Here is a 224,979-nt window from a genome sequence, read left to right as displayed (position 1 = left end):
GCAGGGCACCGTTCTCGCCGGCGGCGCGGCGGGCGTCAGCGGCCTTGGCTTGTTCCAGCGCCAGGTCTTCGGTGATGCTGATGAAGCTGTTGAGCTGCGGGTCGAGCTGCTGGATGCGCGTCAGCAGGGCGCGGGTCAACTCTTCGGAAGAGAACTGCTTGCCGGCGAGGCCTTGGGCGATCTCTGCGAGGGTCAGTTGATGCATGGGAAACCCTTTCCTTTTATTCGATGACTTTCGGCACGAGGTACAGGCCGTTTTCCACGGCCGGGGCGATGGCCTGGTAGGCTTCGCGCTGGTTGCGTTCGGTAACCAGGTCGGCACGCAGGCGCTGGGTGGCTTCCAGCGGGTGGGCCAGCGGCTCGATATCATCGGTATCGACGGCCTGCATGGCGTCGATCAGGCCGAGAATATTGTTGAGGGTCTCGGTGGTTCGTGGAACTTCGGCCTCATTCAGGCCCAGGCGGGCGAGATGGGCGATCTTTTCCACGTCGGAGCGTTCAAGCGCCATCGGGAGTCTCCAGGGGCTGGCCGGGTGGCCGGGCGAATACGGGCGGGGAACGGATACCGCGTGTTGCGGTCGAAAGCCGCGAATTGTGGGCCGTAAAGCCCGGAAAAGCAGGCAATTTAGCACATCACGCGCCTTGCCCAAAAGGCTGGTCATTGATAGAGTTTGCCGCACTTTTTTACCCAGCGTTTTCTCCACGCTCTGCCTAGGGTTATCCCCAATGTTCAAGAAACTGCGTGGCATGTTTTCCAGCGATCTGTCGATCGACCTGGGCACTGCCAATACCCTGATTTATGTCCGCGATCGCGGCATTGTGCTGAACGAGCCGTCCGTGGTTGCCATCCGTACTAGCGGCAACAACCAGAAGAGCGTGGTCGCCGTCGGTACCGAGGCCAAGCGCATGCTGGGTCGCACCCCGGGCAACATTTCCGCCATTCGTCCGATGAAAGACGGCGTGATCGCCGACTTCAGCGTCTGCGAGAAGATGCTGCAGTACTTCATCAACAAGGTTCACGAAAACAGCTTCCTGCAGCCATCGCCGCGGGTACTGATCTGCGTGCCGTGCAAATCGACCCAGGTCGAGCGCCGCGCCATTCGCGAATCGGCCCTCGGTGCTGGTGCGCGTGAAGTGTTCCTGATCGAAGAGCCGATGGCTGCTGCCATCGGTGCCGGCCTGCCGGTTGAAGAGGCTCGCGGTTCGATGGTCGTCGATATCGGCGGTGGTACCACCGAAATCGCGCTGATCTCGCTGAATGGCGTGGTCTACGCCGAATCCGTGCGTGTCGGCGGCGACCGTTTCGACGAAGCCATCATCACCTACGTGCGTCGCAACTACGGTTCGCTGATCGGTGAATCCACCGCCGAGCGGATCAAGCAGGAAATCGGCACCGCCTACGCCGGTGGCGAAGTGCGCGAAGTCGACGTGCGTGGCCGTAACCTGGCCGAAGGCGTACCGCGCAGCTTCACCCTCAACTCCAACGAGGTTCTGGAAGCCCTGCAGGAATCCCTGGCGACCATCGTCCAGGCGGTCAAAAGCGCCCTGGAGCAGTCGCCGCCGGAACTGGCATCTGACATCGCCGAGCGTGGCCTGGTGCTGACTGGTGGTGGCGCGCTGCTGCGCGATCTGGACAAGCTGCTGTCGCAGGAAACCGGCCTGCCGGTGATCGTTGCCGAAGACCCGCTTACCTGCGTGGCCCGTGGTGGCGGCAAGGCGCTGGAGATGATGGATCGTCACTCGATGGATCTGCTCTCTTCGGAGTGATCCTGACGACGTGAGCCGAAGCCGGAAGCCTGTTCTTCCGGCTTTCGATTTTGTGCGGTATGGGTGTGTGCGCCGCGTCAGCCCTGTCACCCCAGTTGGGGCGCTAGACTGCGCAGCAGGCTGTATCCATGCGGCATGATCGACGCGATGTCGGTCATCAACAGGTTCTAGGGGATTCGCCATCAAACCGCTATTCGCCAAAGGTCCATCGCTGGGCGTACGACTGCTTGTGCTGGTCGTGCTGTCGGCTGTGCTGATGGTGGTGGATGCGCGCTTCACCGTCCTCAAGCCGTTGCGGGCGCAGCTGGGCTTGCTGGTCGAGCCGGTGTTCTGGGTCGGCCGCCTGCCGGTGACCCTGTGGGAAGCGGCGACCCAGGAGCTCAGCAGTCGCAACGAACTGGTTGCCGAGAACGAGAAGCTCAAAGCAGAAATGCTCCTGCTGCAGCGCCGGGTGCAGAAGCTCGCCGCTCTGACCGAGCAGAACGTGCGCCTGCGCGAGCTGCTCAACTCTTCCGCTTTGGTGGAGGAAAAGGTGATTGCCACCGAGCTGATCGGCATTGACCCTAACCCCTTCACCCATCGCATCCTGATCGACAAGGGCGAGCAGGACGGCGTGTTCCTCGGCCAGCCGGTGCTCGACGCCCGTGGCCTGATGGGCCAGGTGGTCGAGGTCATGCCTTACGCGGCGCGGGTGCTGCTGCTCACCGATACCAGTCACAGCATTCCGGTGCAGGTCAATCGCAATGGCCTGCGCGCCATTGCCGCCGGCAGCGGTAACCCGGAGCGTCTGGAATTGCGCCATGTGGCTGATACCGCCGACATCAAGGTGGGTGATCTGCTGGTCAGCTCCGGCATGGGCCAGCGTTTCCCGGCTGGTTACCCGGTTGCCATGGTCAGCGAAGTGATTCACGACTCCGGCCAACCATTCGCCATCGTGCGGGCTGTGCCGACTGCGGCGCTGAATCGCAGTCGCCACATGCTGCTGGTGGATGTCGATCGGCGCAGCGCTGAAGAACGCGCCACCGCTGCCGCCGAGGCCCAGCAGCAAGCCGATAGCCAGGCGCCGGCCGTGCCTGAGGCAGCAACGCCCACACCGGCAGCGCCAGACGCGCCAGCGGTGACGCCAGCTCCAGCGCTGCCTGCGGTGGAAGCCGCTTCGCCAGTAGCGCCAGCCGATAGTCAGGAGGCCAACTGATGGTGGCGACACGTTCCGCTCACGGTTGGGTAATCTGGGCCAGCCTGGCGTTTGCCCTGTTGCTCAGCGTGGCGCCCATGCCGGATTTCATGGCCATCGGCCGCCCGCTGTGGCTGGCGCTGTTTCTCTCCTACTGGGCGCTTTCCGTGCCACACCGCCTGGGTATGGTCTCGGCCTGGGTCTTCGGTCTGCTGGCCGATGTGCTGAATGGCTCGCTGCTGGGGCTCAATGCCCTGGTCCTGACCCTGATCGTGTTCCTCGTGCTGTCGCTGCAGCGGCGTTTGCGCATGTTCCCCATGTGGCAGCAGAGTCTGGTGCTGCTGGTGGTGTTCGGTCTGGCCCAGCTGGTGCATCTGTGGCTGAATGCGCTGACCGGCAACCGCCAGCCGACCCTCGAATTCGTCTTCCCGGCGCTGGTCAGCGCCTTGCTCTGGCCCTGGGTGTTCGCCATCCTGCGTGGGCTGCAACAGCGCTTCGGCGTTCACTGAATCGGCGTCGGCCGCTGTGCCGACGACTGCCATTCCTCGACAGGGAGATGTCTGCATGGCCACCCTCTACCTGGCCTCAGGTTCCCCGCGACGCCGCGAACTGCTGGCGCAGATCGGTGTGCCCTTCGTCACGTTAAGCGCCTCTATCGATGAAACCGCATTGCCTGGCGAGGCTGCACCTGGCTATGTAGAGCGCCTGGCGCTGGATAAAGCGCGCGCCGGGCTGGCCAGCCTGGGCGATTGCGGCGATGCTGTGGTGCTGGGGGCGGATACCGCCGTGGTGCTCGACGGGCAGATCCTCGGCAAGCCGCAGGATCGCGCCGAGGCGCTGGCTATGCTGGCGGCTCTGTCCGGGCGCGAGCACCAGGTGCTGACCGCCGTGGCGCTGGTCAGCCCTGCGCGCAGTGCCGTGCAGGTAGTGACCAGTCGGGTCAGTTTCCGTGCCCTGCGGCCTGGCGAGGCTGAGGCCTACTGGGCCACCGGGGAGCCCTGCGACAAAGCAGGCGGTTATGGTATTCAAGGCTTGGCGGCGGTGTTCGTCAGCCAGGTGCAGGGCAGTTACTCGGCGGTGGTCGGTTTGCCCTTGTGCGAGACCGCACAGTTACTCAACGAATTCGCAATTCCGTGCTGGCAGCCACTGCCGGTCAACAGTTAAGAAGCTGCCGGTTCGGCATGTGGCCCATGGCCGGCAGCTTCATCGCGCAGAGTGGGATGCATGAGCGAAGAGATCCTGATCAACATCACGCCGATGGAATCGCGCGTGGCGGTGGTGGAAAACGGTGTGCTGCAGGAAGTGCATGTCGAGCGCACCCAGCGCCGCGGCATTGTCGGCAACATCTATAAGGGCAAGGTGGTGCGCGTGCTGCCAGGCATGCAGGCGGCCTTTATCGACATCGGCCTGGATCGCGCGGCCTTCATTCATGCGGCCGAGATATCCACCCGTGAAGGCAGCGCGGTGGAAAGCATCAGCGCCCTGGTGCACGAGGGGCAGAGCCTGGTGGTGCAGGTGACCAAGGATCCGATCGGCACCAAGGGCGCGCGGCTGACCACCCATCTATCGATTCCTTCGCGCTACCTGGTGTATATGCCGCGCACTGCGCATGTCGGCATCTCGCTGAAGATTGAGGAAGAGGCCGAGCGCGAGCGCCTCAAGCAGGTGGTCACCGACTGTGTGGCGGCCGAGGGCATCGAGGAAGCCGGCGGTTTTATCCTGCGCACTGCCGCCGAGGGGGCCAGCGCCGACGAGATCCTCGCCGATATCCGCTACCTGCGCCGTTTGTGGGAGCAGGTCGCCGGGCAGATGCAGAGCGCCAAGACGCCTTCGGTGATCTACGAGGACCTGTCCCTGGCCCTGCGTACCCTGCGCGACCTGGTCAATCCGAAGATCGAAAAGATCCGCATCGACTCGCGCGAGACCTTCCAGAAGATCACCCAGTTCGTCGATGAGCTGATGCCGGAGATATCCGATCGCCTGGAACACTACCCGGGCGAGCGACCGATCTTCGACCTGTACGGCGTCGAGGACGAGATCCAGCGTGCCCTGGAACGCAAGGTACCGCTCAAGTCCGGCGGTTACCTGGTGGTCGACCCGGCCGAGGCGATGACCACCATCGACGTCAACACCGGGGCCTTCGTCGGCCATCGCACCCTCGAAGAGACCATCTTCAAGACCAATCTCGAGGCCGCCACCGCGATTGCCCGCCAGCTGCGCCTGCGCAACATCGGCGGAATCATCATCATCGACTTCATCGACATGGAAGATGAAGAGCACCAGCGCCAGGTGCTGCGTACCCTGGAAAAGCAGCTGGAGCGTGACCACGCCAAGACCAACATCATCGGCATTACCGAGCTGGGCCTGGTGCAAATGACCCGCAAGCGCACCCGCGAGAGCCTTGAACAGGTGCTGTGTGAGTCCTGCAGCAATTGTCAGGGGCGTGGCAAGCTGAAGACCCCGGAAACCATCTGCTACGAGATCTTCCGCGAGATCCTCCGCGAGGCGCGCGCCTACCAGGCCGAGGGTTACCGGGTACTGGCCAACCAGAAAGTGGTCGACTGCCTGCTCGACGAGGAGTCGGCCAATGTTGCCGATCTCGAAGCCTTTATCGGCCGCACCATCAAGTTCCAGGTAGAAAGCATGTACTCCCAGGAGCAATACGATGTGGTGCTGCTCTGAAATGACCCGAATCCGCCTGGATAGTCCTGCATGAGTCGGCTGGCGCGCCTGCTTGTTTCCCTGTTGCGCACGGCCCTCGGGCTCTGCGCCCTGGGTCTGGTGCTGGCAGCGCTGTACGCCAGCCTTGGCCGCGAACTGATACCGTTGGTGGCCGAGTACCGCGACGAGGTGCAGAGCAAGGCCCAGACCGCGCTCGGCATGCCGCTGAGCATCGGCAGCCTGGAAGGGCGCTGGAGTGGCCTGGCACCGCTGCTGTTTGCCCACGATGTGCAGCTGGGCAGTGGCACTAGCAGTATTCGTCTGGATCAGGTGCGGGTGGTGCCCGATGTGCTGCAGAGTCTGCTGAGCCGGCAGTTGCATATCGCCAACCTAGAACTGGATGGCCTGCAGCTCAGTCTGCGCGAGGATGAGCAGGGCGCCTGGAGCGTCGAGGGCCTGCCAGTGCGTACCGCGGGTGCGCAGAAAGCCGATCCGCAACAGCTCCTGCAGGGCCTGCAGCGCATCAGCACCCTGTCGCTGCTGGACAGCCAGCTGACCCTCGAACCCTTCGAGCAGCCCCCCCTGAGCTTCACCTACGCCAACCTGACCCTGCGCAGCGGCGTGCAGCGCCAGCGCATCGACGCTCGTCTGCTGCTGCCCGATGGCCAGCCGCTGGCCCTGCGCCTGCGTACCCGCCTGCAGCCCACGGAGTGGCAGAACAGCCAGGCCGAGTTGTACCTCAGCCTGCCGCAGAGTGATTGGGCGCGCTGGCTGCCGAAAGGCCTGACGCAGGCCTGGCGCCTGGAAAAACTGCAGGCTGGTGGCGAATTCTGGCTGGACTGGCACGACGGCCAGGTGCAACGCGCCGTGGCGCGCCTGCATGCCCCCGAACTGAGCGGCGGCTATGCCCAGCGCAAGGCGGTCAAGGTGCAGGACTTGGCGCTGAGCGCCTTTTTCACCCGCACGGAAACTGGTTTCGACCTGCTGCTCGACTCCCTGGCCTTGAGCCTGGGCGAGACCCGCTGGGGCGAGGTACAGCTGGCGCTGCGCCAGCAGAGCGCGACAGAGGGGCGCGAGGCGCAATGGACGCTGAGCGCCGACCGTCTCGATCTGGCCCCGCTCGGCCCGGTGGTGAGCGCCCTGGCGCCGCTGCCCGAACAGGCGGCCGAGGCGTTGCAGGCCCTGCGCCCGCAGGGGGTGCTGAGCAATATCCAGCTGACCTATCGTCCGCAGCTGACGAGTGCCGATCGCCTGCAGTATTCACTGAACCTGGCGCAGGTCGGTATCAGCCCGTGGCGTGGCATTCCGGCGGTGGAGAATGCCAGCGGTAGCGTCAGCGGCAATCTCACCGATGGCGACGGCCGCCTGGCCAGCGAGAACTTCGGCCTGCATTTCGATCAGCTGTTTCCGGCCATGTGGCGTTATCGCACGGCTGGCGCGCAGTTGCTCTGGCATTACGATAGCGCCGGGTTGACCCTGCGCAGCCCCTATCTGCAGGTGGTGGGCGAGGAGGGTGCAGTGGCCGGTGACTTCCTCGTGCGCCTGCGCAAGGACCCGGCCGAAGAAGACTATATGGATCTGCGCGTGGGCATTCGCAATGGCGATGCGCAGTTCACCGGCAAGTACCTGCCGACCCGTTCCCCAGGCATGAGCACCAAGCTCAGCGAGTGGTTGAATACTGCCATTCGTGCCGGCAAGGTCGATGAGGGCTATTTCCAATACCAGGGCTCACTGCTCAAGGGCGCCGATGCCGCCGCGCGCAGCATCAGCCTGTATTTCCGCGTGCATGATGCCGAACTGGCCTTCCAGCCAGGCTGGCCGGTGCTGCGCGAGGCGCGTGGCGAGGTGCTGATCGAGGACAGTGGCGTGCGCGTGCGGGTCCCGGAAGGGCGTCTGCTGGATAGCCGGCTTACGGCGGTCAGCGTTGATATTCCGCAGGTCGGGCCGGGGCGGGTGCCACGCCTGGACGTGCAGGGGCAGGTGCAGAGCAGCGTGGTGGATGCCCTGAAGATTCTCCAGGAGGCGCCGCTGGGTACCGCAGATACCTTTACCGGCTGGCGCGGTGAAGGACCGTTGAGCGGCAAGCTCAAGCTCGACATTCCCCTGGCGCAAGGCCAGCCGCCCAGGGTGCAGGTGGATTTCGCCACTGAGGGTGCGCGCCTGCAACTGAGCACGCCGGCGCTGGATCTGAGCCAGATCAAGGGTGCCTTCCGTTTCGATACGGCCACCGGCCTGAGTGCCCCGGACATTCGTGCCCAGGCCCTGGGTCATGCACTGCGCGGGCGGGCGATTGCCAGTGGCGCGCGGGGCAAGGCGCGCACGCGGATCGAGGCCAACGGCCAGGTGCAACTAGCGACCCTGAGCAACTGGCTGGGCGTGACCCAGGCACTGCCGCTGAGTGGCCAGCTGCCCTATGCCCTGAGCCTGAGCCTGGACGGTGCCGACAGCCAGTTGCGTATCAGCTCCAACCTCAAGGGCCTGGCCATCGACCTGCCGGCACCTTTCGGCAAGGTCGCCGGCGATAGTCGCGAAGCGGTCTGGCGCATGACCCTGCAGGGCAATGAGCGGCGTTACTGGCTGGATTACGCCGGACAGGCCAGTCTGGCCTTTGCCGCGGCACCGGGGCAGGTGTTGCAGGGGCGCGGCGAGCTGCGCCTGGGTGGTGGCGCGGCCAGCCTGCCCGCTGCTCCAGGCTTGCGCGTTGCCGGGCGCCTCAGTGAGCTGGACTGGTCCGCCTGGCAAACGCTGGGCAAGCAGTATGGCGGTACGCCGGGCGCGACCGGCAACTTGCAATTCCTGCGTGGCGCCGACTTGCAGGTCGATCGCTTCAGTGGCTTCGGTACCCAGGTCGATAATCTTGCGGTCAAGCTGGCGCGCAGCGGTCAGGGTTGGCAGCTCGACCTGGCCAGCGCGCTGCTGGAGGGGCAGATCAACCTGCCGGATGCCACCGGCGCGCCAATCGACGTCAACCTGGCTCGCCTGAGCTTTCCCCCGGCCGAGCCGCCGAGCTCGACCGTGATAGACAAGCCGGACGCCCTGGCAGCGGTCGATCCGCGGCAGTTCCCGGCCCTGGATGTGCGCATCGCCCGTGTATTGCAGGGCGATCAGCTGCTCGGCGCCTGGTCGTTGAAAGCGCGCCCGACAGCCCAGGGGGTGCGTTTCAATGAGCTGTCGCTGCAGCTCAAGGGCTTGCAGGTCAATGGCGCTGCGGGCTGGGAGGGCGCGCCGGGCGCCAGCAGTAGTTGGTACAAGGGACGCATGGAGGGCAAGAACCTGGCCGACGTACTGCTGGCCTGGAATTTTGCTCCGACTGTCACCAGCGAACGCTTCCGTCTGGATGTCGATGGCCGCTGGCCTGGCTCGCCGGCCTGGCTCAGTCTCAAGCGTTTCAGTGGTCGCATGGATGCCAGCTTGCGTAAGGGCCAGTTTGTCGAGGTCAAGGGCTCGGCATCGGCGCTGCGGGTGTTCGGTTTGCTCAATTTCAACTCGATCAGTCGCCGCCTGCGCCTGGACTTCTCCGATCTGCTCGGCAAGGGCCTCAGTTATGACAAGCTCAAGGGCCTGCTGGTGGCCACCGATGGGGTGTTCGTCACCCGCGAGCCGATCAAGATGGAGGGGCCGTCCAGCGGTCTGGAACTGAATGGCACTCTGGACATGGCGCGCGACCAGATCGATGCCAAGCTACTGGTGACCCTGCCGGTCACCAACAACCTGCCACTGGCTGCGCTGATCGTCGGCGCACCGGCGGTGGGCGGTGCGCTGTTCGTGGTCGACAAGCTGCTGGGTGATCGCGTGGCGCGTTTCGCCAGCGTGCAATACAGCGTCAAGGGGCCCTGGCAGAACCCGGCCATCACCTTCGACAAACCTTTTGAAAAAACCCGATGAAGTTCGCTGCCCGTACTTGGAGTAGCATGCAGTCATCACCCCGTCGGTAGTCTTCATGTCGCTTGCCGTGATTCAGATGGTCAGCCAGGACGATGTGCTGGCCAACCTCGCCGCCGCCCGCGGTCTGCTCGAGCAGGCCGCCGCTGGCGGTGCGCGCCTCGCCGTGCTGCCGGAGAATTTCGCCGCCATGGGCCGGCGTGATCTGGCCGCCCTTGGGCGTGCCGAGGCCGATGGCTACGGGCCGATCCTGCCCTGGCTGAAACAGACCGCCCGCGACCTGCAGCTGTGGATTGTGGCCGGTACCATTCCGCTGCCACCCGATGGTCAGCCAAACTCCAAGGCCCATGCCTGCTCGCTGCTGCTCGATGCCCAAGGGCAGCGCGTGGCACGCTACGACAAATTGCACCTGTTCGACGTCGATGTGGCCGACAGCCGTGGCCGCTATCGCGAGTCGGACGACTATGCCTTTGGCAGCCAGGTCGTGGTGGCCGATACCCCGGTGGGCCGCCTCGGCCTGACGGTCTGCTACGACCTGCGTTTCCCTGAGCTTTACAGCCTGTTGCGGCAAGCGGGTGCCGAGCTGATCAGCGCGCCAGCTGCATTTACGGCGGTGACGGGCGCGGCGCATTGGCAGGTGCTACTGCGCGCCCGGGCCATCGAGACCCAGTGCTATGTGCTGGCGGCCGGGCAGGGTGGTAGCCATCCGGGCGGCCGCGAGACCTTCGGCCATTCAGCCATCATCGACCCCTGGGGCCGGCCGCTGGCCGAGCAGCCCACAGGCGAAGCGGTCTTGCTGGCCACGCCGGATGTTGCCGAGCAGGCGCAGATCCGCCTGCGCATGCCGGTGGCCAGCCACCGACGATTTTTTGCCCCGGCCGTTCCAGGGCCGGCGCCTACGGAGAAGTTATGAGCGAGACATTGCTATCGGTCAGCGAGCACCTGCTGACTCCCGGCGGCCTGAGCATCGAGCAGCTGCCGAGTATCCTCGGCGAGCTGGCCGGCCCCGGCATCGATGCCGCCGACCTGTATTTCCAGAGCCAGATATCCGAGAGCTGGGTGCTGGAGGACGGTATCGTCAAGGAAGGCAGCTTCAACCTCGACCAGGGCGTCGGCGTGCGCGCCCAGTCCGGCGAGAAAACCGGCTTTGCTTACAGCAATGCGATCACCGCCGATGCCCTCAGCCAGGCCGCCCGGGCGGCTCGCTCGATCTCGCGCGCCGGTCAGCAGGGCAGCGTGCAGGCTTTCAGCAGTCCGCAGGTGACCGCGCTGTATGCGCCGGGCAATCCGCTGGACGTGCTGGGGCGGGCGGAAAAGGTCGAACTGCTCAAGCGCATCGACCAGGCCACCCGTGCCCTCGATCCCCGCATCCAGCAGGTCACCGTCAGCCTCTCCGGGGTCTGGGATCGCATCCTGATCGCGGCCAGTGATGGCAGCCTGGGCGCGGATATCCGTCCGCTGGTGCGCTTCAACGTCAGCGTGATCGTCGAGCAGAACGGCCGCCGCGAGCGCGGCGGCCATGGTGGCGGTGGCCGCACCGACTACCGCTATTTTCTGGAAGAAGATCGCGCCATGGGCTATGCCCGCGAGGCGCTGCGCCAGGCGCTGGTCAACCTCGAAGCGCAGCCCGCTCCGGCCGGTACTTTCCCGGTGGTGATGGGGGCTGGCTGGTCTGGCGTGCTGCTGCATGAGGCGGTCGGCCATGGCCTGGAGGGCGACTTCAACCGCAAGGGCAGTTCGGCCTACAGCGGCAAGATCGGCGAGAAGGTCGCCTCCAGCCTGTGCACCATCGTCGATGACGGCACCCTGGCCGGCCGTCGTGGCTCGCTCAGCGTCGACGACGAAGGTACGCCAACCCACTGCACCACGCTGATCGAAAACGGCGTGCTCAAGGGCTACATGCAGGACAAGCTGAATGCTCGCCTGATGGGTGCGGCGCGCACCGGCAACGGTCGCCGCGAATCCTACGCTCACCTGCCGATGCCGCGCATGACCAACACCTACATGCTGGCCGGCGAGAGCGACCCGGAAGAAATCATCCGTTCGGTGAAGAAGGGCATCTACTGCGCCAACCTCGGCGGCGGTCAGGTGGATATCACCAGTGGCAAGTTCGTGTTTTCCACCAGCGAGGCCTACCTGATCGAGGACGGCAAGATCACCGCGCCGGTCAAGGGCGCGACCCTGATCGGCAACGGCCCGGAGGCGATGAGCAAGGTGTCGATGGTCGGCAACGACCTGGCCCTGGACAGCGGCGTCGGTACCTGCGGCAAGGACGGTCAGTCGGTGCCGGTGGGCGTCGGCCAGCCGACCCTGAAGATCGATGCGATTACCGTGGGCGGGACGGGCGGCTGAGGAGTGGGCAGGGTTGAGCGCGTAGCAGGCTGTTGAAAAACTTTGGCGAGGCCGCCAGCGCAAGGCAAAAACAGGCGAAAAAGCGCAGTTTACGAGCTGTAAATGAGCATTTTGAGCCTGTTTTTAACGCCGCGATGGCAACGCAGGTAGTTTTTCAACGGCCTGCTAGCGGCCAACCCTGCCGGCATAGAGGTTTAACGCAGGCCGCGCTGGGTTTCGTCCAGTTCGCGGATGTATTTGAAGATTTTGCGTGCAGCGGCTGGCGGTTTGTTTCGCGCCGCTTCGTGCTGGGCATGACGGATCAGGCCGCGCAGGTGTTGGCGGTCGGCTTCCGGGAATTCGCCGACGAAGCTTTCCAGGGTGGTGTCGTCGCCGCCGATCAGGCGATCACGCCAGCGTTCCAGGGCGTGGAAACGCTCGTTGTATTCGCGGGTGGAACTGTCGACCTGGTCGATCAGGGCGAGGATGCCGTCGATGTCCTGGTCGCGCATGAGCTTGCCGATGAACTGCACGTGGCGTTTCTTTGCCGCGTTGGCCGTGTGCTTCGGGGCTTCGGCCAGGGCCTTGCGCAGACCATCGGTGAGCGGCAACTTGGCCTGGATGTCGGGCTTGAGGGTGGTCAGGCGTTGACCAAGCTCCTGCAGGGCATGCAGTTCGCGCTTGATCTGGGTTTTGCTCTTCTCGCCAGAGAAGTCTTCGTCGTATGAATCAGCCATGGGGGCGGTCCGGATGGAAACGCCGCCATGATAGCAGCAAGGGTAGCGGCAAGCCTCAAACCGTAAGCGCAGTGCTTGCCGGGTGGGCTGTCAGTTTGCAGTTTTGGAGCGAGTTATGAGTGCAGCAGAAGTGGTGGGCCCGCAGGCGTTGCCGGCCTTGCAGGCGCAGGTCGAACAGATAATCGCCGAGGCCCGGCGCCAGGGCGCCAGTGCCTGTGAAGTGGCGGTGTCGATGGAACAGGGCTTGTCGACCACGGTGCGTCAGGGCGAGGTGGAAACGGTCGAGTTCAACCGCGACCAGGGTTTTGGCATCACCCTCTACGTTGGTCAGCGCAAGGGCTCGGCCAGTACTTCGGCGAGCGGCGATGCGGCCATTCGCGAAACCGTGGCGGCGGCCCTGGCCATTGCCCAGCATGCCTCCGAGGACGAATGCGCCGGCCTCGCCGATGCGGCCCTGATGGCCCGCGAGTTTCCCGACCTGGATCTCTACCATTCCTGGGCGCTGGCGCCCGAGCGCGCCGTCGAACTGGCCCTGACCTGCGAGGAGGCCGCGTTCGCTGCCGATCCGCGGATCAGCAATGCCGATGGCACCACCCTCAATACCCACCAGGGCTGCCGGGTCTACGGCAACAGCCATGGTTTCGTCGGTGGTTATGCCAGCACCCGCCACAGCCTCAGCTGCGTGATGATCGCCGAAGGTGAAGGGCAGATGCAGCGCGACTACTGGTACGACGTCAATCGCCAGGGTGAGCTGCTCGCCGACCCGGCGCAGATCGGTCGGCATGCGGCCGCGCGTACCGCGGCCCGTCTGGGTGCGCGGCCGGTGCCGACCTGCGAGGTGCCGGTGCTGTTCGCTGCCGAGCTGGCCACTGGCCTGTTCGGTAGTTTCCTGGCGGCGATTTCCGGCGGCAACCTGTACCGCAAGTCGTCCTTCCTCGAAGGCACCCTGGGCCAGCAGCTGTTTCCTACCTGGCTCAACCTCGACGAGCGCCCGCATATCCCGCGGGCCATGGGCAGCGCGACCTTCGATGGCGACGGCCTGGCGACCTATGCCAAGCCTTTCGTTGCCGGTGGTGAGCTGGTCTCTTACATCCTCGGCACCTATTCCGGGCGCAAGCTGGGCTTGCCCAGCACGGCCAACTCCGGTGGCGTACACAACCTGTTCGTCAGTCACGGTGACGAGGACCAGAAAGCCCTGTTGCGCCGCATGGGCCGCGGCCTGCTGGTGACCGAACTGATGGGGCATGGCCTGAACATGGTCACCGGCGACTATTCGCGCGGCGCCGCCGGCTTCTGGGTGGAGAACGGCGAGATCCAGTTCCCGGTGCAGGAAGTGACCATCGCCGGCAATCTGCGCGACATGTTCCGCCAGATAGTCGCGGTCGGTAATGACCTGGAGCTGCGCGGCAATATCCGTACTGGCTCGGTGCTCATAGAGAAGATGACCGTCGCTGGCAGCTAAGACACCGCACCATGCAAAAGGGGCTGTCCGGTTTGCCGGACAGCCCCTTTTTATTTGGTAGGCGGGTTATTCGCCTTCGTCGAACTTGTTGTTGATCAGTTCGATCAGGGCGTTCAGGGCGTCATCATCCTGTTCGCCTTCGCTATGCAGGTACAGGTTGGTGCCCTTGCCGGCCGCGAGCATCATCACGGCCATGATGCTCTTGCCGTCGATCAGACTCTCGGCACTGCGGCCGACCCGCACCTGGCAGGGAAAGCGCGTCGCCACGCCGACGAACTTGGCCGCCGCACGGGCATGCAGGCCGAGTTTGTTGATGATGGTGATTTCGCAGGCAGGCATTGCGTGGGCAGTCCTTAACCCAGGTCGCGGTGGCGGACCTGGACATTCTTCAAGGTGGGTTTGAGCGCTTCGCCCAGGCGATTGGCCAGGTACACGGAGCGATGGTGGCCGCCGGTACAGCCGATGGCGATGGTCACATAGGCGCGGTTGCTGGCGGCGAAACGCGGTAGCCACTTGTGCAGGTAGGCATGGATGTCCTGGTACATCTCCTCGACATCCGCTTGTGCGGCCAGGTACTCGGCCACCGGTGCCTGTAGTCCGGACATCTCACGCAGGTCGGGCTTCCAGTAGGGGTTGGGCAGGCAGCGCACATCGAACACCAGATCGGCATCCACCGGCATGCCACGCTTGAAGCCGAATGACTCGATCAGAAACGCGGTACCCGGCTCGGGCTTGTTCAGCAGGCGCAGCTTGAGGGTGTCGCGCAGCTGATAAAGGTTGAGGTGGGTGGTATCGATCTTCAGGTCGGCCAGATCGGTAATCGGGCTGAGCAGGGCCGCCTCGTCACGAATGGCTTCGGCCAGGGCGCGGGTCTCGTTGGTCAGCGGATGGCGCCGACGGGTTTCGGAGAAACGCTTGAGCAGGGTTTCCTCGTCGGCATCCAGGTAGAGCACGTCGCAGAGGATATGGCGGGCGCGGACTTCGGCGAGCAGTTCGGGAAAGCGCTTGAGCTGGCTGGGCAGGTTGCGGGCGTCGATGGAGACGGCGACCTGCGGGTGTAGCAGTTCGGTTTCCAGCAGTGCCCGTTCGGCCAGCTCGGGCAATAGGCCGGCCGGCAGGTTGTCGATGCAGTAGAAGCCGTTGTCCTCCAGTACATCGAGGGCGGTGCTCTTGCCCGAGCCGGAGCGGCCGCTGACGATGATCAGGCGCATGACACTGTCCTACCCTGGCCTACTGGCCGTTCTGCACGTCGACGACTACCTGGTAGAGGCTTTCACTGCTTTGCGCCTGGCGCAGGCGCTCGCGCACGTCGGCGCGGTCGAGCATGCTGGCAATCTGCCGGAGCAGCTCCAGGTGCTCGTCGGTCGCCGCTTCCGGTACCAGCAGGACGAACAGCAGGTCCACCGGAGCGCCGTCGATGGCGTCGAAATCCACTGCCGCATCCAAGCGCAGCACGGCGCTGATCGGCGCTGCGCAGCCGGGCAGACGACAGTGGGGAATGGCGATGCCGTTGCCGAACCCGGTGGAACCGAGTTTTTCACGGGCAATCAGGCTTTCAAAAATGTCCTGGCCATCCAGGTCGGGCAATTCGCGCGCGACCAGGTTGGCAATCTGTTCCAGAACGCGTTTTTTGCTGCCGCCGGGCACGTTCACCAGGGAACGGCCGGCGGTCAGGATGTTTTCAAGTCGGATCATGTGTGGGGGATATCAGCGGGCTGTCGCGCCTTGCAGGCGGTTGAGCTGCTTTTCCTTGTGTTTGATCAGTTGACGGTCAAGTTTGTCGGCGAGCAGGTCGATCGCCGCATACATGTCTTCGTGCTCTGCGTTGGCGACGACTTCACCGCCGGCAATGTGCAGGGTGGCTTCGATTTTCTGCTTGAGTTTCTCGACCTCCATGATCACCTGCACATTGGTGATCTTGTCGAAATGGCGCTCCAGTCGGCCGAGTTTTTCGCCGATGTAGTCGCGCAGGGCGTCGGTCACATCCAGTTGGTGTCCACTGATGTTGACTTGCATACCGCTTCTCCTTGTTGCCGTGTGTAAGAGACAGGCTAGCGGGCCTGCCACCGTAACACTTTGGCTTGAGAAGGCTTTTGCAGAACTGTCCTGTACTTCCCCCTTGGGGCAGGGCGCCTGGCGCGCATGCAGTTTTGCAAAAGCCTTCCCTCAGTGCCGCATCACATCAGTCGCTGGCGCATGCATCGGGCACTGCGCGCTACATCAACCGCTTGCGTTCGCTCGAAGGCGCTATCCCAAGGGATTCGCGGTATTTGGCGACGGTGCGACGGGCTACCTGAATGCCCTGTTCTTCCAGTAAACCAGCGATCTTGCTGTCACTCAACGGCTTTTTCGCGTTTTCCGCTGCGACCAGTTTTTTGATGATGGCGCGGATCGCCGTCGACGAGCATTCGCCGCCTTCCGAGGTGCTGACGTGGCTGGAGAAGAAGTATTTCAGCTCGTAAATGCCACGTGGGGTGTGCATGAATTTCTGCGTGGTAACCCGCGAGATGGTCGATTCGTGCATGCCCACCGCTTCGGCGATGTCATGCAGGACCAGCGGTTTCATCGCTTCGTCGCCGTATTCGAGGAAGCCGCGCTGGTGCTCGACGATCTGCGTGGCGACCTTCATTAGCGTCTCGTTGCGGCTCTGCAGACTCTTGATGAACCAGCGCGCTTCCTGCAGCTGGTTGCGCATGAAGGTGTTGTCGGCGCTGGAGTCGGCGCGTTTGACAAAGCCAGCGTACTGGGCGTTGACGCGCAGGCGCGGCACCGCCTCCTGGTTCAGCTCCACCAGCCAGCGTTCGTTGTGCTTGCGTACCAATACGTCGGGGATCACGTATTCCGGTTCGCTGGCTTCGATCTGCGAACCGGGGCGCGGATTGAGGCTCTGGATCAGCTCGATGATCTGGCGCAGCTCGTCTTCCTTGAGCTTCATGCGCCGCATCAGTTGGCTGTAGTCGCGGCTGCCGAGCAGGTCGAGGTGCTCGCCAGCCAGGCGCTGGGCTTCGCTCAGCCAGGGCGTGCTGGCCGGCAGCTGACGCAGTTGCAGCAGCAGGCACTCGCGCAGGTCGCGCGCGCCGACGCCGGCCGGGTCAAAGTTCTGGATACGGTGCAGCACGGCTTCGACTTCGTCGAGCTCGACGTCCATTTCCGGGTCGAAGGCTTCGACGATTTCTTCGAGCGACTCTTCCAGATAACCCTGATTATTGATGCAGTCGATCAGGGTCACGGCGATCAGGCGGTCGGTGTCCGACATCGGTGCCAGGTTGAGCTGCCACAGCAGGTGGGTCTGCAGGCTTTCGCCGGCCGAGGTGCGGGTGGTGAAGTCCCACTCGTCATCGTCGTTGCTCGGCAGGCTGCTGGCGCTGGTCTGGTAGACATCTTCCCAGGCGGTGTCGACTGGCAGTTCGTTGGGAATGCGTTCATTCCACTCGCCGTCCTCGATGGAGTCGGCGGGGGTGCTGTTGGTTTCCTGGTAGGTGTCCTGCTGCTGTTTGGACTGAGCGTTCTGCTCTTCGCCGTCGGCCAGCGGATCGCTGTTGTCGAAGTCTTCGCCTTCTTCCTGGCGCTCCAGCATGGGGTTGGATTCCAGGGCTTCCTGGATTTCCTGCTGCAGGTCCAGGGTGGAAAGCTGGAGTAGGCGAATGGCTTGTTGCAGCTGCGGCGTCATCGTCAGCTGCTGGCCCATCTTGAGGACTAGCGAAGGTTTCATGGCAGGAAGCTTTGCACCTTATTTGCCGGCGCGGGTGCGCCATTCACTACAGGACGCCGGGGCGCCGCCAATAAGCAAATTATATGCCCGAAACTTGGGCCTTTGCCTAGGCTTGACAACATCCATGTAGTGAAACGGCACCTGCGTCAGAGGCGGAACTCGTGCCCGAGGTAGACTTCTTTCACCAATTGGTTGGCCAGGATGCTCTCGGCATCGCCTTCGGCGATCAGCTGGCCGTCATTGACAATGTAGGCGGTCTCGCAAATGTCGAGGGTCTCGCGGACGTTGTGGTCGGTGATCAGCACACCAATGCCCTTGGCCTTGAGGTGGTGAATGATCTGCTTGATATCGCCGACCGAGATAGGGTCGACACCGGCGAAGGGTTCGTCGAGCAGGATGAACTTCGGCTCGGTGGCCAGGGCGCGGGCGATTTCCACGCGGCGACGTTCGCCACCAGACAGGCTCATGCCGAGGTTGTCGCGGATGTGGCTGATGTGGAACTCCTGCAGCAGGGTCTCCAGCGCGGCGTGGCGGCCGGCGCGGTCGAGATCTTTGCGGGTTTCCAGGATGGCCATGATGTTGTCGGCCACCGACAGCTTGCGGAAGATCGAGGCTTCCTGCGGCAGATAGCCGATACCGACACGGGCGCGACCGTGCATGGGTTGGTGGCTGACGTCGAGGTTGTCGATCAGCACGCGGCCCTGGTCGGCCTGTACCAAGCCGACGATCATGTAGAAACAGGTGGTCTTGCCGGCGCCGTTGGGGCCGAGTAGGCCAACGATCTGGCCGCTGTCGATGGACAGGCTGACGTCACGGACGACCTGGCGGCCCTTGTAACTCTTGGCCAGATGCTGGGCTTTGAGAGTTGCCATTACTGCCCTTGCTCCGGCTGGCCGGTTTTCTTGCGCGGCTGGATGACCATGTCGATGCGTGGGCGCGGCGTGCTCAGCGCGGTGCCATTGGCGCGACCGGCGTTGACGATCTGGCGCTGAGTGTCATAGACGATTTTCTCGCCTTCGAAGGTATTACCTTCCTGAATCACCTTGGCCTGATCGATCAGCACGATGCGCTCGTTGCTGGCGAAGTACTGGATGGTCAGGCCGTAGGCCTTGACGATTTCCTTGTCTGCCGAAGGCTTCTGCTCGTAATAGGCCGGCTTGCCCACCGAGGTGAAGACTTCGACTTCGCCATTGGCATCCTGGGTGATAGTCACGGTATCGCCGGTGATCTTCAGGGTGCCCTGGGTGATCACTACGCCGCCGCGGTAGACGGCTACGCCTTGTTTGTCGTCCAGCTCGGCGCTGTCGGCTTGCACCCGGATCGGTTGCTCGCGGTCGCTCGGCAGAGCCCAGGCGCTGGCGCTTCCGAGCGCGGCACCGAGGCTGATGAACAATAGGGGAAGTGTTTTAACGAGCCTCATGCTGGCCTCTTACGTTGGACAGCAGGAGGATCCGGCCGTCATTCATGTACGCTTTCATTCCTTGCGCCGTGGTCACCCCATTGGCGGCCTCGATTCTAACGGCTTGCTGGGTTTGCGCATATTCCTTGTCAGGAAATACGGTCATCCGGCTGCTGGTGATCACGGTTGGACGGCCCTTGGCGTCAGTGCGCGCGACGCGCACGGCATCGATCAGTTCGACTTCCTTGCCCTCTGGCGCGACTTCGCCACGTTCACTCTGCACATGCCAGGGATAGGCGCTACCCCGATACAGCTGCAGATCAGGCTTGCTCAGCAGGGTGATGTCGCTGACCTTGAGGTGCTCCAGCTTGTCGGCGGTCATCTCGTAGTGCAGTTGGCCATCTTCCTGGTACTGCAGGGTGCGGGCGTTGACCACGTAGAAGTCGATGGAGTTGTCGGTTGCGGCTGCCTGAGGCTTGTCCAGAAAGCTTTCCGGACGGATGTTCCAATAGCCGACTGCGCCCAGCAGGGCAGCAATCAGGCCGTAGATCAGAGGTTGTCGCAGTTTGCCGAGCATGCTTGATCCTAGAGGTAGGCGGCTTGAGCAGCGTCGAGGCTGCCCTGGGCGCGCATGATCAATTCACAGAATTCGCGGGCGGCACCTTCGCCACCGCGGGCGGCAGTAACGCCGTGGGCGTGCTGGCGGACAAAGCCATCGGCACTGGCCACGGCCATGCCCAGGCCGACGCGGCGGATCACCGGCAGGTCCGGCAGGTCGTCGCCCAGGTAGGCGACTTGCTCGTAGCTTAGACCGAGCTCGCCGAGTAGCTCGTCCAGCACGACCAGCTTGTCCTCGCGGCCCTGGTACAGATGCTGGATACCCAAATTCTGCGCGCGGCGCTCGACTACCGGGGTCTTGCGTCCGCTGATGATGGCGGTGCGTACCCCGGAGTTGATCAGCATCTTGATGCCGTGGCCGTCGAGGGTGTTGAAGGACTTGAATTCGCTGCCGTCGACGAGAAAGTACAGCTTGCCGTCGGTCAGCACGCCGTCGACATCGAAGATGGCCAGCTTGATCGCCTTGGCGCGTTGCAGCAGTTCACTGTTCATTTACATCACTCCGGCGCGCAGCAGGTCATGCATGTTGAGGGCGCCGACCGGCTGATCCTCGTCATCCACTACCACCAGCGCGTTGATCTTATGGTCTTCCATGATTTTCAGGGCTTCGGCGGCGAGCATGTCGGCGCGGGCAGTCTTGCCATGCACGGTCATCACAGCGTCGATACTGGCATCGCGCACGTCGATGCCCTTGTCCAGGGTGCGGCGCAAGTCGCCGTCGGTGAAGATTCCAGCCAGCTTGCCGTCGGCTTCGACCACCACGGTCATGCCCAGGCCCTTGCGGGTCATTTCCAGCAGGGCATCACGCAGGCTGGTGCCGCGCTGTACCAGGGGCAGGCGGGCGCCACTGTGCATGACGTTCTCCACCTTGAGCAGCAGGCGTCGGCCCAATGCGCCGCCCGGGTGGGAGAAGGCGAAGTCTTCGGCGGTAAAGCCGCGGGCTTCCAGCAGGGCGATGGCCAGGGCGTCGCCGAGCACCAGGGACACGGTGGTGGAGGAGGTCGGCGCCAGGTTCAGTGGGCAGGCTTCCTGGGCCACCTGGGCATCCAGGTTGACTTCGGCAGCCTTGGCCAGCGGCGATTCCGGGTTGCCGGTCATGCTGATCAGGGTTATGCCGAGGCGCTTGATCAGCGGCAGAAGGGTAACGATTTCAGCGGTGGAGCCGGAGTTGGACAGGGCCAGCACCACGTCGTCACGGGTGATCATGCCCATGTCGCCATGGCTGGCTTCGGCCGGGTGGACGAAGAAGGCCGGTGTACCGGTGCTGGCCAGGGTGGCGGCGATCTTGTTGCCGACATGCCCGGACTTACCCATGCCGACCACGACGATGCGGCCCTTGCAGGCCAGCATCAGCTCGCAAGCGTGCACGAAATCGCCGTTGACGCGGTTCAGCAAGGCCTCGATGGCTTCGAGCTCGAGGCGCATGGTGCGTTGTGCGGATTGGATCAGATCGCTGGACTGGCTCATGACGGTTTCACGACGGTCGGCAGAAAAGTCGGCGATTATAGCGGGAAAGCCGCTTCGCCTCACCTCTGGCGGATAGTGGTCGGGTGATACAGCGCTTAAATTGCTTGAAAACATTGCACAGCCTTGGGCGCGTAAGGCTTGGGTGATATATTGCGCGCCCTGTTCGGCCTGCCCATGCTGTGTGGTATCCCCGTCGGGGAATGCTGCGTCTATGCCATGGAAGGTCGCGTCACAAGGAGTTTGGATGAGCGCCGATAATGCCTACGCTGTCGAGTTGAAGGGTCTGACCTTCAAACGTGGCGCACGCACCATCTTTGACAATGTCGATATCTGCATTCCGCGCGGCAAGGTCACCGGCATCATGGGGCCTTCCGGCTGCGGCAAGACGACCTTGCTGCGCCTGATTGCTGCCCAGCTCAAGCCGTCCAGCGGCGAAGTGTGGGTCAACGGGCAGAACCTGCCGACCCTGTCGCGCAGCGATCTGTTCGACATGCGCAAGCAGTTCGGCGTGCTGTTCCAGAGCGGTGCCTTGTTCACCGATCTCGATGTGTTCGAGAACGTCGCCTTTCCGTTGCGGGTGCATACCCAGCTTTCCGACGAAATGATTCGCGACATCGTGCTGATGAAGCTGCAGGCCGTGGGGCTGCGCGGCGCCATCGAGCTGATGCCGGATGAGTTGTCTGGCGGCATGAAACGGCGCGTGGCGCTGGCCCGGGCGATTGCCCTGGACCCGCAGATTCTGATGTACGACGAACCGTTCGTCGGTCAGGATCCGATCGCCATGGGCGTGTTGGTGCGCCTGATTCGCCTGCTCAACGACGCCTTGGGTATCACCAGTATCGTGGTTTCCCATGACCTGGCCGAAACCGCCAGCATTGCCGACTATCTCTATGTGGTCGGCGATGGCCAGGTCTTGGGGCAGGGCACTCCGGATGAGCTGATGAACTCGGATAACCCGCGTATCCAGCAGTTCATGAAAGGGATTCCGGATGGCCCGGTGCCGTTCCATTATCCGGCGCCAGACTATCTTGACGATTTATTGGGGGCGCGTTGATGCGTAAGTCTTCGCCACTCGAGCGCATCCGTCTGCTGGGCCGTTCCGGGATCGATGTGGTCCAGGCGCTGGGGCGCTCGTCACTGTTTTTGCTTAGCTCGTTGTTCGGCCGCAGTGGCTTGAGTAATGGCGGCCAGCTGCTGATCCGCCAGCTTTATTTTGTCGGCGTGCTGTCGTTGCCGATCATCGTGGTTGCCGGCCTGTTCATCGGCATGGTGCTGGCGCTGCAAGGCTTCAATATCCTCAGCAGCTATGGCTCCGAGCAGGCGGTCGGGCAGATGGTCGCCCTGACCCTGCTACGTGAGCTGGGCCCGGTGGTAACCGGTTTGCTGTTTGCCGGGCGTGCCGGTTCGGCGCTGACCGCCGAAATCGGCAACATGAAATCCACCGAGCAGCTGTCCAGTCTGGAAATGATCGGTGTCGACCCGCTCAAGTACATTATTGCCCCGCGCCTGTGGGCCGGCTTCATCTCCATGCCGCTGCTGGCCACCATCTTCAGCGTGGTGGGCATCTGGGGTGGAGCGATGGTTGCGGTCGACTGGCTGGGCGTCTACGAAGGCTCATTCTGGTCGAACATGCAGAACAGCGTGCAGTTCACCGAAGATGTGCTCAATGGTGTGATCAAGAGCATCGTATTTGCGTTCGTGGTGACCTGGATCGCCGTGTTCCAGGGCTATGACTGCGAACCCACTTCGGAAGGCATCAGCAGTGCCACCACCAAAACCGTGGTGTATGCCTCCCTGGCCGTGCTCGGCCTCGACTTTATTCTGACCGCCCTGATGTTTGGAGATCTCTGATGCAAAGCCGCTCCCTGGAAATCGGCGTCGGCCTGTTCCTGCTGGCTGGATTGCTGGCCCTGCTGCTCTTGGCCCTGCGTGTCAGCGGGCTGTCGGCAGTCAGTTCGGGCGATACCTACAAGCTGTATGCGCACTTCGACAATATTGCCGGCCTGACGGTGCGGGCCAAGGTCACCATGGCTGGCGTGACCATCGGCAAGGTCACCGCCATCGACCTGGATCACGACAGCTACACCGGTCGGGTGACCATGGAAGTGGAGAAGCGCGTAGATAACCTGCCGGTTGATTCCACGGCCTCGATTCTCACGGCCGGCCTGCTCGGCGAGAAGTACATCGGCATCAGCGTCGGTGGTGAGGAAGATGTGCTGAAGGCCGATAGTGTTATCCACGACACCCAGTCAGCGCTGGTGCTGGAAGACCTGATCGGCAAGTTCCTGATCAATTCGGTGAATAAAGAGAGCAAATGAGGATGTTCACCATGCTGAAGACTCTGCGAAACGCTCTGCTGGTGGCCCTGGCCGCCCTACCGTTGCTGGCCCAGGCGGCGCCCAGCGCCCATGAAGTGGTGCAGCAGACCACGGATCAACTGATCGGCGACCTGAAAGCCAACAAGGCGGCCTACAAGCAGACCCCCCAGGATTTCTATGATGCGCTTAATCGCATCCTCGGTCCGGTGGTGGATAGCGAAGGTATTTCGCGCAGCATCATGACCGTCAAGTATTCGCGCAAGGCCAGCCCCGAGCAGTTGCAGCGCTTCGAAGACAACTTCAAGCGCAGCCTGATGCAGTTCTATGGCAATGCCCTGCTCGAGTACGACAACCAGGACATTCGTGTGCTGCCGGCCAAGGCCGAGGGCGCCGATCGTGCCAGCGTGGGCATGGAAGTCAGCGACAGCAAGGGCACTGTCTACCCGGTGTCCTACACCATGGTGCAGATCGACGGCCAGTGGATGCTGCGCAATGTGATTATCAACGGCATCAACATCGGCAAGCTGTTCCGTGACCAGTTCGCCGACAGCATGCAGCGCAATGGCAACGACCTGGACAAGACCATCGACGGCTGGGCCGACGTAGTGGCCAAGGCCAAGGACAGCGCCACCGGCCAGCAGGCCGACGCGCAATGAGCGACGGCACCATTCGCCAGGCTACCAATGGCGAGCTGCAGCTCGTCGGCGTGCTCGACTATCGCACCGGCCCAGCCCTGCGCGAGGCTGGCCGCCAGTTGATCCAGGCCAGTACGCAGGCGAGTCTGGTGCTGGACTGTGCGCTGGTGGAGAAGTCCAGCAGCGTTGGTCTGTCCCTGCTGCTGGCTTTTCTGCGTGATGCCAAGGCCGCTGGCAAGTCGCTGAGCATTCGCCAGCTGCCCGCCGATATGCGCGAAATCGCCAAGGTCTCCGGCTTGCTCGAAGTGCTCGCGCCGCAGGCTTGAGCGGCTGTAAGGCCCTCCGTCAGCGATCCGGCTATCCGGGCTTCGCAGGCGGGGGGCTTTTTTGTATCATGGCCGGCCCGCGAGCCTTGGCCCGCCAATGATTTCTATGCGCCGATCGAGGTTGAGCATGCAGGCCGTCGAAGTAAAAAGCCTCCTGGAAGCCAAAATGCCGAACACCCGTGTCGAGGTGGAAGGCGAGGGCTGCAATTTCCAGCTGAACCTGATCAGCGATGAGCTGGCCGCCCTCAGCCCGGTCAAGCGCCAGCAACACGTCTATGCCCACCTCAATGCCTGGATTGCCGATGGCAGTATCCACGCAGTGACCATGAAATTCTTCAGCCAGGCCGCCTGGGCCGAGCGCTCCTGAGCCTGCGGGCAGCGAGAGAACAATGGACAAACTGATTATTACCGGCGGTATCCGCCTCGACGGCGAAATCCGCATTTCCGGCGCGAAGAACGCGGCCCTGCCGATCCTCGCCGCTACCCTGCTGGCCGACACCCCGGTCACTGTGTGCAACCTGCCGCACCTGCACGACATCACCACCATGATCGAGCTGTTCGGCCGTATGGGTGTGCAGCCGGTGATCGACGAGAAGCTCAGCGTCGAAGTCGACGCCAGCAGCATCAAGACCCTGATCGCGCCGTACGAGTTGGTCAAGACCATGCGTGCCTCGATCCTCGTGCTTGGCCCGATGGTCGCACGGTTCGGTGAAGCCGAAGTCGCGCTGCCTGGCGGCTGCGCCATCGGTTCGCGTCCGGTCGACCTGCACATTCGCGGCCTGGAAGCCATGGGTGCGAAGATCGACGTCGAAGGCGGCTATATCAAGGCCAAGGCGCCGGAAGGCGGCCTGCGTGGCGCGCACTTCTTCTTCGATATCGTCAGCGTGACCGGTACCGAGAACATCATGATGGCCGCAGCCCTGGCGCGCGGTCGCACTGTGCTGGAAAACGCCGCGCGTGAGCCGGAAGTGGTCGACCTGGCCAACTTCATCAACGCCATGGGCGGCAAGGTCAGCGGTGCCGGTACCGACACCATCACCATCGACGGCGTCGAGCGCCTCGGTGGCGGTCGTTACAGCGTGATGCCCGACCGTATCGAAACCGGCACCTACCTGGTGGCGGCAGCTGCCACCGGCGGCCGGGTCAAACTCAAGGACACCGATCCGACCATCCTCGAGGCGGTACTGTCGAAGCTGCAGGAAGCAGGTGCCGAGATCACCACCGGCAAGGACTGGATCGAGCTGGACATGAAGGGCAAGCGGCCGAAAGCCGTCAATCTGCGCACCGCGCCGTACCCGGCTTTCCCGACCGACATGCAGGCCCAGTTCATCTCCCTCAACGCGATTGCCGAGGGTACCGGTACCGTTATCGAGACCGTGTTCGAGAACCGTTTCATGCACGTCTACGAGATGAACCGCATGGGTGCGCAGATCCTGGTCGAGGGCAACACCGCCATCGTCACCGGCGTGCCGCAACTCAAGGGTGCCCCGGTGATGGCCACCGACCTGCGCGCGTCCGCCAGCCTGGTGATCGCCGCCCTGGTTGCCGAAGGCGAAACCCTGATCGATCGCATCTACCACATCGACCGTGGTTACGAGTGCATCGAAGAGAAGCTGCAGCTGCTCGGCGCCAAGATCCGCCGCGTACCGGGCTAGTCGCCGGTTGCTTCGCCGCTGCGTTGACGGGTTCTAGGCCCGTCGGCGCCAGATGTTCCAAAGCGCTTCTAAGGATTAGGTTTAGCAATGCTCACCATCGCGCTGTCCAAAGGCCGCATTCTCGATGACACCCTGCCGTTGCTGGCCGAAGCCGGCATCGTGCCCACCGAGAATCCGGAAAAGAGCCGCAAGCTGATCATTCCGACTACCCAGGATGATGTGCAGCTGCTGATCGTGCGGGCCACCGACGTGCCGACCTATGTCGAGCATGGCGCGGCCGACATCGGCGTGGCCGGCAAGGACGTGCTGCTCGAGTACGGCGGCGAGCTCTACGAGCCGCTGGACCTGCAGATTGCCAAGTGCAAGCTGATGACCGCTGGCAAGGTCGGTGCGCCGGAGCCGAAAGGTCGCCTGCGCGTGGCCACCAAGTTCGTCAACGTGGCCAAGCGTTACTACGCCGAACAGGGTCGTCAGGTCGAAGTGATCAAGCTGTACGGCTCCATGGAGCTGGCGCCACTGGTCGGTCTGGCCGACAAGATCATCGACGTGGTCGACACTGGCAACACCCTTCGCGCCAACGGCCTGGAAGCCCAGGAACTGATCGCCACCATCAGCTCGCGACTGATCGTCAACAAGGCCTCGATGAAGATGCAGCACAGCCGCATCCAGGCGCTGATTGATACCCTGCGCAGCGCCGTCGAGTCCCGACACCCCAGCTAATACCTTCAGCGCGGCAATCCGCCGCGTCTGCCTATCCGTGTCATAGCCATTTTTCTCGGGCGTCCATGCGGTGGGCTTGGTAGCCTAGCGACGCCCGAGCATTTGCCAATCAAGAGGCCCGCTATGACCAGTCCCATCGCTATCCGCCGACTCAACGCCGCTGACCAGGACTTCGCGCGTCATCTGGATCATCTGCTGAGCTGGGAAAGCGTGTCGGACGACGCGGTCAACCAGCGCGTGCTGGACATCATCAAAGCCGTGCGCGAGCGCGGCGATGCCGCCCTGGTCGAGTTCACCAAGCAGTTCGACGGTCTGGACGTCGCTGCCATGGCCGACCTGATCCTGCCGCGCGAGCGCCTGGAACTGGCCCTGACCCGCATCACCCCCGAGCAGCGCAGCGCCCTGGAAAAGGCCGCCGAGCGCGTGCGCCTGTACCACGAGCGGCAGAAACAGGACTCCTGGACCTACACCGAAGCCGACGGCACGGTGCTCGGGCAAAAAGTCACCCCGCTGGACCGCGCCGGCCTGTATGTGCCGGGCGGCAAGGCCTCGTACCCGTCGTCGGTGCTGATGAACGCCATCCCGGCCAAGGTCGCCGGCGTGCCGGAGGTGGTGATGGTGGTGCCGACCCCGCGTGGCGAGATCAACGAGATCGTCCTCGCCGCCGCCTGCATCGCCGGCGTCGACCGCGTGTTCACCATCGGCGGCGCCCAGGCCGTTGCCGCGCTGGCCTACGGCACCGAAAGCGTGCCGCCGGTGGACAAGATCGTCGGCCCCGGCAACATCTATGTGGCCACCGCCAAGCGCCACGTGTTCGGCAAGGTCGGCATCGACATGATCGCCGGTCCTTCGGAAATCCTGGTGGTGTGTGACGGCCAGACCGATCCGGACTGGATCGCCATGGACCTATTCTCCCAGGCCGAGCACGACGAGGACGCCCAATCGATCCTGGTCAGCCCGGATGCCGCCTTCCTCGATCGCGTGGCTGAAAGTATCGCCAAGCTGCTGCCGACCCTGGAGCGCGAAACCATTGCCCGCACTTCCCTCGAGGGCCGCGGCGCGCTGATCCAGGTCGCTGACATGGCCCAGGCTATCGAAGTGGCCAACCGCATCGCGCCCGAGCACCTGGAGCTGTCGGTGGAAAACCCTGAGCAGTATCTGCCGCTGATCCGCCATGCTGGTGCGATCTTCATGGGTCGCTATACCGCGGAAGCCCTGGGTGACTACTGCGCCGGGCCCAACCATGTGCTGCCGACCTCCGGCACCGCGCGCTACTCCTCGCCGCTGGGGGTGTACGACTTCCAGAAGCGCTCGTCGATCATCCACTGCTCGGCAGAGGGTGCGTCCGAGCTGGGCAAGGTCGCCAGCGTGCTGGCCCGCGGTGAGTCGCTGACGGCGCATGCACGCAGCGCCGAGTACCGCATCAAGCCGTAAGCCAACCCGGGCCCTGTAGGAGCCAGCTTGTTGGCGATCAAGAGCATCGCGAGCAAGCTCGCTCCTACAGAAAGCGGCTCCGTAAGAGTGGGTTGAGCGAAGCGATACCCATCCCCCGTAACGAATTCGAGGAGAGAAGGGCAGATGAGCAAATTCTGGAGCCCCTTCGTCAAAGACCTGGTGCCCTACGTGCCGGGTGAGCAGCCGAAACTGGCCAAGCTGGTCAAGCTCAACACTAACGAGAACCCCTATGGCCCGTCGCCCAAGGCGATTGCCGCCATGCAGGCCGAGCTGAACGACAGCTTGCGTCTGTACCCGGACCCCAACAGCGACCGCCTGAAACAGGCCGTGGCTGACTACTACGGCGTGAGCACTGCCCAGGTGTTCGTCGGCAACGGCTCCGACGAGGTGCTGGCGCACGCTTTCCACGGCCTGTTCCAGCATGGCCAGCCGCTGCTGTTCCCGGATGTCACCTACAGCTTCTACCCGGTGTACTGCGGCCTGTACGGCATTCCCTACGAGGCGCTGCCGCTGGACGAGCAGTTCCAGATCCGCGTGGAAGACTACGCGCGCCCCAATGGCGGCATCATCTTCCCCAACCCCAATGCGCCGACCGGTTGTGCCCTCGGCCTGGACGCCATCGAGCGCCTGCTCAAGGCCAACCCGGACACCGTGGTGCTGGTCGATGAGGCCTATATCGACTTCGGCGGCGAGACGGCGATTAAACTGGTCGACCGCTACCCGAACCTGCTGGTGACCCAGACCCTGTCCAAGTCGCGTTCCCTGGCCGGTCTGCGGGTTGGCCTGGCAGTCGGCCACCCGGACCTGATCGAGGCGCTGGAGCGGATCAAGAACAGCTTCAACTCCTACCCGCTGGATCGCATGGCGATTGCCGGCGCGGCGGTAGCGTTCGAGGACAAGGCGTATTTCCAGCAGACTTGCCAGGCGGTGATCGCCAGCCGCGAGGCGCTGGTCGCCGCCATGAGCGGCCTGGGCTTCGAGGTGCTGCCCTCGGCCGCCAACTTCGTCTTCGCCCGCCACCCGCAGCGCGATGCTGCTGAACTGGCCGCAGCCCTGCGCGAGCACGGCGTGATCGTGCGCCACTTCAAGCAGCAGCGCATCGCTCAGTTTCTGCGCATCACCATCGGCGCGCCGGAGCAGAATCAGGCGTTGCTGGATGCCTTAGGAACGATCCTCTGAAATAGAAAACGGCGCCCTAGGGCGCCGTTTTTCATGCTGCTTTGCTTTATGTGGGAGTGAGGCTTCAGCCGTAGCGCTTCTTCGCCTCGATGGCCAGGCCGCTGCCGATGCTGCCGAAGGTGTTGCCTTCGGTGGCCCGGGCATTCGGCAAGAGGGCGCAGATGCTCTGGCGCAGGGCCGGGATGCCGCTGGAACCGCCAGTGAAGAATACCGTGTCGATCTCCTCGGCCTTCACGCCGGCCTGCTTTAGCAGTTCGGCGACGCTGGCGGTGACGCGCTCCAGCAGGCCGCCGATGGCCTGATCGAACAGAGCGCGGTCGAGCAAGGCCTCCAGGCCGCTTTCGACCCGCTGCAGGTCAATACGATGCTGGTCGTGTTCGGTCAGGGCGATCTTGCTTTCCTCCACCTGCATGGCCAGCCAATGCCCGGCGCGCTGCTCGATCAGCTTGAACATGCGGTCGATACCAGTCGGGTCGACGATGTCGTAGCGCATGTTCTGCAGCGCCAGTTGCGACTTTTGCGCGTACACCGCGTTGATCGTATGCCAGGTGGCCAGGTTGAGGTGGTAGCTGGTCGGCATGAAGGCGTCGCTCTTCATCCGGCTGCCATAGCCGAACAGCGGCATCACGCCTTCCAGGCTGAGCTGCTTGTCGAAGTCGGTGCCGCCGATGTGCACGCCGCCGGTGGCGAGGATGTCGCTCTGCCGATCGGCAATGTCACGCCGCTCGGGCGACAGGCGGATCAGTGAGAAGTCCGAGGTGCCGCCGCCGATGTCGACGATCAGCACGCGCTCCTCGCGGGTCACCGTGCGTTCGTAGTCGAAGGCCGCGGCGATCGGCTCGAACTGGAACGACACGTCCTTGAAACCCAGCTTGTTGGCCACCGCCATCAGAGTGTTAGCGGCTTCGGCATCGGCGACCGGATCGTCGTCGACGAAGAACACCGGACGACCCAGTACCACCTGCTCGAACTCGCGGCCGGCGAAGGCCTCGGCGCGCTTCTTCAGCTCGCCGATAAAAAAGCCAAGCAGATCGCGAAACGGCAGGGCGCTGCCCAGCACCGTGGTTTCGCTTTTCAGCAGCTTGGAGCCCAGCAGGCTCTTCAGCGAACGCATCAGCCGGCCTTCGTAGCCATCCAGGTATTCGTGCAGGGCTAGGCGGCCATACACCGGGCGGCGTTCTTCGGTGTTGAAGAACACCACCGAGGGCAGGGTGATCTTGCCGTCTTCCAGTTCCAGCAGCGGCTCGACGCCTGCGCGCCACCAGCCGACGGTGGAGTTGGAGGTACCGAAGTCGATGCCCAGGGCATTGGCGGGAAGATCGAGACTCATGCTGCAGCGGTTCCGGGAAAAAACGGCCGCGCAGTTTATGCGAGAGCGCCGCGCCATGCTCGGGGAATCTGTGGCCGCATGTCGGGCGGCGGTGGGTGTAATGGCCAACTGCTACAGTGATAGGGGAAGCCAAGGAACTCAGCATCGCCCAGGATCACGGGCTTCACCGACAGCTTTGTCGTATTGGATGTGCTGCATGCCTATCTGCGTTACCTCGCCTACCCGCTTGCTGGTCGCCGTGCTGGCCCTGTTGCCTGGGCCGCTGCTGGCCGACTGCATCAACATGGTGTCTGGAGCCGGCGGTCATACGTTCTGGCGGCACGTGCAGCTGGGCGCCGAGATGGCGGCGCAGCAGAACGGACTGGATCTGCATTTTCGCGGGCCGCAGAGCGAGCGTGACCCGCAGCAGCAGTTGCAGATCATCGACAAGGTGCTGGAGCGACCCTGCGCGGCACTGATCGTGGCGCCCAGCAGCAACGAAGTGCTACCGCGGCTGACGGAGCTCAAGCAGCGCGGCGTGACCACACTCTTTATTGATCGTGATCTCGGTAGTAGCGATGTGTCGGGTGCGGTCGCCACCGACAACTTTCAGGCCGGTCTGCTGGCGGGCCAGCAGATGGCCCGCTTGCTCAAGGGCGAGGGACGTGTTGGCTTGCTGCGTCCCAGCTCCAGGGCGCAATCGATTGCCGAGCGAGCCCGTGGTTTTATCCAGGGTGCCGCTGCCGGAGGTTTGCAGGTCGCCCTCGAGCGCTATCTGCCGGCCAATGAGAGCGCAGAGCGCAGCAGTTTAGCCAGGGAGCTGGGTGCGCTGGATGGAGTGTTCACGACCAACGAGACGACCAGCCTGATTACCCTGGGGGCGCTGCGGCGGGCCAAGCTTGCCGGCAAGCTGGTGCATATCGGTTTTGATGCCAACCCGCAGCTGGTCGATGCGCTGCGTGACGGCCACATGGCCGGGCTGTTGATCCAGCAGCCTTATCAGATGGGTTACCAGAGCGTGGTTCTGGCTCAGCGCCATCTGCGCGGTGAGACCGGTGGCCCGCGCACCATTGCCTTGGCTGCCGTCTTTGTCGAGCGCAGCAATCTCGAGGAAGAACGCATCCGGCGCTTGTTGTCGCCCTGAGCGGCTTAATCCAGCAGGTGTTCAGCATCGGCAGCAGGCCGTTGAAAAACTACCCGCGTTGCCTATGCGTCGTTAAAAACAGGCTCAGCAAGCCGCTTGCGGCTAACGCGCTTCAGCGCGGCCCGAAGGGTGAGTGGAGCGAGTCATGCTCATTTACAGCTCGTAAACTGCGCTTCTTCGCCGTTTTGACCAGCCGTAGGCTGTTACTAACGTTGCGCCTAGCCTCGGCTGCCTCGCCAACATCTTTCAACGGCCTGCTAGGCTGAGCTGAACAGGGAGGGCCGCGAAGATGCGTGCAAGGCTGTTGGCCTGCTGGCTGATAGGGCTGTTGTTACCGAGCTTCGGTTCAGCCGAATTGCTGTTGCTGACCGAGGAGGCGCCACCGACCAGCTTTCGCCGCGATGGCAAGCTGGAGGGCTACTCGGTAGACGTGGTACGTATGCTGGTGCAGCGCACCGGGCATGCCGTGCACATGGAGTTGTTGCCCTGGACCCGTGGCTACCACCTGGTCAAGACCGAGCCCGATACCGCCTTGTTCTCCATGGTGCGTACCGAGGAGCGCGAGCCGCTGTTCCAGTGGGTGGGGCCGATCTTGCAGGGCTCCACGCGCTTCTATTCGCTGAAATCCAGCAACCTGCGCATCGACACCTTGGAGGATGCGGCGAACAGCGGCACCCTGGCCCTGCCCAAGCAGTGGTATACCTTCGAGACCCTGCAGCGCATGGGCTTCACCAACCTCTACGGTGTACCCAGCTCCAAGCAGATGGTGACCATGCTCAAGCACGGTCGGGTCAAGCTGATCGCCACTGAGGATGTGACCTTGCGCGAGGAGCTGGCAGCCGGTGGTCTGCGCCCGGAGGACGTGCAGGCGCACTTGTCGTTCATGCAGTCGGACTATTACATCGCCTTCTCCAAGAAGACCGATGCAGCGCAGGTGGCCGAGTGGCAGCGTGAGCTCGATGGCATGCGCCGCGATGGCAGTCTGGGGCAAATCTTCACTCGCTGGTTTCCAGGCGCCAGCCAGCGTTGAGGCACTCCAGTTCGGGGCCGGCACTACTCGTGTGGCCTTGGCCTCGATATGGGCATAGGCGCTGAGCAGGTTTAGTCCTCCTGAGCAGGTCGGCAGCGAGACTCCGTAATAGTTAGGTGTGGAGAGGGGCGTGTACCTCTGATTCCTCTAATGACGTGACACTAAATACGAGATCTGCGCGGTGGCACGGATCGCAATCTGATGGGGCGCTGCGCGGTTAAACTGCGGCACCTGTGGGGCGGAAACATTTATCGCATGGCCACCTGCAAGACCTGTCGTGGAGTTGTCTATGCCTGTGAAATCCGTTGCTCCCGTGTGCCTGGCTGACCGCGCCATCCTGTTTGCTCAGCTGGCGGCCATGGAAAAAGCCGGGTTGCCGGTGGAGCGCGCATTGGCCACTGTGCAGTTGCCGGGTGGTGGGCAGGGGCGGGTCGAGGCCATGCTGCGCCTGCTGACCCAGGGGCGTGATCTGGCAGCTGCCGGGCAGAAGTCCGGCCTGTTCACGCCACTGGAGGTCACCCTGCTGCAGGCCGCGCAGAGTGCCGGCAGTCCGGCGCGGGTGTATGAGCGCCTGGCTGAGCATTACGCACACAAGGTCACCCAGGCCAAGGCCCTGCAATCGCGCTTGCTGCTGCCGGCGGCGGTGCTGGTGCTGGCCTTGCTGATCCAGCCGCTGCCCAGTCTGGTGTCCGGCAGCCTGAGCCTGTTCGGCTATCTGTGGGGCGTGCTTCAGCCGCTATTGATTCTGACTGCCTTGGTTCTGTGTGGGCGTCAGTTGCTGCTGCGCCTGGAGCGGCCTGCGGCGTTGCGGGCCGGCGCGTTGGATGCCTGGTTGCTGCGTGCGCCGCTGTTCGGTCAGGCCCACGCGCGGCGCAATACGCGGGACTTCTTCGAAAGCCTAGGGCTGATGCTGGAAGCCGGTTTGCCGATGTTCGAGGCCTTGCCCAAGGCCTGTGCGACCCTGAGCAACAGCCAGTTACGCCGCGACTTCCTCGCCCTGCAGCAGCGCGTGCAGGCTGGCGCGCCGCTGGCCCAGGCCATCCTGCCGCTGACGTTTCCCGGCAAACCGCAGCTGGCCAGCCTGATTCGCACCGGTGAGGCCAGCGGCACCTTGCCGGCAACCTTGCTCGCTTATGCCGCCCGTGAGTCGCTGGCGCTGGCCGATTTCCAGGAGCAGCTGGCGACCTGGTTGCCGCGCCTGGTGTATGTCGCTGTGGCGTTGTGGATCGCCTACGGCCTGCTGACCGGCGCAGGCATTGCCCCGCGAGTGCCGACAGAGCTGGGCTGACGGGCAGCGTCACCGCTCGGCATACCGACAACGCGACCGGCTGTCATTCGTCGCTGAAAGCTGGCTGCAAGGCTGATCGGTGTATATGTAGTTTTACTACATGACTGCTTTTGTAGTTTTGCTACATAATTGGTCAGACCTGACAGACCCCGACGACAGTGCCTCCCATGCAAAGAGCCTCGCATCACGACCTTCGCGCACAGTTTCGTGCGCTTCTCGCTTCGAACGCCTGCTATCACACGGCATCTGTGTTCGATCCCATGTCCGCACGGATCGCTGCCGATCTCGGTTTCGAGGTGGGCATTCTGGGCGGCTCTGTAGCTTCACTACAAGTTCTGGCGGCGCCGGACTTTGCCCTGATCAGCCTCAGCGAATTTGTCGAGCAAGCCACCCGCATCGGCCGGGTCGCCCGCCTGCCGGTGATTGCCGATGCCGACCACGGCTACGGTAACGCACTCAACGTGATGCGTACGGTGGTGGAGCTGGAGCGTGCCGGCATCGCCGCCCTGACCCTCGAAGACACCCTGCTGCCGGCCCAGTTCGGGCGCAAGTCCACCGACCTGATCGGCGTCGAAGAGGGCGTTGGCAAGATCCGTGCGGCGCTGGAGGCCCGGGTCGATCCGGACCTGGCGATCATCGCCCGTACCCATGCCGGCGTGCTCGATGTCGACGAGGTGATCCGCCGCACCCTGGCCTACCAGGCCGCTGGCGCCGATGCCATCTGCATGGTCGGCATTCGCGATTTCAGCCACTTGGAACAGATCGCGCAGCATCTCAGCGTGCCGCTGATGCTGGTCAGCTACGGCAATCCGCTGCTGCGCGACGATGCCCGCCTGGCCAGTCTCGGCGTGCGCATCGTGGTCGACGGCCACGCCGCCTACTTCGCCGCGATCAAGGCCACCTACGACTGCCTGCGCGAGCAGCGCGGCATCGCTGCCAGCGACCTGAATGCCACCGAACTGACGCATAAGTACACCCAGCCCGAGGACTACTTTGTCTGGGCGCGTGAATACATGGATGTGCAGGAGTAGACGGACAGCACTGGTAAAAAGCGGCCGGCCTGCGCATAACTGTGCGTAGACGTTAGCGAAACGCGGAGGTTGCCATGGCCGGTGGCTGGACCAACGACGGCGCGGTGCAGGAACAGATCGACAGCAGCATCGAGGACGCCGTCCAGCGTGCCCGCAGCCAGCTGCCGCGCGGCGCCAGCCTAACTCACTGCGAGGAATGCGAAGCGGCCATCCCCGAGGCTCGTCGCCAGGCAGTGCCTGGTGTACGCCTGTGTGTGCAGTGTCAGTCGCGGCATGACCAGGAGCAGGCACAGTTCAGCGGCTACAACCGCCGCGGCAGCAAGGACAGCCAGCTGCGCTGAGTGCGTTGCTGGATTTAGCTCATAAAAAAGGGAGGCCCATGGCCTCCCTTTTTATTTTGCGCTGGCGGTCAGTCGAACACGCCAAAGGTCATGTAGCTGAACCAGGAGCGGTCGTCAGCGTTGTCTTGCGCTTCTTCCTGTTCTTCTTCGGCTTCGTCCTGGTTTTCCGGCTGCAGTTCATCCGGGATCTGCTCTTCGGCATCTTCGTACTGGCGGATCACATCCTGGCTGGCGCGGGTTTCGCCCGGCGGCAGGGGTGTGTCGGTCTCGATCAGGCCGAGGGTGGCCTTGGCCAGCCAGGAGCGATTGTCGGCTTCTTCTTCGCGCGGCACGAAGTTGCCATCCACCAGGCTCGGGTGGTCCGGGTAGTTCAGTTTCAGGGTTTCCAGGCTGGTGGCAGCCAGGTCGTTCATTTCCAGGCGCTGGTAGGCTTCGGTCATCACCGCCAGGCCGTCACCGACGGCAGGGGTTTCCTGGAAGTTTTCCACCACGTAGCGGCCGCGGTTGGCGGCGGCGACATAGGCCTGGCGGGTCAGGTAGTAGTGGGCGGCGTGGATTTCATAGGCGGCCAGCAGGTTGCGCAGGTAGACCATGCGCGCCTTGGCGTCCGGGGCGTAACGGCTGTTGGGGAAACGGCTGGTGAGCTGGGCGAACTCGTTGAACGAGTCACGCGCCGCGCCTGGGTCGCGCTTGGTCATGTCCAGCGGCAGGAAGCGCGCCAGCAGGCCACGGTCCTGGTCGAACGAGGCCAGGCCTTTAAGGTAGTAGGCGTAGTCGACGTTGGCATGCTGCGGGTGCAGGCGGATGAAGCGCTCGGCGGCGGACTTGGCGGCTTCCGGCTCGACGTTCTTGTAGTAGGCGTAGATCAGTTCGAGCTGTGCCTGTTCGGCGTAGCGGCCGAACGGGTAGCGCGACTCCAGGGCTTTCAGCTTGGCCGTAGCACTGTTGTAACTGCTGTTGTTCAGATCGTCTTGAGCCTGTTGGTAAAGCTCGCTTTCGCTCAGGTTCTCATCCACTTCCGGTTTGTTGGAAGAGCACGCGGCGGTGATGGCGAGCATGGCGATCAGCAGCAGGTGTTTCACTTGCATGGCGGCTTGCGTCCCTGTGACGGCCGGCTGTCTTGGCCTGGACCGTCCTGTTATGATGAGCGCCCCGGTTCAGCCGGGACAAAGACGCCGTATTTAACCACAGCGTGCAGCCGAAACCAAAAGCTGCACCTCCCTCCGCAGTAGCCCATGTCCGAAGACGCCGTTCAGCTCATCCAACTCACCGCCGAAGTGCCGTCCGCACTGGGTGGTCAACGCCTCGACCAGGTCGCCGCCCAGCTGTTCGACGAGTACTCGCGTTCGCGCCTGTCGACCTGGATCAAGGATGGCCGCCTGACCGTCGACGGCGCCGTAGTACGCCCGCGTGACATCGTGCATGGCGGCGCCGTGCTGGCCCTGGAGGCCGAGCAGGAAGCCCAGGGCGAATGGATCGCGCAGGACATCGCGCTGAACATCGTCTACGAGGACGAGCACCTGCTGGTGATCGATAAACCGGCAGGTCTGGTGGTCCATCCGGCTGCCGGGCATGCCGATGGCACCCTGCTCAACGCCTTGCTGCACCATGTGCCGGACATCATCAACGTGCCGCGCGCCGGCATTGTCCACCGCCTGGACAAGGACACCACCGGCCTGATGGTGGTGGCCAAGACCCTGCAGGCGCAGACCAGGTTGGTCGACCAGATGCAGAAGCGCACGGTTAGCCGCATCTATGAATGCATCGTGATCGGTGTGATCACCTCCGGCGGCAAGATCGACGCACCGATTGGCCGCAGCTCGGCCAACCGCCAGCGCATGGCGGTGATCGACGGCGGCAAGCCGGCGGTCACCCATTACCGCGTGCTCGAACGCTTCCGCTCGCACACCCATGTGCGGGTCAAGCTGGAAACCGGGCGTACCCACCAGATCCGCGTGCACATGACCCACGTCGGCTACCCGCTGGTCGGTGACCCGCTGTACGCCGGGCGCTTCCGTATTCCGCCAGCCGCCAGCCCGACCCTGGTGCAGACGCTCAAGGAGTTCCCGCGCCAGGCCTTGCATGCGCGTTTCCTCGAGCTGAGCCACCCGATCACCGGGCAACGCATGAAGTGGGAATCGGCGCTGCCCGATGACCTGGTGTGGATGCTCAGCCTGCTGCGCCAGGACAACGAATCCTTCGTCTGATGAGTACAGATTGGCTGACGCCCGACTGGCCAGCGCCCGCCCATGTGCGGGCCTGCGTCACCACTCGCGCCGGCGGTGTCAGCCTCGCTCCCTTCGACAGCCTCAACCTCGGCGACCATGTCGAGGATGACCCGCAGGCCGTGGCCCGTAACCGCCAGATTCTGACCTCGGCCTTGCATTGCCAGCCGGCCTGGCTGCGCCAGGTGCACGGCGTGCAGGTAGTCGAAGCTGATCCGGCCCTGGTGGCCGAAGCCGATGCCAGCTGGAGTGCCACGCCCGGCATCGCCAGTGCCGTATTGACTGCTGACTGCCTGCCTGCGCTGTTCTGCGACCGCGCCGGCACCCGCGTGGCGGCGGCCCATGCCGGCTGGCGTGGGCTGGCCGGTGGAGTGCTGGAGGCGACCCTGGATGCCCTGGCCTTGCCGCCCGATGAGGTGCTGGTCTGGCTCGGTCCGGCCATCGGCACGCAGGCCTTCGAGGTCGGTGCGGAAGTGCGCGAGACCTTCCTGGCCACCCATGCCGAGGCTGCCCAGGCCTTTATCCCTAGCCTCAACGCCGGCAAGTTCATGGCCGACATCTACCAGTTGGCGCGCATCCGCCTGGCCGCGCGCGGCGTCACTGCCGTGTACGGTGGCGGCTTCTGCACCGTCAGCGATCAACGCTTCTATTCCTACCGCCGCGCCGCCCGCACCGGGCGTTTCGCTTCGCTGATCTGGCTCACCCACTGACCTGCATCAACGTCGCTCCGCTTGAATCGCGGAAAACTGTCCTCATCTAGTCTTCATCTCGGCGGGTTTTCGTATCAGGGGTTGTTCATCGCTCCGGCCCGCCTCACAAAGGAAGGACGAATACCTATGCGAATCGACCGTTTGACCAGCAAGCTGCAGCTTGCCCTTTCCGATGCCCAGTCCGTGGCGGTGGGCCTCGATCATCCGGCCATCGAGCCGCTGCACCTGATGCAGGCCCTGCTCGATCAGCAGGGCGGTTCGATCAAGCCGTTGCTGATGCAGGTTGGCTTCGACGTGAATGGCCTGCGCCAGGCATTGAGCAAAGAGCTCGACCATCTGCCGAAAATCCAGAACCCGACCGGTGACGTCAATCTGTCCCAGGACCTGGCGCGCCTGCTCAATCAGGCCGACCGCCTGTCGCAGCAGAAGGGCGACCAGTTCATTTCCAGTGAGGTGGTGCTGCTCGCCGCCATGGACGAGAGCACCAAGCTGGGCAAGCTGTTGCTGGGCCAGGGTGTAAGCAAGAAGGCCCTGGAAAATGCGGTGAGCAACCTGCGTGGCGGCGACGCGGTGAATGACCCCAACGTCGAGGAGTCGCGCCAGGCCCTGGACAAGTACACCGTCGACCTGACCAAGCGTGCCGAGGAAGGCAAGCTGGATCCGGTGATCGGCCGCGACGACGAAATCCGCCGCACCATCCAGGTCCTGCAGCGCCGCACCAAGAACAACCCGGTGCTGATCGGTGAACCTGGTGTGGGCAAGACCGCCATCGCCGAGGGGCTGGCCCAACGCATCGTCAACGGCGAGGTGCCGGACGGGCTGAAGGACAAGCGCCTGCTGTCGCTGGACATGGGGGCGTTGATCGCCGGTGCCAAGTTCCGCGGTGAGTTCGAGGAACGCCTGAAGGCGGTGCTCAACGAGCTGAGCAAGCAGGAAGGGCGGATCATCCTGTTCATCGACGAGCTGCACACCATGGTCGGCGCCGGCAAGGCCGAGGGCGCCATGGACGCCGGCAACATGCTCAAGCCGTCGCTGGCGCGTGGCGAGCTGCACTGCGTCGGCGCCACCACGCTCAACGAATACCGCCAGTACATCGAGAAGGACGCTGCCCTGGAGCGGCGCTTCCAGAAGGTGCTGGTCGACGAGCCGAGCGAGGAAGATACCATCGCCATCCTGCGTGGCCTCAAGGAGCGCTACGAGGTACACCACAAGGTGGCCATCACCGACGGCGCGATCATTGCCGCCGCCAAGCTGTCGCACCGCTACATCACCGACCGCCAGCTGCCGGACAAGGCCATCGACCTGATCGACGAAGCCGCCAGCCGCATCCGCATGGAGATCGACTCCAAGCCGGAAGTGCTCGATCGCCTGGAGCGCCGCCTGATCCAGCTCAAGGTCGAGGCCCAGGCGCTGAAGAAGGAAGACGACGAGGCGGCGATCAAGCGCCTGGAAAAGCTCAACGAGGATATCGCTCGTCTGGAGCGCGAATACGCCGACCTGGAAGATATCTGGAAGTCGGAGAAGGCCGAGGTACAAGGTTCGGCGCAGATCCAGCAGAAGATCGAACAGTCGCGCCAGGAGCTGGAAGCAGCGCGGCGCAAGGGCGACCTCAATCGCATGGCCGAGCTGCAGTACGGCATCATTCCGGATCTGGAACGCAGCCTGCAAATGGTCGACCAGCACGGCAAGACCGAGAACCAGCTGCTGCGCAGCAAGGTCACCGAGGAAGAGATCGCCGAGGTGGTGTCCAAGTGGACCGGTATCCCGGTGAGCAAGATGCTCGAAGGCGAGCGCGACAAGCTGCTGAAGATGGAAGGCCTGCTGCATCAGCGCGTGATCGGCCAGGACGAGGCCGTGGTGGCCGTCTCCAATGCCGTGCGCCGCTCGCGTGCCGGGCTGGCCGATCCGAACCGGCCGAGTGGCTCGTTCCTCTTCCTTGGCCCGACCGGGGTGGGCAAGACCGAGTTGTGCAAGGCGCTGGCCGAATTCCTCTTCGACACCGAGGAAGCACTGGTGCGCATCGATATGTCCGAGTTCATGGAGAAGCACTCGGTGGCGCGCCTGATCGGGGCGCCGCCGGGTTATGTCGGCTACGAGGAAGGCGGTTACCTGACCGAGGCCGTGCGCCGCAAGCCGTATTCGGTGGTGCTGATGGATGAGGTCGAGAAGGCCCACCCGGATGTGTTCAACGTGCTGCTGCAGGTGCTGGAAGACGGCCGCCTGACCGACAGCCACGGGCGCACCGTGGACTTCAAGAACACCGTGATCGTCATGACCTCCAACCTCGGTTCGGCGCAGATCCAGGAGCTGGTCGGCGACCGCGAGGCCCAGCGTGCGGCGGTGATGGATGCTGTGAGCAGCCACTTCCGCCCGGAGTTCATCAACCGCATCGACGAGGTGGTGGTGTTCGAGCCGTTGGGTCGCGAGCAGATCGCCGGCATCGCCGAGATCCAGTTGCAGCGCCTGCGCGGTCGTCTGGCTGAGCGCGAACTGAGCCTGGAGCTGACTGCTGAGGCTCTGGATAAGCTGATCGCCATCGGCTACGACCCGGTCTACGGTGCGCGGCCGCTGAAACGGGCGATCCAGCGCTGGATCGAGAACCCGCTGGCGCAACTGATCCTGGCGGGTAGCTTCAATCCAGGGTCAGTGGTCAAGGCGCGGGTCGAGGGTGAGGAGATCGTCTTCACCTGAGTTTCTCGGCGCCTAAAAAAGCCCCGCACTGCGGGGCTTTTTCATGGGCGCTGTTCAGATGTGCTGTAGCACGACCTCCAGTGCTTCGGCCTGATCATCGGCCAGGTCGATGATGTGAAAACCGCTCCAGCCGTGCTGGCCGTTGGCGCCAGGGCGGCTCCACAGGCAGTCGGCACCCAGGCGGATCTCGTGGATGTCGCCGAGGGGCTCGCCCAGTACCAGGCGGCATTCCCACACGGAGTCGGCCTCCAGCGGCATGTCGCTGACCAGCATGAAGCCATCGGCGGACAGGTCGACGACACGTCCCAGGCGTGTGCCCGAGTGGAGGTCGAGCACCTCCAGGCTCAGTTCGGTGGTGTGGCGGCTGTGCTGGCGACGATCGTCCATTCAGGCTCCTTGGCCGACTTCATTGGCGCGTCCGGTGAAGCGTTGCAGGACACGATAGATGGCATGCAGAGCGCGATCCACCAGCGGCGAATCCCGTTCCGTGGGCACGATGCGCGCCCGGCCTTGTTCCATTTCGCTGGCCAGTTGCTTGATCGGCTTGATCGCCACCCGCTGACCGCTGTGGTCGACGAACATGTAGTTGTGGGTGGTGGGGCTGAACCAGGACAGCTTGAGCGTGCGGGTTTCCTCGCCCTGAACGAACTCGAACCAGGTGCCGAATTCCAGTTTTTGCAGCTCCTTGATCAGCGCCTGGGCGCGAGCTGAAACAACTTCGCTGCTTTGCATGGGTGCCGCCAGCGCCGCATCTTCGCCGAGCATGGCGCCCAGTGGGCTCTCCGGTAGCGAGGCCTTTAGCTTGGCCGCCAGTTGCGGCTGCTTGGCCTGCACGGCGTGCTGGCAGGCGACGATGTCCTGCAGCAGGCGACGGATGCCGTCTTCGTGGTAACCGCCGAGCAGCTCCAGGCCCTTGCGCAGTTCGTCGAGCAGGCCAACGCGCAGGCCCTGCAGGCGGCTGCGCCCAGCATCGTCGAGTACGGTGCCGCTCCAGGCCAGTTGTTCGGCGACTTCGCAGGCGCGTTGCCATTCGCTGCTGCGCTCGCTGTGGCGAAGCAGGACGAAGACCAGCACGTCGGTCCAGGTCAGTTCGAGGAAGTTGCGGATGATGGCCGGTAGCTCGCGGCCCTTGAGCGCCTGATTGATAGCATCGACCGCCAGCTGGCGGGCGCCGAGCAGCTTGTCACGGCCCTTGGCGGCCTCGACGGCGCGCCGCTCGCGTAACTCGACCTTGTGCTGGAGGGTGGCAACGAATTCATTGAATTCGTCGAGCAGGCTGTCGAACAGCAGCAGGTCGCCGGCGAAGCCATGGATCACCCGTTCCACCACCCAGTGCATCTTCGCCAGCAGGCCACGCTCGTCACCTTCACTGCCATACAGCACGCCGGCCTGGGCCATGCTGTTGAGTAGGCGGCGCGCCGGGTGGTGGTGCTGGGTGAATAGCGCCTTGTCCTGCAGGGCGACCTTGAGATAGGGCGTATGCAGGTGGGAGAGGGCGGTCTTGCAGGCGTCCGGCAGGTTGTCGTCGTCGAGGATGAAGTCGAACAGCATGCCGACCAGGTCGATTACGTCGGCTTCCTGATCCGACAGCTTCTGCTGACCCGGTAGTTGGCTGTAGGCCTCGAGCTGATCCTGCAGGTCGGCTTTCAGACCTTCCACTGCCTGCGGGCGATGCAGGCGCTGGCTGATGTCGTGTGCTGACTGTTGCTGCAGGCGATTAAGCGCACCAAGCAGTTCGTTGGCACTGTAGGTGCTGGTGGCGGTACGCGGCGCAAAGCTGGCAATGCTGCGAGTACCGCCGAGCAGGGGCGCATCGACATTGCGTTCGCGGTGTTCGCTGAGCAGGGCGGCCAGGCCGCCGAACAGCTGGCCCGGGTCCTGCGGCGGCGGGCTGTTGAGGTCTGAGGGTGCAGCTGGAGCGTGTCCGGCGGCAGGTGCTTGACCGGGCTGAGATGCGCTGGTCGATGGTGACGAGCCCGTCTGGGTGATGCCGCCTTGTGACGTCTGGACCCTCGCCGGGTTGCCTGCCGACTCGCTGACCACAGTTGGCAAGGGTTGCTGTGTGCCGATCGAGCTGGAGGGGGCACTGGGGGCGTTGCGCTGGGCGTTGTATTTCAGGTTGGGCAGGATACCGGCATCGATCAGGCGCTGGTTGAGCGCATCGTAGAGCGGATCGAGGCTTTGCATTACATGCTTATCGAAGAGCGTATAGAGGATGATCTTGATCCGCAGCGGCAGTGGATGCGCGGCCAGGGCCTGGCGAAAGGCGCTGGCAATGGCGGGCGGGCCGAATGGGTTGCTGTCTTCCACCAGCTTGTGGCCGTTGTTGAGCAGGGCCAGGCGTTGTTCGAGGGTATATAGCGGGCGAGCACAGCGCGCCTTGACCCGGCTGACCATGTTGGTGATCTGCAGGCTTTCCTCGTAGTCCTCGTTCTGCACCAGAGACAGCTGTTCGGCATCCAGGGCGCTGGGCACCGCTGCGGCTTTGAGCTTACCGTCGAGGAAGTCGGAGAAGTTCTGCGCGATCTGCTGGTGGTAGCTGCGCTCGATCTGCGGTCGCAGCTTGCGGACTTCGCGCATGCTGTCGAAGAACAGGGTCTGTAGGCGATTGTTCTCGGCCTTCTCCGCGCACTCGAAGAGGGTGTCGTCCACCTGGCCGAATACTCCGGCTAGGTGTTCGGCCAGGCGGTTCATCACCAGCTTGCGGCAGTCCTGCACCAGTTCACTGAAGCGCGGTTGAATTCCGCGGCTGGCCAGCCCTGGAATGGAGCGTGGTGGGGTGGGCGGGGTATCCGGGGAACTCATGACTTATCCTGTACGGGCCTTGCTGGCGCGCGCATCCTGCTGTGATGTACTTCAAGCTATAGACATATAGTAGCCTGAAGTTCTTTCGCAAGGCTTTGTAAAGAAAGTGATTTCAAGGGTTGACAGGCGCGCGCGGAAACGTAAAATGGCGCGCCTCTGATACGGGAAACGGCGCAAGCCAAAGTCGGTAGCAGAGCTGGAAAGTGATACGTTCCGCGATAGCTCAGTCGGTAGAGCAAATGACTGTTAATCATTGGGTCCCTGGTTCGAGTCCAGGTCGCGGAGCCAACTTTCTTATCGGGGTATAGCGCAGTCCGGTAGCGCGCTTGCTTTGGGAGCAAGATGTCGGGAGTTCGAATCCCCCTACCCCGACCATTTTTGGGTCGTTAGCTCAGTTGGTAGAGCAGTTGGCTTTTAACCAATTGGTCGTAGGTTCGAATCCTACACGACCCACCATATATTCTCGGGTTTGGTCCGAGAAACAAGAAACCCGCCTAGTGCGGGTTTTTTTTGTCTGGATTTTACTGGCAGATCACGGCGCGCCGTTGCGCGCCGCCGTTGGCGGTGCGCACGGCTAGCCGTGGTTGTCAGTGCAGCTTGAGGCGCGGCTCGGTGCTGCGGCCGATACGGTCGCTGAGCATCAGCAGCAGGGTGCGGAAGCCGCCGTACAGGGCCATCTGGTGCATGCGATAGAGCGAGATATAGAACATCCGCGCCAGCCAGCCTTCCAGTTTGACGCTGCCCATCAGATTGCCCATCAGATTGCCGACTGCGGAGAAACGCGAAAGCGAGATCAGCGAGCCATAGTCCTGGTAGCGGAATTCCGGCAACGGCTTGCCTTCCAGGCGCAGCTTGAGCGACTTGGCCAGTAGCGAGGCCTGTTGGTGCGCCGCCTGGGCGCGTGGCGGAATGGTTCGTTCGCTGCCATCGCCGAGCGGACAGGCGGCGCAGTCGCCGAAAGCGAAGATGTTGTCGTCCAGAGTGGTCTGCAGGCTCGTGCGTACCACCAACTGGTTGATGCGATTGCTCTCCAGGCCGTCCAGCTCCTTGAGGAAGCCCGGTGCGCGAATCCCGGCGGCCCACACCTTGAGACTGGCTGCTACCTCCATGCCGCTGGCGGTAAGCAGGGCCTGCTCGGTGACCTGGCTGACGGCGGTGCCGGTGAGGACGGTGACGCCGAGTTTTTCCAGGGTCTGGTGCACGGGTCGGCTGATGCGCTCCGGTAGCGCTGGCAGGACGCGCGGACCGGCTTCGATCAGGGTGATGCGCATGTTCTGCGGCTGGATGTTGTCCAGGCCATAGGCAGCCAGCTCATGGGCGGCGTGGTGCAGTTCCGCGGCCAGTTCGACCCCGGTGGCGCCGGCGCCGACGATCGCCACGCTGATCTGCCCGTCATCGGTCTTGCCGGCGTGGGCGCGCAGGTAGTGGCTGAGCAGCTTGCCGTGGAAGCGCTCGGCCTGTTCGCGGGTGTCGAGGAAGATGCAGTGCTCGGCCGCACCGGGGGTGCCGAAGTCGTTGGTGGTGCTGCCGACGGCGATCACCAGGCTGTCATAGCTCAGCTCGCGGGCGGGCAGCAGCTCCTCGCCAGTCTCGTCGAGGGTGGCGGCCAGGCTGATGCACTGGCGTGCGCGATCCAGTCCGCTCATGCGGCCGAGCTGGAACTGGAAGTGGTTCCACTTGGCCTGGGCCACGTAGTTCAGCTCGTCCTCGGAGGAGTTCAGCGAGCCGGATGCAACCTCATGCAGCAGTGGCTTCCAGATATGGGTAAGGTTGGCGTCGACCAGGGTAATGCTGGCCTGGCCGCGCTTGCCCAGGGTTCTACCCAGGCGGGTAGCAAGCTCCAGGCCGCCGGCGCCGCCGCCGACGATCACGATGCGATGGGTCATGGGGAGATCTCATAAGGCTTGCGGAATCCGGGGTGGAGTCCGGCCGGGCGAGCGCTAAGCAGCTCATAGCACCAGTCGACTCAGAAGACGGCTCAGTACACCAAGGGCGATGACCGCGAGCAGGATGACCAGCAACAGGCGCCAGACCCGAAAGGGTTGACGGGCGACCTGGTGCTGCGGGGCGTTCAGGTATTGATCGACGCGCTGTTGGTCTTCGGGGCTCAAGCGGCTGGACATGGTGTGCCTCGCAAGAAAGTTGGTTCATTCTAGCCCTGCGCTCGCCAGTGGCTCAACGCGCAGCTCGTCATCCAGGCGAATAATGCCGCTGTGCAGCACGCGGGCGGTGATCCCGCCGTGGCCGCGCATGGCCTGGAAAGTGCCGCGGCCCAGGCGTTCCTCCAGCTTGGCGCAGGGCTGGCACCAGCCGGTGGTTTGCAGGATCGCCTGGCCGATACGGAAGCAGCGATTCTTCAGGCTGAACAGATTGATGCCGCTGATGGCGATATTGCGCCGTAGATCCAGGGGCGTGATCTGCTCGTCTTCCGCCCGTGCCAGTAGGGCGTTGATCACCGCCAGATGTTCCCACTGGATCAGGGTGACCTGGCGCAGGTTGCGTGGCCCGGGGCGGGCGTGGTCGCCGGTCAGTCCGGCTTCACGGCGTGCCTCCACGGCTTGCAGCTCGAGCATTGCGCCGCGCGCCTGCGGGCGTACGCCAATCCAGCGCACGCGGCCCTGTTGCGGGACTGCGGCGAGCAGTTCGTGCAGCGGGCTCACAGGCTGATGCCCACGTCGAACAGCACAGTACGGCCGAGGTTGTTGCGCAGGAAGTCGGGCGCGTCGGCGTGGGCGAACAGCACGCGGGCATAGGTCGGGCCGACGAGGGCCAGGGAGCGCCAGCCCTGGCGCAAGTACTCGCCGGGTGGTGGGAAGTGGCTATTGAAGTCTGGCAGGTCGCGTTTCAGGTTGATGTAGGCGAGCAGATCCAGTTCGCCCAGGTCGATGCCGCGCTCGCGGTAGTTGTGCGCTTTCTTGCGCAGGGTCGGTGCCAGGCGCGCCTGCAGTTCGCTGGCGGCGATGCGTCGTGGGCGTGGCTCGCGGCGCAGCAGCTGGCTGAGCGAGAGGGCGCTGCGACGGCGTTCCAGCTCGGCGCGCCACTCGTCGTTTAGACGGCGACCATGATCGAGGACGAAGAACACTTCGAAGTTGGCATCGCGGAACTGCACATCCGGCGGTTCCTGGGCGGCGCTGCCGAATTCGTCCTGGCGAAAGGGTACGTTCAGGCCGAGCAGCAGGCGCTGGCAGACCCAGCGCTCGCGTTCCCACTTGCGCGCATTGGAGAGGAAGTCGTTGGCCTGTTCGGCCTGCCGGGTGAGCAGGCGCAGGTAGTCGGAGTCGTCCATGGCCGCAGCATAACCGCAAAACCGGCTTGCGACAGCTGGCCGCGCTGATGGCTGCAGGCGCCGGTGTAGACTCGTTGCTCATCAGCGAGGAGCTCTTATGTCGATTCGCCCCATCACTGTGGCCGACCATGCCGACCTGCTGGCGCTCTGGCGGCGTACCCCGGGGATCTGCGTGCGCCCCGAGGATGCCAGGCAACCCTTTTCGGCCTATCTGGCGCGCAATCCGGGCCTGAGCCTGCTGGCCGAGGTGGAGGGCCAGTTGGCGGCCTGCCTGCTGGTGGGGCATGACGGGCGGCGTGGCTATCTGCAGCATCTGGTCGTCGATCTGCCCTGGCGCGGCCGCGGTCTGGCGCAAGCGTTACTGGATGAGGCGTTGCGTCGCCTGGCAGAGCAGGGGATAAGCAAGACGCATGTCTTCGTCCTGCGTGATGCACCGCAGGCGCTGTCCTTCTGGTTGGCGCAGGAAGGGTGGTCGATGCGTGAGGATATCGAGGTCTTTTCCACGAGGGGTATGGCATGAAAGCTTGTTGGGTACTGATGCTTGGGTTGTTCTCCTCCCTGGTCATGGCCATGGAACCAGGGGAGCGCTTGGCGCCCTGGACGCTACTGGATCAGTTCGAGCAGTCGTACACCCTGGATGATCAGTTGCAGGTATTGCTGGTGGCACGTGACATGGAGGGCGCCGAGCTGGTGAAAGCCGCGTTGCAGGGCAAGCCCAAAGGGTACCTGGAGCAGCGGCATGCCCTGTTTCTGGCGGATATCAGCCGTATGCCCAGGCCTGTTGCTAGTCTGTTTGCCGTGCCCGCGATGCGCGATTACAACTATCGCGTTCTACTCGATCGCCAGTCGCGGGTAGCACCACGCTACCCGGCGGCAGCGGCGACGGTGCTCTGGCTTGATCTGCGCGCAGGACGCTTTCTGGCACAGCGCAGCTTCACCGATGCAGCGACTCTGGCGGCTGCGCTGGAGCAGGCCGTACCGTGATCGGCGCCGAGTTGCTGTCGGCGACCAGCCTGTGGCTGGGGTGGCTGTGTTATCTGCCAGCCCTGCTCTGGGCGATCTGGCGTACGCCGTGGGTCGAGTTGTTCAGCGACCAGCGCCGCCAGCATCTGTTGTGCGGCACCGTGCTGGCGCTGTTTCTGCTCTGGCTGGTGCGGCGTGATTTTGCATCCGGGCTGTCCTACCACTTTATCGGCATGACGGTGGTGACCCTGTTACTCGGTTGGCCCCTCGCCGTGCTGGGCGGGCTGGTGGCGCAACTGGGGTTGCTGGCGGTAGGTCGCCAGGATCTGCAGGCGCTGGGGTTCAATGCCGTCTTGCTGGTGCTGATCCCGGTGCTGGTGAGCGAACAGTGCGCTCAGCTGGTCGAGCGCCGCCAGCCACGCAACCTGTTCGTTTACATCTTCTTCTGCGGCTTCTTTCCGGCGGCGCTGGCGGTTCTACTGTCGCTGCTGGCTGGTTTGGGTGTGTTATGGCTCGATGGCCTGTATGTGATGCCGCCCTGGCTGGAGGACTTCGCTGGTTACCTGTGGCTGATCATGTTCCCCGAGGCCTTCATCAACGGCATGCTGGTCACCGGGCTGGTGGTGTTCTATCCGGATTGGCTGGAAACCTTCAACCGCACGCGCTATCTGTCGGCGCCTTGGAAGGATGACCCGCCGTCACCCTGATACCGCGTTGTTCAGCCGGTTGATGGGCTGCTGATGGTTGACCCAGATCAAGCGGATGGCAGGCCATGGCCGCACACTGCGCGAAACCACGGGAGGAAAGCATATGGGTGCGCATGAGTGGGCACGCGGTGAGGTCGAGCGCAGTTTGCAGCAGGCGCGCGAGTTGGGTATCGAGCCCGTAATGGCGTTGCGGGCTTTGTTGAGTGCGGTGGTGCAGGGCAGCCAGCAGGTTCGTTCGTCGAAGGACTTGGCCGAGGAGCTGCTGTTCCTGGCCGATAACCTCGACGATCAGCGCGACTACGCCTTTATGCGCCCCTGAGGGGCGCTATGGCTTCAGAGCCTCGCGGTTGATGCTGCTGTTGCGGTCATCAGCACGTGGCAGGCTTTTAGTGCTCGCGCGGCGGCAGCTCGCCGGAAAACAGCTCATCTTCGACAGTGTCGCCAGGAATCACGTGGCTTTCAGAGGCCCAGGCGCCTAGGTCAATCAGCTTGCAGCGCTCGCTGCAGAATGGCCGGCTCGGGCTTTGCGGGCCCCACTCGACGGGTGCGCCACAGGTTGGGCATTCAACGGTACTGCTCAAGGTCGTCCTCCACGCAGGGTCAGGTAAAAGTGGTGCAGGCGTTCAACCTCGCTACGTAGCCAGGCTGGGTCACGATCGTTGTGCAGAACATCATGGGCATGGCGCAGACGCTCATCACGCTTGGCCTGGGCGCCGAGAATGGCCTTGATCTGTTCTTCTGAGGCCTGGTCACGGGCCATGGTGCGCTGCAGTTGCAGGTGTTCGGGCACATCCACGACTAGGACGCGCTGGGTCATGTGGTGCTGGCCAGACTCGATCAGCAGGGGTGAAACCAGAATCGCATAGGGTGATTCTGCGCGCGCCAGATAGCTACGAATCTCTTCGCCGATCAACGGGTGTAGCAGACTTTCCAGCCAGCGCCGCTGTTGCTCGTCCTGGAAGATCAATTGGCGCAGTGCGCCGCGATCCAGCTGGCCGTCGGGCTGCAGGACCTGCGGGCCAAAGTGCTCGGCTATGCGAGCTAGGGCTGGGCGGCCTGGCTCGACCACCCAGCGTGCGGCATGGTCCGCGTCAACCAGGTGCACGCCGAGTCGGATGAAGTGTTCGGCAGCGGCGCTCTTGCCGCTACCGATACCGCCTGTAAGGCCAAGAATCCAGGGTGTGCTCATTTAAAACCGGGCAAATTGCAAATAGGCTCCGGTTATTTGATCACCCCAGAGCAGCGCAATCCAGCCGGCAATCGCCAGATAGGGGCCAAAGGGGATGGGCGTGCTGGTTTCCTGATTGCGCAAGCGCAGCATGATCACGCCGAGCACGGCGCCGACCAGCGATGACAGCAGAATGGTCAGTGGCAGAATTTGCCAGCCGCCCCAGGCGCCGAGCATGGCCAGCAGCTTGAAGTCGCCATAACCCATGCCTTCCTTGCCTGTTACCAACTTGAACAGCCAGTACACCGACCACAGGCTCAGGTAGCCGGCGATCGCGCCCCACAGGGCATCGCCGAGGCTTGCGAACAGACCGTTATAGTTGAGGATCAATCCCAGCCATAGCAGCGGCAGCACCAGCGTGTCGGGCAGCAGTTGGTGGTCGGTATCGATCAGGCTCATGGTCAGCAGGCCCCAGCTTAATACCAACATGGCACCGGCCTGCCAGCCAAAACCGAAGTGCCAGGCCACATAGGCAGAGAGCAGGCCGCAGGCGAGTTCCACCAGCGGGTAGCGCTTACTGATCGGCGCCTTGCAGCTGGAACATTTGCCACGCAGCGCCAGCCAGCTCAGCACCGGGATGTTTTCCCAGGGTTTAATCTGGTGCCCGCAGTGCGGGCAGCTGGAGTGGGGGAGAACCAGATTGAAGGTCTCGCCAGTCGGCTCCTCGGATAATTCTAGGATTTCGCGGGCCTGCGTGCGCCAGTCGCGCTGCATCATTTTCGGCAGGCGATAAACCACTACATTGAGGAAACTGCCGATCAGAAGGCCGAGCAGCAGGGCGGATAAAACAAAGGCCGGCAAATTGCCGGCCAGCAGGTCTAGTGCCATGAGTTATCCGCCGACCACGGAGCCCAGTTGGAAGATTGGCAGGTACATTGCCACAATCAGACCACCTACCAGGACTCCGAGCACTGACATGATCAGTGGCTCCATCAGTGTGGTCAGGTTGTCGACAGCATTGTCCACTTCCGCTTCGTAGAAGCCGGCGACCTTGTCCAGCATTTCATCGAGCGACCCAGCCTCCTCGCCAATGGCTGTCATCTGGATGGCCATGCTCGGGAAAATTCCAGTAGTACGCATGGAAAAGTTCAGCTGGGTGCCGGAAGACACGTCGTTACGGATTTTGTGCACGGCATTGCGAAAGACGACATTACCTGTAGCCCCTGCGACCGAGTCAAGAGCATCTACGAGCGGTACGCCTGCGGCAAAGGTAGTCGCTAGCGTGCGGGCGTAGCGGGCTACTACGGCTTTGTAAAGGATATCGCCAATGATCGGGGCTTTCAGCAAAGTGCGATCAAGGAAATCGCGGAACTTCTCAGAGCGCTTGTGGGTTTCTGTAAATGCGAAAATTGCACCGAAAATGGCGAACAGGAAAACGTACCACCACTCCTGTAGTCCTCTGGACATATTGACGACGACCTGCGTAAAGGCCGGTAGCTGAGCCCCAAACCCTTCGAAGACGGCTTCAAATTGAGGAACCACCTTTATCAGTAGAATGGTGGTCACAATAATTGCAACCACTATTACTGCAATCGGGTATGTCATTGCCTTCTTGATCTTGGCCTTGAGAGCCTCGGTCTTTTCTTTATAGGTGGCAATCCGATCCAGCAGTGTTTCCAAGGCACCAGATTGCTCGCCTGAATCTACCAAGTTGCAATACAGGTCATCGAAGAACAGTGGTTTCTTGCGCAGCGAGGCGGCGAAGCTGTTACCAGCTGCTACTTCCTGTTTCACTTCGTCGACCAGCTTACGCATGTTGGGGTTTTCAAAGCCCTCGCCGATGATGTCGAAGGACTGCAATAGGGGTACCCCAGCCTTCATCATGGTAGCCATCTGCCGGGTAAACAGAGCGATATCCAGTGGTTTGATTTTCTTGCCCGCGCTGAAAAGAGAGGCCGGCTTTTTACGGACTTTCAGCGGATTGATGCCCTGTTTGCGCAGCTGGGCCTTGATCAGGGCTGGCGATTCGCCTGTGAGCTCGCCCTTGATTTTGGCGCCTTTTTTGTCGGTGCCTTCCCAGATAAAGGCACTGGTTTTTAGAGTTTTGGCCGCCATGGGTTAGTCCTTGGTCACGCGGTTGACTTCTTCCAGGCTGGTGATGCCCTGCATCGCCTTGAATAGCCCAGATGTGCGCAGGTCATTGAAACCGTCACTTTTCGCTTGCTTGGCGATTTCAATGGAGTTGCCTTCCTCCATGATAAGCCGTTGCAGGGCCGGTGTGATTTTAACTACTTCATAAATACCCACCCTGCCTTTGTAGCCGTGCTTGCAATTATCGCAACCGACGGGAGCATAAATCTTAAAGCTGCCGATCTTGTCTTCAGGGAAGCCCTCTTTGATAAGGGTTTCCCGTGGAATCTCGACTTCCTTCTTGCAGCTGTTGCACAGCTTGCGTGCCAGGCGCTGGGCGATGATCAGGTTGACCGAGGTGGCAATGTTGAACGCGGGTACGCCCATATTACGCAAGCGGGTCAGGGTTTCTGCGGCGCTGTTGGTGTGCAGGGTCGACATCACCATGTGCCCGGTTTGCGCGGCTTTGATGGCAATCTCCGCAGTTTCCAGATCGCGCACCTCGCCGACCATGATCACATCGGGATCCTGACGCAAGAAAGCGCGCAGAGCCTGGGAAAAGTCCATGCCATGTTTGGGGTTGACGTTGACCTGGTTGATGCCCTCCAGGTTGATTTCCACAGGGTCTTCAGCGGTGGAGATGTTGATGTCTACGGTATTGAGAATGTTGATCCCGGTGTAAAGCGATACCGTCTTGCCGGAGCCTGTCGGACCCGTCACCAGAATCATGCCTTGCGGCTGTTTCAAGGCGTTGAGGTACAGCTCCTTCTGTACTTCTTCGTAGCCCAGAGCATCAATACCCATTTGCGCGCTAGAGGGATCGAGGATCCGCATAACTATTTTTTCTCCCCAGAGAGTGGGGAGTGTATTGACGCGGAAATCGATCGCCTTGGTCTTGGAGATTTTCATCTTGATCCGGCCGTCTTGCGGCTTGCGCCGCTCGGAGATATCCAGAGAGGCCATGACCTTGAGGCGTGCAGATATGCGACTGGCCAGTTGGATGGGAGGCCTGGCTACCTCATGAAGAATGCCGTCAGTACGGAAGCGCACGCGGTAGGCTTTTTCATAGGGCTCGAAGTGCAAGTCCGAAGAGCCGCCCTTGATGGCATCCAGTAGCATCTTGTTGATGAAACGCACTACCGGCGCGTCGTCTGCGGCTTCGCCACCACCAGAGGTGTCATCCTTGTCGTCATTGACGGCTTCGACGTCCAGGCCGTCAAGGTCTACGTCGGCCAGATCCTCCATGCCGCTGCTACCGGTATCGAAGAATTTTTCCAGTGCGTCGCCCAGTTTGTCGTCTTCAACCAGCAGGGCCTCTGTGCTGATGCCTGTGCTGAACTGAATATCGGTGACGGCCTGGTGGTTGGTCGGGTCGGACATCGCCACAAATAGCTTGTTGCCGCGTCGGTATAGCGGCAGCACGCGGTGTTGGCGGCACAGCTTCTCGCTGACCAGTTCGCGTGGCTGGCTTTCCTTGTCGATAGCACTAAGGTCGCAGAAGGGAACGCCGAATTGTTCTGCGGCTATCTCGGCCACAGCTCTGCTGGTGGCGAGCTTGTTCTGCACAAGGTAGGAAACGAGAGGGATTTTGTTACGTAGAGCCTGGGCGTTGGCTTGGGCGGCCGTACGCTCGTCCAGCAGTTCGGCGGTTACCAGTTGACGAGCTAGGCCTGTCAGGGCGGGAGTGTCGTTCATTGCGCTTCGCTGAGATAAGAAAAGTCGGATGCTGAACTTATAGCGCAGTTGATGCGTTAAGCCCAAGAGCAGTAGAAAGGAATGACAAAAAACGTCAGTTGCTGACTCGGTGTGCTGGCCTGGCGACTATTTAATGATGGGTGATGCTGTTTTCTAGGAGCTTTGGGGAGTTGGCACGGCATCTGCTTTGATCTGCGTAGGTCGTTGACCTTAACCACACAGGAGTTCCTCCATGAAGTCTCTCAAAAAGCAAAAAGGCTTTACCCTGATCGAGCTGATGATCGTGATCGCGATCATCGGTATTCTGGCTGCCATCGCCATTCCGCAGTTCAACGATTATCGCGCCCGGGCTAACGATTCGACGGCTAACGCCGACGTCAAGAATGCCCAGACCGCCTTCGCTTCTTCGATGAACTAATTTAAGGGGCCAATAAAATGATGAAGAAAACTATCGCCGCGCTGATCGCTACCGGTCTGGCAGGTGTCTCTGGCTTTGGCTTCGCAGCTGACAACACAGTAACCGCTCTGCAAAGCGGTGTTTATGTAGAAAATGATGCTACAGGCTGCTCGATCCTCCGCGACCGCGTTACTGTGAATACCTCGAATGGCGTTACTTTGGTCTACAACTGCCTTACTGCCGAGAGCAAGGTCAATGTGGGTGGTTGCCATCTCTCGGGTAGTCAGAAACCAACCAATGTCAACTGTGTTGCTATTGGCGCGGATGCTCAAGGCAACCCGATCTACAACGGTGCTGACTGCACTGCGGCGGGCGCTGCTGCAACTCCTCCGCAGCAAACCGAAATTGCCGGTCGCCGCGGTTATACTGGCTCCACTACAGGTGGTTCGGTTGGCCCAACTTCCCTGGACTCTGAAACCTGTGATGAAGCTGCTCTGGGGGCTCTCTCCGGCGTAGCCGACTGAGTGAGTTAACTGCTTAGTCTTGCAGTTGCAAGTGATGTAATGGCCGCTCGGGTAGTTCCGAGCGGCTTTTTATTATAAAGGCAGTATTCAAGTTACTTTCTTACCGAACCCACATCTGATATCCCGCCATGTATTTGCTCCCCAGTGCCCTGATTGCAGTAAAGCTCGCGCTTCGTGCTCGCTTCGGTTCGATAGCTTTCTGGCTTGTCGTCATCCTCTGCGTCGCAGCGTGGATGAGTGGCCAGTTCAGTGGTCGTCAACCGGCAACCGTTGCACTGGATGTGGGCTTGTCTCTGATAAGAATTGTGCTGCCGGTGTTGGGCGTTTTGATGCTGCAGGAGCTCTTCTCGCGTGAGTTTGAGCGTCGTTATTTCCTTGCTTCACTGGCTTATCCGCGTCCGCGGTATCACTTTTTGCTCGGACGGCTGGCAGCGCTGGTGGGGTTGCTGGCCATTCTTCTTGTAGTGCTTGCTGCCGCTTTGGCGGCCATCGTGGTGTGGGTGGGGCAGGGTTACGGGCAGGCCACGCCGGTTTCCCTCGGTTTGCCTTACTGGTTCACCATTGCTTTTATCTTGCTCGATCTGTTCGTGCTGTTGGCGCTCGGTACGCTGCTGGCGGTGGTGGCCTCTACCCCCAGTTTCGTGATTGTCGGTACGCTGGGCTTTATGCTTATAGCGCGCTCTTTCTCGGCCATCATCGCCTTGTTGTGGCAGGACGGCTGGCTGGTGAGTAACGCCGAGACCTACAGTAATTCACTTGGGCTGCTGAGTTACTTGCTGCCAGATCTAGGGGCTCTGGATGTGCGCATGATTGCGCTCTATGGGCAGATGGGGCTCCTGCCAGGCGATTGGCCTTGGCTGATAGTCTCCAGTCTGGCCTATGCAGGGGGCTTCCTGGCCTTGGCTGTATGGGCGCTCAACCGAAAGCGTTTCGCCTGATCATGTTGCGTCGAGACATCGTTCCTTTGCTCCTGGCCGCGCTGGGTTTTGCGCTGTTCGCGGCTATTGCTGCCTGGCGGGCACAGCAACCAGTCTCTTTGAAGCCTGAAATTGGCATGAGTCGTGTGGTCATTAGTGCGCCGATTCTGATTTCTCTTTATGGCGGCGATCGCTTCCTGGCGGCAAACCTAGAAACCATGCGCCTGGCTGCGACCAGCACCGATAATGGGTTGACTGACTCTCATTATCTTATTCGTGCCCAACTTGTGGTCGCCGAGCTCAACCCTTGCCATGAGGATAACTATTATCTGGCTAATGGGCTTTTGACTTGGGGAGGGGCGGTCGATGAGGGTAATGAGATTCTCCGGCGGGCGATGGACTGTCGTTTTTGGGATGGTGTTCCGGCCTTCTTCTATGGTGTAAACCGCTCTTTCTTTGATCGCGATGTTGGTGAGGCTGTCCGTGCATTTGAGTTGTCTGCGCAGCGGTGGCCGGAAAACGCGGCCTCAATGCGAAGAATGGCGATCATGTTGCAGGCGGAGAGTTTCAATGATGCGCAATTGGCCATGGACTATCTGCAACAGCAGCGCCAAAGCACCCGCGATCCTAGGTTGCGTGACATGCTTGGCCTGCGTGTTGTGCGTCTGCAGGGATTGATCGACTTGCGTGCTGCTCAGCAACGTTATGAGCGTGCGCATGGCAAGTTAATTGATCTGCAGCAACTGTTGACTAGTGGTGTGCTGCTTGCGTTACCGGAAGATCCGTTGCGCCTGGGCTATGAGCTGCGTAACGGTAGTATCGAGTTGAAGAGGTTGAAAATTGCCGGGATGGAGGAGTAGTTGTGACTGATGTTCTGGAGTTTCATCGCGTCAGCCATACCTTTCGCAGTAAGAGCAAGGAAGTTCACGCTCTGCGGGATGTCAATTTCTCCGTTAGTGAGGGTGAGGTCTTTGGTTTTGTCGGGCCTAATGGTGCAGGTAAGTCCACTACGATCAAGGTAATGCTGGACATCATCAATGATTATCAGGGTGAGGTTCTTGTCTATGGCATCGATGCTCGTCGTGCAGATGCGCGTCAGCCGCTTGCTTATGTTCCTGAGTCACCTGCTCTTTATGATCAATTTACCCCGCTAGAAATCCTGCGTATGGCGCTCTCCATGTATGGCATCAAGCGCAAGGATGCCGATGCCTGGTGTATGCAATGGCTGGAGCGTTTCTCTGTTGCAGCCGCCGCCAAACGTCGTATTCGCGAACTGTCCAAGGGTACCGTACAGCGTGTGGCGCTGGCTCATGCCATGGTTGTGCAGCCTAAGCTGTTGATCCTCGATGAGCCGTTGTCCGGCCTGGATCCGGTGGGGCGCAAGGATGTGGTGGATATTCTCAACGAATACAAGAGCCAGGGTGGGGCGATCTTTTTTACCTCCCATGTGCTGCACGATGTCGAGCGTATTGCCGATCGATTTGGCTTTATCAATAAGGGCGAGTTGCTAACTGTGCGTTCTCCGCGCGAACTGGCGGCTGAGCGTGCAGATACCTTGCTGGTGCGTTTCAACGCTGCGGAAGGTTTTGCGCCGGAAGCCAAGCGCTTGCGTGAAGGTGAGTTCGAGTGCGAGCTGATGCAGGCGGAGCTGCCGGCTTTTGTCACTCGGCTCAATCAGGCAGCTGGGCATATCCTCACGGTCAAGCCAGCAGTCTCGCTGGAAACTGTTTTCTTCAAGATTCTCGGTGATGCCGCGCGCAAGGATGTGCCGGTAGTCTGAGTCAGTCGTATGTCGCTTTGTCGGATGTTTTTCGGCAAAATAGCGCCCGCAAGCCGGTGTAGCTCAGTCGGTAGAGCAGCGCACTCGTAACGCGAAGGTCGCAGGTTCGATTCCTGTCTCCGGCACCAGATGCAAAAAAGCCCGCCAATTGGCGGGCTTTTTCATGGGTGGAGTTTTTACAGGCTCAGGCGCATCGATAGATCGATGGCTTTGATGTCCTTGGTCAGGCTGCCGATGGAGATGTAGTCCACGCCGGTTTCGGCGATGCTGCGCAGGGTGCTTTCGTTGATGCCGCCGGAGGCTTCCAGCTTGGCGCGGCCGGCGGTGATGTTCACGGCGGTGCGCATGTCGTCGAGGCTGAGTTCGTCGAGCATGATGATGTCGGCGCCCGCATCCAGGGCTTGTTGCAGTTCGGCTAGGCTTTCCACTTCGACTTCCACTGGCTTGCCGGGTGCTATCCGGTGGGCTGCAGTGATGGCCTGGGCGATGCCGCCGCAGGCGGCGATATGGTTTTCCTTAATCAGGAAGGCGTCATAAAGCCCGATGCGGTGGTTGTGGCAGCCACCGCAGGTGACTGCATATTTTTGCGCCAGGCGCAGGCCGGGAAGGGTCTTGCGAGTATCGAGCAGTTTCACCGGAGTGCCTTTGACCAGGTCGGCGAAGTGCTGGCAGCGGGTGGCGACTGCGGACAGGCTCTGGAGGAAGTTCAGTGCACTGCGCTCACCGCTGAGCAGGGCGCGGGCCGGGCCTTCCAGATGGAACAGTGGCTGGTTGGCGCTTGCTTGCTGACCGTCTGCGACCTGCCAATGTACGGCGACGCGCGGATCGAGTTGGCGGAACACTTCATCGATCCAGGCGGTTCCGGCGATGACTGCGTTCTCACGGGTGATGATGGTCGCGTGGGCCAGGCGCTCGGCGGGAATTAACTGGGCGGTGATATCGCCGCTGCCAATGTCTTCGCGTAGTGCCGCGCGGACATTGGCCTGGATTTCGGCGCCGAGGTCGGCGAGGGTGAGGTTGGGCATGGCAGCCTCCGGAGTCTGGTGGCGCGATTATAGGGATAGCCGACGGCTGGTGCAGGTGGGATACGGGAGAATTCCGGTCTTTCTGCTAGACAGATAAGGTGCGCTGGTCGGCAGTGGATGACCGTCCGGGGGTTCATCTTGCCTGTGCTGTGATGCAGGTCATGTCTGCAGTAAAGGGTATTTGGTCATCCTGCGTCTCTCCCTATAATAAGGTTGGCCATAAACTTTGGCGCCAAGCTTTTGACGTCATGGATGGCGCCCAGTTGATCGTTGGCAGATTGCTCTGAACTGGCAACCTGCGGGAGAGATGCAATGCAGACCGACGCGAAAGTGGTGCACCTGAACAAGGTTGCCCCTGAGCACTCGCCAACTTCGCAGGCAGGAAGGCTTCCCGTGGCCCTAATTCAGGTACGCGACAAGGCAGCGCAGCAGCTCAAACTGGCGCTGCAGGCACTGTTCGATAACGCCGATGACACGCTGTTCGAGATGGCCGACCGCGCTGCCAGTAATGCCGAGCAGAATGGTTTTTTCGAGGCGATGCGCGATTTACGCCTGAAGCGCAAATCCATCGAGCGGGGCTTCCTGCAGAAGATTTTTGAAAGCTTTGCCACCCTCAATCAGTACGAGGTAGGCAAGGCAGCGCCGCAGCTGGGTGCAGTTTCCTTCGAGAGTCTTTCGCTGGTTCAGGATGATGTGCTGGAAGAGTCCGTGGCGCTGGATGCCATGGTTGCACGCGTGATCAGTCGCGATGGCGTGGCCCTAACCCATCTGACCACGCGCCTGAATACACTGATCAGCCAGAAGCTGGAAGACAAGAGCAACCCGCTGGGGCCGCGTGCACTCTGCGAGCAGTTCATGGCGCTCTGCGCCGGCCTGGGTGTAGAGATTCGCGTCAAGCTGATCGTACTCAAGCTCTTCGAAAAATACGTACTGGCTGATCTCGACCAGCTGTATGCCGCGGCCAACCAGCAATTGGTCGAGTTGGGCGTGTTGCCTGAGCTCAAGTCGGCACCACCGGTCCGACGCAATACTCCTGGGCGTACGGCTCCCGGCAATCGTGCCGCGCGTGAAGCCTCTGCAGGGGAGGCGAGTGCCGCTGCCTATGCGGATGAAAGCGTGCAGGAGGTATTCGGTGCCCTGCAGGAGTTGCTGGCCGAGGTGCGTGGCAGCGCAGCCATGCCGCGGCGCGCGGCCCCCGCTGATGCCGTACCGATCTCCAGTAATGATCTGATGCGCCTGCTGTCGCACATGCAGCAGCGCTTGCCAAGCGGTAGCGGGCAAAGCGCCGATGACTTCGATCTGCGTAACCAGCTCGAGCAGCTGTTGACCCGTGCCAGTGCCAAAAGTGGCAAGGCGCGGGTGGTGGGCGAGATCGATGAGGATGTGATCAACCTGGTGTCGATGCTGTTCGAGTTCATCCTCGATGACCGCACCTTGCCGGACTCGCTGAAAGCGCTGATCGGGCGCCTGCAGATTCCCATGCTCAAGGTCGCCGTGCTGGACAAGACCTTCTTCAGTCGTGGCAGTCACCCGGCCCGTCGTCTGCTTAACGAGATCGCCTCGGCGGCCCTCGGCTGGAGTGCGCAAGATGATGCGCAGCGCGACAGCCTGTTCCAGCGTATCGAGCAGGTGGTGCAACGCCTGCTGAATGACTTCACCGATGATCCGACCATCTTTTCCGATCTGCTCGCCGAGTTTCTGGCTTTCACCGGTGATGAGCGCCGGCGCAGTGACCTGCTGGAGCAGCGCACGCGAGATGCCGAGGAAGGCCGTGCCAAGGCCGAGCTTGCTCGCCAGCAGGTCGAGCAGGCACTGAATGCTCGGTTGCTTGGCAAGACCTTGCCGGAAGTCGTGGTGCGCCTGCTGCAGGAAGGCTGGAGTAAGGTTCTGCAACTGACCTGCCTGAAACATGGCAGCGAGTCTGCCGAGTGGCAGGCGGCGCTGCTGGTGATGGACGATCTGGTTTGGAGCGTCGAGCTGCACGAGGAACCGGAAGATCGCGTGCGCCTGCTGGAGCTGGTGCCGAATCTGCTGAAAGCCCTGCGCGAGGGGCTGGCCGGTGCGGCCATCGATCCGTTTGTCACCAGCGAGTTCTTCAGTCAGCTGGAATCCGTGCATGTGCAGGCCTTCCAGCGCTTCAAGCGCGCTGTGCCTGAGCCGGAGGTAGAAGTCGAACTGCTTCTGCCAACGGATGATGCCTCGGCCGAGTCCGTGGTTGAGGTAGCCCCTCTCCTTGAGCTGCCTGCCGCCGAGCCTGTTGTTGAAGCGCCGGCGATGATCGAGGTGGTCGAGGAAATCGTGCTGCTGGCGCCAGGTGAGGTGCGTGAGCGCGAGCCCGAGGTCAGTTTGCCGGATGACGATCAGGCCCTGCTTCAGGTCGACAGTCTGCGTGTTGGGAGCTGGGTGGAAATCCAGGAAGACGAGGAACACAAGCTGCGCTGTAAGCTGGCAGCGATCATCAAGCCGACTGGCAAGTACATCTTCGTCAATCGCACCGGCATGAAGGTGCTGGAGAAAACCCGCATGGGCCTGGCCGTGGAGTTCCGTCGTGGGGCGATTCGTATGCTCGATGATGCGCTGTTGTTCGATCGTGCCCTGGAGTCGGTGATTGGTAACCTGCGCAAGCTGAAGAACGCCTGAGTTCTGTGCTGCTCCAGCAACGCCCGGCCCGTGCCGGGCGTTGTCGTTTTCGGGGCGCGCGGCGCCATCTGCTACAGTGGCGAAACTGGTCAAGGAGCCCCTATGCAGTTGGACCCCGTCAGCGGTTGGTATGCCGATGCGCAGCATTGCCCCTCCGCGAATTGCAATGCACGTCCGCAGGGTGAGATTTCTCTGCTGGTGATCCATAACATCAGCTTGCCGCCCGGCCAATTCGGCACTGGCAAGGTGCAGCAGTTCTTTCAGAATCAGCTGCCTGTAGACGAGCATCCCTACTTCGCCGGCATAGCCCATCTGCAGGTATCGGCGCATTTCCTTATTGAGCGTGACGGCGTGGTTACCCAGTTTGTCTCCTGTAATGAGCGGGCCTGGCATGCTGGCGTTTCCAGCTTCGACGGGCGCGACAACTGCAACGATTTTTCTCTTGGTATCGAGCTGGAAGGTACCGATGATCAGCCTTTCACGGATGCGCAGTACACGGCTTTGGCCAGATTGGCTGGTGAGCTGCTGCAGGTCTATCCGACCCTCGGTGTCGAGCGCATCTGCGGGCATAGCGATATCGCCCCGGGGCGTAAGACCGACCCGGGCCCCTATTTTGATTGGCCGCGTCTGCGCGCGGCCCTGCTGGACCAAGGAGAGCGGTAGATGAACTTTCTGGTACTGCTGCTGGTGCTCTGGGTTGAGAAGTTTTCTGCCGGACGTCGGCGTATTCAGCAGGATGGTCTGTGGCTGCAGCAGTTGGCCAAAGTCGAGGTCAGTCAGCAGGGCGCGCCCTGGGTTGCCCTGGCTGTGCTGGTGGCACTGCCGCTGCTGGTGCTCGGCGCTTTGCTGTTGATTCTGCAACCGGTGGCCTATGGCTGGTTGGCGCTGCCGGTGCATCTGCTGGTGCTGGTCTACAGCCTGGGACGTGGCGATGTGCTGGCTGCACTTGGGCCGTTCCGTGATGCCTGGCGACGCGGTGATGACCAGGCCGCGCTGCATGTAGCCGAGCGTGATCTTGGGCTGGAGGCCGATAGCGAGGCCGAGCTGCTGTTGCGCGTACAGGGTTATGAGCTGTGGCAGGCCTATCAGGGCTTCTTTGCAGTGATCTTCTGGTACGCGCTGCTCGGTCCGCTGGTGCCGCTGGCTTACCGGCTGCTGGCGCTGACGGCCGAGCATGCGAGCCAGGCTGACCTGGCCGAACGTGCCGGGCAATTGCGGCATGCCCTGGACTGGCTTCCGGTGCGGGTGCTGGCCGCCAGCTTTGCCCTGGTCGGCAACTTTGCCGCGGTCAGCCGCGCCGTGCTGCATGATCTGCTGAGCTGGGAGCTGGCGGCGCAGCAACTGCTGGTCAATGCCGGGCGTGCTGCCAGCGAGTTGCCCGAGCCGCAGGCTGGTGAGTCGGGTGTCTACAGCCTGGATGAGCTGTGGCAGCTGTTGGTGCGGGCGGCGATACTCTGGTACGCCGCGTTTGCCGTGTGGATTCTGTTGCTGTAACGCGGTGTGCGAACGAAGCGGGAGCAGGCCCTAGGGCCACAACCAGGCGGCGCCGCGTACGCCGCTGGAGTCGCCATGGCGGGCGGGCAGCAGGCGGGTGTTGACCTGGTCGGAGAACACATGACGCACCAGCAGCGGTGGCACCTGTTGATACAGTGCCTGAATGTTCGACAGGCCACCGCCGAGCACGATCACCTGCGGGTCGAGAATGTTGATCACTGACGCCAGGCTGCGTGCCAGTTGCTCGCAATAGCGCTGTAGCGCTTGCTGTGACGCAGGTTCGCCTGCCTGTGCGGCCCTGGCCAGCTGCTCGGCAGTCAGGTCCAGGGCGCTGCGGGCGGCCCAGCCCGGGCCGCTGAGGAAGGTTTCGATACAGTCATCCAGGCCGCAGTAGCAGCGTCTGGCCGGGCCATCGGCCGGGCTGCGCCAGGGCAGGGCATTGTGCCCCCATTCGCCAGCAATGGCGTTCGGTCCCGCGAGCAGGCGGCCATGGATCACGACGCCGCCCCCCACCCCTGTGCCAAGGATCACGCCGAATACGCTGTCAGCCCCGGCACCGGCGCCATCGCTGGCTTCCGACAGGGCAAAGCAGTCGGCATCGTTGGCCAGGCGTATCGGTCGTTGCAGCAGTTGCTCCAGGTCGCCCTGCAGGTCCTGGCCAATCAGGCACACCGAGTTGGCGTTCTTGATCCGTCCATGATCCGGCGAGCGCGTGCCGGGGATGCCAATGCCAACGCTGCCGTTACCGCCCAGGTCATGCTCGGCCTCACGGACCAGTTGCGCGATGGTCTGCAGGCAGGCGGCGTAATTGCCCGGCGGGGTGGGCAGGCGGCGGCGTAACCGCTCGGTAGAGCCTTCCAAGGCGATGATTTCTGTTTTGGTGCCACCCAGATCAATGCCGAAGCGAAACTGTGCGCGCATTCTTAACCTTAAGTTACAGAGGTTGAGGTCGATATCCGGTATACAGCATGCCTAGGGGAGTGCGCTTGCCTGAGTGTCGCCCTGGCTGGAACTGTTCGCGATCCGCTATGTGCTGACTGCCTCGCACAGAAGCGATTGTTCCCCTCAAGTCATGAACAGCTTCTACGATTCAGTTGTACCAGTACCTTGCCGTTCCATTTGCCGGGCTGCTCCCGACCGGCATACAACAATAATGGCAACAGGAGACGTTTAGTGAATAGCGTGTTGTATCCCGCCATCGCGCTGATGAACCGCATGAGCTTCGGCATGAAGTTCAGCCTAATCAGTGTGCTTTTCTTCCTGCCCATGTCGGTGACCAACTTCTATCTGGTGCGCGACTCCTACCACGAGTTCGTCGATACCCGCACGGAGTTGCAGAGCCTCGAATTGCTTAAGCAGAGCCTGAAGATGCGCCAGGAACTGGAGCGTCTGAACGACCTGCTGGAGATCAATGCCGTCCTCGGCCAGTCTGGTGAATCGGAAAAGCTGGTCGCGCAGATCAATGCCCTGGAAAGCAGTATTTACAGCTCGCTGGAGTCCTTGCAGCCGAGCAGCCGCAGCGCCCAGGAAATCGAGGAATTCAATGCTCAGCGCGATGGCATCAAGGCAGCCCTCGACGCCGTCAAACAGGAATCCTCGCAGCGCAGCAAGGCCGGCCTGGTGGTCAAGGCGCTGGATAACGCCGAAGTATTCATCAAGTTCGTGGCCAGCCAGTCCGGCCTCAGCCAGGACAGTGAGCTGACCGTACGGCAGATGAGCGAGCTGATGACCAGCGTCACTCCGCCGGTGACCAAGGCGTTGAGCAAGGGCCGCGCGCTGGGTTCCTATTCCCTCGGCCAGGGCATCCTTGGCTCTTCCGACAGCACCAAGCTCGACGAGCTGCTGCTGGAGCTGGAAAAGCTGCATGCCGAATACGGCTTCAAGATCCAGAATGCCTTGCAGGGCAATGCCCAGGCGCAGAAGAGCCTTGCCAGTCTGGCGGAAGCCAGTCGCAATGCCCTGACCGAAGGTGGCCTGCAGCTGGAAGACAACATCCTCATGGCGGACACCCTGGATGCGCCCTGGCAGGACTTCTTTGACCAGATGACCGCCGGCATCGACAAAACCTATGTGCTCAACGATGCGGTCCTGGCCTTCCTCGACCAGGAGCTGAGCCAGCGTCTTGAAGCCAAGCGCGTACAGATGGTGCTGCTGGTGGCGGCACTGGTCCTGGTGTTCCTGTTGATCGGCTACCTGTATGGCGGTTTCTACGTCTCCACCCGCGTCACACTCAAAGGCTTTGGTCATACCCTGGGCCAGGTTGCGGCCGGCGACATGACGGTCAAGGTCAACGTCAAGAGCCAGGACGAGCTGGGCGAGTTGGGCCAGGTGTTCAACGGCACCGTGGCGAAGATTCGCGATCTGATCGAGCTGGTTGGCCAGACCGTTACCGAAGTCGAACGGCAGGCCGATCGCGTCGAGCTGGTTTCCGGTGAAAGTAGCCAGGCGGTCAATGCCCAGCGTGGGCAGATCGAGCAGGTGGCCACGGCGATGAACCAGATGTCCGCCACTGCCCAGGAAGTCGCACGCAGCGCCGCCGCTGCAGTGGACAGCGCGCAGAGCGTCAACAACGAAACGGTCAGCGGCCGCGCCATGGTCGAGTCGCAGGTTGGCAGCATCCAGCGTCTGGCCAACGAGATCGATCAGTCGGTCAGCGTGATCAACCAGCTGGCCGCCGACAGTGCGTCGATCAGCCGGGTGCTGGAAGTGATCAAGGGCATCGCCGGGCAGACCAACCTGCTGGCGCTCAACGCCGCCATCGAAGCGGCACGTGCCGGTGAGCAGGGCCGCGGCTTTGCCGTGGTCGCCGACGAGGTGCGCAACCTGGCCAAACGCACGCACCAGTCCACCGAAGAGATCGAGCAGATGATCGGCCGCCTGCAAAGCGGTGTAGGCGCCACGGTGACGGCGATGAACGGCAGCCACCAGATGGTGGAAAGCACCGTCAGCCAGTCGGCCAACGTGCAGCAGGCGCTGGAGAATATCCTCGGTGCGGTGGGCATGATCGTCGATCAGAACCAGCAGATCGCCGCCGCTGCCGAACAGCAAACTGCCGTGGCCCACGATATCGACATGAACATCGTCGAGATCAACCAGGCCGGCGAGCGCACGGCTGAAGGTGCGGTACAGACCGAGCAGGCCAGCCGTCAGCTGTCCGACCAGGTCAGTCGGCTGAAGGAACTGATCAGCGCCTTCCGCGTCTGATCGCCTGTGCTTATCGACAAGGCCCGCCAATTGGCGGGCCTTGTCGTTTCCAGAGGGGCCTGTTTGGTGAGCGTTGCGTAGCCCGGATGCAATCCGCGGAGGCTGCTCGGTGTGAGTAACCCTCCCGGGTTACATCCGGGCTACGGGCTTATTGTCCAGCCGAACAGCTCGGCGGCGTTGCGGCTGCTGGCGCTGGCCAGCTCCTGCGCACTGATGCCGCGCAGCTCGGCCAGGGCGCTGCAGATATCCGGGAGGAACTCCGGGCTGTTGCGCTGGTTGGGATGCATTGCCGGCGCCATGTCGGGGGAGTCGGTCTCCAGCACGATGGCGTCCAGCGGCAGGCGCGCCACCACCTGGCGCAGGCGCAGTGCCTGTGGCCAGGTCGGAGCGCCGCCGAGGCCGAGCCTGAAACCCAGCTTGATATATTCGCGGGCCTCCTCGTAGCTGCCGGCGAATGCATGGATGATGCCGCCGCGTTTGAGTCGATAACGTTTGAGCGTAGCTATGGTCTGCGCGTGGGCTCTGCGCACATGCAGCAGGGCCGGTAGCTCGTATTCGGCGGCCAGGGTCAGCTGTGCCTCGAACAGGGTTTGCTGGCGCGCGCGGTCGAGCTGTTCGAGAAAGTAGTCCAGGCCGAACTCGCCGACTGCGCACAGCTGTGGATGCGCGGCCAGGCGATCGAGCCAGTCGCGCAGCTCGTTCAGGTGTTCGGGCCGGTGCTGGTCCAGGTAGACCGGGTGCAGGCCGAAGGCGGCGTACAGGCCGCTGTCACTTTGCACCAGTTGCCACAGGCGCTGCCAGTTGGCCTGGTACACGCCGAGCACCACCAGTTTCCCCACGCCCCGGCTGCGGCTGCGCGCCAGCAGCTCTTTGCGGTCTGCCGCGAAGTCGGGGAAGTCGAGGTGAGTGTGAGTGTCGATCAGGTGCATGGGGCATCGCCGGAGACAATGCCGTCAGCATAGCGCCGGGGATGGGGGATGCCCATGCCGGGTGCGCCGTACGCACCACGATCTCCGCCCAAGCCCCAGATGCATAAGGCGCGCCCTACAGAGCCGGCACCGCTAATCCGAGGTTTGTGGCCTCGCACACGATCCGTAATCGTTGCCTAGAACAGGAAGTAACGCTGCGCCAGCGGCAGCACCTCGGCCGGTTCGCACCAGAGCAGCTGGCCGTCGGCCTTGACCTGGTAGTTCTGCGGATCGACCTCGATGCTGGGCAGGTAGTCGTTGTGGATCAGGTCGCTCTTCTGCACCGTGCGGCAGCCCTTCACCACGCCAATCTTTTTCTGCAAACCTAGTTGTTCTGGCACCCCGGCGTCGAAGGCGGCCTGGCTGATAAAGGTCAGGCTGGTGGCATGCAGCATGCCGGCGTAGCTGCCGAACATGGGGCGGTAGTGCACCGGCTGCGGCGTCGGGATCGAGGCGTTGGCATCGCCCATCAGGCTGGCGGCAATCGCGCCCCCCTTGAGGATCAGCGTCGGCTTTACGCCGAAGAACGCCGGGCGCCAAAGCACCAGATCGGCAAATTTGCCCACTTCGATGGAGCCCACTTCGTGGCTGATGCCGTGGGTGATCGCCGGGTTGATGGTGTATTTGGCGATGTAACGTTTGACCCGGAAGTTGTCGTTGCCAACAGCGTCTTCTGGCAGGGCGCCGCGCTGCTGCTTCATCTTGTCGGCGGTCTGCCAGGTGCGGGTAATCACTTCACCGACGCGGCCCATGGCCTGGCTGTCGGAGCTGATCATCGAGAAGGCGCCGAGGTCATGCAGGATGTCCTCGGCGGCGATGGTTTCGCAGCGGATGCGGCTCTCGGCAAAGGCGACGTCCTCGGCGATGCTCGGGTCGAGGTGGTGGCAGACCATCAGCATGTCCAGGTGTTCGTCGATGGTGTTCTTGGTGAACGGCCGGGTCGGGTTGGTCGAGCTGGGCAGCACATTCGGGAACCCACACGCCTTGATGATATCCGGAGCATGGCCGCCACCGGCTCCCTCGGTGTGGTAGGTGTGGATGGTGCGGCCCTTGAATGCGCCGAGCGTGGTCTCGACGAAGCCGGACTCGTTGAGGGTGTCGGTGTGGATCGCCACCTGAATGTCGTACTGGTCGGCCACGGAGAGGCAGTTGTCGATGGCCGCCGGCGTGGTGCCCCAGTCTTCGTGCAATTTGAGGCCAATGGCGCCGGCCCTGACCTGCTCGATCAACGGTTCCGGCAGTGAGACGTTGCCCTTGCCGGTGAAGCCGATGTTCATCGGGAAGGCGTCGGCGGCCTTGAGCATCATCGCCATGTGCCACGGCCCCGGGGTCACGGTAGTGGCGTAGGTGCCGGTGGCCGGGCCGGTGCCGCCACCGATCATGGTGGTGGTGCCGCTCATCAGGGCTTCTTCGATCTGTTGCGGGCAGATGAAGTGGATATGGGTGTCGACGCCGCCGGCAGTGAGGATCATGCCTTCGCCGGCGATGACTTCGGTGGCGCCGCCCACGGCGATGGTCACGTCGGGCTGGATATCCGGGTTGCCGGCCTTGCCGATGGCGGCGATGCGCCCGCCCTTGAGGCCGACGTCGGCCTTGACGATGCCCCAGTGGTCGATGATCAGCGCGTTGGTGATCACCGTGTCGACCACGTAGGCGGCGCACAGCTGGCTCTGGCCCATGCCGTCGCGGATGACCTTGCCGCCGCCGAACTTCACTTCATCGCCGTAGGTGGTGAAATCCTTTTCCACCTCGATCCACAGGTTGGTGTCGGCCAGGCGCACCTTGTCGCCGACGGTGGGGCCGAACATGTCGGCATAGGCTTGGCGGGAAATCTTCATCACAGCGCTCCCATGATGCGACCAGCGAAACCGTAGACGCGGCGCTCACCCGCCAGCTCGACCAGCTCGACTTCGCGTGACTGCCCCGGCTCGAAGCGCACCGCAGTGCCGGCAGCGATATTCAGACGCATACCCCGCGTACTCGCTCTGTCAAAACTCAGCGCATCGTTGGTCTCGAAGAAGTGGAAGTGCGAGCCGACCTGGATCGGCCGATCGCCGCTATTGGCCACCGTCACGCGCAGGGTGCGGCGACCGGCATTGAGTTCGATCTCGCCGTCCTTGATCAAGTATTCGCCGGGAATCATGGTGCGCTGCGCTCCGGGGTCAGAATCAGTTGCATGAAGGTCAGATCCAGCCAGCGGCCGAACTTGCGGCCGACCTGGGGCATCTGTCCGGTGATGGTGAAACCAAAGCGCTGGTGCAGGCCGATGGAGGCGCTGTTTCCGCTCTCGATGGCGGCGACCATCACATGTTTGCCGCCGGCCCGGGCGCGTTCGATCAGGGCGCCGAGCAGTAGCACGCCGATGCCTCGGCCACGCTGCTCGGCGCTCACGTACAGCGAGTTTTCCACGGTGTTGCAGAAGCCGTCGAAGGGCCGCCAGTCGCCATAGGCGGCATAGCCGAGCACATGGTCCTCGGCATCCACCGCGACCAGTACCGGGTAACCCTGCTGGCGGCGCGCGGTGAGCCAGGCCTGCCGGTTGGCCAGGTCGACGGTGGTGTCCATCCAGATCGCCGTGGTGTTGAGCACGGCGTCGTTGAAGATGGCGCGGATGGCTTCCAGGTCGCTGTCGCGGGCGTCGCGAATTGAAATACTCATGGGATCGGCTGATGCACGGTGACCAGCTTGGTGCCATCCGGGAAGGTGGCTTCGACCTGGATCTCAGGGATCATTTCCGGGATGCCCTCCATCACCTGCTCACGGGTCAGCAGGGTGGTGCCGTAGTGCATCAGCTCGGCCACGGTCTGGCCGTCGCGGGCGCCTTCGAGCAGGGCGGCGCTGATGTAGGCCATGGCTTCCGGGTAGTTGAGCTTCACGCCACGTGCCAGGCGCCGCTCGGCGACCAGGCCGGCGGTGAAGATCAGCAGCTTGTCTTTCTCGCGGGGCGAAAGGTCCATCAGGTACTCCAGATACGTGGCGGGACGGCGGCACGTCCCAGTAATTCAGGGCGCAACAGGCGCCAGAGTTCGATCAGCCAGGCGCGCGCATGCAGCGCTTCGCTGGCCAGGCAGCGGGCCACCAGCAGGCCTGGCAGTTGGCTGAGGTCGCCGCGTACCGGGCCGGGGATAGTACGGCAGCGTTCCAGCAGGTCGGCGTCGACCTCGCCGCTGATCAGCAAGGTGGCGAACACTGGTCGTCCGGCCAGGCCGATGGGTGAGTCGAGCAGGCCGTCGTCGCCGCTGATGCGCTGGCGTTCGTGCCACACCAACTGGCCGTCGCGGCGGATATCCAGCCGGGCCTGGAAATGCCCGGCGTCGAAGCGCTCGCCCGCCGCCGGGCGGCCGAGGGCGACCATGTCCCAGTAACACAGGCGGGCGTTGCCCTCGAGGTCGATGCGGGTGCTCAGTTCGGCCTGGGCGCCGGCGTAGACGATGGTTTCCTGCGGCAGCCATTCCAGGGTGGCGCCATTGGCTACCTTGAGTTCCAGCTGCTGGTAGGCAGGCCCGCTGGCGCGGTACCACTTGGCGGCGCCGGGGCTGGTCAGTTGGGCCCAGGCGTTCTCGCCGAGGGTGGCGCGGATGTGCAGGCGATCACCACCGGCAATCCCGCCCGGCGGGTGGACGATGATGTGCTGGCACACCTCGGGGCCTTCGGCATACAGGTGCTTCTGCACCCGCAGCGGGCCGAGGTGGCGGCGCTGCACGGGCCGCGTGGCGTCGCCCTGGCGCGCATAGCCAAGTTCCAGCTCGGCATGCCAGCTGGGGGTAAACAGGGTAGGGGGGAGGGCTGCGTTCATGGCCGCTGTTTTATCAGATTGCCACCAGTCCGCGCACGCCATCGGCTTCCATCGTCTCGCCACGGCCCTGCTGGACGATCTCGCCGCGGCTCATCACCAGGTACTGGTCGGCCAGCTCGGCGGCGAAATCATAGAACTGCTCGACCAGCAGGATAGCCATGTCACCCCGCTCGGCGAGCTTCTTGATCACCGCGCCGATCTCCTTGATCACCGAGGGCTGGATGCCTTCGGTGGGCTCGTCGAGGATCAGCAGACGCGGCTTACTGGCCAGCGCGCGGCCGATGGCCAGCTGTTGCTGCTGGCCGCCGGAGAGGTCGCCGCCCCGGCGTTGCTTCATCTGCAGCAGCACCGGGAACAGCTCGTAGATGAAGGCCGGGACTTCCTTGGCCTGGCTGCCAGGGAAACGTGACAGGCCCATCAGCAGGTTTTCCTCTACGGTCAGGCGCGGGAAGATCTCACGGCCCTGCGGCACATAGGCGATGCCGGCGTGCACGCGCTGGTGCGGCTTACAGGCGGTAATCGGCTTGCCTTCCCATTGCACGGCGCCTTCCTTGGACGGAATCAGGCCCATCAGGCATTTCAGCAGGGTGGTCTTGCCCACGCCGTTACGGCCGAGCAGGCAGGTGACTTCGCCGACCTTGGCCTCGAAGCTCAGGCCGCGAAGGATGTGGCTGCCGCCGTAGTACTGATGCAGGTGTTGGACTTGCAGCATGTCTTGCCCCTTGATCGTTTCCACGCTCTGCGTGGGCATGCATCTGGCGACGCTCTGCGTCGCTGGGACGCGGAGCGTCCCGGGAAGGGTTGCCACGCTGGAGCGTGGCAACCATCTGACTTATCGGCCGAGATAAACCTCGATCACCCGCTCATCCGCCTGCACCTGGGCCAGCGAGCCTTCGGCCAGCACGCTGCCCTGGTGCAGCACGGTGACGTGGTCCGCGATGCTGCCGACGAAGCCCATGTCGTGCTCGACCACCATCAGCGAGTGCTTGCGCGCCAGGGATTTGAACAGTTCGGCGGTGAATTCGGTCTCGGCGTCGGTCATGCCCGCCACCGGCTCGTCGAGCAATAGCAGTTGCGGGTCCTGCACCAGCAGCATGCCAATCTCGAGGAACTGCTTCTGACCGTGGGACAGCAGCCCGGCGGGGCGCTGGCGCGAGCTTTCCAGCTTGATGGTGGCGAGCACTTCGTCGATGCGCGCCTTTTGCTCGCCAGAGAGTTTCGCGCGTAGGCTGGCCCATACCGACTTGTTGGTCTTCAGCGCCAGTTCGAGGTTCTCGAACACGGACAGCGCCTCGAACACCGTGGGTTTCTGGAACTTGCGGCCAATGCCGGACTGGGCGATCTCGACTTCGCTCATCTGCGTCAGGTCGAGGGTTTCGCCGAAATAGGCGTGGCCGTTGTCGGGGCGGGTCTTGCCGGTGATCACGTCCATCATGGTGGTCTTGCCGGCACCGTTGGGGCCGATGATGCAGCGCAGTTCGCCGACGCCGATGTACAGGTTGAGGTCGGTCAACGCCTTGAAGCCGTCGAAGCTGACGTTGATCCCTTCCAGGGTGAGGATGGTGCCGTGGCGTACATCCAGGCCCTTAGCCGCGGCGCTGCCGAGACCGACCGCCTCGCGGCTGGTGCCGGCATCGCTGTTGGGGTTGAACGCGGGTTCGAGCATGAATTCGGGTACCGGAGTGGCGCGCATCATTGCTCTCCTGTGGAAATCGTCAGGAACGCGTCGCGAGCAATTTCAGCTGCAAGGCGCACGGAGCGCAGCGACGAGACAGTACGAGTGTGTACGGCGAGGAGCGAGCACCGCGCAACGCCGCAGATGGAATGCGCAGTAGCGTTCATGATGATTTCCTGCGGAGCAGACCGATCACGCCTTTTGGCAGGAACAGCGTGACGATAATGAACAGGAAGCCGAGGGCGAAAAGCCAGTATTCGGGGAAGGCCACGGTGAACCAGCTCTTCATGCCGTTGACCAGGCCGGCGCCGAGCAGCGGGCCGATCAGCGTGCCGCGACCGCCGAGGGCCACCCACACGGCGGCCTCGATGGAGTTGGTCGGCGACATCTCGCTGGGGTTGATGATTCCCACCTGCGGCACGTACAGCGCACCGGCCAGGCCGCACAACACTGCGCTTAACACCCAGATAAACAGCTTGTAGCCGCGCGGGTCGTAGCCGCAGAACATCAGGCGGTTCTCCGCATCACGCAGGGCGGTGAGTACCCGGCCGAATTTGCTGTGTGCCAGCTTGAAGCCCAGTAGCAGGCTGCCGACCAGCAGCGCCACGGTGCAGAGGAACAGCACGGCGCGGGTGCTCGGCGCGGTGATGTCAAAGCCGAGCATGCTGCGGAAGTTGGTGAAGCCGTTGTTGCCGCCGAAACCGGTCTCGTTGCGGAAGAACAGCAGCATGCCGGCGAACGTCAGCGCCTGGGTCATGATCGAGAAATACACGCCCTTGATCCGCGAGCGGAAGGCGAAGAAGCCGAACACCAGGGCCAGCAGACCGGGCGCCAGCACCACCAGGCACAGCGCCCAGAGGAAGCTGGAGGTGCCGTACCAGTACCACGGCAGCTCGGTCCAGGAGAGGAACACCATGAACGCGGGCAGGCCGTCACCGGCACTTTCGCGCATCAGGTACATGCCCATGGCGTAACCGCCGAGGGCAAAGAACAGGCCGTGGCCGAGCGAGAGCAGGCCGGCATAGCCCCAGACCAGGTCCAAGGCCAGGGCGACCACGCAGTAGCATAGGATCTTGCCGACCAGGGTCAGGCTGTAGGCCGAGACATGCAGGGCATGGTCGGCCGGCAGCAGGTGCAGCAGCGGCATGGCCAGCAGCAGAGCGAGGATCAGGCCGCCGAGGGCCAGCGCGGCTTTCGGCCCGAGTGCATTGCCGGCGCGGGCCAGCAGGGTTTGATTAATGGGCATAGTCATCAGTCGATCACCCGTCCTTTCAGTGCAAAAAGACCTTGGGGTCGTTTCTGGATAAACAGAATGATCAGCGCGAGGATCAGAATCTTGCCCAGCACGGCGCCGATCTGCGGTTCGAGGATCTTGTTCGCCACGCCCAGGCCGAAGGCGGCCAGCACGCTACCGGCCAGTTGGCCGACGCCGCCGAGCACCACCACCAGGAAGGAGTCGATGATGTAGCTCTGGCCGAGATCCGGGCCGACGTTGCCGATCTGGCTGAGGGCCACACCGCCGAGGCCGGCGATTCCCGAGCCGAGGCCGAAGGCGAGCATGTCCACCCGCCCGGTGGGAACCCCACAGCAGGCGGCCATGTTGCGGTTCTGCGTCACGGCGCGCACGTTCAGGCCCAGGCGGGTCTTGTTCAGTAGCAGCCAGGTGAGCAGCACGACGAACAGGGCGAAGCCGATGATGACGATACGGCTGTAAGGCAGAACCAGGTTGGGCAGCACCTGGATGCCGCCGGACAGCCACTCGGGGTTGGCCACCTCGACGTTCTGCGCACCGAAGATCACCCGCACCAGCTGGATCAGGATCAGGCTGATGCCCCAGGTGGCCAGCAGGGTTTCCAGTGGGCGACCGTAGAGGTGGCGGATTACCGTGCGCTCCAGGGCCATGCCGATGGCGGCTGTGACGAAGAAGGCGATCGGCAGGGCGGCCAGTGGGTAGATGGCCAGGTAGCCGGGGGCGAGTTTCTGGAAGGCAATCTGCACCATGTAGGTGGTGTAGGCGCCGAGCATCAGCATCTCGCCGTGGGCCATGTTGATCACGCCGAGCAGGCCGAAGGTGATGGCAAGGCCGAGGGCCGCCAGCAGCAGGATGCTACCGAGACTCAGGCCGCTGAAGGCCTGGCCGAGCAGCTCGCCGCCGAGCAGGCGACGCTTGACCTGGGCCAGGCTGGTTTCGGCGGCGGTACGCACGTCGGCATCGCTTTCCACGCCTTCGACGAGCAGCGCTTCCAGGCGGGTGCGTGCCAGCGGTTCGCCGGTCTCGCCGAGCAGGCGCACGGCACTCAGGCGGATCGCCGGGTCCGGGTCGACCAGTTGCAGGTTGGCCAGCGCCAGGGTCAGGGCGGCGCGCACGCTGGCGTCTTCCTCGCTGGCGACGCGGGCATTTAACAGTTCCAGCTGCGCCGGCTTGGCGCTCTTCTGCAGTTGCTGGGCGGCGGCCAGGCGCACGGCCGGCTCGCTGGCGAGCAATTGGTGGCTGGCCTGGGCGGTGGCCAGCAGGCCGCGCAGGCGGTTGTTCAGGCGCAGCTTCTTCGGCGTGCCAGCGGGGCGGGCCGGCCCTTCAAGGGTTTGCCAGGTACCGTTCTGGTCGAGATAGGGGGTCTTGCTGCTGTCGCTGCCGACGCGACCCTGTTGCAGGGCATCGAGTAGCGGCAGGCGGGCGGGGTCAGGCTGGGCAGACCAGCTTTCCAGCAGCTTTGCCTGCAGGGTAGGGTTGGCTGCGACGAAGTCGGCGGCATCGCCAGCATGCACGGTCAATGGCAAGAACAAGGCCAATGACAGGAGAATTCGGATAAGGGCAGTGGGCATGTTGAAACGGTCCTTCGAATGAAACCGTAGCCCGGAGGCGATCCGGGACGGCCTTCCCCGGATTGCATCCGGGCTACGAACACCCTCTCCCCCGACTCCTCTCCCGTGAACGGGAGAGGAGAGGAGAGGCAAGCGACTCCGCGCGACTGAAGGGTTTCAACCCGCGCTTAACAGTCCCCTCTTCCCCTTTCATTCTATGGAGAGGGGGAGAGGGCTAGGGAGAGGGGCTTTGCTTAGTTGGACTTCACCGCATAGTCCGGCTTCTTGTCGTTGCCGGGGATGTACGGGCTCCACGGCTGGGCGCGCAGCGGGCCTTCGGTTTGCCAGACGATGGAGAACTGCCCGTCTTCCTGGACTTCGCCGATCATCACTGGCTTGTGCAGGTGGTGGTTGGTCTTGTCCATGGTCAGGGTGTAGCCGCTTGGCGCGGCAAAGGTCTGTCCAGCCAGGGCTTCACGCACCTTGTCCACGTCGGTGGTGCCGGCTTTCTCGACGGCCTGGGCCCACATGTTGATGCCGACGTAGGTAGCTTCCATCGGGTCGTTGGTCACGGCCTTGTCGGCGCCCGGCAGGTTCTTGGCCTTGGCGTAAGCCTTCCACTTGTTGACGAACTCGGTGTTGACCGGGTTTTCCACGGACTGGAAGTAGTTCCACGCCGCCAGCTGGCCGACCAGTGGCTTGGTATCGATGCCGCGCAGTTCTTCTTCGCCGACCGAGAAGGCCACCACCGGGATGTCGGTGGCTTCGATGCCCTGGTTGGCCAGTTCCTTGTAGAACGGCACGTTGGAGTCGCCGTTGACGGTGGAGATCACTGCTGTTTTGCCGCCAGCGGAGAACTTCTTGATGTTGGCGACGATGGTTTGATAGTCGCTATGACCGAAGGGGGTGTAGACCTCTTCAATGTCCTTGTCGGCCACACCTTTGCTGTGCAGGAAGCTGCGCAGGATCTTGTTAGTGGTGCGCGGGTAGACATAGTCGGTGCCGAGCAGGAAGTAGCGCTTGGCCGCGCCGCCGTCTTCGCTCATCAGGTACTCGACGGCCGGGATGGCCTGCTGGTTTGGCGCGGCGCCGGTGTAGAAGACGTTCGGCGACATTTCTTCGCCTTCGTACTGCACCGGGTAGAACAGCAGACCGTTGAGTTCCTCGAACACCGGCAGCACGGATTTGCGCGACACCGAGGTCCAGCAGCCGAAGACCACGTCGACTTTGTCCTGGGTCAGCAGCTGGCGGCCTTTCTCGGCGAACAGCGGCCAGTTGGAGGCCGGGTCGACCACCACGGCTTCCAGTTGTTTGCCATTGACGCCGCCCTTGGCGTTGATTTCGTCAATGGTCATCAGCGCCATGTCTTTCAGCGATGTTTCGGAAATGGCCATGGTGCCGGACAGCGAGTGCAGGATGCCGACCTTGATGGTCTCGGCAGCCTGCAGGCTGTAGGGGAACAGGCCGCTGAGCAGCAGGGCACTGGCGGCGAGGGTGGATTTCAACAGAGGACGGCGTTTCATCTTGTTAGGGCTCCATGCGCAACTGTGGGGACCGAAGGGGTCGACAATCCTTTGGCAGCATCCGTGCCAAGCTTCGTAACACATTGTTATACATGTGTTTTTATGAATTTATAGGCATCCGCTCGATAGCTGTCTGAGCGAAGTTGGTGCACCAATCTGTGCGGCCAGTCATGCTTGCAATGGCACGCACCGCTTTGAGGCAAAAGTCTGCCGAGGAGGCTGCATTTCCGCTGGGGATGCTGTGCAGGGTAGTTTTTCGGTGCCGTGCGTGCCTGTTGCTGAGGCGCTGCTCTTCGGCTCGCAGGGCGCATTACCCTGCGGATGGAGCATCAACGGCGAGGAGCGTGGCTCAGGGCAGCAGGTAGCCGCGCACGCCGGTGAAGATGATCTGCGCGGCCAGGGCGCAGACGAACAGGCCCATCAGGCGGCTGAGGATCTGCAGGCCCTTTTCGCCGAGCACGCGCTCGAAGCCATGGGAGAGGAACAGGATGCAGCCGACGGTGACACTGGCCAGGGCGATGCTGAGCACGGCCAGCAGCTTGTCGTCCCAGTGCGGCTGGCTGACGCCCATCACCAGCAGGGCACCGATGGTGCCGGGGCCGACCGTCAGGGGAATGGTCAGCGGGACGATGGTGACGTCCTGGTTGAGGTTGTCGGTCTGCACCGCCGACTTGCCCTGAGCCATGCCCAGGGCGGAGATGAACAGCACACTGCCTGCGCCGATGCGGAAGGCATCGGCGGTGATGCCGAACAGATCGAAGATGCTCTGGCCGAACAGGTACAGCAGCACGCTGGCAACCAGCGTGCCGAAGGCCACTTTCCAGGCCAGTTTTTTACGTTCTTTCACCGTGTAGCCGGGGGTCAGGCCGATAAAGCAGGACAACACGAAGAACGGGCTATAGAGCACCAGCATCTTCAAATACAGACTGAACAGCGCGGGCAGCATGGGGCGGGCTCGTCAGGGAATAATGGCGCAAGCATAGCGGCCTGACTCGGGCCGCGTCAGCCCGCAATCAGGAGGGCAGGGCGTCGGTCTGCAGCCGGCGCTGCTTTTCCTGCACCCAGTGGGCTACCAGTTCGCGTAGCTGGGACATTTCCACCGGCTTGGCCATGTGGCCGTCCATGCCGACCTGGCGGGCGCGTTCCTTGTGCTCGGCGAGGATGTGCGCGGTCAGGGCCACCACCGGGGTGTGTTCGCGCTGTTCGCGGACTTCCCAGGCACGTAGTTGCTCGGTGGCGGAGAAGCCGTCGAGCACCGGCATTTCGCAGTCCATCAGCACCAGATCGTACTGCTGGGCCTGCATGGCGCGCAGGGCTTCCTCGCCGTTGCTGGCGGTATCCGGTTGCAGGTTGAGCTTGCTCAGCATGCCGCGGATGACCTTGGTCGAGATGCTGTTGTCCTCGGCCACCAGGATGCGGAAGTCGCTGGGTGCGAGCAGGTTGCTGGCTTCGCTGCTGTGCAGGGGGGGCAGTGCAGGGCTGTTGTTGCTGCGCTGGGCCAGTTCATCCGCGAGGGTGGTCTTCAGGGTGTAGCCCGCCACCGGCTTGGCCAGGATGCGTTTGATCCCGGCATTGCGCGCGATGATCTTGCTCGGCGCGTTGCTGATCCCGGTGAGCATGATCAGCAGGATGTCATGGTTGAGGTTGGGGTCTTCCTTGATCTTGGCCGCCAGCTGCATGCCGCTCATGCCGGGCATTTCCTGGTCGAGCAGGACCACGTCGAAGTATTCCTGCAGGTGCGCCTTGGTCCGTAGCAGGGCTAGGGCTTCCTTGCCGGAGGCCACGGTGCTGACCTGCAAACCCCAGGCGGTACATTGCTGCTGGATCACCTTGCGGCAGGTTTCGTTGTCGTCGACCACCAGCAGGCGCGCGCCCTGCAGCGTGCCGTCGAGGTCGGCGGTGGGGTGCTCCAGGCGCTCGGCATCCAGCGGCAGGGTCAGCCACAGGGTGCTGCCCTGGTTGTCGCCGCTCTGGATGCCGAATTCGCCTTCCATCAGGCGTACCAGCTGGCGCGCGATGATCAGCCCCAGGCGCCCGCCGAGCTTGCTGGCGCTGAGGAAGTCGGTGCTGTGCAGCTGGGTATTGAGCAGGGCATCGCGCTCACTGGCTTCCAGCGGGCGACCGCTGTCCTGTACGGCAATGCGCAGGCGCGGGGCCTTGCCTTCGTTGTCGAGGGCCACCACCAGGAGGATTTCGCCTTCGTCGGTCTGGCGGAAGGCGTTGTCCAGCAGGCTCAGCAGGGTCTGGCGCAGGCGCGTGGGGTCGCCACTGATCACGCGGGGAACCTGCGGCTGCATAAAGCTGATCAGCTCGACCTTCTGCTGCTCGGCTTTGGCACGGAAGATATCCAGGCAGTCATCGATCAGCGCATTGAGGTCGAACTGCACGTCGTCCAGTTCGATCTGCCCGGACTCCAGCTTGGAGATGTCGAGGATCTCGTTGATCAGGGTCAGCAGCTCATTACCGGCGCTGTGGATGGTCTGCACGTAGTCGCGTTGCTTGGCCGACAGTGGGGTGCCCAGCAGCAGCTCGGTCATGCCCAGCACGCCATTCATCGGGGTGCGGATTTCGTGGCTGATCTTGGCGAGAAATTCGGCCTTGGCTTTCAGTTCGGCACTGATCGCCGCTTCGCTGGTGCGTTGGGTCAGGGTGTCCTTCTGGATCTGCCGCTGGCGCTCGGACAGGGCGATGCTGAGGATCAGGCCAGAGAGCATGGCGACGCTGAACAGGCTGAGCACCAGCCAACCCGGGTTGAGCTGGTCGAAGCCGAACAGCACGGGGATCAGCACGGCGAAGCCCAGGTTGAAGATCAGCAAGCCGGCCACGATCAGCCGCGCCGGCTGGTAACCGGCGCGCCAATGCATGAAGGCGATCAGCGGGATGGTCAGCGCCGTCATGATGACCAGGCCGTAGACCAGCCAGCTGTGCCAGAACAGCCCGGTGAAGGCGATCATGGCCGCCGCCAGGGTGATGAGCAGGAACTCGGCCCGCAGCACATGGCGCAAAGCGCTGTGTTCGGCCAGGGTGCCGTGGAAGAAGCGCAGGGTGAAGCCCAGCACGCACAGGCCGGCGGCGAGCGCCGAGAGGTCGGCGAGCAGCGACTGGTTATAGCTCTGCTCGGGCAGCCACACGGCCAGCAGGCCGATATTGCTGGTGGCGCACAGGGCCAGGGCCAGGTGCATGCCGGCCAACCACAGGTTGCTGGCGGTGGGCGAGTAGGCCATGCGCAGCAGGTTGAACAGGGCCAGCAGAAGCAGGCCGCCGAGCAGGGCACCGAACAGGTAGGCGGGCTTTTCCTGGGTGACCAGTTCGGCCTCGTTGATCACCTTGAACCACATCATCAGGGCGTGGTTGGAGGTCATGCGGATATAGACTTCGCGGGCCTGGCCATCGTTGGGCTGGCTGAACAGATAGGCGCGCGACGGTAGCGGACGGCTGTTCTGCGACAAGGCTTCGCCGGTTTGCCGGTGTTCTTCCAGTTGGCCGTTATTCAGCCGGTAGTAATCCAGGTGCTGCACGCGCGGGGCGAACAGCCAGAGCCAGTGCGGCGCCTGATAGGCCGGAGTCTTGATGTGCAACCAGATGGCGTGGCGGGAGGCCGGGAAGGTGATGGCGCGTTTATCGAGGGGCTGGAAGCGGGCGGACTGGGTGCGGATGTCGTCGAAGCTGAGCGTGGCACTCTTATCGAGCAGGATGGACCAGTGCTCCACCGCGCTGGTTCGGCCGGCAGCTTCGCCTTCCGCCTGTGCTGTGGGCAGGCAGAGCAGGGTCAGCAGCAGGCTGACGATGAGTCCGGTGGCGATCCTGAGCCGTCGCACGGGCGAAGTCCCTTCGATGGTGAATCTCCGGATTATAGCCATGGCTAATACACAAAAGGCAGCCAGGAGGCTGCCTTTTGTGCGGGCTTTACCGGATATTTACCCGGTTTTCGCGCCGAACCTGTTTTGGATTTCTTGAGCTAGAGCCAAGCAAGGCGCAGCGACCATCGGGAGTAACAGCCGTAGGCTGGCCCGAAGGGCAAGCGCCAGCGAGTCAATTGGGCGAGGGCTCGCAGTTTACGAGGTGTAAATGAGCAGTACTCGTTCCACTCGCCCTCCGGGTCGCGCTGAAGCGCGTTAGCGGCAAGCCGCTTTCCGAGCCCGACTTAAACGCGGCATGGCCGACGATCAAGAGATCCAAAACTGGTTCTCAGCTTTCGCCGCGTTCGCGGGCAATGGCACGGTAGCCGATGTCGTTACGGTAGAAGCTGCCGTTCCAGCTGATCTTCTCGGCCAGGCGGTAAGCCTGCTGCTGGGCTTCGGAAACCGTGCGGCCGATGGCGGTGGCGCAGAGTACGCGACCGCCGGCAGTGACCACCTGGCCAGCCGCGTTCAGCGCGGTGCCGGCATGGAAGACCTTGCCGTCCAGTTGCGCGGCGTCGGCCAGGCCTTCGATCACGTCGCCCTTGGCGTAGTCGGCCGGGTAACCGCCGGCAGCCAGTACCACGCCAACTGTCGGGCGCGGGTCCCAGGTCGCTTCGACCTTGTCCAGCGCCTTGGCCAGCGCGGCCTCGACCAGCAGCACCAGGGAGCTTTCCAGGCGCACCATGATCGGCTGGGTTTCCGGGTCGCCGAAGCGGCAGTTGAACTCGATGACTTTCGGCTTGCCGGCCTTGTCGATCATCAGTCCGGCGTAGAGGAAGCCGGTGTAGACATTGCCTTCGGCGGCCATGCCGCGCACGGTCGGGTAGATCACTTCGTCCATCACCCGCTGGTGCACCTCGGCGGTTACCACCGGGGCCGGCGAATAGGCGCCCATGCCGCCGGTGTTCGGGCCGGTGTCGGCATCGCCAACGCGCTTGTGGTCCTGGCTGGTGGCCATCGGCAGTACGTTCTCGCCGTCGACCATGACGATGAAGGAGGCTTCTTCGCCATCGAGAAACTCTTCGATCACTACGCGCGAGCCCGCTTCGCCGAAGGCATTGCCGGCGAGCATGTCGCGCACGGCGTCTTCGGCTTCCTGCAAGGTCATGGCAACGATCACGCCTTTGCCGGCGGCCAGACCGTCGGCCTTGATCACGATCGGTGCGCCTTTCTCGCGCAGGTAGTCCAGGGCCGGCTCGACTTCGGTGAAGTTCTGGTAGTCGGCGGTGGGGATCGCGTGACGGGCCAGGAAGTCCTTGGTGAAAGCCTTGGAGCCTTCCAGCTGGGCGGCAGCGGCGGTGGGGCCGAAGATATCCAGCTTGCGGCTGCGGAACAGGTCGACCACGCCTTTAACCAGCGGCGCTTCCGGCCCGACTATGGTCAGCTGCACGTTCTTCTCGGCGAAGTCGGCCAACTGCTCGATGGCCAGCACGTCGATGGCGACGTTCTCGCACTTGGCCTCGGTGGCGGTGCCGGCGTTGCCCGGGGCGACAAAGACTTTCTCGACGCGCTTGTCCTGCGCCACTTTCCAGGCCAGGGCGTGTTCACGACCGCCGCTGCCGATGATCAATACGTTCATGGGGTATCTCCTGACCGTAGCCCGGATGCAATCCGGGGCTTTTGAGTGGGGTGTCCCCGGATTTCATCCGGGCTACGACGCAAATCTTTCGGGCCGTGATGGAGCGGGTGGATGCTAGGCGCGGATGGCTTCGATAAGCGCAGTTGCCGACTGGCAATGAGCATTAGCGAAGTCGTCCGCAGCAACGCAGACGCCTGCTACAGCGCGGCCACGCCAATCAGTGGCGGAAGTGGCGCATGCCGGTGAACACCATGGCGATATTGGCTTCGTCGGCGGCGGCAATCACTTCCGCATCGCGCATCGAACCGCCCGGCTGGATCACCGCGGTGATGCCGTTGGCTGCCGCGTTGTCCAGGCCGTCGCGGAACGGGAAGAAGGCGTCGGAGGCCATCACCGATCCGGCGACCTGCAGGCCGGCGTGCTCGGCCTTGATCGCGGCGATGCGCGCGGAGTTGACGCGGCTCATCTGGCCGGCGCCGACACCGATGGTCTGGCGGCCCTTGGCGTAGACGATGGCGTTGGATTTGACGAACTTGGCCACTTTCCAGGCGAAGATCAGGTCATGGATTTCCTGCTCGCTCGGCGCACGTTTAGTCACGACCTTCAGGTCTTCGGCCTTGATCATGCCGATGTCGCGGCTCTGTACCAGCAGGCCACCGTTGACCCGCTTGAAGTCCCAGCCAGCGGCACGCTCGGCCGGCCACTCGCCGCATTCCAGCAGGCGCACGTTGGCTTTGGCGGCGACTACGGCGCGGGCTTCGGCGCTGATTTTCGGGGCGATGATCACTTCGACGAACTGGCGCTCGACGATGGCCTGGGCGGTGGCGCCGTCCAGCTCGCGGTTGAAGGCGATGATGCCGCCGAAGGCCGACTCGGTGTCGGTGGCGTAGGCCAGGTCATAGGCCTTGCGGATGCCGCCTTCTTCGTCGGTGGCTACGGCCACGCCGCACGGGTTGGCATGCTTGACGATGACGCAGGCCGGCTTGACGAAGCTCTTCACGCATTCCAGCGCGGCGTCGGTGTCGGCCACATTGTTGAACGACAGTTCCTTACCCTGCAGTTGCACGGCAGTGGCCACGCTGGCTTCGCCTTTCTGTGCTTCCACGTAGAACGCCGCGCTCTGGTGCGGGTTCTCGCCGTAGCGCATTTCCTGGGCCTTGATGAACTGGCTGTTGAAGGTGCGCGGGAAAGCGCCACGCTCTTCGGTGCTCAGGGTATCGCGGCTCTGGTCGATGGTACCCAGGTAGTTGGCGATCATGCCGTCGTAGGCGGCGGTGTGCTCGAAGGCCTTGAGGGCCAGGTCGAAGCGCTGGGCGTAGCTCAGGCCGCCGGCTTTCAGGCTTTCGACGATGCCGGCGTAGTCGCCAGCGTTGACCACGATGGCCACGTCTTTGTGGTTCTTCGCCGCGCTGCGGACCATGGTCGGGCCGCCGATGTCGATATTCTCGATGGCGTCGGCCAGGTCACAACCCGGCTTGGCCACGGTGGCAGCGAAGGGGTAGAGGTTGACCGCGACCAGGTCGATCGGCTTGATGCCGTGCTGCTCCATCACCGCGCCGTCGAGGGCACGACGGCCAAGGATGCCGCCGTGGATCTTCGGGTGCAGGGTCTTCACGCGACCGTCCATCATTTCCGGGAAGCCGGTGTAGTCGGCGACTTCCACGGCAGCCACACCGTTGTCCTTGAGCAGCTTGTAAGTGCCACCGGTGGAGAGGATCTCGACGCCCAGGGCAACGAGCTCGCGGGCGAACTCGAGGATGCCGGTCTTGTCGGAGACACTGATCAGGGCGCGGCGAACGGGGAGGCGGGTGGTCTGGTCGGTCATTGCAGAGTCCATCAGAGCTGGGAAATCAGTAAAAAAGGGCGGCCCTCTCTTTAATGTCGGGGCCGCCCTTTTCCATGCATTCGGTTGATTACAGCAAATCGTATTGCTTGAGCTTCTTGCGCAGGGTGCCGCGATTCAGGCCGAGCAGCTCGGAGGCCTTGGTCTGGTTGCCCTTGACGTAGTTCATCACGGTTTCCAGCAGTGGCGCCTCGACCTCGTTGAGAACCAGGTTGTAGACGTCGGTGACGTCGGCGCCTTCCAGGTGAGCAAAGTAGTTGTGCAGCGCCTTCTCGACACTGCCGCGCAGGGTCTGGCCCTCTTCGCTCGGCGTGGTCAGGTGCTGCTTCAGGTTGGTGTTGTCGCTCACGGGTACTGCCCCATCAAAAACTGATTGATCAAAAAAAGGCTCGGTCATCCTCGTCATGCGGCCACCTCGTTGTCCTTGTTATGGCGCTCGGCAAAAAATTGCCGAACGTGGGTGTACTGCGCGTCCGTACTGTCCAGACGATTGAAGTCGGTGCGGAACTCCTGGGCGCCGGGCAGGGTGGCCAGGTACCAGCCGACATGCTTGCGGGCAATGCGCACGCCCATCACATCGCCATAGAAGGCGTGCAGGGCGCTGAGGTGTTCCAGCAGAATCCGTTCTATTTCGTACAGCGTTGGCGCCGCCAGTTCCTTGCCGGTCGCCAGATAATGAGCGATCTCGCGGAATATCCACGGCCGCCCTTGCGCCGCACGGCCGATCAGCAGGGCGTCGGCGCCAGTGGCGGCGAGCACGGCCTTGGCCTTGTGCGGCGAATCGATGTCGCCATTGGCGAACACCGGAATCGTGACCGCCTGCTTGATCGCGGCGATGGTGTCGTACTCGGCCTCGCCGGTGTACAGATCGGCGCGAGTCCGGCCGTGCACGGCCAGGGCGCTGATACCGGCCTGTTCGGCGATTTTCGCCACGGTCAGGCCGTTCTTGTTCGAGCGATCCCAGCCGGTGCGGATCTTAAGGGTCACCGGGACGTCGACCGCCTTGACCACGGCGTCGAGGATCGCGCTGACCAGTTCTTCATCTTTCATCAGGGCAGAGCCGGCGGCCTTGTTGCAGACCTTCTTGGCCGGGCAGCCCATGTTGATGTCGATGATCTGTGCGCCCATTTCCACATTGCGTCGGGCCGCCTCGGCGAGCATCGCGGGATCACCGCCGGCGATCTGCACCGAGCGCGGCTCGGGATCGCCGCTGTGGATCATGCGCAGGCTGGATTTGCGCGTGTTCCACAGGCGCACATCGCTGCTGACCATTTCCGATACCACCAGCCCGGCACCCAGGCGCCGGCACAGCTGCCGGAACGGCTGATCGGTGACGCCCGCCATGGGGGCGAGAATCAGCTGATTGGGCAGTGTGTAAGGGCCGATGCGTACCACCGACATGGAGGTCATCCCTGTTGTTTTTGAAGCCATTCAGGCAATGGCTAAGCCCGCCTGGACTGGAAAACGGCTTCATGGGAGTGCGAAAAAGGGAGGGCATGATACCCGCTCTCGGTGACCGGATAAAGGCTGTTTTGAACAAATTATGAGCAGCTGTCAGGTTATCGCCGAAGGGTATGTCTAGCCCTGCAAGTGCCGGAAATCCGGCGCCTGCAGGCTTATTCCGGGGAGTGGAAACTGAGGCTGTAGTTGACCGCCTTGGCGCCCGGATCGAGGATTTCCAGGGACACATGGATCGGCGTCTGCGGCGGCATTTCCGCCTGGCCGGCAAGCTCGCCGCCGAGGTATTCGCCCGGCTTGAAGCGACGACTGGCCAGCAGTTGGCCGTTGAGGTCGGCGAAGCGCAGTTCCAGCAGGGGGAAGGGTTGGGCGAAGGGCGCGCGGTTGTAAATGATCGCGTCAACCACCAGCGAATCGCGAAATTCCGGGTGGCTGCGCACCACCAGGTTGCTGCTCTTGATCTGCTCGATATCGACCTTGGACGGCAGCACGCAGCCGATTTCCGGACAAAGCTGCTCGAACCAGGGGCGGTACCGATCCTGGCGCGCCAGTTCTTCGAAGTGGTAGGCCACGTACTGGGTGGTCAGGGCGCCGGCGGCCAGCAGGTTCAGTAGGCCCCAAGCGATCCAGCGGCCCCAGGGCTTCTTGACTTGCTGCCAGTCGAGTTGCAGCGGTTCGTCTTCCAGGCTCAGCAGGCTGTCATCGCGCAGGGCTGGCTCGCTGCGCTCGGGCTTACCGGTCTGGTTGGCTGGCAGCGCGTAGTCGGTGTCGACGACTTCTTCGATAGGATCTTCGTCGGCGTCAAAGTTGTCGTTTGGTTCGTCGCGCAGGGCGTGCAGGCTGGGTTCCTGGCGCTCTTCCGGGGCGGCCGGCGCTGGCGTCGGTTCAGTTGGTGGCTGTGGCTCGGCGGCTAGCGGGCGAAAAGCCGGCTGCGGCTTGGCGGGCTTATCCTCGCGCAGCAGGGATTCGGCCCAGTCTTCGTCATGCGGGTCGCGGGCGACGCTCGGTGCCTTGAGCAGCTCGGCGCTGTTGCCAGCTGCCGGCTTGAGGGCGACGAAGGCCTGGGACAGCTGCATTTCCTGTTCTTCGAGCTTGGCCAGCTCCTCGTCGAGGTCGAGGCTGTCGAGATCGAGGTCGTCGTGGATCCACAGGGTATCGACCGGCTGCTTGTCTGCTGTGGCAGGCTTGTTCAGGCTGGTCGTCGGCGCTGGCGCGCGCTCGGGCACGGGCTTGCTCGCTGGCGGCATGCTGGGTGCGGCAGCAGGGCTCGGGGCGGCAGCAGCAGGGCGTGCCGGTGCGCTGGGCTGCGCGGCGGGCGGCTTGCTGGCGCGCGTCTGGTCGACCAGCAGTTGCTGGGCCGCATTGAACACGTGCATGCAGGCGCCACAACGCACCGCACCATGTGCCGCACCCAACTGGGCGCGGTTAATGCGGAAACTGGTGCGGCAATGGGGGCACTGAGTGACAAAACTGTCGGTCATGCGGCGATCCGTGCAAAGCGAGGCGCTAGTTTACTCAAGCTCATGCTGGCGCTACTAGCGCTTGACCCCGCTGATGCGTACCCAGCCATCCTTGATTGCGGTCGGATCGAGGGTGAAGGCGTCCTGGTAGGCGGCGCGCACTTCGTCGGCCTGCTCGGCGAGGATGCCGGACAGCGCCAGGCGCCCGCCTGGTTTGACCAGGCTGCTGATCTGTGGCGCCAGCGACACCAGCGGGCCGGCGAGAATATTGGCCACCACCACATCGGCCGGTTGCTGTGGCAGGTCTGCGGGCAGGTAGACCGGGAAGCGCGCTGGGTCGATGCCATTGCGCGAAGCGTTGTCGCGCGAGGCTTCCAGGGCCTGGATGTCGATATCAGTGCCGACCGCCTGAGGCGCGCCGAGCAGCAGGGCTGCGATGGCCAGGATGCCTGAGCCGCAACCGAAATCCAGTACGTCGCAGCCGCTGAGGTCCTGGCCGTCCAGCCACTCCAGGCAAAGTGCGGTAGTTGGGTGGGTGCCGGTGCCGAAGGCCAGGCCTGGATCAAGCAGCAGGTTGACTGCGTCCGGCTCCGGCGCGGCGTGCCAGCTCGGCACGATCCACAGGCGCTGGCCGAAGCGCATCGGCTGGAAGTTGTCCATCCAGCTGCGCTCCCAGTCCTGGTCGGCAATGTGCTCGATCTGGTGCTCGGGCAAGGCGGCGCCGGTCAGCAGTTCCAGGTGGGCGACCAGGTTGGTCGGATCGGTGTCGGCCTCGAACAGGGCCAGCAGGTGGGTGTGCGACCACAGCGGGGTAGTGCCCAGGTCCGGTTCGAAGATCGGCTGGTCTTCGGCATCCATGAAAGTCACCGAGACGGCGCCGACACCGAGCAGGGCATCTTCGTAGGTTTCCGCCTGATCCGGGGTGATGGCGAGACGGACTTGTAACCAGGGCATGGGGAAACCTCGTGAACGATGCAGCGCGATGGGGCAATTGGCCGCGCAGCTTACTTGAGGGGCGGCCCGGCTGCCACCGCAGGCGCCAGCCGGAAACGACAAGGGCTGCCCGTGGGCAGCCCTTGTCGCGTGCAGCAATGGAGCTTAGTGCTTATCCATCCCGAGTTTTTTCTCGAGATAGTGGATATTCACGCCACCCTTGTTGAAGCCCTTGTCGACCACCAGGTCACGGTGCAGCGGAATATTAGTCTTGATCCCGTCAACCACGATCTCGTCCAGGGCATTGCGCATGCGCGCCATGGCTTCGTCGCGGTCCTTGCCGTAGGTGATCAGCTTGCCAATCAGCGAATCGTAGTTCGGCGGTACCGCATAGCCGCTGTACAGGTGCGAGTCGACGCGCACGCCGTTGCCGCCCGGGGCGTGGTAGTGCTTGACCTTGCCGGGGCAGGGCATGAAGTTGTCCGGGTCTTCGGCGTTGATCCGGCACTCCAGGGCGTGACCGCGGATGACCACGTCGCTCTGCTTGATCGACAGCTTGTTGCCGGCGGCGATGCTGAGCATCTCCTTGACGATGTCGATGCCGGTAACCATTTCGGTGACCGGATGCTCGACCTGCACGCGGGTGTTCATCTCGATGAAGTAGAAACGACCATCTTCATAGAGGAACTCGAAGGTGCCGGCGCCGCGGTAACCGATCTCGATGCAGGCATCGACGCAGCGTTTCAGCACTTCGGTGCGGGCCTTCTCGTCGATGCCCGGGGCTGGCGCTTCTTCCAGCACCTTCTGGTGACGGCGCTGCAGCGAGCAGTCGCGGTCGCCCAGGTGCACGGCGTTGCCTTGGCCATCGGAGAGCACCTGGACTTCCACATGGCGCGGATTGCCGAGAAATTTCTCCAGGTAGACCATCGGGTTGCCGAACGCGGCACCGGCTTCTGTGCGGGTCAGCTTGGCCGACTTGATCAGGTCTTCTTCCTTGTGCACCACGCGCATGCCGCGACCACCGCCGCCGCCAGCGGCCTTGATGATCACCGGGTAGCCGACTTCACGGGCAATCTGCAGGGCAGTCGCTTCGTCTTCCGGCAGCGGGCCGTCGGAGCCGGGAACCACGGGCACGCCGGACTTGATCATGGCGTTCTTGGCCGAAACCTTGTCGCCCATCAGGCGGATCACGTCGGCGGTCGGGCCTATGAAGGCGAAACCGGATTTCTCCACCTGCTCGGCGAAGTCGGCATTCTCGGCGAGGAAGCCGTAACCCGGATGGATCGCAGTGGCACCAGTTACTTCGGCGGCACTGATGATCGCCGGGATGCTCAGGTAGGACTTGGCGCCAGGCGCCGGGCCGATGCACACGGTTTCGTCGGCCAAGCCCAAGTGCATCAACTCACGGTCGGCGGTGGAGTAGACGGCCACCGTCTTGATGCCCAGTTCCTTGCAGGCGCGCAGGATGCGCAGAGCGATTTCGCCACGGTTGGCGATCAGGACTTTTTGCAACTTCTGCATCGCAGGTTCCCCGCGCATCAAACGATGGTGAACAGGGGCTGGTCGTATTCCACCGGCTGGCCGTTATCCACCAGGATGGACTCGATCACGCCGCTGGCTTCGGCCTCGATGTGGTTCATCATCTTCATCGCTTCAACGATGCACAGGATGTCGCCTTTCTTCACGCTCTGGCCGACTTCAACGAAGTTGCCGGAGGTCGGCGAGGCGGCGCGGTAGAAAGTGCCTACCATCGGCGAGCGGGCCACGGTGCCATTCAGCTTGGCGGCAGCCGGGGCGGCTTCGGCGACGACCGGGGCAGCGGCGGCAACCGGGGCGGCGGCCGGCGCTGGAGCTTGAGCGTACATCGGCTGTTGCATGAAGGCAGGCTGCTTGCTGTGACGGCTGATGCGCACGGACTCTTCGCCCTCGCGGATCTCCAGTTCGTCGATGCCGGACTCTTCCAGCAGCTCGATCAGTTTTTTGACTTTACGGATATCCATAGCTTTGCAACTCCCAAGGTCAGGTCTTCAGGGGCGTTCTAATTGTTCCAGGGCAGCCTCCAGGGCCAGCCGATAACCGCTGGCGCCAAGGCCGCAGATCACTCCAACGGCTATGTCAGAAAAGTAGGAGTGATGGCGGAAGGCTTCACGTTTGTGCACGTTGGACAGGTGCACTTCGATGAATGGGATGCTCACCGCCAGCAACGCGTCACGTAATGCGACGCTGGTATGGGTGAAAGCCGCCGGATTTATCAGAATAAAGTCGACACCTTCGCCTTTTGCGGCGTGAATGCGCTCGATCAGCTCGTATTCGGCGTTGCTCTGCAGGTACAGCAGATGGTGGCCGGCGGCGCGCGCGCGCTGCTCGAGATCCTGATTGATCTGCGCCAGGGTGGTGGCGCCATAGACGCCGGGCTCGCGGGTGCCCAGCAGGTTGAGGTTGGGGCCGTGCAGCACCAGAAGGGTGGCCATGAATGTGTCCTTATTCTGTCCAATGGCGGGACTATGCCGAAAGCGCTGCAGGCTGTCCAGTTGCCTGCAGTAGCCGTCACGATGGCCGATTTTTGCGGCAAATAAATGACGTACTTACTGTTGGCGGTTGCCTGCGCGAGTCAGACGTTCGGCGAAGTCGGCGGCGCTGATCTCTCCTACGACACGCAGATCAGCCCATTCGTCACCGTTGCCGGCGAAGAACAGAATCGCCGGTGGGCCAAACAGCTGATAGCGATCGAGCAGGGCGCGCTGATCAGGACGACTTTCCGTGATATCGAAGCGGATCAGTCGATAGGCGCCGAGCTGGCGGGTCACCTCGGGGGCGGTCAGCACTTCGCGCTCGATCACCTTGCAGCTGATGCACCAGTCCGCGTACCAATCCAGCAGCAGCGGTTGGCCGGCACTTTTCGCTGCGGCCAGGGCGGCATCCAGTTCGGCCGGGCTGCTGATGGTCTGCCAGTTGCTGCTGGCCGGGGCCTGCACTTCTGCAGCCACGACGCTGGCGTTGCCGAGCGGGCGCAGCGGATCGCTGTGACCCTGCAGAGCACCCACCCAGGCGACGATGGCATACACCAGCAGGGGCAGGCCGAGCACTTGCGCGACTTTCTGGTGGTGGGTTTTCGGCGTCAGCTCCAAGGCGCCGAGCCACAGGGCGACGCCGGCTGCCAGCAGTCCCCACAGGGCCAGGCTGACCGGGCCGGGTACGACACGCTCCAGCAACCAGATCGATACCGCCAGCAACAGGGCGCCGAAGGCATTGCGCACGCCGAGCATCCAGGCCCCGGATTTCGGCAGCAGGGCGCCACCGCCGACGGCGAACAGCACCAGCGGGGTGCCCATACCCAGGCCCAGGGCCAGCAGTTTGAGACCGCCGCCGAGGGCGTCGCCGCTGGCGCTGATATAGAGCAGGGCACCGGCCAGCGGCGCTGATACGCAGGGTGAGACCAGCAGGCTGGACAGCACGCCGAGCGCCGCGGCGCTGAGCAGGGTGCCGCCATGTAGGCGCTGGCTCAGGCGCTGCAGCGGGCCATCGACCGCCTGTGGCAGGCGTAATTCGAGGAAGCCCAGGCTGGCGGCGGCGAACAGGGCGAAGAAGATCGCGAACGGCACCAGCACCCACGGCGACTGCAGGCGCGCCTGCAGGTTGAGTTCGGCACCGAACAGGCCCATCAGCGCACCGAGAATGGCGAAGCTGACCGCCATCGGCAGCACGTAGGCCAGCGACAGCACCAGGCCACGCACGCCGCCCGGTTGGCCACGCAGGACCACGCCGGTGAGGATCGGCAGCATCGGCAGGACGCAGGGGGTGAACGCCAGGCCCAGGCCACCGAGGAAGAACAGCGCCAGTTCCTTCCAGCTCCAGCCGGTCGCATTGGCTGGGGCCGTGGCGGCGGTGCTGGCAGGTTCGCTGGTAGCGCTGGTCGGTGCTGTGCTGGCGGCTGCGCCGATTTCCAGGCGCGCGGTCTCCGGTGGATAGCACAGGCCCTTGTCGGCGCAGCCCTGGTAGGTGACGTGGACGGTGAATGGCAGGTCGATGGGGTTATCCAGCGGCAGTTCGATATCGGTGATGCCGTAGTACACCTCGACATCGCCAAAGTATTCATCGTGCTTGGGCTGGCCGACCGGGATCACGGCCTCGCCCTTCGCCAGGTCGCTCGGCTCGATGCGGAACTTGAAAGCGTGGCGATAGAGGTAGTAACCCTCGGCATTGACGAAGCGCAGCTTCACCGCCGTCGGCGAATTTTCCACCAGGCTCAGATGGAAGGCTTCACCTACCGGCAAGAAGTCGGTGCTGTTGTTCAGTGGAGCGCCCAGGGGCGCATCGGGCAACTTGTCGAACAGGCCGGCGCTGGCCGGCAGGCTGAACAGTAGGAACAGAACGAAAGGCAACAGACGGCGCATGGCGGGCTCGCACGACAGACTTGCTGGGCATCATACCCAAGTCGGTGAGCCGACCCCATAAGGCCGCATGCCGCAGGGTGTCAGCGGATATTACCGGGCGACCGCCGGTGCTGCCTGACTAGCCGACGCGAAAGGCCTGCACTGCGGTATTCAGCTGCCCACCGAGCTGCAGCAACTGTTCACCCTGCTGCCGAGCTTCGCCGATATGTGCCAGGTTGTCGCTGCCGAGGCGATGGATGCGCTGGCTGTGGCCGCGAATCTCGCTGGCGGCGCCGCCCTGCTGGGCCGTGGTCTCGGCAATGCGCTCGGCCATGCTCGCAATGGTGCGGATCGCCCCGACCACTTCGTCGAGGGCACCATCGGCCTGGGCGGCCTGGCCTGCGGTGGCTTCGGCATGCTCGACCTGGGCGCGCATGGCTGCCAGCGATTGCTGGGCGGCCTGCTGCAGGCGGGCGATCAGCTGCTGGATTTCCTCGGTGGCGCCGCTGGTGCGCTGGGCCAGGGCGCGCACTTCCTCGGCGACCACGGCGAAACCGCGGCCCATCTCGCCGGCACGGGCGGCTTCAATGGCGGCGTTGAGGGCCAGCAGGTTGGTCTGCTCGGCCACGCCGCGAATGACCGTGAGCACCTGGCCGATGGTGGCGGTTTCGCTGGCCAGTTGCTCGATGGACTGGGCGTTGCCCTGTACCTTGCCGACCAGATCATGCAGGCCGGTCAGGCTCTGTTCGATCACCCGTTGGCCCTGTTCCACGGCGCGGCTGGCGGCGCGGCTGGCATCGGCGGTCTGGCTGGCGTCGTCGGCGACCTGGGCTATGGTGCCCTCCAGTTCGCCGAGGGCATCGCGGATCTGCGCGGTGTCGGCCAGCTGGCGTTCGGCGCCGCCATGCAGGCCCTGGCTCAAATCGGCCAGGGTGCGGCTGCTGCCCGCGACCTGGGCAGCGTTGTGGTGGATGGTGCCGACCAGCTCGACCAGATAGCGCCGTAGACGGTTCAGCGAGTCTTCGATATCGCGCATTTCGCGGGTCTGTGTGTTGAGCGCGATATCCCTGGCGAAGTCGCCGGCAGCCCAGGTGCCAAGTGCTGGGGCCAGGCGGCTGAGAACATTGCTCAGGCGGCGCTGAATGCGGTCGATGGTCAGGGCAATCAGCAGGATCAGGCCGATCATCAGGCCCTGGATCAGGCGTACTTCGCCCTGGATGCGTCCGTGCTCGGCGCGTACCGCCGGCTCCAGGGCCGCCAGTGCCTGCTGCAGGCCTTCGATCTTGGCCGTGCTGTCGAGTGCCAGCTGGTTGCGCTTGTCGATCAGCTCACGGGTGCGGCCCAGTTCGGCGGGGTAGCGTTTGAGCAGGCTGGCGAAGTCGCGCTTGAGGGCAATGCCGCGGTCTTCGGCCTGCTCCTGCTCGCCACTGTCGGCCAGGCCAAGCAGGGCACCGAAACTGTTGCTGCTGTCTTCACTGCTGGCGGCCACGCCGAGCAGCGGCAGGCTGTCGAGGATGCTGGCCTGCTGGCCGAGGATGGCCAGTTCGCGCTCGACATCGGCGATCAGTTCGCTGCGCCCACTGCTGACCAGTTTGCCGCGGGCATGGGCCAGGCGGCTGAGGTGCTGCGCGGCCTGGAACAGCGGCGCCTGGTAGCTGGCGGCCGCGCTGCTGGTGCTCTCGCGGGAATACTTTTCGAGCTGTTCGAGGGCTCCACTGATTTCGCGCTCGGCCTGCAACAGCAGACCTTGCGGGTCGCCGGCCAGCTTGCCGGCGGCGAGCAGGTCGTTGGCGGCGAACTGGCTGAGTTCGGCCAGGCTCGGGCGCAGCTCAGCGGCCAGTTGCGCCGGCAGGGCATCGAGGTCTTGCTCCAACTCGCCGATTGCCTGGCTGGCGGCGCTGTGGCGCAGGGCATCTCCGCTGCCCAGGTAACGCTGGATGTTGTCGGCGACCTGGTGCTGGAACTGCTGCGACAGATTGAGGTAGCGCTGCATCAGCAGGTAAGGCCGCTCCAGCGCTTGTTCCGACCACCAGAGCGTGGCAGCCAGGGCCAGGCAGGCAGTGACCAGCAGGGCGGTGGACAGATTGGTAAGCAGCTTGAGACGCATGGTGGCGGCAACCGGAAGTCTGAAACGGTGCCGTCGAGGTTATTGCGGTTTGATTGCGACTTTGTGACAGCGTGACGGGGATCACGCTGCTACGTGCTCAATCGAGGTGAATTTCCACCCGGTTACGCCCGCCATGCTTGGCCACATACAGGGCCTCGTCTGCCTGCTTGGACAGCTCTTTGCCGTCCAGCTCGCCGCGCAGTTCGGCGATGCCGCAACTGAAGGTGCAGGAGAGATCCTGGGGCTGCGCCGGGTAGATGATCTCGGAGAAGCGCTGGCGAATCTCGTCGAGCACCTTGGCCGCGGTTGCGGCGTCGGTGTCCGGCAGAACCACGGCGAACTCTTCGCCACCGTAGCGGCCGATATGGTCGGTCTTGCGCAGGCGCTGCTTGAGGAACAGCGCCAGGCTCTTGATCACCCGGTCGCCCATGGGATGGCCGTAGGTATCGTTGACCCGCTTGAAGTGATCGATGTCGAGCATGGCGAAGCTTAGCGGCTGGCCGTCGCGACGGGCGCGGAAACGTGCGTCTTCCAGTAGCTGCAGGGTATGGGTGTGGTTGTACAGCCCGGTGAGGCTGTCACGCACCATGCGCGACTTGAGATTGCGTGCGCGGCTGGCGCGGTTGCGCACGGTGGCGATCAGGTGGCGCGGCTTGATCGGCTTGGTCAGGAAGTCGTCGCCGCCCTCGCTCATGGCGTCGAGCTGCTTGTCCAGATCGTCCTCGGCGGAGAGGAAGATGATTGGCACGCTGACATAGCGGTCGTTGTGGCGGATCACCTTGGCCAGTTCCGGGCCGTTGCAGTCGGGCATGTACATGTCGAGGATGATCAGGTCCGGCTGGAAATCGGCCAGCTCGGCCATCGCCTGGATCGGTTCGGTGAGGGTGCGGGTAACGATGCCGGCGCTGTTCAGTACGCGCTCGGTATGGGTCGCCTGGGCTCGCGAATCATCGATGATCAGCACCTTGTACGGGTCGTACTGGGAAACGTGGGTGAGCACCTCGATGCGCTCGATCAGGCTGGAGGCGTCCAGATTGCCAGTGAAGAACTCCTGGCCGCCGGCGCGGACTGCGGCCAGACGGGTTGGCGTGTCGGTGTCTTCGTGACTGAAGAACAGCAGGGGCAGTTTCTGCTCCAGGCCCTGTTGAGCTTCGCTGGCCAGTTGCAGGCCAAGACCCGGGGCGGCGAAATCGACCTCCATGAGGATGGCGGCCGGATGGCGTTCGGTCATGGCGGCGCGGAAGGCATTGGCACTGTCCAGGGCCTGGGCGGTGAGGCCGAAGAATTCCAGCTGCTGTGCCAGGCGCTCGGCGCGCTCAAAGTCCTGCAGGGCCAGGTACACCGGTTTGCGCAGCGGCGGCAGGAAAGTCTGCTCGAACTGGTCGCCATGGCGCAGACCGGTACGTGACAGGCGTTGCATCAGTTGGTTGAGTTCGGTGATCAGCTGGCTGTTGAGGCGTCCGCGATTGGCCTCCACGGCGCTCAGGCAGTTACCGATGCTGGCGGCCAGTTGCACATGCACGGCCTGCTCGAAACGTTCGGCGTAGCGCAACAGGCCAAGGTTGGCCTCGACCAGTTCGGCCATGTCGATGGCATTCCACTCGGCCTGTTGCAGGCGTTGCCAGACTTCCAATACCTGGCGTGCCTGATGGATGACACGTTTGGCAAAGTGCTGCTTGAGACGGTCGCGGCTCGGGTCTTCTTGCTCGATCATGGCCTGCAGTCTTCTCGTACCCTAGGCGGGTGGAATGATGGCCCCATGCTACCACTGGGAGGGAAAGGCGCTATAACCGTCGATCATCTGACGCCAACCTTCCATCTTTTGGCGGTTTTGCCCGCTTTTAGTTCACTGCAGGCTCCGCGGCGCTGCGTTTGCCTCTAGGCTTCGCTATATAGTGCAGGGCCGGCAACTTCAGGTCTGGGTAGTGGTCGGTAATTCGAGAAAGACGATTTAAGGATAAGGTCATGCTGGATTGGAAGAAACGCACAGAGGACCTGCGCGGCAGCGTCGACGATTCGGTTGATGATGTTCGCAGCTATTTCGGTGGCTTGTGGCTGAGCCGCACCCTGGGCAGTCTGTTAGCCATCTATCTGTTGGCGGCGCTGGGGATTGGCTGGTACTGGAGCCAGGAACCCGCGCTGTTCCCAGTACAGCAGCAGGCCCAGGCCGCGGCCGAGAAAGCGCAGCGCAAGCTGGTGGCCGGCTACACCACGGTGGAAACCCTCAAGCAGGTCTCCAGCACGCTGCTCCACAAGCCGGGCGGCTACCTGTCCAACGACATCGCCCCGCCCGGCCTGTGGCTGGACAACATGCCAGCCTGGGAGTACGGCGTGCTGGTCCAGGTGCGTGATCTGTCGCGTGCGCTGCGCAAGGACTTTGCCCGCTCGCAGTCGCAATCCACCGAAGACCCGGATCTGGCCAAGGCCGAACCACGCTTCAACTTCGACAACAAGAGCTGGGCGCTGCCGGCCTCCGAGGCCGAATACGCCGAGGGGATCAAGTCGCTGGATCGCTACCTGGCGCGCCTGGCCGATCCGAGCCAGCCCAATGCGCAGTTCTATGCCCGCGCTGACAACCTCAACAACTGGCTGGGCGATACCGCGACCCGTCTCGGCTCGCTGTCCCAGCGCCTGTCTGCCAGCGTCGGCCGGGTGCGCCTGAACACCGATATGTCGGACAAGGTGCCGGTCGTCGGTGAGGCCGTGCCGCTCAGCGAGGAGGAAGTGAAGACGCCCTGGCTGCAGATCGACAACGTGTTCTACGAAGCCCGTGGCCAGGCCTGGGCGCTGTCGCACATCCTGCGCGCCATCGAGGTGGACTTCGCCGACGTGCTGGCGAAGAAGAACGCCACCGTCAGCGTGAGGCAGATCATTCGTGAGCTGGAGGCGGCGCAGGAGCCACTGTGGAGCCCGATGGTACTCAACGGCAGCGGCTATGGCGTACTGGCCAACCACTCGCTGGTGATGGCCAACTACATCTCGCGCGCCAATGCGGCGATCATCGATTTGCGTACCCTGCTGACCCAGGGCTGAGGCATGCCGATCTCCACCGAGGAAGCGGCGCACCGTGCCGCTTCCGATGCCGAGCGTATCGCCTGGGTCGATGCGCAGGACTGCCTGCTAGGTAGTCTGCCGCGTGCCGAACTGCGTGAGCGCGGGCTGATCGGCCGTGGCACCTTCATCCTGCTGTTCAATGCTGCCGGTGAGCTGTGCGTGCACCGACGCACCCTGAGCAAGGCCATCTACCCCGGTTACTGGGATGTGGCGGCCGGCGGCATGGTGGGCGAGGGCGAAAGCTATGCAGAGTCGGCGGCGCGCGAGCTGCAGGAGGAGCTGGGCATCGCCGGCGTCGAACTGCGCGAGCATGGGCGCTTCTTCTTCGATCAGCCGGACAATCGCCTGTGGTGTGCAGTGTTCTCGGCCATCTCCGATGCGCCGCTGGTGCTACAGCCGGAGGAAGTACTGGAAGCCCGCTTTCTGCCACTGGCGCAGGTGCTGCGTGACACCGAGAGCAAGCCCTTCTGCCCCGACTCGCTGCAGGCCCTGCGCAGCTACCTGGCTGCTCTGGCCTGAACCGCTGCAACCCTTGTCTGGCGTGGCTTTGTGCAGTTTTCTGGGCGTCTTTGTGCAGGATGCCGAACGAGGGCGGGCAAAGGTCGCCAATCCATCGATCATTGGCGCAATTACATACTTAGCAAGGCCAATCTTTGCCGTTACACTGCGCGACCTTTGAAACCGGGTTCCCAGCCCGGTTGCGCTGCCCCTGCCAGAGTGGGGCTTCGCGGTCGATGCCTCAGGCACTTGTCGACCAGTCGCTATCCTGACCAACCCAAGAGGAAAAGCCGGTGGTCAAGAAAGCTTCGTCATTCTCCGCCTTGAGCGGTCTCGTCTACTCCACCGACAGCGGTCGGCACTGTCCCGACTGCAGCCAGCCGGTGGACGCCTGTATCTGCAAGCAGAGCCGGATTCCCGAAGGAGACGGCATCGCCCGTGTGCGCCGGGAAACCAAGGGCCGGGGTGGCAAGACGGTCACCACCATCAGCGGCGTACCGCTTGCCGAAGAGCCGCTGAAAGAATTGGCCAGTGCGCTGAAGAAACGCTGTGGCTGCGGTGGCGGACTCAAGGATGGGGTCATCGAGATCCAGGGCGACATGGTCGACCTGCTCCTCGAAGAACTCGCCAAGCGCGGTTTCAAGGCCAAGAAATCCGGCGGCTGAGCCGGCGCCTCCTAAACTTCTCGATGGGGCAGTGGGTCCACTCTCCGTCATTCGTCATGATTCGCTTCTAACCTGTTGCCCGACCAAGCAGCTGGTCCTTTCTATTGCAGGAGACCCCGATGGCCGCAAGACGCACACGCAAAGACGACGGTAGCCAATGGACAGTCGCGGACAGCCGCAGCGTATATGGCATCCGCCATTGGGGCGCCGGCTTCTTCGCGATCAATGACGAAGGCCGCGTGGAAGTCCGCCCGAATGGCCCGCAGAGCGCGCCTATTGACCTCTATGCCCAGCTCGACGGCCTGCGCGAAAGCGGCCTGTCGCTGCCCTTGCTGGTGCGCTTCCCGGACATCCTGCAATACCGCGTGCGCCAGCTGACCGGCGCCTTCGACGCCAGCATCGCGCGCCTGGAATATCAGAACCGCTACACCGCGCTGTATCCGATCAAGGTCAACCAGCAGGAAGCGGTGGTGGAGAACATCATCGCCACCCAGGACGTGTCCATCGGCCTGGAAGCCGGTTCCAAGCCCGAGCTGATGGCCGTGCTGGCCCTGGCGCCGAAGGGCGGCACCATCGTCTGCAACGGCTACAAGGACCGCGAGTTCATTCGCCTGGCCCTGATGGGGCAGAAGCTCGGCCACAACGTGTTCATCGTCATCGAGAAAGAGTCCGAGGTGCAGTTCGTCATCGACGAGGCGGCCGAACTCAAGGTTGCCCCGCAGATCGGCCTGCGCGTGCGCCTGTCGTCCCTGGCTTCGAGCAAGTGGGCCGATACCGGCGGCGAGAAGTCCAAGTTCGGCCTGTCCGCCGCGCAGCTGCTGTCGGTGGTCGAGCGCTTCAAGCAAGCCGGCCTGGACCAGGGCATCCGCCTGCTGCACTTCCACATGGGTTCGCAGATCGCCAACATCGCCGACTACCGCAAGGGCTTCCGCGAGGCCATCCGCTACTACGGCGAGCTGCGCGCCCTAGGCCTGCCGGTCGATCATATCGACGTTGGCGGCGGCCTGGGCGTCGACTACGACGGTACCCATTCGCGCAACGCCAGCTCGATCAACTACGACATGGAAGACTACGCCGATGCCGTAGTCGACATGCTCAAGGAGTTCTGCGATCGCCAGGACATCCCCCACCCGCACATCTTCTCCGAGAGCGGCCGGGCGATGACCGCGCACCACGCGGTGTTGCTGGTGCAGGTGACCGACGTGGAGAAACACCACGACGAAGTGCCGCGCATCGACAGCAGCATCGAGCAGCCGGAAGTGCTGCAGGTGCTGATCGACCTGCTCGGTGACAGCGACCCGGAAATGGTCGCCGAGACCTACTGGCGGGCCACCCACTATGTCAGCGAGGTGGCCGCGCAGTACTCGGCCGGCAAGCTCGACCTGCCGCAGAAGGCCCTGGCCGAGCAGTGTTACTTCGCCATCTGCCGGCGCCTGTACAACCAGCTCAAGGCCCGCCAGCGCTCGCACCGCCAAGTGCTCGACGAGCTCAACGACAAGCTGGCGGACAAGTACATCTGCAACTTCTCGGTGTTCCAGAGCCTGCCGGACACTTGGGCCATCGGCCAGATCCTGCCGATCCTGCCGCTGCACCGCCTGGACGAAGAACCGCTGCGCCGTGCCGTGCTGCAGGACCTGACCTGTGATTCCGATGGCAAGATCAACCAGTACGTCGACGAGCAGAGCATCGAGACCAGCCTGCCGGTGCATGAACTGCGCGACGGCGAGGACTATGTGCTGGGGATCTTCCTGGTCGGCGCCTACCAGGAAATTCTCGGCGACATGCACAACCTGTTCGGTGACACCGACTCGGTGAATATTTACCAGAATGCCGACGGCACGTCCTACCACGCCGGCATCGAGACCCACGACACCATCGAGGACATGCTGCGCTACGTGCACCTGTCGCCCGAGGAGCTGATGAGCCACTACCGCGACAAGGTGGCCAGCGCCAAGCTCAGCCCGCGCGAACGCACCCAGTTCCTCGACGCCCTGCGTCTGGGATTGACTCGTTCGTCCTATCTGGCGACCTGAGTCGGCGGTTCTTGCCGTTGCTGCACAGATGAAAAAGCCCGGCGCATGCCGGGCTTTTTTGTCTGCGTTGCCATTAATTGAATGGCTTGGTTTTTTGAGTGGGTGCGATATCCACAATAAGCGGTAGATGGTCACTGTGTTCTATCCACAGCTCGGTAGCACCGATGGATAGTTGGGCGCTGTTCTTGAGCATTTCAGACAAGAACGCGTAATCGATGTGGTATGGCTTTTCGAGCTTCCGGTGCAGAAAGAATGTGGGCTGGGCTTCTGAACCTTGGTCTAGCCCTGTCTGAGCATGGTAAAGACTGTGAAGGCCAATATCAGCAAGCTCTTTGACTACATCTGAGTGGTTCCACCAGCGATCCCAAACATCCCAGCACGCATTGCTGTTGAGGTCTCCGATTACTATGGCTCTTTGCTGGGCAAGCTGGGCTTTATGCAATTGAAGCCATTTGTAGAGCTGGCCAATGTATTTAAAGGTTGGGGAGCCAGCCTCTTTCGTCCAAACGGCCAAAAACATGATCCCATTGACCATGCATGGCAAAAAGAGCTGTAGCCCTCCCGTGTCGAGATCAAGTGCTTCTAGTCGCATCCCTGACTTGGCGAATACACCAAGACCTTTGTTCTTGTTATCTCCGGCCCATAGGTGGCTGCCAGCCCACTGCTTGTAATCGGCATCCTGGGTGTGCTCAGGGTTCTCACACTCTTGGACAACTAGGATGTCTGCGCGAAGTTCATCCAGGAGGTGGCGCTTTTTTCGAAGTGCCCCATTGCAGTTCCAGCTAACAATTCGCATCTGGGTGATGATTTCCTGTTCAGCTAAGAGCAATCCGTTCGAGCCTATCGATCCAATCGAGAGACTAATTTGGTGCATCTCGGTTAGCCGAAGCCGCGTGCCATCAGGCTGGCCAGGAAGGGCAGGCAGACCAGCAACAGCAGTTCCAGGCGGATCACCCAGATCGTGCGTTTGGCCACCGCCAGGCTGATCTGCGGCGCCTTGCCGGCCAGCAGGTCGTTGCGCCAGTTGAAGAAGGTCAGGGTCGGCACGATCGACAACAGCCCGATCAGCAGGAACAGGCCGACCTTGGTATGCAATAGGCTGTTGCCCAGGTAGTAGTCCAGGCCCTTGCCGAACCACAGCACGCGCGCCGCGCCGGTGACCAGCACCAGGCCTGCAGTGATGCCGTAGGCGATGTCGATGCGCAGCAGGCGGCGCGCCGTGGTGTTATCGATTTGCGCTTTGAACAGCAGGTGTTCGCCGGTCAGCAGGGCGAACAGGACGAAGATCGACAGGTAGTGCAGGCTGGCGGCAATCGCGTCGGCCATGGGGATTCCTCGTGCAGGGTCAGGCGGCGTGGACCGTTCTGTTACGGCCCTGGTTTTTGGCAAGGTACAGCGCGCCGTCGGCGCGTTCCAGTAGCGAGGCCGCGCTCTCTCCGGGCGCCGCGATGGCGGTCCCGATGCTGCTGGTCACCGTATGGCTGAGCGTGCCGATGCTCATCGGCGTGGCGGCAATGGCCAGGCGTACGCGCTCGGCGATGTGCTGCAGCTCGCTGGCGTCGTGCACGCTGACCAGGGCGACGAACTCCTCGCCACCCAGGCGCACTAGCAGGTCATCCGGGCGCAGAGCAGCGCTCATGCGTCGTGCGCTTTCCCATAGCACCTGGTCGCCACCGCCATGGCCGAACTTGTCGTTGACCTGCTTGAAGTGGTCGAGGTCGCAATAGATCGCGGCGAGTTTCAGACCCAGGTCAGTCGCGCTGGCCTGCTCGCGCGGGAAGAATTCATTGAAGCCGGCGCGGTTCCACAGCTGCGTCAGCGGGTCGATCAGCGCCTTGCGTTGTTCGCGGCTGACTGCCTGGCGCAACTTGTGGGCATGCTGGCTGACATTGCGTAGATGCAGGTAACCCTCGACTAGCGTGGCCAGGTCGCGCAGGCGCAGCCGCTCCGTCGGATCGAGGCCGCGTGGCTGTGGATGCAGCAGACAGAGCGTGCCGATTGGTTGGTTGTCACGGCTGTAAAGCGGATGGCCAGCATAGAAGCGCACGAAGGGCGGGCCGACCACCACCGGGTTGTCGCAGAAGCGCAGGTCGAGATGGGCGTCCTCGACAACCAGCGGGCTGCGCGCCGCCACCGCATGACCACAGAAGGAAATGTCGCGCGGGGTTTCGGCTAGATCCAGGCCCGTCCGCGCCTTGAACCACTGGCGGTCGCGGTCGATCAGGCTGATCAGCACGGTATCGACGCCGAACAGTTCACGGGTCAGGCGTACCAGGGTGTCGAGGTACAGCTCGGCGGGGGTGTCGAGCAGATCGAGGTCATCCAGCGCCTGTTGGCGAAGGGCTTCATCGGGTGGGCAGGGAGCAGGCAGCATTCTTGTCTCCGTTCAGTGCGGTGTAGCCAGCCAGGCATCCCTGCGCTGCAGGCGCCACGCGAAGATGGCCAGGCTCAGGCCGCGCATCAGCATAAAACATAGCAAAGCCAGCCACAGACCGTGATTACCCAGCCCCTGCAGCAGCCAGCCCAGCGGCAGGGCCAGAGCCACGCTGGCGAGCATGGCATTGCGCATTTCGCGGGCACGGGTGGCACCGATGAACAGGCCGTCGAGCAGGTAGCTCCATACCCCCAGCAGCGGCAGCACAGCCAGGTAGGGCAGGTACTGGTAGGCCACCGCGCGTACCGCGGGAATATCGCTCTGCAGGTTGACGAACAGTTCGCCGCAAACGAGAAACAGCAGGGCGAAGCCCAGACTGGCCAGCAGCGCCCAGCCGCTGGCGACTACCAGCGAGCGGCGCAAGGCCAGGCGGTCACCTGCGCCGATGGAATGTCCGCACAGCGCCTCCACCGCATGCGCCAGGCCGTCCAGGGCGAAGGCGGCGAGCAGCAGGCCGTTGAGCAGCAGGGCATTGGCCGCCACCGTGGCGTCGCCCAGGCGGGTGCCTTGCACGGTGACCAGGAAGAACACCAGGTGCAGGGCCAGGGTGCGGATCAGGATGTCGCGGTTGACCGCCAGCAGCGCGTGCCAGCTGCGCCACTGTTTAAGGGCCGACCCGTCGAACTGTCCGGGGTGATGGCGCAAGGCGCGGCCGGCCAGCAGCAGGCCGAGCAGGGCGCCGCTCCATTCGGCTAGCACCGAGGCTCGCGCGGAACCGACCACGCCCCACTCCAGGCCGAGGACGAACCACAGGTTGAGCGCGATATTCAGCAGGTTGGTACTCAGCATGATGGCCAGCGCACCGCGCGCGCGTTGTGTACCCAGCAACCAGCCGATCAGGGCTGAACTGGCCAGGGTCGCCGGAAGACCAAACAGGCGGGCGTGGAAGAACTCGCGGGCCTGGCTGGCCAACTCCGCCGAGGGTTGCATCAGGTTCAGGGCTAAGCCGCTCAGCGGCACGGCCAGCATTGCCAACAGCAACGACAGACCGCCCGCCAGCAGCAGGCTCTGCAGCAGCACCTGGCGCAGCGCCGTGCCATCGCCCCGACCGCAGGCCTGGGCGGCGAAACCGGTGGCGCTCATGCGCAGAATGCCGAAGACGCCGACCAGCATGGCGTACAGGCTGGCACCGACCACCACCGCACCCAGCTGATGGGCATGCGGCAGGTGGCCGATCACGGCCGTATCGACCAGCGCCACCAGCGGTACCGAGAGGTTGGAGAGGATCATCGGCAGGGCCATGGCCCAGACCCGCCGATGGGTCGGGGCGTGGCGCCAGGCATCGAGCAGGGCGGACATGGGGATTTCCGGTAAAAAGGCGATTATAGGCTGCACGACAGGTCGCCCGACGCCCGGATAAGCCGTGAGCGATACGTTGCGTAGTCCACCGGGTGAACACTGCGTAGTACGGTTGGAGCGGCGCGCGCTGTCGAATGTCATCAGCTCAGTTGCACAGTTGCCTGGATCACGCCTGGGCAAGCATGCTTCGGCTATAGTTTCGCTCCTCTGCCTTGCCCGCTTTGGGAGCCCGTTATGCCGAACAAAGGACTGCTTCTGGCCCTCGCACTGACGCTGCTCAGCGCCTGCGATTCTTCCACTCCCGATGTGCCCAGCGCCGAGCGACCCGTCGCGGCGCAGGACGCGGCCAGGCCGGCGGCGGATGTCGAGGCGCTGGCCAAGCGCTATGCCGGGCGCCAGCTGAGCGTGGCCGATGCCTCGGAAGTGCAGCTCGAGGGCGCCAGTGCGCTATCGGTGACCTTCAGCGTGCCGCTCGATCCCGAACAGGATTTCGCCGCCAAGCTGCACCTGGTCGACAAGAAAAGTGGCAAGGTCGATGGCGCCTGGGAGCTGTCCGACAACCTGATGGAACTGCGCCTGCGCCACCTCGAACCCCAGCGCAGCCTGCTGCTGACCATCGATGCCGGCCTGCGTGGCGTCAATGCCAGCGAACTGGCCGCGGAATACAGCACGCAGATCGATACCCGCGACATGCAGCCCACGGTCGGCTTCGCCAGCCGTGGCTCGTTGCTGCCGACCCGTCTGGCCGAAGGTCTGCCGGTGATCGCGCTGAACGTCGACAAGGTCAACGTCGAGTTCTTCCGCATCCGCCAGGAGGCGCTGCCGAGCTTTCTCAGCCAGTGGGGGCGCAGCTCGAATATCAGCACCTGGGAGTCCCGCGAACTGCTGCCGATGGCCGAGCTGGTGTATGGCGGTCGCTTCGACCTTAACCCGGCGCGCAATACCCGTGAAACCCTGCTGCTGCCGATTGCCGGCCTGGAACCGTTCAAGCAGCCGGGCGTGTACCTGGCGGTGATGCGCGAGGCTGGCACCTACAACTACACGCAGCCGGCGACGCTGTTCACCCTCAGCGATATCGGGCTGTCGGTGCACCGTTACCGCGGCCGTCTGGATGTCTTCACCCAGGCCCTGGAAGGCGGCGCGGCGCAGGCCGATGTGACCCTGGAACTGCTCAGCGACAAGGGCCAGGTGATCGGCGAAGGCAGCACCGACAGCAGCGGCCACGCCGAGCTGAGCCTGCCCGACAACGCCGCCCTGCTGCTCGCTCGCCAGGGCGAGCAGACCAGCCTGCTCAACCTCAGCGGCCCGGCCCTGGACCTGGCCGAGTTCGATATCGGCGGTGAGCTGCCCAACCCGCTGCAGCTGTTCGTGTTCGGCCCGCGTGACCTGTATCGCCCGGGCGAGACCGTGCTGCTCAATGCCCTGCTGCGCGATGCCGATGGCCGTGCGGTCAAGCCGCAGCCGGTGAACGTGGAAGTGCGCCGCCCGGATGAACAGGTCAGCCGCAAGTTCGTCTGGCAGCCGGGCGAGGATGGCCTCTATCAATACCAGCTGCAGCTGGCCGGCGAGGCCCCGACCGGTCGCTGGCAGCTGCTGCTGGATGTCGGCAGCGGGCACAGCCAGATCTACGAATTCCTCGTCGAGGACTTCCTGCCCGAACGCCTGGCCCTGGAGCTCAAGGGCAGCGAGACGCCGATCGCGCCGAGCGATGAGGCGCAGTTCCAGGTCGAGGGCCGTTACCTGTACGGCGCACCGGCGTCCGGCAATCGCCTGACCGGCCAGGTCTATGTGCGGCCGCTGCGCGAGGCGGTGAAGGCGCTGCCCGGCTATCAGTTCGGCTCGCTCACCGAGGAGGAGCTGAGCCAGGACCTCGACCTGGAGGAAACCAGCCTGGATGTCGAGGGCAAGACCCTGATCCAGGTGGAGAACCGCTGGGCCGAAGCCAAGTCACCGCTGCAACTGATCGTCCAGGCCAGCCTGCAGGAGTCCGGTGGCCGGCCGATTACCCGGCGCCTGGTGCAACCGGTGTGGCCAGCCGAGCGCCTGCCCGGTGTGCGCGGCTTGTTCGAGGGCGAGGAGGTGGATGGCGACAGCCTGGCCGAGTTCGAGCTGCTGGTCGCCGACCCGGCTGGCAACAAGCTGGCTGCCGAGCAGCTCAACGTGCGCTTTATCCGCGAACGTCGCGACTACTACTGGAGCTTCTCCGAAGGCGAAGGCTGGAATTACCACTACAACGAGAAGTTCCTCAACCTGGCCGAGGAGAACATCAGCGTCGCCGCCGGCGGCACGGCCAAGGTCAGTTTCCCGGTGGAGTGGGGCCCGTACCGGATCGAAGTCACCGACGCCGAAACCGGCATCATGAGCAGCCTGCGGGTGTGGGCCGGTTATTCCTGGCAGGACAACACCGACGGCGGCGCGGTGCGTCCGGACCAGGTCAAGCTGGCCCTCGATAAGCCGGCCTACAGTGCCGGCGACACGGCCACGGTCACCGTTACCCCGCCGGTGGCCGGCAGTGGCTACCTGCTGGTAGAGTCCAGCGACGGCCCGCTGTGGTGGCAGGAAATCGAGGTGCCGGCCGAAGGCAAGGCCTTCGAGATTGCCCTGGACGACGAGTGGGCGCGGCATGACCTGTACATCAGCGCGCTGGTGATCCGTCCCGGTGAGCGCAAGGCGGGCGCCACGCCCAAGCGCGCCGTGGGTCTGCTGCACCTGCCGTTCGAGCGCGGTCCGCGCAAGCTGCAACTTAGCCTGACGGCGCCGGAGAAGATGCGTCCGCAGCAGCCGCTGAAGGTGCAGATCCAGGCGAAGAACGCCGACGGCAGCGTGCCGAGCGAGGTGCGGGTGCTGGTGGCGGCCGTGGATGTCGGCATCCTCAATATCACCGAGTACCCGACACCGGACCCCTTCGCCCAGTTCTTTGGGCGCAAGGCCTATGGCGCCGACCAGCTGGATGTCTACGGCCAGCTGATCGAGGCCGGCCAGGGGCGTCTGGCCAGCCTGGCCTTCGGCGGCGACGCGGCGCTGGCCAAGGGCGGCAAACGGCCGGATACCAGCATCACCATCGTCGCCCAGCAGAGCCTGCCGGTGCAGCTGGATGCCCAGGGCCAGGGTGAAGTCAGCCTGGATATTCCCGACTTCAATGGCGAGCTGCGCCTGATGGCCCAGGCCTGGACCGACGAGCGCTACGGCATGGCCGAGGGCAAGACGGTGGTGGCCGCGCCGCTGGTGGCCGAACTGTCGGCGCCGCGCTTCCTCGCCGGTGGCGATGAAACCACTGTGGCCCTGGACCTGACCAACCTGTCCGGCGCCCTGCAGAAACTCGATGTGCAGCTCAGCGCCGAGGGCCAGCTGGCCTTGAGCGAAACCCCCGGCGGGCATACTGCACCGATTCAACTCGACCAGGGCCAGCGCACCACCCTGCGCATCCCGGTGCGTGCCGCCGGCGGCTTCGGCGCCGGCGTGCTGCGCGTCAGCGTGCAGGGCCTGAGCTTGCCGGGCGAGAACCTGCCGCCGTTCAGTCGCACCTGGCGCATCGGTGTGCGTCCGGCCTGGCCGGCGCAGCAGCAGATGTTCCGCAGCGTGCTCAAGGGCGAACGCTGGAGCCTGCCGGCCGGCACCCTGGCGGCCTTCGAACCGGCCGGGCTGGAGGCGCTGCTCAGCGTGTCCAGTCGTCCGCCGCTCAATCTGGCCGAGCAGATCCGTGCCCTCAAGGCCTATCCCTACGGCTGTCTGGAGCAGACCACCAGCGGCCTGTACCCCTCGCTGTATGCGGATGCCGCCACCCTCAAGCGCCTCGGCCTGGAAGGCGAGCCGGAGGAGCAGCGCCGCCGTTCTATCGAGATCGGCATCGAGCGCCTGCTCGGCATGCAGCGCTACAACGGCAGTTTCGGTCTGTGGGGCAGTGACAGCGATGAGGAATACTGGCTGACCGCCTATGTCACCGACTTCCTCCTGCGCGCCCGCGAGCAGGGCTTTGCCGTGCCGGCCGAGCCGTTGAAGAAGGCCAGCGAGCGCCTGCTGCGCTACCTGCAGGAGCGCAACCTGATCGAAGTCGGCTACAGCGAAAACCTCGACCACACCCGCTTTGCCGTGCAGGCCTACGCCGGCTACGTGCTGGCGCGCAGTCAGCAGGCGCCGCTGGGCGCCCTGCGCGCGCTGTACGAGCGGCGCAGCGAGTCGCAGTCCGGCCTGCCGCTGGTGCACCTGGCGGTGGCCCTGCAGAAGATGGGCGACAAGCCGCGTGCCGACGAGGCGCTGGCCGTGGGCATGGCCCAGGGCCGCAACCGCGAGGACTGGCTGGGCGACTACGGCAGCCCGCTGCGCGACCAGGCGCTGATCTATGCCCTGCTGGAGGAGAACGACCTGGCCGCCGGCACGCGCGAGCAACTGCTGTTCGAATTGGCCGAGGAGCGTGCGCTGCAGAGCTACCTGTCGACCCAGGAGCGCAACTCGCTGTTCCTCGCCGGCCGTAGCCTGGTGAAAAAGCCGGAGCAGGACTGGAACGCCGTGCTGGAAGTCGCCGGCCAGCTGCGCGAACTGAGCAACAGCCAGCCGGCCGTGCTGCTACAGGGCGCTGGCCTGGGCGAACCGCTGAGCCTGAGCAACCCGGGCGAGCAGAGCCTGTACCAGCAGCTGACGCTGTCCGGTTACCCGGCCCAGGCGCCGCGGGCGGGTGGCAACAACCTGAGCATCGAGCGCGAGTACTACGACCTCGGTGGCAACGCGCTGGACCTGAACAATCTGCAAAGCGGCCAACTGGTGCTGGTGCACCTGGCGGTGCGTGCCGATGAGCGGGTGCCGGATGCCCTGCTGGTCGACCTGTTGCCGGCGGGCCTGGAACTGGAAAACCAGAACCTGGCGCAGAGTGCCGCCAGCCTGGACGACGCCAGCAGTGCGGTGAAGGACTGGCAGAAGTCGATGCAGAACGCCGCGATCAAACACCAGGAATTCCGCGACGACCGCTACGTGGCCGCGCTGGATGTGAATGGCTACGACGCCACCCACCTGCTTTACCTGGCCCGCGCCGTGACGCCCGGCATCTACCGGGTGCCGCCGCCGCAGGTGGAATCCATGTATCGCCCGGCCTGGAAAGCCCAGGGCGAGGCGCCGGAGAAACTGGTGGTAAGGGGGCGCTGAGGCCTTTTGCCGTTGTAGCCCGGATGCAATCCGGGAAAGTTGCCAGACAGGGAGGTCTGGGGAATGGTCAACTATCGACGTGCCAGGGTTGCGGGTGCCTGCTATTTCCTGACGCTGGCCCTGCGGGATCGCTCCTCGGATCTGTTGCTTCGTTATAGCGATGAGTTGCGCATGGCTCTGCGCCAGGTAAGCAGTGCAAAGCCGTTTAAACTTCCGGCCGCGGTTGTCTTGCCCGAGCATCTTCATCTGTTGATGTGGTTGCCTGAGGATGATGCAGATTTCTCATCGCGGGTACGGATGTTCAAGTCTCTGTTTATTCAGCACCTGCAGGCGCGAGGTGAGCGTGTGAGCATTAACCCGAAGGGCGAAGCGAGCATCTGGCAACGCCGTTTCTGGGAACATCTGATTCGCGATGAGCAGGACTTTGCGGCGCACGTGGATTACATCCATGCCAACCCGATGAAGCATGGTTTGGTTTTGCGTGCGGCAGATTGGCCACTGTCCAGCTTTCATCGCTATGTGCAGCGTGGGCTACTGCCTAGTGAGTGGTGTGGGGGCGTACAAGAGCAGGTTGTCGGGGCAGGGGAATAGTGGGGCTGCTCCCGGATTGCATCCGGGCTACCTCTGGGTCGATTCTTGAGTGGCCTCAACTCACAATCAAACTCAACAACCACAATCCCAGCAGCCCATAGATCACCATGCGCACGAAAGCCTTGCGCAGGCCGGCGCGGAAGGCGGCGTAGAGCAGCAACAGGCCGCAGACCATGGCCACCAGGCTGAGCAGGCCGATGTCGGTACCGAGGGCATTGGCCAGGCCCTGCAGAAAGCTGCGGCCGGCGTCGGCGAACAGGCCGAAGAAGCCGCTGAGGGCTTCGACGATGAAACGGATCAGAGTGCCGAGTGCGTGACCCAGCCATTGAAAGAAATCACTCACGAAAAAATGTTCGGCCGCTCGGGGCCGCTCCTCGGCTATTGCGCGCAATGCAGGGCAGCATGCCACAGGCACCTGCTGCGGCGAAGGGTAGCAGGCCCATGGACCTGAGGCGCTGGCTCATCCGCTTGCGCCGCCCCTGGCTGGCGCTGCCCGTGCTGCTGGTGGCGTTGCTGTTGGTGGCCGATCGGCTGTTTCCGCTGCCGCTGCCGCAGGACGACCTGGCCCGCGTGGTGCTGGCCGAGGACGGCACGCCGCTGTGGCGCTTCGCCGATGCCGAGGGGGTATGGCGTTATCCGGTGACGCCGGAGCAGGTTTCGCCCTATTACCTGCAGGCGCTGCTGACCTACGAGGACCGCTGGTTCTATCGGCATCCCGGGGTCAATCCGCTGGCCCTGGGCCGCGCGGCCTGGCAGAACCTCACGGGCGGGCGCGTGCTGTCCGGTGGCAGCACCCTGTCGATGCAGGTGGCGCGTCTGCTCGACCCGCATTCGCGCACCTTCGCCGGCAAGCTGCGTCAGCTCGGGCGCACCCTGCAGCTGGAATGGCACCTGTCGAAGGACGAGATCCTCGCCCTCTACCTCAACCGCGCGCCTTTCGGCGGCACCTTACAGGGCGTAGCGGCGGCCAGCTGGGCCTACCTGGGCAAGTCACCGGCGCAGCTAACCCGCGCCGAGGCGGCGCTGCTCGCGGTGTTGCCGCAGGCGCCCAGCCGACTGCGTCCGGATCGTCACCCCGAGCGCGCCCAGGTGGCGCGGGACAAGGTGCTGCGGCGTCTGGCGCAGTTCCAGGTGTGGCCACAGGGCCTGGTCGACGAGGCGCTGCAGGAGCCGGTGCTGCTGGCGCCGCGCCAAGAACCCAACCTGGCGCCGCTGCTGGCGCGGCGGCTGAATGTGCCGGGCAGCCCGCCACTGATCCGCACCACCCTCGATGCCAGCCTGCAACGGCGCCTGGAAGACCTGCTGCTGGGCTGGCGCGCGCGTCTGCCGGAGCACACCTCGGCGGCGATCCTGGTGGTCGAGCACGAGAGCATGGCGGTGCGCGCCTACCTGGGTTCGGTGGATATCGCCGACAAGCGCCGCTTCGGTCATGTCGACATGGTGCGCGCCCTGCGTTCGCCCGGTTCCACGCTGAAACCCTTTCTCTATGGCATGGCCCTGGACGCCGGGCTGATCCATTCCGAGTCGTTGCTGCAGGATGTGCCGCGGCGCTACGGCGACTATCGCCCCGGCAACTTCGCCGCCGATTTTATCGGCCCGGTGTCGGCCAGCGAGGCCCTGGCCACCTCGCTCAATCTGCCCGCAGTGCAGCTGCTGGAGGCTTACGGGCCGAAGCGCTTTGCTGGTGAACTGCGCAATGCCGGGGTGCCGTTGACCTTGCCGGCCGCTGCCGAGCCCAACCTGGCGCTGATTCTCGGGGGCGCCGGCAGCCGCCTGGAGGAACTGGTTGGCGGCTATAGCGCCTTGGCTCGCGACGGGCTCGCCGCGCGCCCGCGCCTGCAGCCGCAGGACGCCCTGCATGAACGCCGCCTGCTCTCGCCCGGCGCGGCGTGGATCATCCGGCGCATTCTGGCCGGCCAGGCACGGCCCGATCGCGACCCGCGTGCCGAATTGCTGCAGCGTCCCGTGCTGGCCTGGAAGACCGGCACCAGCTACGGCTTTCGCGATGCCTGGGCGGTGGGGGTCGGTCCACGGCACCTGATCGGCATCTGGATCGGCCGTCCGGACGGCACCCCGGTGCCCGGCCAGTTCGGCCTGGCCTCGGCCGCGCCGCTGTTGCTGCAGGTGCATGATCTGCTGGTCAACCGCGACAGCCAGCGTGGCCTGGCGCCCCCTGTGCAAGTGGTGCCGGAGAGTGTCGGCGTGGCGGCGATCTGCTGGCCGCTGGGGCAGCCGCTGGCCCGTGAGGATGACAATTGCCGGCGCCAGCGCTTCGCCTGGACCCTCGACGGCACCACGCCGCCGACCCTGCAGGCGGCCGATCAGCCGTTGGGCCTGGGGCTGTTGCAGAACATCTGGGTCAACTCGCAGGGGCGGCAGGTGGCGGCCACCTGTGCCGCTGGCGAGGCACGTCAGGTGGCGCTCTGGCCGGCACCGCTGGAACCCTGGTTGCCGCGTCGCGAATGCCGCGCGGCGCGTTTGCCGGCGGCCGACACGAGCTGTCCGCCAGCCATGGCACCGCCGGCGGCGCCGTTGTCGATCGTCGGCATTCGCGATCACGACCGCCTGCGCCGCCCGGCCAGCAGTGCCGAGCCGCTGCGCCTGCAGCTCTCGGCCCTGGGCGGCAGTGGTACGCGCTGGTGGTTCCTGAATGGCGCGCCACTGGCCGAGAGCCAGCCGGGCGAAGCCTTCGCCCAGGTGCTGCGCGAGACGGGGCAGTACCAGCTGAGTGTGCTGGACCAGGGCGGGCAGACCGCACAGCTGCGCTTCAGTGTCAGCGAGTAGGCAGAACCTGCCGGCTCTGGACTGCCGCTCAGCCAGCTGGGGTTAAACATCATCGGCTGCTGCTGGCGAATGGCTACACCCTGGCGCTGCCTTCCTATACTCAGCCCATCGACCGTTGGAGGTGGGCATGGGCAAGCTGGGTATTGGGTTGCTGGGTGGACTGTTCAGTGGGCTGTTGTGGAGTAGCTGGCTGGCGGCGGCGAGCCTCGAGATCCAGCTGAGTGACAAGCACGGCGGGCCACTGGCCGACGCCGTGCTGTGGGTCGAGCCGGGTGCGGGCCAGGCGCCGGCTGCCGGCCTCAAGGTCAACCAGGAAAAGCGCCAGTTCGTGCCCTATATCCTGGCCGTGCAGGCGGGCACCACGGTGAGCTTCCCCAACGCCGACCCGATCAACCACCACGTCTATTCCTTCTCCCCGGCCAAGCGCTTTGAACTGCGTCTGCAGAAGCAGCAGGACTTGCCCCAGGACGTGCTGTTCGACAAGCCAGGCCTGGTTACCCTCGGCTGCAATATCCACGACTGGATGCTCGGTTTCATCCTGGTGCTGGACAGCCCCTTGTTCGCCCAGACCGATGCCCAGGGCCGGGCGCGCATCGATTACCAGCCGGCCGCCGGGCAGCGCGTGCATATCTGGCATCCGCGAATCGCCGACCCGGCCGAGCAGCAGGTGCGCACACTGGCTGCTGACGGCCCGTTGCTCTGGCGCCTGAGCAGTGAACTGAAACCAGACCCGCGGCCCAAGGAGCCGAGCAAGCGACCGCAGGGCAAGGGTGGTTACGCGCCATGAGCTTGCGCGGCAAGATCCTCGGCTTTTTCCTGCTCCTGCTGCTGGCGGTGATGGTGCTGCTGCTGGCGCTGGTCTATCGCTCCACCTATAGCCACACCCTGCAGCAGGTGCAAGCGCAGCTGGGCTCGGCGCATGGCGTGCTGGCCAATGAACTGCAGAGCCGCCGTCAGGCGCAGAGCGCGCTGGCCGAGCTGATTGCCAAGGATTTCACTCTGCTCGGCGAGATCGCCGATCTGGTCGCCAGCCCGCAGCAGGAGGCGCAATCGCTGTCTGCCGCGCTGGAATCCTTCGCTTCGCGCAGCCAGGCCAGTTTCGCCCTGGTGCTGGCGCCCGAGGGCCAGGTGCTGGCCGGCACCAGTGCCGAACTGGCGCCCGGTGCGCGCCTACCCTGGAGCGATCTGCTGGCCCTGGACGAGCCCGACAGTGCCGAGCGCCTGGTGGTGCTGGATGGCCGCGTGCTGCACGTCAACCTGACGCCGATTTTCGCCCCGCGGCCCAACCTGATGGGCTGGCTGCTGATGGCCTTCGAACTGGACGATGCCGCCGCCGCCCACCTGGCCGAACTCAGCGGGGCCGACGTGGCCCTGCTGGACGGCGCGCCCGGTGCCTACCGGGTATTGGCCAGCAACCTCGACGGGCTGTCGCGCGCCGAATTGGCGAGCCTGCAGGTGCCGGATACAGCGGGCGTGTTTCACTTCCAGTTGCAGCAGCGCGAGCAGGTAGCTCTGCGCGCGCCCCTGACTGAAACAGGAGGCGCGTTGCAGGTGCTGCTGATGCGTTCGCTGTCCGCCGAGCTGGCCCACTATCAGCCGCTGCAGTGGCAACTGGCGGCCATCTTCGCCATTGCCTTGCTGCTGGCCGGGCTGGGCGCGCTGTGGATCGCCAATACTGTCAGCCGGCCGTTGGCGCAGATGGTGGAGAACGTGCGGCGCATTGCCAGCGGTGATTACCAGGCCAGCGTGGCTACCCGTGCCAGCGGCGAGGTCGGCCTGCTGGCCCGTGAGTTCGTCGCCATGCAGCAGGGCATCGCCGAGCGTGAGAAGACCATCAGCTTCCTCGCCTACCGCGATCCGCTGACCCAGCTGGCCAACCGCAACCGTTTCGTCGCCGAGCTGCAGCTGGCCCTGGCCCGCTGCCCGGCAGGTGAGGGCGTGGCCGTGCTGCTGATGGACCTGGACAACTTCAAGGACCTCAACGATACCCTCGGCCACGAGGCTGGCGACCAGCTGCTGTGCCTGCTCGCCCGGCGCCTGCAGGAGCTGCTGCGTGACGGCGAGCAGCTGGCGCGCCTGGGCGGCGACGAATTCGCCCTGCTGATCCCGCACTGTCATCCCAGCAGTGTGATCCCCGCCGCCGAGCACTACCGCAGTGCCCTGCAGCAGCCGTTTGCCGTGCGCGGCATCAGCATGACCCTGAATGCCACTCTCGGCATCGCCCTGCACCCGGATCACGGCGAGAGCGCCGGCAGTCTGCTGCAGCACGCCGAGGTGGCCATGTACCTGGGCAAGGCGCAGCGCTCGCCCTACGCCCTTTATCGTCCGGAGCTGGATCGTCATAGCCTGGTGCGCCTGGCCCTGATGAGCGAGCTGAAAGGCGCCGTGGAGCAGGGCCAGCTGAGCCTGTATTTCCAGCCCAAGCTGAATATCCGTCAGCGTTGCCTGATGGGCGTTGAATGTCTGGTGCGCTGGATTCATCCGGTGCACGGCTTCGTTCCGCCGGATGAGTTCATTCCCCTGGCCGAGCAGACCGGCAATGTCTGCGCGCTGACCCGCTGGGTGGTGCGCACGGCACTGACGCAGAGCCGTGCCTGGCAGGAGCAGGGGCTGGCGCTGAAAACCGCAGTCAACGTGTCCGCCCTCGACCTGGCCGACCCCTGCTTCGCCGGCTTTATCGCCGCGCAACTGGCCGAACACGGCGTGTCGCCGGGCAGCCTGGTGGTGGAAATCACCGAAAGCGCGGTGATGGCCGACCCCGAGCAGGCGCTGGGCCAACTGCAGCAGCTGTGCGAACTGGGCGTGCGCCTGTCGATCGACGACTACGGCACCGGCTACTCGAGCATGGCCCAGCTCAAGCGCCTGCCGGTGCATGAGCTGAAGATCGACAAATCCTTCGTCCAGGACCTGCTGAGTAACCCGGATGACGACATCATCGTCCGTTCCACCGTCGAGCTGGGCCACAACATGGGCCTAAAGGTGGTGGCCGAAGGGGTGGAGACCGACGCCATACTGCAGCGCCTCGACCAGCTCGGCTGCGACATCGCCCAGGGCTACCTGCTGAGCAAACCGCTGGCGCCGGCGGCCTTCGCCGAGTGGCTGGCCAAGACCCACTGGGGGTTGCCGCGCAGCGCCGCCGGATGAAGGGGGGCGACAGACCGGCCAGCTTGTGCTTGTCTTGCTGAGACCCTGCTTCCGATCTCTGGTTTGCGAGATCGGAAGCAGATACTGAGGGATCGATAGCTGTCTTTCCGCAGGTTGTGCACAGCGCTGCCAACAGGTGCCCAAGGCGCCAAGGAGGAAGGACATGGCAGACCACAAAGAACGCCTGATATTGCTGTTCGACGGCACCTGGAACGACCCGCAGGACCGCACCAACGTTTACCAGCTGTCGCGGCTCATCGAGGATTACGACGGCAAGATTCGCCAGCGCTTTTTCTACGACCCCGGCGTCGGCACCGGCAGCTTCAATCGCTTCACCGGTGGCGCGTTCGGCGCAGGGCTGAGCGATAACCTGCAGGAGGGCTATGACTGGCTGGTGCGCCATTACACCGCGGGCAGCGACATCTTCGTGTTCGGCTTCAGTCGCGGTGCCTATACCGCGCGCAGTCTGGTGGGGATGATCCGCAAGTGCGGGCTGCTGCATATCTCCACCCCGGCCCTGCTCGACGCGGCCGAAAAGATCTACCGCAACAAACAGGTCGCCCCGGATGACAGCCTGTGCTGTCAGTTCCGCGCCCGCTACAGCCGGGAGGTGAAAATCCACCTGGTCGGCGTGTGGGACACGGTCGGCGCCCTGGGTGTGCCGGGCACGCAAATCTCCGAGCGCGGCCTGTACTCCTGGCACGACACCCAGCTGTCGAAGATCGTCGAGCGCGCCTACCACGCCGTGGCCCTCGACGAGCACCGCGCGGCCTATGACGCGGTGCTGTGGACCAGTGACGACGGTTTGCAGAAGCCGGAGCAAATCGAGGTGGAGCAGCGCTGGTTCATCGGCGCCCATGCCAATGTCGGCGGTGGCTATAGCGACGATCCCCTGTCCACGCTATCCCTGGCCTGGATGCTGGAGAAGGCCAGCAAGGCCGGGCTGAAGTTGACGCCCTGCCCGTTGGCGGCCAATGCCTGGCAGAGCAAACCGCGGGACTCCTTCAGCGCGTTTCTCGGTGGTGCTTATGGCGCCTTCCGCCGAGTTCTGCACCCCGGCGATGGTCGGCATTACCGTGCCTTCGATGAAGGGTCTAAGGGTGAACGCGCCGTCGGCGTGACGATCGATCCCTCGGTCTGGTCTCGTTGGCACTTCGATTCCGCCTACCGACCGCCGACGCTGGTGCTGGCCGGGAAAAAGCCGGCTTAGAACCTGTTTACGATCTTCTGAATTAGAGCCAGACAAGGCAAAAACGGGAGAGGAAGCGGAGTTTACGAGCTGTAAATGAGCATTCCGAGGCCGTTTTTAACGCGGTATGGCCGCGAGTCAGGAGATCGTAAACAGGTTCTTAGGCCTGCTGCTCGGCCCAGCTGCGCACCTCGGCATAGGGGTAGTCTTCCAGCGCGGCAAAACCGGGAATCTGCCGGGCCTTGAGCTTGGTGAAGAGCGGCACGCTGATGCCGCAGAGGAAACGGGTCAGGCACTCGCTGCTGGGCAGTTGGCCTCTGGCTTCCTGGTGGCGCTGGCTGAAAGCGTCGCACAGGGCGTGGAAGTCCTGCTCGGCCAGCGGTCGTAGCGCCGGCGGGGGCGGTAGCTGGGCGACTTGGCCGTGGCACACCGAACAGTGGCCGCAGCGCTGCGGCGCCTGGGCGTCGCCGAAGTAGGCGGCCAGGCGCTGGCTCAGGCAGTGGTCGCTGGCGAACAGCTCGAGCATGGCCTGGATGCGGGCGATCTCGCTGGCTTCCTGCTGGCGGAAGTAAGCGTGCAGTTCCGCGCTCAGTTGCTGCGGATCGAAGCGCCCGTCGAGCAGGGCGTAGACCTCGGTCATCTGCTTGCTTTCCAGCTCGATCCAGCCTTTTTCCTGGAAGAAGTCCAGCGCTTTGACCACCCGCCCGCGCTCGGCCTGGTGCTGGTTGTACAGCGCGTCGAAATCCACTGTGCACCAGGTGCGCGCGCGTGCCGAGGTGGCGATGATCGCCTCGACGAACTGCCGGCGCTCGCCCTCGAACTTGCCCAACAGCACCTCGGGTTCGACCAGGTACTTGAAGCGGTATTCGGCAAAATACGCATAGCGCGGGGCGATGATGCCGCGCAGTTCCAGCTGCACCAGCAGGGTCTTCAGTGGCAGCTGGCGGATATTGCTCTGCTCGGAGAGCTGGTTGAGCATCAGCTCCCATTGGCCGTCCTGGCTGGCGTCGAGCAGTTCATCCAGCACGCAGCGGATACCGGAAAGCTCCGGCGTGTCTCCGTAGACGAAGTTCTCCAGCACGTTGAGGCTATCGCGGTTGGCCAGCACCAGGCAGTCGGACGGCTGGCCGTCGCGTCCGGCGCGGCCGATTTCCTGGCTGTAGTTCTCGGTGGATTTGGGCAGGTCGAAGTGCACCACGTTGCGGATGTTGGCCTTGTCGATACCCATGCCGAAAGCGATGGTGGCGACGATGCAGTTGATCCGCCCGTCCATGAACTGGCGCTGGATCGCCTCGCGCGTCTCGTGCGGCATGCCGGCGTGATAGGCGCTGGCAGGAAACCCGCGTTGGCTGAGCTGCTCGGCCACTTGTTCGGCGGTCTTCTGCTGGGTGACGTAGACGATGCTCGGCTGGCCGGCCTTAGTGCTCAGCCATTCGACCAGACGACGCTGTTTGTCGCGTCCGGCCACCGGCTCCACCAGCAGGTTGAGGTTGGCCCGGTAGAAACCGGTGGTAACCACGTCGTCTGCAGCAATCGCAAACTTCTTCTGCATGTCGGCGATCACCGGCGGGGTGGCCGTGGCGGTGAGCAACAGCACCTGGGGAATGCCGAACTGGCGCTGGTAGTCGGGCAGTTTGAGGTAGTCCGGGCGAAAGTTGTGGCCCCACTCGGAGATGCAGTGCGCCTCGTCGACCACCAGCAGGGAGATCGGTACCTGGCTGATGAAGTTGCGGAAGCGCTCGTTCTTCAGACGCTCGACCGAGATCATCAGGATCTTCAGTTCGCCGGATTTGGCCTTGGCCATGGTATCGGCCGTCTGCTCGCGGCTCTGCGCCGAGTCGATGCTGGCGGCGCTGATGCCACGGGCATGCAGAAAGGCCAGTTGATCCTGCATCAGCGCCAGCAGCGGCGACACCACCAGGGTCAGGTGCGGCAGGTGCAGGGCCGGCAACTGGTAGCACAGCGACTTGCCCGAGCCGGTGGGGAAGATCGCCGCCGCCGAGCGACCGGCCAGCACGGCCTCGACCACCCGCTGCTGGCCAGGGCGCAGCTGGGAGAAGCCGAAGACGCGGGAAAGGGTGTCGAGCATGGGCTATCGTCCGCTGGCAGCAATGGGGCGCTGACCATAGCGTGCGCGGGCGTGCAGCACCAGCAGCGCAGGGCATAGAGGCATGTTGTTGATCCAGCGCATGGAAGGCCGGCATCTGGCGATCTAGGCTAATTCTTGGCTATCACCAACGACGGGATTCGACATGAGCAAACACAAGGGCAAGCACAAACAGGGCACCGCCGAAGCAGCCGAGGCTGCCGGCGCCAAACTGTCACGCAAGGAGTACGAGCAGCAGTTGCATGATCTGCATGTCGAACTGGTGAAGTTGCAGCAATGGGTGGTAGCCACCGGCGCCAAGGTAGTGGTGGTGTTCGAGGGCCGCGATGGTGCTGGCAAAGGCGGCACCATCAAGGCGCTGACCGAGCGGGTCAGTCCGCGGGTGTTCCGCGTGGTGGCGCTGCCGGCGCCGACCGAGCGGGAAAAGAGCCAGATGTACGTGCAGCGCTATGTCCAGCACCTGCCGGCGGCCGGTGAAGTGGTGATCTTCGATCGCAGCTGGTACAACCGCGCCGGCGTCGAGCGGGTGATGGGCTTCTGCAACGAGACGCAGCTGCGTAAGTTCCTCAATGGCGCGCCGCTGGTCGAGCGCAACATGGTCGAGTCGGGGATCATCCTGCTCAAGTACTGGCTGGAAGTCAGCCCGGAGGAGCAGGAACGGCGCCTGCGCGCGCGCATCGAGGATGGACGCAAGACCTGGAAACTGACCGCGATGGACATCAAATCCTACAATCGCTGGGACGCCTATACCCAGGCCCGTGACGAGATGTTCGAGGCGACCGATTCATCCTGGGCGCCCTGGTTCGTGGCCCGCTCCGAGGACAAGAAACGCGTACGTCTGAACCTGATCAGCCACCTGTTGCAGCAGATCCCCTACGAGGAAATCCCACAGCCCAAGGTCAAGTTGCCCAAGCGCAAGGTCGGCGCCTACAAGGCGGCCAACTATCCCTTCAAGTTTATCGCCGAGCCGTTCTGAGAACCTGTCTAGGATCTCTTGATCGTCGGCCATGCTGCGTTGCAATTGGGCTCGAACTGCTCATTTACACCTCGTAAACTCCGCGTTCTCGCCCAATTGCGCCTTGCCTGGCTCTAGCTCAAAAGACCCTAAACAGATTCTGAGGCAGGATTGGGTGCTCCTGTTCGGGGCGCCTGGTTAGCGCCGCGTGAACCGCATGAAAAAGCCCCGCGAGTGCGGGGCTTTTTCATTCAGATTTCCGGGTCCAGCGGCGGGTGCTTGTGCCAGGCACTGCCGCCCGGCAGCACCAGGTTCAGCAGCAAGGCGCTGATGGCACAAAGGGAAATGCCGGACAGGGCGAAGTCGCCGTTGCCGATCACCATGCCGCCGATACCGAATACCAGGGTCACCGAGACGATGATCAGGTTGCGCGCCTCGGACAGGTCGACCTGGTGACGGATCAGGGTGTTCAGGCCAACTACCGCAATCGAGCCGAACAGCAGGCACAGAATGCCGCCCATCACCGGCACCGGGATGGCCTGCAGCGCCGCGCCGAACTTGCCGATAAAGGCCAGGGCGATGGCGAAAATGGCTGCCCAAGTCATGATCTTCGGGTTGAAACTCTTGGTCAGCATCACCGCGCCGGTGACTTCGGCATAGGTGGTGTTGGGCGGCCCGCCAAAAACGCCGGCCGCCGAGGTAGCCAGGCCGTCGCCGAGCAGGGTGCGGTGCAGACCAGGCTGTTTGATGAAGTTCTTGCCGGTCACGCTGCCAATCGCCACGACCCCGCCGATGTGTTCGATGGCGGGTGCCAGGGCCACCGGCACCATATAGAGAATGGCGCCCCAGTGCAGTTCGGGAGCGACGAAGGCCGGCATCGCCAGCCAGGGTGCGGTGGCGATGCCGCTGCTGTCGATCACACCGAAGAAGGCGGCCAGCACGCAGCCAACGACGATGCCGGCGATGATCGGTACCAGGCGCAGCAGGCCACGGCCAAGCACGGCCACCAACAGGGTGGTGATCAGTGCCGGCATGGAAATCAGCATGGCGGTTTCGTAAGGTACCAGCTGCACGCTGCCGTCACCGGCCTTGCCCATGGCCATGTTTACCGCCACTGGCGACAGGGCCAGGCCGATGGAGATGATCACTGGGGCGATCACCACCGGCGGCAGCAGGCGGTCAATGAAGCCAGCGCCTTTGATCCGTACCAAAGCGCTGAGCAGGATGTACACCAGGCCGGAGGCAACTACGCCTCCGAGTACGGCAGGCAGGCCGAATTCACCCTTGGCGGCGAGAATCGGCGCGATGAAGGCGAAGCTGGAGGCCAGGAATACCGGTACCTGGCGCCCGGTGACCAGTTGGAACAGCAGGGTGCCGATGCCAGCGGTGAACAGCGCGACGTTGGGGTCCATGCCGGTGATCAGCGGCATCAGCACCAGGGCGCCGAAAGCGACGAAAAGCATCTGTGCGCCGGAAACCACCTGGCGCCAGAGTGGATCGTTGTATTCATCCTGCATGCTCAGGCGTCCTTCTGTTTGGTGCCGAAGATCTTGTCGCCAGCATCGCCGAGGCCGGGAATGATGTAGCCGTGCTCGTTGAGGCACTGGTCGATGGAGGCGGTGAAGATCATCACGTCCGGATGGGCGTCGTTGACCACCTTGATCCCTTCCGGTGCGGCGACCAGGACCATGGCGCGGATTTCCTTGCAGCCGGCTTTTTTCAGCAGGTCGATGGTAGCGACCATGGAGCCGCCGGTAGCCAGCATCGGGTCGATGATCAGCGCCAGGCGCTCGTCGATTTCCGGGGCGAGCTTTTCCAGGTAGGTGTGCGCTTGCAGGGTTTCCTCGTTGCGCGCCACACCGACGGCGCTGACCTTGGCACCGGGGATCAGGCTGAGCACACCTTCGAGCATGCCGATGCCGGCGCGCAGGATCGGTACCACGGTGATCTTCTTGCCAGCGATCTTCTCTACCTGCACGGTGCCGGCCCAGCCCTGGATTTCGCAGTTTTCCAGGGGCAGGTCGTTGGTTGCCTCGTAGGTGAGCAGGGCGCCCACTTCCTGGGCCAGTTCGCGAAAGTTTTTCGTGCTGATATCGGCGCGGCGCATCAGGCCGAGCTTGTGGCGGATCAGTGGATGGCGGATCTCGCGGATGGGCATGCAGGGTCTCCGGGAAGGGCGGCTGAAATACTGTCTAGAGTAAAGCACTGGTCATGCCAGCTGGACGATGCGCAGTTTACTGACTGACTTGAGTAAGTGGTCAGAAAATATCCGCCCAGACTTGCCCTGGCGCATCAGTCTGAGTACCTTTGCCGACCATTTTTTAACCAGACGATTTATTCGCCCCGGAGAACCCCATGTCTGCCGACCTCGCCCACATCCGCCAAATCATGGCCGAAGCCGATTGCCTGTACACCGATGCACAGGTCGAGGCGGCCATCGATAAAGTCGCTGCGGTGATCAACGGTGAGTTGGCCGAGAGCAATCCGGTGGTGTTCTGCGTGATGAATGGCGGCCTGATCTTCGCCGGCAAGCTGCTGCCCAAACTGGGCTTCCCGCTGGAGCTGTCGTATCTGCACGCCACCCGCTACCGCAGTGAGACCACTGGCGGCGAGTTGTTCTGGAAGGCCAAGCCGGAAATCTCCTTTATTGATCGCGAAGTGCTGATCATCGACGACATCCTCGACGAAGGGCACACCCTGTCGGCGATCATCGACTTCTGCAAGCACGCCGGTGCCAGCCAGGTGCACACTGCGGTGCTTATCGACAAGATCCACGACCGCAAGGCGCGCCCAGACCTCAAGGCCGACTACGTCGGTCTGCCCTGCGAGGATCGCTTCATCTTCGGTTATGGCATGGACTACAAGGGCTACTGGCGTAACGCTGCTGGCATCTACGCGGTCAAAGGCCTCTGATCCTGCTTACGATCTGCTGCGCGTCGACCATGCTGCGTTAAAAGCGCGCTCGGAAAGTGGCTTGCCACTAACGCGCTTCAGCGCGGCCCGAAGGGTGAACTCGGCGAATACTGCTCATTTACACTCAGTAAACTCCGCGTCCTCGCGCACTTTTGCCTTGCCTGGTTCTAGCTCGCGAGATCGTAAACAGGATCAAACATGAAAACGCCGGCCTTCCTCGATCGTGACCTGTTCGCCGCGCTGACCGTCAGGGCGGCGCAGAGCCCGCGCCAGCGCAGCCACCATAACCTGCATGAGATGGACGAGCCCTGCCACCGCTTGGCGGTAGGGCTGCAGCCGGATACCTATATCCCGCCCCACCGCCATCTGGCAGCCGACAAGGCCGAGACCCTGCTGGTGCTGCAGGGGCGACTCGGCCTGCTGCTGTTCAGCGAGAGCGGCGAGCTGCAGGAAACCCGACTGCTTGAAGCGGGCGGTGACTGCCTGGGGGGCGATCTGCCGCCGGGGCAGTTTCATGCCCTGGTGGTGCTGGCGGCAGACAGCGTGCTGTTCGAATGCAAGGCCGGCCCCTACCGCGCCTTGGCCGAAGGCGAGCAGGCCAGCTGGGCGCCGCGCGAAGGCGAGGCCGGCGTGGCCGACTATCTGGCCTGGATGCGCGCGCAGTTCATCTGACCTTTGTGTAGCCCGGATGCCATCCGGGAAGCCGGCGAATTCGCGCCCGGATTGCATCCGGGCTATGGATTAGCCGCTTGCTCCAGCCAGCTCAGGGCCTTGGCCCGTGCCTGCGGCAGGGTGCGGGTATAGGCCAGGCGGTGATTCTCCAGATGCACGCCGGCACGCCGCAGCTTCAGGCGCAGACGCGGCGACACGCCGGCCAGGACCAGGCCGATACCGTGCTTGCGGTAGTCGTGCAGCACGTTCTCCAGGGCCGCCAGGGCGGTCATGTCCAGCAGCGGCACCGCGCTCATCTCGACGATCACCACCTGCACTTCCGGGTTGAAACGGCGCAGCACGCTCAGCGCCTTCTCTGCTGCACCGAAGAACAGTGGGCCGCGAATACTGTAGGCCAGCACCTGCTCCGGCAGTTCGCCAAGCAGTTGCAGCTGGCTGCGCGGTAGTGCGGTGGTATCGGTCAGCTCGCTCATGCGCTTGATGAAGATGCCGGTCGCCAGCAACAGGCCGACGCCGACCGCCAGGACCATGTCGAACAGCACGGTGAGCAGCAGGCAGGTGAGCAGAACCAGCACATCGCTGCGTGGGGCAATGCGCAGGGTGTGCAGCACGTGGCCCGGCTCGCTCATGTTCCACGCCACCATCAGCAGCAGGGCGGCCAGTGCGGACATCGGCAGATAGCTGAACAGAGGCGCCAGGAACAGCATGGCCAGCAATACCACGGCGGCATGGATGATTGCTGCCAGTGGCGAAAAGGCCCCGGCGCGTACGTTGGCGGCACTGCGGGCGATGGCGGCGGTGGCGGTGATGCCGCCGAACAGCGGGGCGACCAGATTGCCCAGGCCCTGGCCGATAAGCTCGGCATTCGGATCATGCTTGCTGCCGGTCATGCCATCGGCGACCACGGCGCACAGCAGCGACTCGATGGCGCCGAGCATGGCGATGGCGAAGGCTGGTGCCAGCAGCTGGCGTATCAGCTCGAAGGACAGCACCAGAGGCTGGCCATCTGGCCCCGGCAACTGCCAGGGCCAGGCAAAGTTCGGCAAGAAGGGCGGTATGCCAGGATGACTGACGCCGTCCACGCTATAACTGAAGCGCTCGCCCAGAGTCGCCACCGGCAGACCGAGGCGTTCCAGCAGCAGCGCGAGCAGGGCGCCTACAGCCAGGGCGACCAGGTGGCCGGGTACCTTGGGCACTAGTTTCGGCCACAGCAGCAGGGTCGCCAGGCTGGCGCTGGCGATCAATACATCACCGGGGTGGAAGTCCGGCAGGGCCTGGCCGATCAGCTGCAGATGCTCGACCACATGCTGTGGCGCACCAGCCAGCTGCAGGCCGAGCAGGTCCTTGATCTGCAGCACGGCAATCACGATGCCGATGCCAGCGGTGAAACCCAGGGTGACCGGGTAAGGTACGAATTCGATCAGCTTGCCGGCGCGGCCCAGGCCCAGGGCTATAAGGATCAACCCGGCCAGCAGGGTGCAGAGCAGGAGGCCGCCGATGCCGTATTGCTGCGTGATCGGTAGCAGAATCACCACAAAGGCAGCGGTCGGCCCAGAGATATTGAAGCGCGAGCCGCCGGTCAGGGCGATCAGTGGGGCGGCGATCAGCACGGTGTACAGACCGTGCTGCGGCGGTACGCCTACGGCAATCGCCAGGGCCATGGCCAGGGGAATGGCGATGATGCCGACGGTCAGGCCGGCGCTCAGGTCGCCACGCAGAGCCGTCAGGCTATAACCGGCACGCAGGGCCTGGCGCCAGGCGGCAAACAGCTGGGGTAGCGGCATCGCAGTCTCCGTGTCGACAGTCCGCAGTATAAAGGCTTGCGAGTCGTGTGGGATTGCGTTGGCGCAAGTCATTTAGTCGCGTTGAGCGCGCTGGCGGGCAAGGGTAAACTGCCGGCCCCGTGATGGTCGCCGAGCTGGAGTGCGTGATGCGTAAAGACAAGAAACAGGTGATTGGCGAAGAAATCAGCGAAGACTCGATCAAGCTGTTCCTCGCGGTCGAGCCGGCCGATGCCACGCCGCCGTCCCTGCACAAGCTGATCAAGGCCTACCGCGGCCTGCGCATCGACGATTTCGAGCGGTTTCTCGGCTTTTTCAAGGACGCCGGTTACGACCTGAATGCCAAGGATGCCCAGGGCAACGATTTCATCGCCCTGATTCAAGATCAGCGCCTGGCCGAACCCTATATCGAGGCGATCAAGGCCGCACGCGGCTGATTCGGCCAATAAACAGGATCGGCGGATGTTATCGGCGCAATTTTTGCGTCTGAAAATGCGTCATTAATGGTATTGTGCGCGCCGTAAAACCGCCCGGCAAAGGTCGGCTTGCGCCTGTTTGGCAGGCGTGCGGTGGATCCAGCCTTGAGCGCTTGCAGGCTCGGCGGGCCATAACGGCGGTGTTGTAGAGTTTGAGCGCATGGGTTGCCCACAGGTGGCGCATGCCAATGAGAGGTGGTGAGGAATCGGGTCAGGCCGAGTCAACGGCCCCTGATGATCGTCGCTGCGATATTCCAGGCACCTGTCTGGCTGTCAGTGATTAGTGGTTGATGCGCGGCTCAAAAGGCCGATGCCATCAATTTGGTACTGCAGATCTTGGAGAAGCGTTAATGACGCAAGTCAATCACGAAACTGTGGATGTGCTGCTGGTCGGCGCTGGCATCATGAGCGCCACCCTGGCGGTGCTGCTCAAGGAACTGGATCCCAGCCTCAAGCTGGAGATTGCCGAGCTGCGTTCCTCGGGTGCCATCGAGAGTTCCAACCCGTGGAACAATGCCGGTACCGGTCACGCCGGTCTCTGCGAGCTGAACTACACGCCGCAGGCGGCCGATGGCTCGGTCGACATCAAGAAGGCCGTGCAGATCAACACCCAGTTTGAAGTCTCCAAGCAGTTCTGGTCCTACCTGTGTGGCAAGAACGAGTTCGGCTCGCCTAAGAACTTCATCAACCAGGTGCCGCACCTGAGCTTCGTGCGGGGCGACAAGGACATCAGCTTCCTCAAGACCCGTTTCGCACAGATGAGCAAGCACCACGCCTTCGCCGACATGCAGTACAGCGAAGACCAGGCCGCCATGGCTGAGTGGATGCCGCTGATGATGCAGGGCCGCGATGCCAGCGAACGTATCGCCGCTACTCGCTCTGTGAATGGCACCGACGTCAACTTCGGCGCACTGACCAATCAACTGCTGCATTACCTGGCCAGCCAGGGCGGCATCAATGTCAGCTACAACCAGAAAGTCACCGGCCTCAAGCGCAGTGGCCAGGGCTGGTCGGCCGAGATTAAGAACAGCAAGACCGGCGAGCAGCGTGAGGTTTCCGCCAAGTTCGTCTTCCTCGGCGCCGGTGGTGGCGCCCTGCCGTTGCTGCAGCTGTCCGGCATTCCGGAAGGCAAGGGCTTCGGCGGCTTCCCGGTGAGCGGCCAGTGGCTGCGTTGCGACAACCCGGAAGTGGTCAAACTCCACCAGGCCAAGGTCTACAGCCAGGCCGAAGTCGGCGCGCCGCCGATGTCGGTACCGCACCTCGACACCCGCGTGGTGGATGGTAAGACTTCGCTGTTGTTCGGTCCTTACGCCGGTTTCACCACCAAATTCCTCAAGTACGGCTCGTTCCTCGACCTGCCGCTGTCTGTACGCCCGAGCAATATCGGCCCGATGCTGGCCGTGGCCCGTGACAACATGGACTTGACCCGCTACCTGATCAAGGAAGTGCTGCAGTCCCAGGAGCAGCGTCTGGAGACCCTGCGCAAGTTCTATCCGCAGGTCAAAGCCGAGGACTGGACCCTGGAGATTGCTGGCCAGCGCGTGCAGATCATCAAGAAGGACGCCAAGAAAGGCGGTGTCCTGCAGTTCGGTACTGAGCTGGTGTCGGCTGAGGATGGTTCTATCGCAGCCCTGCTGGGCGCTTCGCCGGGCGCTTCGGTGACCGTGTCGATCATGCTCAACCTGATTGAGCGCTGCTTTGCCGAGCAGGCCAAGAGCGAAGCCTGGGCGAGCAAGCTCAAGGAAATCTTCCCGGCTCGTGAGTCCGTTCTGGAAGAGAATGCCGAGCTGTACCGCGAGGTCAGTGAGCAATCAGCCAAGCGCTTGCAGCTGAATGCCTGAACTGTCTGATGCTCGATAAAAAAACCGCCTCTCGGGGCGGTTTTTTTATGCAGTTACCAGCGTTCGCGGGCGACTGAATTGTTGCCGGGACAGGATGATCTCACTGACGGGCAGCGGTTGGCCCAGCCAGCAGGTGCGCAATTCCCTGACCTGTACCCAGCCTGGCTGGGAAGGCAGCACAGTGCTCTCACGCAAGGCGCGGCAGCGGCCATCACTGTCCAGCAGGGCGTAGCAGCGCATCTTGCGGCGCGGGCTGAGCAGGCTCCACAAATTCATCATCAGGCTGTCCTCTTGATTTGCCCAATCCTTATCCCATGGCCGGGTGACAGGGGCATGACAGGAACTGGTGCGGCGCTGGCGTGGTCAGAAAAACCAGCTGTCAGCCCAGAATCCTGCTGGTTATACTGCCGGCCATTTTCCGTAACCCCCTTCTGGAGAGATCAAGCATGATGAACCGTGCGCTGCTCGGCCTGATCGCCCTGTTCAGCCTGGCCCTGGTCGGCTGTGCCCACAGCCCGCAGCAACTCAAACCGCAACCGCGCCTCAATGCGGCTCTGGTCGCCGTTGGCCAGGGCCAACCGGTAGTGGTGCGGGTTGCCGATGGACGTGCGTCGCCGAATCTCGGCACCCGTGGCGGTCTTTATCCGGAAACCAGCGCGATCAGCGTGCAAGGCCAGGACATCCTGCCGCGCCTGCAGGCCGAGGCCGAGGCCGCCGTGCGCCTACTCGGCTTCACCCCGAGCGCCAATGCCTACAACGCGCCGCAGTTGACCCTGACCCTGGCCGACCTCAAGTACCAGTCGCCGAAAGAGGGTCTTTACGTCACCGAGGCCGATATCAGTGCCACTTTCCGCGTCGATGTACAGAACAGCACCCGCCGCTATAGCGGTCGCTACGGTGCCTCGCTGAACCAGCGTTTCGGCATGGCGCCGAACCAGGAAACCAACACCAAGCTGGTTAGCGATGTGCTCAGCGATGCAATGACCCGTGCCTTCAAGGACCCGGCCATCGGCCAGTTGCTGACCCAGTAAGTCTTTGCAGCATGAAAAAAACCCGGCTCAGGCCGGGTTTTTTCATATCCGGCCCGCGTCAGGCCGCTTCGTGGTACAGATCGGGCAGGCTGATGCCGGTCTGCTCGTCGATATCCGGCAGGTCATAGTGCTCGTGACCGCCCAGGGCGCAGTAGGCCAGCCAGTGGTGATCCTGCACATTGATGGACAGCTCATCGATCAGCGTGATGGCTTCCATATCGTCCAGTGAGTCGATCAGGTAATCACGATCCTGCGGTTGCGCACTGAGCATGCTGCATATCTCCCTAGTCTGGTTGTTGTCCAATGGCTACTGCTTAGCCAGGCAATGACTGAACATAGTCGACGAACATGACGATCATCAGACCGATTGGTAATGGCTTCAGTGCCAGAAGCTACTTCGTCGGAAACGACAGCCATGCACGCAGGGCTTAGGTAGAATCCGCGACCGTATTTTGACTGCCGGCTATTTCCTGGCTGCCATTCCTTTCGTTGCCCCGGCGCTATGTGCCGAGGTCGCCTGAAGCAGAGGTTGCTGATGTCGCTGCAGGTTTTCTGGTCGCTGCTGTTCAATCACCCGGCCCAGGTGGTCAACAGCCTGGCTCTGTTTTTCGCCGTTGCGGGAGCCTGGTTGCTACTGGCCACACGCTTTCGCGAACAGCGTGCGGTTGCTGGCCTGGTTGTTGGCAGCCAAGTTGAACTGAGCGACGAGGCATCGCTGCTGAGTGAATCAACGCGGCGTTTGAATCGCTTTTTCTATGTCTTTGCCGGCATCACGCTGCTGGCGGCCTTGCTGTTGTCCTGGTTCAGCACCGGGCTTTAAGCGCTTTAGCAGGTCAATTCGCCCGCTCTGTGCGGGCGATAGCTCTCTTTAGCCGGTTTTTGCTGAATCACCAGGGGTGATTCATACCGCAGAAACGGCCATTCATCCTTTTTTCATTCCGCCCGCTCATTCCCGGCTTATCCGACATTTTTCCGTTCCGACGGGCGATTCGGCTGCTAGGCGGAAAAATTGTGCGCAACATACAGTGCACTAATCACTCGTGTGGCATTGCTTGGTGCCTCTTGCTTGGGCCTCTCTAGAGCAGACGTTACGGTGATTAAATCGATCCGTTTTCGTGACTTATTGGTCACGAAAATTATGGCTATTTAAGTGCCCTAAATATAATGATTGTGACAATTGCAGGAGCGTTGTTGTTTTTCTTTTGGCCGATTTAAATTGAGTTTTGCAATTCATTTGGTGACCGCTTTAATGTGAGCTGGTTCGTGCTCGGCAGCTTCCTGAAAAAGACGCTGTGTTGACAGTGGCGCAAATGTAAAAATAGGATGCGCCAGCGTTTTCTGCGTACTAAAGCGACTCCATGGAAGTAGAGAGTCGTTAATAAGAATAATAATTTCTGCAATATTAGGCTGCCGTTCCAATTGGTAGTGCAGGGGAAAGGGATGCAAGCTTCTGTTGTTTCTATTCTATTGGCACTTGGGCTGTTTGCTGTTTCGTCGAATAGTGCGGCGGCTCCTGAAACAGTGTCTGCAGATAGATCTGTTATTTCCTCCGTAACCACCGAAGAATCCTCTCCGGCTGTCGCGATCATTCGTCGTGCCGACCGTATTCGCGCTCCCGCCGAACCCTTTCGTTATGCATTGACTCTGGTCGAAATGAAAGGCGAGCAAGAAGTTTCCCGGCAAAGCCTTGATGTCGCCATGCGCTTTTATAAGCCGACTGCCGAACAAGCCGGTGATGCCCGCGCCTTGGTGCGCTTTGTTGATCCGCCGACTGAACGTGGCAAGTCGCTGTTATCAATCTTCGATAAACTTTGGTATTACGAGCCAAAGTTGCGCCGGCCCATACCTATTTCCCGTCAGCAGCGCTTGGTTGGACAGGTTTCAAATGGCGATGTGGTCGCCACTGATTTCGATCTTTCCTATATTGCGACAGTCGCGGCTACGGAAGACTGTGACGGGCGCCCGTGTTACCGCCTGGAGTTGCAGCGCCGTTGGCCGCATGTGACCTACCCGAAGATCAGTTACTGGGTGGATGTGGAAAATTCCCGGCCGTTCAAGGCGGAATTTCTCTCGACCGGCGATAAGGTGCTGAAGCGCGCCTGGTACAAGGATTACAAGTTGGCCCTTGGTGAATATCGGCCACACGAGATCTACATCGAAGACAGCCTGAAGAAAGAGCAGTACACGCGCATGCTGTATTCCGATGTGCGCCTCGAAGAAGTTCCAGAAGCCTACTTCCAGAAAGAATATTTGCTGCGCTTGCGCTAATTGAAGTCGGTGTCTTGATGATGCGCAAATGGATTTTGCTGGCGCTCGGTGCAGGCGTTGGAATGCAGGTCTGGCCTGTGCAGGCCGTGGATTGCAGTGCGGGCGGGTATTCCGGGGTCGAGGCGGGGCAGGCGCAGGTGCGTGATGCCAAGCTCAATCCGCAGGGCGATTTCAGTAAGGATCAGCGCCACTCTGCGCTGTACAGCGAACTGAACGTCGACTGTGCAGTGGATGCCACGAAGTTGCATGTGAGTGCCTATGGCGAGCGCATGCAGAATTACGGTGAAAGCGGCAGTGCGCAAGGCAATGATGGCTACGACAATCACGGTTTTATCCGTGAAGCCTATTTGTCATTAAGTCCGAATGAATCTCTGTTTGTGGATGTTGGGAAAAAAGATATTCGCAACGGCCAGTTTTTCTTTGTCAGTCCGTTGGATTTTTTGCAGAACCCTGGAAATTATTCGTCGCGGGGTGTGATCAATGCCATGGGCGTTTCCTGGCGTGATAGCTATCGCGAAGGTTCGGTAGCGCTACAGGCATCATGGTTCAATCAATATGGCACGGTTGAATTGGCCGCCATTCCGCAGTTGGCGAATGAGTCGAGTAAGGCGCGGGTTGCCGAATGGACGACGCTGCAACGGACAAATAGCGAAGAACGTTATTACGCGGCCTATACCTCGTCGTTATTTGAGGATTTCAATCCGCGCTTTGTTCTGCAGGGTGGTGAAAACTTCGGTGCCGGTCTCGGTACCAGCGGTTTTTTGACGGACGACTGGATTCTTAACTTGGAACTGGCGGCGCGTGATCGCAGTGATATCCGCGAAACCAGTTCTGCGGCACTGGCCAAGTTGCAGTCTTGGCAGTTCCCGAGCGCCGATGAAATTTTTATCGAGCAGCAACGTGATGTATTTACCCAATTTGCTGCCGGCTTGCGCTATGCCACGGAGAATAACCTGGCCATTTCCGTGGAATACCTGTTTCAGGATCAGGGGCTGGATGAAAAAAATTGGGATGATTACTTCGACTTCCTCGATGTGACGGAACAGGCCTATCGCTTCAGTGGTGCCGAGGTGTTTCGGGATTATCAACTGTTGTTTGTCCAGGAAGCCGATAACACGGTACGCCGCGATCTGATGCTGGGGCGTCAATATTTGATGGCGCATGTCCAGCGCGATCAGGCGGAGTTGCAAATGCTGTCGTGGGAAACTTCGACTATCTACAACATTGAAGATCAAAGTTTTGCGTTGAATCTGCACCTCTCCTCGCAACTTAGTCGGCACTTTGAAGTTTATGTCGGCGGCGGTTATCTGGGTGGGCAGGATCGCAGTGAATTTGGTCGATTGGGAACCAGCGGGGTGGGATATGCAGGCGTACGAGCAATCTGGTAACGACACGCACGGCTGTGCCCTGCTGTTTCCTGGGCAGGGTACTCAGCACATCGGCATGGGTAGCGATGTTTGCGATCAGTCGCCGATTACCGCCCGTGTCTGGGACTGTGCCAGTGATATCGCCGGCTTCGATGTCCGTCGGCTGTGCCTGAAAGGGCCGCTGCCCAAGCTGGACAAGACCCAATACCAGCAGGTGGCCGTGACCACGGTGAACATCGCCTGCCTCGAAGCGCTGCGCGCCAAGGGGGCCGTGGGCGAGTCTTGCGTGGCGGGTCATAGCGTCGGTGAGTTCTCGGCGCTGTATGCCGCCGGCGTGCTGAGCCTGGAAGACGTGTTCCGTGGTGTAGCCGCTCGTGGCCAGATCATGCAGGCCCTGGCCGAACAAACCGAGGGTGCGATGTATGCGATCAAGGGCATTGACCGTGATGGCATCGCCGAGCTGATCGCCCTGCACGAACTGGCCGACCGCATCACCGTGGCCAACGACAATTCGCCCCGCCAGCAGGTGATATCCGGTTGCAAGCTGGCGCTCAAGGAGCTGCTGCCGGTGCTTCTGCGCGAAGGCTTCGAGCAGGTTCGCCTGCCGGTCAATGGTGCCTGGCATAGCAGCCTGATGCGTCCGGGCGCCGAAGACTTCCAGGTGGTGATCGACAGCCTCAGCTTTGCTGAGCCGCGTGTGCCGGTATTCGGCAATCAGGCGGCTGACCGCCTGAGCAGCATCGAGCAACTGCGTGCCGACCTGGTGACCAACCTGTACTCCACCGTGCGCTGGCGCGAAACCATGCACAACCTGGCTGCCAGCGGTGTGCGCCTGTGTCTCGAAGTCGGCCCGAAGAAGGTGCTGAGTCGCCTATTGCTGGATTTCCCGGCGCTGCAGGACCAGCTCAGTACGCGGCATGTCGCCGAGCTGATCGTAACGAAACCGGCTTCGGCCGTGACCGAGTAATCAGCGGCCGACTGCCCGGAGATTCCTGAACCATGCTTCCGACTTTTCAGCGACACCTTGGCCGTTACGCCGTGGCTCTGTGGTTCGGTCTCACCCTGCTGTGCCTGCTGCTGGCCTTTGCCCTGGTGCGCAACAGTGCCGAACTGGGTCTGGTGCAGTTGCTGCTGGCCGGTGGCGCGATTGCCGCCGGGGTTAGCTTTGGTGCCTTTCGCGATGCGCCTGGGTACTGGATCTACAGCACGCTGGCACCGAAATTCATGATGTCCAGGGACGAGCTGAGTGCGGTGCGCAACCTGCGGATCACGCCAGTGCTGCGCTGGCTCAACCCGCTGCAGAGCCCGCTGGGCATGCCGGTGTTACTTACGCTGTTGGTACTGCTGCTGTTGGTCGCGGGCCACAGCCTGTTTCCTGAGCAGCGTGGCGTGGTTGTCATGGTGGTGATGGGGGGGGTGTTTCCGCTGTTGCTGTGCTGGCTGCTGCTGGGCAGTGCCCGCTACTTCCTGGTACTGGCCAGCCCGGAAGGTGAAAACACCCTGCGCCAGGGGCTGAGCTGCCCGCGTCAGGCGGCGAGCTATCGGCGCGAGGACCTGATCATCACCCTGGCCATCAACTGGGTACTGATCTGGCCCCTGCAGGACAAGCCGGAATTCAGTCTGGCGTCGGGCTACGGCACGCCCGAGTTCATGGTCGCGGCGCTGCTGCTGATCTGGATCGCTGGGTTCTTCACTTTGCTTGGTGCACGCCGCTCTCGGCTGTTTTCGCGGGTCGGCGAGGGTCTCTCCAGCCTGTTCAGCGCCGATGCTGTCTCTGCGCGACCGGGACGGCCACTGCTCCAGCGCCTGCTTGCCTACTACGGCGTATTGGCGCTGTGGACCCTAGGTTGCTGCCTGATGCTCAGCCTGTTGCCGCTGGTTCTGCCATTCGCTTTGTTCTGTCTGTTGCTGCTCCCCGCTCTCGGTTGGGTTTTCTGGCAGGAGCGCGGCTTGACCCTGCAGCGTGATGCCGAGCAGGCAACGCAGTTCATCGACGAGCAGGCGGTGCCGCCCGTGGCCGTGCCGCGGCGCATGGCGGAGTTCAACTGAGCATGCATATCGGCATCGACATCGTGCAGATCGAGCGTATCCGCACCGCCAGCCAGCGTAGCGGCGAAGGTTTCATGACGCGGGTCTACACCGAACGCGAACTGGCTTACATCGGCAACCCCGAGGAGAACGCGGAGCGGGCTGCCGGTATCTGGGCGGCCAAAGAAGCAGCGGTGAAAGCCCTGGGTACCGGCTTTGGCGACGGCATCCTGTTTCACGACATGGAAATAGAACACGAGGAGAGGGGGCGGCCGTACCTGGTATTGGCCGGCCGGTTTCGTGAAGTCATGCAGCAGTCAGGTTTGAGTGCGGCGAGTTTGAGCATATCCCACTGCGGCACGCACGCAGTGGCGGCAGTTGTGCTCGGTTAACAACCAAAAAGACGATAGGTCAGACAATGGCAACGTTTTCGGATTTGCAGGGGAAGGTCGCGCTAGTGACCGGGGCAAGTGGCGATATCGGCCTGGCGGTGTGCGAGAAATTGCTGGAGGACGGTTGCAAGGTGTACGCCACCTACAACAGCAATCCGACACGCCTCGGCGAACTGGCGGATCGTCAGGAATTCGCCGGACGGGTGATCGCGCTGAAGTGCGACATCACCAAGAAGGATGAACTGGAAGCGGCCATGACCACCATCGAGGAAGCAGACGGCAAGCTCGATGTATTGGTCAACAATGCTGGCAAGTACCGCGACAACCTGTTCTCGCTGATGGAGTACGAGGAATTCGACGACGTCATCAAGACCAACCTCTACGGCACCTTCATGGCCACCAAGGCGGCCCTGCGCATGCTGCGCAAGGCCAAGTTGGCGACCGTGGTCAACGTGTCTTCGATCGCCGGCATGACCAACAGCTTCGGGCAGACCAACTACAGCTCGGCCAAGGCCGGGATGATCGGCTTCACCCGCACCCTGGCCGCCGAACTGGGCTCCAAGGGCGTGCGGGTGAATGCGGTGGCGCCCGGCCTGATCGAGTCGGTGATGACCAAGCGCGTACCGCGCAACGTGATCCGCCAGACCCTGTCGGTGATTCCTCTGCAACGCATGGGTGAGACCCGTGAAGTGGCCGAGGCGATTGCCTTTCTCTGCTCCAGTTCATCGAGCTACATCGTCGGCCAGACGCTGGTAGTCGATGGCGGCCTGATCATGCGTTAAGGAGGCTCCATGGCCGATTCCGAAGAAAGTCTCGTTGCACCCTCGATGCTCATGAAGATGGGCCCCTGGCGTTACCCGTTCTTCCTGGTCGACAAGATCTGCGAGTTCAAGCGCGGTTCGCGTGGCTACATCACGGCGGTGAAGAACATCTCGTTCAATGAGCCGCAGTTCACCGGGCACTTCCCGGACAGCCCGATCATGCCGGGCGTGCTGATCGCCGAGGCGATGGGCCAGACCAGCGACTACCTGACGCTGCTCACCGCCTTCTGTGAAGAGTACGAGCAGCGTTTCGAGTGTGACCTGTCCGCGCGCCGCGATCTGCAACAGGCCCTGCATTCGGAGGCCGGCCTGGAAATCATTGCCGGTATCCGCAAGAAGTGGGGCGGCGTGTTGGCCTCCCAGGACCTCAAGTACAAGAGCGTCGTGGTGCCTGGCGACACCTTGTTCATGCGCAGCGAACTGATCATGAAGGACCCGGCCGGCTTCAGCCATTTCAAGGTCGAGGCGCGCATCGGTCGGCGGGTGACCACCACCGGCAAGCTCGCCAACTTCTGGTTCGACATGTCGAAGCCGTTCAACTACCCAGGCTAAACCCCAGGCCAGGCTACAACCGCCATTCAGCGAGGAATAAAACATGGACAAGCAACTGCAAGCAGTGATCGAGCAACGCCAGAGCGTGCTGAACAAACTCAAGGAAAGCCTGATCGATCGACTGAATCTGTACCAGAGCAAAGAGCAGATCGACGACGACACCCCGCTGTTTGGTAGCGGCCTCAAGCTCGACTCCGTGGACGCCACCGAACTGGTGGTGATGCTCGACGAAGAGTTCGGCGTGCGCATCACCGAGGGCGACGATCCGTCCTACATGCGCAACGTCAATTCCCTGGCCTCTTTCATCATCCAGCGCCAGGCCGCTGCCGCCGCCTGATCGGCCGCCGCACGCAATCCGCCGCCCACTTTTTAAGGAGCACTTTCATGAGTCTGGAATCCATTCATCAAGCCGCCGGTGCCACTCTGGTTGAACGCAATGGCGTGAAGATCCCGCTGCACTATGGCCATCCGGCCGAAGAACATCTGGCCTCGCGCAAAAACATTCTGATGGTCGACTACTCGCACTTCGGCATCGTCGAAGTGCAGGGCGACGATGGCTACGACTTCCTCAATCGCGTGGTTGGCGGTGACCTCTCGGTGATCCGCGACGAGCAGGCGCTGTACACCCTGCTGCTGAATGACCAGGGGCAGATCGTCACCGACCTCTATGTACTGTGCGATGACGAGCGCTTCCTGCTGATCTCCGAGTGGATGCGCGGCGACAAGCTGGCGGCCAGCCTGCAGGCCCTGGTCGGCGACGAAGAGGTGCAGATCAGCGCACAGAACGACAAGCTCACCACCACCCTGTTCGAAGGTCCCTACAGCTGGGAACTGATGGCCGAACTGTACGGCTTCGATGTGCTCGGCCTGCCGTTCCTCGAGTTCATGCATGTCGATGACGCGATCCTGTTCCGCTCCGGCAAGCACGGCGAGTTCGCCTTCAAGGTGCTGACCTCCAAGGAAGGCGCTGCCGACCTGTGGCAGCGTGCCAGCGAGGCCGGTGCCAAGTTCGACATGAAAGCCGGCGGTATCTACTTCCAGGGCAAGTCGCGCCTGGAAAACCCCTGCTGGGATCCGGCCCTGGTGGGTGAATTCAGCACCTGCCCGATCGAGCTGCAACTGCAGTGGGCGGTGCGCTACGACAAGGACGAGTTCATCGGTCGCGAGGCCCTACTGGCCAAGCTGGAAGAGGGCGCCAAGCAGCGCGTGGTCGGTTTCGTGGTCAAGGGCGACGGCGCGACGCTGGGCCTCGGCGATGCCGTGTTCAGCGGTGAACAGCAGATCGGCAAGGTCATCACCCTCGGTCATTCGGTGGGTGTCGATGGCTACATCGGCCAGGCCCTGCTCGACAGCGAGTACGCCTATGCCGGCATCGACCAGTACCAGATCGCCGGCACCGCGGGTCACGTAGCCATCAACACCTGCGCGATTCCGTTCCTGCAGAACTTCAGCTTCATGGTCAACCCGGCGGAGCACAGCTATGTCGATGCCTCGCGACCGAAGAGCCTGATCGAGCAGCAGGCCAAGGCCTGATACGTCGCAAACAACAATAGCGAGGGTGGCCGCCGGGGAGGCGGCCACACCTTCGGGTGGCTCGTTCGAGTAGCACCGCAGAGGAGTACGGATATGGTCAAGCGCAAGCGAATAGTAGTCACAGGGATGGGCGTGCTGACGGCACTGGGCAATACCGTGGATGAGTTCCGCGAGGGCTTGTTTGCGGCCAAGGCGTCGATCCGCCCGAGCGAGCATTTCCTCAAGTATTTCGACCATGCCCTGGCCTCCGAGGTACTGCAGCCGGTCGACTACGAAGGTATCGCCGAGGAACTGCTGCCTGAGCTGGATCGCACCGTACTCTGGGGCTACAAGGTCGGGCGCGATGCCTTGGTGCAAGCCGGCCTGCTCAACGACCCGCTGTTGCAAAAGACCAGCCTGGTGGTCGGGGTGTCCTCCGCGGGCGCCGAAGCCATCATGCCGCTGATCGAAAACCGTCCGCAGGAGTTTTCCGTTCGCAAGATGGAAGTCTCCGGCAACTTTTCCTCCATCTGCCCTGTGGTCACCTCGTTGCTGGGGCTGCAGGGCGGTTTCGAACTGGTGGCGACTGCCTGTACCGCCAGTACCAATGCCATCGGCATCGGTTTCGACCTGATCCAGAACGACAAGAACCCGGTGGCGGTGATCGTCGGTTCCGACCCGGTCTATCTGCCAACCTTCGCCGGTTTCCATGCTCTCAAGGCGATGCGTGAGGAATCCTGCTGCCCGTTCTCCGGCACGCCCGGGCTGTCGATTGGCGAAGGCGCTGGCGCCATCGTCCTGGAAGAGTACGAACACGCCAAGGCGCGAGGCGCGACCATTTATGGCGAGATCATTTCCTACGCCACCTCGTCCGATGCCCACCATGAGACCGCGCCGGACCCGCGTGCCGAAGGCGCCACCCTGGTGATGCGTACGGCCCTGGCGAATGCCGGGGTCGGCCCGGAAGCGATCCAGTACATCAATGCCCACGGCACCGGTACCGAAGCCAACGACCGCGCCGAAACCCTGGCGATGAAGAAGGTGTTCCCCAACATCGCCGACATTCCGGTCAGTTCGAGCAAGTCCTACTTCGGCCATAACATCGGCTCGGCCGGGATCATCGAGCTGATCGCCTGCCTGGTCACCCTGCCCGAGGGCAAGGTGTTGCCGACCCTCAATTTCAGCGTGCCGCGCACCGGCTGCGACCTCAACTACGTGCCCAACGAGTTCCAGCAGCACGACGTCACGCTGTTCATGAAGAACAACTATGCCTTCGGCGGCAACAACTGCAGCATCGTCTCCTCGGTGAAGCCCGAGCAGGTGCCGCAGACCGAGTACCGCCCGCGGCGCGTGGCGATTACCGGCATGGGCGCGTTGAGTTCCCTGGGCTATGGTCAGGAGCAGATCAGCCAGCGCATTCGCGACGGCGAACTGGGCTCGGCGCTGATTGCCGTGAGCGACTGGCTGGACGGCGACGAGAACAGCCAGGAATACGAGAAGCTGCTGGCGGCCAACCCGCGTCTCAGCGAGATGCTGGCCGGCCTCGGTGAAGGCGATATCCGTGCCCTGCAATTCCGTGCCCATGAAGTGCGCAATATCGAGCCGCGCAAGCACCTGAAGAACTTCGACTCGCGCAAGGCCAGCAAGATTGCCACCTACGGCCTGCTGGCTCTGGAGCAGGCGCTGCAGAGTGGCGGTAAGAAGGTGCGTCACGGCGATACCGATACTGCCTTGATCATGGGCATGTCCAAAGGGCCACAGTCGACCGTGGCCAAATATGCCCAGAGCCTGTACCCGGACCCGCGCCGCGCGCGCACCTTCGAGTTCCCCTCGGCGCTGATGAACTCCATCGCCACCTTCTGCGCCATCGCCAAGGGTATGAAGGGCTACAACACCACCCTGTCGACCGGCTACAACGCCTCGTTCGGTGCGCTGTTCTACGGTTACGAGCTGGTGCGTCAGGGCCTGCAGCCGCAGGCACTGGTCGGCGGTGCCGATGAGAATGCCTATTCCTCGGCGCTGATGTCGCAGGCCGGCAGTACCCGTGTCAGCTGGACGGCCGAGGAGGATTCCTTTCAGGTTTACGGCGCCAAGCCCAGTGGTTTCGTGCTGGGCGAAGGCGCGGCCGTGGCCATGCTCGAGGATGTCGACAGTGCGCTGTCCCGCGGTGCGGAGATTCTCGCCGAAGTGGTCGGTTATGGTCGCTCCTGCGATGCCGTCTACCCGGGTGAGCCGGCGCTGGCGCGCGGCAATGCCATGACCGCGGCGATCCGCCAGGCGCTGGATGATGCCGGTCTGCGTTTTGATCAGGTCGATCTGATCTGTGGCACCAGCTGGGGCGTGGCGGAAAGCGCGGACAAGGAACTGGGTGCCGTGCGCGAAGTGTTCGGTAACGCCAGCGCCGAGATTCCGCTGGTCAACTACAACGGCTATTTCGGCTTCGTCGAATCGGCTGCCGCACTGCTCAACCTGTCGCTGGTGCTGGAAGCCATGAAGACCGGCGAGATCATGCCGATCGCTTTCACCCGCGAGTTCTGCGCCGACGACATCGCCTTCGTGCGTGAGCCGATCCAGCGTGAAGTGCGGCATGCCCTGCTGATCGGTGCTTCCGACGGCGGCAACAACTACGCCGTGGTCTTGCGCAAGGGTGCCCTGCATGCCTAAGCCCCGCGCGGCGGTGATTTCCGGGGTCGGTGCCTGTAACGGCCTGGGCCTGGATGCACCGGCACTGGTCGCGGCACTGGCTGAACAGCGCCAGGCCGACTACCAGCCGTACTTCCCGGACGAGCGCGAGGCGGCCCGTCTGGGCATGCCATTCAACCCGCTGCAGGTGGCCATGCCGGCGATGGTGAAGGGCCGCCGCAGCGATGCGCCGACGGCCCTGGTACTGCTCCAGCGAGTGATCGATGAAGCACTCAAGCATGCCGGCCTGGGGCGTGAGGCCCTGGCCGGGCCGCGGGTGCAGCTGTACATCGGTGGTCAGGGCGTGCAGCCGGAGGTGATGGAATTCACCGCCTACCTGCAGCGCAACGACCAGGAAGATCTGCAGCTCAACCCGGCGCTCAAGCAGATGCACAGTGACAACTACGCCGAGGAACGCCTCGGCCGCCTGCTGATGCAGCATTACCAACTGGCCATGCCGCCGCTGGCGCTGTCCACCGCCAGCTGCTCGAGCATGTCGGCGTTGTACCTGGCCAGCAAGGCGATCGAATCCGGTCGCGCGGATATCGCCGTGGTGGCGTCCTGGCAGCAGGTGACGTTGTACAACCTGATGTTCATGGGCGGCCTGAATGCCCTGGCGCGCTCGGTGACCCAGCCGTTCTCGGCGGCGACCGAAGGGGTGATGCTCGGTGGCGGCTTGGCCGCCACGGTGCTGGAAAGCCCCGAACACCTGGCTGCCCGTGGTGGCAAGGGGCGTCTGCGCATCGATGGCTTTGCCATGTGCCAGAGCGGTGGCTCGTCACGCGGCGGGCAATCCTTCTCGCCGGACTTCCGTTCCATCTCGCGCACCATCGATGACTCGCTGGCGCAGGCTGAAATCAGCGCCGAGCAGGTCGGCTGCATCTTCATGCACGGCAACGGCATCCGCGGCAGTGACCAGGCCGAGCTGATGGCGGTGCGCAAAGTGTGGGGCGACAACGGTATTCCGGCGGTCTCGTACAAGGCGCAGTTCGGTTATCAGGTGGCGGCCAGCGGCCTCACCGATCTGGCCATTCTCGCCGACGCCATGCAGCAACAACGCCTGCTGGCATTTCGCGCTCAGGCGCCGCTGGACAACGCCGCCGGGGTGCAGTTGCACGCCGACAGCGAACCGCTGCCGCTGGTGTCGGACAAAGTGGTCAAGCTCGCCCTCGGCATCGAGGGTTCCGTCGCGGCCTGCACGTTGGCGCGCCTGGCGTGAGCCAGGACAGTTGATAGGGAAGAGTGCATGTCCGTCGAAGAAAAGCAGTTGACCCCGAGCCGCGCCGCCAGCAGCGCCGAGTTGCTTGGCGAGGAGGGCGCCAGCAGCACGGCGCTGGCCCTGGTCGGGTTGTCCGTGGTGCAGCCGGAGCGCGCGCCGTTGCCCTATGCGCAGCGCTGGTTCCGCGCCTGGGAGGGCGAGTTGTATCGCCGTGCGGTGCGCAAGACCGGACGCCGGCAGTGGGATCTGAGTCGCTTCAGCGTCGATGGTGGCCCCGAGGCGAGCAAGGCCGGTTACCGGGAAACCCTCGCGGCCGTCGGCCAGGCCGCCAAGCAGGCACTGGCTGCGGCCGAGGCCAGTTGCGGTCGGCGCAGTTCGCGTGAGCGTCTGGCCCTGGTCTATTCGGATTTCTGGGGGCAGTGCTCGCACCTCGAACATGCCTTTAACTGGCGTGATGGTTTCGATCTGGACGTGATCCCCAAATTCCTCCTGCGCGAGCATGCGGTGGATGGCTACTCCTGCAAGGTGCAGGCGGGGCGTTCTGGCTTCGTGCAGAGCCTGCGCGTGGCGGGCGAATTGCTCAATGGCGGCGATATCGACAGCGTGCTGCTCGGCGGGGTGTTTCGCTTCTACCCGGCCCTGGGTTTCTCCGAGGCGATCGGCAATGCCGAGCAGGAGCGGCGCTGGCTGGGCAAGGGCGGTCAGCACAATGCGCCGATCATCGAACGCGCCGGTTTCATCGTGCTCAAGCGTGCCGACGCGGCACTGAAGGCCAAGACCGCGCCGGTGCTGCTCGGTGCGCCGCAGTACCTGGCCGTGCCGGCCCGGCGTGAGGCCGCAGCGGCGGCGCTGCGCCAGGCCTGGTCGGCGCTGCTGCCGGAGCCACGGGCGATCATCTATGGCGGCCACTACCCCTCCAGTCTGCTGGCGGCGGTGGAGGGCAGCGCGGCTGCGGCCATGGGCGATCAGCTGGTCTACGAAAACCTCTGCCGGCGCTTCGGCGACAGCGGCGGCATCAATCCACTGCTGGCGCTGCAGCGTTATGCCGAGCGCAAGGCCGCCGGCCACGATGGCGTACCGGCAGTCCTGTCGCTGAGCGACAGCCACGGCGGCACCTGGATGTTGCGGTGCCAGTGATAACGGATTTCGCGCCAAGGGGGCGGGGCCATGCAGGCTGATAACGGCGCGCCGGCAATTGCCGGCGCTGAAGGTAAGCGGATGCAGATCGTCAATGCCACGCAGCTGCCGATCGTGCGGCTGGGGCAGGTGGAGAAGCGCTACGGCAAAGGCGAGGGCAGTGTGCACGCGTTGCAGGCCATCGACCTGGTGGTCGAGCGGGGCGAGTTCGCCGCCCTGGTCGGCCAGTCCGGCAGCGGCAAGAGCACGCTGCTCAACCTGATTGGCGGCATCGACAAGCCGAGTGGCGGTCGCGTGCATTTTCTCGGCCAGGACCTGGCCGAGCTGAATGACCGCGAACTGGCCCAGCTGCGCGCCCAGGAAATCGGTTTCATCTTCCAGTTCTTCAATCTGCTGCCGGTGCTCAGCGTGTTCGACAACGTCTACTACCCGCTGATGCTCAACGGCTACAAGAAAGAGCAGGCACGCCGCCAGGTGATGCAGGCGCTGGAGCGGGTTGGCCTGGAGAAACATGCCATGCGCCCGCCGACCGAGCTGTCCGGCGGCCAGCAGCAGCGCGTGGCGATTGCCCGGGCGCTGGTGAAGAAGCCGGCCCTGGTGATCGCCGATGAACCGACTGGCAACCTGGACTCGGAAACCGGCCGCTCGGTGCTGGAGCTGATGCAGGAAATCAATCGCGAGAACGGCACCACCTTCATCATTTCCACCCATGCCGACTCGGTGCGCGATGTTGCCAGCCGGGTCATCCGCATCGCCGACGGGAAGCTGCAACATGCTTAAGCGCCTGCCCCTGTTGCTCACCCTGATGCTGGCCGGCGGCGTACAGGCCAGCGTTCAGCCACCTGCCACGCTCGACGCCTATCGTGCGCAAAGCCGTGCCAGCCTGGACGCCCTGCTGGCTGACGGTTCGCTGAGCGCGGCGCGTGATCGCGCCATTCTGGCCGTGGTCCAGGCGCCCAGCGATGGGGTCGCCGAGCAGACCATCGAAGCCCTGGCGGCCTACCGCGAACAACACCCGGATGACCTCTACGCCAAGATGTACGAGGGTTACGGCTGGCTGTTCACCGCTGGTGAATACGTCAAGAAGCAGAACTACTTCCGCGCCGCCGAACTGGCCAAGCGCGGCTTCTTCCTGATCGATGAGGCCGTTGACCAGCAGCCGGACGACTGGCGCCTGCGCTTCCTGCGCGCCCGCCTGGATGTCTACGTGCCAGCCGAGTTCGGCCGTCATGTGGTGGCCCTGAAGGACCTCGACTACCTGCGCCAGCGCCAGGGCGAGTTGCCCGCGTCCCTGGCTGCGCTGATCGATTTTTTGCAGATACGTGCCCTCGACGCAGACGGGCAACAGGCCCAGGCCGAGCAACTGCGTGAGCAATTGCGCCGTTCGCCAGTGTGGGCCGAACTGCTGCAACAACCTGCGCCAAGTCGGTTGTTTCTCACCAGCGAAGAAATTCAGTACGTGCTGGCACCGATTGTGGAGGGCGAACAATGAGCGAGCTGCTGTATTACCTGGCCAATGCCATCATCGCCTACGCCTTGCTGCTGGTGCTGTGGACGGCCCTGAAACGACCGACTTCGATCCGTTACGCCTTCGCCAACCTGTTCCGCCAGCGGCGCCGCTCCGGCATCACCCTGCTGGCGATCATCATGGGTGGCGGGGCGGTGTTCATCTTCGGCGGTTTCGTCCAGCACTCCTTCTCGTCGCTGCGCGAGCAGACCATCCGCACCAACCTCGGCCATCTGCAGCTGTATCGCGAGGGCTACCTGGCCAGCGGCGCGACCAACCCGTTGCGTTACGGCATTCCCGGCTACGAACAGATCAAACGGGTACTGGCCGAAGATGCCGAACTCGGTCCCATGCTCAAGACCGTGACCGGGCAGATCGAGTTCTCCGGGATCGCCTCGCACTATGAGTCGGAGACCTCGACCTTCATTTCCGGCGTCGGTATCGAGCCGGCCAGCTCGCTGACCCTCGGTGCGCTGGATCGCATCGTCCTCGGCAGCGACCTGTCGCGCATCGACGGGCTCGGCGCGACCATCGGCACCGGCGTGGCCAAGGGGCTGTCAGCCGGCTATGACGCTGACCTCGACCTCCTGGTGGTCAACCCCACCGGCGGGCAGAACGCCATGTCGGTGACGGTACGCGGGGTCATGCAGTCCGGCATCAAGGAGTACGACGACCGAGCCCTCAAGCTGCCGCTGAAGACCGCTCAGGACTTGCTGGAGACCGACGAGGTCAGTCGCATCATTATCCTGCTCAACGACACCGAACAGACCGATGTGGCCCTGCAGCGGGTGCAAACCCTGATCAAGGAACGGGGCCTCAAGCTCGAGGTACGGCCCTGGTCGGAGCTGGCGGTGTACTACCACCAGGTAGTCAGCCTGTTCGACGGCATCTTCTTCTTCATCAAGTCGATCGTCAGCGTGATCGTGGTGTTCATGATCGGTAACACCCTGATGATGAACGTGGTCGAGCGCACCCGCGAAATCGCTACCCTGCGCGCCCTGGGCCTGACCCAGCGTGAGGTGGGGCGGCTGTTCATCCTCGAGGGCATCTTCATCGGCCTGCTCGGCGCGGCGCTCAGTGTGGCGGTGGGCATCGGCCTGGCCGAGCTGATCAACATCAACGGCCTGCCGATGCCGCCGTCACCCGGATACACCAAGGGTTACCTGGCGTTCATCCTGTGGGACGAGAACTTCAACCTGTTCTGGTTCACCTGCGCCCTGGCCATAGTGACCGCTGTATTGGCCTCGATCATTCCGGCCAAACGCGCGTCGAAGTTGCTGATTGCGGAGGCCTTCCGCTTTACCTGAAACAACGTAACAAGTAATTAGCAAGGTAATGCCCTTGGCGGTACTCGTGAAGTTTTGCAAGTCGTTGTGCAGTTATAGACCTGTGATGAGTGGGGCGATGAAAGTTACTCGAATAATGCACGGGTAATGCTCATAAAGTTGTCAGTGAATCCGCGAAAGTTGTTCCGTGGTTAATAAGAAATGCGCAGCCGCGGCGAATGACTGACGGACCATGCGCTTCATCATCAGGGGGAAAAAAAGTTATGAGTGGCCAGCGGGAAACTGTTCTTATCACCGGGGCTGCGCGCGGCATCGGCGCGGCTATTGCCGAACGCTTTATCGAAGACGGCTACGACGTCATCCTCAATTTCCGCCGCGCCCAGGGCAAGGGGGCCGCCAGCGTCGACAAGCTGGTTGAACGCGCCGAGGCACGCGGTGTGCGGGCCTACAAGGCACTGGCGGATATTTCCGAAACGCGTGACATCGAACAGATGATCAAGAATCTGCAGGTCGAGGGCGTGGAGCGCATCGATCATCTGGTGCTCAACGCCGCCAGCGCCCCGTTCAAATCGATTCGTGAGTTGACCAAGCACGACTGGAAGGAGCTGTTCGGCACCAGCCTGATCGGCAACGTCGCCTGCATCAACCACGTGGTGCCACTGATGCCGGCCGGAGGCACCATCTGCGCCATCTCCGGTGTCGGCTCCCATGCGGTATTGCCGAACTATCCGCTGGGTCTGATGAAGGCCGCGCTGGAAAACCTGGTGCGCTATATGGAAGTGGACCTGTACGACAAGGGCATCCGCGTCAACGGCGTCTGCGGCGGCGTGGTCAAGAGCGAGATGCTGCCGTACCTGTCGGAGATGTGGCCGGGGATGATCGGGCGCCTGGAGTCGGTGGGGCGGCGCTGGGCCCTGGAGCCGATGGAGATCGCCAATATCGTCGCCTTTCTTGCCTCTGATCGCTCTACCGCGATTCGCGGGCATATCGTCATGGCCACGGGCGGCACCGGTCTGGCCGCCTGACCATTAATCTTGCCGCCGGCCTGCTTGCAGGCTGGCGGCAAGATCAGTCGATCATTCGCCTTGCCAGCGCTTCAGCACCAGGGTGGCATTGGTGCCGCCGAAGCCGAAGCTGTTGCTCATGATGGTATTCAGCGTGACGTTCTCGCGGGTTTCGCGCAGCACCGGCATGTCGGTCAGTTCGGGGTCAAGGTTGTCGATGTTGGCCGATGCGGCGATGAAGTTCTCGCGCATCATCAGCAGGCAGTAGATCACCTCATGCACGCCGGCCGCCCCCAGAGCATGGCCAGACAGGCTCTTGGTCGAACTGATCAGCGGCATGTCACGGCCGAACACCTTGCGCACGGCTCGCATCTCCGCCAGGTCGCCGACCGGCGTTGAGGTGCCGTGGGTATTCAGGTAATCGATCGGCTCGGTGACCCCGACCAGGGCATCCTGCATGCAACGCATGCCGCCTTCACCGCTGGGCGCGACCATGTCGTAGCCGTCTGACGTGGCGCCGTAACCGATGATTTCCGCATGGATCTGCGCGTTGCGTGCCAGGGCATGCTCCAGCGCTTCGACCACCACGATACCGCCCCCGGCCGCGATGACGAAGCCATCGCGGCGCGTGTCGTAGGGCCGTGAGGCCTTCTGGGGGGCGTCGTTGTACTGGCTGGAAAGGGCGCCCATGGCATCGAACAGGTAGCTCTGGCTCCAGTGCTCCTCCTCGCCACCCCCGGCGAAGACGATGTCCTGCTTGCCCATGCGAATCTGTTCCATGGCGTGGCCGATGCAATGCGCGCTGCTGGCGCAGGCCGAGGCTATGGAATAGCTCAGGCCCTTGATGCGAAAGGGGGTGGCCAGGCAGGCCGAGACGGTGTTGCTCATGGTGCGCGGTACGCGGAAGGGGCCGACCCGGGCGATGCCTTTCTCGCGCAGGATGTCCATGGCTTCCATCTGGTTGAAGGAGGACGCCCCGCCTGAGCCGGCGATCAGCCCGGTGCGCGGGTTGGAGACCTGGGCGTTGCTCAGGCCGGCATCCTTCACCGCCTGCTGCATGGCCAGGTAGGCATAGGCGGCGGCGTCGCCCATGAAGCGTTTGACCTTGCGGTCGATGTTCAGGCTGTCCATGTCCAGCGGCACGGCGCCGCACACCTGGCTGCGCATACCGACTTCGGCGTAGGTCGGGTTGAAGCGGATACCCGAGCGCCCTTCCCGCAGGCTGGTGCTGACGCTTTGCAGGTCATTGCCCAGGCTGGAGACCAGGCCCATCCCGGTGATCACGACGCGGCGCATGTGCAAATCCCTTTAGAAGCTGGCGGTGGAGCCGGTGCAAGTGACGGTCATAGGCCGCTCAGATTCTGCTGGCTGAGCAGGTATGCCTGAGCAGTCAGTAGTGCCGGTTTTTCCTGTGAGGGTAAATAAACAAAGTTTGCCTTAAATTGCCAGTTGCTTTTGTCGGAGTTGCGCTGAAATAACGAAAATAGTTTCGCCAGTTGACGAAGGTAGGCGCTCGGAAGTTGTCCACTTGTTAAAGATTTTATGTGCCGATCTGGTGCTGCGCTTAATGCGAGCGTGATGAACATTTAGTGGCAAGTTAAAGGGCGCTTAGTTGCCCTGAAAGAGAGCATGAAAGTTATCGACAGCAAGTAAAGCTTGGCAAGGGGGCGGGGTATGTACCCGCTGCCGCGTGGCGGCAGCGGGTTAGGGATTACAACGGCAGACCAGCCTTGATCCGGTACTGGTTACGCACCGGTGTGGCGTACTGGCGGATCAGCCAGGGGCGTTGCTCGACCGGGCAGGCATCCAGGCGTCGTTGCCATTCGCCACGGGCCTTAGCCAGCTCTTCGGCGGCGAACAGCTGCTCGGCTGTCGGCACCTGCAGCGCGCTGTCGCGTTCGTCCCATTGGCTATAGGCCAGGTAATGCACAGGGAACAGCCGGTAGCCGCCGAGAATGTGCTGGTCCATCAGGCTGGCCAGCTGCTTGGCATCCTCGAAGCCTGCGGTCACTGGTGCACCGAAGTGGATATGCACGCGGCCTTTGTAGCCGGTGATGCCCAGGGCGATGCTGGCGTCATCCTCGCCAGGCGCCTTTTCGTAGCTGCCTGTGGTGGCGCGGATCGACAGTTCGCGGGCCTTGGCCTGGTCGCAGGGGTCGTACTCGTAGCTGATCGACACCGGGATCAGGTTGAGCGAGCCAAGCACGTCGGCGAAGGCCTCGTCCTTGCGACTCATGTGGAACATCTTGAGGATCGCCGAGTCGGTGCGGTCGTCACCGTCCTTGGCGCGGCCTTCGGCCTGGGCGATCCAGATCGACTGACCGTCGACGCGGATCGAGTGGTTGATATAGGCCGACAGCAGCTGGAAGGCTGCCAGCTTCTCGCGCCGGCCGCTCAGCGAGCGGTGCACGATGAAGCTCTTGTTCAGGCGCATCAGGTCGCTGACGAAGGGCCGTTGCAGCAGGTTGTCGCCGATGGCGATGCGCGGTGTCGGCAGGCCGGCGTGGAACACGGCGTAGTTGACGAAGGCCGGGTCCATGACGATGTCGCGGTGGTTGGCGAGGAACAGGTAGGGCGTGCCCGCCTTCAGTTGTTCCAGCCCGGAGTAGGTCACGCCATCGGTGGCGCGCTCGACGGTATGGTCGATATAGGGCTCGATGCGTTCTTGTAGAGCACTCACCGAATTCACATCGGCCAGCTGCTGACGCAGCCGATGGGCTATAAGAGGTTTAAGCAGCCAGCCGAATGGCCCGGCCAGACGCGGGAAGCGGAAGCGCGTCAGGGTGCCGAGGAAGATCGGGTCGGCCAGCAGGCGGGCCAGGACGGCAGGGACTTCGTGGTCGGCGTAGGGTCGGATGGAATCGAATTCGCCCATCATGCTCTCGTTGTTCAGGTGCCTAGGCTCAGGGGGACTCCCGCGAGCCTGCAATAGACCGGCGATTGTAACCGCAAGTCACAGTGGAGGTCGTGATGCTGGAATCACAGGCGTATCAATGTCCCTATTGCGGTGAACCGGCGGAGGCGTTGCTCGACCTTTCTGCCGGCGATCAGGAGTACGTCGAGGATTGCCCGGTGTGCTGCCGGCCGATCATCTTCGACCTGCGTACCGACGGCGATGACTGGTCACTGGATGTGCGCACGGAGAACGACTGATGCAGCGTATCTACGAACCGCAGGACCTGCTGGAGGGTGAGCTGCTGCTGGGTATGCTGGCCAGCGAAGGGGTGGATGCCCACCTCGCCGGGCGTCACCTGCTCGGGGCGATCGGCGAGCTGCCGGCGCTGGGGCTGCTCGGCTTGCTGGTGGAAGATCAGGATGCCGAACACGCACGCCGCCTGATCGATGCGTACAATGCCGCCGCGCCCTTGCCGGGCGAAGAGCCCGATGCCAGCCCCGGTATCCTGCTCTGCTAGTTTTTGCGGCCCGCCTGGCCATCGGCGCGTCGCGGTCTTTCCGCCCTGTTGATGTTGAGCCCGTTGCCTTATGAGTGGACGTTACGGCCTGTTTCGTTGGTCGCAAAGCCTGGCCACATTGCCCGGTTTCCCTGCCGGGCAGGCGCCACACTGGAATCTCGCGCCGGGCAATCAGGTGCTGTTCCTGCGCCATGTCGGTGGCGAGCTGCATGCTGCCAGTGGCCGCTGGGGGCTGACCCCAGCCTGGCTGAACGACCTGAGCAAGGCACCGTCCCATGCCCGCGCGGAAACCCTCAGCGAGCAGCCGATGTTCCGCGAGGCGTTTCGTCAGCGCCGCTGCCTGCTGCCGGCCAACGGCTTCTACGAGTGGCGCGGCGAGCTGCGCAAGCGGCCATTCTGGCTGACCGGCGAAGAACCCCTGCTGCACTTCGCCGCGCTGTGGGAAGCCTATCCGGCGGGTGATCAGCTGTACCTGAGCGTGGCCATGGTCACCCAGGCTGCTGCCCATCTGCGCCGGCCATTGCTGCTCGACGAGGCGCAGCAACAGGCCTGGCTGGCCGCAGATACCCCCCTGGCCGAACTGAACAGCCTGCTGCTGACACCGACTCCGCCACTGCGCGAGCGGGTGCTGGCCAATCTGGTCAACGATCCCAAGTTCGATGCGCCGGAGTGCCTGACCCCGGCCTGAGTCACGGGCGCAACGTCTATTGGTACTCCGGCCGCTGCGCCAAGCCTTCCTTCAATAGATCGACCAGCTGGCGCACCTTCGGTGACAGATGCCGCTGCTGCGGATACAGCGCCCAAACTGCCGTGTGTGGCGGCTTGTGCTGGGCCAGCAGGTCGACCAGCGCGCCGCTGCGCAGGTGCGCCTGTACGTAGTAGTCGGGCAGCTGGCACAGGCCGAAGCCGCGCAGCGCCGCATCCAGCACCGCCTCGCCGCTGTTGCAGCGCCAGTTGCCTTGCACCCGTAGCGACAGTTCGCGGCCGTCCTGCTGGAAGCTCCAGCTGTCGCTGCTGCCGATCAGGCAGTTGTGTCGCGCCAGTTCGGACAGCGAGTGCGGCCGGCCGTAGCGCTCCAGATAAGCCGGCGCCGCGCACAGGTGCATGACCCGTGGTGCAAGGCGTGTAGCGAGCATGCGCGAGTCCTGCAGGCGGCCGAGGCGGATGGCTAAATCCAGGCCGCCGTGCAGCAGGTCGAGGGTCTGGTTGCTCAGCTCGATCTCCACCCGCAGTTGCGGATGGCGCTGCATGAAGTCATTCACCAGCGGCACGATGAAGCGCTCGCCGTAGGCCACTGCGCAGGTCATGCGCAGCAGGCCCTTGGGTTCGCCGGCCAAGTCGCCGACCGCACGCAGGGCTTCCTCGCGTGCGTCCTGCAGACGCTGGCAGTGTTGCAGAAAGGTCTGCCCAGCCTCGGTCAGCGCCACCTTGCGCGTGCTGCGGTAGAACAGACGGGTCTGCAGGCGTTCTTCCAGCTTGGCCACCTGGCGACTGACCTGTGAGGACGACAGGCCCAGGCGCTCGGCGGCAGCGCTGAACTGGCCGCACTCGGCGACCGCGACGAATTCATCCAGGCCTTCCCAGCGGTTCATATGATTGGATTATCCCTGGCTGGCAATAATGTTTTGCTTGGTGGCGGATTATCCAGCAAAACGCACTGATCTACACTCTGCGCCACTTTCTACCAGCCTGTTGGAGAACCCTCATGATCAAGTCCCGCGCCGCCGTGGCTTTCGCCCCGAACCAGCCGCTGCAAATCGTCGAAGTGGATGTGGCGCCGCCCAAGGCGGGTGAAGTGCTGGTGCGCATCGTCGCCACCGGCGTCTGCCACACCGATGCCTACACCCTGTCCGGCGCTGACTCCGAGGGCGTGTTCCCGGCCATCCTCGGTCACGAAGGCGGCGGCATCGTCGAAGCAGTGGGCGAGGGTGTGACCTCGCTGGCGGTCGGCGACCATGTGATCCCGCTGTACACGGCCGAGTGCCGCGAGTGCAAATTCTGCAAGTCCGGCAAGACCAACCTGTGCCAGAAAGTCCGCTCCACCCAGGGCAAGGGCCTGATGCCGGACGGCACCAGCCGCTTCAGCTACCAGGGCCAGCCGATCTACCACTACATGGGCTGCTCGACCTTCTCCGAGTACACCGTGCTGCCGGAAATCTCCCTGGCCAAGATCCCCAAGGAGGCGCCGCTGGAGAAGGTCTGCCTGCTCGGCTGTGGCGTCACCACCGGCATCGGCGCGGTGCTGAATACCGCCAAAGTGGAGGAGGGCGCCACGGTGGCGATCTTCGGCCTGGGCGGCATCGGCCTGGCGGCGATCATCGGCGCGAAGATGGCCAAGGCCAGTCGCATCATTGCCATTGACATCAACCCGGCCAAGTTCGACGTGGCCCGTGAGCTGGGTGCAACCGACTTCGTCAATCCCAAGGACCATGACAAGCCTATTCAGGACGTGATCGTCGAGATGACCGATGGTGGCGTCGACTACAGCTTCGAGTGCGTCGGCAACGTCAAACTGATGCGCGCCGCGCTGGAGTGCGCACACAAGGGTTGGGGCGAGTCGGTGATCATCGGCGTGGCCGGTGCCGGCGAGGAAATCAGCACCCGCCCGTTCCAACTGGTGACCGGTCGGGTCTGGCGCGGTTCTGCCTTCGGTGGCGTGCGTGGCCGCACTGAGCTGCCGAGCTACGTCGAGAAGGCGCAGAAGGGCGAGATCCCGCTGGATACCTTCATCACCCACACCATGGGCCTGGAGCAGATCAACGAAGCCTTCGACCTGATGCACGAAGGCAAGAGCATCCGCACCGTTATCCACTTCTAAGCGCTGACGGCGCCCGGTTTACCACCTGGGCGTCCGTGCATTCGAGGATTGCCCCATGAGCCTGGAAATCGTCTCCAGCAACAAGAGCTGTGGCGGCTGGCACAAGCGTTACCGCCATCGCTCCAGCACACTGAGCTGCGACATGCAGTTTGCCGTCTACCTGCCGCCGCAGGCCGAGCAGGGCGCCAGGTTGCCGGTGCTGTACTGGCTGAGCGGCCTGACCTGCACCGATGAGAACTTCATGCAGAAGGCCGGCGCACAGAAGCTCGCCGCCGAGCTGGGCCTGGTCATCGTTGCGCCGGATACCAGCCCGCGCGGCGCCGAGGTGCCGGGTGATCCGGAGGGCGCCTGGGACTTCGGCCTCGGCGCCGGCTTCTACGTCAACGCCAGCCAGGAGCCCTGGGCACGTCACTACCGCATGCACGACTACGTGGTGCATGAGCTGCCGGCGCTGATCGAGGCCAACTTCCCGGTGTCGGACAAGCGCGGCATCAGCGGCCACTCCATGGGTGGCCACGGTGCGCTGGTCTGCGCCTTGCGCAATCCGGGTCGCTATCAGTCGCTGTCGGCCTTCGCGCCGATCAGCAATCCGAGCCAATGCCCCTGGGGCGAGAAGGCCCTGGGTCGCTACCTGGGCGAAGACCGCAGCCGCTGGCGCGAGTGGGATGCCTGTGCCTTGCTGGCCGAGGCGACGGAGAGGCTGCCGATCCTGGTCGACCAGGGTGATCGCGATGACTTCCTGGCCAAGCAGCTAAAGCCCGAGGCGCTGCAGGCTGCCGCCAAGGCCGCCGGCCATCCGCTGACCCTGCGCCTGCAGCCGGGCTACGACCATAGCTACTACTTTATCGCCAGCTTTATCGACGACCATCTGCGTCATCATGCGGCGGCCTTGCGCAACGCGTAGCCCGGATGAAATCCGGAATATTGGCTCCCCGGATTTCATCCGGGCTACGGGGCAATCCGGTTAGAATCACGCCCTGACATATTCAGGGCGTTGTTTTTTATGCGTATCGGCCATGGCTACGACGTGCACCGCTTCGGCGAGGGCGATTTCATCACCCTGGGCGGCGTGCGTATTCCACATAAATTCGGTCTGGTTGCCCATTCCGACGGCGACGTGCTGCTGCACGCGCTCAGCGATGCCTTGCTCGGTGCCGCGGCGCTGGGCGATATCGGCAAGCACTTTCCGGACACCGACCCGACCTTCAAGGGCGCCGACAGCCGTGCGCTGCTGCGCCATGTGCTCGGCCTGATCCATGCCAAGGGCTGGCTGGTCGGCAACGTCGACGCCACCATCGTCGCCCAGGCACCGAAGATGGCGCCGCATATCGAGACCATGCGCGGGCTGATCGCCGCCGACCTGCAGGTCGAGCTGGATCAGGTCAACGTCAAGGCCACCACCACCGAGAAGCTTGGCTTCACCGGTCGTGAAGAAGGCATCGCGGTACACACCGTGGCACTGCTGGTGAAAGCATGAACGAGGCGCAACTGCTCGGCCCACACGCCCATGGCGAGGCCTGCGGGTGCGCCGTGCTCAAGGCTACGGCGGAAGACTTCCAGGTCGACGAAGTACTCGACATCCCGCTGTCCGGCCAGGGCGAGCATCTCTGGCTGTGGGTAGAGAAGCGCGGGCTGAATACCGAGGAGGCTGCGCGCCGTCTGGCTCGGGCCGCGGGCGTGTCGCAACGCAATATCAGCTACGCCGGGTTGAAGGATCGCCAGGCGCTGACCCGCCAGTGGTTCAGCCTGCACCTGCCGGGCAAGGCCGATCCGGACCTGAGCGCGGCCGAAGGCCACAGCCTGAGCATCCTCAAGAGCGCACGGCATTCGCGCAAACTGCAGCGCGGCGCCCATTCGGCCAACGGCTTCACCCTGCGCCTGACCCAGTTCGACGGCGACAAGGCCGCCCTGGAGCAACGCCTGCAGCAGATCCAGGCCCAGGGCGTGCCCAACTATTACGGCCTGCAGCGTTTTGGCTTCCAGGGCGGCAACGTCTTCGAGGCGCGCCAGTTCGCCGAGCGCCACGAGTTGCCGGAGCAGCGCAACCTGCGTTCGCGCCTGCTCTCGGCGGCACGCAGCTACCTGTTCAACCGGGTGCTGGCCGAACGGGTGGCGGCGGGCAACTGGAACCAGGTCGCGGTCGGCGATCTGCTGGCCTTCACCGACAGTCGCAGTTTTTTCATGGCCGGCGAAGCCGAGTGCAGCGATCCGCGCCTGGCCATTCTTGACCTGCATCCCACCGGCCCGCTGTGGGGCGCCGGGCCGTCACCGGCAGCCGGTGCGGCGCACGCGCTGGAGCAGGGTGTGGCGGTGAGCGAGCAGGCATTGGCGGACTGGCTGGTCGAAGCGGGCATGGCGCACGAACGGCGTATCCTGCGCCTCCCCATCGGCGACTTGTCGTGGCATTATCCGGAGCCTGACATTCTGCAACTGCACTTCGTCCTGCCGGCCGGATGCTTCGCCACCGTGGTGGCGCGCGAACTGGTCGATCTACTGCCGGCAGGGCAGACGGAAAATCCATGCGAATTCTGATTTCCAACGACGACGGGGTGATGGCGCCCGGTATCGCCGCGCTGCATGGCGCGCTGGCCGACTACGCCGACTGCGTCATCGTGGCTCCAGCCGAGGACAAGAGCGGCGCCAGCAGCTCGCTGACCCTCGATCGTCCGCTGCATCCGACGCGCCTGCCCAATGGCTATATCAGTCTCAATGGCACGCCGACCGACTGCGTGCACCTGGGCCTCAACGGCCTGTTCGAGCAGGTGCCGGAGATGGTGGTGTCGGGAATCAATCTGGGCGCCAACCTGGGCGACGACGTGCTGTATTCCGGCACTGTGGCTGCGGCCCTGGAAGGACGCTTTCTCAACCGCCCGGCGTTTGCCTTCTCGCTGCTGTCACGGCAGACCGACAACCTGCCGACCGCCGCCTATTTCGCCCGCAAGCTGGTCGAGGCTCATGAAAAGCTCGACCTGCCGCCGCGCAGCGTGCTTAACGTCAACGTGCCCAACCTTCCGCTGGAACGTATCCGCGGCATCCAGCTGACTCGCCTCGGTCATCGTGCCCGTGCCGCGGCGCCGGTCAAGGTGGTCAACCCGCGCGGTAAGGAAGGCTACTGGATCTCGATTTCCGGTGATGCCGAAGACGGCGGCCCGGGTACCGATTTCCACGCGGTGATGCAGGGCTACGTGTCTATCACCCCATTGCAGCTGGATCGCACCTTCAATGATGCCTTCGCCAGCCTCGAAGGCTGGCTGGAGGGCTTGCTCTGATGCGCGGCCAGGATCATCTGCAGCGCCACGGCATCGGCATGACCTCGCAGCGCACCCGCGAACGCCTGATCGAGCGCCTGTACGAGGAAGGTCTGTCCAATCCGCACGTGCTGGAAGTCATCCGCCGTACGCCGCGTCACCTGTTCGTCGATGAGGCCCTGGCCCATCGTGCCTACGAGGACACCGCGCTGCCGATCGGGCACAACCAGACCATCTCCCAGCCTTACATGGTCGGACGCATGACCGAGCTGCTGCTGTCCGCCGGACCGTTGGATAAGGTGCTGGAGATCGGCACCGGCTCCGGCTACCAGACCGCCGTGCTGGCGCAACTGGTTGAGCGGGTGTTCTCGGTCGAGCGCATCCAGAGCCTGCAGGATCGTGCCAAGGAGCGCCTGGCCGAACTCAAGCTGCGCAATGTGGTATTCCGCTGGGGTGATGGCTGGGAAGGTTGGAACGCCTTGGGCCCTTATAACGGCATCATCGTCACCGCGGCGGCGGCAGAAGTACCGCAGGCGCTGCTCGAACAGATGGCTCTGGGCGGCCGCCTGGTGATTCCGGTCGGCGCCGGCGATGTGCAGGAACTGCTGCTGATCGTCCGCGAAGAAGACGGTTACTCCCGGCATGTGCTGGATGCAGTGCGCTTTGTGCCGCTGCTCAATGGACCAGTGGCCTGAGCGATCTGCCAAGGAAAGCACGATGAAGAATTACCTGCTGCTCTTCGCCAAGGGCATTGCGATGGGCGCGGCCGATGTGGTGCCTGGCGTTTCCGGTGGCACCGTGGCCTTTATCAGCGGCATTTACGATGAACTGCTGCGCTCGATCGCCAGCGTGCCGGAAGCCGTGTTGCAGCTGCTGCGCGGGCGTATCGTCAAAGCCTGGCAAACGGCCAATGCCACCTTCCTGCTGGTGCTGCTGAGCGGCATTATGACCAGCATTTTCAGTCTGGCGCGGCTTATCACCTGGCTGCTGGCCGAGCATCCTATACCGGTCTGGTCGTTCTTCTTCGGCCTGATCCTGGTGTCCAGCCACCTTGTGGCGCGTGAGATCACGCGCTGGAACTGGACACGTTTCGCCAGCTTCGTGCTGGGCGTTGCCTTTGCCTGGTGGATCACCGTGGCTTCGCCGGTGCAGTGGGGCAGCGATCCCCTGAGCTTGTTCTTGGCCGGCGCCATTGCCATCTGCGCGATGATCTTGCCGGGCATTTCCGGCAGTTTCCTGCTGGTGCTGATGGGCTTGTATGCCCTGGTGCTGGGCGCGGTGAAAACCCTGGATATCGGTGTGCTGGCGGTCTTCGCTGCCGGCTGCCTGGTCGGCATCCTGAGCTTTGCCCGTCTACTTAGCTGGTTGCTGGCGCGCTGGCGTGATCTGACCCTGGCGTTTCTGGTTGGCCTGATGCTCGGCTCGCTGAACAAGGTCTGGCCGTGGAAACAGACTCTGACCTGGCGCACCGACAGCCATGGTCAGCAGACCCCCCTGCTGCAGGACAACCTGTTGCCGGCGCAGTTCGCTCAGCTCAATGGTCAGGATGCCCAGCTCTGGCTGGCTATTCTTCTGGCCATTGCGGGTGTGGTCCTGGTGCTGGGCTTGGAGTGGCTGGCCGGGCGCAAACAGCAAGCGGCTGGTTCCGTCGAATAAATGCGGCACAATAGCCGCTCTTACAAGAAACACCTGCATAGGGAGCTCGGGGTGACAGTCACAACCAAACAGCAGCGAAATGGCCTTGCCGGTCGAGCCGGCCTTGGTGCTTTGCTTTTCGCCGCCTTGCTCAGCGGTTGTGGCAGTTCCCCGACTACGCCGGTACAGGTGGTTGATCGCAATGCCAGCGGCCAGCAGCCGCGCCCCCAGGCCAGCGGCGGCCAGTACATCGTGCAACGTGGCGATACGCTGTATTCGATCGCATTCCGTTTTGGCTGGGACTGGAAGGGGCTGGCCGCGCGCAACAATATCCCCGCGCCCTATGTGATTCGTCCCGGCCAGATCATCCGCTTCGACTCTCCCCAAGGCAGCGCCCCGGCAGTGACCCAGGTCAGCAAGCCGAACAATCCCCCGGTAGTGGTGGCTCAGCAGCCGGTTACGCGTGCGCCACAGCAACCGTCGGTGCAGAATTCGCCGCCCCCTGTTCAGGCCAGCAAGCCGCCGGTAACGGCGCCGGTTGTACCCGGTAAAGTGCAGCCGGTAACCCGCTCGGCGAAAGGTTGGGCCTGGCCGGCGAATGGCGTTCTGATCGGCAAATTCTCGTCAAACGGCAGTTTGAATAAAGGAATTGATATCGCCGGTGAATTGGGCCAGCCTGTTTTGGCTGCGTCTGATGGTTCCGTTGTGTACGCCGGAAGTGGGTTACGGGGCTACGGCGAACTGGTGATCATCAAGCACAGCGATACCTACGTAAGTGCTTACGGACATAACCGTAGGCTACTGGTGCGGGAGGGGCAGCAGGTCAAAGCCGGACAGCATATCGCCGAGATGGGTTCCACGGGAACCGACCGGGTGAAACTCCACTTCGAGATTCGCCGTCAGGGTAAACCTGTGGATCCGCTGCAATATCTGCCACGTCGCTGACCTCGCTGCTAGTCTGTTCCAGAGTAGGAGGAACGGGCTCGGGTGTTGCCAGGGAGTGAATTCAGCTTTATTTCAGGTGCGAAGTGAACGGCAGCAGGTCTGTTTCGGCAGGCGTGGGGGGCCGGTTCTCCCTGAGGTGAAACTGGAATAGGCGCCGCCAGGGCTTGTTGTCGAACTCAGCAAAGGACAACAACAATGGCACTCAATAAAGAAGCGCCGGAGTTTGACGTCGACGATGAAGTGCTGCTCATGGAGCCCGGCATCGTCCTGGAAGATGTGTTAAGCGAGGATTCCGAGCTACCGCTTTCCAGCGCCAAATCCAGAAACTCGACCACTAGTCTCAAGCAGCACAAATACATCGATTACACCCGGGCGCTCGATGCGACCCAGTTGTACCTCAATGAAATCGGCTTTTCCCCTCTACTGACTCCTCAGGAAGAAGTGCACTTCGCGCGTCTGGCGCAGAAGGGTGATCCTGCGGGTCGCAAACGCATGATCGAAAGCAACCTGCGGCTGGTGGTGAAAATCGCCCGGCGCTACGTCAATCGGGGTCTTTCCCTGTTGGATCTGATCGAAGAGGGCAACCTCGGGCTGATCCGCGCGGTAGAGAAGTTCGACCCGGAACGCGGCTTCCGCTTTTCGACCTATGCCACCTGGTGGATTCGTCAGACCATCGAACGGGCGATCATGAATCAGACCCGCACGATTCGTTTGCCGATCCATGTGGTCAAGGAGCTCAACGTCTACCTGCGTGCGGCGCGCGAGCTGACGCAGAAGCTTGATCATGAGCCTTCTGCCGAGGAGATTGCCAACCTGCTGGAAAAACCCGTGGACGAGGTCAAGCGCATGCTCGGCCTCAACGAACGGGTGACTTCGGTGGATGTCTCCCTGGGACCGGACTCGGACAAGACCCTGCTCGATACCCTGACCGACGAGAAGCCGACCGACCCCTGCGAATTGCTGCAGGACGACGACCTTTCGCAGAGCATCGATCAGTGGCTGTCGGAACTCACCGACAAGCAGCGCGAGGTAGTGATCCGCCGCTTCGGTCTGCGTGGCCACGAGAGCTGCACCCTGGAGGAAGTCGGCCAGGAAATCGGCCTGACCCGTGAGCGGGTTCGGCAGATCCAGGTCGAAGCGCTCAAGCGCCTGCGTGAGATCCTCGAGAAGAATGGCTTGTCGAGTGACGCGTTGTTCCAGTGAGCACTTCTGGTGACATGAGAAACCCGGCTTCGGCCGGGTTTTTTATTGTTGGCGTTGTAAGTCATTGCTTACAGAGGCTGTAGGAAATTGCAGGCGGTTGGCGCGGGTTATGGGCCATTTTCCTACGCCGATAAAATTTAACTAATTGAAAAATATAGATTTATTTTTCAATTCGAGCCGGAGTTGGCTTGTTTTGCGCGGACTAGTGGCCTTGTTCGGCGGGTGCGAAACGCTAATATGAACCACGTGCAAAGGGAAAAGCACAGGCCCTCAGGGAAGATGGTCAGGAACCACCGCAGGATGCGGTTCATCAGGATGATGAGCAGGAAACAGAGGGAGTAGGGAAAAAAGAGTGGGCGGTTAATAACCGCCCCTTTTTTTGTCCGCAGAAAACCTGCACACAGTAAAAGGCCCGCATTGCGCGGGCCTTTTACGTTGCAGCGAAAGCGCTTAGCGCTCCAGGTGCTGCAGCTTGTCCTTCACGCCGTCCCACTCTTCGGCGTCTGGCAGGGCTTCTTTCTTCTCGGTGATGTTCGGCCAGACTTCAGCCAGGTCGGCGTTCAACTCGATGAACTCCTGCTGGTCTTCCGGCACCTCGTCTTCGGAGAAGATCGCCTGGGCCGGGCATTCCGGCTCGCACAGGGCGCAGTCGATGCACTCGTCCGGGTGGATCACCAGGAAGTTCGGGCCTTCATAGAAGCAGTCAACCGGGCAGACTTCCACGCAGTCGGTGTATTTGCACTTGATGCAATTGTCGGTAACGACGAAGGTCATGGTTCGATTCTCTCCTCGGGCGGCGGCCTGATCCCTTTCTGCGCAGGGCTTGCAGGTGCTCTGTAATTGGCCGCGGCTCAGGCTGTAAACCGGGCAGTCGTAAAATTGCGCGCGATTCTATCAGCTTGCGCCGCTTGGCGTTAGATGCGCGTCTTCCATGTATATAACAGCTCCAGGGCCCGGCGCGGTGTCAGATCATCGGGATTGATCTTGGCCAATTCCTCCAAAACAGGGTGCGGCAGGCTGGCAAACAGGTCGTTCTGCAGTGGCGCTGCCGGTTGGCCAGGTGCGCTGCGTGGCGTTTCGTGGGGCAGGCTGGTGGTTTCCAGGCGCGCCAGGTGCTCACGGGCGCGAGCGATCACCGGGGCCGGTACGCCGGCCAGTTGCGCCACAGCCAGACCATAGCTCTGGCTGGCCGGGCCGGGTAGCACGTGATGGAGGAAGACGATGCGCTCGTTGTGCTCGGTGGCGTTGAGGTGCACGTTGGCCACTACTGGCTGGCTTTCCGGCAACACGGTCAGCTCGAAGTAGTGGGTGGCGAACAGCGTCCAGGCGCGCAGGCTAGCCAGCTGTTCGGCGGCCGACCAGGCCAGCGACAAGCCATCGAAGGTGCTGGTGCCGCGGCCCACTTCGTCCATCAGCACCAGGCTGCGTTCGCTGGCGTTGTGCAGGATGTTGGCGGTTTCGCTCATCTCGACCATGAAGGTCGAGCGGCCGCCGGCCAGGTCGTCACTGGAGCCGATGCGGGTGAAGATGCGGTCTACCAGCGACAGCTCGCAGCTGGCTGCCGGGACGAAGCTGCCAATATGGGCGAGCAGCACGATCAGCGCGGTCTGGCGCATGTAGGTCGACTTACCGCCCATGTTCGGGCCGGTGATGATCAGCATGCGCGTGTTGTCATCGAGACCCAGGTCGTTGGCGACGAACGGCGTGTCCAGCACCTGCTCGACCACCGGGTGGCGACCCTGGCTGATGCGCATGCAGGGTTCTTCGACGAAGCGCGGGCGGTTGAGGTCGAGGTTCAGCGCGCGCTCGGCCAGGTTGCTCAGCACGTCCAGCTCGGCCAGTGCTGCAGCGGTGTCCTGCAGCGGCGCCAGATGGCCGATCAGGCGTTCCAGCAGCTCGTCGTACAGCAGCTTCTCGCGGGCCAGGGCGCGGCTCTTGGCCGACAGCGCCTTGTCCTCGAACTCCTTCAGCTCCGGGGTGATAAAGCGCTCGGCGCCCTTCAGGGTCTGCCGGCGGATGTAGTCGGCCGGCGCCGATTCGGCCTGCTTGCTCGGCAGCTCGATGAAGTAGCCGTGTACGCGGTTGTAGCCGACCTTGAGGTTGGCCAGGCCGGTGCGGGCCTTCTCGCGCACTTCCAGATCCATCAGGTACTGGCCGGCGTTCTCGCTGAGCGACTGCAGTTCGTCCAGCTCGGCGTCGTAACCGGTCTTCAGCACGCCGCCGTCGCGGATCACCGCCGGTGGGTTGTCGATGATGGCGCGGGCCAGCAGGTCGGCCAGCTCCGGGTAGGTGCGGATGTTCACCGCCAGTTCCGCTAGGTGCGGCACATCCAGCTTGGCCATGCCGTCCTGCAGTTGCGGCAGGGCGGCCAGGGCATCGCGCAGGCGCGCCAGGTCGCGTGGGCGAGCATTGCGCAAGCCGATGCGGGCGAGGATGCGTTCGATGTCGCCGATGTCCTTGAGCTGCGGCTGGATCAGCTCGAACTGGTAGCGGTCGAGCAGGCAGGCGATGGAGTCCTGGCGACCTTCCAGCACCGCGCGATCACGCAGCGGGCGGTTCAGCCAGCGGGTCAGCAGGCGCGAGCCCATCGCAGTCTGGCAGCGGTCGACTACTGATTGAAGGGTGTTGTCGCGCCCGCCGGCGAGGTTGGTGTCCAGCTCCAGGTTGCGCCGGCTGGCGCCGTCGAGGATCACCGTGTCATCCAGCCGTTCATGGCGCAGGCTGCGCAGGTGCGGCAGGGCGGTACGCTGGGTTTCCTTGGCATAGCCGAGCAGGCAGCCGGCGGCGCCGATGGCCAGGGTCAGGTTCTCGCAGCCGAAGCCTTTCAGGTCCTGGGTGGCGAACTGCTGACACAGGCTCTTGCGTGCCGTGTCACGGTCGAAGTCCCAGGGCGCGCGGCGGCGGGTGCCGCGGCGCTTATCCACTGGCAAGCCCTGCGGCCAGTCATCGGGGATCAGCAGTTCGGCTGGGCTCAGGCGCTCCAGCTCGGCCAGCAGGTTTTCCCAGCCCTTGAGCTCCTGCACGGTGAAGCGGCCACTGGTGATGTCCAGGGTGGCCAGGCCGAACAGGCGCTCATCGCCCAGCACGGCGGCCAGCAGGTTGTCGCGGCGCTCATCGAGCAGCGCCTCATCGCTGATGGTACCGGGGGTGATGATGCGCACCACCTGGCGTTCGACCGGGCCCTTGCTGGTGGCCGGGTCGCCGATCTGCTCGCAGATCACCACCGACTCGCCGAGCTTGACCAGTTTGGCCAGGTAGCCCTCGGCCGAGTGATGGGGAATGCCGCACATCGGGATCGCCTGGCCGGCCGACGAGCCGCGCGCGGTCAGGGTGATATCCAGCAGTGCCGCGGCTTTCTTCGCGTCCTCGTAGAAAATCTCGTAGAAGTCGCCCATGCGGTAGAACATCAGCTGATCCGGATGCTGGTTCTTCAGCTTCCAGTACTGCTGCATCATCGGCGTGTGGGCGGAGAGATCACTCATGGTTCTGGCTGTCCGGCTTAATTCACAAAGTCGCGTAGTGTACGGTATCCGCCGAACCCGCTTAACCCCGGAGCGCATATGGAATCCCTAACTGCATTGGCCGCCCGCCTGGGGCAGTGTCTGCAAGCCGCACACGCCCAGATCAGTACGGCCGAGTCCTGTACCGGTGGCGGGATTGCCGAGGCGATCACCCGTATTGCCGGCAGCTCGGCCTGGTTCGAGGCGGGCTATATCACCTATTCCAATGCGCAGAAGACCGCTCAGCTGGGGGTGTCGGCCGAACTGTTTGAACGCGTCGGTGCAGTCAGCCAAGAGGTGGTCGAAGCCATGGTGCGTGGTGCTCAGCAGCACAGTGGCGCGCGTTTCGCCGTGGCGGTCAGTGGTGTTGCCGGCCCGGGTGGTGGTTCGCCGGAGAAACCGGTGGGTACGGTCTGGCTGGCCTGGGGTGACGCCGACCAGCTGTATAGCCAGCGTTGCCAGTTTGCTGGCGACCGCAGCGAAGTGCGCCGGCAGACTGTGGAGCGTGCGCTGCAGGGTGCGCTCCGACTGACGGCAGGAGAAAAACCCTGGCAGGGGTAGGCGAGCGACTTGCCTTATGGAATACTACTGTCTACTTATACAGTTGTTAGTGGGCGATTGGCCCTCTTGAATACGTGAGGATGGAAATGGACGACAACAAGAAGCGTGCTTTGGCGGCGGCCCTTGGCCAGATCGAAAAGCAATTCGGCAAAGGCGCAGTGATGCGCATGGGCGACCATGAACGCCAAGCCATTCCGGCCATTTCCACCGGCTCCCTGGGCCTCGACATCGCCCTCGGTATTGGCGGCCTGCCGAAAGGCCGGATCGTCGAGATCTACGGCCCGGAATCCTCGGGTAAAACCACTCTGACCCTGTCGGTGATCGCCGAAGCGCAGAAGATGGGTGCCACCTGCGCCTTCGTCGACGCCGAACACGCCCTCGACCCGGACTACGCCGGCAAGCTCGGCGTGAATGTCGATGACCTGCTGGTGTCGCAGCCGGATACCGGCGAACAGGCCCTGGAAATCACCGACATGCTGGTGCGCTCCAACGCCGTCGACGTGATCATCGTCGACTCCGTGGCCGCCCTGGTGCCGAAAGCCGAAATCGAAGGCGAGATGGGCGACATGCACGTCGGCCTCCAGGCCCGTCTGATGAGCCAGGCGCTGCGCAAGATCACCGGCAACATCAAGAACGCCAACTGCCTGGTGATCTTCATCAACCAGATTCGCATGAAGATCGGCGTGATGTTCGGTAGCCCGGAAACCACCACTGGTGGTAACGCCCTCAAGTTCTACGCCTCGGTACGCCTGGACATCCGCCGTACCGGCGCGGTCAAGGAAGGCGACGAAGTGGTCGGCAGCGAAACCCGCGTCAAAGTGGTAAAGAACAAGGTCGCCCCGCCGTTCCGCCAGGCCGAATTCCAGATTCTCTACGGCAAGGGCATCTACCGTACCGGTGAAGTCATCGACCTCGGCGTGCAGCTCGGCCTGATCGAGAAATCGGGCGCCTGGTACAGCTACCAGGGCAACAAGATCGGCCAGGGCAAGGCCAACTCGGCCAAATACCTGGAAGACAACCCGGAAGTGGGTAGCGCCATCGAGAAGATCATCCGCGAGAAATTGCTGGTGGCGTCCGGCCCGGCAGCTCGTGCCGAGTCGACGGTCGATGCTGACGACCTGGCCGATATCGACGCCTGATCGTCACCGCCTGAGCGCCGGTAGCCGTCCATGATGCTCGATACCCTGGTTGCGGTGCGGCGTACTGCGATGGATCTGCTGGCGCGCCGCGAGCATGGGCGTGTGGAGCTGACGCGCAAGCTGCGTCAGCGTGGCGCCCCGGCGGAGCTGATCGATAGCGCCCTCGACCGCCTTGCGGAAGAGGGGCTGCTGTCGGAGTCGCGCTATCTCGACAGCTTCGTCAGCAGCAAGGCGCGTTCAGGTTATGGGCCGCTACGCATCCGCGAGGAGCTGGCCCAGCGTGGTTTGCCGCGTGCGGCGATCGAGCAGGCGCTGGCCGCCGCAGATATCGACTGGTCGGCGCAGTTGCGTGAGCTCTGGCAGCGCAAGTTTTCCGCTGTTTTACCCACGGATCTCCGTGAGCGGGCCAAGCAAGGGCGCTTCCTTGCCTATCGCGGTTTTTCCCAGGAACAGATCGGTCGCCTGCTGCGCGGCGCCGACCTGGACTGAATTCCCCTTTAAGCCCGGAGTCCTCACTTCCGGGCTTTCTTTTACCTGCGCTTCCCATCTTTGCAGTGCTGTCCCTGTGAGCAGTACCGCGTGCCTCAGCCGTTCTGCGCCCAGTTTTGCGGCAGGTTGATGAAGTCCACCAACTCGCGCAGGCGGCCATGGTCGCGGGCGTTGAAATGGAAGGCCAGGCGGGTCAGCTCGCAGAACTCCGGCTCATCGCTTTCTGCCTCGCAATAGTCTTGTTGCAGGTAGCCGCCGCTCAAGCACAGGTCGGCGAATTCCTTGTCCAGGGTCTTCAGGGCTGCGGCGTTGAGCGGGTGGTTCATGCGAATCAGGAAATTGCCCTTGAGCCAGCGCGTCGAGTGGAAGTTGCGGTAGAAGCGCGCGATCTCCTGGCCGGCTTCCTCGGCGCTGTGCGCCACGCGCATCAGGTGCATGTCGCTAGCCAGGATGTAATGGCGTTCCAGTAGCTGTTCGCGGATATAGCGCAGGGCTTCTTCCCAGTAGTTGCTGCCCGTTTCATCCAGCAAAACGATGGGCACCAGTGGGCTCTTGCCGGTCTGTACCAGAGTCAGGACTTCCAGCGCCTCGTCTAGTGTGCCGAAACCGCCAGGGCAGAGCACCAGGGCATCTGCTTCTTTGACGAAGAACAGTTTGCGCAGGAAGAAGAAGTGGAATGACAACAGGTTGCCGCTGCCCTGCACGGTGGCATTGGCACCTTGTTCGAAGGGTAGGGTGATATTGAAGCCGAGGCTGTTTTCCAGGCCAGCACCTTCGTGGGCAGCGGCCATGATGCCGCCTCCGGCACCGGTGATCACCATCAGATCCAGGCGGGCCAGGGTCTGGCCCAGTTCACGGGCCAGACGGTAGGTAGGGTGGTCGGCAGGGGTGCGCGCGGAGCCGAACACGGTGACCTTGCGCCGGCGCTTGAACTGTTCGAGGGAGCTGAAGGCGTGCTCCATTTCACGCAGGGTCTGCAGCATGATCTTGGCGTCCCAGCGGTTGCGGTCAGCCTGGGCCATGCGCACGACGGTGGTGAGCATTTCCTGGTACAGCGGCAGGTTTGGGCTAGCAGGCGGTACCACCAGGCCGGCGAGTTCGGCCACCTTACTGCTCAGGTCGATCCCGCCGGTTTGAAAGTGCCGAGACAGATAGTCGTCCGGTTCATAAGGCATACAACTTCTCCTTTTCTGATACGGACCAGGTCATTTCACATCCTTGAAACGCCCGACCCTGTAGAGAGTATGGCTGGGCCATGACGCTTTGAGAGACAAACGAGAGGCTGGTTGCAGCGCGGCAGTCAGGATTTTGTAAGCGGATAGATCGGTGGGGCCGGCAGAGTCGCGCGCAGCCTATTGGTTGAAACAACAGGCTGCGTGCCACGACGGCGGCGAAGTAGCCGGATAACGCCGCTCAGATGGCGATCTGCTCGCCCGGTTCGGGGATACTGGCGATCCAGTTGAGCTTGTCGCGCAGGGCTTGCTGCAAGGCTTGCATCTTCTCCAGCTCGCCATGCACCAGGTACAGCTCCGGGCGATGGTCGAAGTGACTGACCCAATCGAGCAGCTGCGACTGCCCGGCGTGGGCGGAGAAGCCGCCGAGGGTGTGAACCTTGGCTTTCACTGCCAGGCGCTGGTGCAGCACCTTGACCGTACTGGCGCCGTCGACGATAGCGCGACCCAGGGTGCCCTTGGCCTGGAAACCAGGGAATACCAGGTGGCACTCGCTGCGCCAGAGGTTGTGCTTGAAGTGGTGGACGATGCGCCCGCCGGTGCACATGCCGCTGCCGGCGATGATGATGGCGCCGCTGCGGATGCGGTTGATCGCCATGGAGTCTTCCGGCTGCGGGGTGCAGCGCAGGATCGGCAGCCAGTCTTCGATGCGCTTGCTGCTTTTGCTCTTCAGTGCGGCGCGATCCGCCGGGTCGAACTGGTCCTGGTAGCGCGAGTAGATGGCATTGGCGCGAATGGCCATTGGGCTGTCGAGGAACACCGCCTGCTGCGGCAGACGACCTTCCTGATAGAAGCGCCCGAGGTAATAGATCAGGTCCTGGGTGCGGCCGACGGCGAAGGACGGGATCAGCACATTGCCGCCATCGCGATGGGCCTGCTGCAGGATGGCGGCGAGTTCATCTAGGGTGTCGCTGTTGCAGCGGTGATCGCGGTCGCCGTAGGTGGATTCGAGCAGTACCAAGTCGGCACGACCGAGGGTAGTGGGGTCGCGCATCAGCGGTGAGCAGGTATTGCCCAAGTCGCCGGAGAACACCAGACGGCGGTTCAGGTGATGATCCTGCACGACCATCTCGACAATGGCCGAGCCGAGAATATGTCCGGCCTCATGGAAGGTCACCTGCACGCCCTTGGCCACCTCGTGTGCGGCCCCATAGGCCAGGGGGCGGCGCTGGCGCAGCACCTGCTCGGCGTCACGGATGGTATACAGCGGGCTGATCGGTGGCTTGCCCAGGCGCGCGCGCCACTTGCTCTCCCACTCGGCGTCATGCTCCTGGATATGCGCAGCATCCAGCAGCATCAGTTCCATCAGCTCGCAGGTAGCCTCGGTGGCGAAGATCGGCCCGCGGTAGCCGGCGGCGCTCAGTTTGGGTAGCAGGCCGGTGTGGTCGAGATGGGCGTGGGAAATCACTACGGCATCCAGGCTGAGCGGATCGAAGGGGAAGGGCGCGCGATTGCCTCCTTCCTCTTCTCGGCGGCCCTGGCGCAGGCCGCATTCGAGCAGCACTCGAGCACCATCGCGGCTTTCGATCAGGTAGCAGGAACCGGTGACTTGCTGGATAGCGCCGAGAAAGCTGAGCAGAGCCATGGTGATGTCCTTGCAGGTTGAGTGACTGCAGGTTGCCGCGCCCGCTGGTCGGGGGTCTTGATGCAGATCAGCAGGGACATGCATTGCCCAGCCTAGACTGCGATAAACCCGAGGAGCCGAACCATGTCGCAGATCTTTCCGAGTGCCGCTGAGCTGGACGCACATGCCGCTGACGAGAGCAGTTTTGCCGAGTGGCGGCGCGGCTACGGCCCTGTGCAGCATAGTCCAGAGACCCAGGCGGCCGTATTCCGCCTGGCCCATCAACTGGTACAGAGCGGTCGGCAGCCTGATCTGGCCCGCGTCTATCGCTTTTTCTGGGCACTGGATCGACTGAATGCCGCCGGCCTCTGGTTGGTGGTGCACATGACCTATGCCCGGCGCGTGCGCCCGGATGGTGCAGCCCTGCAGGCCGAGGACTTCAAGGCGCAACCCGAGGGGCATACCGGCGGGGCTTTGAACATGGTGCCGGCCTATGCCGGCTACCTGGCGCTCAATGCGCTGACAAGCGAAACCCGCGGCTGGCTTATGGGCCAGGGCCACTGCGTAGCGGCCATCGAAGCGCTCAACCTGCTCACCGCCAACCAGCATCCTCAGCAGGCACAGCGCTACACGCGCGACGAAGCTGGAATGAGTCGCCTGGTGGCCGATTTCTACAGCTATGCGCAGGCTCCGGATGGCGGCCCGGGTGTGCCGCTGGGCAGCCACGTCAATCCGCATACTGGCGGGGGCATTGCAGAGGGCGGCTACCTTGGCTTTGCCGAGTTGCAATACACCCATATGCCATTACCTGGCGAGAAGCTGGTGGCCTTCCTCTCCGATGGCGCGGCCGAAGAACAGCGCGGCAGCGACTGGATGCCGCGCTGGTGGCGCGCCGAGGACTGCGGGGTGGCGTTGCCGGTGATGATTGCCAATGGTAGGCGCATCGAGCAGCGGACCGAGCTGGGCACCCATGCAGGGCTGGACGGCTTTCGCCAGCACCTGCGTGGCTGCGGCTTCGACCCGCAGAGCTTCGACGGCCGCGACCCTGCGGCGTTTGCCTGCGCCCTCTGGGAGATGGAGCAGCGCCTGGAGCAACGCGTGCAGGAGCTGCACAGCCAGATTTTGCACTACCCGCTGCCGATGCCCTACGGCATTGCAGAAACGCAGAAGGGCTTCGGTTTCTATGGTGCCGGCAGCAATGCCGCGCACAACCTGCCCCTGCCGGGCAATCCGCATGACGATGCGGCCGTGCGGGCGCTGTTCAATCAGCACGCGGCCCCCTTGTGGGTTGCGCCGCACGAACTGGCACAGGCCTGTGCGCTGTTCATCACCTCTCGCCGTGAGCGCCCGGCTGAGCGCGAGCATGTCCTGGCGTTGCGCCAGCCCGCGACACCACGACTTCCCGAGCTGCATTATCAGTCCACTGCCGGTTCGCCGATGGCGGCTCTTGATCGTTTCTTCGTCGATCTGGTGCGTGCCAATCCGGGGCTGCGGCCGAGGGTCGGCAATCCGGACGAGCTGGCCAGCAATCGCCTGGGTGGCGTGCTCAAGGCGCTGAAACATCGGGTCAGCAGCCCGGAAAGCGATCAGGAGTCGTTGCACGGCGCGGTCATCACCGCGCTCAACGAGGAGGCCGTGGTGTCCGCTTGCCTGGCCAATCAGGGCGGGCTGAACCTGGTCGCCAGCTACGAAGCCTTCTGCGTGAAGATGCTCGGTGCCGTGCGCCAGGGCTTGATCTTTGCCCGCCAGCAGAAGGAGGCTGGGCGCCCGGCTGGCTGGCTGGGTTGGCCGCTGGTGGCGACCTCGCATACCTGGGAAAACGGCAAGAACCAGCAATCGCATCAGGACACCACGTTCTGCGAAGCCCTGCTCGGCGAGATGAGCGATATGGTGCGGGTGCTGTTCCCGGCCGATCACAATTCACTGCTGGCCCTGTTGCCATCGATCTACCAGGCGCGCGGGCAACTGGCTTGTGTGGTGGTGGCCAAGCGCGAGCAGCCGGCGGTCTTCGATCAGGCGCAGGCCGAACGGCTGGCCCGTGATGGCGCCATCCTGCTGGAGCAGGCGCCGGGTGCTGAGCCGCTGCTGTTGATTGCTACCGGCAGTTATCAGTTGACCGAGATGCGCCGCGCCGCCGTTCGTCTGAGCGCGGCAGGCTGCGCCTGGCGTCTGATTTACTTGCAAGAGCCAGGGCGCTTCCGCGCGCCGCGCGATGTCTGGGAGGCCGTGGCCGTAGCCCCGGCAGCGCTGCTCGAGGAGCTGTTCCCGGTGGCCTGTGGTCGCCGGATACTGCTGACCCACATGCGCCCCGAAGTGACCCGCGGGCACCTCTGGCCGATTCTGGGCGAGGCCCGCTGGCAACGTGTGCTGGGTTACCAGAACCGCGGCGGAACGCTGAACGAGGCCGGCATGTTGTTTGCCAATCGGGCCAGTTGGGCGCATGTGTTGCAGGCGGCGGCTGAACTGCTGGAAATGAGCCCGCTGCAGCTACTCAGTGCCGATGAGTGGGCTGCGGTCTGTGGTGAAGGAGATCCCCTGAGCCTGCGTTGAGGCAGGTTGGCAGGCTTTAAGGGATGACATGAGCAAGGAAAGGGAGGGGCAGGTATGCCCAAGTTGACGCTGGAGCTGGATCTGGAACTGTATCGCCTGCTGGTGCAGGCCTCGCGCACCAATGGCCTGAGCTTGGAAGACGAGTGCCTCCGACGCCTGGAGGGTGGTGCGCGGCGCTCACGCTACATGGAGGCGCTGCTTGCAGAGCTGCGTGCCGACGACGAGCAGAAGCGCGCCGAAGGCAGTTGAGCGCGCGGTCTATTGCAGACCGCAATCGGCCTTGGCGAAACGTTCGGTGGTGACTGGGCGGTTGCTCTGGTACTCGCTGAACTCGTAACGCAGCACGGCGCCGCGGGCCAACAGCTGGCGATAGCCGGTATTGCTGCAGACGCTCTTTGCCAGTTGCTGGCGCACCGCATCGGGGTTGCCACGCATCTGCGCCGCGTGTCCGCTGCGCACGCTGAGATGATTGATCAGTTCGTTGCCTTGCACCGTATAGCCCTGGTCGAGGATGTCCTCGTTGATCGCCCGCGGCGTACCGACGCTGCTTTCCTTGGCCACCTGGCCGAGCATGCGGGCCAGTTCGTACTCCTGCAGGGAAGCAGCCTGGACGGTGGGCAGGACGAGGCTGAGGGCGAGCAGGGTAGCGGGGCGTAGCATGGACGATCTCCTTAAATAAGACGGAATCCTTCGACCGGCCGGCAGCTGGCGGGTTCAGTCGTTGCACATCTTACTCTAGACTTGCGCGCCCTTAGCTCTTCACTCCGCAGGTTTCTCCATGACTCACGCCGTTGCCCGGCTGCGCGCCGAACGCCTGGCACGCAGCCTCAAGCCTTTCGTGGCTCGCGGCTCGCGGGCACCCCGCTGTCCGCGTTGTCGGGTGCTGGGTAGTCATTGCCTGTGTGCCTGGCTGCCGCAGGTCGAGGCGCGGGCGGGCGTGTGCCTGCTGATGTACGACGTGGAAGCGCTGAAGCCGAGCAACACCGGCTGGCTGATTGCTGATCTGGTGGCCGATACCTTTGCCTTCGGCTGGCAGCGTACGACGGTCGACCCGGCCCTGCTGGCCTTGCTGGCCGATCCGCAGTGGCAACCCTATGTGGTGTTCCCGGGCGAGTATGCCGAGCCACAGCGGGTCATCGGCGAACTGCCGGCAGACAGCGGCAAGCGCCCGCTGTTCATCCTGCTCGATGCGACCTGGACCGAGGCGCGCAAGATGTTCCGCAAGAGCCCCTATCTGGACAACCTGCCGGTGCTCAGCCTGCAGCCGGAGCAGCTGTCGCGCTACCGCCTGCGCCGCTCCAAGCGTGACGAGCATCTGTGTACCGCCGAAGTCGCCGCCCTGTGCCTGGAGCAGGCCGGCGATGGCCGAGCGGCGGGTGCGCTGGATGCCTGGCTGGACCTGTTCACCGAACGTTATCTGGGGGCCAAGCACCGCTGGCCGGTGAACGAGAACAGCCCCGCGCACTTGGCGGTCAAAGCCTTTCTCCCGAACTAGCTAGCCAGGGCCTTCTTCGGCCATAGCTGGGCCAGCAGCATGCCAGCGAACATCAGGGCGCAGCCAAAATAGCCTTTCAGCGCCAGGGCTTCGCTGAGGAACAGCGCACCGGCGATGGCGGCGAATACCGCTTCCAGTGACAGGATGATCGCCGCGTGCGAGGCGATTGCATGCTTCTGCGCCACCACCTGCAGGGTGAAGCCGACAGCCACGCCGAACAGGCCGCCGTAGAGAATCGCTGGGCCGGCGGCGAGGATTGCATCGAGCTTGATCTCTTCGAGGACCAGGGCCAGTACCAGGCTGATCACCGCACAGGTGGCGAATTGCAGCAAAGCCAGGCGCAGCGGATCGTGGCGGCTGGCGAAGAAGCTCACCAGCAACACATGCACACCCCAGACGAAAGCGCCGGCCAGCTGCAACCAGTCACCGGAGGCGACCTGGAAACCTTCGCCTACGCTCAACAGGAACATCCCCGCTACCGCCAGGCCAGCGCCGAGCCAGGTGCCCATGCCGGTCTTGTGGCCGATGAACAGGCCCAGCAGCGGCACCACGATGACATACAGGCCGGTGATGAAGCCGGAGTTGGTGACGCTGGTGAACAGCAGGCCGACCTGCTGCAGGTTGATGCCCAGCGACAGCGCTAGACCCATGATCAGACCGGCGAGCAGCAGGCTGCGGTTGATCGGTTCGGGCCTTTTTTCGCCGCCGCGGCGGCTTAGCAGCACGACCAGTGGCAACAGCACCACGGTTGCCAGGGCGAAGCGCAGGCCGGTATAGAGGAAGGGGCCGATGGCATCCATGCCCAGGCGCTGCGCCACGAAGGCCGAGCCCCAGATCATGGCGGTCAGTAACATCAGCAGGTCGGCGCGCAGGGCTTGGCTTCGCATGGTCTGTCTCTACAGTAAAAAGCCGCGACTTTGCCGCAAAGCGCGCGACTTGACCACCCCGTCAGGGCTGGGCATGCTTGGCGCCGCTTGCTGCCAGGCCCACAACAACAACAGGGAATCCCATGGCCGGTTACGAAATCCTTATCGCTGACGATCACCCCCTGTTCCGCAGTGCCCTGCAACAGGCGCTGAGCCTGGGCCTGGGGCCGGATGTGCGGCTGGTGGAAGCAGCCAGCATCGCCGAACTGGAAACCCGCCTGGGTGAGAAGAGTGACTGGGACCTGGTTCTGCTCGACCTCAACATGCCCGGTGCCTACGGCTTTTCCGGCCTGGTGCTGCTGCGCGGGCAGTACCCGCAGGTGCCGGTGGTGATGGTCTCGGCGCAGGAAGAACCGGCCGTAGTCGTACGTTCGCGCGAGTTCGGCGCCAGCGGCTTCATTCCCAAGTCCAGTTCTCTGGAAACCATCCAGCAGGCGGTGCGCCAGGTGCTCGATGGCGATGTCTGGTGGCCGGCGTTGACGGCCGAAGCGGCCAGCGTGTCGGCCGAGGCCAAGGCGGCCAGCGCTGGCCTGGCCAGCCTCACGCCGCAGCAGTTCCGGGTGCTGACCATGGTCTGCGAGGGCTTGCTGAACAAGCAGATCGCCTATGAGCTGAGTGTTTCCGAGGCAACCATCAAGGCCCACGTCACCGCCATCTTCCGCAAGCTCGGGGTGCGTACGCGAACCCAGGCGGCGCTTTTGCTGCAGCAGATGGAATCGATTCCGGGGCAGTGACCCTGCTGCCCTTCACGTATTTTTGACGGCCCCGGCCCTAGGCTCGGACGTAGTCTTTCTCAGGTAGTCATGCAATGTCGCCATTCAAGGGCCAGACCGGTCTGAAACGTATCCTCAATGCCGCCGGCTATTCGCTGGACGGCCTGCGCGCCGCCTTCGCCGGTGAAGCTGCCTTCCGCCAATTGGTGCTGCTCAACGTGGTGCTGGTGCCATTGGCCTTCTGGCTGGATGTAAGCCCGGTTGAGCGCGCGCTGATGGTGGCGGTGGGCTTGCTGTCGCTGATCGTCGAGCTGTTCAACTCGGCGGTGGAGGCGGCGATCGATCGCATCTCCCTGGATCGCCACCCCTTGTCGAAGAATGCCAAGGACATGGGCAGCGCCGCGCAGTTCGTTTCCCTCAGCCTGATTGCTCTGGTCTGGGCGATCATCCTGATCGGCTGAATGTAGGGGGATTACCCGCCGTCTTTGACTGAGCACTGTCGCGCAGCAAACTCTGTAGGAGCCAGGGGGACGCCCAGTCCTTGCTGGCGATGCTTTTGACCTGCCAAGATCGCCAGCAAGCTGGCTCCTACGTAGTGATGTGCGCTGCGACTACGGCGCCGAATATACCGGGCCGGCTCTTGTTCGGTCGCAATCAGAGCACCCCAGCCTTTTTCCACGCCAGATAGCGCCCGACCAGTTCCGGCCCCAGCTCGCCCGGGCGGGCGTCGAGTACCGGGATGCCATGGGCCAGCAGGCGCTCGTGCAGGCCGGCGCGGGCATTCAGGTAGTTCACCGTGCCGCAGTAGCCGAGCGCCTGTTCGTAGCTTTGCACCGGGGTATGGCGCAGCTGGTCGAGGACTTCCTCACGCAGGCTGGCAATCAGCACACGGTGCTGGCGGCTGAGGCGCTTCACCGCCCCGAGTAACTCTTCGTCGTCTTCGTCACGCAGGTTGGTCACCAGCACCACCAGGGCGCGGCGGCGCTGACGTACCAGCAGGTTATTGATCGCCGTGGCGTAATCGGCGGGTCGGCGGGTACTGTCCAGGGCGTACACGGCGTTGAGCAGGGTGCTGATCTGCGCCTGGCCCTTGACCGGCGGCAGATACTGGTCCTGATCGCCGGCGAAGGTCGCCAGGCCCACCGCATCGCCCTGGCGCAGGGCCACGTAGCTGAGCAGCAGGCTGGCATTGAGGGCATGGTCGAAGTGCGACAGGTCGCCGTCTTGGCTGCGCATACGTCGCCCGCAATCGAGCAGGAAAACGATCTGCTGGTCGCGTTCGTCCTGGTATTCACGGGCGATCGGTGTGCGTTTGCGTGCGGTGGCTTTCCAGTCGATCTGCCGCAGCGTGTCGCCGTCGCGGAACTCGCGCAGCTGGTGGAACTCCAGGCCCAGGCCGCGGCGTGGGCGCTGGCGCACACCGAGCTGGCTGAGCCAATCGTCCACGGCCATCAGCTGGGCACCATAGAGGCGGGCGAAATCCGGGTAGACGCGGGTTTCCCCCGGCAGCTCCAGGTAGCGCCGGCCTTGCCATAGGCGCAGCGGGCTGGGCAGGTTGAGTTCGCAGCGGGTAAAGCGGAAGTGGCCGCGCAGCAACGGGCGCACGCGGTAGCCGCACTGAGTCTGCTCGCCGGGGCGCAGCTCGACGCGCTGCGGCAGGTATTCGAAGTCCATGCGCTCGGGCACGTGGTCGAACAGCTCGATGCTCAGTGGTTGGCTGTAATCGTGGTGCAGGGTTAGCTGCACCTCGCTCCAGCGCCCCAGTGGCAGGTTACCCGGCAGCTGACGCTCCAGGCGCGGCGACGGTAGGCGGCGCAGCCAAAGGGCATCGACGGTGGCGAGCAGCAAGAGGGCCAGCAGCAGGCCCCACCAGAGGGGCTGCAGGGTTTCCGGCAGCTTGACCTTGAGCAGCGGCAGCGTGCCCAGGACGATGGCCAGGGTCAGCAGCGCACCGAGCAGGCTGAGCAGGAGGCGCGAAGGTTTCATGCCGGGTATGCGCCTCGAGCGAGCGGTTGGCGTTGCATCACAGGCGCGGCGCCGGCACTTGGTCGAGCAACTGCTGCAGCACCTGGTCGACCGACAGTCCCTCGATGTCCAGCTCCGGGGCCAGGCGTACGCGGTGGCGCAGCACGGCCAGGGCGCAACCCTTGACGTCGTCCGGCAGGACGAAATCGCCGCCACGCAGCAAAGCACGGGCGCGGCCGCCACGCACCAGGGCGATCGAGGCGCGCGGCCCGGCACCCATGGCCAGGCCCGGCCAGGTGCGGGTGGCGCGGGCCAGGCGCACGGCATAGTCGAGCACCTGCTCGTCGATGGCCAGGTCGCTGGCGATCTTCTGCAGGGCCAGTACGTCCTTGGCTTGCAACAGGGTACGCAGGGGTGCCACTTCGAGCATGTCGGCCTTGGCCGAGCGGGTGACCTGGCGCACCAGGGTCATTTCTTCATCGGCTTGCGGATAGTCCATGCGCAGCTTGAGCATGAAGCGGTCCAGCTCGGCTTCCGGCAGCGGGTAGGTGCCTTCCTGCTCGATCGGGTTCTGCGTGGCCAGCACCATGAAGGGTTGTGGCACCGCCATGGCCCGACCTTCGAGGGTGATCTGGCGCTCCTGCATGACTTCCAGCAGGGCTGCCTGGGTCTTGGCCGGGGCGCGGTTGATCTCGTCGGCGAGCAGCAGGTTGGTGAAGGCCGGGCCTTTGCGCAGCTTGAACTGCTCGCTCTGCAGGTCGTACACCGCATGGCCGGTGACGTCGCTGGGCATCAGGTCGGGGGTGAACTGGATGCGCGCGAACTCACCGCCGAAGCAGCGCGCCATAGCGCGTACCAGCAAGGTCTTGCCCAGGCCGGGCACCCCTTCGATCAGCACATGACCGCCGGCGATCAGCGCGGTCAGCACATCGTCGACCACAGCAGTCTGGCCGATCACGGCCTTCTGCAGTTCCAGGCGCAGGGCCTGGAGCATCTGGCTGGCACGCTGGCGCTGGCTGGCCGGGTTGCTCGCCGGGCTGGCGGGTGGTGCGACAGGGGCTGCCGGGGCTGTAGGTGCAGCGGCAGCAGCGGGCGTAGGTTGTTCCGGCGTATGTTCGCTCATAGGGCATTCCTGAGGGTTTGCAGGTTGGCGACCTGACGGGTGAAGTCGGCAGCAGACAGTTTCTGCGCAGGCGCGGGGCGCATGGCTTGGCTGATGGCGCTGGTGGGGATACGGGTAAGGCGCCCGAGCACTTGCCATTGATCGGCCACGGGCAGGCGTTCGAAGCCCGGGTGACGGTGGCGGGCGCGGCGCTGGATATCGCGTTGCAGGCTGTGCAGCAGATGCGTCTGGCCGCTGCGCCGGAGGAGGAAGTCGGCACCCGCACGCAGATGTTCTTCCAGTTGCCGGCGGGCATGGCTGGGCTGCCCCAGCAAGGGGCCGTGGCGCAGGCCGACATGCCATAGCAGCAGGGCGATCATTAGGGCCAGGGCGGTCAGAGCGGCGGGGTAGTGCTCGAGCAACTGGCTGAGCAGGTTGTCGCGAACGGCGTTGTAGATCAGGGTGACGCTGCTGTCCTGGCTCAGGTACCAGAGCAGCCAGGCATTGTCGTATTGGTCGATATTCTCGTTCTGCCAGATCCAGGCATCGGTGAGCACGGTCACCAGGCCATCGCCGTGGTACAGCTGCAGCATGTGCGTGGCTTCGCCGCTGTTGGCCCAGGCATGGGCACGGTTGTTGGCGTCGTACAGGTGGTATTCGGTATCGAAGTCGACGTAGGCCGGCGCGTCCTCGTTTTCCAGGTAGAGCTTGGTCAGCTCCGGATAGCGGTCTTCATCCTCGGCTTCGATCTGGGCGGCGACGGCATCGGCGAGGTCTTCTTCCGTGGCGCTGTCCTCGTCGTCGAGTTGGTCTTCCTCGACGTGCTCGTCACTGGTTTGGTCTTCGCTGGTTTCGCTGTCGCCTTCTTCTTCGGCGTCGAGGTCTTCGGTGAGATGCTGCTGGATACCCAGGCTGTCGAGCAGCAGGTCGTCGCTCTTGCCTTCTTCTTCGTCCCAGATGCTTTCCGCGACGATCACCAGATGGCCGCCCTTGGCCGTCCACTCCAGCACCTGACGAGCCTGGCGCGGGGTCATGTCTTCACGGCCGCTGAGCAGCATCAGGGTCTGCCCGGCAGCCGGCAGCTGACGCAGGACGGAAATGCCGTCGGCGCGGCTGACGGTCAGTTTGCGTTGGCGCAGAAACATTTCGGCGGCGAGGAACGGATCGGCTTCGACTTCCGGGGCAGGGCCGTGTTCGACCGTCTCTTCGTAGGGTTGCAGCTGACTGAGAACGTAAATAGCCAGCAGGCCGATCACCAGTGCCACCAGGCTGCCCATGGCAAAGCGTGTGGTGCGGTTCATGCCGTGGCTCCTGCTGGGAACAGCCGGCGCCAGGCGTCACACAGGCTCTGCTTGAGCGCTTGCGGAGGCAGGCGATGACCATAGGCGAGGTTCTGCCAGTGGCCGGTCAGTACGGCGCTGAAACGGTGCAGCTCGCCTTGTTCGAGGCGTTGCACCAGTTGCAGGACTTCGCCTTCGGTGTGCGAGCCTTTCAGCGGCAGGCGGTAGTCATGCAGCAGGCGGCTGAGCAAGGCACGGTAGAGAAGGCCGAGGGCTTCGCGTGGTTGTTCGGCCCAGAGTCGTTCGACGACGCTGGCGACATCGTCCGGCAGGCTTTCCGGAGCCAGTTCCAGGCCGAACAGCTGGCTCGGCATCTCGCGAACGCGCCGCTGTGGCAGGCCGAGGCGGCTGGCAAAGGTGCTCAGCCATTCACGGTAGCGCCATAGTAGAAGGACGATCAGGCTGATCAGCAGCGTCCACAGCAGTACCTCGAAGATGGTCGCGACTATGGTCACGCTCTTGAAATAGTCGAACAGAGTGCCGAGGCCTTTGAAGATTTTGGCCAGGCCCTCGAGGTCTTCCTTGGTCAGGTCCTCGGCTTCTTTCTTGGGTTCGTCGCCGATCCGCCAGCGGGTGACTGTTTCGCGGTTCTCGAATGGTGGGCTTTCGAGCAGCTTGTCGATGCTGTCCTGGGCGGCCTGGCTGGTCAGCGGTTGCTTGAGCAGGCGCTCTGCATCGGGGCCGATGGGGTCTTCGACGGGAATCGGGCAGCTGCCGCTGCGGCTTTCGGCCCAGGCCTCCTGGCCCGGGGTGAAGATCAGCAAGCTACAGAGCAGCGCCAGCGCATAGGCGCTGCCGGTCAGGCGCTGGCGCAGGCGGCGGAACACCAGTTCGATGTCCCAGGCTTCCAGGGCGGTGCGGCGGTTGAGATAGAGGGTGAAGCCGCAGGCCACGTAGATCGGCTCCCAGAACACCAGTACCAGGGCGTAGAGCAGGTTGGACAGATGCTCCAGCCATAGCCACTCGGGGCTGCTGTTCTGCAGCATGCTTTGCCAGTTCCAGTCGATCTCTACCTGCTGGGGCAGCATCAGGTAGAGCAGGCCGGCCAGACCCAGCCAGAGCACGCCTTCCAGAAGCATGCCAAGCACGGTCAGCCAGGTGGCGCTGCCGCTGTTGCCCTGGCCGAGCACGACCAGGCGCTTGCTGCGTTCGGCGCCTGACAGACCTTCGAGTTGCAGTACTGGCAGGTCGAAACTGCGTGTCGGGCTGAAGCGCCGCCAGGTCAGGCTGGCCAGCAGTTGCGGGCGGAGCAGGCCGGGCAGGGCCTTGAGTGCCTGCTTGAGGCTGGGAGTGTCACCGAACAGGGCGTGGGCGAGGATATACAGCGGCAGGCGTTCCCAGGCCGGTTTCAGCCACCAGAAGATGAATACGGCCAGGCCTGGGTACTGCCACAACAGCAGGCTGAGCACGGCGAATATCGGCAGGGTGACCAGGGCCCAGCTGGCCATCAGCAGGCCGGCATGGCGTTGCGCCAGGAGCACGCCGAGATCGAGCGCTTCCCAGGTATTGCGTGGGCGGATGGCGACGCTGGCGTCAGTCAGGCGCATGGCGATGGCGTCCGGCAAAAACGAAATAGGCGATGACCAGCAGCCACAGGGCAGCGCCAACGATGTATTTGATGGTCGGCGTGGTGTATGTCATCGACGACCAGAAGGCTTCGATAAAGGCGGCGATGATCAGGAAAAAGATCACCCCCGCCACCAGCTGGATGCTGTGTTTGGATGCTTGGCGCAGGGCTTCGCTACGGCGCAGGCGCCCTGGGGCGAGCAGTGCCCAGCCGAGTTTGAGGCCGGCGGCACCGGCAAAGGCAATGGCGGTCAATTCGAAGGCGCCGTGCCCGATGACGAATGACCAGAAGGTTTCGCTGTAGCCTATCCGCGTCAGATGGCCGGCGACGGCGCCGATCATCAGACCGTTGAACAGCAGGAAGAACAGGCTGCCCAGGCCGAACAGCAGGCCGCTGGCAAAGGTCTGAAAGGCGATGCCGATGTTGTTCATGATGTAGAAGCCGAACATCATCCAGTCATCGGCGGCGTCGCGCTCGCTGAAGCGGCCGATGCGCCGGGCGTCCGGATCGTACATGCGCTCCATGTCGCTGACCTGGGCCGGGTCGAGCAGGCCGTAGATCAGCTCGGGGAACTGCCAGGTGAGCAGGCCCATGCCGATCAGGCTGCCGAAGAACAACAGGCAAGCGGCCAGCACGCTGCGCCATTCGCGGCGAACCAGCTGGGGGAAGCCGGCGAGGATGAAGCCGATCAGTTGTGCACCGAGGTGGCTGCGGTGGCGGTAGAACTGCTGGTGGCCGCGCATCGCCAGGTGCTGCAGCTGGTCGATCAGGTGACTGCTGTAGCCACGCTCTTCGGCCAAGGCCAGGTGCTGGCAGAGGTGGCGGTAATCGGCGGCGAAGTTTTCGCAGGCCTTGGCTTCGGCCTTGCCGCGCTCCAGTTGCTCCAGCAGGGCAGAGAAACGCTGCCAGTCGGCGCTGTGCCGTTGTTCGAACAGGTGCTGTTTCATGTTGCCCCCAACAGGCCGCGGGCGATGCTGTTGAGGCGGGCCTCGGCCTGCTCCTCCGGCACGTCCAGGGGCTCGGCCAGAATGCCCGCCAGCTCGGTGCGGCGCGCCGCCGACAGACCACTCTGGCGCTCGGCGAAACCTTGCAGGGCACGCTGCTCGTTAAGGCTCAGGCGGAACGGCGCACGTTCGCTGTCGCCCTCGGGGATAAGTGGGCGGCTGGTGCTTTCCTCCCGGTAGACCACCAGAGTGCCGGCCGCCAGGTCGCCGAGGCGTTTGAAGGACGGATGGCTCAGGCAACTGATCAGGCCCAGACAGTAGCCAAACGGCAGCATGTCGACGAAGCGCAGCAGGTTGCGGGTCAGCGAGGCGCCCCAGCCGACCGGGGTGCCATCGTCGTGCACCACGCGCAGGCCCATGAGTTGCTTGCCCGGTGAGCGGCCCTGGCGCAAGACCTCGAACAGCACCATGTACCACCAGTTGACCAGGAAAAACAGGATGCTGCCCAGGCCCACGCCGAACTGACCGAGAAAGCCCAGGATAATGAACATCAGCAGCAGGATGGCACCGCGGATCAACAGGTCGATGGCGAACGCCAGGACGCGTGGCAAGGCGCCGGCCGGGCGCAGGACCAGGTCGATGCCTTCGGGTGTTTCCACATGGTGACGAGTATCCAGTAGCCGTTGGCGGATACGGGAGGGCTCATGGGCAACGCTGGGCGGGGTAGGCTGCATCGGTCAACTGCGTCGAAGAAAGCCTGATGCTAGCCAGCAGCAGGAGGGAAGGCAATCGGGCTGCCTGGGCAGCCCGAACGCAGCAGGATGACTCAGTTGGCTGGCGCTGGCAGTACACCGAAGATGGTGCGATAGAGCACGCCCTGCGCAACGATGAACAGCGGGAAGGTCCAGATCAGGCCGATCATCAGCGGAATCATGCTGATGGTCAGGATGAGACCGAGCACGATGTAGAGAAAGAACACCTTGAACCAGTGCTGATTGATGGCCTTGCACGAGGTCATCATGGCGTCCCATGCCGACAGCTTGCGCTCGACGATCAGCGGAATGGTGAGGATGAAGGCAACGGCCAAGTACAGGCCTGGCAGGATGAACAGCATAAAGCCGAGATTGACCAGGATGCCCATCAGAATCGCGGCAAGCAGCAGCGGTAGGGTACGGCCAAAGTGGCTGAATACTTCGCCGAAACGTACCGGCTGGCCGGCGGCTTGACGGATGCCGACCATGTTGATGCCGGCGACGAAGGGGTAGACCACGGCCAGCATGACCAGCAGGAAGGCCAGGCCCATCAGGACGAAGCCAAACATACCGGCGGCCAACAGGCCATCACCAGATCCATCGGCGAGACCGGCCATGCCCACGGCACCGATGGCGCCAAACAGCGACATGACCATGATCATGACGAAGGAAGCAGCAAATAGCGCCGCGTAGAACACCAGAAAACCGCCCCAGATGATGCCTTTGGTGCCTTTGGTTTTCTGCCAGGCTTCACTCAGCAGATCACCGATGGAGAAGTCGTAGCCGCGGTTGAGTGCTTCGGCAATCGATGGAGCCTGCCCTGGCGCAGAGACTTCCTGCAATTGACTGCCCGGCATGGCATAGGGGTTCTGGGCGATAACGTCGCTCATGGGTACTGTCCTTGTGGTGTGGGGAAATTCCAGTTGCGCATCCTAGCGAGAGAGTCAGGAATGCAGCAAGCGGCGGTGAACTTCGACGTGAGCGAAATCATGCTTTATCGCGTTTTTTATCGGCTATAGGCGCCTGTTAGACTGCGGTAGACCCTATTTATGGAATACACCCGTGAGCTCAAGCATCTTCTGGTACGACTACGAAAGCACCGGCATCAACCCGCGCAATGATCGTCCGCTGCAGGTGGCGGGTATTCGTACCGATGAAGAGCTGAATGAAATCGGAGAGCCCCTGAATCTGTACAGCCGCCTGTCCGCCGACATCCTGCCGCACCCGGCGGCTTGCCGGATTACTGGTATTACGCCGCAGGTGTTGCAGGAGAAGGGTCTCAGCGAGGCCGAGTTCATGGCACGAATCCATGCTGAGCTGGCCCTGCCCGGCACCTGTGGTGCGGGTTACAACAGCTTGCGCTTCGATGACGAGATGACGCGTTACAGTCTCTATCGCAACTTCTATGACCCTTATGCCCGCGAGTGGCAGAACGGCAATAGCCGTTGGGATCTGATCGATCTGCTGCGTACCGCCTATGCCCTGCGTCCGGAGGGTATCGAATGGCCGCGTGACGAAGAAGGGCGCGTGTCGCTGAAGCTGGAGAAGTTGACCGTGGCCAATGGTATCGAGCACGGCCAGGCTCACGATGCACTCTCGGATGTTCGCGCAACCATTGCCCTGGCGCGACTGGTGCGCGAGCGCCAACCCAAGCTGTACGACTACCTGTTTCAGCTGCGCAGCAAGCACAAGGTAATGGAGCAGATTCGTTTGTTGCAGCCGCTGGTGCATGTTTCCGGGCGTTTTGCCGGTCAGCGCAGCTACCTGGCGGTGGTTCTGCCACTGGCCTGGCACCCGCGCAATCGCAATGCGCTGATCGTATGTGATCTGCAGGCCCAGATGCAGCCGTTGTTGGAACTGGATGCGCAGACTCTGCGCGAGCGCCTCTATACCCGTCGTGAGCATTTGGGTGAGGGTGAATTACCGGTGCCGCTGAAGCTGCTGCATATCAATAAGTGCCCGGTGGTGGCGCCGCTGAATGTATTGCGGGCGCAGGATATTGCCCGTTTGCAATTGAATCTGCAGGAGTGCCAGGCACGGGCGAAGTTGTTGAACGATACCTCAGCACAGTGGCAGCCCAAATTGGCCGATATTTATGCCGAGGAAGAGTTCGCCGCCGTGGCAGACCCTGAACAGCAACTGTATGCAGGGTTTCTGGGTGAGCGTGACCGGCGCTTGTGCGAGCAGGTGCGCCAGGCGAGTGCGCAGCAATTGGCGCAAGGTAATTGGGGGTTTAGTGACGAACGCTTGCCCGAGCTGTTGTTTCGGTATCGAGCGCGCAATTTCCCGGAGTCGCTCGATAGCAATGAAGTTGCACGCTGGGAAAGTTTTTGTGAGGAGCGCTTGAGTAATAGTGCGGCCGGTGCACCTAACACCCTGGCGCAGTTTGCTGAAGCCCTGGCGCAAGAGTTGCCGCGGGCGAATGCGGCGGAGCAGCAGGTACTGCAGCAGTGGCAGGATTATGTGCAGATGTTGCGGGATATGTGGCAGGGCTGAGGCCGGTGTCGCACCTTCAATTAATCGGAGAATAAAAAATGCCGGCAATTTGCCGGCATTTTTATTGTCCTGTGCGACCTTAGCCGAGCAGGGTAGCCCAGCCTTCAACAACGGCAGCGCCCCACTTGGCTTTCCACTCTTTCAGCGTCTTGTGGTTGCCGCCTTTGGTTTCGATTACTTCGCCAGTGTTCGGGTTCTTGTACTGCTTGACCTTGCGCGCGCGCTTGCTGCCGGTGGCTTTGGCAGTGCGCGGCGCCTTGCTCATCTTGGCTTCCGGGTCGAGCAGGGCAATGATGTCGCGCAGGGATTTCTGATATTCGCCCATCAGGGTGCGCAGTTTGCCTTCAAACTCCAGCTCTTTTTTCAGCTTGTCGTCTTGCGACAGATTCTTCAGGCGCTCTTGCAGTTCTTTGATGGCTTCTTCGGTGGCGCGATATTCGTTGATCAGGGACATGTGTTTCTACCTTGTAAGATGGCGGGTGTGATGATGAAGTGAAAGCAATAATAGACAGGCACTTGGATCAAGTAAATACGCGGGTAAAGTTTTGTACGAGTTATTTCAAGCAATATATTGTCACTTGCTCATTCTTCTTGTAACTCGAATGTCGTAATACCCGGATTGTGCAAATTGTATGCGGTTTGTGGCATGGGGCGGCACGGTCTGCAGGTCACGGCTGCATTGCGGTCGTCAATTATCTCTTGGTTGGCGACTCATGGTGTTGCCCCGGTTCAGTGCGTATGCAGCTCAGATCTGGCGGGTGGGTGCGAGTACTGAAGTTTTCTCGGACACTGGCTAGAATGGCGCCCTTGCAAAGTTTCTGGAGTTTTCCCATGCGCACTTTTCGGCTGGTCATTGCCTGCCCGGACCGCGTCGGCATTGTCGCCAAAGTCAGTAATTTTCTCGCCACCTATAACGGTTGGATTACGGAAGCCAGTCATCACTCGGATAACCAGAGTGGCTGGTTCTTCATGCGTCATGAGATTCGTGCGGATTCGCTGCCCTTTGACCTTGCTGGCTTTCGTCAGGCATTTGCCCCGATTGCCCGCGAGTTCGCCATGGAGTGGCGGGTAACCGATTCGGCCCAGAAGAAGCGTGTGGTGCTGATGGCCAGTCGCGAGTCACATTGTCTGGCCGACTTGCTGCACCGTTGGCACAGTGATGAGCTGGACTGCGACATCCCTTGTGTTATCTCTAACCACGATGACTTGCGCAGCATGGTCGAGTGGCATGGCATTCCTTTCCACCATGTACCGGTCAACCCACAGGACAAGGCGCCAGCCTTCGCCCAGGTGGCTGGGCTGATCGGCGACTGCCAGGCCGACGCCGTGGTACTGGCGCGCTACATGCAAATCCTGCCGCCGCAACTGTGCGCGGACTTTGCCGGGCGCGTGATCAATATCCACCATAGCTTCCTGCCGTCCTTCGCCGGTGCCAAGCCCTATCACCAGGCCTCGCTGCGCGGGGTCAAGCTGATCGGTGCCACCTGCCACTACGTCACCGAGGAGCTGGATGCCGGTCCGATCATCGAGCAGGATGTGGTACGGGTCAGTCATCGCGACAGTATCGAGACCATGGTGCGCCTGGGGCGCGACGTGGAGAAGATGACGCTCGCCCGTGGACTACGCTATCACTTGGAAGATCGCGTACTGGTACACGACAACAAGACGGTAGTGTTCGACTGAGTCTGCTTGCCGTGGCCGTATCAGGATTCACGGCAAAGGAGCTCAGCGATGCTCAAATCAATCAAGGTGCGTGACTACATGACCACGCACCTGGTGACGTTCCACGGCGACACCGACCTCTATAGCGCCATTGACCTTCTGCTCGAACATCGTATTTCGGGGGCGCCGGTGATTGACGATCAGGGTAGTCTGATCGGCTTGCTGGGTGAGACCGACTGCTTGCGCGGGATACTCTCCGGTGTCTATTTCGAGGAAACCGGGGGTACGGTCAGTGCCTACATGAACCGGCAGGTTGAAACGATTTCCGCTGAAATGAGCGTGATCGAAGTGGCCGAACGCTTGCTACAGGGTGGCCACCGGCGCTTGCCGGTGGTTGAGGAGGGGCGTCTGCTGGGGCAGATCAGCTGCCATGATGTGTTGCGTGCGGTCAAGGAATTCGCCCAGCACGAACGGGGACTACCCCGCTGACTGAGGGCAGCCATCAGCCCGCCGAGGTTTCTATGCACAACCCGCGCAAACCTGGAACCGCCAACCCGCCACTGACTCTCGGTGAGGGCTGCACCAGTCGCTATGACCCGGATGCGTTGAGTGAGGAGGACGGCACCGAGTTCCCCGGTGCCGCACAGTTGTGGGCGGATCTGCAGGTTTCTGCAGAGCAGACTGAAGATCCGCCCGAGCCTGCCTAGCGACTCAGATGCGGAAGCTATCCACCAGTTGCTTCAGACGGCTGGCCTGTTGCTCCAGGTCGCCACAGGCGCGCAGCGTGGCATGCAGGTTCTCCACGCCTTCCTGGTTGAGGGTGTTGATCTCAGTGATGTCCATGTTCAGGGCTTCGACCACCGAGGTTTGCTCTTCGGTGGCGGTGGCGACTGACTGGTTCATCCCGTCGATTTCACCGATGCGTTGAGTGACGCTCCCCAGGCGCTCACCGGCCTGGTTGGCAATGGTCACGCTCTCACTGCTGTAACGCTGGCTTTCGGTCATGGTGGTGACCGACTCGCGGGCGTCTACCTGCAGTTCCTCGATCATCTTCTGGATTTCCTGGGCCGACTCCTGGGTGCGATGTGCCAGGTTGCGTACCTCGTCGGCGACCACGGCGAAGCCACGGCCGGCTTCACCCGCGCGTGCTGCCTCGATGGCGGCGTTGAGGGCCAGCAGGTTGGTCTGCTCGGAAATACTTTTGATCACTTCGAGGATCTGGCCGATGTTCACCGTCTTGCTGTTAAGCGCTTCGATATTGGTGCTCGATGCACTGATCTTGCTCGACAGTTCGTTCATCGCCGAAATGGTCTTCTTCAGCACCTGACTGCCGTCCTCGGCGAGGCGCCGTGCATCGGAAGCCTCATGGGATGCCTGTGCTGCATTGCGGGCAATTTCCTGGGCGGCTGCGCCGAGCTCGTTGATCGCGGCGGCGACACTGGTGGTGCGGTTGGCTTGCTCGTCGGAGTTGACCATTGAAGAGTTCGAGGCGTTGACCACCAGCTTGGCTACTTCGTTGACCTGCTGGGTGGCCGAGGATACTTCGCGAATCGAGGCATGGATGCGTTCGACGAACTGGTTGAAGGATTTTGCCAGTTCGCCAAACTCATCCTGATTCTGGATATGCAGGCGCTTGGTCAGGTCACCTTCACCCTGGGCGATGTCCTGCATAGCCCTGCCCATCACGCGCAGTGGTTGCATCAGCACGCGGATCAGCATGCTCAGCAGGAGCATGATCAGTACAACAGCTATTACCGTGGCAATGATGGCCGAGGCGCGGAACTCGCTGAGGGTGGCATAGGCCTTGTCCTTGTCGATTGACAGGCCGACGTACCAGTTCACCGAGGGCAGACCCTTGACTGCGGTGAAGGTGAGCAGGCGGGGGATGCCATCCAGCTCTGCCTCACTGAAGCCACTGCTGACTTGCGGGGTGTCCTGCGGGTAGACCTCCTTGAGCGATTTCATCACCAGATCCTTGTCCGGGTGCACCAGGATCTTGCCATCCGAACTGACCAGGAAGGCGTAGCCCATGCCACCGAAGTCCAGTGAGTTGATGATCTGTACCAGGGTGTTCAGGCTGAGGTCGCCGCCCACTACGCCGGAGCTGCCGGCTGGGGTGGCGATGGTGATGATCAGTTCGCTGGTGGCGGCATCCACATAGGGTTCGGTGAGGGTCGAGCCACCAGCGGCCATGGCATCCTTGTACCAGGGACGGGTGCGCGGGTCGTAGTCTGCGGGCATCTCGCTTTCCGGGCGCATGGTGAAGCTGCCATCCGCCGCGCCGAGGTAAGTAAAGGCGAAGGTTGAAGTCAGGGCGCGTTGCTGCAGGGTTTTCACCAGGCTGTCGGGCGTGGTCTCGCTGTCGATCGACTGGGCCACGTTTTCCACCAGCAGTATGCGTCCCGACAGCCAGTTCTGGATATTGCTGGCAGTCACTGCGCCAAGACTCTGCAGCTCGCTTTCCAGATCGGCCTTGATCACGTTGCGTTGTAGGTAATCGTTGTACAGGGTGAACAGGGAGAAGGCGGCGATTACCACCAGTGAGGCGGCTATCAGTATCTTGTGGCTGAACTTCAGGTTCTGGGTCATGGTTGCTTGCGTCCGGTAAGGTCTGGCAGCAGTCTTGTAGGTGGCCGTTCGACGAAGCGTCGGCTTTATAGGTAACAACATCTATAACGACATAACTGCAGTAAAGCTTTAGCCCGAGGGATGGCAAGATGCCTGTAACCAATTCGTTCATATTGGGTTCTGACCCGCTGGGTCATCCTGTTGCCCAGGCATTGCGCCTGACTAACCGTCATGGCCTGGTGGCCGGAGCCACCGGTACCGGCAAGACGGTGACCCTGCAGCGCCTGGCCGAGTTGTTCAGCGATGCCGGGGTGGCGGTGTTCGCTGCCGATATCAAGGGTGATCTCTGCGGTCTGGGGGCGGCGGGCAATCCTCAGGGTAAAGTGGCCGAGCGCATAGCCGGCATGCCCTGGCTGCAGCACAGTCCGCAGGCCTACCCGGTGACGCTCTGGGATGTGGCGGGCAAGAGTGGCCATCCACTGCGCACCACTCTCAGCGAAATGGGCCCGCTACTGCTGGCCAACCTGCTGGAGCTCACCGATAGCCAACAGGCGGCACTCTATGCCGCGTTTCAGGTTGCCGATCGCGAAGGCCTGCTGTTGCTTGATCTGAAAGATCTCAAAGCGCTGCTCAACCACCTCAAGGATCATCCCGAACTGCTCGGTGAGGATCGTGCGCTGTTTGCTGGCGCATCTGCACAGGCCCTGCAGCGGCGCCTGGCGACCCTGGAACAACAGGGTGGCGATGCCCTGTTCGGCGAGCCGGCGCTGCAACTGGAAGATATCCTGCGCCCCGATGGCGATGGCCGCGGGCGCATCCATCTGCTCGATGCCAGCCAGCTGGTTCACCAAGCGCCCAAGGTCTACGCCACCTTCCTGCTGTGGTTGCTGGCCGAACTGTTCGAACAACTTCCCGAGCGGGGCGATGCGGACAAGCCGGTGCTGGCGTTGTTCTTCGATGAAGCCCACCTGCTTTTTGCCGATACGCCCAAGGCCTTGCAGGAGCGTCTGGAACAGGTGGTGCGGCTGATCCGCTCCAAGGGCGTGGGGGTCTATTTCGTGACCCAGTCGCCGAGTGATCTGCCGGATGATGTGCTTGCCCAGCTGGGCTTGCGTATCCAGCACGGTTTGCGTGCTTTCACCGCCAAGGAGCAGAAGTCCCTGCGCGCGGTGGCGGATGGCTTCCGTCCCAATCCCGAGTTCGACAGTCTCAGTGTGCTCACGGAGCTGGGTATTGGCGAAGCGCTGGTCGGCACCCTGGAGGAGAAGGGCACGCCGGCCATGGTGCAGCGCGTGGCAATCGCCCCGCCGCAATCACGTATCGGCCCGTTGAGCGAGGCTGAGCGCGCGGCATTGTTGCGCAGTTCGCCGCAAGCCGGACGCTACGACAAGCCGTTTGATCGCGAGTCGGCCTATGAAATGCTCATGGCGCGTGCACAGCAGCAGGCGGACGAGGCTCCTGTGGCCAAGCCGAATGCAGCCGGCAAGGGGGCGGAGGAGGGTGGTCTGGGCGGCATGGCTGGCGAATTACTGGGCAGTCTCGCCAGCCAGGTGATGAAGACGGCCGTGCGCCAGGCTGCCAACCAGATTGGTCGCCAACTGGTGCGGGGCTTGATGGGCTCTCTGCTGGGCGGCAAGCGTCGCTGAGGCGGCTGTGAGTCGAGCATAAGGCGCCAATAGGCGCCTTTATGCTTTATGGCCGCACTAGTAAAGACGCTTCAATCGCTTTCCCGTGCCTGTTCGATCTTGTGCAGTTCCTGTTGGAATGCCTGATCGAGGAGGCTGGGCTTCTTGCGCCAGGGTTTGCGCTCGGGATCCGGTTGAGCGGCGTAGGTAATGACTTCTCCGCCGTATACATCCTTGTAACGTTGTGCCTGGCGTTCTAGTTCAACGCGCAGTTCATCTTTCGTCACGTGAGTATCCAAGGTTGTTGCTGGGGGGCGTATGCGTCGGGCTCGCCAATCGTCAGTGCTTGCGACAATGAGGCGAGGGCCGGCGAACAAGGTTCGGCTTGAACCGGGCAACTTCAGCAGGTGATCAACTGGTGAAGTTGATGGGGTGATTATAACGGGCGTGCTTGTAATTGCGCGCTATTACAACGATCTATCGCTTATCAATTGCACTCGTTGGAGTGTGTTGCGTATGTAACAGTTCAACATAAGTTGATCTTTTAGACAGCTAAAGACGGATCAGGCACCGGTTTGCGGGTGCCGTCCCGATTATTGCTGAAAGGGTTGCCGGACATATTGGCCCGGCACGCCTTCACTGCACCAGGCCGCGGGCGCGCAGCTGTTCAACGATATGATCGGCGGCCTGCTCGGCGCTCTGGCGGCTGGTTTCGATGTGGATCTCCGCCGCTTCCGGGGCCTCGTAGGGGGAATCGATGCCGGTGAAGTTCTTCAGTTCACCCCGTCGCGCTTTTTTGTACAGGCCCTTGGGGTCACGCTTCTCCACTTCGCTCAAAGAAGTATCGACGAAGACTTCGATGAACTCCCCTTGCGCAACCAGATTGCGGGCCAGTTCGCGCTCGGAGCGGAAGGGCGAGATAAAGGCACTGATAACGATCAGGCCGGCATCGACCATCAGTTTGGAAACTTCGCCGACCCGACGAATATTCTCTACCCGATCAGCGGCGGTGAAGCCCAGGTCCTTGTTCAGTCCGTGGCGCACGTTGTCGCCATCGAGCAGATAGGTGTGCACGCCCATGGCATGCAGGCGGCGCTCCAGCAGGTTGGCGATGGTCGATTTACCGGCGCCGGACAGGCCGGTCAGCCATAGCACGCAGGGCTTGTGGCCGTTGAGGCGGCCACGCGCCGCTTTGTCGACTTCCAGGGCCTGCCAGTGGATGTTCTGCGAGCGGCGCAGGGCAAAGTGCAGCATGCCGGCGCCGACCGTCTGGTTGCTGTAACGGTCGATGATGATGAAGCTGCCCATGTCGCGATTTTCCGCATAGGGGTCGAAGGCGGTGGCGCGATCCAGGCTCAGGGTGCAGACGCCTATCTCGTTCAGCTCCAGGGTTCTGGCGGGTAACTGGTCGAGGCTGTTGACGTCGATCTGGTATTTCGGCTGGCTGAGTGTCGCGCCGACTGTGCTGGCACCCACCTTCACCAGATAGGCGCGGCCTGGCAGCATGGCCTGCTCCGCCATCCACACCACCGTGGCTTCGAACTGATCGGCGACGGCGGGCGGCGCATCGGCGCTGGCGATCACATCGCCGCGGCTGATGTCGATCTCATCGCTCAGGGTCAGGGTGACGGATTGGCCGGTCGTGGCTACGGGCAGATCGCCACCGAGGGTGACGATACGCGCTACTGTGCTGATCTTGCCCGAGGGCAGCACACGGATTGCATCGCCAGGACGCACGCTGCCGCCAAGGATACGTCCGGAAAAACCGCGGAAATCGAGGTTGGGGCGGTTCACCCACTGCACCGGCATGCGCAGCGGTGCATCGTCCTGGACGCCATCGATGGGCACGCTTTCCAGGTGCTGCATCAGGCTCGGGCCCTGGTACCAGGGGGTATTGCTGCTGGAGCTGGTCATGTTGTCGCCGCGCAGGGCCGACAGCGGAATGCTCTGGATATGCTCGATGCCCAGCTTGCTGGCGAAGGCTCGGTAGTCGGCGTCGATCTGCTCGAAGACTTCCTGCGAATAATCGACCATGTCCAGCTTGTTGATCGCCAGCACCACGCGCTTGATGCCGATCAGCGAGACCAGGTAGCTGTGGCGACGGGTCTGGGTCAGCACGCCTTTGCGCGCGTCGATCAGGATCACCGCAAGGTCGGCGGTCGAGGCACCGGTGATCATGTTGCGGGTGTACTGTTCGTGGCCGGGGGTGTCGGCAACGATGAACTTGCGTTTCTCGGTGGCGAAGAAGCGATAGGCCACATCGATGGTGATGCCTTGTTCGCGCTCGGCGGAAAGGCCATCGACCAGCAGGGCGAAGTCCAGCTCGCCGCCCTGGGTGCCAACTTTCTTCGAGTCGCTTTCCAGGGCACTCATCTGGTCTTCCAGGAGGGCCTTGGCGTCGTACAGCAGGCGACCAATCAGCGTGCTCTTGCCGTCATCGACACTGCCGCAGGTGATGAAACGCAGCAGGCTCTTGTGCTGGTGCACCTTGAGGTACTGCTCGATGTCCTCTTCGATGAGGTGAGTGTGTGCGTTCATCAGAAATAACCCTCGACCTTTTTCTTTTCCATCGAGCCACTGCTGTCGTGGTCGATCATCCGTCCCTGGCGTTCGCTGGTGGTGGCCAGAAGCATTTCCTGAATGATGCCAGGCAGTGTGTCGGCTTCCGACTCCACCGCGCCGGTAAGGGGGTAGCAGCCCAGCGTGCGGAAACGCACGCTCTTCAGTTGCGGCACTTCGCCTTCGCGCAGCGGCATGCGTTCATCGTCAACCATGATTAGCGTGCCATCGCGCTCGACCACTGGGCGCTTGGCGGCGAAGTACAGCGGCACGATCGGAATGCCTTCCAGATAGATGTACTGCCAGATATCCAGCTCGGTCCAGTTGGAGATGGGGAAGGCGCGGATGCTCTCGCCCGGCTGTTTGCGCGCGTTGTACAGGCGCCACAGTTCCGGGCGCTGCGCCTTGGGGTCCCAGCGATGCTGGGCGGAGCGGAAGGAGAACACGCGCTCCTTGGCCCGTGATTTCTCTTCGTCACGCCGTGCGCCGCCGAAGGCTAGGTCGAACTTGTGGGCTGTCAGGGCCTGCTTCAGACCTTCGGTCTTCCACATGTCGGTGTGCATCGACGAGCCGTGGCTGAACGGATTGATCCCCAGCGCCTGCGCCTCCGGGTTGCGGTGGATCAGCAGCTGCATGCCCGATTCCTTGGCCATGCGCTCACGCATTTCGTACATCGCCTGGAACTTCCAGGTGGTGTCGACGTGCAGCAGCGGGAACGGTGGCGGGGAGGGGAAGAATGCCTTGCGCGCCAGATGCAGCATCACCGCACTGTCTTTGCCGATGGAATAGAGCATCACCGGGTTTTCCGCTTCGGCAACCGCTTCACGGAAAATATCGATGCTTTCCGCTTCCAGACGTTCGAGGTGGGTCAACTGCGACATAGTGGCATTCTCTGCATGCATAACGATTTAACTGCGGCTGCTGGCGCCCGCGCGCTGCAAGTCCGCCATGGCTATTGTAAGGCCTGTTCCACGGCGGACTATAACGGGCATGCTGGTCGTTGTCTGGCGCTGCTCAGCGGTTCTTCTGGAACTGTTGGGCAAAGTCCCAGGCCGCCTGGCTGGCGGAGAAGTTGCCGGCAAACAGCTTGCGGTTGCGCCGACTGTCGCCGCCTGGCCAGACATGCTCGCCGTTGGGGATCAGGCGCAGTTGCACAGGCGTCTGGCTCGGGCAGTTCCAGCTGGTCAGTTGCGAGCCATCAGGCAGGTTCTGTTCGCTGGAACCCGTACAGTTATGCGCCTTGGCCATGATCTGCAGGGTTTCCGGTACAGAGCGGTGGGCCACGCCGGCAATGGCGTTTTCACCCATGCCGCCGGCATAGGGCACGTTGCTGTCTTTTGCACCATGAATATGCAAGACCGCCACGCTCTTGGCCCCGGAGCAGTTATTGAGCGCCAGCGTGCCGGACACCGGAATGATCGCGGCGATGTCCTGGGGGATTTCACAGGCCAGGCGGTAGGCCATCATCGCGCCATTGGAAATACCGGTGGCGTAGACCCGCGAGCGATCCAGGGGGTGGTGTTTGGCGATATCCGCGAGCATGCCGTGGATGAATTGCACATCGTCGACATTCTGCTCGGCGGCCTGGCCGCAGCATTTGCCGGCATTCCAGGTGCGGCGTTTCTTCATCAGCCGAGTGCCTGTGCCGTTGGGGTAGGCGACCATGAACTGGTTGCTGGAGGCGACCCGATTCATGCCGGTGGTGCGCTCGGTCTCGTCGGCATTGCCGAGCCCTCCATGCATGACGATCATCAGCGGCAGCGGGCCTGGTGCATTGCTCGGGACATACAGTTTGTAGCTGCGGGTGGTGCCATTGACCTGCATTTCCAACAACTGACCTTCATCGCTGGCGGCCTTGGCCAGCAGGGGGGCGAGCAGCAACAGGCTCGACAGCAGGGTTGTGAATAGCGTGGTGCGCATGTGCCAGCTCCTTGGTCAATGTCGGTTCAGTAGTTTTCTTCGGCTTGTTGCACACTTGCTACGTCCAGGGCGGCATCCTCCAGCTCACGTACGACCGAGAGATCGCTGCGCAGTTCGGTGAGGATGGCTTCCAGCCACTGGATGTCGGTTTCGATCTTCTGCCGGTATTTGACTATTTCCTTGAGGCTGAGGTTTTCCGAAGGGCGGCCCTGGCCGTCGAACAGCAGACGCACGCTGCCGGCGATCTCGCGACTGCCGTTGAGGTGCGACAGCTCCCGCTCCAGATGACTGCGCACGCGGCGTGCCTGTACCCGTTGTTGCAAGTCGTCACGCAATACCTGCAGGTGCGGAGGCAGTGCCGGCAGCTCCTCGAGAGGGCCGGGGGTAGAAATGTTACCGATGCGCGAGCGTGTGGGCATGCTGGGCTTCTCAGTCAGTGTTGATAGCCGAATTCCAAGGCCATTTTCTGTACCTCTGCTTTCAGGCAGGCACCATCCATGCGCCACGGCAGGGGCGCACGCAAGTGCGGCTGTTTGGGTACATGGGGCTGGAAAACCGGGTCGCGCAGAAAATTGGGGTCGTTGCCGAACAGCGCATTGATCGGGCCAACGCAGGCAAACGGAGACAGTTCCGGGTGCAGCATGTCTTCCAGGGCCTCGATGTCATCGCGCAGGCCCAGCCAGCGGCAGATATTCGCCAGGCTGCCCAGTGGGTCGGACATCACGTCTTCGCCGCGCACATGCATCTTCTGCCGTTCGGGGATTTTCTCCAGCAGTTCCATGATGTTCAGATTGGTGTCATGCCAGGCGAGCTGCGGATCGATGATCGCCTGATTGTCGGTGTAGTCGATCGAGTTCACCGAAAGGGCATAACCGCCTTCCTGCATCTTCATCACCGAGTTGCCCTGATTGGTCGGATGACGCGTCAGGTGCATATAGAAAGCATCGGGGTAAGCGGCGTAGATACGTTCCAGATAGACCGCACTGGTGACGTGCGCCGGGCTTTTCTCGACGGCCATCAGCGGCGCAATCGCCTGGCAGATTTCCTGGAAAACCTCGGTGCCGCTACGACTCTGCCGTGCGGCCAGCCAGTGGTTGGCCATTTCCACGGTGTTGCTGGTCTGTTCGCCGGCATAGATCTCGGCGACCGCACGCAGAATGCCGTGGCGCTGGAACTTGCTGAAACCAGCGTCGCTCTTGCCGTCCCACATTTCCAGCAGGCGATCGACGGTAAACAGGTTCAGTTCGGGTAGCCCGAATGCCTGTGGATGCTGGCCCAGCATGCCGGCGATCAGTGAGGTATAGGATCGCGGCAGCGCCAGGATGAACAGCGGCTGAGTCATCAGGCCTTGCCTGCGAAGCCTTCGACGAACGGCACTTCGAAGCACTTCTCGTGCATGATCGGGCCGTGGCCGAAATAGCCATCCTCACCGAACAGTTCGCCATGGTCGGCAGTGATGATGAACCAGGTGTTTTCCGGGGCTTTCTCCATCAGCTTGCCGATCAGTCCATCGACGTACTCGACGCAGCGGATCTGCTGCTGACGGAGCATCTCCATCTGCTCCTGATCGAAGAACGCCTCGCTGTCTGCCGCATTGTGCTGGGCTTCACCGCCAAGGGTCTTGAACACGCCATGCACGCCGGAGATGCGCGGCAGGTTTTCGTCCGTGAGCATATAGGGGTAGTGGGTTTCGCCGAGATTTAGGAAGTAGTAGTGCGGCTCGTCTTCGGGGAAGGTCATTTCCTCGACCATGCCGGCGAAGTCGTTGTGGTTGCTCATCAGCTTGTAGTCATCGAAGTGCTGGTTGATGGCGGTCTGCTGGTTGAGCACCGGCATCGACACGCGTGCCACGGTGCGGTAGCCGAGTTGGCCGAGCACCTTGGGCAGCGACAGTTCCGGAATGAAGTTGCGGAACGACACATCGGTGATACCGGTGCGGGTCACCCACTGCACGAACTCCTCCTTGTACACCTCCGAGGCATAGACCTGGCGCGGGGTGTTGTGCGGCAGCATGCCCATGGTGAAGGCGTAGTGCGAGGGAGCAGTCCAGGAGGCATAGCTGTAGCGCTTTTCGATCTCGCCAACGCGTTCGATGTTCGGCGTCTTGGCGGCCACGCAGGAGTCATAGCGGCAGCTGTCCATGATGATGAACACGATGTGGTTGATAGGTGCACTCATGGGGTTGTCCTCTCTGGGCTGGCTGGAGTCGAGCGTGGATGGTCCTGTGTCGCCGTATGGCGGCTATGTCTAGCGCGCGGGCATGGCTGAGGCTCTGTGCGGGCGAGTTGGCCGAGTGTGCCGGTGGGCAAGGTGAGCTTGCTTGGCTGGCAGGTGGTTGGTCGCTGCGTGGCTGGTCTGTCCATGGCCGCTTGGTTGTTCCCTGATTCCCTGTATTGCACCTGCACTCTGTCGATTGCCCGGCATGCCTTTACCTCAATGGCCATCGGCGTATTGGGGCGAGTTGTGCATCAAGCATGCCGCTCCCCATGTTGCTGGCGCATTACCAAACGGCAGCCAGCGCTTCCTATGTGCCGACTGCAACTATCCCTGGCGCATGGGGCTTTGGCGCCGAGGCTGTCAGCTGGGAGTTTGGGTGGCGTTATAATTTTGACTTATTGATCAAGTGATTCTTGTTTTTGTTGTAATTTTGACATTATTAGGCGCTTGCTGGTAAAAAGCCACTACAAAAAAATGCCTCCTTGCGGTGCGGATAGTGCCGGAATGGTTCGGATAAATAATGATCGTGAAATAACTCCCGCATAAATTCATTGCTGCGTCACTTTTTTGTCACGTGATGCGGCTTTGCTTTGGCTGTGCCGCTGGCTCTGGCGAGCGTCTGCGCCGTGTGGGGAGAGTTGGAACGTTTCTAGGGCGACGCGCGAGCTTCATGCGGTTTACGGGTTTCTGCCTGTTTTTTGCATTGGGTGCTCTTCAGGTGGTTGCAGCTGGAATTGGCCCCCGAGTGAGTGCGGATATCCGCCACACGGGGTTGTTTGCCTAAGGAATGAGGCTGCACGCATGAATGGCTCTCGAAGCGCTTCTGGCTTTCAGACGTTGGTGTTTTCCCCAAGCGGTTTGGCGCATCCGGCTCTGGCAATTGCTGCCTCCCGGGCGGGTGGTCTTGGCGTCCTCGATCTGGAACTCGCGAGCTGTGCAGTGCAGGGCGTCGAGCAGTTGGCTGTGCTCGCCCAGCATGCCGGATCGCAGGGTTTTGGCGTGCGGCTGGGCGAGTTTGATCGCGCGCTGCACGACGCTCTGCTGAGCCTGGCGGACAAGGGATTGTGCCTGCTGGTGGTCGGTCGGGAGCAGTTCAGCCTGTGGCGCGACAGCCTGCCAGCCCTGCGTGCCCGTGGCGTGCGGGTGCTGCTCGAGTTGTCGAGCAGCGAGGCGCTCGAGCCAAGCCAGCTCACCGCCGTCGACGGCCTGATCCTCAAAGGCCACGAAGCTGCCGGCTTCGTCGGCGAAAGCAGCTGCTTCATCCTCGCCCAGCACTGGCGCCAGCACAGTGACTTACCGCTCTACCTGCGCGGCGGCATCACGCCGCATACCGCTGCTGCCGCCGCCGTTGCCGGTTGTGCTGGCGTGGTACTGGACAGCCAGGTCCTGCTGCTGCAGGAGTCTCCGGTCGCCAGCGAACTGTTCCCGCATCTGCGCAGCCTGTCCGGCAGCGAAACAGTTGCTGCCGGCAACGGCGAGTTCGGCTGTTACTGCCGGGTTCTGCTGCGTCCTGGTTTCGCTACGGCCAAGGCCTTTGTCACCGCGGCGGAAAGCCTCACGCCTGCCGAGTTGCGCGCGCGGGTGCTGGCCGAGATCAACTGGCGCGAGCCAGCCGCCGGGCTGCTGCCGCTGGGCCAGGATGTGGCGTTCGCGGCGGCCTGGCAAAAGCAGTACGGCAGCCTTGCGCAACTGCTCCAAGCCATCGACAGTGCGGTGCAGAACAACCCGCAAGCGGCCCTGAAGGCGCGGGCGATCCAAGCCGATGCGCCGCTGGCGCAGGTCCTGGGTCTACCGTTGCCGCTGGTGCAGGGGCCGATGAGTCGGGTCTCGGACAAGGCCGAATTCGCCGAAGCTGTAGCCAGTGGCGGGGCGCTGCCGATGCTGGCCCTGGCCCTGCTCAAGGGCAAGCCGCTGGATGAGTTGCTGAACAAGACCCACCAACTACTCAACGGCCGGCCTTGGGGTATCGGTCTGCTCGGCTTCGCCCCGCAAAGCCTGCTCGACGAGCAGATTGCCGTGGCCAAGCCTTACCAGCCGAGCTACGCCATTATCGCTGGTGGTCGTCCGGATCAGGCGGTGCGTCTGGAGCAGTCGGGCATCCCGTCCTTCCTGCATGTACCGTCGGCCAACCTGATCCCGATGTTCCTCAAGGAAGGCGCGCGGCGCTTCATCTTCGAGGGTCGCGAATGCGGCGGGCATGTCGGCCCGCTGAGCAGTTTCGTGCTGTGGAGCAGCATGATCGACCGCCTGCTCGAAGAGATCAAAAGTGGCGTACCGGCAGCCGAGATCCAGGTGCTGTTCGCCGGTGGCATCCACGATGCGCGTTCCTCGGCCATGGTCCAGGCTATGGTCGCGCCCTTGCTGGCGCTGGGCGTCAAGGTCGGCATGCTGATGGGCAGCGCCTACCTGTTTACCCGTGAAATCGTCGGTTCCGGCGCCATAGTTCCGACCTTCCAGCAGCAGGCCATCGACTGTGCACGTACGGTCAACCTGGAGTCCGGCACCGGGCATGCCAGCCGCTGCGCCTATACCCCGTTCGCCGCCGCGTTCTTTGCCCGCCGCAACGAACTCAAACAGCAGGCGGTGCCGGCCGACGAGGCGCGCGAGCAGCTCGATGACCTGATCCTTGGTCGCCTGCGTCTTGCGTCCAAGGGCAGCATGCGCATTGGCGAAGAAGCCAAGCTCAAGGTCTTCAGTGAGGATGAGCAGGTCGAGGACGGCATGTACATGATCGGCCAGGTCGCCACCTTGCGCGCCGCCGTCACCGATATCGCCAGCCTGCACCACAGCGTCACCGACGAGGCGCTGGCCCTGCTCGAAGCGCATGTGCAGGCCCAGGACGAGCTGGCGCCGCTGAGCAGCGATCCGGCGGATATCGCCATCATTGGCATGGGCTCGGTGCTGCCGGGCTCGAAGACCCCGCGCGAGTACTGGCACAACATCCTCAACAAGGTCGACGCGATCACCGAAATCCCGGCCCATCGCTGGGACTGGCGCCTGTACTTCGACGAGAACCGCAGCACCCCGGACAAGATCTACTCGCGCTGGGGCGGCTTCCTCGACGACATGGTCTTCGATCCGACCCGTTACGGCATGCCGCCCAAGTCCATCGAGTCGGTCGACCCGATGCAGTTGATGGCCCTGGATATCGCCCGCCAGACCCTCAGCGACGCCGGCTACGACCAGCGCGGCTTCAACCGCGAGAAGGCCTCGGTGATCATCGGTGCCAGCGGCGGTGCCGGCGACGTCGGCATGCAGTACGGCCTGCGCTCCGAGCTGCCGCGTTTTTCTGGCGAGCTGCCGAGCTCGATCGCCGAGCGCCTGCCGGAATGGACCGAAGATACCTTCGCCGGCATCCTGATCAACGTGATGGCCGGGCGCATCGCCAACCGCCTGGACTTCGGCGGGGTCAACTTCGCCACCGACGCCGCTTGTGCCTCGTCCCTGGCGGCGATCTACCAGGGCATCAACGAACTGCTCTCCGGCCGCAGCGACCTGGTCATCGCCGGGGGCGTGGATACCGTGCAGGGCCCGTTCGGCTACCTGTGCTTCAGCAAGACCCAGGCCCTGTCGCCGCGCGGCCGTTGCCGCACCTTCGACGAATCGGCCGACGGCATCGTGATTTCCGAAGGCATCGCCATGCTCGCGCTCAAGCGCCTGAGCGATGCCGAGCGTGACGGCGACCGCGTCTATGCGGTGATCAAGGGCATGGCCGGCAGCAGCGACGGCAAGGCCAAGGGCCTCACCGCGCCGTTGCCCGCCGGGCAGTTGCGCGCCATGCGCCGCGCTTACCAGCAGGCCGGTTTCGGCCCGGAAAGCGTCGGCCTGTTCGAGGCCCACGGCACTGGCACCGTGGCCGGCGACACCGCTGAGCTGGACAGCACCACCTCGCTGCTGCGCGAAGCTGGCAGCCGTCCGGCGCAAGCCGTGGTTGGCTCGGTGAAGACCATGATCGGTCACACCAAGGCCACCGCCGGCGTGGCCGGGATGATCAAGGCGGCCCTGGCCCTGCATTACAAGACCCTGCCGCCGCACCTCGGCGTGCAATCGCCGAACGCCGTATTGAAGAAGGCCGACAGCCCGCTCTGCGTGCTGGACGAGGCGCAGCCCTGGCTGGTCAACGGCGAGCAGCCGCGCCGCGCCGCGGTCAGCGCCTTCGGTTTTGGCGGCACCAACTTCCACGCGGTGCTGGAAGAGTATTCGGGCGAATACCGGCCCTGGTTGCAGCCCAGTGTCAGCGATGCCTGGGCGGCCGAGCTGCTGCTGTGGCGGGCCGCCAGCCGCGAACAGTTACAGACTCAGGTCAGCGCGCTGCAGCAACAACTGGCGGCGCCGGGCAAGGTGGCGTTGGCCGATATTGCCTGCCACCTGGCGGCGAACCTCGGCAGCGGCACGCACAGCCTGGCCCTGGTGGTCGGCAGTCTGGATCAGCTGGCCGACAAGCTGGACAAGGCCCAGCGGCGCCTAGCCGGTGAAGCGTTGATCGACCCGAGCATTCAGCTGGGCGACAGCTTGGTCGAGGCCGGTCAGGTCGCCGTGCTGTTCCCGGGTCAGGGTTCGCAGAACATCCACATGCTGCGCGAAATCGCCGTGCTGTTCCCGGCCGTGGCCGAGACCCTGGCCGCCGCCGACCAGCAACTGCAGGGCTCCACTGCACGCTTTGCCGACAAGCCGCTGAGCCAGTTCATCTACCCGCGTGGCTGCTATGACGACGGTGCGCGCCAGGCCGCCAGTGCGGCGCTGACCAGCACCGACATCGCCCAGCCGGCCCTCGGCGTGGTCGAGGCCGGGCTGTGGCGCCTGCTGCAGGAACTGGGCGTCAGCGCCGACATGGCCGCCGGGCACAGTTATGGCGAGTTCGTCGCCCTGTTCGCTGCCGGGCACATCGATTTCCCCACCCTGATCAGCCTGTCCGAGGCGCGCGGGCGCTTTATCGTCGAGGCCGCGGCCAGCGCTGGCAGCGAGCTCGGCAGCATGGCCATGGTGCAGGCGCCGCGGGCGCTGGTAGAGGCCAGCATCGGCCATCTACCGGACGTGCTGGTGGCCAACCACAATGCACCGGAGCAGAGCATCATTTCCGGCTCCCAGGCCGGGATCGCCAGCGCCCTGCAGGCCTTCCAGGCGGCCGGGCTGAATGCCAGCGCCATCTCGGTGGCGGCGGCCTTCCATTCGCCGTTCGTCGCCCCGGCGCAGTCGTTGTTGGCGGCGGCCATCGATGCGGCCAACTGGCAGCCGGGCCGCATGCCGGTGTACTCCAACAGCACGGCCGCGCTGCACAGCAGCGAGGCGGCGCAACTCAAGGCGAGCATGGCCGAACACCTGGTCAAGCCGGTCGAGTTCGTCGCCCAGGTCGAAGCCATGTATGCCGCCGGCGCCCGCGTATTTATCGAAGTCGGGCCCAAGGCTGTGCTCAGCCGTCTGGTCGGGCGCATCCTCGACGGCCGCCCACACCAGGCCATCGCCCTGGATGAGCGTGGCGCGGGCATCAGCAGCCTGTTGACTGCCCTGGCCCGGCTGTTCTGCCTGGGCGTCAGCTTCCAGCCGGCGGCCCTGTTCGCCCGCCGCGATTGCCGGCGCAGCAGCAATGGCCGGCTCGACGGCCTGTGGCAGGACGCCAGCCTGCCCAAGCAGGCCTGGCTGCTCAACGGCAGCGGCGCCCGTCGCGCCAGCGCCGCGCCACGGCAGATCGGCGTGCGCCAGGGCGAAGTGCTGCCGGCCGCACCCAGCGAGCCGCGCACCCTGGTCGCGCCGGTCGCTCAAGCCCTTTCAATTCCCGTCCCCCAACGCGCAGCGCAGGCTGCACCCCGAGTCAAGGAGAGGCTGGTCATGTCTGAAACAACGGCTCCCAACGGTGACGAAATGTCATCGGTGATGGCGGAGTATTTCGCCACCATGCGCCAGTTCCTGGAAACCCAGGAGCGGGTGCTCAATACCTTCATGGCCGGCGGCGCTGCGGCCAGCCAGCCGCGTGCCATGCCGGCAGCGGCGGCTCCGGCCCGTCGTCCGGCACCCGCTGCGGCACCGGCGCGTGTCGCGGTCGCACCGGCTCCGGTGGCGATGCCAGTCGCTGCCCCCGCGGTCGCTGCTCCTGTCCCGGTAGCGGTGGCACCGGCCGTGGTTGCGCCAGCTCCAGCTGTGCCGGCTGCTCCTGCCGCCGCCCCGGCGCAGGTGGCGGGTGCCAAGATGAAGGACATCCTGCTGTCCATCGTCGAGGAACGCACCGGCTACCCGAGCGACATGGTAGGCCTGGATCAGAACCTCGAAGCCGACCTCGGCATCGACTCGATCAAGCGCGTGGAAATCGTCGGCGCCCTGCTGCAGACCCTGCCGCCGGCCTACGGCAGTGCCCTGGGCGAGGCGCGCAGCGAGTTGAACACGCGAGCGACCCTGGCCGACATGCTCAAGCTGCTGCAAGGCCTGGAGGTCGGCGAGGCGGCAGTCCCTTTTGATTTGGCCGGGGCGAACCCGATAGCTGCCACCCCCGTGGTCAGCCATTCGCCCCGGCATGTCGTGATTGCCGAAGCAGAAGAAATTCCGGCCAACGCCCTGCGCCAGTTCGAGCCCGGTTACTTCGTCATTACTGCAGATAACCATGGCCTGGCGTTGCGCCTGCAGGAGTGGCTGGAGCAGCGCGGCTGCACGGTGTCGTTGCTGGCACCGAGCCTGCTGGCCGATGAAGCGGCGCTGCTGGCCTGGTGTCGCGAGACCGCCGCCAACCCGGACAAAGTGGTCGCCGGGGTGATCCACCTGGCGCCGTTGGGCGCCCATGTTTTGCCGCGCGATGCGCAGCTGGGCAGCTGGCAGCGCGAGCTGCTGGTCAACGAGAAGTCGCTGTTCCTGATTCTGCATGCCCTGGCCGCGCAGCTGCGCAGCGATGCCCATGTGATGGCGGTCAGCGGCCTGGGTGGCCTGTTCGGTCGTGGTGTGACACCGGCCGAGACTGGTCTCAGCCTGCAGGGCGGCAGCAGCGGCCTGATCAAGTCCGTGCGTGAGGAACGCCCGCACCTGCGTACCCGTGCTATCGACCTCGATCCGGCGCTGGCGGCTGCCGAGCAGCTGGCCATCATCAGCACCGAGCTGCAGCTGGTCGGTGGGCGCCAGGAAGTCGGCTATCCGGACGGGCAGCGCACGCTGTTCCGCACCCAGGCCCATGCAATCGCCGCCAGCGATCTGCTGCCGCCACTCAACAACGCCGTGGTCCTGGCCACCGGCGGCGCCCGCGGTATCACCGCCGAGGTGCTGCGCGACCTGGCCCGGCCGGGCAATGTGCTGATCCTTACCGGGCGCAGCGAGTTGCACGAGGAAGACCCGGCCACCGCCGGCCTCGACAGCCCGAACGCCCTGCGCCAGTTCTTCATCGGCGAAGTGCGCGCCGGTCGCCTGCAGCTCAGCCCGGCGGATGTGCAGCGCAAGGTGGCGGCCATCGTTGCCCTGCGCGAGATGCACAGCAATATCGCCGACCTGCGCCAGGCCGGCGCCACGGTCGAGTACATCGCCGTCGACGTCACCCATGAGCCGTCCGTGCAGGCCCTGATGGTTGGTTTGCGCGAGCGCTATGGCAAAGTCAGCGGCGTGGTGCATGGCGCCGGGGTGATCGAAGACAAGCTGCTGGAAGACAAAAGCGCGGAAAGCTGGATGCGCGTGGTTGGCACCAAGGTCAACGGCATGCTGCTGCTGCAGAAGTATGTGGATGTGGCCGAGCTGGAGTTCTTCGCCGTGTTCAGCTCGGTGGCCGGCCGGTATGGCAACAGTGGCCAGCTGGACTACGCCACCGCCAACGAATTGATGAACCGCCTGTGCTGCCAGCTGCAACGCCAGTGGGGCGAACAGGTCAACGTGGTGTCGCTGAACTGGGGCCCCTGGGGCGCGACCAAGTTCGGCGCCGGCATGGTCACCTCCGACACCGAGAAGAAATTTGCCGACAAGGGCGTGGCCCTGGTCACTGCCGGCCAGGGCCGCCAGCTGTTCAGCGAGGCCCTGCGTCTGCGCGGCGCACATGCGGTGGAAGTGATCGCCGGTGGCGGCCCCTGGGAGCAGCACGAGGCCGACATCGGCCGCCTGTTCGAGGCCGAAGCTGGCGCGACGCAGGGCGGTATCAACCAGCCGCTGCTGACCCACGGCCGTATCGAACATGGCGACAAGGGCACCGAGGTGCTGACCTTCACCATCGATACCGCCCACGGCTACCTGCAGGAGCACTGCATCGACGGCATCCCGGTGCTGCCGGCGGCGGTGGCCCTGGAGATCGTCGCCGAGGCTGCCAGTGTCATGTGGCCGGGCTGGGTGGTCGCCGAGGTGGCCGAGTTCCGCCTGCTCAAGGGCGTGCAGCTGAGCGAGCCGACCCAGACCCTGTCCGTGGTGATCAACCCGCCGACCTACGCCAGCAGCGAAGGCTTCGACGCCAGCCTGACCATCCGTTCGGGCAGCGGCAAGACCCAGCGCATCCACTACCGCGCAGCGGTGAAGATGGCCCAGCAACTGCCGGAAGCACCGCTGCATCGTCCCGGCGAATACCGCGAGCGTGAGCTGCCTGTGGCCAAGGCTTACCAGGAGTGGCTGTTCCATGGCCCGCGCTTCCAGGTGATCCGTGCCATCAACGGTCTGTCCAGCCAGGGCGCAGCGGCGCTGATGTGCCCCAGCTCGCCGCAACAGTGGCTGAGCGGCGCGCCGGCCCAGCAGCAGTGGATCGTCGACCCGGCGGTGCTCGATGCGGCGCCGCAGATGGCCCTGCTGTGGGCGCGCACCTTCCACGACGGCTCCGCGCTGCCGGCGCAGTTCGGTCGGGTGATTCGCTACGTCGAGCAGTTGCCGGAGCGCTTCCACATGGACTTCCAGTGCCTGCCCGGCGAGGCCCAGCAGGTGCGCGCCAACGTGTTCTTCACCGATGACGACGGCAAGTTGCTGCTGCTGATCGAGGAACTGGAGTGCATCGTCGATGCTCGCCTCAATCGCCTTGGTGGCACCCACCTGCGTAAGGAAACCGAGTGAGCCGCATGAGCCAGCCAGCCAACCAGCCGATCGCCATCATCGGCATGGCCTGCATCTTTCCGCAGGCCCCGGATATCGCCAGCTTCTGGCGCAATATTCTCGCCGCCACGGATGCCGTCGGCGAGCCGCTGGCCGAATGGGAAGCCTCGCGCTACCTGGACTCCGGGCGCATCGAAACCCAGTTCGGCGGCTTTCTCAATGATCTCTACCGCTTCGATCCGCGCGAGTTCGGCATCATGCCCAACTCGGTTGACGGTGGTGAGCCGGACCAGTTCCTCGCCCTCAAGGTAGCCCGCGATGCGCTGCTCGATGCCGGTTACCTGAGCGACGAACACGATCACCGCGACACCGGCATCATCCTCGGCCACAGCACCTACCTGCACCGCGGCCAGGTCAGCCATATCCAGAACCACATCGTCCTCGACCAGACCCTGGAACTGCTCAAGGCGGCCCAGCCGAGCCTCAGCGAAGACGACCTGGTACGCCTGCGCGCGGCGTTGCAGAAGAAGCTGCCGCCGTCCAATACCGACATCGCCCCGGGTCTGGTGCCCAACGTGATGACCGGGCGCATCGCCAACCGCCTCAACCTCAAGGGGCCGAACTACATCGTCGACGCCGCCTGTTCCTCCTCACTGCTGGCGGTCAACGCGGCCATGGACGAACTGCGCAACGGCCGCAGCAAGCTGATGATCGCCGGCGGGGTGAATGCCTCGCTGCCGGCCGAAGTCTCGGTGATCTTCACCCAGCTCGGCGCCCTCAGCGGGCGCAAGAAAGTTCGCCCGTTCGAGCAGGGCAGCGATGGCACCCTGCTCGGCGAAGGCCTGGGCATGGTGGTGCTCAAGCGCCTCGACGACGCCCTGGCCGATGGCGACCGCATCTACTCGGTGATCCGTGGCATTGGCCAGGCCAGTGATGGTCGTGGCACCGGCCTGCTGGCGCCGAGCGAGGAGGGCGAAGCCCTGTCGATCCGCCGCGCCTACGAGGGCAGTGGCGTGGAACCGGCCAGCATCTCGCTGATCGAGGCCCACGGCACCGGCATCCCGCTGGGCGACAAGACCGAGATCGCCGCTCTGCGTAGCGTGCTCGGCGCGCGCCAGGGTCTGCTCGGCAGCGTGGCGATCGGTTCGGTCAAGTCGATGATCAGTCACTGCATCCCGGCCGCCGGCATCGCCGGACTGATCAAGACCAGCCTGGCCCTGCACCACAAGATTTTGCCGCCGACCCTGTGCGGCACGGTCAACCCCGAGCTGCAGATCGAGCAGACGCCGCTCTACGTCAACACCGCCAGCAAACCCTGGATCGCCAAGCCGGATGCGCCGCGGCGCGCCGGGATCAACTCCTTCGGCTTCGGCGGGATCAACACCCACGCCATTCTCGAAGAGGCGCCGAGCGGCGCCCTGCGCCCGCCGAGCCTGGGTCAGCGCGACTGCGAACTGTGCGTGTTCGCCGCCGATTCCACGGCGGCGCTGCTGCAGGATATCCAGCAGGTGCTGGGCTATATCGCCGCCAACCCGAGCCTGCGCCTGGCTGACCTGGCCGCCACCCTGGCCGCCCGCGATTGCAGTGGCAAGCCGGTGCGCCTGGCCGTGCTGGTCGCCGACCTGGCCGAGCTAGACAAGAAGCTGCAGCAAGCGGCGAAGAAGGTTGCCGAAGGCAAGTCGCCCCGCTGGATGACCCGCACCGGTCTGTCCTTCTGCAGCCAGCCGCTGGACGGCAAGCTGGCCTTCATCTTCCCCGGCGAGGGCTCGCAGTACCTGAACATGTTCAGCGACCTGGCCCAGCAGTTCGGCGAAGTGCGCGAGTGGTTCGATTTCTGGCAGGGCCTCTACGACGAGAAGGCCGGCTCGGGGCGCAGCGACATCCTGTTCCCGCCGCAGAGCGAGCTGAGCGATGCGCTGCGCGGCCAGCTGGAGGCGCGGCTGTTTGATATGGATGTCGGTTCGGAGGCTATCTTCGTCGCCAGCCAGGCCATGTTCAGCCTGCTGCGCGCCCTGGCCGTGGAGCCGGACGTGATGCTCGGCCACAGCACCGGCGAGTCCTCGGCGTTGGCTGCCTCCGGCACCATGGCCTTCAGCGACCGCCAGCAATTGGCCGACTTCATTCGCGAGCTGAACAAGGTCTACCGCGGTGTGCTGGAGGCCGGCGATATCGCCACCGGCGCGCTGCTCACCGTCGGTGCCATGAGCCGCGCGCAGGTCGAGCAGCACATCGCCGCCAGCGGCGAGGCGGTGGTAGTGGCGATGGACAACTGCCAGAACCAGCTGGTGCTGTTCGGCAGCCAGGCGGCGATTGCCGGCCTGCTCAAGACTTTGAGCGAGGAGGGCGGCATCTGCGCCCTGCTGCCGTTCGACCGTGCCTACCACACGCCGCTGTTCGCCCCGGTCAGCACGGCCTTCCTCAAGTACTATCAGGCGGTCGGCCTGCAGACGCCGAAGACCCCGCTGTATTCATGCGCCAGCGCCGAACTGTTTCCGGCCGCGGCCGAACAGGTCTGCGAGCTGGCGGCGGCGCAGTGGTCGAATACCGTGCGTTTTCGCGAAACCATCGCCAACATGCACCGCGATGGCGTGCGCTACTTCATCGAGGTCGGCCCGTCGGGCAACCTCACCGGTTTCGTCAACGACATCCTAGGCGGCAGCGAGTACGTCGCGCTGGCCTCCAACGCGCGCAAACGCAGCGGTATCGAGCAGTTGTTCAGTGTGCTCGGCGCGTTGTTCGTCAACGGTAAGACGGTTGACCTGGGCAAGCTGTTCCGCGGCAGCAACTGCCGGGTGCTCGACCTTCAGCAGCCGCTGGTCGAACCCAAGCGTGGCCTGCTGATCAAGAACACCATGCCCTTCGTCCATGTGGATGCCGAGATCGCCCAGGTGCTGCGCGAAATCATGGCACCCGCAGCTGCGCAGCCTGTCGCTGCGGCACCTCTAGCCATGGTGGGGGCGCCGATCGCCACGCCGCTGCTCGGCGAGATCCAGCAACTGGGCGCGGACAAACTCAGCGCGCAATGCCCGCTGTGGTCGACTGATCGCTTCCTTGCCGACCATGTGCTGTCCGGCCCGTCGTCCTACCATCAGCCTGAGCTGCAAGGCCTGGCCTGCGTGGCGATGATGGCCAGCCTGGAGATCATGGCCGAGGCCTGCGCCGTGCTGGCCGGCAGTCGGGCGATCAACCTGATCGAGAATGTCCGCGCCTTCGACTGGGTCGCTCTGGATCGTGGCGAGCTGACCTTGCAGGTCGAGGCCGAGTGCCTGGACGCCCAGGCGCGCCTGTACGGCGCCAGCCTGTTCAACGCTGGCAGCAAGGTGATGAGCGCCGAGTTCCGTATCGCCGCGCCCTTGACCGGCACGCCGCTGGCGCCATTGGCGGCGGCCGAGGCTTACCGCTGGGCGGATGCCGAGCTGTACACCACCGGCATGTTCCATGGCCCGCTGTTCCAGAGCATCGCTGGCATCCACGGCTGGTCGGGCGAAGGCATCGATGCGGCGCTGGCTTCCTGCAGCCTGGAAGGTTTCATCCAGGACGGCGAGCCTTGCGATCTGGTGCTCAACCCGGTGCTGCTGGATGCCCTCGGCCAGCTGGCCGCCTTCTGGCTGGCGCAGCAGGTCGGCACCGACTTCAACAGTTTCCCCTCGCACATCGCCCGCATCGAACTGCATGGCCAGGTGCCGGCCGATATCGCTGGCGCCCAGTTGCGCGGCCGCCAGCAGCCCCAGGGCGGCGCCGAGCAGGGCCTCGGCACGCCACGGGTGTGGGATTTCGACTGCCTGCACGAAGGTCGTTTGCTGCTGCGTGCCAGCGGTTTCTCCAACATCTTCTTCCCGGTGCCCAACGCCTTCTACCAGCTGCGTCGCGAGCCGATGAACGGCTGGCTCGGCGCGCCACTGGCGAGCGGCTCGGCGACCCTGGTCAGTGCCGAAGAGGTGCTGTTGTGGCAGCTGAACTACCTGGCAGATGACTTCTGCAAGCAGTCGGCGGCGATTTTCCTGCGCATCCTTGCCCACGCCATCCTTGCCGAGGACGAGCGCGCCGAATGGGAAGCCGTGCGCCACACGCGCCAGGCCCGCGAGTGGCTGCACGGCCGCCTGTGCCTGAAGGAAGCGACGCGCTACTACCTCTACCAGCACACCGGCGAGCTGCTTTGCCCGGCCGATATCTCGGTGTGGCACGACGAACTCGGCGCGCCCTATGTCGACGGCTGGTGGAACGGCCAGTGGCTGGATGCGCCGAGCGTGTCGCTGACCCATGACCGCCACGGCTGCCTGGCGGCGCTGGTGCCGGCCGGGCGCATCGGCGTGGATGCCGAACGCCTGGATCGCCTGCAACGGCCGGAGCTGGTGGCCGGCTCCTTTAGCGCCTACGAGCAGCAGGCCCTGGACGATGCGCCGGGCGAGCAGCGTGGCGAGCTGATCCTGCGCACCTGGTGCGCCAAGGAAGCTGCCGCCAAGTACCTCGGTTGTGGCCTGCAGGGCGCGCCGGAGCGTTTCGAGGTGCTGTTCGGCGAAGACTGGACCTTCGCTACGGTGAATGTCGCGGGGTCTGCCAAGCAGGCGCCTGCACAAATAAGTGTGGCCCTGGAAGTGCAAGGCGATCTGCTGATCGCCCTGGCCGGGGCCGAGTTGGATTATCAGGAATTTGGAGTAGCCAATGGCTGAAGCTGTCGCAGTGGGTCTGGATAAAAGCAGTATCGAGAAGACCCTGATCCACATCGTCGAGGACCTGACCCAGGACTGGGGCATCGAGTTGGATGAGGCTGTCAGCAGTCAGACCCGCCTGGTTGCCGACATGGAGTTCGCCTCGGTCGACATCATTCAGCTGATGGTGGCCATCGAAGAGCACTACAACCGCCCGAAAATGGGCTTCCAGGACCTGCTGATGAACGACGGCAGTTACGTCGATGATCTTTCCATTGGCCAGGTGATCGACTTCGTTCACGCAAAACTCACAGGAGTGCCGGCATGACCACACGTACATTGTTCATCGGGATGGATGGTTGCACCTTCACCATCCTCGACGACCTCACGGTAGAGAAGGACGGTCGTCCTGCGGTCATGCCGTTCCTCGGCGGCCTGATGGCCCGTGGCACGCGCAGCGAACTGCGCTCCACCCCCAACCCGCTGACCCCGCCAGCCTGGGTCTCGCTGATGACCGGGCGTACCCCGGGCAACCACGGCCTGCTGGACTTCATCCGCGCCGAGGAACGTGGCGAAGACGTGTTCTTCACCCTCTATGACTCGCGCGACAACCTGGCGGAAACCATCTGGTCGATCGCCAGCCGCCAGGAGCGCCGCGTCGCCGTGCTCAACCTGCCGTTCACCGCACCGCCACCCAAGGACCTTAACGGTTTCATGGTGCCGGGCTTCATCCCGTGGCGGCACCTGCGCCGCAACACTGTGCCGGCCAACTTCTATGACCGCCTCAAGCAAGAACTGCCGGACTTCAATCCCAAGGAGCTGGCGTGGGACTTCGAGCAGGAGAAGCAGGCGGTCGACAACCTGACCGACGAAGACCGCGAGAACTGGGTGCGCTATCACCTGCCGCGCGAAAAGCAGTGGTTCGAGATCGCCAAGTTCCTGCTCAAGGAAGAAGCCCCTGAGCTGATGGCCGTGATGTTCGATGGCGTCGACAAACTACAGCACCAGGCCTGGCTGTTCCTCGATCCGGCCCTGCAGCACGATGGGGTCAGCGACTACCACAAGCGCATGCGCGCCCTGTGCCTGGACTACTTCCGTCAGCTCGACGGTTTCATCGAGGAATTGGTGACCATGGCCGGCCCGGATGTGCAGGTGTTCATGGCCTCCGACCACGGCTTTACCGCCACCACCGAAGTGGTGCGGATCAACGCCTGGCTGTTCGAGAAGGGCTACCTGCACTGGAAGGAAGTACTCGATCCGGACTCCGAGGCCGCCAAGCGCCGCGAGGACAGCATGTTCGCCAACCTCGACTGGTCCAAGACCACCGCCTACTGCCGCACACCGTCGAGCAACGGCATCAACATTCGCGTGGCACGTAATCCGGGCGAGACCGGGATCAAGCCGGAAGACTACGAGGCGTTCCGTGAACAGCTGATCCTCGATATCAAGGCGCTCAAGGACCCGGTCACCGGCGAGAGCATCGTCAGCGAAATCCACCTGCGCGAGGAAGTCTTCGCCGGCCCGGCGATGATGGATGCGCCGGACCTGCTGCTGGTGCTGCGCGACTTCGGCTTCGTCTCGATCAAGAACAAGCTGCCGATCGTCGAGCCGCGTGAAGAGCCGGCCGGTACCCACCACCCGGATGGCATCTTCATCGCCTGCGGCCCGGGCATCCGCAAGGGCGTGAAAATCGACCGTCGGCACATCTGCGACGTTGGCGCGACCCTGCTCTACAGCCAGGGCCTGGAAGTGCCCGGTGACTTCGAGGGCAAGGTGCCGGCCGACATGTTCATCAAGCCCTGGCTGAACCAGAACCCGATCCGCATCGGCGAGTCGACCCGTGGCGTCAAGCTGGACGAGGACGCTGAAGGCATGGCCGATGACGAGAAGGAAAAGATCATGGCGCAGCTGCAGATGCTCGGGTACATGGAATAACGCTATGGCGATGGCCGAGGTCAATGGCATCAAGCTGCACTACCAGCAGCTGGCATGCGAGCGCGAAGGCGACGAAGTCGAGGATGTGGTACTGATCCACGGCCTCGCCGCCAACCTGGCCTTCTGGTACATGCAGGTTGGCCATGCGCTGGCCCGCAACTACCGGGTGACCATGTATGACCTGCGCGGCCACGGCCGTTCTAGCATGAGCGCAACGGGCTACACCCCGGCCGAACAGGCCGAGGACCTGCGCCTGCTGCTGGAACACCTGGGCATCGAACGGGCGCACTTCATCGCCCACAGCTTCGGCGGGGTGATTGCGCTGAGCCTGGCCTGTGCCCATCCGCAGCGTATTTCCAGCCTGACCATCGCCGATACCCACATCGCGGCGATCCGCAATGTGGGCAGCGACTGGCGCTATGCCGAGCATATCCAGCGCATCCTCGACGATCACGGGATCGACCTGAATACCCGTGAGCCCTATTTCGGCTACCGCCTGCTTAAAGAGGCGGCAGCCCTGCAACTGAACCGGCAGGAATTGCCCGACGCCCTACGCGAGCTGATCAACCCGTTGATGGGCAGCTCCGGCAAACGCACCGCCGACCAGTGGGTGAAACTGCTGGAAACCACCACGGCCCAGCACGAGCTGATGGGTGACGACGGCCTGGCGGTAGAGCGCTTGCGTCAGCTGGATTTCCCGGTGCTGGCCATTTACGGCGAGCGTTCGCAGGCGGTGACCACCGGCGAGCTGCTGCTCAGCGTGTGGCCGGAGGCGGACTTTCGTCTGGTGCGTGGTGCCGGGCATTTCTTCCCGGCGTCGCGGCCACAGAAGCTGATCCGTTCCTTCGAGTTCTTCCTGCGCCATGCCAGCCAGGCGAATGCACGCCGGCAGCGCTCGTGCGATGAGCTGCAGCAGCCGTTCTTTCGCAGCGACCGACTCTACAGCCAGGATGATAAATGGTTCTTCACCACCCGCGAGGGCACGGAGGAGGGGCCTTTCGCCCAGTTCGAGGAGGCCCTGGCCCATCTCGACTCCTTCATCTCGCAGATGGTCGCGCGTAAAGCGCGGGCCCGGTAACCCAGTATGTTCAGCAGTAGCAGCAAAGCTCGTGTACCGGCCGGCCTGAGCCAGGACGATTTCCAGCTGATCGCCCGCAACGGCTTCGGCGACGGGGTCAATGCCTACGCCCATGCCATGGCCTGGTTCAACGACTACCTGTATATCGGCACCACCCGCGGCAACTTCCCGCTGATGAAGGCGCGTCTGCCGATCAGCATGGACCCCTGGCCGGTGGAATGTCCGGCCAACCCCTTCGACCTCGACCTGCATGCCGAAATCTGGCGCTACAACCCGCGCAAGGATGAGTGGCGGCGGGTGTTCAAGGCACCGACCATCATCGGCAGCGATGGCTCGAAGATTCCCCGCGAGCTGGGCTTTCGTGGCATGTGCGTGTACCCGGGCAGCAAGGGCCGGCCGCCAGGCCTGTTCGTCAGCACCTGGTCGCCGGCCAAGGGCCCCGGCCCGCTGCTGCTGCGTACGGAAGACGGGCTGAACTTCACGCCGACCTGCGAACCGGGCCTGATGGGCTTGCCGGTGACCACCATCCGTACCATGGTGGCCTTCAAGGGCCGTATGTACACCACGCCGGCCGGCTCGCGCGGCGGCAACCCCAACGTCTCCTCGCACTCCATCGTCTATGAGAGCGAGGCGCCGGAGGATGGCCAGTGGCAGGCGGTGAGCGACTTCGGCTTCGGCGACGATGGCAACAAGACCATCTTCGAGATGTGCGCGTTCAATGATCACCTGTATGTCGGCACCTTCAACCTCAAGGGCTTCCAGGTCTGGCGCAGCACCTGCGAGAGCAAGCCCTACCACTGGGAGCGAGTGATCGCCGACGGCGCCGACCGCGGCCCGCTGAACCAGTCGGTGCTGAGCATGTACGCGTTCAAGGGCGCGCTGTATGTCGGCAGCGCCATCCAGGGCGGCGGCATCGACCGGCAGAACGGCGTCGGCCCGGCCGCCCCGGAGCTGATCCGCATCCACCCGGACAACAGCTGGGACCTGCTGGTCGGCGACGCGCGGATGACCAGCGACGGCTGGAAGGAACCGCTGTCCGGCTACATGCCCGGTTTCGACAACTTCTTCAACGGCTACTTCTGGCGCATGGCCGAGCACGAGGGCTGGCTGTACCTGTCGACCTTCGACTGGAGCGGCCTGCTCGGCTACGCGCGGCGCGAGAGCTGGCCGGCACCGTTCCTCAATATCGTCAACAGTGTCGGCGAGGAATTCATCTTCAATCGCCAGTCGGGCTTCGACCTGTACCGCAGCTACGACGGCGAGAACTGGGTGCCGGTGACCAACGATGGCATGGGCAATCCCTACAACATCGGCATGCGCACCATCGTCTCCTCGCCTTACGGCCTGTTCCTCGGTGCCGCCAACCCGTTCGGCCCGAAAGTCTGGCCACTGGGTGGCGACCGTTATATCGACAACCCGCGCGGCGGCTGCGAAGTATTCTTCGCCCCGCGCAAAGCCATGACCTCCGCCGCGCCCAGCGCCGGGATCCGTGATCGGTCAAAAGGAAGCCCTGCGCTATGAATGGCACTATTTCGGCCAAGCAACACTCCGACCTCGGCGACGCGCGCAAGATCGCCACGCCGCAGCTGCTGCGCAAGGGCCTCACGGTGTACCTGCGCAATGGCAAGCACGAGCCGCTGTATGTGGTGCGCGACCCGTCCAGTGAGCTGCACTGGGAGTTCGAGACCCGTCAGTTCTTCGTTCTCGAGATGCTCCAGGTCGACGAGGAGTTCGACGCCCTGGCCGCCAGCTATGAGCGGCGCTTTGCCAAGCCGTTCAGCCGCGATGACCTGCAAGCCCTGCTGGCCAATCTGGTTGACCAGCGCCTGCTGGGGCTGGCGGCGGCGTCTCATCCGCTGATCGAACCCTACCGCGAGCAGCTTCAGGCCGACCTGCAGCGCCTGCTCGAGGAGAAGGTCGCCAAGTTCCGCGACAAGACCCAGGCTCCGGGGGCCTCGCACGGGGCCAAGGCAGCAGTCGCCGCACCCACGCCCGCCCCGCGTGCAGGCGCCTCGAATGATGGCAAGGGCGCCGACGCCGACAAGCTGCAGGCCGGGGTGCGCGGCTTTGCCGGCATGGATGACACCCTGCAGATCCCGGTGTTCCACCTGTTCAATCCACGCGCCATGCTCAAGGCGATGCTGGAGTGGGTCGAGCCACTGAAGTACATGGTCTTTGTCCTGCCGCTGCTGCTGGTGATGGCCCTCGGTATCGTCATCAGCAACTTCAGCCTGGTGCAGAACGATGCGCTGGTCCGTCTCTCCGGGCTGGGGCCGATTGGCCAGCTGCTGTTCAGCCTGTTTACCGTCAACCTGCTGTGTACCCTGACCCTGGCCCTGACCGCGCAGAAGTACCGCGGCACGGTCAACAGCCTGTCCGTGGCGCTGATGCTCGGCTTCCTGCCGCGCTTCATGCCGAAGATCAGCCACCTGATCGGCCTGACCCGGCGCGAGCGCCTGTGGCTGCATGCCGGCCCGGTGCTGATGCGCGCGACCCTGTTCAGCATCGGCACCTTCATCTGGTACCTGACTCGCTCTTCCAGTGGCTCGCTGCCAACCATCGGCCTGGCGCTGGCGGTGGTCAGTGCGATTGCCCTGCTGCTGACCCTCAACCCACTGTCGAAAAGCAGTGGCTACCACCTGATCGCTGTGTTGCTGGACGAGCCGCAACTGCGTGGCAAGGCGTTCAAGGCGCTGTTCGGGCGAATCAAGGGCAATGCCTACCGCGAAGCCAACGACACCGCGCTGATGGCTTACGGCCTGGCCTCACTGCTCTATTCCACCCTGCTGTTCGTGGTGGCCGTGCTGATGGTCGGCAGCTGGCTGAAGCTGAATTTCAGTGGCACCGGGGTGCTGATCTGCGTGCTGCTGGTGGGTTACCTGAGCGTACTGACCTACCGCAAGTTCAGCTCGGCCAACGAAATGTACGAACGCGCCCTGCAGTACGAGCGCTGGAAGCGCCGCCGCTTGCCGGAAGACGTGGAGAACAAGATCAACCTCAAGCCGGCCAACAAACTGGCGCGCTACACCCGCCGGGCGCTGCTGCTGTCCCTGCTGATCTGCATGTTCCTGCCCTATCCCTACGAGCCGGGCGGCTCCTTCGTGATCCTGCCGGTGGAGCAACAGCAGGTCGCCACCGACATCGATGGCATCGTCACCGAAGTGCTGTTCAACGGCGGTGAGGAAGTCCAGGCCGGCCAGGTGCTGGCCCGTCTGGCCACCGGCGACTACGAAAGCCAGATGCGCATTGCCGATGCGCGGATTGCCGAAGAGCAGGCCCTGGTCGCCGAGCTGAAGGCGCGCCCGCGTGCCGAAGAAGTCGCGGTGGCTGAGCAGAGCCTGCAGATGGCGCGGACTCAGGCACAGTTCAGCCTGTCCAACCACAAGCGGCATGCCACCCTGCTGGCCAAGGGCGGAGTGTCCGCGCAGCAGGCCGAGCAGGCGCAGCGCCAGTACGAAGTGGACATGATGGCGATCCGCGTCTCCGAGGCCAACCTGGCCCTGGTCAAGACCGGTGCCACGCCAGACTCGATTGCCGCCGCTGAGGCGCAGGTACAGCGCTGGCGCAGCGAGCGCGAGATGTACCAGGCGAAGATCGAGCGCTCGCAGCTGCGTGCGCCGATGTCCGGCAAGCTGATCACCCTGCTGCTCAAGCAGAAGACCGGCAAGTACCTCGGCCCCGGCGAGACTTTTGCGGTGATCGAGAAGTCCGAGCAGGTGTTTGCCGAGATCGAGGTGCCGGAAACCGAGATCGGCTACGTGCAGGAAGGCGCCGTGCTGAAGGTCAAGCCGCTGGCTTATTCCGATCGCTATTTCGACGGCAAGGTCACCCAGATCGACGCCAACGTGATCGAGAAAACCGGGGGCAAGTACGTCAAGGTGCTGACCGTGATCGAGAACGCCAAGGGCGAGCTGAAGTCCGGCATGACCGGCTACGCCAAGGTCGGCAGCGAGGAGTTGCCGGTGTGGAAGGCCTTTACCCGGGCAATCTTCCGCTTCATCGATGTCGAGTTGTGGTCGTGGATTCCGTGACGCTGCCAGGCATCGCTGGATAGGTGTTACACGGGGGCCGCAGGCGGCGTAGCCCGGATGCAATCCGGGAAAACCCTCAGCTCCATCCCCGGATTGCATCCGGGCTACGAAAAACCGGCCTATTGGCCGGTTTTTTCTTACCTGGTTCAGGCCACCGGAGGCGGCAGCAATTCCTTCAGCGGTTTGCTGTCATCGGCCAGCTGTTCCGCGCTGAGGACGATGCCCTCGGCGATCAGGCGCTTGGCGGCCATGAAGTCCTGCGGGCGGTTGACCGTGTCGGCGGCGATGACCTTGCCGTCCTTCAGGTAGAAGGCCGAGAAGCTGTCGCTGTCCGGCGTGCCGCGCAGTACCAGCTGCTGATAGTCCTGGGACAGGCCGACCATCTTCAGTTTCAGCTCAAACTGGTCGGACCAGAACCAGGGCACCGAGGCATAGGCCTTGAGCTTGCCGTTGATCGCCGCAGCGGCGCAGCGCGATTGCTCCAGGGCATTGGGCACCGACTCCAGGCGCAGGCGGCGACCGAGCAGGGCGTTGGGATGGTTGGTGCAGTCGCCGGCGGCATAGATGTCCGGGTCCGAAGTCTGGGCGTACTCGTTGACCAGGATGCCGTTGTCCACCTCCAGGCCCGCGGCGGCGGCCAGCTCGGTGTTGGCAAGCAGACCGATGCCGACCACCACCAGATCCGCCGGGATACGTGTGCCGTCGCTGCACAGCACGGCGCTGACGGCCTGGCCGCTGGCGTCCAGCTCCAGGTCGCTGACCTGTACGTTGGTACGGATCTGCACCCCGGCTTCACGGTGCTTGCGCTCGTAGTAGGCCGACAGTTCGGCGGCAGTGACCCGCTGCAGCACCCGCGGCATGGCTTCCAGGACCTGCACCTGCAGGCCCTGCTGCACGGCGCTGGCGGCCACTTCCAGGCCGATATAGCCGCCGCCGACTATCACCAGGCGCTTGCCCGCAGCCAGCTGGCTGCGGATCAGCTCGACGTCGTCGAGGGTGCGCAGGTAGTGGAAGTTGCTGCAGGCCTCGGCGGCCTTGGCCTGGGGCACGGCCAGCGGGCGCGGCCGGCCGCCGGTGGCGATGACCAGCTTGGTGTAGGCCAGGCTGCGGCCATCGGCCAGTTGCACAGACTTGTTGGCCCGGTCGATGGCCTCGACCCGCACGCCGCTAAGGATTTCCACATTGGCCTTGTCATAGGCCGCCTGCGGGCGGATGGCCAGGCTGCTCTTCTCGACGGTGCCAGCCAGGTAGGCCTTGGACAGCGGCGGGCGGTGGTAGGGCAGGTGCGCTTCCTCGCCGATCAGCAGAATGCGTCCGCTCCAGCCTTCGTTGCGTAGGCTGACGGCCAGTTCGCCGCCGGCGTGGCCGGCGCCGATGATGATGGCGGTGGAGGATGCAGCGTCTGTCATGGAGAACCTCGGGCGGCAGGGAAAGCGGATAGGCGTTAGTTTATGTATCTGCGGCGCCGGCGTCCCTGCCGAACATGCCATTTTCCCGTCCGCGCCTGCCGCGTCGAGCAGCGGTCACGGCTTTGTGCGACCATTTGCGGCCATGCATAACGACTGGACTGGGGCAAGGGTAATGGGCGAGGGCGCAAGCATGAGCGAGGCAGTCGATAAACCGGCCGAGGTGAGCCTGCTGCAAGCGCTGTGGTTCTGGCTCAAACTCGGTTTCATCAGTTTCGGCGGACCGGCCGGGCAGATTTCGCTGATGCACCAGGAACTGGTCGAGCGGCGTCGCTGGATTTCCGAACGACGCTTCCTGCATGCCCTCAACTACTGCATGTTGCTGCCAGGGCCCGAGGCCCAGCAACTGGCCACCTACATTGGCTGGCTGCTGCACCGCAGCTGGGGCGGAGTGATCGCCGGGGCGCTGTTTGTGCTGCCTTCGCTGTTCATCCTAATCGGCCTGTCGTGGATCTATATCGCCTTCGGTGATGTGCCGCTGGTGGCCGGGATCTTCTATGGCATCAAGCCGGCGGTGACTGCCATCGTGGTCCAGGCGGCGCATCGCATCGGTTCACGGGCGTTGAAGAACAACTGGCTGTGGGGCATTGCCGCAGCGTCCTTCGTCGCCATCTTCGCCCTCAATCTGCCGTTCCCCTTGATCGTGCTGGGCGCCGCCGTGATCGGCTTCCTCGGTGGGCGCCTGGCGCCGCAGCATTTCGCCGTCGGCGGCGGGCATGCGGCGGCCGGCAAATCCTTCGGCCCGGCGCTGATCGACGACGATACGCCGGCGCCGGCGCATACGCGCTTTCGCTGGTCGCGCCTGCTTGCCCTGCTGCTGCTCGGGGCCGCCCTGTGGTTGCTGCCGATGGGCCTGCTGTTCGCCCTGTATGGCTGGGACGGCACGCTGACGCAGATGGCCTGGTTCTTCACCAAGGCGGCGCTGCTCACTTTTGGTGGCGCCTATGCGGTGCTGCCCTACGTCTACCAGGGTGCGGTCAGCCACTATGGCTGGCTGAGCCCGACGCAGATGATCGACGGTCTGGCCCTGGGCGAGACCACGCCGGGGCCACTGATCATGGTGGTCGCCTTCGTCGCCTTCGTCGGCGCCTACCTGCAGCCGGTGTTCGGCGCCGACTCGGCGTTCGTCAGCGGGGCCGTGGCGGCGAGCCTGGTGACCTGGTTCACCTTCCTGCCGTCCTTCCTGTTCATTCTGATCGGCGGGCCGCTGGTGGAGTCGACCCACAACGAACTGAAGTTCACCGCACCGCTGACCGCGATTACCGCCGCAGTGGTCGGGGTGATCCTCAACCTGGCGTTGTTCTTTGCCTACCATGTGCTGTGGCCGCAGGGTTTTTCCGGGGTCTTCGACTGGCCATCGGCGTTGCTCGCGGTGGCCGCCGGGGTGGCGCTGTTCGGCTTCAAACGCGGGGTGATCGAGGTGTTGCTGGCCTGCGCCGGCATCGGCCTGCTGGTGCATCTGCTGCGGTAGTTCGGTTGACCCGGGGCGACCTTTCCTCTATTCAAACAGTAGCGTTTCACCAACAGGAGCGGCTAGCAGCCCCCCATGAGTGATGAACACCGCGATACTCCCCATTGGCGCCGCTGGCTGCTCAAGCCCGCCGTGTTGCCGCTGGCGCGGGCTTTCGTGGTGCTGGTCTGCCTGTCGCTGGTGGCCACCGATGCCTGGTTGATCTGGAAAGCGCGCGGTGTGCAGCTGCGTGATGCGCAGATCGAGACCTCCAACCTGGCCTCGGCACTGGCGCGGCAGGCTGCCGATAGCCTGAAAAAGGCCGACACCGTGTTGCTCGATCTGGTCGAGCGTCTGCAGGTGGATGGCACCGGTCCGGCGCAGCTGCAGCGCCTAAATGGCCTGATGCGCCAGCATGTCTTCGGCCAGGCCGAACTGCACGGCCTGTTCGCCTATGACCGCGACGGCAACTGGCTGGTGACTTCCTTCGGTACCATCCCGGAAGGGGCCAACAATGCCGATCGCGAGTACTTCATCTTCCACCGCAGCCACCCGGATGATCACGGCCCGCATATCGGCCCGCCGATCCGCAGTCGTACCAACAACCAGTGGATCATCCCGGTGTCGCGGCGCCTGGAAGATGCCCAGGGCAATTTTGCCGGGGTGGCGCTGGCGACCCTGTCCATTGGCTATTTCCAGCAGTTTTACGGCACCTTCGATATCCGCGATAAAGGCACCATCAACCTGGCGCTAAACGATGGCACTGTACTGGTGCGTAAACCCTTCCTCGAATCGACCATCGGTTCGAGTATCGCCAACGGTCCGGTGTTCAAGAGCCTGTTGCCGCAGAGCCCGGTGGGCAGCTCGATGCATGTCTCGATACTCGATGGGGTCGAGCGGCTGTTCAGCTACCGGCAGATCCAGGGCTACCCGCTGGTGGTGATCGCCGGCCTAGCCAAGGAGGATGTCCTCGCCGACTGGCGTGCAGACACAGCCCGCCAGTTGGTGGTGATCAGCCTGCTGGCCAGTCTGCTGGGGCTGCTGGGTTTTTACCTGGTTCGCCTGATCAAGCAGGGACAGAAGGCCGAAGCCGAGCTGCTGGCCACCCGCGATGCCCTGCGCTCCTTCAACCAGCGCCTGGAAAAACAGGCGCTGGAAGACGAGCTGACCCGTCTGGCCAACCGCCGGCGGTTCATCCGCGCCCTGGACGACGAGTTTGCCCGTGCCTCGCGCTACCAGCGGCCTCTGGCGCTGGTGCTGTTGGATGTCGACTACTTCAAGCAGTACAACGATATCTATGGCCACTCCGCTGGCGATGCCTGCCTGCGGGCCGTGGCCAAGGCCATTCGTGGCGGGCAGAAGCGTCCGGCGGACCTGGCGGTGCGCTATGGCGGCGAGGAGTTCTGCCTGCTGTTGCCGGAAACCGACGCCGCAGGGGCGCTACAGGTGGCCGAACAGGTGCGGGCCGCGGTGGAGGCGCAGGCCATCGTGCATGCCGGCTGCCCGTGGCTGCGCCTGAGCCTGAGCGCGGGTGTGCATGTACTGACGCCGCAAGTGGGCGATGGCCCCGAGATGCTGGTCAAAGGTGCCGATAAAGCACTGTATGCGGCCAAGGCCGCCGGACGTGACCGCGTGATGCTGTTTGACCAGAGCGTCGAGCAGTTGATCGGCTAGCCGGCTCTTTACTCTGCCAGCGCCCACTCGGCCGCCTGCTGCGCGTGCAGACGGGTGGTGTCGAACAGGGGCACGCTGGCATCCCCGGCGCCGACCAGCAGGCCGATCTCGGTGCAGCCGAGAATCACCGCCTGTGCGCCCTGCGCCACCAGACTGGCGATGACCGCGCGGTAGATCGCCCGCGACTCTTCGCGCACCTGACCGAGGCACAGCTCCTCGTAGATGATCCGATGCACGTCCTCGCGCTGTGGCGCGTCGGGGATCAGCACGCGGATGCCGTGGTGCTGTTCCAGGCGCTCGCGGTAGAAGGCCTGCTCCATGGTGAAGCGTGTGCCGAGCAGGCCGACCCTGTCCAGTCCGGCGGCCTGGATCGCCGCGGCGGTCGGGTCGGCGATATGCAGCAAGGGAATGCTCACCGCCTGCTCGATGGCCGGCGCCACCTTGTGCATGGTGTTGGTACACAGCACCAGCAGCTCGGCGCCTGCGCGTTCCAGGGCCTGTGCCGCATCCGCCAGCAGGCGCCCGGCCTGGTCCCAGTCGCCGCTCTGCTGCAGGCGCTCGATCTCGTGGAAGTCGACGCTGAACAGCACCAGCTTGGCCGAATGCAGGCCGCCCAGGCGCACCTTCACTGCCTCGTTGAGGTGACGGTAGTAGGGAATGGTCGACTCCCAGCTCATGCCGCCGATCAGGCCAATGGTTTTCATCCGTGCTGGGCTCCGTGTGTACAGGTCAGGCCATGCTGCGGCAAATGCTGCGGTCGCTGTAGTGACAGTAGCGTGGCGTTTACTGCCCAGGCTGTACTGGATGACGGATGGCCGGGCATTTGCCGCCGGACTGCGGAATAATGCGCGCCGTCGTGTTCTCAGCTGAGTTAGACCATGTCCGCCTCCAGCATTCGCCCTAGCATCCTGCACCTGCCGGCCGGCCCCTGGTCGAGCGTACTCGACTGCCTGTGTGGGCACTTTCCGGCGATCAGTCGCGACACCTGGCTCGACCGCATGGCCCGTGGTCGTGTGCTCGATGCCGACAACCAACCGATCGGCCCCGCGCACCCCTACCGCGAAGGCTTGCGCGTGCAGTACTACCGCGAAGTGCTGACGGAAACCCGCATCCCCTTCGAGGAGGCCGTGTTGCATGTCGATGAACACCTGGTGGTGGCGGACAAACCGCATTTCCTCTCGGTGATGCCGGCCGGCGAGTACGTCGAGGAAACTCTGCAGGCGCGCCTGACCCGCCGTCTGGGCAATCCGCACCTGGTGCCGCTGCACCGCATCGACCGCCACACCGCCGGGCTGGTGCTGTTCTCCGCCAATCCGCAGAGCCGTGGTGCCTACCAGGCGCTGTTCCGCGAGCGGCGCATCGACAAGCGCTACGAAGCCATCGCCCCAGCCTTGCCCGAACTGCAGTTCCCCCTGCAGCGCGCCACCCGCTTGGTCGCCAGCGAGCCGTTCTTCCGCATGCAGGAAGGCGCGGGCGAAGCCAATACCGAGACCCGCATCGAAGTCATCGAGCGCAATGGCGAGCTGTGGCGCTACCGCCTGTTCCCGGTGACCGGCAAGAAGCACCAGTTGCGCGTGCATATGGCGGCGCTTGGGGCGGGGATCTGCAACGACAGCTTCTACCCCGAGCTGCTCGACGCGCGGGATGCGGCGGACGACTACAGCCGCCCGCTCAAACTGCTGGCCCAGGCCCTGCGCTTCGTCGATCCGCTCTGCGGTGTCGAGCGCTCTTTCGAGAGCCGGCTGACGCTGGACTGGTAACTCAGCCCGCGTTGCGCAGCCGCGCCAGATCGCGCAGCGGCGGGGCGCCGAACAGGCGGCTGTATTCGCGGCTGAACTGTGATGGGCTCTCGTAGCCGACCCGGTAGCCGGCCGCCGACACGTCGAGGTTTTCACAGAGCATCAGCCGTCGCGCTTCCTGCAGGCGCAGCTGCTTCTGGTATTGCAGCGGGCTCATGGCGGTGACCGCCTTGAAGCGGTGGTGCAGGGTCGAGGGGCTGAGGCTGGCGACCCTCGCCAGGTCCTCGATACGCAGCGGTTCGTTGAAGTTCTGGTTCAGCCAGTCGATGGCGCGGGTCACCCGGTGGGTCTGGCTGTCGGCGTTGGCGATATCGCGCAGCACCTGGCCCTGGGGGCTGCACAGCAGGCGGTAGAGGATTTCCCGCTGCACCAGCGGGGCGAGCATGGCGATGTCGCGTGGGCTGTCGAGCAGGCGCAACAGGCGCAGCACGGCATCCAGCAGCGGCGCATCCAGGCGCTCGACATACAGGCCGCGGCCATTGCCCCGGCTGGGTACGCCGACCGGACCGGCTTCGGCAATCAGCTTGCCGATTTCGCCGGGGTCGATATCCAGGCGCAGGCTCAGGTACGGCTGCTCCGGCGAGGCGAGGGTGACCTGGCCGGTGACCGGCAGGGTGACCGAGGCCACCAGGTAATGCAGCGGGTCGTAGACGTAGCGCTCGTCCTCCAGGCTCACCACCTTCTGCCCCTGGGCCATGATGCACAGCGCCGGGCGGTACAGGGTATGGACGATGGGCGAGGGCAGCGAACCGCGCATCAGCGCCAGCGCGCCGATCATGGATTCATTGATGCCCTCTTCCGGCGCGAAGCGATCGATCAGTTGCGCCAGCTCGGCGCGCTGGGCTTCATGCTGCGGCTCTTCGGCGGCGGGCGCGGCGGGTACGTGGGACATGGCGGGCGTTCTCCTCGGCACGTACGACAAGCTTAACCCGCTGCCTTGCGCCAGTCCGGGGGCTGCGGGCAAGTCGGCAGGATCAGGCAAG

The 224,979-nt window shown here is 63.4% G+C and carries 200 protein-coding genes and 4 tRNA genes (1 of these 204 only partly in view); 112 read left to right on the top strand and 92 right to left on the bottom strand.

Going from position 1 to position 224,979, the window contains the following annotated elements; genetic code table 11:
- Both gatA and gatC read right to left on the bottom strand, forming a co-directional pair.
- Positions 1 to 205, bottom strand: the 5' end (the start) of a protein-coding gene (gene gatA, locus H3H45_RS13730; RefSeq protein ID WP_182834299.1) for an Asp-tRNA(Asn)/Glu-tRNA(Gln) amidotransferase subunit GatA. The gene continues 1,247 nt to the left of window position 1, outside the view; only the first 205 of its 1,452 coding nucleotides appear in the window; its start codon is at positions 203 to 205; its stop codon lies beyond the left edge, outside the window.
- A gap of 16 nt (positions 206 to 221) precedes the next feature.
- Positions 222 to 509 carry an Asp-tRNA(Asn)/Glu-tRNA(Gln) amidotransferase subunit GatC gene (gene gatC / locus H3H45_RS13725; protein ID WP_182834298.1) on the bottom strand — a complete coding sequence of 96 codons (288 nt, stop codon included), beginning with the start codon at positions 507 to 509 and terminating at the stop codon, positions 222 to 224.
- A gap of 217 nt (positions 510 to 726) precedes the next feature.
- Here gatC and mreB point away from each other — a divergent pair, with 217 nt between their 5' ends.
- The 8 genes from mreB (at position 727) to tldD (ending at position 11,836) form a co-directional block, all read left to right on the top strand.
- Positions 727 to 1,767, top strand: a complete 1,041-nt coding sequence (gene mreB, locus H3H45_RS13720) for a rod shape-determining protein MreB (RefSeq protein ID WP_182834297.1) — start codon at positions 727 to 729, stop codon at positions 1,765 to 1,767.
- Positions 1,768 to 1,948: 181 nt separating this feature from the next.
- Positions 1,949 to 2,962, top strand: a complete 1,014-nt coding sequence (gene mreC / locus H3H45_RS13715; protein ID WP_182834551.1) for a rod shape-determining protein MreC — start codon at positions 1,949 to 1,951, stop codon at positions 2,960 to 2,962.
- Positions 2,962 to 3,450: a rod shape-determining protein MreD gene (gene mreD, locus H3H45_RS13710; protein ID WP_182834296.1), complete on the top strand. Its 489-nt coding sequence runs from the start codon at positions 2,962 to 2,964 to the stop codon at positions 3,448 to 3,450. The genes mreC and mreD overlap by 1 nt, the downstream gene beginning before the upstream one ends.
- Before the next feature lie 55 nt (positions 3,451 to 3,505).
- Positions 3,506 to 4,105: a Maf family protein gene (locus H3H45_RS13705; RefSeq protein WP_182834295.1), complete on the top strand. Its 600-nt coding sequence runs from the start codon at positions 3,506 to 3,508 to the stop codon at positions 4,103 to 4,105.
- Positions 4,106 to 4,165: 60 nt separating this feature from the next.
- Entirely contained in the window at positions 4,166 to 5,623 is a 1,458-nt protein-coding gene (gene rng, locus H3H45_RS13700; RefSeq protein WP_182834294.1) for a ribonuclease G, read from the top strand.
- A gap of 30 nt (positions 5,624 to 5,653) precedes the next feature.
- A complete protein-coding gene (locus H3H45_RS13695) occupies positions 5,654 to 9,487 on the top strand; it encodes a YhdP family protein (protein ID WP_182834293.1) in 3,834 nt (1,277 codons plus the stop codon).
- Between the two features lie 55 nt (positions 9,488 to 9,542).
- Complete coding sequence (locus H3H45_RS13690) at positions 9,543 to 10,397, top strand: carbon-nitrogen hydrolase family protein (protein ID WP_182834292.1); 855 nt, start codon at positions 9,543 to 9,545, stop codon at positions 10,395 to 10,397.
- Complete coding sequence (gene tldD / locus H3H45_RS13685) at positions 10,394 to 11,836, top strand: metalloprotease TldD (protein WP_182834291.1); 1,443 nt, start codon at positions 10,394 to 10,396, stop codon at positions 11,834 to 11,836. Before H3H45_RS13690 ends, tldD begins: the two co-directional genes overlap by 4 nt.
- A gap of 194 nt (positions 11,837 to 12,030) precedes the next feature.
- On the opposite strand, the gene yjgA is transcribed toward tldD, so the two are convergent.
- The gene (gene yjgA / locus H3H45_RS13680) at positions 12,031 to 12,552 is read right to left on the bottom strand and encodes a ribosome biogenesis factor YjgA (RefSeq protein ID WP_182834290.1); all 522 of its coding nucleotides are present in this window, start codon (positions 12,550 to 12,552) and stop codon (positions 12,031 to 12,033) included.
- 115 nt (positions 12,553 to 12,667) lie between these two features.
- Between yjgA and pmbA the strand changes: the two genes are divergently transcribed.
- Positions 12,668 to 14,014: a metalloprotease PmbA gene (gene pmbA / locus H3H45_RS13675; RefSeq protein ID WP_182834289.1), complete on the top strand. Its 1,347-nt coding sequence runs from the start codon at positions 12,668 to 12,670 to the stop codon at positions 14,012 to 14,014.
- 66 nt (positions 14,015 to 14,080) lie between these two features.
- Here the strand turns inward: pmbA and H3H45_RS13670 are convergent, their stop codons facing one another.
- The 10 genes from H3H45_RS13670 to H3H45_RS13625 all read right to left on the bottom strand — a co-directional run bounded on the left by H3H45_RS13670 (position 14,081) and on the right by H3H45_RS13625 (position 21,210).
- Positions 14,081 to 14,353 carry an HPr family phosphocarrier protein gene (locus H3H45_RS13670; protein WP_182834288.1) on the bottom strand — a complete coding sequence of 91 codons (273 nt, stop codon included), beginning with the start codon at positions 14,351 to 14,353 and terminating at the stop codon, positions 14,081 to 14,083.
- A 14-nt stretch (positions 14,354 to 14,367) separates the two neighbouring features.
- Positions 14,368 to 15,225: an RNase adapter RapZ gene (rapZ, locus tag H3H45_RS13665; RefSeq protein WP_182834287.1), complete on the bottom strand. Its 858-nt coding sequence runs from the start codon at positions 15,223 to 15,225 to the stop codon at positions 14,368 to 14,370.
- A gap of 19 nt (positions 15,226 to 15,244) precedes the next feature.
- Positions 15,245 to 15,709, bottom strand: coding sequence for a PTS IIA-like nitrogen regulatory protein PtsN (gene ptsN, locus H3H45_RS13660; protein ID WP_173203627.1), 465 nt, complete (start codon positions 15,707 to 15,709; stop codon positions 15,245 to 15,247).
- A 12-nt stretch (positions 15,710 to 15,721) separates the two neighbouring features.
- Positions 15,722 to 16,030, bottom strand: coding sequence for a ribosome hibernation-promoting factor, HPF/YfiA family (gene hpf, locus H3H45_RS13655; protein WP_182834286.1), 309 nt, complete (start codon positions 16,028 to 16,030; stop codon positions 15,722 to 15,724).
- 199 nt (positions 16,031 to 16,229) lie between these two features.
- On the bottom strand, positions 16,230 to 17,726 hold the full coding sequence (locus H3H45_RS13650; protein WP_182834285.1) for an RNA polymerase factor sigma-54: 1,497 nt from the start codon (positions 17,724 to 17,726) through the stop codon (positions 16,230 to 16,232).
- A gap of 146 nt (positions 17,727 to 17,872) precedes the next feature.
- Complete coding sequence (lptB, locus tag H3H45_RS13645) at positions 17,873 to 18,598, bottom strand: LPS export ABC transporter ATP-binding protein (protein ID WP_182834284.1); 726 nt, start codon at positions 18,596 to 18,598, stop codon at positions 17,873 to 17,875.
- Positions 18,598 to 19,146, bottom strand: coding sequence for a lipopolysaccharide transport periplasmic protein LptA (gene lptA, locus H3H45_RS13640; RefSeq protein ID WP_182834283.1), 549 nt, complete (start codon positions 19,144 to 19,146; stop codon positions 18,598 to 18,600). The genes lptB and lptA overlap by 1 nt, the downstream gene beginning before the upstream one ends.
- Positions 19,133 to 19,702, bottom strand: coding sequence for an LPS export ABC transporter periplasmic protein LptC (gene lptC / locus H3H45_RS13635; protein ID WP_182834282.1), 570 nt, complete (start codon positions 19,700 to 19,702; stop codon positions 19,133 to 19,135). The genes lptA and lptC overlap by 14 nt, the downstream gene beginning before the upstream one ends.
- 8 nt (positions 19,703 to 19,710) lie before the next feature.
- Positions 19,711 to 20,235 carry a KdsC family phosphatase gene (locus H3H45_RS13630; RefSeq protein WP_182834281.1) on the bottom strand — a complete coding sequence of 175 codons (525 nt, stop codon included), beginning with the start codon at positions 20,233 to 20,235 and terminating at the stop codon, positions 19,711 to 19,713.
- Positions 20,236 to 21,210 carry a KpsF/GutQ family sugar-phosphate isomerase gene (locus tag H3H45_RS13625; protein ID WP_182834280.1) on the bottom strand — a complete coding sequence of 325 codons (975 nt, stop codon included), beginning with the start codon at positions 21,208 to 21,210 and terminating at the stop codon, positions 20,236 to 20,238.
- A 244-nt stretch (positions 21,211 to 21,454) separates the two neighbouring features.
- Between H3H45_RS13625 and H3H45_RS13620 the strand changes: the two genes are divergently transcribed.
- From H3H45_RS13620 to hisC, 10 genes are all read left to right on the top strand, one after another.
- On the top strand, positions 21,455 to 22,264 hold the full coding sequence (locus H3H45_RS13620; RefSeq protein WP_182834279.1) for an ATP-binding cassette domain-containing protein: 810 nt from the start codon (positions 21,455 to 21,457) through the stop codon (positions 22,262 to 22,264).
- Positions 22,264 to 23,061, top strand: coding sequence for a lipid asymmetry maintenance ABC transporter permease subunit MlaE (mlaE, locus tag H3H45_RS13615; RefSeq protein WP_173203643.1), 798 nt, complete (start codon positions 22,264 to 22,266; stop codon positions 23,059 to 23,061). Before H3H45_RS13620 ends, mlaE begins: the two co-directional genes overlap by 1 nt.
- Positions 23,061 to 23,528, top strand: coding sequence for an outer membrane lipid asymmetry maintenance protein MlaD (gene mlaD / locus H3H45_RS13610; protein ID WP_182834278.1), 468 nt, complete (start codon positions 23,061 to 23,063; stop codon positions 23,526 to 23,528). The genes mlaE and mlaD overlap by 1 nt, the downstream gene beginning before the upstream one ends.
- 11 nt (positions 23,529 to 23,539) lie before the next feature.
- Positions 23,540 to 24,184: an MlaC/ttg2D family ABC transporter substrate-binding protein gene (locus H3H45_RS13605; protein WP_182834277.1), complete on the top strand. Its 645-nt coding sequence runs from the start codon at positions 23,540 to 23,542 to the stop codon at positions 24,182 to 24,184.
- Complete coding sequence (locus H3H45_RS13600; RefSeq protein WP_182834276.1) at positions 24,181 to 24,489, top strand: STAS domain-containing protein; 309 nt, start codon at positions 24,181 to 24,183, stop codon at positions 24,487 to 24,489. The genes H3H45_RS13605 and H3H45_RS13600 overlap by 4 nt, the downstream gene beginning before the upstream one ends.
- 127 nt (positions 24,490 to 24,616) lie before the next feature.
- Positions 24,617 to 24,856: a BolA family protein gene (locus tag H3H45_RS13595; protein ID WP_182834275.1), complete on the top strand. Its 240-nt coding sequence runs from the start codon at positions 24,617 to 24,619 to the stop codon at positions 24,854 to 24,856.
- 22 nt (positions 24,857 to 24,878) lie between these two features.
- Complete coding sequence (gene murA, locus H3H45_RS13590) at positions 24,879 to 26,144, top strand: UDP-N-acetylglucosamine 1-carboxyvinyltransferase (protein WP_182834274.1); 1,266 nt, start codon at positions 24,879 to 24,881, stop codon at positions 26,142 to 26,144.
- Between the two features lie 87 nt (positions 26,145 to 26,231).
- The gene (gene hisG / locus H3H45_RS13585) at positions 26,232 to 26,864 is read left to right on the top strand and encodes an ATP phosphoribosyltransferase (protein WP_182834273.1); all 633 of its coding nucleotides are present in this window, start codon (positions 26,232 to 26,234) and stop codon (positions 26,862 to 26,864) included.
- 123 nt (positions 26,865 to 26,987) lie between these two features.
- A complete protein-coding gene (gene hisD, locus H3H45_RS13580; RefSeq protein ID WP_182834272.1) occupies positions 26,988 to 28,298 on the top strand; it encodes a histidinol dehydrogenase in 1,311 nt (436 codons plus the stop codon).
- A gap of 144 nt (positions 28,299 to 28,442) precedes the next feature.
- On the top strand, positions 28,443 to 29,498 hold the full coding sequence (hisC, locus tag H3H45_RS13575; RefSeq protein WP_182834271.1) for a histidinol-phosphate transaminase: 1,056 nt from the start codon (positions 28,443 to 28,445) through the stop codon (positions 29,496 to 29,498).
- 64 nt (positions 29,499 to 29,562) lie between these two features.
- Here hisC and H3H45_RS13570 read toward each other — a convergent pair whose 3' ends face one another.
- The gene (locus H3H45_RS13570) at positions 29,563 to 30,828 is read right to left on the bottom strand and encodes an Hsp70 family protein (protein WP_182834270.1); all 1,266 of its coding nucleotides are present in this window, start codon (positions 30,826 to 30,828) and stop codon (positions 29,563 to 29,565) included.
- Positions 30,829 to 31,024: 196 nt separating this feature from the next.
- Between H3H45_RS13570 and H3H45_RS13565 the strand changes: the two genes are divergently transcribed.
- From H3H45_RS13565 to H3H45_RS13545, 5 genes are all read left to right on the top strand, one after another.
- Complete coding sequence (locus tag H3H45_RS13565; protein WP_182834269.1) at positions 31,025 to 31,951, top strand: substrate-binding domain-containing protein; 927 nt, start codon at positions 31,025 to 31,027, stop codon at positions 31,949 to 31,951.
- A gap of 289 nt (positions 31,952 to 32,240) precedes the next feature.
- Entirely contained in the window at positions 32,241 to 32,981 is a 741-nt protein-coding gene (locus H3H45_RS13560) for a substrate-binding periplasmic protein (protein ID WP_182834268.1), read from the top strand.
- A gap of 289 nt (positions 32,982 to 33,270) precedes the next feature.
- On the top strand, positions 33,271 to 34,269 hold the full coding sequence (locus H3H45_RS13555) for a type II secretion system F family protein (protein WP_182834267.1): 999 nt from the start codon (positions 33,271 to 33,273) through the stop codon (positions 34,267 to 34,269).
- Positions 34,270 to 34,436: 167 nt separating this feature from the next.
- On the top strand, positions 34,437 to 35,300 hold the full coding sequence (locus H3H45_RS13550; RefSeq protein WP_182834266.1) for an isocitrate lyase/PEP mutase family protein: 864 nt from the start codon (positions 34,437 to 34,439) through the stop codon (positions 35,298 to 35,300).
- Between the two features lie 74 nt (positions 35,301 to 35,374).
- Complete coding sequence (locus H3H45_RS13545) at positions 35,375 to 35,641, top strand: DksA/TraR family C4-type zinc finger protein (RefSeq protein ID WP_182834265.1); 267 nt, start codon at positions 35,375 to 35,377, stop codon at positions 35,639 to 35,641.
- 68 nt (positions 35,642 to 35,709) lie between these two features.
- Here the strand turns inward: H3H45_RS13545 and H3H45_RS13540 are convergent, their stop codons facing one another.
- Positions 35,710 to 36,729 (bottom strand): outer membrane protein assembly factor BamD, encoded by a 1,020-nt coding sequence (locus H3H45_RS13540; RefSeq protein WP_182834264.1) that lies wholly within the window; start codon positions 36,727 to 36,729, stop codon positions 35,710 to 35,712.
- A 147-nt stretch (positions 36,730 to 36,876) separates the two neighbouring features.
- Here H3H45_RS13540 and rluD point away from each other — a divergent pair, with 147 nt between their 5' ends.
- The 3 genes from rluD (at position 36,877) to clpB (ending at position 41,267) form a co-directional block, all read left to right on the top strand.
- Positions 36,877 to 37,848 (top strand): 23S rRNA pseudouridine(1911/1915/1917) synthase RluD, encoded by a 972-nt coding sequence (rluD, locus tag H3H45_RS13535; protein ID WP_182834263.1) that lies wholly within the window; start codon positions 36,877 to 36,879, stop codon positions 37,846 to 37,848.
- Complete coding sequence (pgeF, locus tag H3H45_RS13530) at positions 37,848 to 38,576, top strand: peptidoglycan editing factor PgeF (RefSeq protein WP_182834262.1); 729 nt, start codon at positions 37,848 to 37,850, stop codon at positions 38,574 to 38,576. Before rluD ends, pgeF begins: the two co-directional genes overlap by 1 nt.
- A 126-nt stretch (positions 38,577 to 38,702) precedes the next feature.
- Positions 38,703 to 41,267 (top strand): ATP-dependent chaperone ClpB, encoded by a 2,565-nt coding sequence (gene clpB / locus H3H45_RS13525; protein WP_182834261.1) that lies wholly within the window; start codon positions 38,703 to 38,705, stop codon positions 41,265 to 41,267.
- Between the two features lie 54 nt (positions 41,268 to 41,321).
- Here clpB and H3H45_RS13520 read toward each other — a convergent pair whose 3' ends face one another.
- Both H3H45_RS13520 and H3H45_RS13515 read right to left on the bottom strand, forming a co-directional pair.
- Entirely contained in the window at positions 41,322 to 41,654 is a 333-nt protein-coding gene (locus H3H45_RS13520; RefSeq protein WP_182834260.1) for a PilZ domain-containing protein, read from the bottom strand.
- On the bottom strand, positions 41,655 to 44,072 hold the full coding sequence (locus H3H45_RS13515; protein WP_182834259.1) for a DUF1631 domain-containing protein: 2,418 nt from the start codon (positions 44,070 to 44,072) through the stop codon (positions 41,655 to 41,657).
- A 212-nt stretch (positions 44,073 to 44,284) separates the two neighbouring features.
- Between H3H45_RS13515 and H3H45_RS13510 the strand changes: the two genes are divergently transcribed.
- The 3 genes from H3H45_RS13510 to H3H45_RS13500 all read left to right on the top strand — a co-directional run bounded on the left by H3H45_RS13510 (position 44,285) and on the right by H3H45_RS13500 (position 44,528).
- Positions 44,285 to 44,360 (top strand) — tRNA-Asn (locus H3H45_RS13510).
- Between the two features lie 10 nt (positions 44,361 to 44,370).
- A tRNA-Pro gene (locus tag H3H45_RS13505) sits at positions 44,371 to 44,447 on the top strand.
- Between the two features lie 5 nt (positions 44,448 to 44,452).
- Positions 44,453 to 44,528 (top strand) — tRNA-Lys (locus H3H45_RS13500).
- A gap of 131 nt (positions 44,529 to 44,659) precedes the next feature.
- Here H3H45_RS13500 and H3H45_RS13495 read toward each other — a convergent pair.
- From H3H45_RS13495 to H3H45_RS13480, 4 genes are all read right to left on the bottom strand, one after another.
- On the bottom strand, positions 44,660 to 45,958 hold the full coding sequence (locus tag H3H45_RS13495; protein ID WP_182834258.1) for an NAD(P)/FAD-dependent oxidoreductase: 1,299 nt from the start codon (positions 45,956 to 45,958) through the stop codon (positions 44,660 to 44,662).
- A gap of 63 nt (positions 45,959 to 46,021) precedes the next feature.
- Entirely contained in the window at positions 46,022 to 46,195 is a 174-nt protein-coding gene (locus tag H3H45_RS13490) for a DUF3094 family protein (RefSeq protein ID WP_182834257.1), read from the bottom strand.
- A gap of 24 nt (positions 46,196 to 46,219) precedes the next feature.
- Entirely contained in the window at positions 46,220 to 46,732 is a 513-nt protein-coding gene (locus tag H3H45_RS13485; protein ID WP_182834256.1) for an MOSC domain-containing protein, read from the bottom strand.
- Entirely contained in the window at positions 46,729 to 47,358 is a 630-nt protein-coding gene (locus tag H3H45_RS13480) for a DUF1780 domain-containing protein (protein WP_182834255.1), read from the bottom strand. The genes H3H45_RS13485 and H3H45_RS13480 overlap by 4 nt, the downstream gene beginning before the upstream one ends.
- Positions 47,359 to 47,455: 97 nt before the next feature.
- On the opposite strand from H3H45_RS13480, the gene H3H45_RS13475 reads away from it, so the two are divergent.
- From H3H45_RS13475 to H3H45_RS13460, 4 genes are all read left to right on the top strand, one after another.
- Positions 47,456 to 47,878 carry a GNAT family N-acetyltransferase gene (locus tag H3H45_RS13475; protein WP_182834254.1) on the top strand — a complete coding sequence of 141 codons (423 nt, stop codon included), beginning with the start codon at positions 47,456 to 47,458 and terminating at the stop codon, positions 47,876 to 47,878.
- Positions 47,875 to 48,342, top strand: a complete 468-nt coding sequence (locus tag H3H45_RS13470; RefSeq protein WP_182834253.1) for an FAD/FMN-containing dehydrogenase — start codon at positions 47,875 to 47,877, stop codon at positions 48,340 to 48,342. Before H3H45_RS13475 ends, H3H45_RS13470 begins: the two co-directional genes overlap by 4 nt.
- Positions 48,339 to 49,028, top strand: a complete 690-nt coding sequence (locus tag H3H45_RS13465; protein WP_182834252.1) for an energy-coupling factor ABC transporter permease — start codon at positions 48,339 to 48,341, stop codon at positions 49,026 to 49,028. The genes H3H45_RS13470 and H3H45_RS13465 overlap by 4 nt, the downstream gene beginning before the upstream one ends.
- A 103-nt stretch (positions 49,029 to 49,131) precedes the next feature.
- The gene (locus tag H3H45_RS13460) at positions 49,132 to 49,347 is read left to right on the top strand and encodes a hypothetical protein (protein WP_182834251.1); all 216 of its coding nucleotides are present in this window, start codon (positions 49,132 to 49,134) and stop codon (positions 49,345 to 49,347) included.
- Between the two features lie 67 nt (positions 49,348 to 49,414).
- Here H3H45_RS13460 and yacG read toward each other — a convergent pair whose 3' ends face one another.
- The 5 genes from yacG to pilB are packed head-to-tail and all read right to left on the bottom strand — an operon-like array spanning position 49,415 to position 54,021.
- On the bottom strand, positions 49,415 to 49,609 hold the full coding sequence (gene yacG, locus H3H45_RS13455; RefSeq protein WP_182834250.1) for a DNA gyrase inhibitor YacG: 195 nt from the start codon (positions 49,607 to 49,609) through the stop codon (positions 49,415 to 49,417).
- The gene (gene coaE / locus H3H45_RS13450) at positions 49,606 to 50,217 is read right to left on the bottom strand and encodes a dephospho-CoA kinase (protein ID WP_182834249.1); all 612 of its coding nucleotides are present in this window, start codon (positions 50,215 to 50,217) and stop codon (positions 49,606 to 49,608) included. Before coaE ends, yacG begins: the two co-directional genes overlap by 4 nt.
- Entirely contained in the window at positions 50,218 to 51,084 is an 867-nt protein-coding gene (locus H3H45_RS13445; RefSeq protein WP_182834248.1) for a prepilin peptidase, read from the bottom strand. It abuts the gene before it with no gap.
- A gap of 3 nt (positions 51,085 to 51,087) precedes the next feature.
- Positions 51,088 to 52,311 carry a type II secretion system F family protein gene (locus H3H45_RS13440; RefSeq protein ID WP_182834247.1) on the bottom strand — a complete coding sequence of 408 codons (1,224 nt, stop codon included), beginning with the start codon at positions 52,309 to 52,311 and terminating at the stop codon, positions 51,088 to 51,090.
- Positions 52,312 to 52,314: 3 nt separating this feature from the next.
- The gene (gene pilB / locus H3H45_RS13435) at positions 52,315 to 54,021 is read right to left on the bottom strand and encodes a type IV-A pilus assembly ATPase PilB (RefSeq protein ID WP_182834246.1); all 1,707 of its coding nucleotides are present in this window, start codon (positions 54,019 to 54,021) and stop codon (positions 52,315 to 52,317) included.
- 232 nt (positions 54,022 to 54,253) lie between these two features.
- Between pilB and H3H45_RS20350 the strand changes: the two genes are divergently transcribed.
- From H3H45_RS20350 to H3H45_RS13405, 6 genes are all read left to right on the top strand, one after another.
- A complete protein-coding gene (locus H3H45_RS20350) occupies positions 54,254 to 54,439 on the top strand; it encodes a prepilin-type N-terminal cleavage/methylation domain-containing protein (protein ID WP_182834245.1) in 186 nt (61 codons plus the stop codon).
- Between the two features lie 17 nt (positions 54,440 to 54,456).
- Positions 54,457 to 54,942: a hypothetical protein gene (locus H3H45_RS13425; RefSeq protein ID WP_182834244.1), complete on the top strand. Its 486-nt coding sequence runs from the start codon at positions 54,457 to 54,459 to the stop codon at positions 54,940 to 54,942.
- A 128-nt stretch (positions 54,943 to 55,070) separates the two neighbouring features.
- Positions 55,071 to 55,880 carry a hypothetical protein gene (locus H3H45_RS13420; protein WP_220494278.1) on the top strand — a complete coding sequence of 270 codons (810 nt, stop codon included), beginning with the start codon at positions 55,071 to 55,073 and terminating at the stop codon, positions 55,878 to 55,880.
- Positions 55,850 to 56,719, top strand: coding sequence for a hypothetical protein (locus tag H3H45_RS13415; protein WP_235983695.1), 870 nt, complete (start codon positions 55,850 to 55,852; stop codon positions 56,717 to 56,719). Before H3H45_RS13420 ends, H3H45_RS13415 begins: the two co-directional genes overlap by 31 nt.
- Before the next feature lie 2 nt (positions 56,720 to 56,721).
- On the top strand, positions 56,722 to 57,639 hold the full coding sequence (locus H3H45_RS13410; protein WP_182834243.1) for an ABC transporter ATP-binding protein: 918 nt from the start codon (positions 56,722 to 56,724) through the stop codon (positions 57,637 to 57,639).
- A 52-nt stretch (positions 57,640 to 57,691) separates the two neighbouring features.
- Positions 57,692 to 57,767: transfer RNA gene (locus H3H45_RS13405), tRNA-Thr, on the top strand.
- 48 nt (positions 57,768 to 57,815) lie between these two features.
- Here H3H45_RS13405 and nadC read toward each other — a convergent pair.
- Entirely contained in the window at positions 57,816 to 58,664 is an 849-nt protein-coding gene (gene nadC / locus H3H45_RS13400; protein ID WP_182834242.1) for a carboxylating nicotinate-nucleotide diphosphorylase, read from the bottom strand.
- 312 nt (positions 58,665 to 58,976) lie between these two features.
- Here nadC and H3H45_RS13395 point away from each other — a divergent pair, with 312 nt between their 5' ends.
- From H3H45_RS13395 to ampE, 3 genes are all read left to right on the top strand, one after another.
- On the top strand, positions 58,977 to 61,304 hold the full coding sequence (locus H3H45_RS13395; protein ID WP_182834241.1) for a DUF1631 domain-containing protein: 2,328 nt from the start codon (positions 58,977 to 58,979) through the stop codon (positions 61,302 to 61,304).
- Positions 61,305 to 61,406: 102 nt separating this feature from the next.
- A complete protein-coding gene (gene ampD, locus H3H45_RS13390) occupies positions 61,407 to 61,967 on the top strand; it encodes a 1,6-anhydro-N-acetylmuramyl-L-alanine amidase AmpD (RefSeq protein ID WP_182834240.1) in 561 nt (186 codons plus the stop codon).
- Positions 61,968 to 62,798 carry a regulatory signaling modulator protein AmpE gene (ampE, locus tag H3H45_RS13385; RefSeq protein ID WP_182834239.1) on the top strand — a complete coding sequence of 277 codons (831 nt, stop codon included), beginning with the start codon at positions 61,968 to 61,970 and terminating at the stop codon, positions 62,796 to 62,798.
- A 30-nt stretch (positions 62,799 to 62,828) separates the two neighbouring features.
- Here the strand turns inward: ampE and H3H45_RS13380 are convergent, their stop codons facing one another.
- Entirely contained in the window at positions 62,829 to 63,719 is an 891-nt protein-coding gene (locus H3H45_RS13380) for an ROK family protein (protein WP_182834238.1), read from the bottom strand.
- A gap of 252 nt (positions 63,720 to 63,971) precedes the next feature.
- Between H3H45_RS13380 and H3H45_RS13375 the strand changes: the two genes are divergently transcribed.
- Complete coding sequence (locus H3H45_RS13375) at positions 63,972 to 66,002, top strand: methyl-accepting chemotaxis protein (protein WP_182834237.1); 2,031 nt, start codon at positions 63,972 to 63,974, stop codon at positions 66,000 to 66,002.
- Between the two features lie 140 nt (positions 66,003 to 66,142).
- Here H3H45_RS13375 and H3H45_RS13370 read toward each other — a convergent pair whose 3' ends face one another.
- The 25 genes from H3H45_RS13370 to H3H45_RS13250 form a co-directional block, all read right to left on the bottom strand.
- Entirely contained in the window at positions 66,143 to 66,931 is a 789-nt protein-coding gene (locus H3H45_RS13370; protein WP_182834236.1) for a TatD family hydrolase, read from the bottom strand.
- Between the two features lie 176 nt (positions 66,932 to 67,107).
- Positions 67,108 to 68,808, bottom strand: a complete 1,701-nt coding sequence (gene ureC / locus H3H45_RS13365; RefSeq protein WP_182834235.1) for an urease subunit alpha — start codon at positions 68,806 to 68,808, stop codon at positions 67,108 to 67,110.
- A complete protein-coding gene (locus H3H45_RS13360) occupies positions 68,808 to 69,113 on the bottom strand; it encodes an urease subunit beta (RefSeq protein WP_182834234.1) in 306 nt (101 codons plus the stop codon). The genes ureC and H3H45_RS13360 overlap by 1 nt, the downstream gene beginning before the upstream one ends.
- On the bottom strand, positions 69,110 to 69,628 hold the full coding sequence (locus H3H45_RS13355) for a GNAT family N-acetyltransferase (RefSeq protein ID WP_182834233.1): 519 nt from the start codon (positions 69,626 to 69,628) through the stop codon (positions 69,110 to 69,112). Before H3H45_RS13355 ends, H3H45_RS13360 begins: the two co-directional genes overlap by 4 nt.
- Complete coding sequence (gene ureA, locus H3H45_RS13350) at positions 69,625 to 69,927, bottom strand: urease subunit gamma (RefSeq protein ID WP_182834232.1); 303 nt, start codon at positions 69,925 to 69,927, stop codon at positions 69,625 to 69,627. Before ureA ends, H3H45_RS13355 begins: the two co-directional genes overlap by 4 nt.
- Positions 69,927 to 70,766: an urease accessory protein UreD gene (locus H3H45_RS13345; RefSeq protein ID WP_182834231.1), complete on the bottom strand. Its 840-nt coding sequence runs from the start codon at positions 70,764 to 70,766 to the stop codon at positions 69,927 to 69,929. Before H3H45_RS13345 ends, ureA begins: the two co-directional genes overlap by 1 nt.
- Positions 70,767 to 70,779: 13 nt before the next feature.
- Positions 70,780 to 71,478: an urea ABC transporter ATP-binding subunit UrtE gene (gene urtE, locus H3H45_RS13340; protein WP_182834230.1), complete on the bottom strand. Its 699-nt coding sequence runs from the start codon at positions 71,476 to 71,478 to the stop codon at positions 70,780 to 70,782.
- A gap of 120 nt (positions 71,479 to 71,598) precedes the next feature.
- Complete coding sequence (gene urtD, locus H3H45_RS13335; protein ID WP_182834229.1) at positions 71,599 to 72,459, bottom strand: urea ABC transporter ATP-binding protein UrtD; 861 nt, start codon at positions 72,457 to 72,459, stop codon at positions 71,599 to 71,601.
- 145 nt (positions 72,460 to 72,604) lie between these two features.
- Positions 72,605 to 73,693 (bottom strand): urea ABC transporter permease subunit UrtC, encoded by a 1,089-nt coding sequence (gene urtC, locus H3H45_RS13330; RefSeq protein ID WP_182834228.1) that lies wholly within the window; start codon positions 73,691 to 73,693, stop codon positions 72,605 to 72,607.
- Positions 73,693 to 75,264, bottom strand: a complete 1,572-nt coding sequence (urtB, locus tag H3H45_RS13325) for an urea ABC transporter permease subunit UrtB (protein ID WP_182834227.1) — start codon at positions 75,262 to 75,264, stop codon at positions 73,693 to 73,695. The genes urtC and urtB overlap by 1 nt, the downstream gene beginning before the upstream one ends.
- A gap of 233 nt (positions 75,265 to 75,497) precedes the next feature.
- Complete coding sequence (gene urtA / locus H3H45_RS13320) at positions 75,498 to 76,766, bottom strand: urea ABC transporter substrate-binding protein (RefSeq protein ID WP_160081984.1); 1,269 nt, start codon at positions 76,764 to 76,766, stop codon at positions 75,498 to 75,500.
- 349 nt (positions 76,767 to 77,115) lie between these two features.
- On the bottom strand, positions 77,116 to 77,712 hold the full coding sequence (locus H3H45_RS13315) for a MarC family protein (protein WP_182834226.1): 597 nt from the start codon (positions 77,710 to 77,712) through the stop codon (positions 77,116 to 77,118).
- A gap of 67 nt (positions 77,713 to 77,779) precedes the next feature.
- Entirely contained in the window at positions 77,780 to 80,584 is a 2,805-nt protein-coding gene (locus H3H45_RS13310; RefSeq protein ID WP_182834225.1) for a hybrid sensor histidine kinase/response regulator, read from the bottom strand.
- 370 nt (positions 80,585 to 80,954) lie between these two features.
- On the bottom strand, positions 80,955 to 82,247 hold the full coding sequence (purD, locus tag H3H45_RS13305) for a phosphoribosylamine--glycine ligase (protein WP_182834224.1): 1,293 nt from the start codon (positions 82,245 to 82,247) through the stop codon (positions 80,955 to 80,957).
- 217 nt (positions 82,248 to 82,464) lie between these two features.
- Positions 82,465 to 84,072, bottom strand: a complete 1,608-nt coding sequence (purH, locus tag H3H45_RS13300; protein WP_182834223.1) for a bifunctional phosphoribosylaminoimidazolecarboxamide formyltransferase/IMP cyclohydrolase — start codon at positions 84,070 to 84,072, stop codon at positions 82,465 to 82,467.
- An 88-nt stretch (positions 84,073 to 84,160) separates the two neighbouring features.
- Positions 84,161 to 84,496: a DNA-binding transcriptional regulator Fis gene (gene fis / locus H3H45_RS13295; RefSeq protein ID WP_173203763.1), complete on the bottom strand. Its 336-nt coding sequence runs from the start codon at positions 84,494 to 84,496 to the stop codon at positions 84,161 to 84,163.
- A complete protein-coding gene (dusB, locus tag H3H45_RS13290) occupies positions 84,493 to 85,491 on the bottom strand; it encodes a tRNA dihydrouridine synthase DusB (RefSeq protein WP_182834222.1) in 999 nt (332 codons plus the stop codon). Before dusB ends, fis begins: the two co-directional genes overlap by 4 nt.
- 215 nt (positions 85,492 to 85,706) lie before the next feature.
- Positions 85,707 to 87,029, bottom strand: a complete 1,323-nt coding sequence (locus tag H3H45_RS13285; protein ID WP_182834221.1) for a DUF3426 domain-containing protein — start codon at positions 87,027 to 87,029, stop codon at positions 85,707 to 85,709.
- Positions 87,030 to 87,083: 54 nt separating this feature from the next.
- Positions 87,084 to 87,962 carry a 50S ribosomal protein L11 methyltransferase gene (gene prmA, locus H3H45_RS13280; RefSeq protein WP_182834220.1) on the bottom strand — a complete coding sequence of 293 codons (879 nt, stop codon included), beginning with the start codon at positions 87,960 to 87,962 and terminating at the stop codon, positions 87,084 to 87,086.
- Positions 87,963 to 88,106: 144 nt separating this feature from the next.
- On the bottom strand, positions 88,107 to 89,462 hold the full coding sequence (gene accC, locus H3H45_RS13275; protein ID WP_182834219.1) for an acetyl-CoA carboxylase biotin carboxylase subunit: 1,356 nt from the start codon (positions 89,460 to 89,462) through the stop codon (positions 88,107 to 88,109).
- A 17-nt stretch (positions 89,463 to 89,479) separates the two neighbouring features.
- On the bottom strand, positions 89,480 to 89,941 hold the full coding sequence (gene accB, locus H3H45_RS13270) for an acetyl-CoA carboxylase biotin carboxyl carrier protein (RefSeq protein ID WP_182834218.1): 462 nt from the start codon (positions 89,939 to 89,941) through the stop codon (positions 89,480 to 89,482).
- A 27-nt stretch (positions 89,942 to 89,968) separates the two neighbouring features.
- Complete coding sequence (gene aroQ / locus H3H45_RS13265; RefSeq protein ID WP_182834217.1) at positions 89,969 to 90,412, bottom strand: type II 3-dehydroquinate dehydratase; 444 nt, start codon at positions 90,410 to 90,412, stop codon at positions 89,969 to 89,971.
- 114 nt (positions 90,413 to 90,526) lie between these two features.
- Entirely contained in the window at positions 90,527 to 92,335 is a 1,809-nt protein-coding gene (dsbD, locus tag H3H45_RS13260; RefSeq protein ID WP_182834216.1) for a protein-disulfide reductase DsbD, read from the bottom strand.
- Positions 92,336 to 92,453: 118 nt separating this feature from the next.
- Positions 92,454 to 94,421, bottom strand: a complete 1,968-nt coding sequence (locus tag H3H45_RS13255; protein ID WP_182834215.1) for a methyl-accepting chemotaxis protein — start codon at positions 94,419 to 94,421, stop codon at positions 92,454 to 92,456.
- A gap of 97 nt (positions 94,422 to 94,518) precedes the next feature.
- Complete coding sequence (locus H3H45_RS13250) at positions 94,519 to 96,135, bottom strand: diguanylate cyclase (protein WP_182834214.1); 1,617 nt, start codon at positions 96,133 to 96,135, stop codon at positions 94,519 to 94,521.
- Between the two features lie 251 nt (positions 96,136 to 96,386).
- Between H3H45_RS13250 and H3H45_RS13245 the strand changes: the two genes are divergently transcribed.
- The 4 genes from H3H45_RS13245 (at position 96,387) to speA (ending at position 100,671) form a co-directional block, all read left to right on the top strand.
- On the top strand, positions 96,387 to 97,454 hold the full coding sequence (locus tag H3H45_RS13245; protein WP_182834213.1) for a DUF2333 family protein: 1,068 nt from the start codon (positions 96,387 to 96,389) through the stop codon (positions 97,452 to 97,454).
- A 3-nt stretch (positions 97,455 to 97,457) separates the two neighbouring features.
- Entirely contained in the window at positions 97,458 to 97,994 is a 537-nt protein-coding gene (locus tag H3H45_RS13240) for an NUDIX hydrolase (RefSeq protein ID WP_182834212.1), read from the top strand.
- A 272-nt stretch (positions 97,995 to 98,266) separates the two neighbouring features.
- Positions 98,267 to 98,638 carry a translation initiation factor Sui1 gene (locus tag H3H45_RS13235; protein ID WP_182834211.1) on the top strand — a complete coding sequence of 124 codons (372 nt, stop codon included), beginning with the start codon at positions 98,267 to 98,269 and terminating at the stop codon, positions 98,636 to 98,638.
- A gap of 119 nt (positions 98,639 to 98,757) precedes the next feature.
- On the top strand, positions 98,758 to 100,671 hold the full coding sequence (speA, locus tag H3H45_RS13230) for an arginine decarboxylase (RefSeq protein WP_182834210.1): 1,914 nt from the start codon (positions 98,758 to 98,760) through the stop codon (positions 100,669 to 100,671).
- A gap of 73 nt (positions 100,672 to 100,744) precedes the next feature.
- Here speA and H3H45_RS13225 read toward each other — a convergent pair whose 3' ends face one another.
- From H3H45_RS13225 to H3H45_RS13210, 4 genes are read right to left on the bottom strand one after another with little or no spacing between them, the layout of a single operon-like run.
- The gene (locus tag H3H45_RS13225; protein ID WP_235983693.1) at positions 100,745 to 101,545 is read right to left on the bottom strand and encodes an endonuclease/exonuclease/phosphatase family protein; all 801 of its coding nucleotides are present in this window, start codon (positions 101,543 to 101,545) and stop codon (positions 100,745 to 100,747) included.
- Between the two features lie 5 nt (positions 101,546 to 101,550).
- A complete protein-coding gene (locus H3H45_RS13220) occupies positions 101,551 to 101,997 on the bottom strand; it encodes a DUF2214 family protein (RefSeq protein ID WP_182834209.1) in 447 nt (148 codons plus the stop codon).
- A gap of 19 nt (positions 101,998 to 102,016) precedes the next feature.
- Positions 102,017 to 103,045, bottom strand: a complete 1,029-nt coding sequence (locus tag H3H45_RS13215) for a GGDEF domain-containing protein (protein ID WP_182834208.1) — start codon at positions 103,043 to 103,045, stop codon at positions 102,017 to 102,019.
- 12 nt (positions 103,046 to 103,057) lie between these two features.
- Entirely contained in the window at positions 103,058 to 104,404 is a 1,347-nt protein-coding gene (locus tag H3H45_RS13210; protein WP_182834207.1) for an MATE family efflux transporter, read from the bottom strand.
- A 234-nt stretch (positions 104,405 to 104,638) separates the two neighbouring features.
- On the opposite strand from H3H45_RS13210, the gene H3H45_RS13205 reads away from it, so the two are divergent.
- Complete coding sequence (locus tag H3H45_RS13205) at positions 104,639 to 109,540, top strand: alpha-2-macroglobulin family protein (RefSeq protein WP_182834206.1); 4,902 nt, start codon at positions 104,639 to 104,641, stop codon at positions 109,538 to 109,540.
- A 63-nt stretch (positions 109,541 to 109,603) separates the two neighbouring features.
- Positions 109,604 to 110,131 carry an REP-associated tyrosine transposase gene (locus tag H3H45_RS13200; protein WP_182834205.1) on the top strand — a complete coding sequence of 176 codons (528 nt, stop codon included), beginning with the start codon at positions 109,604 to 109,606 and terminating at the stop codon, positions 110,129 to 110,131.
- Positions 110,132 to 110,186: 55 nt separating this feature from the next.
- Here the strand turns inward: H3H45_RS13200 and H3H45_RS13195 are convergent, their stop codons facing one another.
- Positions 110,187 to 110,474 carry a hypothetical protein gene (locus H3H45_RS13195; RefSeq protein WP_182834204.1) on the bottom strand — a complete coding sequence of 96 codons (288 nt, stop codon included), beginning with the start codon at positions 110,472 to 110,474 and terminating at the stop codon, positions 110,187 to 110,189.
- A 98-nt stretch (positions 110,475 to 110,572) separates the two neighbouring features.
- Between H3H45_RS13195 and pbpC the strand changes: the two genes are divergently transcribed.
- The 4 genes from pbpC to H3H45_RS13175 all read left to right on the top strand — a co-directional run bounded on the left by pbpC (position 110,573) and on the right by H3H45_RS13175 (position 117,269).
- Positions 110,573 to 112,915 carry a peptidoglycan glycosyltransferase PbpC gene (gene pbpC / locus H3H45_RS13190; RefSeq protein ID WP_182834203.1) on the top strand — a complete coding sequence of 781 codons (2,343 nt, stop codon included), beginning with the start codon at positions 110,573 to 110,575 and terminating at the stop codon, positions 112,913 to 112,915.
- 127 nt (positions 112,916 to 113,042) lie between these two features.
- A complete protein-coding gene (locus H3H45_RS13185) occupies positions 113,043 to 113,702 on the top strand; it encodes a methylamine utilization protein (RefSeq protein ID WP_182834202.1) in 660 nt (219 codons plus the stop codon).
- Entirely contained in the window at positions 113,699 to 116,059 is a 2,361-nt protein-coding gene (locus H3H45_RS13180) for a putative bifunctional diguanylate cyclase/phosphodiesterase (protein ID WP_182834201.1), read from the top strand. Before H3H45_RS13185 ends, H3H45_RS13180 begins: the two co-directional genes overlap by 4 nt.
- Positions 116,060 to 116,222: 163 nt before the next feature.
- A complete protein-coding gene (locus H3H45_RS13175) occupies positions 116,223 to 117,269 on the top strand; it encodes a DUF2235 domain-containing protein (protein WP_182834200.1) in 1,047 nt (348 codons plus the stop codon).
- Positions 117,270 to 117,408: 139 nt separating this feature from the next.
- Here H3H45_RS13175 and H3H45_RS13170 read toward each other — a convergent pair whose 3' ends face one another.
- Positions 117,409 to 119,337, bottom strand: a complete 1,929-nt coding sequence (locus H3H45_RS13170; RefSeq protein WP_182834199.1) for a RecQ family ATP-dependent DNA helicase — start codon at positions 119,335 to 119,337, stop codon at positions 117,409 to 117,411.
- A gap of 163 nt (positions 119,338 to 119,500) precedes the next feature.
- Here H3H45_RS13170 and ppk2 point away from each other — a divergent pair, with 163 nt between their 5' ends.
- Positions 119,501 to 120,331 carry a polyphosphate kinase 2 gene (ppk2, locus tag H3H45_RS13165; RefSeq protein ID WP_182834198.1) on the top strand — a complete coding sequence of 277 codons (831 nt, stop codon included), beginning with the start codon at positions 119,501 to 119,503 and terminating at the stop codon, positions 120,329 to 120,331.
- 230 nt (positions 120,332 to 120,561) lie between these two features.
- Here ppk2 and H3H45_RS13160 read toward each other — a convergent pair whose 3' ends face one another.
- Together H3H45_RS13160 and upp are read right to left on the bottom strand one after the other, a co-directional pair.
- Positions 120,562 to 121,827: a uracil-xanthine permease family protein gene (locus H3H45_RS13160; RefSeq protein WP_182834197.1), complete on the bottom strand. Its 1,266-nt coding sequence runs from the start codon at positions 121,825 to 121,827 to the stop codon at positions 120,562 to 120,564.
- 2 nt (positions 121,828 to 121,829) lie between these two features.
- The gene (upp, locus tag H3H45_RS13155) at positions 121,830 to 122,468 is read right to left on the bottom strand and encodes a uracil phosphoribosyltransferase (RefSeq protein ID WP_182834196.1); all 639 of its coding nucleotides are present in this window, start codon (positions 122,466 to 122,468) and stop codon (positions 121,830 to 121,832) included.
- Between the two features lie 197 nt (positions 122,469 to 122,665).
- On the opposite strand from upp, the gene H3H45_RS13150 reads away from it, so the two are divergent.
- Complete coding sequence (locus H3H45_RS13150) at positions 122,666 to 123,223, top strand: hypoxanthine-guanine phosphoribosyltransferase (protein WP_182834195.1); 558 nt, start codon at positions 122,666 to 122,668, stop codon at positions 123,221 to 123,223.
- Positions 123,224 to 123,421: 198 nt separating this feature from the next.
- Positions 123,422 to 123,895, top strand: coding sequence for a WbuC family cupin fold metalloprotein (locus H3H45_RS13145; RefSeq protein WP_182834194.1), 474 nt, complete (start codon positions 123,422 to 123,424; stop codon positions 123,893 to 123,895).
- A 62-nt stretch (positions 123,896 to 123,957) separates the two neighbouring features.
- On the opposite strand, the gene dauA is transcribed toward H3H45_RS13145, so the two are convergent.
- A complete protein-coding gene (gene dauA / locus H3H45_RS13140; RefSeq protein WP_182834193.1) occupies positions 123,958 to 125,679 on the bottom strand; it encodes a C4-dicarboxylic acid transporter DauA in 1,722 nt (573 codons plus the stop codon).
- A gap of 146 nt (positions 125,680 to 125,825) precedes the next feature.
- On the opposite strand from dauA, the gene H3H45_RS13135 reads away from it, so the two are divergent.
- Entirely contained in the window at positions 125,826 to 126,113 is a 288-nt protein-coding gene (locus tag H3H45_RS13135) for a PA4642 family protein (protein WP_182834192.1), read from the top strand.
- A 389-nt stretch (positions 126,114 to 126,502) separates the two neighbouring features.
- Positions 126,503 to 127,993, top strand: a complete 1,491-nt coding sequence (gene mqo, locus H3H45_RS13130) for a malate dehydrogenase (quinone) (protein ID WP_182834191.1) — start codon at positions 126,503 to 126,505, stop codon at positions 127,991 to 127,993.
- A gap of 45 nt (positions 127,994 to 128,038) precedes the next feature.
- Here mqo and H3H45_RS13125 read toward each other — a convergent pair whose 3' ends face one another.
- A complete protein-coding gene (locus tag H3H45_RS13125) occupies positions 128,039 to 128,272 on the bottom strand; it encodes a hypothetical protein (protein WP_182834190.1) in 234 nt (77 codons plus the stop codon).
- A 167-nt stretch (positions 128,273 to 128,439) separates the two neighbouring features.
- Between H3H45_RS13125 and H3H45_RS13120 the strand changes: the two genes are divergently transcribed.
- On the top strand, positions 128,440 to 129,024 hold the full coding sequence (locus tag H3H45_RS13120) for a YajG family lipoprotein (RefSeq protein WP_182834189.1): 585 nt from the start codon (positions 128,440 to 128,442) through the stop codon (positions 129,022 to 129,024).
- A 58-nt stretch (positions 129,025 to 129,082) separates the two neighbouring features.
- On the opposite strand, the gene H3H45_RS13115 is transcribed toward H3H45_RS13120, so the two are convergent.
- Positions 129,083 to 129,295, bottom strand: coding sequence for a hypothetical protein (locus tag H3H45_RS13115; protein WP_182834188.1), 213 nt, complete (start codon positions 129,293 to 129,295; stop codon positions 129,083 to 129,085).
- Between the two features lie 264 nt (positions 129,296 to 129,559).
- Here H3H45_RS13115 and H3H45_RS13110 point away from each other — a divergent pair, with 264 nt between their 5' ends.
- The 17 genes from H3H45_RS13110 to H3H45_RS13030 all read left to right on the top strand — a co-directional run bounded on the left by H3H45_RS13110 (position 129,560) and on the right by H3H45_RS13030 (position 146,820).
- Positions 129,560 to 129,844 (top strand): hypothetical protein, encoded by a 285-nt coding sequence (locus H3H45_RS13110; RefSeq protein WP_182834187.1) that lies wholly within the window; start codon positions 129,560 to 129,562, stop codon positions 129,842 to 129,844.
- A 620-nt stretch (positions 129,845 to 130,464) separates the two neighbouring features.
- Complete coding sequence (locus H3H45_RS13105; RefSeq protein WP_182834186.1) at positions 130,465 to 131,292, top strand: outer membrane lipoprotein-sorting protein; 828 nt, start codon at positions 130,465 to 130,467, stop codon at positions 131,290 to 131,292.
- Positions 131,293 to 131,309: 17 nt separating this feature from the next.
- The gene (locus H3H45_RS13100) at positions 131,310 to 132,680 is read left to right on the top strand and encodes a hypothetical protein (RefSeq protein WP_182834185.1); all 1,371 of its coding nucleotides are present in this window, start codon (positions 131,310 to 131,312) and stop codon (positions 132,678 to 132,680) included.
- Positions 132,655 to 133,626 (top strand): ACP S-malonyltransferase, encoded by a 972-nt coding sequence (locus tag H3H45_RS13095; protein WP_182834184.1) that lies wholly within the window; start codon positions 132,655 to 132,657, stop codon positions 133,624 to 133,626. The genes H3H45_RS13100 and H3H45_RS13095 overlap by 26 nt, the downstream gene beginning before the upstream one ends.
- Positions 133,627 to 133,658: 32 nt before the next feature.
- Positions 133,659 to 134,708 carry a hypothetical protein gene (locus H3H45_RS13090; RefSeq protein ID WP_182834183.1) on the top strand — a complete coding sequence of 350 codons (1,050 nt, stop codon included), beginning with the start codon at positions 133,659 to 133,661 and terminating at the stop codon, positions 134,706 to 134,708.
- A gap of 2 nt (positions 134,709 to 134,710) precedes the next feature.
- Complete coding sequence (gene acpS / locus H3H45_RS13085; RefSeq protein WP_173208939.1) at positions 134,711 to 135,079, top strand: holo-ACP synthase; 369 nt, start codon at positions 134,711 to 134,713, stop codon at positions 135,077 to 135,079.
- Between the two features lie 26 nt (positions 135,080 to 135,105).
- Positions 135,106 to 135,861, top strand: a complete 756-nt coding sequence (gene fabG, locus H3H45_RS13080; protein ID WP_173208937.1) for a 3-oxoacyl-ACP reductase FabG — start codon at positions 135,106 to 135,108, stop codon at positions 135,859 to 135,861.
- 9 nt (positions 135,862 to 135,870) lie between these two features.
- Positions 135,871 to 136,452, top strand: a complete 582-nt coding sequence (locus tag H3H45_RS20290) for a 3-hydroxyacyl-ACP dehydratase FabZ family protein (RefSeq protein ID WP_173208935.1) — start codon at positions 135,871 to 135,873, stop codon at positions 136,450 to 136,452.
- 43 nt (positions 136,453 to 136,495) lie between these two features.
- Entirely contained in the window at positions 136,496 to 136,789 is a 294-nt protein-coding gene (locus tag H3H45_RS13070) for an acyl carrier protein (protein ID WP_173208933.1), read from the top strand.
- A gap of 47 nt (positions 136,790 to 136,836) precedes the next feature.
- Complete coding sequence (locus tag H3H45_RS13065) at positions 136,837 to 137,985, top strand: aminomethyltransferase family protein (RefSeq protein WP_182834182.1); 1,149 nt, start codon at positions 136,837 to 136,839, stop codon at positions 137,983 to 137,985.
- A 93-nt stretch (positions 137,986 to 138,078) separates the two neighbouring features.
- Positions 138,079 to 140,628: a beta-ketoacyl-[acyl-carrier-protein] synthase family protein gene (locus tag H3H45_RS13060; protein ID WP_182834181.1), complete on the top strand. Its 2,550-nt coding sequence runs from the start codon at positions 138,079 to 138,081 to the stop codon at positions 140,626 to 140,628.
- Entirely contained in the window at positions 140,621 to 141,865 is a 1,245-nt protein-coding gene (locus H3H45_RS13055) for a beta-ketoacyl synthase N-terminal-like domain-containing protein (RefSeq protein ID WP_182834180.1), read from the top strand. Before H3H45_RS13060 ends, H3H45_RS13055 begins: the two co-directional genes overlap by 8 nt.
- Positions 141,866 to 141,892: 27 nt before the next feature.
- A complete protein-coding gene (locus H3H45_RS13050) occupies positions 141,893 to 143,002 on the top strand; it encodes a hypothetical protein (RefSeq protein ID WP_182834179.1) in 1,110 nt (369 codons plus the stop codon).
- A gap of 30 nt (positions 143,003 to 143,032) precedes the next feature.
- A complete protein-coding gene (locus H3H45_RS13045; protein WP_220494275.1) occupies positions 143,033 to 143,782 on the top strand; it encodes an ABC transporter ATP-binding protein in 750 nt (249 codons plus the stop codon).
- Entirely contained in the window at positions 143,775 to 144,494 is a 720-nt protein-coding gene (locus tag H3H45_RS13040; protein ID WP_182834178.1) for a hypothetical protein, read from the top strand. The genes H3H45_RS13045 and H3H45_RS13040 overlap by 8 nt, the downstream gene beginning before the upstream one ends.
- Entirely contained in the window at positions 144,491 to 145,816 is a 1,326-nt protein-coding gene (locus H3H45_RS13035; RefSeq protein WP_182834177.1) for an ABC transporter permease, read from the top strand. Before H3H45_RS13040 ends, H3H45_RS13035 begins: the two co-directional genes overlap by 4 nt.
- Positions 145,817 to 146,058: 242 nt before the next feature.
- Positions 146,059 to 146,820, top strand: coding sequence for an SDR family oxidoreductase (locus tag H3H45_RS13030; RefSeq protein WP_182834176.1), 762 nt, complete (start codon positions 146,059 to 146,061; stop codon positions 146,818 to 146,820).
- A 51-nt stretch (positions 146,821 to 146,871) separates the two neighbouring features.
- Here H3H45_RS13030 and fabB read toward each other — a convergent pair whose 3' ends face one another.
- Positions 146,872 to 148,095 (bottom strand): beta-ketoacyl-ACP synthase I, encoded by a 1,224-nt coding sequence (fabB, locus tag H3H45_RS13025; protein ID WP_182834175.1) that lies wholly within the window; start codon positions 148,093 to 148,095, stop codon positions 146,872 to 146,874.
- Positions 148,096 to 148,510: 415 nt separating this feature from the next.
- On the bottom strand, positions 148,511 to 149,677 hold the full coding sequence (locus H3H45_RS13020) for a 1-acyl-sn-glycerol-3-phosphate acyltransferase (RefSeq protein ID WP_182834174.1): 1,167 nt from the start codon (positions 149,675 to 149,677) through the stop codon (positions 148,511 to 148,513).
- A 92-nt stretch (positions 149,678 to 149,769) separates the two neighbouring features.
- On the opposite strand from H3H45_RS13020, the gene H3H45_RS13015 reads away from it, so the two are divergent.
- From H3H45_RS13015 to H3H45_RS13005, 3 genes are all read left to right on the top strand, one after another.
- Positions 149,770 to 149,952, top strand: a complete 183-nt coding sequence (locus H3H45_RS13015; protein ID WP_182834173.1) for a CPXCG motif-containing cysteine-rich protein — start codon at positions 149,770 to 149,772, stop codon at positions 149,950 to 149,952.
- Entirely contained in the window at positions 149,952 to 150,212 is a 261-nt protein-coding gene (locus H3H45_RS13010) for a putative signal transducing protein (RefSeq protein WP_182834172.1), read from the top strand. The genes H3H45_RS13015 and H3H45_RS13010 overlap by 1 nt, the downstream gene beginning before the upstream one ends.
- A gap of 70 nt (positions 150,213 to 150,282) precedes the next feature.
- Positions 150,283 to 150,900, top strand: coding sequence for an SOS response-associated peptidase (locus H3H45_RS13005; RefSeq protein ID WP_182834171.1), 618 nt, complete (start codon positions 150,283 to 150,285; stop codon positions 150,898 to 150,900).
- Between the two features lie 16 nt (positions 150,901 to 150,916).
- On the opposite strand, the gene H3H45_RS13000 is transcribed toward H3H45_RS13005, so the two are convergent.
- Positions 150,917 to 151,804 carry a LysR family transcriptional regulator gene (locus H3H45_RS13000; RefSeq protein ID WP_182834170.1) on the bottom strand — a complete coding sequence of 296 codons (888 nt, stop codon included), beginning with the start codon at positions 151,802 to 151,804 and terminating at the stop codon, positions 150,917 to 150,919.
- Positions 151,805 to 151,917: 113 nt separating this feature from the next.
- On the opposite strand from H3H45_RS13000, the gene H3H45_RS12995 reads away from it, so the two are divergent.
- From H3H45_RS12995 to rpoS, 9 genes are all read left to right on the top strand, one after another.
- Positions 151,918 to 153,030, top strand: coding sequence for an S-(hydroxymethyl)glutathione dehydrogenase/class III alcohol dehydrogenase (locus H3H45_RS12995; protein ID WP_182834169.1), 1,113 nt, complete (start codon positions 151,918 to 151,920; stop codon positions 153,028 to 153,030).
- A 55-nt stretch (positions 153,031 to 153,085) separates the two neighbouring features.
- A complete protein-coding gene (fghA, locus tag H3H45_RS12990) occupies positions 153,086 to 153,934 on the top strand; it encodes an S-formylglutathione hydrolase (protein WP_182834168.1) in 849 nt (282 codons plus the stop codon).
- 99 nt (positions 153,935 to 154,033) lie between these two features.
- The gene (gene ispF / locus H3H45_RS12985) at positions 154,034 to 154,507 is read left to right on the top strand and encodes a 2-C-methyl-D-erythritol 2,4-cyclodiphosphate synthase (RefSeq protein ID WP_182834167.1); all 474 of its coding nucleotides are present in this window, start codon (positions 154,034 to 154,036) and stop codon (positions 154,505 to 154,507) included.
- Positions 154,504 to 155,562, top strand: a complete 1,059-nt coding sequence (gene truD / locus H3H45_RS12980; RefSeq protein WP_182834166.1) for a tRNA pseudouridine(13) synthase TruD — start codon at positions 154,504 to 154,506, stop codon at positions 155,560 to 155,562. Before ispF ends, truD begins: the two co-directional genes overlap by 4 nt.
- A complete protein-coding gene (gene surE, locus H3H45_RS12975) occupies positions 155,550 to 156,299 on the top strand; it encodes a 5'/3'-nucleotidase SurE (protein ID WP_182834165.1) in 750 nt (249 codons plus the stop codon). The genes truD and surE overlap by 13 nt, the downstream gene beginning before the upstream one ends.
- Positions 156,299 to 156,973 (top strand): protein-L-isoaspartate(D-aspartate) O-methyltransferase, encoded by a 675-nt coding sequence (locus H3H45_RS12970; RefSeq protein WP_407926698.1) that lies wholly within the window; start codon positions 156,299 to 156,301, stop codon positions 156,971 to 156,973. The genes surE and H3H45_RS12970 overlap by 1 nt, the downstream gene beginning before the upstream one ends.
- A 22-nt stretch (positions 156,974 to 156,995) precedes the next feature.
- Positions 156,996 to 157,934, top strand: a complete 939-nt coding sequence (locus H3H45_RS12965; protein WP_182834164.1) for a DUF368 domain-containing protein — start codon at positions 156,996 to 156,998, stop codon at positions 157,932 to 157,934.
- The gene (locus H3H45_RS12960; RefSeq protein ID WP_182834163.1) at positions 157,935 to 158,858 is read left to right on the top strand and encodes a peptidoglycan DD-metalloendopeptidase family protein; all 924 of its coding nucleotides are present in this window, start codon (positions 157,935 to 157,937) and stop codon (positions 158,856 to 158,858) included. It abuts the gene before it with no gap.
- Positions 158,859 to 159,053: 195 nt separating this feature from the next.
- The gene (gene rpoS / locus H3H45_RS12955) at positions 159,054 to 160,061 is read left to right on the top strand and encodes an RNA polymerase sigma factor RpoS (RefSeq protein WP_182834162.1); all 1,008 of its coding nucleotides are present in this window, start codon (positions 159,054 to 159,056) and stop codon (positions 160,059 to 160,061) included.
- Between the two features lie 450 nt (positions 160,062 to 160,511).
- On the opposite strand, the gene fdxA is transcribed toward rpoS, so the two are convergent.
- Together fdxA and mutS are read right to left on the bottom strand one after the other, a co-directional pair.
- Positions 160,512 to 160,835 carry a ferredoxin FdxA gene (fdxA, locus tag H3H45_RS12950; protein ID WP_017678218.1) on the bottom strand — a complete coding sequence of 108 codons (324 nt, stop codon included), beginning with the start codon at positions 160,833 to 160,835 and terminating at the stop codon, positions 160,512 to 160,514.
- Between the two features lie 140 nt (positions 160,836 to 160,975).
- Positions 160,976 to 163,543 carry a DNA mismatch repair protein MutS gene (gene mutS, locus H3H45_RS12945; protein WP_182834161.1) on the bottom strand — a complete coding sequence of 856 codons (2,568 nt, stop codon included), beginning with the start codon at positions 163,541 to 163,543 and terminating at the stop codon, positions 160,976 to 160,978.
- 78 nt (positions 163,544 to 163,621) lie between these two features.
- Here mutS and H3H45_RS12940 point away from each other — a divergent pair, with 78 nt between their 5' ends.
- The 3 genes from H3H45_RS12940 to recX all read left to right on the top strand — a co-directional run bounded on the left by H3H45_RS12940 (position 163,622) and on the right by recX (position 165,750).
- A complete protein-coding gene (locus H3H45_RS12940) occupies positions 163,622 to 164,122 on the top strand; it encodes a CinA family protein (RefSeq protein ID WP_182834160.1) in 501 nt (166 codons plus the stop codon).
- A gap of 86 nt (positions 164,123 to 164,208) precedes the next feature.
- Complete coding sequence (gene recA / locus H3H45_RS12935) at positions 164,209 to 165,261, top strand: recombinase RecA (protein ID WP_182834159.1); 1,053 nt, start codon at positions 164,209 to 164,211, stop codon at positions 165,259 to 165,261.
- 30 nt (positions 165,262 to 165,291) lie between these two features.
- Complete coding sequence (gene recX / locus H3H45_RS12930; RefSeq protein WP_182834158.1) at positions 165,292 to 165,750, top strand: recombination regulator RecX; 459 nt, start codon at positions 165,292 to 165,294, stop codon at positions 165,748 to 165,750.
- 95 nt (positions 165,751 to 165,845) lie between these two features.
- On the opposite strand, the gene H3H45_RS12925 is transcribed toward recX, so the two are convergent.
- On the bottom strand, positions 165,846 to 166,925 hold the full coding sequence (locus H3H45_RS12925) for an LOG family protein (RefSeq protein WP_182834157.1): 1,080 nt from the start codon (positions 166,923 to 166,925) through the stop codon (positions 165,846 to 165,848).
- Between the two features lie 238 nt (positions 166,926 to 167,163).
- Positions 167,164 to 168,567 (bottom strand): MBL fold metallo-hydrolase RNA specificity domain-containing protein, encoded by a 1,404-nt coding sequence (locus tag H3H45_RS12920; RefSeq protein WP_182834156.1) that lies wholly within the window; start codon positions 168,565 to 168,567, stop codon positions 167,164 to 167,166.
- Positions 168,568 to 168,690: 123 nt separating this feature from the next.
- On the opposite strand from H3H45_RS12920, the gene H3H45_RS12915 reads away from it, so the two are divergent.
- Positions 168,691 to 171,096, top strand: a complete 2,406-nt coding sequence (locus tag H3H45_RS12915) for a phosphoketolase family protein (RefSeq protein WP_182834155.1) — start codon at positions 168,691 to 168,693, stop codon at positions 171,094 to 171,096.
- 54 nt (positions 171,097 to 171,150) lie between these two features.
- Positions 171,151 to 171,345: a hypothetical protein gene (locus H3H45_RS12910; protein WP_182834154.1), complete on the top strand. Its 195-nt coding sequence runs from the start codon at positions 171,151 to 171,153 to the stop codon at positions 171,343 to 171,345.
- Between the two features lie 9 nt (positions 171,346 to 171,354).
- Here the strand turns inward: H3H45_RS12910 and H3H45_RS12905 are convergent, their stop codons facing one another.
- Entirely contained in the window at positions 171,355 to 171,756 is a 402-nt protein-coding gene (locus H3H45_RS12905) for a quorum-sensing-regulated virulence factor family protein (protein ID WP_182834153.1), read from the bottom strand.
- 118 nt (positions 171,757 to 171,874) lie between these two features.
- Between H3H45_RS12905 and H3H45_RS12900 the strand changes: the two genes are divergently transcribed.
- Complete coding sequence (locus H3H45_RS12900) at positions 171,875 to 172,591, top strand: tRNA-uridine aminocarboxypropyltransferase (protein ID WP_182834152.1); 717 nt, start codon at positions 171,875 to 171,877, stop codon at positions 172,589 to 172,591.
- On the opposite strand, the gene H3H45_RS12895 is transcribed toward H3H45_RS12900, so the two are convergent.
- Positions 172,588 to 173,478 (bottom strand): DMT family transporter, encoded by an 891-nt coding sequence (locus H3H45_RS12895; protein WP_182834151.1) that lies wholly within the window; start codon positions 173,476 to 173,478, stop codon positions 172,588 to 172,590. The genes H3H45_RS12900 and H3H45_RS12895 overlap by 4 nt on opposite strands.
- 122 nt (positions 173,479 to 173,600) lie before the next feature.
- Here H3H45_RS12895 and erdR point away from each other — a divergent pair, with 122 nt between their 5' ends.
- Together erdR and H3H45_RS12885 are read left to right on the top strand one after the other, a co-directional pair.
- Entirely contained in the window at positions 173,601 to 174,251 is a 651-nt protein-coding gene (erdR, locus tag H3H45_RS12890) for a response regulator transcription factor ErdR (protein WP_182834150.1), read from the top strand.
- A gap of 74 nt (positions 174,252 to 174,325) precedes the next feature.
- Positions 174,326 to 174,691, top strand: coding sequence for a diacylglycerol kinase (locus tag H3H45_RS12885; RefSeq protein ID WP_182834149.1), 366 nt, complete (start codon positions 174,326 to 174,328; stop codon positions 174,689 to 174,691).
- A 193-nt stretch (positions 174,692 to 174,884) separates the two neighbouring features.
- Here H3H45_RS12885 and H3H45_RS12880 read toward each other — a convergent pair whose 3' ends face one another.
- The 7 genes from H3H45_RS12880 to H3H45_RS12850 all read right to left on the bottom strand — a co-directional run bounded on the left by H3H45_RS12880 (position 174,885) and on the right by H3H45_RS12850 (position 182,790).
- On the bottom strand, positions 174,885 to 176,216 hold the full coding sequence (locus tag H3H45_RS12880) for a DUF58 domain-containing protein (RefSeq protein ID WP_182834148.1): 1,332 nt from the start codon (positions 176,214 to 176,216) through the stop codon (positions 174,885 to 174,887).
- Between the two features lie 37 nt (positions 176,217 to 176,253).
- The gene (locus H3H45_RS12875; protein ID WP_182834147.1) at positions 176,254 to 177,318 is read right to left on the bottom strand and encodes an AAA family ATPase; all 1,065 of its coding nucleotides are present in this window, start codon (positions 177,316 to 177,318) and stop codon (positions 176,254 to 176,256) included.
- Positions 177,315 to 178,598, bottom strand: coding sequence for a DUF4350 domain-containing protein (locus H3H45_RS12870; protein ID WP_182834146.1), 1,284 nt, complete (start codon positions 178,596 to 178,598; stop codon positions 177,315 to 177,317). The genes H3H45_RS12875 and H3H45_RS12870 overlap by 4 nt, the downstream gene beginning before the upstream one ends.
- Positions 178,595 to 180,184: a DUF4129 domain-containing protein gene (locus H3H45_RS12865; protein WP_182834145.1), complete on the bottom strand. Its 1,590-nt coding sequence runs from the start codon at positions 180,182 to 180,184 to the stop codon at positions 178,595 to 178,597. Before H3H45_RS12865 ends, H3H45_RS12870 begins: the two co-directional genes overlap by 4 nt.
- Positions 180,171 to 181,151 carry a stage II sporulation protein M gene (locus H3H45_RS12860; protein WP_182834144.1) on the bottom strand — a complete coding sequence of 327 codons (981 nt, stop codon included), beginning with the start codon at positions 181,149 to 181,151 and terminating at the stop codon, positions 180,171 to 180,173. Before H3H45_RS12860 ends, H3H45_RS12865 begins: the two co-directional genes overlap by 14 nt.
- Complete coding sequence (locus H3H45_RS12855; protein WP_182834143.1) at positions 181,148 to 181,882, bottom strand: RDD family protein; 735 nt, start codon at positions 181,880 to 181,882, stop codon at positions 181,148 to 181,150. The genes H3H45_RS12860 and H3H45_RS12855 overlap by 4 nt, the downstream gene beginning before the upstream one ends.
- 92 nt (positions 181,883 to 181,974) lie before the next feature.
- Positions 181,975 to 182,790, bottom strand: coding sequence for a DUF2189 domain-containing protein (locus tag H3H45_RS12850; RefSeq protein ID WP_182834142.1), 816 nt, complete (start codon positions 182,788 to 182,790; stop codon positions 181,975 to 181,977).
- A gap of 172 nt (positions 182,791 to 182,962) precedes the next feature.
- Here H3H45_RS12850 and sbcB point away from each other — a divergent pair, with 172 nt between their 5' ends.
- Positions 182,963 to 184,396 carry an exodeoxyribonuclease I gene (sbcB, locus tag H3H45_RS12845; RefSeq protein ID WP_182834141.1) on the top strand — a complete coding sequence of 478 codons (1,434 nt, stop codon included), beginning with the start codon at positions 182,963 to 182,965 and terminating at the stop codon, positions 184,394 to 184,396.
- A gap of 79 nt (positions 184,397 to 184,475) precedes the next feature.
- Here sbcB and mvaT read toward each other — a convergent pair whose 3' ends face one another.
- Positions 184,476 to 184,850 carry a histone-like nucleoid-structuring protein MvaT gene (gene mvaT, locus H3H45_RS12840; RefSeq protein ID WP_182834140.1) on the bottom strand — a complete coding sequence of 125 codons (375 nt, stop codon included), beginning with the start codon at positions 184,848 to 184,850 and terminating at the stop codon, positions 184,476 to 184,478.
- Positions 184,851 to 185,227: 377 nt separating this feature from the next.
- Here mvaT and purU point away from each other — a divergent pair, with 377 nt between their 5' ends.
- From purU to H3H45_RS12825, 3 genes are read left to right on the top strand one after another with little or no spacing between them, the layout of a single operon-like run.
- Positions 185,228 to 186,079 (top strand): formyltetrahydrofolate deformylase, encoded by an 852-nt coding sequence (purU, locus tag H3H45_RS12835; protein WP_182834139.1) that lies wholly within the window; start codon positions 185,228 to 185,230, stop codon positions 186,077 to 186,079.
- 48 nt (positions 186,080 to 186,127) lie between these two features.
- Positions 186,128 to 186,547 carry a CBS domain-containing protein gene (locus H3H45_RS12830; RefSeq protein WP_182834138.1) on the top strand — a complete coding sequence of 140 codons (420 nt, stop codon included), beginning with the start codon at positions 186,128 to 186,130 and terminating at the stop codon, positions 186,545 to 186,547.
- 32 nt (positions 186,548 to 186,579) lie between these two features.
- Positions 186,580 to 186,765 carry a hypothetical protein gene (locus H3H45_RS12825; protein WP_182834137.1) on the top strand — a complete coding sequence of 62 codons (186 nt, stop codon included), beginning with the start codon at positions 186,580 to 186,582 and terminating at the stop codon, positions 186,763 to 186,765.
- Positions 186,766 to 186,769: 4 nt separating this feature from the next.
- Here the strand turns inward: H3H45_RS12825 and H3H45_RS12820 are convergent, their stop codons facing one another.
- The gene (locus H3H45_RS12820; RefSeq protein ID WP_182834136.1) at positions 186,770 to 188,647 is read right to left on the bottom strand and encodes a methyl-accepting chemotaxis protein; all 1,878 of its coding nucleotides are present in this window, start codon (positions 188,645 to 188,647) and stop codon (positions 186,770 to 186,772) included.
- 128 nt (positions 188,648 to 188,775) lie between these two features.
- On the opposite strand from H3H45_RS12820, the gene H3H45_RS12815 reads away from it, so the two are divergent.
- Entirely contained in the window at positions 188,776 to 190,272 is a 1,497-nt protein-coding gene (locus H3H45_RS12815; RefSeq protein ID WP_182834135.1) for a helicase HerA-like domain-containing protein, read from the top strand.
- Between the two features lie 71 nt (positions 190,273 to 190,343).
- On the opposite strand, the gene H3H45_RS12810 is transcribed toward H3H45_RS12815, so the two are convergent.
- The 7 genes from H3H45_RS12810 to H3H45_RS12780 all read right to left on the bottom strand — a co-directional run bounded on the left by H3H45_RS12810 (position 190,344) and on the right by H3H45_RS12780 (position 196,908).
- Complete coding sequence (locus H3H45_RS12810; RefSeq protein WP_173208836.1) at positions 190,344 to 190,538, bottom strand: hypothetical protein; 195 nt, start codon at positions 190,536 to 190,538, stop codon at positions 190,344 to 190,346.
- A gap of 349 nt (positions 190,539 to 190,887) precedes the next feature.
- Positions 190,888 to 192,789, bottom strand: coding sequence for a sulfate adenylyltransferase subunit CysN (cysN, locus tag H3H45_RS12805; RefSeq protein ID WP_182834134.1), 1,902 nt, complete (start codon positions 192,787 to 192,789; stop codon positions 190,888 to 190,890).
- The gene (cysD, locus tag H3H45_RS12800; RefSeq protein WP_220494273.1) at positions 192,789 to 193,712 is read right to left on the bottom strand and encodes a sulfate adenylyltransferase subunit CysD; all 924 of its coding nucleotides are present in this window, start codon (positions 193,710 to 193,712) and stop codon (positions 192,789 to 192,791) included. The genes cysN and cysD overlap by 1 nt, the downstream gene beginning before the upstream one ends.
- A gap of 112 nt (positions 193,713 to 193,824) precedes the next feature.
- Positions 193,825 to 194,730: an extracellular catalytic domain type 1 short-chain-length polyhydroxyalkanoate depolymerase gene (locus H3H45_RS12795; protein ID WP_182834132.1), complete on the bottom strand. Its 906-nt coding sequence runs from the start codon at positions 194,728 to 194,730 to the stop codon at positions 193,825 to 193,827.
- A 26-nt stretch (positions 194,731 to 194,756) separates the two neighbouring features.
- The gene (locus H3H45_RS12790; protein ID WP_182834131.1) at positions 194,757 to 195,149 is read right to left on the bottom strand and encodes a hypothetical protein; all 393 of its coding nucleotides are present in this window, start codon (positions 195,147 to 195,149) and stop codon (positions 194,757 to 194,759) included.
- 14 nt (positions 195,150 to 195,163) lie between these two features.
- Positions 195,164 to 196,072 carry a sulfotransferase family protein gene (locus H3H45_RS12785; protein WP_182834130.1) on the bottom strand — a complete coding sequence of 303 codons (909 nt, stop codon included), beginning with the start codon at positions 196,070 to 196,072 and terminating at the stop codon, positions 195,164 to 195,166.
- The gene (locus H3H45_RS12780) at positions 196,072 to 196,908 is read right to left on the bottom strand and encodes a sulfatase-like hydrolase/transferase (protein ID WP_182834129.1); all 837 of its coding nucleotides are present in this window, start codon (positions 196,906 to 196,908) and stop codon (positions 196,072 to 196,074) included. The genes H3H45_RS12785 and H3H45_RS12780 overlap by 1 nt, the downstream gene beginning before the upstream one ends.
- Before the next feature lie 978 nt (positions 196,909 to 197,886).
- Here H3H45_RS12780 and H3H45_RS12775 point away from each other — a divergent pair.
- The 7 genes from H3H45_RS12775 to H3H45_RS12745 are packed head-to-tail and all read left to right on the top strand — an operon-like array spanning position 197,887 to position 217,607.
- Positions 197,887 to 205,935 carry a type I polyketide synthase gene (locus H3H45_RS12775; protein WP_220494272.1) on the top strand — a complete coding sequence of 2,683 codons (8,049 nt, stop codon included), beginning with the start codon at positions 197,887 to 197,889 and terminating at the stop codon, positions 205,933 to 205,935.
- A gap of 5 nt (positions 205,936 to 205,940) precedes the next feature.
- Complete coding sequence (locus tag H3H45_RS12770) at positions 205,941 to 210,584, top strand: type I polyketide synthase (protein ID WP_182834127.1); 4,644 nt, start codon at positions 205,941 to 205,943, stop codon at positions 210,582 to 210,584.
- A complete protein-coding gene (locus H3H45_RS12765) occupies positions 210,577 to 210,891 on the top strand; it encodes an acyl carrier protein (protein ID WP_182834126.1) in 315 nt (104 codons plus the stop codon). Before H3H45_RS12770 ends, H3H45_RS12765 begins: the two co-directional genes overlap by 8 nt.
- Positions 210,888 to 212,498 (top strand): alkaline phosphatase family protein, encoded by a 1,611-nt coding sequence (locus H3H45_RS12760; RefSeq protein WP_182834125.1) that lies wholly within the window; start codon positions 210,888 to 210,890, stop codon positions 212,496 to 212,498. The genes H3H45_RS12765 and H3H45_RS12760 overlap by 4 nt, the downstream gene beginning before the upstream one ends.
- 4 nt (positions 212,499 to 212,502) lie before the next feature.
- On the top strand, positions 212,503 to 213,576 hold the full coding sequence (locus tag H3H45_RS12755) for an alpha/beta fold hydrolase (RefSeq protein ID WP_182834124.1): 1,074 nt from the start codon (positions 212,503 to 212,505) through the stop codon (positions 213,574 to 213,576).
- A 6-nt stretch (positions 213,577 to 213,582) separates the two neighbouring features.
- Positions 213,583 to 215,097 (top strand): hypothetical protein, encoded by a 1,515-nt coding sequence (locus H3H45_RS12750; protein ID WP_182834123.1) that lies wholly within the window; start codon positions 213,583 to 213,585, stop codon positions 215,095 to 215,097.
- Positions 215,094 to 217,607 carry an HlyD family secretion protein gene (locus tag H3H45_RS12745; RefSeq protein ID WP_182834122.1) on the top strand — a complete coding sequence of 838 codons (2,514 nt, stop codon included), beginning with the start codon at positions 215,094 to 215,096 and terminating at the stop codon, positions 217,605 to 217,607. Before H3H45_RS12750 ends, H3H45_RS12745 begins: the two co-directional genes overlap by 4 nt.
- A gap of 146 nt (positions 217,608 to 217,753) precedes the next feature.
- Here the strand turns inward: H3H45_RS12745 and H3H45_RS12740 are convergent, their stop codons facing one another.
- Entirely contained in the window at positions 217,754 to 219,016 is a 1,263-nt protein-coding gene (locus H3H45_RS12740; RefSeq protein WP_182834121.1) for an NAD(P)/FAD-dependent oxidoreductase, read from the bottom strand.
- 190 nt (positions 219,017 to 219,206) lie between these two features.
- On the opposite strand from H3H45_RS12740, the gene chrA reads away from it, so the two are divergent.
- Together chrA and H3H45_RS12730 are read left to right on the top strand one after the other, a co-directional pair.
- The gene (gene chrA / locus H3H45_RS12735) at positions 219,207 to 220,544 is read left to right on the top strand and encodes a chromate efflux transporter (RefSeq protein WP_235983690.1); all 1,338 of its coding nucleotides are present in this window, start codon (positions 219,207 to 219,209) and stop codon (positions 220,542 to 220,544) included.
- Between the two features lie 75 nt (positions 220,545 to 220,619).
- Positions 220,620 to 222,197: a sensor domain-containing diguanylate cyclase gene (locus H3H45_RS12730; RefSeq protein ID WP_182834119.1), complete on the top strand. Its 1,578-nt coding sequence runs from the start codon at positions 220,620 to 220,622 to the stop codon at positions 222,195 to 222,197.
- 8 nt (positions 222,198 to 222,205) lie between these two features.
- Here the strand turns inward: H3H45_RS12730 and H3H45_RS12725 are convergent, their stop codons facing one another.
- Positions 222,206 to 222,901, bottom strand: coding sequence for an aspartate/glutamate racemase family protein (locus H3H45_RS12725; protein ID WP_182834118.1), 696 nt, complete (start codon positions 222,899 to 222,901; stop codon positions 222,206 to 222,208).
- Positions 222,902 to 223,075: 174 nt separating this feature from the next.
- Here H3H45_RS12725 and H3H45_RS12720 point away from each other — a divergent pair, with 174 nt between their 5' ends.
- Positions 223,076 to 223,957 (top strand): RluA family pseudouridine synthase, encoded by an 882-nt coding sequence (locus H3H45_RS12720; RefSeq protein WP_182834117.1) that lies wholly within the window; start codon positions 223,076 to 223,078, stop codon positions 223,955 to 223,957.
- Between the two features lies 1 nt (position 223,958).
- On the opposite strand, the gene H3H45_RS12715 is transcribed toward H3H45_RS12720, so the two are convergent.
- On the bottom strand, positions 223,959 to 224,888 hold the full coding sequence (locus tag H3H45_RS12715) for an AraC family transcriptional regulator (protein WP_182834116.1): 930 nt from the start codon (positions 224,886 to 224,888) through the stop codon (positions 223,959 to 223,961).
- Between the last annotated feature and the right edge of the window lie 91 nt (positions 224,889 to 224,979).

Source organism: Aquipseudomonas guryensis (assembly GCF_014164785.1).
GTDB classification, from domain to species: Bacteria; Pseudomonadota; Gammaproteobacteria; order Pseudomonadales; family Pseudomonadaceae; genus Aquipseudomonas; species Aquipseudomonas guryensis.
Note: the sequence above shows the minus strand (reverse complement) of the source record. Positions and strands in the feature narration are given on the sequence as shown.

What these genes read in the sequence shown, in the direction of transcription:
- gatC (WP_182834298.1), bottom strand. Translation starts at nt 509, where the DNA reads ATGGCGCTTGAACGCTCCGACGTGGAAAAGATCGCCCATCTCGCCCGC.
- mreB (WP_182834297.1), top strand. Translation starts at nt 727, where the DNA reads ATGTTCAAGAAACTGCGTGGCATGTTTTCCAGCGATCTGTCGATCGAC.
- mreD (WP_182834296.1), top strand. Translation starts at nt 2,962, where the DNA reads ATGGTGGCGACACGTTCCGCTCACGGTTGGGTAATCTGGGCCAGCCTG.
- H3H45_RS13705 (WP_182834295.1), top strand. Translation starts at nt 3,506, where the DNA reads ATGGCCACCCTCTACCTGGCCTCAGGTTCCCCGCGACGCCGCGAACTG.
- rng (WP_182834294.1), top strand. Translation starts at nt 4,166, where the DNA reads ATGAGCGAAGAGATCCTGATCAACATCACGCCGATGGAATCGCGCGTG.
- H3H45_RS13695 (WP_182834293.1), top strand. Translation starts at nt 5,654, where the DNA reads ATGAGTCGGCTGGCGCGCCTGCTTGTTTCCCTGTTGCGCACGGCCCTC.
- H3H45_RS13690 (WP_182834292.1), top strand. Translation starts at nt 9,543, where the DNA reads ATGTCGCTTGCCGTGATTCAGATGGTCAGCCAGGACGATGTGCTGGCC.
- tldD (WP_182834291.1), top strand. Translation starts at nt 10,394, where the DNA reads ATGAGCGAGACATTGCTATCGGTCAGCGAGCACCTGCTGACTCCCGGC.
- yjgA (WP_182834290.1), bottom strand. Translation starts at nt 12,552, where the DNA reads ATGGCTGATTCATACGACGAAGACTTCTCTGGCGAGAAGAGCAAAACC.
- pmbA (WP_182834289.1), top strand. Translation starts at nt 12,668, where the DNA reads ATGAGTGCAGCAGAAGTGGTGGGCCCGCAGGCGTTGCCGGCCTTGCAG.
- H3H45_RS13670 (WP_182834288.1), bottom strand. Translation starts at nt 14,353, where the DNA reads ATGCCTGCCTGCGAAATCACCATCATCAACAAACTCGGCCTGCATGCC.
- rapZ (WP_182834287.1), bottom strand. Translation starts at nt 15,225, where the DNA reads ATGCGCCTGATCATCGTCAGCGGCCGCTCCGGCTCGGGCAAGAGCACC.
- ptsN (WP_173203627.1), bottom strand. Translation starts at nt 15,709, where the DNA reads ATGATCCGACTTGAAAACATCCTGACCGCCGGCCGTTCCCTGGTGAAC.
- hpf (WP_182834286.1), bottom strand. Translation starts at nt 16,030, where the DNA reads ATGCAAGTCAACATCAGTGGACACCAACTGGATGTGACCGACGCCCTG.
- H3H45_RS13650 (WP_182834285.1), bottom strand. Translation starts at nt 17,726, where the DNA reads ATGAAACCTTCGCTAGTCCTCAAGATGGGCCAGCAGCTGACGATGACG.
- lptB (WP_182834284.1), bottom strand. Translation starts at nt 18,598, where the DNA reads ATGGCAACTCTCAAAGCCCAGCATCTGGCCAAGAGTTACAAGGGCCGC.
- lptA (WP_182834283.1), bottom strand. Translation starts at nt 19,146, where the DNA reads ATGAGGCTCGTTAAAACACTTCCCCTATTGTTCATCAGCCTCGGTGCC.
- lptC (WP_182834282.1), bottom strand. Translation starts at nt 19,702, where the DNA reads ATGCTCGGCAAACTGCGACAACCTCTGATCTACGGCCTGATTGCTGCC.
- H3H45_RS13630 (WP_182834281.1), bottom strand. Translation starts at nt 20,235, where the DNA reads ATGAACAGTGAACTGCTGCAACGCGCCAAGGCGATCAAGCTGGCCATC.
- H3H45_RS13625 (WP_182834280.1), bottom strand. Translation starts at nt 21,210, where the DNA reads ATGAGCCAGTCCAGCGATCTGATCCAATCCGCACAACGCACCATGCGC.
- H3H45_RS13620 (WP_182834279.1), top strand. Translation starts at nt 21,455, where the DNA reads ATGAGCGCCGATAATGCCTACGCTGTCGAGTTGAAGGGTCTGACCTTC.
- mlaE (WP_173203643.1), top strand. Translation starts at nt 22,264, where the DNA reads ATGCGTAAGTCTTCGCCACTCGAGCGCATCCGTCTGCTGGGCCGTTCC.
- mlaD (WP_182834278.1), top strand. Translation starts at nt 23,061, where the DNA reads ATGCAAAGCCGCTCCCTGGAAATCGGCGTCGGCCTGTTCCTGCTGGCT.
- H3H45_RS13605 (WP_182834277.1), top strand. Translation starts at nt 23,540, where the DNA reads ATGCTGAAGACTCTGCGAAACGCTCTGCTGGTGGCCCTGGCCGCCCTA.
- H3H45_RS13600 (WP_182834276.1), top strand. Translation starts at nt 24,181, where the DNA reads ATGAGCGACGGCACCATTCGCCAGGCTACCAATGGCGAGCTGCAGCTC.
- H3H45_RS13595 (WP_182834275.1), top strand. Translation starts at nt 24,617, where the DNA reads ATGCAGGCCGTCGAAGTAAAAAGCCTCCTGGAAGCCAAAATGCCGAAC.
- murA (WP_182834274.1), top strand. Translation starts at nt 24,879, where the DNA reads ATGGACAAACTGATTATTACCGGCGGTATCCGCCTCGACGGCGAAATC.
- hisG (WP_182834273.1), top strand. Translation starts at nt 26,232, where the DNA reads ATGCTCACCATCGCGCTGTCCAAAGGCCGCATTCTCGATGACACCCTG.
- hisD (WP_182834272.1), top strand. Translation starts at nt 26,988, where the DNA reads ATGACCAGTCCCATCGCTATCCGCCGACTCAACGCCGCTGACCAGGAC.
- hisC (WP_182834271.1), top strand. Translation starts at nt 28,443, where the DNA reads ATGAGCAAATTCTGGAGCCCCTTCGTCAAAGACCTGGTGCCCTACGTG.
- H3H45_RS13570 (WP_182834270.1), bottom strand. Translation starts at nt 30,828, where the DNA reads ATGAGTCTCGATCTTCCCGCCAATGCCCTGGGCATCGACTTCGGTACC.
- H3H45_RS13565 (WP_182834269.1), top strand. Translation starts at nt 31,025, where the DNA reads ATGCCTATCTGCGTTACCTCGCCTACCCGCTTGCTGGTCGCCGTGCTG.
- H3H45_RS13560 (WP_182834268.1), top strand. Translation starts at nt 32,241, where the DNA reads ATGCGTGCAAGGCTGTTGGCCTGCTGGCTGATAGGGCTGTTGTTACCG.
- H3H45_RS13555 (WP_182834267.1), top strand. Translation starts at nt 33,271, where the DNA reads ATGCCTGTGAAATCCGTTGCTCCCGTGTGCCTGGCTGACCGCGCCATC.
- H3H45_RS13550 (WP_182834266.1), top strand. Translation starts at nt 34,437, where the DNA reads ATGCAAAGAGCCTCGCATCACGACCTTCGCGCACAGTTTCGTGCGCTT.
- H3H45_RS13545 (WP_182834265.1), top strand. Translation starts at nt 35,375, where the DNA reads ATGGCCGGTGGCTGGACCAACGACGGCGCGGTGCAGGAACAGATCGAC.
- H3H45_RS13540 (WP_182834264.1), bottom strand. Translation starts at nt 36,729, where the DNA reads ATGCAAGTGAAACACCTGCTGCTGATCGCCATGCTCGCCATCACCGCC.
- rluD (WP_182834263.1), top strand. Translation starts at nt 36,877, where the DNA reads ATGTCCGAAGACGCCGTTCAGCTCATCCAACTCACCGCCGAAGTGCCG.
- pgeF (WP_182834262.1), top strand. Translation starts at nt 37,848, where the DNA reads ATGAGTACAGATTGGCTGACGCCCGACTGGCCAGCGCCCGCCCATGTG.
- clpB (WP_182834261.1), top strand. Translation starts at nt 38,703, where the DNA reads ATGCGAATCGACCGTTTGACCAGCAAGCTGCAGCTTGCCCTTTCCGAT.
- H3H45_RS13520 (WP_182834260.1), bottom strand. Translation starts at nt 41,654, where the DNA reads ATGGACGATCGTCGCCAGCACAGCCGCCACACCACCGAACTGAGCCTG.
- H3H45_RS13515 (WP_182834259.1), bottom strand. Translation starts at nt 44,072, where the DNA reads ATGAGTTCCCCGGATACCCCGCCCACCCCACCACGCTCCATTCCAGGG.
- H3H45_RS13495 (WP_182834258.1), bottom strand. Translation starts at nt 45,958, where the DNA reads ATGACCCATCGCATCGTGATCGTCGGCGGCGGCGCCGGCGGCCTGGAG.
- H3H45_RS13490 (WP_182834257.1), bottom strand. Translation starts at nt 46,195, where the DNA reads ATGTCCAGCCGCTTGAGCCCCGAAGACCAACAGCGCGTCGATCAATAC.
- H3H45_RS13480 (WP_182834255.1), bottom strand. Translation starts at nt 47,358, where the DNA reads ATGGACGACTCCGACTACCTGCGCCTGCTCACCCGGCAGGCCGAACAG.
- H3H45_RS13475 (WP_182834254.1), top strand. Translation starts at nt 47,456, where the DNA reads ATGTCGATTCGCCCCATCACTGTGGCCGACCATGCCGACCTGCTGGCG.
- H3H45_RS13470 (WP_182834253.1), top strand. Translation starts at nt 47,875, where the DNA reads ATGAAAGCTTGTTGGGTACTGATGCTTGGGTTGTTCTCCTCCCTGGTC.
- H3H45_RS13460 (WP_182834251.1), top strand. Translation starts at nt 49,132, where the DNA reads ATGGGTGCGCATGAGTGGGCACGCGGTGAGGTCGAGCGCAGTTTGCAG.
- coaE (WP_182834249.1), bottom strand. Translation starts at nt 50,217, where the DNA reads ATGAGCACACCCTGGATTCTTGGCCTTACAGGCGGTATCGGTAGCGGC.
- H3H45_RS13445 (WP_182834248.1), bottom strand. Translation starts at nt 51,084, where the DNA reads ATGGCACTAGACCTGCTGGCCGGCAATTTGCCGGCCTTTGTTTTATCC.
- H3H45_RS13440 (WP_182834247.1), bottom strand. Translation starts at nt 52,311, where the DNA reads ATGGCGGCCAAAACTCTAAAAACCAGTGCCTTTATCTGGGAAGGCACC.
- pilB (WP_182834246.1), bottom strand. Translation starts at nt 54,021, where the DNA reads ATGAACGACACTCCCGCCCTGACAGGCCTAGCTCGTCAACTGGTAACC.
- H3H45_RS20350 (WP_182834245.1), top strand. Translation starts at nt 54,254, where the DNA reads ATGAAGTCTCTCAAAAAGCAAAAAGGCTTTACCCTGATCGAGCTGATG.
- H3H45_RS13425 (WP_182834244.1), top strand. Translation starts at nt 54,457, where the DNA reads ATGATGAAGAAAACTATCGCCGCGCTGATCGCTACCGGTCTGGCAGGT.
- H3H45_RS13420 (WP_220494278.1), top strand. Translation starts at nt 55,071, where the DNA reads ATGTATTTGCTCCCCAGTGCCCTGATTGCAGTAAAGCTCGCGCTTCGT.
- H3H45_RS13415 (WP_235983695.1), top strand. Translation starts at nt 55,850, where the DNA reads ATGGGCGCTCAACCGAAAGCGTTTCGCCTGATCATGTTGCGTCGAGAC.
- nadC (WP_182834242.1), bottom strand. Translation starts at nt 58,664, where the DNA reads ATGCCCAACCTCACCCTCGCCGACCTCGGCGCCGAAATCCAGGCCAAT.
- H3H45_RS13395 (WP_182834241.1), top strand. Translation starts at nt 58,977, where the DNA reads ATGCAGACCGACGCGAAAGTGGTGCACCTGAACAAGGTTGCCCCTGAG.
- ampD (WP_182834240.1), top strand. Translation starts at nt 61,407, where the DNA reads ATGCAGTTGGACCCCGTCAGCGGTTGGTATGCCGATGCGCAGCATTGC.
- ampE (WP_182834239.1), top strand. Translation starts at nt 61,968, where the DNA reads ATGAACTTTCTGGTACTGCTGCTGGTGCTCTGGGTTGAGAAGTTTTCT.
- H3H45_RS13380 (WP_182834238.1), bottom strand. Translation starts at nt 63,719, where the DNA reads ATGCGCGCACAGTTTCGCTTCGGCATTGATCTGGGTGGCACCAAAACA.
- H3H45_RS13370 (WP_182834236.1), bottom strand. Translation starts at nt 66,931, where the DNA reads ATGCACCTGATCGACACTCACACTCACCTCGACTTCCCCGACTTCGCG.
- ureC (WP_182834235.1), bottom strand. Translation starts at nt 68,808, where the DNA reads ATGAAGATTTCCCGCCAAGCCTATGCCGACATGTTCGGCCCCACCGTC.
- H3H45_RS13360 (WP_182834234.1), bottom strand. Translation starts at nt 69,113, where the DNA reads ATGATTCCCGGCGAATACTTGATCAAGGACGGCGAGATCGAACTCAAT.
- H3H45_RS13355 (WP_182834233.1), bottom strand. Translation starts at nt 69,628, where the DNA reads ATGAGTATTTCAATTCGCGACGCCCGCGACAGCGACCTGGAAGCCATC.
- ureA (WP_182834232.1), bottom strand. Translation starts at nt 69,927, where the DNA reads ATGGACCTTTCGCCCCGCGAGAAAGACAAGCTGCTGATCTTCACCGCC.
- H3H45_RS13345 (WP_182834231.1), bottom strand. Translation starts at nt 70,766, where the DNA reads ATGAACGCAGCCCTCCCCCCTACCCTGTTTACCCCCAGCTGGCATGCC.
- urtE (WP_182834230.1), bottom strand. Translation starts at nt 71,478, where the DNA reads ATGCTGCAAGTCCAACACCTGCATCAGTACTACGGCGGCAGCCACATC.
- urtD (WP_182834229.1), bottom strand. Translation starts at nt 72,459, where the DNA reads ATGCGCGCCACTCCGGTACCCGAATTCATGCTCGAACCCGCGTTCAAC.
- urtC (WP_182834228.1), bottom strand. Translation starts at nt 73,693, where the DNA reads ATGACTATGCCCATTAATCAAACCCTGCTGGCCCGCGCCGGCAATGCA.
- urtB (WP_182834227.1), bottom strand. Translation starts at nt 75,264, where the DNA reads ATGCCCACTGCCCTTATCCGAATTCTCCTGTCATTGGCCTTGTTCTTG.
- urtA (WP_160081984.1), bottom strand. Translation starts at nt 76,766, where the DNA reads ATGAAACGCCGTCCTCTGTTGAAATCCACCCTCGCCGCCAGTGCCCTG.
- H3H45_RS13315 (WP_182834226.1), bottom strand. Translation starts at nt 77,712, where the DNA reads ATGCTGCCCGCGCTGTTCAGTCTGTATTTGAAGATGCTGGTGCTCTAT.
- purD (WP_182834224.1), bottom strand. Translation starts at nt 82,247, where the DNA reads ATGAACGTATTGATCATCGGCAGCGGCGGTCGTGAACACGCCCTGGCC.
- purH (WP_182834223.1), bottom strand. Translation starts at nt 84,072, where the DNA reads ATGACCGACCAGACCACCCGCCTCCCCGTTCGCCGCGCCCTGATCAGT.
- fis (WP_173203763.1), bottom strand. Translation starts at nt 84,496, where the DNA reads ATGACGAGGATGACCGAGCCTTTTTTTGATCAATCAGTTTTTGATGGG.
- dusB (WP_182834222.1), bottom strand. Translation starts at nt 85,491, where the DNA reads ATGTCGGTGGTACGCATCGGCCCTTACACACTGCCCAATCAGCTGATT.
- H3H45_RS13285 (WP_182834221.1), bottom strand. Translation starts at nt 87,029, where the DNA reads ATGACCGACAGTTTTGTCACTCAGTGCCCCCATTGCCGCACCAGTTTC.
- prmA (WP_182834220.1), bottom strand. Translation starts at nt 87,962, where the DNA reads ATGCCCTGGTTACAAGTCCGTCTCGCCATCACCCCGGATCAGGCGGAA.
- accC (WP_182834219.1), bottom strand. Translation starts at nt 89,462, where the DNA reads ATGCAGAAGTTGCAAAAAGTCCTGATCGCCAACCGTGGCGAAATCGCT.
- accB (WP_182834218.1), bottom strand. Translation starts at nt 89,941, where the DNA reads ATGGATATCCGTAAAGTCAAAAAACTGATCGAGCTGCTGGAAGAGTCC.
- aroQ (WP_182834217.1), bottom strand. Translation starts at nt 90,412, where the DNA reads ATGGCCACCCTTCTGGTGCTGCACGGCCCCAACCTCAACCTGCTGGGC.
- dsbD (WP_182834216.1), bottom strand. Translation starts at nt 92,335, where the DNA reads ATGCGCCGTCTGTTGCCTTTCGTTCTGTTCCTACTGTTCAGCCTGCCG.
- H3H45_RS13255 (WP_182834215.1), bottom strand. Translation starts at nt 94,421, where the DNA reads ATGCGTCTCAAGCTGCTTACCAATCTGTCCACCGCCCTGCTGGTCACT.
- H3H45_RS13250 (WP_182834214.1), bottom strand. Translation starts at nt 96,135, where the DNA reads ATGATCGAGCAAGAAGACCCGAGCCGCGACCGTCTCAAGCAGCACTTT.
- H3H45_RS13245 (WP_182834213.1), top strand. Translation starts at nt 96,387, where the DNA reads ATGCTGGATTGGAAGAAACGCACAGAGGACCTGCGCGGCAGCGTCGAC.
- H3H45_RS13240 (WP_182834212.1), top strand. Translation starts at nt 97,458, where the DNA reads ATGCCGATCTCCACCGAGGAAGCGGCGCACCGTGCCGCTTCCGATGCC.
- speA (WP_182834210.1), top strand. Translation starts at nt 98,758, where the DNA reads ATGGCCGCAAGACGCACACGCAAAGACGACGGTAGCCAATGGACAGTC.
- H3H45_RS13225 (WP_235983693.1), bottom strand. Translation starts at nt 101,545, where the DNA reads ATGCACCAAATTAGTCTCTCGATTGGATCGATAGGCTCGAACGGATTG.
- H3H45_RS13220 (WP_182834209.1), bottom strand. Translation starts at nt 101,997, where the DNA reads ATGGCCGACGCGATTGCCGCCAGCCTGCACTACCTGTCGATCTTCGTC.
- H3H45_RS13215 (WP_182834208.1), bottom strand. Translation starts at nt 103,045, where the DNA reads ATGCTGCCTGCTCCCTGCCCACCCGATGAAGCCCTTCGCCAACAGGCG.
- H3H45_RS13210 (WP_182834207.1), bottom strand. Translation starts at nt 104,404, where the DNA reads ATGTCCGCCCTGCTCGATGCCTGGCGCCACGCCCCGACCCATCGGCGG.
- H3H45_RS13205 (WP_182834206.1), top strand. Translation starts at nt 104,639, where the DNA reads ATGCCGAACAAAGGACTGCTTCTGGCCCTCGCACTGACGCTGCTCAGC.
- H3H45_RS13200 (WP_182834205.1), top strand. Translation starts at nt 109,604, where the DNA reads ATGGTCAACTATCGACGTGCCAGGGTTGCGGGTGCCTGCTATTTCCTG.
- pbpC (WP_182834203.1), top strand. Translation starts at nt 110,573, where the DNA reads ATGGACCTGAGGCGCTGGCTCATCCGCTTGCGCCGCCCCTGGCTGGCG.
- H3H45_RS13185 (WP_182834202.1), top strand. Translation starts at nt 113,043, where the DNA reads ATGGGCAAGCTGGGTATTGGGTTGCTGGGTGGACTGTTCAGTGGGCTG.
- H3H45_RS13180 (WP_182834201.1), top strand. Translation starts at nt 113,699, where the DNA reads ATGAGCTTGCGCGGCAAGATCCTCGGCTTTTTCCTGCTCCTGCTGCTG.
- H3H45_RS13175 (WP_182834200.1), top strand. Translation starts at nt 116,223, where the DNA reads ATGGCAGACCACAAAGAACGCCTGATATTGCTGTTCGACGGCACCTGG.
- H3H45_RS13170 (WP_182834199.1), bottom strand. Translation starts at nt 119,337, where the DNA reads ATGCTCGACACCCTTTCCCGCGTCTTCGGCTTCTCCCAGCTGCGCCCT.
- ppk2 (WP_182834198.1), top strand. Translation starts at nt 119,501, where the DNA reads ATGAGCAAACACAAGGGCAAGCACAAACAGGGCACCGCCGAAGCAGCC.
- H3H45_RS13160 (WP_182834197.1), bottom strand. Translation starts at nt 121,827, where the DNA reads ATGCAGGATGAATACAACGATCCACTCTGGCGCCAGGTGGTTTCCGGC.
- upp (WP_182834196.1), bottom strand. Translation starts at nt 122,468, where the DNA reads ATGCCCATCCGCGAGATCCGCCATCCACTGATCCGCCACAAGCTCGGC.
- H3H45_RS13150 (WP_182834195.1), top strand. Translation starts at nt 122,666, where the DNA reads ATGTCTGCCGACCTCGCCCACATCCGCCAAATCATGGCCGAAGCCGAT.
- H3H45_RS13145 (WP_182834194.1), top strand. Translation starts at nt 123,422, where the DNA reads ATGAAAACGCCGGCCTTCCTCGATCGTGACCTGTTCGCCGCGCTGACC.
- dauA (WP_182834193.1), bottom strand. Translation starts at nt 125,679, where the DNA reads ATGCCGCTACCCCAGCTGTTTGCCGCCTGGCGCCAGGCCCTGCGTGCC.
- H3H45_RS13135 (WP_182834192.1), top strand. Translation starts at nt 125,826, where the DNA reads ATGCGTAAAGACAAGAAACAGGTGATTGGCGAAGAAATCAGCGAAGAC.
- mqo (WP_182834191.1), top strand. Translation starts at nt 126,503, where the DNA reads ATGACGCAAGTCAATCACGAAACTGTGGATGTGCTGCTGGTCGGCGCT.
- H3H45_RS13125 (WP_182834190.1), bottom strand. Translation starts at nt 128,272, where the DNA reads ATGATGAATTTGTGGAGCCTGCTCAGCCCGCGCCGCAAGATGCGCTGC.
- H3H45_RS13120 (WP_182834189.1), top strand. Translation starts at nt 128,440, where the DNA reads ATGATGAACCGTGCGCTGCTCGGCCTGATCGCCCTGTTCAGCCTGGCC.
- H3H45_RS13115 (WP_182834188.1), bottom strand. Translation starts at nt 129,295, where the DNA reads ATGCTCAGTGCGCAACCGCAGGATCGTGATTACCTGATCGACTCACTG.
- H3H45_RS13110 (WP_182834187.1), top strand. Translation starts at nt 129,560, where the DNA reads ATGTCGCTGCAGGTTTTCTGGTCGCTGCTGTTCAATCACCCGGCCCAG.
- H3H45_RS13105 (WP_182834186.1), top strand. Translation starts at nt 130,465, where the DNA reads ATGCAAGCTTCTGTTGTTTCTATTCTATTGGCACTTGGGCTGTTTGCT.
- H3H45_RS13100 (WP_182834185.1), top strand. Translation starts at nt 131,310, where the DNA reads ATGATGCGCAAATGGATTTTGCTGGCGCTCGGTGCAGGCGTTGGAATG.
- H3H45_RS13095 (WP_182834184.1), top strand. Translation starts at nt 132,655, where the DNA reads ATGCAGGCGTACGAGCAATCTGGTAACGACACGCACGGCTGTGCCCTG.
- H3H45_RS13090 (WP_182834183.1), top strand. Translation starts at nt 133,659, where the DNA reads ATGCTTCCGACTTTTCAGCGACACCTTGGCCGTTACGCCGTGGCTCTG.
- acpS (WP_173208939.1), top strand. Translation starts at nt 134,711, where the DNA reads ATGCATATCGGCATCGACATCGTGCAGATCGAGCGTATCCGCACCGCC.
- fabG (WP_173208937.1), top strand. Translation starts at nt 135,106, where the DNA reads ATGGCAACGTTTTCGGATTTGCAGGGGAAGGTCGCGCTAGTGACCGGG.
- H3H45_RS20290 (WP_173208935.1), top strand. Translation starts at nt 135,871, where the DNA reads ATGGCCGATTCCGAAGAAAGTCTCGTTGCACCCTCGATGCTCATGAAG.
- H3H45_RS13070 (WP_173208933.1), top strand. Translation starts at nt 136,496, where the DNA reads ATGGACAAGCAACTGCAAGCAGTGATCGAGCAACGCCAGAGCGTGCTG.
- H3H45_RS13065 (WP_182834182.1), top strand. Translation starts at nt 136,837, where the DNA reads ATGAGTCTGGAATCCATTCATCAAGCCGCCGGTGCCACTCTGGTTGAA.
- H3H45_RS13060 (WP_182834181.1), top strand. Translation starts at nt 138,079, where the DNA reads ATGGTCAAGCGCAAGCGAATAGTAGTCACAGGGATGGGCGTGCTGACG.
- H3H45_RS13055 (WP_182834180.1), top strand. Translation starts at nt 140,621, where the DNA reads ATGCCTAAGCCCCGCGCGGCGGTGATTTCCGGGGTCGGTGCCTGTAAC.
- H3H45_RS13050 (WP_182834179.1), top strand. Translation starts at nt 141,893, where the DNA reads ATGTCCGTCGAAGAAAAGCAGTTGACCCCGAGCCGCGCCGCCAGCAGC.
- H3H45_RS13045 (WP_220494275.1), top strand. Translation starts at nt 143,033, where the DNA reads ATGCAGGCTGATAACGGCGCGCCGGCAATTGCCGGCGCTGAAGGTAAG.
- H3H45_RS13040 (WP_182834178.1), top strand. Translation starts at nt 143,775, where the DNA reads ATGCTTAAGCGCCTGCCCCTGTTGCTCACCCTGATGCTGGCCGGCGGC.
- H3H45_RS13035 (WP_182834177.1), top strand. Translation starts at nt 144,491, where the DNA reads ATGAGCGAGCTGCTGTATTACCTGGCCAATGCCATCATCGCCTACGCC.
- H3H45_RS13030 (WP_182834176.1), top strand. Translation starts at nt 146,059, where the DNA reads ATGAGTGGCCAGCGGGAAACTGTTCTTATCACCGGGGCTGCGCGCGGC.
- fabB (WP_182834175.1), bottom strand. Translation starts at nt 148,095, where the DNA reads ATGCGCCGCGTCGTGATCACCGGGATGGGCCTGGTCTCCAGCCTGGGC.
- H3H45_RS13020 (WP_182834174.1), bottom strand. Translation starts at nt 149,677, where the DNA reads ATGATGGGCGAATTCGATTCCATCCGACCCTACGCCGACCACGAAGTC.
- H3H45_RS13015 (WP_182834173.1), top strand. Translation starts at nt 149,770, where the DNA reads ATGCTGGAATCACAGGCGTATCAATGTCCCTATTGCGGTGAACCGGCG.
- H3H45_RS13010 (WP_182834172.1), top strand. Translation starts at nt 149,952, where the DNA reads ATGCAGCGTATCTACGAACCGCAGGACCTGCTGGAGGGTGAGCTGCTG.
- H3H45_RS13005 (WP_182834171.1), top strand. Translation starts at nt 150,283, where the DNA reads ATGAGTGGACGTTACGGCCTGTTTCGTTGGTCGCAAAGCCTGGCCACA.
- H3H45_RS13000 (WP_182834170.1), bottom strand. Translation starts at nt 151,804, where the DNA reads ATGAACCGCTGGGAAGGCCTGGATGAATTCGTCGCGGTCGCCGAGTGC.
- H3H45_RS12995 (WP_182834169.1), top strand. Translation starts at nt 151,918, where the DNA reads ATGATCAAGTCCCGCGCCGCCGTGGCTTTCGCCCCGAACCAGCCGCTG.
- fghA (WP_182834168.1), top strand. Translation starts at nt 153,086, where the DNA reads ATGAGCCTGGAAATCGTCTCCAGCAACAAGAGCTGTGGCGGCTGGCAC.
- ispF (WP_182834167.1), top strand. Translation starts at nt 154,034, where the DNA reads ATGCGTATCGGCCATGGCTACGACGTGCACCGCTTCGGCGAGGGCGAT.
- truD (WP_182834166.1), top strand. Translation starts at nt 154,504, where the DNA reads ATGAACGAGGCGCAACTGCTCGGCCCACACGCCCATGGCGAGGCCTGC.
- surE (WP_182834165.1), top strand. Translation starts at nt 155,550, where the DNA reads ATGCGAATTCTGATTTCCAACGACGACGGGGTGATGGCGCCCGGTATC.
- H3H45_RS12970 (WP_407926698.1), top strand. Translation starts at nt 156,299, where the DNA reads ATGCGCGGCCAGGATCATCTGCAGCGCCACGGCATCGGCATGACCTCG.
- H3H45_RS12965 (WP_182834164.1), top strand. Translation starts at nt 156,996, where the DNA reads ATGAAGAATTACCTGCTGCTCTTCGCCAAGGGCATTGCGATGGGCGCG.
- H3H45_RS12960 (WP_182834163.1), top strand. Translation starts at nt 157,935, where the DNA reads ATGCGGCACAATAGCCGCTCTTACAAGAAACACCTGCATAGGGAGCTC.
- rpoS (WP_182834162.1), top strand. Translation starts at nt 159,054, where the DNA reads ATGGCACTCAATAAAGAAGCGCCGGAGTTTGACGTCGACGATGAAGTG.
- fdxA (WP_017678218.1), bottom strand. Translation starts at nt 160,835, where the DNA reads ATGACCTTCGTCGTTACCGACAATTGCATCAAGTGCAAATACACCGAC.
- mutS (WP_182834161.1), bottom strand. Translation starts at nt 163,543, where the DNA reads ATGAGTGATCTCTCCGCCCACACGCCGATGATGCAGCAGTACTGGAAG.
- H3H45_RS12940 (WP_182834160.1), top strand. Translation starts at nt 163,622, where the DNA reads ATGGAATCCCTAACTGCATTGGCCGCCCGCCTGGGGCAGTGTCTGCAA.
- recA (WP_182834159.1), top strand. Translation starts at nt 164,209, where the DNA reads ATGGACGACAACAAGAAGCGTGCTTTGGCGGCGGCCCTTGGCCAGATC.
- recX (WP_182834158.1), top strand. Translation starts at nt 165,292, where the DNA reads ATGATGCTCGATACCCTGGTTGCGGTGCGGCGTACTGCGATGGATCTG.
- H3H45_RS12925 (WP_182834157.1), bottom strand. Translation starts at nt 166,925, where the DNA reads ATGCCTTATGAACCGGACGACTATCTGTCTCGGCACTTTCAAACCGGC.
- H3H45_RS12920 (WP_182834156.1), bottom strand. Translation starts at nt 168,567, where the DNA reads ATGGCTCTGCTCAGCTTTCTCGGCGCTATCCAGCAAGTCACCGGTTCC.
- H3H45_RS12915 (WP_182834155.1), top strand. Translation starts at nt 168,691, where the DNA reads ATGTCGCAGATCTTTCCGAGTGCCGCTGAGCTGGACGCACATGCCGCT.
- H3H45_RS12910 (WP_182834154.1), top strand. Translation starts at nt 171,151, where the DNA reads ATGCCCAAGTTGACGCTGGAGCTGGATCTGGAACTGTATCGCCTGCTG.
- H3H45_RS12905 (WP_182834153.1), bottom strand. Translation starts at nt 171,756, where the DNA reads ATGCTACGCCCCGCTACCCTGCTCGCCCTCAGCCTCGTCCTGCCCACC.
- H3H45_RS12900 (WP_182834152.1), top strand. Translation starts at nt 171,875, where the DNA reads ATGACTCACGCCGTTGCCCGGCTGCGCGCCGAACGCCTGGCACGCAGC.
- H3H45_RS12895 (WP_182834151.1), bottom strand. Translation starts at nt 173,478, where the DNA reads ATGCGAAGCCAAGCCCTGCGCGCCGACCTGCTGATGTTACTGACCGCC.
- erdR (WP_182834150.1), top strand. Translation starts at nt 173,601, where the DNA reads ATGGCCGGTTACGAAATCCTTATCGCTGACGATCACCCCCTGTTCCGC.
- H3H45_RS12885 (WP_182834149.1), top strand. Translation starts at nt 174,326, where the DNA reads ATGTCGCCATTCAAGGGCCAGACCGGTCTGAAACGTATCCTCAATGCC.
- H3H45_RS12880 (WP_182834148.1), bottom strand. Translation starts at nt 176,216, where the DNA reads ATGAAACCTTCGCGCCTCCTGCTCAGCCTGCTCGGTGCGCTGCTGACC.
- H3H45_RS12875 (WP_182834147.1), bottom strand. Translation starts at nt 177,318, where the DNA reads ATGAGCGAACATACGCCGGAACAACCTACGCCCGCTGCTGCCGCTGCA.
- H3H45_RS12870 (WP_182834146.1), bottom strand. Translation starts at nt 178,598, where the DNA reads ATGAACCGCACCACACGCTTTGCCATGGGCAGCCTGGTGGCACTGGTG.
- H3H45_RS12865 (WP_182834145.1), bottom strand. Translation starts at nt 180,184, where the DNA reads ATGCGCCTGACTGACGCCAGCGTCGCCATCCGCCCACGCAATACCTGG.
- H3H45_RS12860 (WP_182834144.1), bottom strand. Translation starts at nt 181,151, where the DNA reads ATGAAACAGCACCTGTTCGAACAACGGCACAGCGCCGACTGGCAGCGT.
- H3H45_RS12855 (WP_182834143.1), bottom strand. Translation starts at nt 181,882, where the DNA reads ATGCAGCCTACCCCGCCCAGCGTTGCCCATGAGCCCTCCCGTATCCGC.
- H3H45_RS12850 (WP_182834142.1), bottom strand. Translation starts at nt 182,790, where the DNA reads ATGAGCGACGTTATCGCCCAGAACCCCTATGCCATGCCGGGCAGTCAA.
- mvaT (WP_182834140.1), bottom strand. Translation starts at nt 184,850, where the DNA reads ATGTCCCTGATCAACGAATATCGCGCCACCGAAGAAGCCATCAAAGAA.
- purU (WP_182834139.1), top strand. Translation starts at nt 185,228, where the DNA reads ATGCGCACTTTTCGGCTGGTCATTGCCTGCCCGGACCGCGTCGGCATT.
- H3H45_RS12830 (WP_182834138.1), top strand. Translation starts at nt 186,128, where the DNA reads ATGCTCAAATCAATCAAGGTGCGTGACTACATGACCACGCACCTGGTG.
- H3H45_RS12825 (WP_182834137.1), top strand. Translation starts at nt 186,580, where the DNA reads ATGCACAACCCGCGCAAACCTGGAACCGCCAACCCGCCACTGACTCTC.
- H3H45_RS12820 (WP_182834136.1), bottom strand. Translation starts at nt 188,647, where the DNA reads ATGACCCAGAACCTGAAGTTCAGCCACAAGATACTGATAGCCGCCTCA.
- H3H45_RS12815 (WP_182834135.1), top strand. Translation starts at nt 188,776, where the DNA reads ATGCCTGTAACCAATTCGTTCATATTGGGTTCTGACCCGCTGGGTCAT.
- cysN (WP_182834134.1), bottom strand. Translation starts at nt 192,789, where the DNA reads ATGAACGCACACACTCACCTCATCGAAGAGGACATCGAGCAGTACCTC.
- cysD (WP_220494273.1), bottom strand. Translation starts at nt 193,712, where the DNA reads ATGCATGCAGAGAATGCCACTATGTCGCAGTTGACCCACCTCGAACGT.
- H3H45_RS12795 (WP_182834132.1), bottom strand. Translation starts at nt 194,730, where the DNA reads ATGCGCACCACGCTATTCACAACCCTGCTGTCGAGCCTGTTGCTGCTC.
- H3H45_RS12790 (WP_182834131.1), bottom strand. Translation starts at nt 195,149, where the DNA reads ATGCCCACACGCTCGCGCATCGGTAACATTTCTACCCCCGGCCCTCTC.
- H3H45_RS12785 (WP_182834130.1), bottom strand. Translation starts at nt 196,072, where the DNA reads ATGACTCAGCCGCTGTTCATCCTGGCGCTGCCGCGATCCTATACCTCA.
- H3H45_RS12780 (WP_182834129.1), bottom strand. Translation starts at nt 196,908, where the DNA reads ATGAGTGCACCTATCAACCACATCGTGTTCATCATCATGGACAGCTGC.
- H3H45_RS12770 (WP_182834127.1), top strand. Translation starts at nt 205,941, where the DNA reads ATGAGCCAGCCAGCCAACCAGCCGATCGCCATCATCGGCATGGCCTGC.
- H3H45_RS12765 (WP_182834126.1), top strand. Translation starts at nt 210,577, where the DNA reads ATGGCTGAAGCTGTCGCAGTGGGTCTGGATAAAAGCAGTATCGAGAAG.
- H3H45_RS12760 (WP_182834125.1), top strand. Translation starts at nt 210,888, where the DNA reads ATGACCACACGTACATTGTTCATCGGGATGGATGGTTGCACCTTCACC.
- H3H45_RS12755 (WP_182834124.1), top strand. Translation starts at nt 212,503, where the DNA reads ATGGCGATGGCCGAGGTCAATGGCATCAAGCTGCACTACCAGCAGCTG.
- H3H45_RS12750 (WP_182834123.1), top strand. Translation starts at nt 213,583, where the DNA reads ATGTTCAGCAGTAGCAGCAAAGCTCGTGTACCGGCCGGCCTGAGCCAG.
- H3H45_RS12745 (WP_182834122.1), top strand. Translation starts at nt 215,094, where the DNA reads ATGAATGGCACTATTTCGGCCAAGCAACACTCCGACCTCGGCGACGCG.
- H3H45_RS12740 (WP_182834121.1), bottom strand. Translation starts at nt 219,016, where the DNA reads ATGACAGACGCTGCATCCTCCACCGCCATCATCATCGGCGCCGGCCAC.
- chrA (WP_235983690.1), top strand. Translation starts at nt 219,207, where the DNA reads ATGAGCGAGGCAGTCGATAAACCGGCCGAGGTGAGCCTGCTGCAAGCG.
- H3H45_RS12730 (WP_182834119.1), top strand. Translation starts at nt 220,620, where the DNA reads ATGAGTGATGAACACCGCGATACTCCCCATTGGCGCCGCTGGCTGCTC.
- H3H45_RS12725 (WP_182834118.1), bottom strand. Translation starts at nt 222,901, where the DNA reads ATGAAAACCATTGGCCTGATCGGCGGCATGAGCTGGGAGTCGACCATT.
- H3H45_RS12720 (WP_182834117.1), top strand. Translation starts at nt 223,076, where the DNA reads ATGTCCGCCTCCAGCATTCGCCCTAGCATCCTGCACCTGCCGGCCGGC.
- H3H45_RS12715 (WP_182834116.1), bottom strand. Translation starts at nt 224,888, where the DNA reads ATGTCCCACGTACCCGCCGCGCCCGCCGCCGAAGAGCCGCAGCATGAA.